We start from the raw sequence: 227,898 nt of genomic DNA on the forward strand, positions 1-227,898 counted from the left end.
GGATCGAGACGGGATCCGGCAGCGCGTCGTTGATCGGACCGCGGCCGGTCTGGTTCGGATCGCCGCCGCGGCGAACCAGCGTCGCGCGGACTTTCTCGATGCCGTAGTTCTCCTCGAGCGGGGCGACGAACCGCGAGAGGCCGGTCGTGTTGCACGAAACGACGCGAACGTAGTCGGCGTCTGTAGCCTCGTCGAAGTTCGCGCGGGCGTTGAAGCTGACCTCGGCGACGGTCGCGTCCTCGCCGCCCTGAAAGAGCGCGGGGGTGTCGTGGCGTTCGTAGAGCGGGCGGTTGTCGGCACCGACCCCGGACGGAGTCGCATCGACCACCACGTCGCTGGCTGCGACGAGTTCGTCGACGGTTCCGGCGAGGTCGATACCGATCGAGCGGAACTCGTCGGCGCGATCCGCGTCGACGGCGTAGACGGGGTATCCCGCTTCGGCCGCACCCACGGCGACGTAGTCGGGGCTGACCTTCGCGACGCCGCAGACCTCCATATCGGGCTGTGCACGAATCGCATCGGCGACGCGTTTGCCGATGGTTCCGTACCCGTTGACTCCGACCCGTAACATACGATTCACCATCCACCGTCAACACTCATAACCGTTTCGCAAGAATTTTACAGATGTTAACTCGAAATCGAGTAACTTAGATAAAACCGACACACGTGAAGCAGGTATTCTAAAAATTGACCGATATTCCACACATAACGAATGTGTCAATTGGTGCCCAAGACCGTGGTCGGCCCGTGCTGAGGAGAGTCTATGTGTAACGTTCATCAACGTTTCGGATGGGGCAACGATTTTAACGTTGGGGAGCATACAACTCGAATATGAGTGAACATTCATACGGGAGTGACGACGGAGCGGACGAACCCTTGCGGATCGGGCTCAACGGGTTTGGACGAATCGGCCGAAACGTCTTGCGCGCGTCGCTTGCGTACGACGGCGTCGAGATCGTCGCAATCAATGACGTGATGGACGACGACGACATGGAGTATCTACTCCGGTACGATTCGGTCCACGGCCGACTCGAGGACGTCTCTCGGGACGGCGACACGCTTTCGGTCGAGGGTCGAGAGATCGAGTTACTCTCCGAGCGAGATCCCACCGACCTGCCGTGGGACGACCTCGAGGTCGACGTCGCGTTCGAGGCGACCGGCTTGTTCCGGACGTACGACGACGCCGCCCAGCACCTCGAGGCCGGCGCCGAGAAGGTGATCATCTCCGCGCCGCCGAAAGGCGAGAAGGACGTCCAGACGATCGTCTACGGCGTCAACCACAACGAGTACGAGGACGCCGACGTCGTCTCGAACGCCTCCTGTACCACGAACAGCGTCGCGCCGGTCGTCAAGGTGCTGGACGAGAAGTTCGGCATCGAGTCCGGCCTCCTGACGACCGTCCACGCCTACACCGGCACGCAGAATCTGATCGACGGCCCGCTGGGCAAGCGCCGCCGTGGGCGCGCCGCCGCCGAGAACATCATCCCCACCTCGACCGGTGCCGCCATCGCCACCACCGAAGTGCTCCCCCAGCTCGAGGGGAAACTCGACGGCATGGCGATGCGGGTCCCCGTCCCGAACGGCTCGATCACCGACCTCACCGTCGACCTCGAAGCCGACGTCACCGAGGACGAACTCGCCGACGCGATCCGCGACGCCGCCGACGACGAGCTGGCCGGCGTCCTCGGCTACACCGACGAGGAGATCGTCTCCCGGGACATCGTCGGCCTGCCGTTTTCCTCCTACGTCGACCTCGAGTCGACGATGGTGCTCGAGGGCGGCCTCGTGAAGGTGCTGACCTGGTACGACAACGAGTTCGGCTTCTCGAACCGGATGCTCGATCTCGCGACGTACGTCGCCGCCGAATCCGAAAACGTCGGCTCCGAAGAAGCGCTCGCCCCCTAGTACTCTTCCGACCGTTGAGCGAAATCGAGCTCCCACAGGGGAGTTTCGCTCACCAGTTGGGCTCGGAACCCGCTCGCTCCGTTCTGTCACCTTTAAGCGATTTCACCACACCCGTTCGATACGAGAATCCATGACGACGTTCAAGACGATCGACGACCTCGAGCCGGCACAGCGACTGCTCGTCCGCATCGACGTCAACGCCCCCGTTTCCGACGGGGTCGTCCAGGACAACCGCCGGTTCGCGCGCCACGCGGAAACCATCGCAGAGCTGCTCGCCGACGATCACGCCGTTGCCCTCCTCGCCCACCAGGGGCGGCCGGGCCGTGACACGTTCGTCACCCTCGAGGGACACGCCGACGTGCTCGCCGACCATCTCGGTCGGAACGTCGAGTACGTCCCCGACACCTTCGGCGAGGAGGCCCTCGAGGCGATCCGTAACCTCGAGGCGGGAGACGTGCTCGTCCTCGAAAACGCCCGCATGTGCGAGGAGGAACTGCCCGAGGAAGCGCCCGAGGTGAAAGCCGACACCGAGTTCGTGCAAACGCTCGCCCCCGAGTTCGACGCCTACGTGAACGACGCCTACTCCGCCGCCCACCGGTCGCACGCCTCGCTCGTGGGCTTTCCGCTCGCGATGGACGCCTACGCCGGTCGCGTGATGGAGACCGAGTACACCGCGAACTCCGCGATTCGAAAGCGGGAGTTCGACGGCACCGTCACGATGGTCCTCGGGGGGACCAAGGCGGAGGACCTCATTCCCGTCATCGAGCGGGTCGACGACACCGTCGACCGGTTCTGTCTCGGGGGCATCGTCGGCGAACTCTTCCTCCGTGCGGACGGCCACGACGTCGGCTACGACGTCGACGGAACGGAGTTTTTCGACCACCAGTGGGACGACCACCGGGAGACGATCGAACGCGTTCTCTCGGAGTACGGCGACCGGCTGCTGCTGGCCGAGGACCTCGCCTCCGAGGACGGGGCCGGCGAGCGCGCGGAAACCGCGGTCGGCGAAATCGAGAAGGAGACGTCGTACCTCGACGTCGGCTCCGACACCGCCGAGCGGTACGCCGACCTCGTCCGCGAGTCGGAGGCCGTCTTCGTCAAGGGAGCCCTCGGCGTCTTCGAGGACGAGCGCTTCGCCACCGGCACGGTCGAGGTCCTCTCGGCCATCGCCGAGACCGACTGCTTCTCGGTCGTCGGCGGCGGCGACACGGCCCGCGCGGTCGACATGTACGACCTCGAGGCCGAGGACTTCTCGCACGTCTCCGTCGCCGGCGGCGCGTACGTCCGCGCGCTCACCGGAGAGGAGCTGGTCGGCGTCGACGTCCTCGAGCGGGCGGCCTGAGCTCGAAGAGGGCGATTGCACGCCCACTTTGAGAACCACGGTTCGACGACGCCAGTCGGGACCGTTTCACCCGATAGCAAGACCTTTCGGTCGCTCCGACGGAAGGGCACGTATGACCCAACTCCGTTCTGCCGCCGAGACGGCCGTCCGACAGTGTCTCGCGCTCGCAGAAGACGAGTCCTGTGCGATCGTCACCGACGACGAACGCCAGCCGATCGGCGAGGCGCTGTACGGGGTCGCACGGGAGATTACCGACGACGCGACGATCGTTCGCTACCCGCCGGGCGAGCAACACGGCGCGGAGCCGCCGGCCCCGGTCGCGGCCGCGCTCGGCGGCGCGGACGCCTTCCTCGCGCCGACGACGAAGAGCCTGAGCCACACCCGAGCGCGGTCGGACGCGACCGACGGCGGGGCGCGCGGGGCCACCCTTCCAGGGATCACCGAGGAGGTGTTCGTCACCGGTCTCGACGCCGACTACGACCGGATTCGTGAGGAGTGCAAGCGCACCCTCGAGCGGGTCGCGGACGCCGACGAGGTGCGGGTCACCACCGACCGGGGAACCGACGTCACGTTCGCGATCGGCGACCGGGAGTGGCTCGACGACACCGGCGACGTGAGCGAGCCGGGATCGTTCTCGAACCTGCCGGCCGGCGAGGTGTTCGTCAGCCCCGAGTCGGCCGACGGACGCTACGTCGTCGACGGCACCATGCGCCCGCACGGCCTGCTCGAGGGACGGGAACTCGAGTTCGTCGTCGAGGACGGCTACGTCACGGAGATTTCGGACGACGAGATCCGCCGACAGGTCGAAGCGGCGGCCGAGGAGGCAGGCGACGCGGCGTACAACCTTGCCGAGCTCGGCATCGGAACGAACGTCGGCGTCACCGACCTCGTCGGCTCCGTCCTGTTAGACGAGAAGGCCGCCGGAACGGTTCACGTCGCCATCGGCGACGACGCGGGAATCGGCGGCGACACCGAAGCGCCGATCCACCAGGACGGCATCATCCGCGATCCGACGGTCTTCGTCGACGGCGAGGAACTCGAGCTCCCGTCGGCCTGACCCGCGTTTCTCGTCCGGCCTGCTGTGCCGACGGACCGGTACGGCCGTGGATCGGACGCGGTCAACCGGGACCGACGAACGGCAGGCCGTAGCAGCCTACCGGTTCGCCGACGGACTCGCGTTCCGGCGACTCGAGTCAGTCGACGACCGTCGGTACTCGGGTGAGCCGTCGTCGTCTGCGACGACTTCGTGACGAGCGTCCGCCGCGGGGGCCGAAGCGGCAGGTGGCCACGCTCGTACCGTCGGCCGGAGAGTAGCGCCATTGCCACCGAATCGCGGTCCAATCGCCTTTTACGGACGTAGCGTCTACGACGCGGTATGACTGACATTCCGGACCGCGTTCCGACGCCGTGTCCCTCGTGTTCCCCGGAGCTCGAGACGGTCCACGAGGTGCTGACCGTGACCGAGGGCGGGGGGACGCTCACCGTCCGCTGTGGCGAGTGCGGACACGTCCACAAGGTACAGCCCGAACGCCAGCGCGAGGTCACCCTCGACGTCGTGGTCTCCCAGGAGGGCGAGTCGTTCACGGCGAACGTCACCGTTCCCGAAGAGGAGACGGTCGAGGTCGGCGACGAGTTCATCCTCGAGACCCAGGAAGTGCTCTCGACGGTTCGCGTCACCAGCGTCGAACTCGACGGCCAGCGACGGACCGAGACGTCCGCCGCCGACGAGATCGAAACCGTCTGGAGCCGCGAGGTCGACAACGTGGCGGTCAACGTCACCGTCCACCCGAAAGACGGTTCGAGAGACGACAGCCGCGGAATCACGGTGTACGTCCCCGGCGACTACGAGTTCACCGTCGGCGAGGTCGAGGAGTTCGGCGACGACGAGTTCGAGATCGACGCGTTCGTCGTCCGCGACGACGCCAGCGGTTACGAGCGCGACCGCTACGAGATGGACGGCGACACGGTGCTCGCGAAGGACGCAAAGCGCGTTTACGCCTACGACCAGACGAGTAGCGCCTGGTCGGCCTGGTAGCGCTCGAGGCACCGCCTCACCGTCCGGACCCGACCGGTGGATCGAGCCGGCCGACAGTATATTTTCGCTCGTCCCGTACTACCCACGAGCCATGTCCGACGGCTACGAGGCCGCCAGAGAGCGGATGGTCCGAACGGTCGCCCCGCGCGTGGACGACGATCGCGTCCTCGCGGCGCTCGAGGCGGTGCCGCGTCACGCGTTCGTCCCGCCGGATCGACGCGACGACGCCTACGCGGATCGGCCGCTGCCGATCGGCGACGGCCAGACGATCAGTGCGCCCCACATGGTCGCGATCATGGCCGACCACCTCGACGTCGGTCCCGGCGACCGCGTCCTCGAGATCGGAACCGGCTGTGGCTATCACGCCGCCGTCACGGCGGAACTCGTCGGCGCGGAGTGCGTCTACAGCGTCGAGTTCGGCGAGGGACTCGCCGAGCGGGCCCGACGGCTGCTGGCCGAGACGGGGTACGGCGACGTCAGCGTCCGGGTCGGCGACGGGCGCGAAGGGTGGGACGAACACGCGCCGTACGAGGCCGCGTACGCCACCTGCGCGACGGCGTCGCTTCCCGATCCGGTCGTCGAGCAGATTCGTCCCGGCGGAACGGTGCTGGCCCCGATCGGACGCGGTCGCCAGACGCTCGTCAGCGCGAGCAAACGCGAGGACGGCACGCTCGAGCGCGACGAACACGGCGGCGTTCGCTTCGTCCAGATGCGCGGGTAGCGAATTCGGGTTCGCTCGCGTCGATCGTCGCCTCTCGAGGGCCCCTGTCACCTCGACCGACGCTCGAGGCCGCCCGAACGAGAACGGGGGACTGCGCCCGGAGTCGGTATCGCGGCCGGGCGGATCGAGTCGGACAAGCGCGTCATTGATATCCGCCGAGCGGGTAGCCCGGATATGGATCCCGCGGTACTGCGAGAGGACATGGTCGACGGGCTCGAGTCTCCGCCCAGAGACGTCCTCTCGGACGACGCCGTCGCCATCGCCATGCGCGACGTGCCCCGTCACGAGTTCGTCGACGACGAGCGGACGGCCTACGCCGACCGCGAACACGACGTCCTCGGAACGCGCGTCCTCGCACCGAGCACCGTCGCCCGACTGTTCGAAGCGCTCTCGGTCGCGGAACTCGAGGGGGACGGGACGGTCCTGATCGTCGGCGCGGGCGTCGGCTATACGGCCGCCGTCGCGGCCGAACTCGTCGGCGCGAGAAACGTCCACGCCGTCGACATCGCCCGTCCGCTCGTCTTCGAAGCGCGGGAGAATCTGGACGGCGCCGGCTACGGGGAAGTGCTCGTCGACCGACGCGACGGGGCCGACGGGCTCCCGGAGTATGCGCCGTTCGACCGGATCCTGCTCGAGGCCGCCGTCGTCGACCCACCGCGAACGCTGTGCGAGCAGTTGAGCGACGACGGCCGCCTCGTGTTCCCCCGGGGAACGGGAAAGCAGCGACTCGAGGCGGTGTCGGCCGACGGGGAACGGGAGCGGTTCGGAGCCGTCTCGTTCGACCCGTTGCTGATCGACGGCGAGCAGTCAGGCACCGTCGAGCGCAACCGGACGGCCAGGGAGGATCGAGAACACGCCCACCGCGCAGCGAGATCGCGCCGCGGCTGGGAACAGGAGTGGATCGAGTGGGAGGACGCGATCGACGGCTGAACGTCTCGAGTCGGCGAGAGAACCTGCGGTATCGGACTGACGACGGTTCGGATCGCGAGAGACGACGCTGGTGTGCGGTAGGTCCGGAAAGTGGGGGGTGGGGGGATTGGGGGTGGCGACAGTCTAATACAGATCGCCATTTCTTCGTATGGGGCGGAGGAGATTAAATATGAACTCTAGTCAGTTGTAGTCGATCGATACGAGATACTAATCACCTAGAGTCCCTTGTCGAACACCAGCGTCGCGAGCTTGCGTTCGGCCGCACGCAGGTGGTAGTGGTACGTCGGTGCCGACACCTCGAGCGTCTCCGCCAGCTCTTCGCCGGTGCTCTCGCGGGGCCACTCGAAGAATCCGCTGTAGTAGGCCGTCTGAAACGCCTCGAGCTGTTTGTCGGTCAGTCGATCCTCGAGTCGAGAGTCGAGGCGTTTGGTCGAACGGGTGCCGGTCGTCTCGCGTCGTGCGACGAGTTCGGTCTCGGGGTGTTCGTCCCGGATCGACTCGACCAGCGCGCGCGTTTCGACGTGCTGGGACATCTCGAGGACGAGCGTCGAGACGCCGCTCTCGGCGGTCGCCCCGCGAAGGCTGACGTCGTAGGTCCGCAACGTGTTCAGAAACGGCGTCGACGACACCGTCACCTCGTACAGGTACTCGTCGTCGCTTTCGGAGACGATCGAGATCGTTTCGATCGACGCCTGCTCGTCCTCGAGGTCGGCCAGCGCGGACGTCGGCGGCGTGCTGACGAAAGCGACGATACGCTCGTCTCGGTCGAGGACCCCCTCGAGCGAGATCGGTCCGTCGACGGCCGCCGACAGCCGGTTGAACAGCAGGCGGGAATCGCGACACTCGAGTTCGAGCTCGAGTCGGCTGTCCGTGAGCATCGCCCGGGTTCGTTCGACCGCCCGGATGGCGTGTCCGATCGTCTCGCCGAGTTCGGCGAACACCTCCCGTTCGCTCTCGCCGATCGAATCGACGCCGCTGACGTGAACGCACAACACGCCGTACCGGCGCTCGCCGTCGACGAGCGGTACCGCGAGCACCGTCTGGTAGCCGTACGTGAGCGCTTCGGTTCGACGGCGATCCCACCCGTCGTCGTCGAGGACGTCCGGAACGACGGTGACGGTCTCGCTCTCGAGGACCTCGCGGATCAGGGACGTCTCGGGTGCCAGTTCGCCGTCGGCCCGGACCCGGTCGACGTACGTCGCGTCGACGCCCGCCCACTGGGTCGGCTCCGGCGGATCGTCCTCGCTCGCGGCGATCCAGGCGAATCGGTACCGGTCCGTATCGGCGAGGCGATCGCAGACGGTGCGTTCGATCTCCGCGCGCGTCGAGGCCTGGGCGACGCCGTGGTTGATCTCGCGGATCACCTCGTTGATGTGATTGAGGCGGGTCAGCTCCTCGTTCTGGTTCGCCAGCGTCCGGTCGTGTTCCCGAAGCAGCTCCTCGCGTTCCGCGCGGTCCAGCGCGGCCTCGGTGTTGGCCGCCAGAATGTGAAACAGCTCGGTCATCGTCTCGTCGAACCCGTCGACCGACTCCGTCCCCGCGACCAGCACGCCGTGGGACTGGAGCGGGACGATCAGCTCGCACCGGCTGGTCGCCTCCGCCGCCGTCACGTCCTCCACGCGAGTGACGTCGTCGTAGTAGACGCTTTCGCCCTCCGAGAAGGCGTCCCAGACGTGTCCCTCCCCCCGTTCGATGGTCGTCGTGGGATCGACGACCTCTCGAGCGGAGCCGGCAGACGCTGCGTGATCGAGGACGCCGGTCGACGGATCGAACGCGTAGGCGGCGGCGACGGCGACGTCCAAAATCTCCGCGGCGGTCGCGACCGTCTCCTCGTAGATTTCGTCCTTGGTGCCGGCGCGCATCAGGTTGCGGGTCGTCTCGTGAAGCGTCGCCAGCGTCCGCTCGTAGCGGCGTTTGCTCTCTCGAAGCTCCGTCTCGATCCGGTACTGGGTGACGGCGTTCGTGATCTGGTTCGCGAGCAGCGCGTACTGTTCGCTCCCGGTCTCTTTCTGGAGGTACTGGGTTACGCCGGCGGCGATCGCTTCGCTCGCGACCTCCTCCGATCCGCGCCCGGTAAAGAGGATGAACGGCAGTTCGGGATCGGTCTCTCGAACCCGCTCGAGCAGTTCGATACCGCTCATCTCGGGCATCTCGTAGTCGCTGACGATGCAGTCGATCTCCCGGTCGAAGAAGATTTCGAGCGCCTCGGCGGCGCTGGTCGCCGGCTCCGCGACGATCTCCTCGCGGTCGCGCTCGAGCATCTCGCCGGCGAGATCCGCGAAGCCGGGCTCGTTGTCGACGACGAGGACGGTAATCGCGTTCGTCATGAGGATCGGTAGTGGGTCGTTTTCGGAGAAAGGATCGAGACCTACTAAACGATTAGTGTTCGATCGACGAGCGACCAACGGCCGAAGCCGTTGGCGTTCGCGCCGTATCGCTGTGCGGTTCGGGCGGCGACTCTCAATGATCCGACTCGACTACGAAAGCCCCAGCAGCGAGAGACCGAGCACGGAGCCGACGACGAGCACGATCGTCCAGACGGCGATGCTCGCGGTCATCCAGACCACCGTATCCCGACTGCGGCTGCCGGCGAGCAACGCGACGACCGCGGCGACGTGGACGCCCGTCAGCGCCGGGCCACCGATCGAGAGGCCCGGCAACCCGTACCGATCCCAGAGTTTCCGCGCCCGCTCGTATCGTGAACTCGATTTCGAGTCGGACTCGCCTCGACGGCCATGCCACCAGTTCGACAGCCGCCGGTGAAAGACGACGAGCGCACACACCGAGCCCGCGTTGCCGGCGAACGCGACGATCCCCGTGACGAGCGGATCCAATCCCAGTCCGATCGCGATCGGAACGACGACGAGGATCTCGACCAGCGGAATCGCCGCGAAGACGAACACGAGGACGTACTGCAACAATCCGGTCGTTTCCTCGAGCGTCGCTCCGACCTCGACGAGCAGCGGGGAAATCGTCATCCCGTCGAAAGACGTCGGCGGAGAAAAGAAAGATTCCGATACCGTCGCAACGGCGCGTCGGCGCGATCGAACCGAATCGCAGCCGCGCGACCGTTCGTGGGTTCCTCGTTGGTTCTGCATTCACCCGAACCGAACACACCGGTGAGCGCGGCGTTGTTTCCCCTCGGCCGCGCCGATTTTACTGCGCTCCGTTACCGCCGGTATTAAATACTGATACGTCGAGTTGACATGTATGGGTCGGTCGAACGTCGCGCTCGCGGCGAGACGTGGCTGGGAGCAACTGACGGAGGCGGTGGCCGAGACCGGGGCCGAGCGGATCGACGTCTACATTCTCGCGATCGCGTTCATAAGCGAGACGTACGCGTACGACGAGCGAGAAACGCCGGACGTCGACGGCTCGGAGCCGCCCGTCGAGCGATCAGAGCGGTAATTCGATTCGACGGTGAGCATCGTTCGACGAGCGCGCGACAGAGCGGAACGATCCGATCGTCGTGTGACGTTCGGCGACCGATCCCGCGGACGCGATCGTCTACCGGTCCCCGAGGACGACACACCTTTCCATCGACCCGTCCAACTCGTCGGTATGACCGACGCCGACGCGTTCCTCGAGACCGTACGCGAGGAGAACCAGACCGAACTCTCGCGGCTGGGATCGTCGAAGTCCCTGTACGCCGACACCGGCGGCGACATCGACACCGAACCCGTCCTGCGGGCGACCGCGGACGCGGAATACGCCGCCTGGCAAACGTTCGACGGGTGGGCCGACGACGAGGGCGACGACGACGCCCGGGAAGCGTTCGCGGCGACGGCAGCGGAAGAACGCGACCACTTCGAGACCGTCCTCGAGCACCTCGGCGACGAGGAGTACGAGCCGGAGGCGGTTCCGGCACTCCACGAGTACCTGCGCGAACTCGACGGGACGACCGAGCGCGTCGGTGCGCTCGTCGGCCGGATCCTCGCGAGCAAGCGATCCAAAGAACAGGTCGTCGGCTACTTCGTCGGCGACGCGGACCCCCAGACCGCCGGCGTCTTCCGCGAGTTCGGCGCGGAGCTCGACGGCCAGCTCGAGCGCGCGACGGAGCTGCTCGGGGACATCTCCGACGACGAGCGCGCGCTCGAGGCGGCGACCGACACGATCGAGGCCGCTTACGGCGAGTACGTCGAGAACCTGGAGGCGATGGGCGCGAATCCCAAGCCGGTCTGTTGATCGTCGCGGCCGACGCGAGGCGGCCACGGGCAGTCACAACGGGACGGATTCGAGCCGCTCGAACGGTGACTCGTACGGATTACTGTACCGACGTACCGGTGCACCGCCGCCCGTGTCGCGGGTGCGCCGGAACTGACGGACAGTAAACCGTATCGAACCGCCGGAAAAGCCGTCGCCGGACGGCGACAACCGTCGCGCCTCGGACGATTCGAACGGTTCAGACGCCCTCGAGCGTCTCCCGGTAGGCGTGGATCGACTCGATCGCATCGTCGACGCGGTCGGCGACCCGTCCGCCCTCCTCGTCGGCGACCTCGGCGAGGACGTGTTCGTGGCGGGCCAGTTTGCCGTGATCCGGCCCCCGGTCGGCGTCCGCGAGGGTGGAAAACTGTTCCGACTGCTGTCGTAACCGGTCGGCCGCGTCATGTTCGGCCGCCTCTGCGGCGCGCTCGAGCGACCGTGCGGCGTCTGCGAGGTGTTGACGGGACATACGACGACGTTCGTGGGCCGCGGACAAAACGGTTCCCGGTAGCGGCGTCGGCCGGCCGGTTACGGCGGCGATCAGACGACGCGCTCGAGGCGCGACTCGAGGTCGAGGTCGTCGGCCGCGTCGCCGGCGAATCCGGCGACCGCGTCGTGGAAGTTCGTCCGGTAGCTGGCGGGACCCTCGTGAGGGAGATCCGCCGCGCGCTCGCCGGCGAGACCGAACGCGACCGTTCCCTGGAGCGCCGCCGCGTGCTCGTCCTCGAGCGCGCCGGCGAAGACCGCGAGCGTCGCGCCGAGCATGCAGCCGGTGCCGACGACCGAGCCGAGCAGTTCGTGGCCGACGGTCAGGCGATACGCGCTGTCCGAATCGGCCACGACGTCGCGGACGCCCGAGGCGACGACGGTCGCGCCGGTCGAGTCGGCGAGCGACCGGGCGGTCCGTTCGATCTCGTCGTAGTCGCCGACGGATTCGACTCCCTTGACGTCGGCTTCGACGCCGGCGAGCGCGCTGATCTCGCCGTAGTTGCCCTTGATGATCGCGAACTCGATCTCCGAGAGGAGCCGTTCGGCGACCGCCTCGCGCGACGGCGTGGAGCCGACGCCGACGGGGTCCAGGACGACCGGAATCCCGCGCTCGTTCGCGGCTCGGCCGGCCTCGCGCATGGCCTCGACTTTCGCCTCGGGTAGCTGTCCGGTGTTGACGTGGACCGCGCTCGCGAGTTCGGCCATCTCCCCGGCGTCGCCGGGCGTGTCCGCCATCACCGGCAGCCCGTCCCAGTGGAGAATCAAGTTGGCGACGTCGTTGATCGTCACCTCGTTGGTCAGCGACTGCACCAGCGGCTCCGTCTCGGCGATGGTTCGCAACGACGCGGCCAGTTCGTCGACGGTGACGTCGATCGAGTCGGTCACTGTTTTTCACCTCGCTCCTCGAGTTCCTTCGCCGTTTCGACGGCGGTTGCAAGCGCCTCGGTCGCCGCCGTCGGATCGTCGGCCGCCGTAATCGCCGAGATGACCGCGACGCCGGTCGCGCCGGCTTGCGCGACCGGACCGGCGTTGTCGGCCGTCACGCCGCCGATACCGACGATCGGGATCGACACCGCGTCGGCGATCTCGGCGACGCGTTCGGGGCCGACCCCGTCTTTGTCCGCCGCCACGTCCTTCGACGAGGTGCCGTAGATCGCCCCGATGCCGAGGTAGTCGGCGCCGTCGGCTTCGGCGCGTTCGGCTTCCTCGACCGTCGACGTCGAGCAGCCCACGATCGCCTCCGGACCGAGCAGGTCGCGAGCGACGGCGACGGGGAGGTCGGATTGGCCGACGTGGACGCCGTCGGCGTCGATCGCTTTCGCGACGTCCACCCGATCGTTGACGATCAGGTCGACGCCCGCCTCGGCGGTGAGCTCGCGCACCTCGAGGCCGAGTTCGTACCGCGAGCGCGCGTCGGTCCCCTTCTCGCGCAGCTGGACGGCGTCGACGCCGCCGTCGATCGCTCCCCGGACGATCTCGGGCGTCGATCGACCCGCCGAGACGGAGGCCTGGGTGACGAGGTACGTTCGCCAGTTCGGGAAATTCACGGCGAATATTCCGCGGTGGTCGCACTAAGCCGCTTCGGTCGGCCGGAGACGTCGTGGCCGTTCGATCGCTCACAAGCGGTTTTTGACGGGCGCACGTCACGAATCACGTCGGCCAGCCTGAATTTCGGCTGTACATTTATCGGGGTGGCGAAACAGCTTCGGATAGAGACACCCCCATCGCCATGAACGAGCCGCCGCGATCACGACCGCGTACCGTACTCTATCTCACCGCGAGCGACGGCCCCGCCCACGACGGCGCGGCCGAACTCGAGGACGTTCCCTCGGGACCCGACCGGACGGTCGCGTCGCTGTCGACGGACGAACTCGACCGACTTCGCGACTGGGCGCCCGACGCCGACTGCGTCGTCTTCGCCGAGACGCCGACGACCGACGCGGGCTCGAACCTACTCGAGGTCGTCGACGCCTGCGAGTCGACGCCGGTCGTCCTCTTTACCGACGCGTCGTACGCGCCGCGGGCCGCGCGCGCGACCGACGGGATCGACGGCTACGTCAGACGGGACACGGACGACGCGCTCGAACACCTCGCGGACGAGATCGAGTGGGTCTGCGGCGGCGAGCGGGGAGACGAGTCCGACGACGACCCGATCGCGATGCCCGGCGATCGGTCGACGTCGGACGACGAACCGGCCGACCGGCTCCTCGAGTCGCTGGCCACGGTGACGGTCCAGCGCGATCGCGATCGGTTCTTCGAACTGCTCGTCCACGACGTCGCGGCGGCCTTCGACACCGACTACTGCTGGCTGTCGACGGTCCACTTCGGGGAGTTTACGCTCCGGGCGCGCACGCCGAGCGTTCCCGACGACTTCGATGGCGTCTCGCGCGACGGTCCCCTCGCGGAGGCGCTCGAGACCGGAGAGCCGATTCTGCTCGAGGACCTGGCGAGCGACGATCGACTCGAGTTGCCGTTCAGCGGGGACCGGCGATCGGCGTGTTGCGTTCCGGTCGGGGACGCCGGCATCCTCTGTGTCGCCGCCGAAGAGCGCGGCGTCTTCGACGAGCGAGACCGCGATCTCCTCGCGGCGTACGGACGAGCCGCCGGCGGGACGCTCGAGCGAATCGAAACCGAGTCACAGCTCGCGGGCGAGCGCGATCGGCTCCGGCGGGAGCGAGAAAAACTCCAGCAGCGTCGAGACCAGCTGGCGGACGACCGGAGCGAACTCCGGACGCAACGGGACCGGCTGGCGACGCAGCGGGACCGCGCTCGAGCGGTCTTCGAACGGCTTCCGGTTCCGGCGGCGCGGTACGAACTCGACGACGGACGAGCGATCGTCCGGGACGTCACCGCGAGCTTCGTCGACGTCTTCGACGTCGAGCGCGAGGCGATCCTCGGCGCGTCTCCGGACGAACTCGTGGCCGGTTCGAATCCGGACGCACCGGAGCCGACGCTCCTCGAGGCAATCGGGCGCGGCGAGCGTCGACGGTACACCGCCGACGTCGAAACCGCAGACGGACTCCGTACGTTCCGGCTCCTCGTGAGTCCACTCGAGGCGGCGAGCGGCCGGGATAGCGAAGCGTTCGGAGGGGATGAGGGGCTGATCGTCTACAGGGACGTCACCGCGAGACGCCGTCGCGAGCGGGAGGTAGCCGCGGCCGAAGCGCAACTGGAAACGATCGCCGCGCTGATCGACGACGAGGTCCGTCGGCCGCTGAACGTGGCCCGCGGCTTCCTCGAGCTGGCGGAAGAGACCGGCGACGAAGAACACTTCTCGGAGGTCGAGAGCGCACAGGATCGCCTCCTCGAGCTCGTCGATCGACTGAGCCAAACCGCGCGGGGTGGTCCCGAACGGGCTGAACGGCCGGCGCGCGACTCCGACGAACACGAGCCGGATCGAGCCCGCGGTGAAAATCGGACCGGGCGCGACCCCGGCGGGGAGCTGTCCGAGCGCTAACGAACGCGGAACTGTCGGGTCGGTCCGAACGCGGAACTGTCGGATCGGTCCGAACGCGGAACTGTCGAATCGCTCTCGAACACCGAGCTGTCGGAGCGTCTTCGCTGCGAAAAGCGAGCTCGAACGCGGCTCCGCTCAGTCCTCCGACGGATCGTCCTCGAGCGCCAGCGACGCCAGCATCGCCTCGAGCTGCAGGCGTTCATTGGCCCCCTCCGTGATGCGGTAGTCGACCTCGCCGAGTCGCTCGAGCAGCCGCACCGTCGCCCGCTCGGGGACGTCGAACTCCCAGGCCGAGCGGTGGAGCTGGTCGATGACGTCGCCGCCGGCGAGGCCGCGGTCGGTCAGCAGGTCGTCGAGCGCGGCGCGGGCGGCGGTGAAGTCGCCGCCGATGGCGTGGTCGACCATCGCCTCGACCTCCTCGGGACGCGCGGTCGCGGTGATCGCGAACACGGTCTCCTCGTCGACGACCTCGCCCATCACCGCCGCGGCCTGGAGGGCGTTGATCGCCTTGCGCATGTCGCCGTCGGCCGCGTACACCAGCGCGTCGACGCCGTCGTCGGTGACGTCGATCCCCTCGATCTCGGCGATTTCTCGAACCTGGGCCTCGATCGCCGCCTCGGAGAGCTGGGTGAACCGGAAGACGGCACACCGCGACTGAATCGGGTCGATGATCTGGCTCGAGTAGTTACACGAGAGGATGAAGCGGGTGTTGCTCGAGAACTGTTCCATCGTTCGACGCAGCGCGGACTGGGCGTCCGAGGTGAGCGCGTCCGCCTCGTCCAGAAAGATGATGCGGTGGTCGTAGCCGCCGAAGGACGACCGGGCGAAGTCCTTGATCCGATCCCGGACGACGTCGATCCCGCGCTGGTCGGAGGCGTTGAGTTCGAGGAAGTTCTCGCGCCAGTCGTCGCCGTACACCTCGCGGGCGATGGCCTGGGATGCCGTGGTGTTGTGCATCACCGTTGGAACGGATCCCGCGACGTAATTCTTCGTGGACGGGACCGTAAGGTCATAGACCTGGCGGTCGTCCTCGATACGCTCGACGGAAACGACTCGATCGAAGTACAGCGTGTCACTGGACAGGCGATGGAGCGTCGACAGGTGCTCAAGAACTTCCATCGAGCACATCTCGGACGCAACGTCGTGAATCCGGTCCGCAACGGTGGCGAACCGGGCAAGCGATGCGAGGTCGTGATCGTCGTTCTCGAGGAGTGCGCGTACGTCCCTTCCGGATAGATCAGTTCCCTCCGCTATTCGGTTGTCAGAAACGCGGAGGGCATCGATTGCTTGCGTGAGCTGCGACTGGAGCGAAGTGATAGCAGGAAGACTCTCTTTCGATTCAAGCGTCTCGAGGAGTTGGCCCGCTCGACGTGCAGTGGGTGACCGTCGACCATCCGCGTACTCGAGCAATCGGTCAGTTCTGATACCAGTCTCCGATTCGAGATGAGTTCGCATCTGAAGCGGTTCCAACGATGGGCGCTCGTTGATCCACGCCGATGGAACGGCGCTTAGCGTTCGAACGTCGGAACGAATGCGATACAGGTTCCGTTTGACTTCTTGTGCCGTTTCGAGCCGATCGGACGCCGCCTCGATGACGTGATCGATATCCTCGAGATAGGAGCACCGGCCTGGACTGTCGGGATTCAAGGTGTCGGTCAGTAGCGGCTTCTTTCTCAAAGCGAGGAGGTGGCACAGTTCGTCAACAGCTCGCTGAGCGGGAATTGTGTCATGGTTTGGATTACCCGAACGATTTTTCGCCGCCGCTAATCGTTCCCGTTTGTGATCGATAGAGAACCCGATGACCTCTTCGAATCGAGCGAGGTGTTCAGCGCTAGATACGTATAGCGAATGGTACTCGCGTGTTGTACCGGAGCCGTTCGTTTCCCCTTTCTCGACCGGTTTTCGTCGAGTCGGAATTCCGAAAGAGGCTAGCAGATACGAACAAAGTGTAATCAACGACTCGTCTTTCTGCGTGAGTTCGATCGTACTTTGGTCGGCAACGTACGCCTCCGAGTCAAACACTGCCTGCAGGAAGGCTGCGCGAACCTCTCGGGGTGCGTGAACCAGCGTCGAGCCAATTGCCGAAGACCTCGAATCGCCGAATACATCGAAGCAGCACTCAAGGAAATGATGAAGCGTTTTCGTTCGAATTTCGACGTACGGAACGCCGTGTTGTTCACCACCGGTCGGCTCGACGTCGAACAGTTGCCGCGCGCTTCGTTCGAAGAACGCACACAGACTCTCGTCAGTGTTGTAAAATTTTATCCGCCCGTTGTTGATTCGTGCTTCGCTGATCGCCAAGCCAACGAATCGTGCGAGTGCCGACGAAAGTTCCCAGGGCGGTGTAATGGGTCGCGAACGCTTATTTTGCGGTGTCACGTACTGGATCGACTCGACGTGAGATCGGAGTGTGGATTTGTCGACAGGAAGTGACCGGAGGTACGCAAGCGAACAGACCGTTGAAGATGCGTCGAGATCGATCGACACCGACCGCGCGTAGTTAGTCGCAGTCTTCCGATTGATTCCGTGCTCGGAGACGATATCATCAATCGAGTATCCCCGCCGGAGACAGCCGAGAACCGTTTTCTTCTGTCCCACGTAGTTTTCTTCCGCAGGGATATCGTGTTCCTGGGCAAACGCATCCGAGACGTGCACGAACGTTCGATCACCGTCCATCGAAGAGAGCCAGTCGAGATCCGTCTCCGTCGATAATGTGGGTGTTTCCAGCGGTCGAACGAGACGTTCTCCACCCGTAAGCGAATTTGCCTCGCACCACTCGAGACCATCTTCGTCACAAACAAGGAGTTTGTGTTCCGGCGTTACGGTGAGGTCGTTTCCGTCGCGCGTTTTGATACTGACGAGGTCGGTGGCTGTTTTCGAAAATGCGTGTGACGGCTCGACGTATTCGAACGAGCCATCCGGGGTATACGTGAGTATTTTCAGTTGATCCGGCGGATTCGAAAAGCCGTCTGTCTCACCGATCACAGTAGCGATCGGTGCAACCCCGTTATTCGTCAACACCGGCGTCTCACCAGTAACGCATTTCCCCGTACCCGCCGGCCCCGCAAACATGAGGTGGGGGAGGTCGTCCTGCTCGACGTAGCGCTCGAGTCGAGGCACGATGTCCTCGTGGCCTTTGATCTCCGCGAGTCGCTCGGGCCGATACTTCTCGATCCAGACTTCGGTCCTGCCGGGTGTCGGCTCCGCCGCCTCGGCGTCGGCCTCGCTCATACCGGCCCAAGGTCGGGACGGGAAATAAATCGACCGAACGACGGCGTGGACGTCGACGCGAACGGTAGTCCGACGAGGGCGTGGGTTTGGCCTGCCGACAGCGTCGGCACCGACCGACGATCGCGAGGGGAGGGGAAGCCGCCGATCGGCTGGTGATCGTCACCTAACACTTTTTCGTGCTGGGAGTGGGAGCAGACGCCATGACCTCCAATCGGAGAACGCGAGCGCGAGCGCTGTTTCTCGTCGTCCTCGCCGTTGCCCTCTGTGCCACGATCCCCGCCACGGCGGCCGCTCAGTCCGAGTCGCAAGTCAGCGGCACCGTCGTCGTCGAGGAGGGCGAGACGGTCGACGAACTCGAGGCGTTCGCGGGAACCGTCGTCGTCGAAGGAACGGTCACCGGCGACGTCAGCGTCGTGGCCGGAAACGTGCGGATCGACGGGGACGTCGGCGGCGACCTGGAAGCGGCGTCGGGAAGCGTCACGATCGCCGGCAGCGTCGACGGCGACGTCGAGGCAGCGGCCGGAAACGTCGAGCTCGTCGAGGGCGCGACCGTCGGCGGCGACCTCTCTGCCGGTGCCGGGAGCATCGCAATCGACGGCTCGATCGACGGGAACGTCGCCGCGGGCGCCGACACCATCCGCCTCGGCGACGAGGCCGCGATCGCGGGCGACCTGCGTTACGGCGGCGACCTCGTGGGCAACACAGACGCGGTCGCCGGCGAGATCCGAGAGGACACCTCGGTCGGGGTCGACCTGACGCCAACGGTACAGCCGATCGCCTCCTGGCTGTTCTCGCTGTACGTCCTCGGGATGAACCTGCTGTTGGGTGCCGCGTTGCTCGCGCTCTTTCCGCGGTTTTCCGACGGCGTCGCGGGACGGGTCGCGAACGATCCGCTCCGAACCGGCGTCGTCGGCGTCGGCGCGCTCGTCGGGGTGCCGATCCTGCTGATCGCGATCGCGATCACGGTCGTCGGCATTCCGCTGTCGTTTCTGGGCGGCCTGGGGTTCGCCCTGGCGATCTGGATCGGAATCGTCTACGGCCGGTACGCGATCGCCGCCTGGCTGCTGTCGGCGGTCGGCGTCGAGAATCGATGGCTCGCGCTCGTGGCCGGACTGGTCGCCGGAGCCCTGGTGGTCCAGATTCCGTATCTGGGCAACCCGATCAACCTGGTCGTGCTCCTGCTCGGACTCGGCGCGCTCGCTCGCGGACTGTACGGTCACTGGCACACTCACAGGGAACGCGACCGGGAATCGAGCGCCGGCGTGCGATCGGACGAGCCCGTGACGGACTGAAGCAGCCGGATCGGCGTACACACTGGCTGCACTCGAGTGACCGCCGTCGACGGCGAGCGAACGCGAGACGCGGCCGGACGGGAACGATGGCTATTCGCCGGTACGAGCGACGCGCTCAAGTTCGCACCGTCACAACGGAGCGTATGCGCGTCACCGTCGACGTCAAGGGGGAAGACACCTACGAGTTCGACCTCGAGGCGCTTGAGGAGGGAGCCGGGACCGTCGATCGATCCGGTTGCGCCACCGACGCCTCGTCACCGGACGGTGATGAGAGCGACGCCGGCGGTGCGATGCCGACGTACGCTGACCTGCTCCGGAAGATCGATCTGAGTCCGCACGAGGTGAGCGTCGTCGTCGACGGCAGACCGGTGCCGGAGGATCAACCGGTCGAGACCGACCACGTTACCGTGTTGCGTCTCATAACCGGCGGGTGACTACTCCGCTTCGAGCAGGCGGTCGATCATCTCGTCGGGATCGAACCGCTCGAGGTCGTCGTAGCCCTGACCGACGCCGAGAAACAGGATCGGCTTTCCGGAGACGTGGGCGATCGAAATCGCTGCACCCCCGTTGGAGTCGGCGTCGGCTTTCGTCAAGATCGCGCCGTCGATCTCGGCCGCGTCGTCGAACTCGCGGGCGCGGTTGACGGCGTCTTGGCCGGCGACCGCCTCGTCGACGAACAGCGTCATGTCCGGATCGACGACGCGGTCGATCTTCTCGAGTTGGTCCATCAGTCCCTCGTCGGTGTGAAGCCGGCCCGCGGTGTCGCCGAGCACGACGTCGACGTCGTTGGCTTCGGCGTACTCGACGGCGTCGTACAACACGGCGGCGGGGTCGCCACCCTGTTCGTGGCTGATGAGTTTCGTCTCGAGGGCGTCGGCGTGTTCCTGGATCTGTTCGTTGGCACCGGCGCGGTAGGTGTCGCCGTTTGCCATCACTGTCGAGTAGCCTCGCTCCTCGAAGTATCGGCTCAGTTTCGCGATCGAGGTGGTCTTGCCGACGCCGTTGACGCCGGTGAAGACGATCGTGACGGGCTTGTCCTCGACGGCGATTCGTTCGTCGAAGTCGAACTGGCCGACGCTGATCACGTCGTAGATCGCGTCCCGCAGCGCCTCCTCGACGACGTCGCCGGTCGAGGTCGTGAACGTCCGCGTTTCGCCGACCAGTTCCTCGCGGATGTTGTCCAGGATCTCCTCGGCGACGGTCATCTCGACGTCGCTCGAGAGCAACGCCATCTCGAGTTCGTACAGCGGCCCCTCGAGGTCCTCCTCCTCGATGACGAACTTGCCTTTGACCAGCGACCTGGCCTTGCGGCCGAAGCCGGTCGATCCGTTGGACGCTTCGTCTTCGTCCGCCTCGGCGAGGTCGTCTTCGTCCGTCACGGCGGGGTCTGCTTCTCCTTCGTCCGACTCGGCGGGAGTATCGTCGTCCTCTCCGACCCGGTCGGTCGCGTCGTCCTCGAGCGCCTCCGCGCTGCGTTCGTCGCTTTCCTCGCGGTCGACCCGCTCGTCGGCTCCGACGCCGGCCTCGCTGACCGGTTCCGCTCCGCCTCCGGGGGTCGCGCCGGCACCGATCGCCGGTTCTGCTGCGTCGTCGGTCGCCGACTCCGCCGCCGGCTCGGGAGCCGCGGCTGCGTCGGGATCGGCCTCCTTGAGGTCGTCCTCGTCGACGTCCTCGACGTTTTCTTCGGCGGCTTCCTCGGCCTCGTCGCGGAAGCTCCCGAGTTTCTCCTTCAGGTTGTCGAACATGGGTGGTGGCTACGTCACTCGTCGGGGCTCGGACCCGGGCCCTGTCCCATCTGCTGCATCTGCTGTTGCATCGCCTGCTGTTGAATCTGCTGGGCCTGCTGTTCGAGTTCGGCGCTTTCGCCCTCGAGTTCGGCGATCTCCTCGTTGAGGTCGTCGATGCGCTCGTCGAGGTGGTCTTTCTTGTTCTCGAGCGTGTCGATCGCGTCGTCCTGTTCGAACTCGGCGGCGTAGTCGGCGCCGAGTTCGACGATCGCCTCGTCGATGTCCTCGATGGTCGCACGGAGGTACGCGCCGCCGCCGAGTGGCACCTGAACCGTCGACCCGCTCTCGAGCGTCTCGAGTGCGTCGATCGCCTCGTCGATTTCGGTCTTTCGTCCCTGGACCGACTCGACGTTCGCCCGCATCGCCTCGATCTGTTCCTGAATCTCCTGGAGCTCCTGGGAGAGCTGCTGAAGTTGCTGCTGGCTCATCGCTCGGACACCTCCTCGAGGTCGATCTGCGTGCGCTTGAGCCCGTGCTGACTGCCCAGCTGCGAGAGGGCGTGCTCGCGGGCGACGTTTTCGTTTTCGGCGTCGATCGTCGTCTCGAACTCCGCGAATCCGTCGCGGTTCTTGAACCGACCGGTGACCGTAAACTCACTCATGGCTCACACTCCGGCAGGCAGTCGGAAGAATCTTCCCTTCCGCGGAAGCCGGACGGTTTCGAGTCGACCGGTCAGATCCGGCCGAGCCAACGGCCTCGAACCGCCGCCCACCGCGTCGATCGAGCCGCGTTCGCCGCCGAGCGGCGATACGGAATCCACCCGTCGAACTCGGCGGCGGTCACACACGACCACAGTTGCGGTCTTCGCGCTCGCGGTCGCGAGCGCATCGGACAGTGCACCCGTGGGAACGGGGGTGGAGGACAACGTGCATCCGTGAGAACGGGGGTGGAGGACAACGCCGAACCCGGGCTCTCGAGTAGCGAGGTGATCGACGCGGCCACCGCGACGAAGACGTCTCACTCGAGTCGTCCGCGACGGTCCCGGGTGGCACGACGCGTTCGGTAGGTGTGCCTTCTTTGAGCCCGGCCCGCGTGGAGACGATCATGAGCGAACTCGATCCCGCCGAGTTGCTTCCGAGCGAACGAATGCAACGGCAGGCTCGCGAGGGTGAAGTCACCCAGATCCACCGCGGCCACCAGTACGCCGACGTCGGCGACACCTTCGAGATCGACGGGACGGCCTTCGAGGTCACCGTGGTCGAAGAACGGACGCTCGGCGACCTGACCGACGAGGACGCACGGGCGGAGGGAATGGACGACCTCGAGAGCTACGAGCGGCTGCTCGAGCGCGCCCACGAGAGCTTCGAGTGGGACGACGACAGCGAGGTCGTCCTGCACCGGTTCGAACGTCGGTAATCCGGTCGGGATCGCCGGCTCACGCGTTCGCGGACCTGGCTCCGTCCGCGCCACCGTCGGCCGATCCGAGTCGCGTGTAGTAGGACGTGTGAACGGCGTACAGGTACGCGTAGCCGATTCCGGTCACGAGAACCGCAAGGCCGATCGTAACCGCCTGGGCGACGGTCCGGTCGAACTGGACGCCGTCCGCGAGCCCGGGTTCGACGAGGACGAGCTCGAGGCCGATTATCGGCGCGAACGCGACGGTCCAGACGGCGATCCACAGCAGCGAGTAGCCGATCACGCTGCGGAGGTTCGCCCGCACGAGCGAGACGCTGCGCGAGAACGAATCGATCGCGCGCTCGCCGTCGACGACGATCGCCGTGTTGAAAAACTGGAGGAACAGGAACGCGACGAACGCCACGAGGAAGACGCCGAGGAAGACGAGCAGTCCGATACCGACGCCCAGCAGCCCCGCGGCTCCGGACTCGGCTCCCGTGGCGGCGAAGCCGGCGAAGACGCTCACCACTCCGACGAGCGTCCCGACGAAGACGAGGACGAAAAATAGCCCCGTCAGGAGAACCGTCGCGCCGAGTAGCGATACGTAAAACCGCGTCCCGGACTCGACGAACAGACCGAGCGTCGGCTTCGATCCCTCGAGGGCCTCGAGGGCCATTCCGATGAGCCCGCCGAGAAAGAACGGGCCGATCAGAAAGGCGACGACGACGCCGAGGGCGGACACGATCCACGAGTCGACGACCTCGCCGGCGGACGTGACCTGCCCGACGAGCGCGAAGAGCAGACCCGCGAGCAGGATGACCGGATGTTCGCGGAGGACCGTCACACCGTCTTTGAAGGCGGGGAGTACTGCCATAGCAACCCGTCCTTCGTTCAGCCGGCTAAAAGCGTCACCGTAGGCACAAAACGCGTTTTGAGTTACGACGCGATGGACGGCGTCGAGTCAGTTCCGGGAGGAATCGTCGAATCGGGCGTAACCGCGACATCAGCTCGTCCAGACAGCAATGGAAGAGATGACCATTCGTCGCGCGCGTTCGGTCTCGCTCGAGGACGTCGCTCGAGCGTCGACGACGGTCGGTAGAATCGAGTTAGAATCGGCGGCCGGGAAACGGTTGCGCGTCCGAATTCGAGTCACTCGAGGTAGCCGAGCGCGTCCTCGATTCGGCCGAGTTCGGGGCCGGTGGTGTCCTCGCCGACGACGTAACCCGCCTCGTTGGCGAGCAGACCGGAGCCGACGAGGGGCGCGCCGTAGTTGATAGTGCCCACGTCGGCCCGGACGTCGAGGACGTCCTCGAGGTAATCGAGCTCCGCGTCGGTCGCCTTCGGGTGACAGAGCACGCCCGCGTTCGTCGCGACGGCCGCGGTGCCGACGGTCCTGACGCCGGCCAGGTCGCCTCGCTCGACGGGCACCTCGAGAGTGTCCTTGACGATCCGGATCGCGTCCCGGGGGAGGTCGGGGTGGACGTACGCGCCGTAGTCGTTCGCCAGAACGACGTTTCCGGCGGCGTTGATGTTTCCCGGCAGTTCCGCGACCGGAACGTCGAGTTCGTCGGCGAGACGTTCGCGCTCGTACTCGAGGGCGCGCGAACTGACGAGGAGTCCGTTCTCGTTTCCGGTCGCTAACGCGCCGACCGTCGAGGAGCCGCCGACGGTCGTCGGGACGGCCGGCACCTCGAGTTCGTCGGACAGGTCGGCGAGGACGTCGTCGTCGACGTCCTGGCGAACCAGAACGCACGAGTCGGTCGCGCGCGCGAAGACGCCGACGTACGCCGACCCGGCGAAAGCGAGGCGTTTCAAGTTTACTCGGCGACCTCGGCCTCGACGACGGCCTCGCCCGCTTCGTCGAAACGAGCCGCACGGACCCGGAGCTTTCGCGGCGGGTTCGACCGGCCGCGCGACCAGATCTCCTCGTTGATCGAGGGATCGAGACGGATCGCGTCCTCGTCGACCGCGAACTGTTTCGCGAGGTGTTCGCGGACGAGTCGCATCGCGAGATCCGCGGCCTCGTGGTTGGCTCCCTTCTTGACGTCGCGCAGCGGGACGGTTACCACGCGCTCTTCGAAATCACTTGCACTCATCGTTATTCGTCGGTGTCACTGCGCCGCCAGTTGCGTCGCTTCGGGTTTCGGGTGACGTTCATGTCGGTCTTCATCATGACCCAGACCGGAACGCGGCTGTTCTGGTTCTCGAGTTTGGCAAGACGCTTTTTCTTGCCCTTCGATTTCTTCCCCATAGTAGCCCCAGGTAGCCCACGCTGGCTTAAAATCTTGTCCATTGGAAGACGCCGCGTGCGCGAGTTTGCGTCCCTCGTACCGGGTTCGCGTCGACGCCCCTCGATTGAGACGATCAGGAAGCCGAAAACGCGAGAAACGACGACCACGGACGGACGACCGCGAGCCGGAGCGGCGATCGGCGCTCACTCGAGCGAAAACCGTGTCACCGTCGAGTACTCGGGGCCGTCGCTCGTCAGAGTGCTCTCGGTCAGGTGGACGTCCGTCACCCGCATCTCTCCGACGGTCGGCTCGCGCTCGCGAACGAGTTTCCGAACCAGTTCCTTCCCGCCGGCGTGTTCCATTCGCGCGAGGGTCACGTGCGGGGTGAAGTCGTGGTCTTCGGCGTCGAATCCCATCGCCGTCGTGCGCGCTTCGATCGCTTCGTGGAGGCGTGCGAGTTCGTCGCCGCCGGTTTCGGTGCCGACCCAGACGACGGTGATGTACTCGAGGTTCGGAAAGACGCCGAGGCCGCCGTAGCGGACGGTGAACGGATCGACGCCGGCGTCGTCGACCGCCGCGGCGAGTTCCCGCTCGAGGGCGGGAAGTCGGTCCTCGTCGACTTCGCCGAGGAACTTCACCGTGAGGTGGGCCTGCTCCGGATCGGTGAAGTTCAGCCCGGCGGCCTCGTCGAACTCGGCCTGGAGGTCCGCGAACGGTTCCGCGAGGTCGTCAGGAAGGTCGACGCTGACGAACAGTCGCATACCGGCCGTTCGCGCGCGAGGAATACAACGATGGCGGTCGGCACAGCGATGGCGGTCAGTGCGGATGGGCGCGATGCGAGAGCGATCCCCGGACCGATTCTACGGTTCGGTGACCGGCCCGTCGACCTCCTCGAGTCCCTCGAGTCGGTCGGCGAACAGCAACTCGAGGAGTTCGGGAGTGACGTAGGCTTCGACGAAGGCCGCGAGCACGAGCAACAGCCAGGCGAAGACGACGAACGCGACGGTCCGGAGGACGTACGGCTTCGTGAGGAAGGCGTCTCGACGGCCGAGGACGCGCTCGCCGAACCGGTAGAGGAGCCGAAAGCCGACGCCGGAGGCGATGAACAGGGCGGCCAGTTCGAAGACGCCGTGGGGAGCCAGCCCGACGACGATGTAATCGATGCCGACGACGCCGCCGATGGCGGCGGTGACGTTCCCGACGACGATCCCGTTGAACATCATGATGAACGCGGTGAGCAAACCGAGCGAGAGCGCCCCGGCGATCGACAGCACGAACGGCTGGGTGTTGTTCACGATGAAGAACGTCGCCGTCAGCTCGAACTCCTCGTCCTCGAGTTCGGGAAACAGCTCCTCCTCGAGCAGTTCGGCGATCAACTCGAGCAGGTTGATCCCCGCCAGCATCAACAGGACGCCGAAGACGATGCCGACGCCGAACAGTCCCGCGGCGAACCAGGTGTACCGACGGTGTTCGGCCCACGCCGCGGCGAGCGCCTCGACGAGCCGTCGGTCGCCATACAGGGCGATCGGAACGAGCGCCGCGAAGACGACGCCGAGGGACACCACGCCGACGACGGGAGCGAGGTCGTCCTGAGTTCCGTACGCGAACGCGCCGGTGGCGAACGACGAGAGTGCGAGCGCGATCAGGAGGACGGTCCAGTTTCGGACGGCGTTCGGTCCGGGGTCGGGGCCCGTCCCGGTCGGATCGACGCCGGGATCTCGCTCCGGCGGTCCCGAGGCGGACCCGGAGTCGTCGTCCGGGAGATCCACCGTGATGCGACGCTCGGCGTCGTCGGAATCGCGGGACCGCTCCGCTCGCGATTCGGACGCGGGTTTCCGTTCGGGACCGAACACGAATCCGCCCTCGCGGTCCTCACCGTCGTCCGCGCGGTCCTCGCCGTCGCCGTTCATACCCGACGTATCTCCGAACGGGAGGATAAATCCGCCGACTCCGAACCGGCGCAACCGACGCGAGCGCCGGTCCGTTGGAACGATGTCCCTCCGGTTTACTGTCCGTCAGTTCCGGCGCACCGCGACCCGGGCGGCGGTACATCGGTACAGTAATCCGTACCGTCCAACCCCAGGTGAGCCGCGGTTGCACCGCACTGACACACAGCGGTCCGTATAAGGACGCTCGACGCGAACGTGTCACCGATGACGACGCTTTCGATCACCGGCGGGCGGGTGTTGCTCTCCGACCTGACGATCGCGCGCGCGGACGTTCTGGTCGACCGAGACGAGGGAACCGTCCTCGAGATCGGCTCCGACCTCGCGGGCGACGAGACGCTCGACGCCTCGGGATCGCTCGTGACGCCGGGATTCGTCAACGGTCACTGTCACGTCGCGATGACCTTGCTGCGCGGGTACGCCGACGACAAGCCGCTCGAGTCCTGGCTGCGAGAGGACATCTGGCCGGCGGAAGCCGAACTGACGGCCGAGGACGTCCGCGTCGGTGCGGAGCTCGGACTGCTCGAGATGATCAAATCGGGGACGACGGCGTTCGCCGATATGTACTACGAGGTGCCCGAGATCGCCGCGGCCGTCGAGAAGGCCGGACTTCGCGCTCGCCTGGGACACGGCGTCGTCACCGTCGTCAAAGACGACGAGGGCGCACGAGCGGACGCCCGGACGAGCCTCGAGATCGCGACGGAGTACGACGGCGGCGCGGACGGACGGATCTCGACGGCGTTCATGCCCCACTCGCTGACCACGGTCGGCGGCGAGTACCTCGAGGAGTTCGTCCCGAAAGCCCGCGAGGCGGGCGTGCCGGTCCACTACCACGCGAACGAAACCCGCGACGAGGTCGAACCGATCGTCGAGGAACACGGCGTCCGCCCGCTGGCCTACGCCGCGGAGAAGGGGATGCTCGAAACCGAGGACTTCGTCGCTCACGGAGTGCACCTCGACGAGAGCGAGATCGACCTGCTCGCCGAGTGTGGCACGGGCGTGATTCACTGTCCGGCCTCGAACATGAAACTCGCGAGCGGGATGGCGCCGGTCCAGCGCATGCTCGAGGCCGGCGTCGACGTCGGCCTCGGAACCGACGGCGCGGCCTCGAACAACGACCTCTCGATGCTCGACGAGGCGCGCGACGCCGCGATGGTCGGGAAACTCGCCGCGGAGGACGCCTCGGCGGTGTCGGCCGAGGCCGTCGTCGAGTTGATGACCAGCGGTAGCGCCGAGGCGATCGGCCTCGACGTCGGCCGACTCGAGGAGGGCGCGGCCGCCGACCTCGCGGTGATCGACGTCGAACGGCCGCACCTGACGCCGCATCACGACCTCGTGAGTCACCTCGCCTACGCCGCCGCCGCGGCCGACGTTCGACACACCGTCTGCGACGGTCGGGTGCTCATGCGGGATCGTCGGGTGCTGACGCTGGACGAAACCGACGTCATCGATCGCGCGAACGAGGCGGCCCAAGCGCTGGTTGCCCGCGTCGGCGAGTAGCGCTTCCGACTTCCCTCCGGCCGCCACGTGAACGATATGTAAACACTCAGATCGATCGATAAACCCTTAGAACGGTTCTCCTCCGCTCGTCGTTCCGGCGAACCGTCGAGAACTGCCGCCCGGCTTTATTCACGGTATCGTACAGGGTTCGACCGGATGAAGAGGCACAACCTGCTCGCGGCGATGCTCGCAGTCACCGTCGTGCTGGCCGCGTTCGCCCCGCTGGGTGCGGCCGGCGCGAGCGCGACCGACGCGGACGACGGCCTCTCGCTCGCGGTCTCGAGCGAGGGCGTCGTGACGGTGACGGCGAACGAGAGTCCGGTCGAGAACGCGACCGTCGTGGTCTCGACCGACGAGACGGAATCGTACGCGGGAACGGGCGAGTATCTGACCGACGCGGACGGTGCGGTCGAACTTCCCGAACCCGACGAAGCGACGACGGTGACGATCACTGCGTCGACCGACGACGACGCCGTCGAACTGGAAACGACGCTCGCGGCGTCCGACGACGCCGACGAGTCGACCAACGGATCGATCGACGTCAACCAGTCCGACGGCGTCGCGGTTACCGTCACGTACAACGAAAGCCCCGTCGAGAACGTGACGGTCAACGTCTCCGTCGACGGAGACGGCTCGTACGCGGACGCGGGCGAGTACGAAACCGACGAGAAGGGAACGATCACGCTCGATCGACCGGCCGAGTCCGTCGACGTGACGTTCACCGCGACGGTCGACGGCGAGACGCTCGAGACGACGGCGACGCTCGAGCCGGCCGACGACGTCGACGACGCGGACGACGGTCCGTTCGGCGCGCTCGTCTCGGCGTTCGTCTCCGAACAGCGAGACGAGGTCGACGGTCCGCTCGGCTCGATCGTCTCGAGTTTCGTCGTCGAGAACAACCCCGGCAACTCGTCCGATCACACCGGTCCGCCCGAACACGCCGGACCGTCCGACGACGAGGCCGAGAGCGACGACGAAGACGACACCGGCGACGGACCGCCGGACCACGCCGGATCGTCGAACGGTGGCGACGGCGACGATGAGAGCGGGAACGGTAACGGCGGCGGACCGCCGGACCACGCCGGTCCGCCGTAGCGGATCCGGCCCCTCGGCGCGCGGTGAGTCGTGCCGCGGAGTCGTCGGCGACGGCACACGGTAGACGTCGAAGCCGACGATCGTCGCGGACCTCTCATCCCGCGACTCGAGGGCCGGTACCGGTCGACGACGCGAACGGACGTCCCCCTGTCAGAGGCACAGTTCGTCGCCGGTAGCCGGTGGCCGACCGATCGCACGTCGCGGTCGACCCGTGCGGTCGTCACCGCGCGTGCGTCAGCGGCCGACGCACTCGGGTCGCGATCGGATCGCTGTTTTCGGGCCTTGCAGCCGCGTTCCCGAGGACGCTCTATCGAACGGCCTCTCCGAGTATCTGACGACCGTTCGCTCCCGACGGTTCGGTAGCGTTTTGGCTCCGCTTGCACTCTATCGAGCTATGACCGACAGTTCGTACCCGCCGATCAGCGAACAGCTGGACGCGCTGGACGACGCACAGACGGACGGACGACGGAAAATGGACTGGGCCGCCCAGCACATGCCGATCCTCGAGGCCGTCCGCGAGGAGTTCGTCGCCGACCGCCCCTTCGAAGGAGAGCTGATCGCGATGGCGATGCACGTGGAAGCGAAGACGGCGATCCTCGTCGAGACGCTCGCGGACGGCGGCGCGGAGGTCGCCGTCACCGGCTGCAACCCGCTGTCGACGCACGACGACGTGAGCGCGGCCCTCGACGCCCACGAGAACATCACGAGCTACGCCAAACGCGGCGTCGACGACGAGGAGTACTACGCCGCCATCGAGGCCGTCATCGCCCACGAGCCGACGGTCACGGTCGACGACGGAATGGACCTCGTCGCGGCGATCCACGAGGACTACCCCGAACTCATCGACGGCATCGTCGGCGGCGCAGAGGAGACCACGACGGGCGTCCACCGACTACGGGCGATGGACGACGACGGTGCGCTCCGCTATCCGGTGTTCGCCGTGAACGACACGCCGATGAAGCGGCTGTTCGACAACGTCCACGGCACCGGCGAGTCCTCGCTGGCCTCCATCGCGATGACGACGAACCTCTCGTGGGCCGGCAAGAACGTCGTCGTCGCGGGCTACGGCTACTGCGGCAAGGGCGTCGCGAAGAAAGCCGCCGGCCAGAACGCGAACGTGATCGTCACCGAAGTCGAGCCCCGACGCGCCCTCGAGGCGCACATGGAGGGCTACGAGGTGATGCCGATGGCCGAGGCCGCCGAAGTCGGCGACGTCTTCCTGACGACGACCGGCAACCGCGACGTCATCGTGGAGGAACACTTCGAGAAGATGAACGACGGCGTTTTGCTCGCGAACGCCGGCCACTTCGACATCGAGATCGACCTCGAGGCGCTTTCGGATCTCGCCGTCGACACGTACGAGGCCCGCGACGGCGTCGAGGCGTACGAGATGGCCGACGGCAGACGGCTGAACGTCGTCGCCGAGGGTCGGCTGGTCAACCTGGCCGCACCCGTCTCGCTCGGCCATCCCGTCGAGGTGATGGACCAGTCCTTCGGCGTTCAGGCCGTCTGCGTGCGCGAACTGCTCGAGAACAGCGACGAGTACGACGCCGGCGTCCACGACGTCCCGGACGAACTCGACGAGGAGATCGCCGAGATCAAACTCGCGGCCGAGGGCGTCGAGTACGACTCGCTTTCTGCCACCCAGCGCGAGTACATGGGTAGCTGGGATCACGGAACGTAGAACGAACGGTCGTCGTCAGTCCGCCGGAGGACGGATCGGCCGTTACGCTCAACTCGAGCGGCCGTAATAGTCGGATGTTCAATGGGTCTCTCGGCAGACGACGCGGGCGACGACGGCCATCCGATCGCACCCCTCCTCGAGCGTTCCCGACTCGATTCGGACGCCGAACTCGAGATCGCCGTCTCCGTCTCCGGGACCGCCGAGATCGACGAGAACGAACTCGACGTCTTTCTCAGAACGAATCGCGTCGATCCCGGCGGGCGGATCGAGCTGGGGGTGTTCGTCTCCGGCACCGGCCGCGTCACCGAGAACGATCTGAGCGTGTTCTACGACGGCGACGAACTGATCGCCCTCGACGATCCCGGCGTCGTGCGGCGAAATCCGGGACTCGGCTCCGACGGCGCGACCGCGAACGCAGCCGGTGCGAACCTCGAGGCGACGCGGGAGGAAGCGTCCGGTCGCGGACGCGACGGCGAGACCGACGATGGCCGATCGACGCTGTTTCGACGCGACTCGAGCGACGCCGGGGGGACGCTCCGGTGGGAACCCCTCGACGGGAACCGGACCGGCGAACCGGCCTACCTCCTCGAGATCAACACGCGAAAGGCGACCCCGCCGGGCGAGTACGCGATTCCGGTGGTGTTCACCTACCGCTCCGACAGCGGGATCAGGCAGGTCGAACGCGTCCCCCGGATTCGCGTGACCACCAGACGCGAGCGCCTCGAGCCGTGGCTCACTCGAGGGCTAATTGCAGCTATCCTTATTGGTATCCTTTATATTTTCACTATCTCTCATACGTTATAACTATAGGCGTGTGCTTTTGGAGGGAGTACTCCTGGTACCCTCGGTGTGCCAATTAGCAGTAATGGAACTAAACAAATGCTGACTGCCGCGCATTTACTTACAGATAGCAATAGTGGATACTTACAAGAGCCATATATTAACGCAGATTTGAGTCAAGACGAAATGCAACTCGATGATCCTGAAGAACCGGGGGATCATATCGATGCAGCAACCATGAATCTCGAGGAAGTGAGTGGTGTATCATATCGATATGCGCTTGATAATGGAACCACAACATCAAGCGTCCAAGGGAGTCTTTCGTGGACCGCAATAAAGGACGCTGAAGATAGTAATGACGAGGTTGTAAAACAAGGTGCTGCAACCGGACGAGATACATGTGAAATTACAGCGGTTGGAAGTGCTGGATTTGTCGTTGATCTTCAAGCGGGATCGACTGTCAACTATGGTGATTCAGGTGGTCCTGTTTCACTTAAACAGTATGATATAGGGGGTTCGTCATATGGCCTTGTCGGGGGCATTGTTTCCGGGGACGACTCTAACGGAAACACCTGGATTTGTGCAATGCCAGCTATCGAAGATGAGTTTGACGTCGTTGTGTGAGTCGAGTTACACCCACACCACGAAACATATAAGATAGCCCCCAACTATTTAATCATGGGCCGACGGATTTTCATTAAAAGTATACTGTTATCGACCATAACGCTCTCGGGATGTACACTCCCGTCCACACCTCAAAATTCGGATGGGAACCACGAATCGAACGAGGTGGCGAGTACACCACCGTCAAATAGGACCGACTCGCCGTACGGGGGAGGCCTACGCGGGTGGACGTTCAACGCGAAGCCCGTCGAGGCCGAAGCAGTTCCCGATGACGCGACTGTTACGTCGTGGTCCGACGTGGATCCCGATCACGGATTCGTTCTCGGCCACCTCGTCCGTCGAGTTACGGATCCGAAATTACCAGCGTGTTATAGGGCGAATGGCGACGCGGAACCCTCTCAAAGGATCCAGATGACGCGTGTTCCAGACGACCTCGCGAGCGAAGCATGGGCCGTTCTCGATGAGTTACCGTCCTACGATGATCAGGAGAGCGAGCACCCGACCGGCTGGTACTTCGAGCATCCGGAGCGACCATTTGTGATCAGTTACGGGAGGTGGTGGTGACGTTGACCTCCTCCTCCGCGTTCACGCGGAGGAATCCGGCCACCGGATTTCCGCCGAGTGTGGCGTTTGAGGTTCCAACCCGCACTCAGAGGGAACCGGCAGCATACCGGCGAAACTCTCGTTTTCTCCCTCGCTGTAGGGCTGTGGCCCGGTCAAATAGGCCCCATCGGAATCCGTGTCATCGCTGTGCGAACCACCGCTGGTTCGCCGCCCCTTGTGGTTCGGGGCCAGCATCTCACCGATTCCGTAGCGATCTGTCATACTCGGGCCACAATCAAAAATGATTGCGGTGGGAAATCCCCCACTGCAATAGGACGATGGAGCGGCACACTATCCTGTCCGCTTGACCCCCGCCTGTTCGCTCCTCGGTTCCGACAGAGTGTCGGAACACTCGTCGCTCACGGGAAGGCGGGGGTATGCGCTTGTAACTCTATCATCCTCGGAAGGTTCGAGTCTCGAGTTCGACGATCAGTATCGGTGATTGAAACACGAAGGAATCCGACATACGTTCGTCTCTCAGCGCAGAAAGACAAACGGACAAACAGGTTACGGCTCGTACCACCTGTCGATACGGACGCCTCGAGCCGTGGCTCACCCGCGGACTGGTGGCCGCCGTCGTTGTCGGTGCGTTCGTCGCGTTCGCCGCGTGGGGTCCCCTCCCTTCGTTTTGAAGGAGGGGAACGCGTTCGAAACCGGCCGTCCCCGTTGCGGTTCGAGAGTGATCGGTGACGATCGTCACAGGCGGGGATCGCTACAACGGACCGTACGAAAGGGTGGCGCACGGGTTCATCGACATCGAGACGAACCGGAGAAAATCAGCCCGTCAGAAAGCCGCCGGGCGGAATCCGTCCCGACGGCGAGTCGTCGTCCGCGCGGTCGCCCCCGAAGCTCGGGGAGTGTTCGATGGTTCGGCGGATCTTCGCGCCCCTGTTCGTCTGCGCGACGAGCGCGTGGAGAATTTTACTCATACGCGAGTACTTTGGCTCGTCGGGCTGAAAAGTATTTTCGCGGTGATCGATCGTGACGGTCAGCGGTGGAGGTGACAGGCCGCGTAGTGGGCCTCGTCGCCGTACTGCGACTCGAGTTCGTAGGCGGGGCGTTCGCGGGCGCAGATGCTCCGTTCGGCGAAGGACTCGAGCAACAGTTCGGTCGCGCCGTTCCAGTCGACGCCGTCGACGAGGTCGTCTTCCGCCGTCTCCGCGCCGTTGTCGCGGTCGGTCGCGACGAGGTCGACGGCGTCGGAAACGATCTCGCCGGCCTCGCCGGACGGGAGGTCGCCGTCGAAAAATCGCGCGCGCGTCTCGTCGGCCGTCGTCGGCTCGAACGTCTGGCGCTTGACCGCCCGCATGAACGCCCGCGTTCGCTCCCACTCCTCGTCGGTCCAGTCGTACGTCTCGGGCGCGATCAGCCGGGGACACCGGGTTCGAAACCGACAGCCCGACGGCGGATTCAGCGGGCTCGGCACCTCGCCCTCGAGGACGCCGCGGACGTCCCGTTCGCGCGGATCCGGCACCGGGATCGACTCGAGTAACGCTCTCGTGTAGGGATGCTGAGGGTTCTCGAACAGCTCCTCCTTCTCGGCGAGTTCGACGACGTTTCCGAGGTACATCACGGCCACGCGATCGGAGATGTGGCGTACCACCGAGAGATCGTGGGCGATGAAGAGGTACGTGAGGCCGAACTCCTCCTGGAGTTCTTCCATCGTGTTGAGCACCTGTGCCTGGATGGAGACGTCGAGCGCCGAGACGGGTTCGTCGCAGACGATGAAATCCGGGTTGACCGACAGCGCCCGCGCGAGGTTGACCCGCTGGCGCTGGCCGCCGGAGAAGGCGTGTGGGTGGCGATTGTAGTGGTGCGGATCGAGACCGACCTTCTCGAGGAGTTCCTTGGCGCGGGCTTCCCGCCCCTCGGCGTCGAGCATGTCGTGGGCGCGCATCGGCTCCTCGACGATCTGGCCGATCTTCATGCGCGGATCGAGCGACGACTGCGGATCCTGGAAGATCATTTGGATCTCCGAACGCTTCCGCCGGAGCGCTTCGCCTTCGAGATCGGCGAGGTCCTGGCCCTTGAAGTAGATGTTTCCCTCCGTCGGCTCGAGCAGTCGCAGGATCGTCCGACCGAGCGTGCTCTTTCCACAGCCGGATTCGCCGACGAGCCCGAGCGTCTCGCCGCGTCGGATCTCGAAGCTGACGTCGTCGACGGCTTTGACTCGCTGTCGGCCGACGCTGATCGGCGGGAACTGATCGGGTTCGAGCGAGAATCCCGAGAGCAGCCCCGAACGCTGACTGAAGTACTTTTTGAGTCCGTCGACTTCGACGAGCGTCTCGCCGAACGGAACCTCCTCGCCGGTCATCTCCGAGCCGAGCTGTCCGACGTCGCTCACCGGTCCTCACCCCCGGGGGTGCCCGCGGTGACCTGTGGTTCTTCCTCCAGCGGGACGCTCTCGTCGTAGCCGACGTCGAAGACGTCGTGTTTGACGCAGGCCGCACGATGGGGGGTTCCGTCGGCTCGGTCGACGACCTCGTTGCCGGGGTGGACGCGCTTGCAGACCTCGCGTGCGTCGGGACAGCGTGGATGGAAGCGACAGCCCGACGGCGGGTTGATCGCCTCGGGCATCACGCCCCGGATCGGCTCGAGTTCCTCGACCGTTCGGTCGGGCCGGGGCATGGAATTCAACAGCGCCGTGGTGTAGGGGTGTTTCGTGTCGTGAAAGAGTTCGTCGACGGGCGCCTGTTCGATGATTTCGCCGAGGTACATCACGTTCACGCGGTCGCAGATCTCCGCGACGACGCCCATGTCGTGGGTGACCCAGATGAAGCTCGTGCCGTACTTCGCCTGGAGGTCGTCGACCAGCTCGAGGATCTGTCCCTCGACGGTGACGTCGAGGGCGGTCGTCGGCTCGTCGGCGATGATGAGGTTCGGTTCGCACGCGAGCGCCATCGCGATCAGCACGCGCTGGCGCATTCCGCCGGAGAACTGGTGTGGATACTCGTGGTAGCGTTCGGCCGGATCGGGGATGCCGACCTCGCGGAGCATCTCGACCGATTCCTCGCGCGCCTCGTCTTCGCCCAGCCCGCGGTTGAGTTCGATGAACTCGCGCAACTGGCCGCCGACGGTGAAGACGGGGTTGAGCGACTCCATCGGGTCCTGGAAGATGACGGCGATCTCGTTGCCGCGGATCCGATCGCGCATCTCCTCGTTCGAGAGCATGTCGTCGCGCTCTCTGAGTTCGCCGTCCGGGCCTTCCTCGAGGCCGAAGATCGTCTCGCCCCTGTAGGTGATCTCGCCGCCGACGATCTCGCCGGGGCTCTCGACGAGCCTGAGCAGGCTCATCGAGGCGACGCTTTTTCCCGCGCCGCTTTCGCCGACGAGACCGACGATTTCGCCCTCGTGGACCTCGAAGGAGATGCCGTCGACGGCGCGTACTGTACCGGCGTCCGTGAAGAACTGCGTTTTGAGGTTGTCGACGCGAAGCAGTGGTTCAGCCATGATTAGTCGTTGATTCGTGGATCGAGCGCATCCTGCAGGCCGTCGCCGAAGAGGTTGAACCCCATGATCGTGACCAGGATCGCGATTCCCGGCCAGATCGACAGCCAGACGTTCGAGTGCATGTAGCCGTGCGAGACGTTGAGCATCTGGCCCCAGTCGGGCGTCGGCGGCTGCGCGCCGAAGCCGAGAAACGAGAGCCCCGCGACGACGAGGATCGTCACGCCGATCTGGAGGGTGGCGTAGACGAGCACCGGCGCGAAGCTGTTCGGAATAACGTGTCTGAGGATGATATCTCTGTTTTTCACGCCGGAAGCTCTCGCGGCTTCGATGTAGTCCATCTCGCGGACCGAGAGAACCTCGCTTCTGATGATCCGGGCGAAGATCGGGATGAACGTGATCCCGACCCCGACGATCGCGTACCGAATGTCGGGCGTTCCGCCGCTGACGAAGACGATGAAGACGATGATGAGGATCAGCGGCGGGATCGCGTAGACGGTCTCGACGATCCGCATCAGGACGTCGTCGACCCAGCCGCCGTAGTAGCCCGACACCGCGCCGATGATCGTCCCGCCGACGAAGCCGATCAGCGTGGAGACGATGCCGACGCTGACCGAGACCTGCGCGCCGTAGACGATCCTGGTGAAGTAATCGCGTCCGTCCGGATCGGTGCCGAGCGGGTGCGAGAGCGTGCCGTCCGGGTGGAACGCCGGCGGGACGTTGCTCTCGATCTCGCCCGGCGGCGGAATCCGCTCGGGGTGTTCGAAGAGCGGAAGCGCCTCAGCGGCCGCGAAATCCGACACCGCGCCGAACGTCAGCCGCGAGAGGTTGCTGTCGATCAGCGTGTACGCCGAGATGAACAACACGACGGCGACGACGTACAGTCCCCACCGAGCGGTGGTGTCCTGCATGACCTTGCCGAACGTGTACCGCCAGCCGAACTGTGCGTCGACGTCCGTGGACGGGCCGTCACTGTCGAGTTGTGATTCTCCGATTGCCATCGTTAGTCACGGTCTCCGTAGGTAACGCGGGGATCGACGTAGGCGTACGAGATGTCGGTGATGATGACGCCGACGACGAACATCGTCCCGATGACGACGGTGATCCCCATGATCAGCTGGTAGTCGAGCCCGATGATCGCCTCGAGCAACAGCCTCCCGAGACCGTTGATGTTGAAGACGTACTCGATGAGGACGGCACCGCCGAGGGCCGTCGAGAGGTTGAGCCCGACGATGGTGATGATCGGAAGCTGTGCGACCTGGAAGGCGTGTTTGCGAAGGATCGTTCGCTCGGGAACGCCGTAAGCGCGTGCGAGTTTGACGTACTCGCCCTGGAGCGATTCGATCATCTGCGTGCGCTCGACGCGCATCAGCGTCGCCATCTGGAGCGTCCCGAGCGCGATCATCGGCAACAGCAGGTGTCTGATCGTCTGGAAGAGCAACTCGACGTAGCCGCTGTAGCCGTAGTGTTCCGGCCCCCACCAGGGGTAGACCAGTCCGCTTGAGGGCAAGACGCCGAGTTGGATCGCGAAGATCAGAATCAGCATGATGCCGATCCAGAACGAGGGCGTGCTGACGCCGACGAGCGCGACGATTCGCGAGACGTGATCCGCCGGCTCGTTGCGTCGCGTCGCGGCCAGGATGCCAAGGGGAATCGCGGTCGCGAGTGCGAACGCGTACGCCGACAGCACGAGCATGAGCGTCGGACCGGACCGCTGGATGATCAGCTCCGTCACGGGACGGTCCCGGTGGATGCTGTAACCCAGATCTCCCTGCAGGAGGTTCGTCATGTACGCCACGTAGCGCTCGTGGAGCGGACGGTCGAGGCCGTACTGTCGTTCGATTCGGTCGATCAGCTCCTGGTCGACCTCCTGGCCCTGTAACATGAGCCGAACGGGGTCACCCGGCGCTACATTCGCGAGGATAAACGTGATCACGGTGATTCCGATCAGCACCGGAATCGCCTGGATCAAACGGACGATCGTGTATCGGAGCAGTCCCATGTGGTGTCGTCAGGTCTTCGATGTCTCCCGTCGATGGTCGTTCGTAGGTCGCTCACGCGCCATAAAGATGGCCCACCGGGCCGTCGACTACTGGATCGTGACGTTGTTGTGGGCGATGCGCGGGTTCTGTTGGACCATCGGATGCGCCTCGAGGTTCTGGACGTAGTCGCGCGAGGCCATCGTGTTGTGGAACGAGTACGCCGGCAGCGACGGCAGCTCCTCGAGCATCTCGATCATGACGTCCTCGTAGAGGTCATAGCGCTCGTCGAAGTCGGCCGATTCGCGGGCGTCGGCGATGTTGTCGTGGAAGTCGCCGCGTCCCTCGTAGAAGTGGGCCTGGTTGACGCCGACCTGGCTCTCGTGATAGAGATTGTAGAGGTAGGCGTCGGGGTCCGGACCGCCGGTCCAGCCGAGCAGATACGCCTGGAAGTCGTCCGGGCTCGGATCCTCGTTGTAGACCGTCTGATCGAGCAGCGGTCCGAACTCGAGCGTGACGGCTTCGGCGCCGTCGTAGCCGAGCTCGTGGAGGCGGGTGACGATGCGCTCTGCGAGGTCGCCGCGGTGGTCACCGGGCGCGAGGATGCGCGGGCTCCAGTCGTCGTCGACCGCGCCCTCGAGCAGTTCCTCCGCCAGCTCCGGGTCGTAGGTCGGATAGTGCTCCTCGTGCCACTCGTCGAGCGGGAAGTCCCACTGTTCGTTGGTGATCGGCGGAATCGGCGCAGACAGCGGGGCCGCGACGTTCTCCAGGCGCGACTCCACGAAGTCCGTCATCGAGAAGGCGTGACAGATCCCTCTGCGGACGTCGGCGTCGCCCGTCGGGGCGTCGTCGCGGCAGTTGAACGTCAGGTGCATGTACGACGGGCTCTCGGAGAGGTGGACGTTGACGCCGTCCTCGGCCTCGAGTTCGTCGAAGTCGTCGTTGGGTACGTCCGCGATGGCGTCGGTGTCGCCGGCGCGGATCTCGCTGATGCGACTGGCGGGGTCGACGTTGTCGACGAACGTGACTTCCTCGAGGTCCGGCACGTCCCCCCAGTAGTCGTCGTTTCGCTCGAGGGTGACGAACTCGTTGTGCTCGAAGTCGCTCCAGACGAACGGACCGGAGCCGACCGGATTCGTGTTGAACTCCTCGCGGTCCGCTTCGGTCTCGCGTTCGCTCTCGGGGACGACGTAGATCGCCATCGTCTGGAGCTCCCACGGACCGAAGGGGTGGTCGAGGTCGACCTGCACCTGGTAGTCGTCGATGACCTCGGCCGAGTCGATCATGTCGTACTGGGCCTCGTTGACGCTCTCTTCTTCCTGATAGGCCATGAAGGAGTGAGCGACGTCCTCGGCGGTCACCTCGTCGCCGTTGTGGAACTCGACGCCGTCGTGAATCTCGTACAGATAGCGCGTTCCGTCGCGTTCGACGTCGGGCATGTCGACCGCGAGCTGTGGCTCGAGGCCGAGCCCGTCGTCCCACGTGTAAAGGCTGTCGAACACCAGCTTGAACACCTGGACGCTGTAGGCGTCGTTCGAGTGGATCGGGTCGAAGTCCTCGTCCCGTTCCAGTTCCTGGGTGAACTCGAAGGAACTCGAGTCGCCGTCCGCCGGCTCCCCGTTACCTTCGTCGTCGTCGTCACCGTTCCCACCGATGCACCCTGCGATTGCTGCTGCGGAGACCGTGGCACCCGATGCGAGCAAGTGCCGACGGCTGAGGTCATGGCGATTAGTTCCCATGATACACATATTGCCGTGGGGACAACCCTTATTCGTTTTGGTGTTCGTTTCAGTATCCCCCATAGTTGCTTAACAACGGTTACGAAAACAGGCCACCGCTGAGCCGGAGCGTTCATTGATGGTGAAAGATGATCAACGATGAGACGACGTGAGCATCGATGCTTGCCAACGGCCATTACCGTCGGGCAGTCGGATCGTCGCGTTCGATCCTGAACGCGACACCGGTGCCGGCGACCGGTGACCTTTTTCACCCCGCGGATACAGTTGCTGCGTATGAACTATCGAGCCGTCGAAACCGCGGGCGAGTACGTCGCCCGCCTCGAGACGGGTGCCGATTGGCGGGGCGAGATCGAGGCGCTCGCGGACGAGGTCGAGGCCGACGCGGCCTGGTTTACGGCCCTCGGCGCGGTGCAGGACGCGGAGCTCTGGTTTTACGATCAGACGACCTGCGAGTACGAGCCGATCGCGTTCGACGAACCGCTCGAGGTCGCCAGTTGCGTCGGAAACGTCTCGTGGCTGGAAAACGAACGGTTCGCACACACGCACGCGGTGCTCTCGGGTCCCGACGGCACCGCCTACGCCGGCCACCTGAACGAGGCGACCGTCTGGGCCGGCGAGGTCTACATGCGCGTCTTCGAAGACGGCCTCGAGCGAGCGTACGACGAGACGACCGAACTCGACCTCTGGCTCTGAGATGCGCGCGGAAGACGAACGGTACTTCGAACGGCTCGAATCGCAACTCGAGACGGCGTTCGACGTCGCGGAGCGGGCCAAAGAACGCGGGGCGGACCCCGAACCCGAAGTCGAGATTCCGGTCGCCAAGGACATGGCCGACCGGGTCGAGAACATCCTCGGCATCGACGGCGTCGCAGAGCGGGTCCGCGAACTCGAGGGGGAGATGAGCAGGGAGGAGGCGGCGCTCGAACTCGCCGCGGACTTCGCGGAGGGACGCGTCGGCGAGTACGAGACGAAAGCCGGCAAGGTCGAAGGAGCGGTCAGAACCGCCGTCGCCTTGCTGACCGAGGGGGTCGTCGCCGCGCCGATCGAGGGAATCGACCGGGTCGAGATCCTGACGAACGACGACGGCAGCGAGTTCGTCAACGTCTACTACGCCGGGCCGATCCGGTCGGCGGGCGGGACGGCACAGGCGCTTTCGGTGCTGGTCGCTGATTACACGCGCGCGCTCGTCGGCATCGATCAGTACGACGCCAGAACGGAGGAGGTCGAACGCTACGCCGAAGAGATCGCCCTCTACGACAAGGAGACGGGCCTCCAGTACACTCCGAAAGCCAAGGAGGCCAAGTTCATCGCGAAGAACCTCCCGATCATGCTCGACGGCGAGGCGACCGGCGACGAGGAGGTCTCGGGCTTTCGGGACCTAGAGCGGGTCGACACCAACAGCGCCCGCGGCGGCATGTGTCTCGTCCTCGCGGAGGGGATCGCGCTGAAAGCGCCGAAGATCCAGCGCTACACCCGAAACCTCGACGAGGTCGACTGGCCGTGGCTCCAGGACCTGATCGACGGCGACTACGACGGCGACGGCAGTGACGACGAAAGCGACGACGAAAGCGCAGAAGAGGACGTCGAAGACGAATCCGACGAGGGCGCGGACGACGGCGACGACGCGGCCCAGGAGTCGACGGGGCCGCCGCGAGTCGACGAATCGAAGAAGTTCCTCCGGGACCTGATCGCCGGCCGGCCGGTCTTCTCACATCCCTGTGCGAAAGGGGGCTTTCGCCTGCGGTACGGGCGGGCGCGAAATCACGGCTTCGCCACCGCCGGCGTCCACCCCGCCGCGATGCACCTCGTCGACGACTTCCTGGCGACCGGCACGCAGATCAAGACCGAGCGGCCGGGCAAGGCCGCCGGCGTCGTGCCCGTCGACTCGATCGACGGACCGACCGTCAAACTCGCGAACGGCGACGTCCGGCGGATCGACGACCCCGAGGTCGCCCTCGAGATCAGAAACGGCGTCGAGAAGATCCTCGATCTGGGCGAGTACCTCGTCAACTACGGGGAGTTCGTCGAGAACAACCACCCCCTCGCGCCCGCCGCCTACGCGCCCGAGTGGTGGATCAAAGACCTCGAGGCCGCCGGCGCGGACGTCCAGGCGCTGCAGGACGACCCGCGGGTCGACCTCGACCGTCCCGACCCGGAGGAGGCGATCGAGTGGGCGATCGAGTACGACGCGCCGCTTCACCCCGAGTACACCTACCTCTGGCACGACCTCTCGGTCGCGGACTTCCGGACGCTCTCGCGGGCGGTCGCCGACGGACACGTCGAACTCGGCGACGAAAGCGGCGTCCTCGTGCTCGAGTACGACGAGACGGTCCGGGACGCCCTCGAGACGATCGTGATCGAACACCGCCAGCGCGAACGCGACGGCCGCCTCGAGATCGACGACTGGAAGCCGCTGGCTCGGACGGTCGGCTGCGAGACCCGACGGACCGCGACCGACGGGGCCGCCGACTCGCGCGGGATCGGCGACGAACCGCCGGCGGACGGCGACGCGCCGTCCGACCGATCGGTCGGGATCGAACTCGAGCGAACGTGGTCCGACGACGACCTCACGGAGCGCGCCCGAACCTGGAGCCACGAGAGCGAACCCGACGGCGCGAACGCGATCGAGGCGGTCAACGAAGTCGCCCCGTTTACGGTCCGCGAGCGAGCGCCGACGCGGATCGGAAACCGGATGGGCCGACCGGAGAAGTCCGAGCGCAGGGACCTGAGTCCGCCGGTCCACACGCTGTTTCCGATCGGCGAGGCCGGCGGCGCACAGCGGAACGTGGCCGACGCCGCGAAACACGCCGAAACGATGTCCGATACGCCGGGCGTCGTCGAACTACAGATCGGCCGACAGCGCTGTGAGAGCTGTGGGACGGAGACGTTCAAGAACCGCTGTCCCGACTGCGGCGAGCGGACGACTCCCGACTACCGCTGTCCCGACTGCGATCAGGCCGTCGAACCGGACGAGGCCGGCCGCGTCGAGTGCGGACGCTGTGAGATCGACGCCACCTGCGTCGAGATCCGCGAGGTCGACGTCCACGGGGAGTACCGAAACGCCCTCGAGTCGGTTGGCGAGCGCGAGAACGCCTTCGAGATCCTCAAGGGCGTCAAGGGGCTGACCTCGACGAACAAGATCCCCGAGCCCATCGAGAAGGGGGTGCTCCGTGCGAAACACGACGTGAGCGCGTTCAAAGACGGTACCGTCCGCTACGACATGACTGACCTGCCCGTCACGTCCGTGCGAGCGAGCGAACTCGACGTCGACGTCGGCCAACTGCAGGCGCTCGGCTACGAGGAGGACGTCCACGGCGAGGCGCTGACCCACGAAGACCAGCTGGTCGAACTCAAAGTCCAGGACCTCGTCCTCTCGGACGGCGCGGCCGAGCACATGATGCAGACCGCGGACTTCATCGACGACCTGCTCGAGCAGTACTACGGCCTCGAACCGTTCTACGAGATCGACGACCGACAGGAGCTCGTCGGCGAACTCGTCTTCGGGATGGCGCCGCACACGAGTGCAGCAACTGTCGGAAGAGTTATTGGTTTCACGAGCGCAGCGGTTGGATATGCTCATCCGTACTTTCACGCCGCAAAACGCCGCAATTGTGACGGTGATGAGGATTGCGTCATGCTCCTAATGGACGGTTTACTGAACTTTAGTACCAGCTTCTTGCCAAATCAAAGAGGGGGAAAAATGGACGCACCCCTGGTCATGTCCTCCCGCATCGACCCCTCCGAAATCGACGACGAGGCCCACAACATGGACATCGTCTCCGAGTATCCGCGGGAGTTCTACCTCGCGACCTTAGAGCAGGCCGACCCCGAGGACGTCGACGTCCAGATCGGCGAGGACACCCTCGGCACCGACGGCGAGTACACCGGCTTCGAGCACACCCACGACACGACCGACATCGCGATGGGACCCGACCTCTCTGCGTACAAGACGCTCGGCTCGATGATGGACAAGATGGACGCTCAGCTCGAGCTCTCGCGCAAGCTCGAGGCGGTCGACGAGACCGACGTCGCCGAGCGGGTGATCGAGTACCACTTCCTGCCGGACCTGATCGGCAACCTGCGGGCCTTCTCGCGACAGGAGACGCGCTGTCTCGACTGCGGCGAGAAGTTCCGGCGGATGCCCCTGACCGGCGACTGCCGGGAGTGTGGCGGCCGGGTCAACCTCACCGTCCACCAGGGATCGGTGAACAAGTACATGCAGACCGCGATCCAGGTCGCCGACGAGTACGACTGCCGGAACTACACCAAACAGCGACTCGAGGTTCTCGAACGAGCGCTCGAGAGCGTCTTCGAAAACGACAAGAACAAGCAGTCGGGCATCGAGGACTTCATGTGAAAAAACAGGTTCGATAGATCCGCGTTACTCCCGTCAGGAATAGGAAATATTCACTTCGATCTCGTTACTCGCGCCCAGTAGCAACTCAGGGAGCTTCTTTTCGTATCGTTCTCCTTGCATCCGCTGTGTCGGGCCAGATACACTTAACGCACCGATCGTCTCGCCACGCGGTTTGGTTATCGAAACCCCCACTGACTTGATTCCGGTGAAATACTCCTCCGTATTGAACGCGTATCCGCGTTCTCGAACTATCTCGAGCTCCTCGAGTAGTTCCTCTTCGGTACAAATCGTATTGCTCGTAAACTGTTCGAATGTAGCGTTGTTGATGAGTTCGGACGTTCGCTCCGGTGGAAGTGACGCCAAGATTGCTTTCCCGATCGAGGTAGCGTGCATGGGAACGGATTCGCCTCGAGAGGGACCGACTTCGATCGCTTGATCGCCACGGGAATCGTATACGTAAATCAGTTCACCGTGCTCTTCAACGACGAACTGTACTCTCTCACCCGTTTTTTCGGCGAGCTCGTCGATTTTGCTTCCAACCATCGAGTACCATTCTTTACTCTGTTTGATGCTCTCGCTTACGTTCAGAAACTTCATCCCTAACTGGTACTCGTTTCCGGCTTTCACCACGTATCCCATCCGTCGTAACGTCGTCAGATGGTGAGCAACGGTGCTACTCGGTGTGTCTACTCTCTCTGCAATTTCCGAAAACCGTGCCCGTTCCATCTCCTGGAGGGCTTCGATGATACTGAACGTTAGTTGCGTGGATTTAATCGTTTTTTGATTCGTGCTATCCGCACCCATGATGTCTCAATGTACTCGAGCGAGCCATATAGTTTCCCATTGTGAAACGCCAATTATCGCTACACATTCGAAATGATAGAGATGCGTTCTAGTTGAGGGACTATAAATACCAATTTCACATACATGCTTTTATATAATAGATAGTAGTCCAATATGATTAGGATAGAAACTTGAGTCAGGGAAAATAGCTGATATATGGCCTTATTTGGGCTGGAAAGTATTAATTCCAAATTCAGAAGGGGAAATAGCACACATACAATCGTACCGGTGAAATATTTCCAATTATTTCATAAATAGACCCTATAAGAGAAATTATAGCCACTATATCCAATTCTTGTATTATAATCTGCCAGTATATTAGATACTACACAGGATGTCAACACGCCTATCTAAAAATAATAATTTTGATGGTTGTTAGATTGTATCATATATATAGTATGATGACTCGTAATTGGGGATCGAGAAAGAGCGAGGTCTGGAGGTAGCACCCACTGTTATTACGGCCGTACGACTGTAATGTGTAGAGGGTCGTTCGAGAGGAGGAGAGAGCGTTATCGTTTCCCATCGTGAAACCCACCGAACACGTACTGGTGGCCACGAAAGGTTTTCAAGTAGGTTTTGAAAAGGAGTTATAGGCTACATTCTTGGCATTCGAATGCAGCTGTGAATGGAACGGTCGTTTTCCAAAGATCTCGGTTGTGAACGCTGACTTCCGACGGGTGAGTTCCAGCTGTTGTTTGCGACAGACAGTACGCTTATTGGGGATGAGAGTAACTATTAGCCGATGTCAGACGACAAGCCAAACGTCCTCTTCTTATTGAGTGATCAGCACAATTATCGATGCGTGAGTCATCGAAAAGAAGACGGGCATCCAGTTCGGACACCAGCGATCGACAGTCTCGCAACCAACGGCGTTTACTACAGCGAGGCGTACACCCCCTCACCGCTCTGTGTGCCAGCACGCTACTGCCTTTTGACCGGACGTCACGCACCCAGGGCAAGTGCCTGGGGACACTCGTACGTACTTCCACCCGCCCTCGAGACGATCCCAGAGACGTTCTCCGATGACGGTTACGAAACCTGTCTGGTCGGGAAAATGCACCTTGGTGGGAATCGGCAGTACGCGGGTTTCGATCACCGACCGTATGGAGATCTCACGGGAAAGGCCGGCCATCAGCACGAACCCCCTGGACCGAACAACGTGAATCTGACGTCATACGTGAACGACGTCGGCGTATCGGAAATTCCGGAAAGTATGACCCAAGAACGGCGGGTAAACGAGGAATCAATCGCTTTTCTTCGCGAACACCGCGCCAGTGATCCGGACCGTCCGTGGTTTCTATGCGCGTCCTTTTGTCGTCCACACTGGCCCCGACGGGCACCGAAACGATTCATCGACCGATACGACGCCGAGACCGTTCCCCGGCCGGACGCTGTCGACGGTGACGCTTCGGATCATCCGTTGACGAACTACCTTCGCAACCGGTACGGAACCGCAGAGATGACGTTTGACGAGTCGATGGAAGCACGAGCATCGTATTTCGCGTGCGTCGATTTCGTCGACGAAGTGATAAAGGATCTACTGACAACCCTCGAGAACGACGGACTACTGGAAAACACGATCGTCGTCTACACGAGCGATCACGGCGATATGATTGGAGAGTACAGCAGCTGGGACAAGCATATCTGGCACGACGAGTCGACCCGGGTTCCACTGTCGATCCAACTACCCGAACACCGATCAAATGGCTTACCGGCAAAACAGGTTTCGACGCCCGTCAGCCTGATCGATCTCTATCCGACTCTCTGCGGTCTCACAAACGTTGCTCGACCGAACGGTCTCGACGGACACGATCTGAGCGAGTCTATTCGAAGCGGTGAGGAACCCGACCGTGAACCAGTATATGTGGACTACTTAACGCCGCTAAGTAACGACGATATGGAATATCGTATGATACGCGATGGAAGGTACAAGTACGTCAAATTCCGTACGCTCTCGGACTTCTTCTTCGATCTCGAGAACGATCCACACGAACGAACGAACATCCTCGATGACGCCGGTGGAAAGCGGGCATCGATCCGGGACCAACTCTCGGCCGCGATCGAAGAAAGCCTCGACTTCGAGGCCGCCGTCTCGAGCCGACAGAAAGCGGATAATCTCATCGGAGAACACAAGCTCGGATGTCCCGAAGGAACCGGAAACGCCTATCATCTCGACAGTGGACGGATCGTAGACGCGGATACACCACTGTATCATCCCCACGTGCTTGCCGAAGATCCGAACGAGGTCTACGACGACTATCCATACGAGGTCGACAGTGGCTCCTTTGCGAACGGTGACGGATTGGACTGGTGAGGTGAAGAGTATGCCAATACACGGACTGAACGGAGTCTCTCGCTACCGCCGAGCACTTTCGGTGGATAGTCAACCAATATCTCTGTTTGCGAGTCGAGCGCAACATCCTTTCAACGGTCGATCGAGACCGAAAACAGAAGAGAACGGGCGATTACAGCGAGTGACCGACCCACCAGAACAGTACTCGGATCCCGCAGCCCTCAGAACGAGTTATTTTAACCGGAGTTAGACCATCCCAAAGCGGTAATTTTATAATGACATACTCCAACGTCCTTGGTATGCATTCGGAAGGTCAGAGTGTAGCTGTGACGAGGAGAGGTGCGATGAAAATCGGTGCAGCCGGCGTTTCAACGATCGGGATAAGCGGCTGCCTGGTCGACGATGCAAGTGGCGAGTATCCGAGCGGAACACTGGAAATGATCGTCCCATACGACCAAGGAGGCGCGACCGACGCCTACAGCCGTATTATGGCGAATACGCTTCCGGAGATCCTCGGTGAATCGATCGAAGTCAACAATCAACCAGGCGCCAGCTCGTTACTGGGTGTCGGTCAGGTCGCACAATCCGATAACGACGGGTACACCCTCGGTTCGATGAATATCCCGGGAACGCCCGTCGCCTATCTGGGCGATTCGCAAGAGTGGGAACTCACCGATCTAGAATACATCTCGACAATCGGGGGTTGGCAGTTCGTGATACTCTCGAATCCCGACGAAGACATCGACGGAATAGACGACCTCACAGAGCGGTACGAATCCGGTGAATTCACCAACATCGGAGGGGTATCGACGGGAGGGGAGATACATGCACTTGCGTTGTTTCTCCAGGAAGAGGGAATCGTTCCTTGGGCGGAGTACATCCCGTACAGCAGCGGCGGCGAGGCGATACAAAACGTCGTCTCGGGTGAAGTGCCCGTCGCACTCGCTGGCGACGTCCCGTCGTTAGAGACGGTGGAAGACGGTCAAGCGGACATCATTTGTACATTCATGGAGGGTGGATCACCCGTTTATCCCGACGTGCCGTCCTTGATCGACGAAGGGTACACAGAAGAGGAGGGCGTCCTCGACCTTTTGGGAGGAAATACGACCGCGTTATTCGCGCCACCCGGTACCTCATCCGAGGCCGTGGATACGATCATGGACGCCATGGAAGAGGCTGCAGAGTCGGACGAGGTAAGCGAGTGGGAGCAAGAAACACAGTTCAATGTCGATTTACGAGGGCCGGCTGAAACGGCCGAAATGGTGGACGATTCACTAACTGAGATACCCGAAGTTATCGATATGGATCTTCTCGAGGAGTAATCGTTACCTATCGAACCATGATACGGATTGACAATCTTTTTGAACGTGTGACCGGTGACAAACTGTTATCATTATTCTTCTTTATCGTTGGATTGTATATGTTTGTCGAATCGTATACTTTTCCGAGAGATGTCGCAATCTTCCCACGATTTGTGTCCGCAGTGATAATGGTCGGATCCACACTACTTCTCTGCAGAGAATTCCTGCCGAAACCACTCAAGATACTGGTGGAAGACGAAGGGCAAGATCGAACGTCGATCGACGAAAAATTAGACGTCGTAGACGAAGATCTAGAGGGGCTAGAAAGCCATCGTGAGAGTGCCGACAACGCTATCGAAAGGATTTATTTTCGTTCACTATCCGTCAATAAAGGATTGTTCACTGCATCAATCTGTTTGTTATATGTTATAGCATCATATTTGATTGGTATGCACTACACGACGCCGTTATTTGCAATGGTGTACCTGTATATCACCGGAAAGCCACTGTACATCGTGGCATCATTCGGGATTATCGGATATATCATATCTTCTATATTCATTGTTTTCTTGGAAGCAGACCTGATGAACGGGGTATTACTGCCATGAGCATGGCTGCGTTTTCCGAAGCGGTCGGAATACTACTCTCAGCGGAGGCACTGCTTCTGGTCGCATTAGGCATACTGATCGGAATAGTGATCGGATCGCTTCCCGGAATCGGTCCCGCCCTGGGTATGGCGTTGCTGTTGCCGTTGACCCTCTTTCTGGACGGAATTTCGGCGCTAGTATTCCTGGTAAGCGTCTACAGCGGTGGTGTGTACGGTGGATCGATTTCCGCAATTCTGTTCAACGTGCCGGGAACGGCCGCATCGGCAGCAACCACGTTCGACGGATATCCGATGACGAGGCAAGGAAAGGCATTTACAGCGTTATCTATCTCCGCGATATCCTCTTCGTTGTCCGGCGCTCTCATCGCGATAACACTGATACTCATCTCACCGTTCATCGTTTCATTTGTATTGCTTTTTGGCTCACCTGAGTATTTTTTGATAACCATTCTTGGGATTTCAATGATCACTATTGTTTCTAGAGGATCCATGGTGAAAGGAGTTACCGCAGGGGTGTTCGGACTCGCGCTAACGACAATTGGAACGAGTACGATATCGCCGGTACAGCGGTACACGTTCGGAACGCTGTTACTCTACGACGGTCTGGAATTCATTGCGATCATCATCGGAGTGTTCGCAATTTCTGAGATGATTAAGCTATCATCAGAAGAAGGAGGTATCGCGAAGAAAGAGGTCGAACTCAGCGGGGAGCGGCTCAGTGGATTCAAAACGGTAGGCGGAAACATCACTACGTTCCTCAAGTCGAGTTACATCGGTATGATGATCGGATCGATCCCAGGCGCGGGCGCCGCGATCTCAAACTTCGTCGCGTACTCGGAAGCGGTCCGAAGTTCGAACGACCCCGATTCATTCGGGAGCGGAAATGTCATCGGCGTGCTCTCGTCCGAATCATCGAACAACGCGACTGTCGGCGGCTCTCTGATACCAACGCTTTCGTTCGGCGTTCCCGGGAGTGCAGCTACCGCCGTGTTACTCGGAGGACTCATCATGCACGGCGTCCGACCAGGTCCCTCTCTGTTTACGACAGATATACACGTCGTATATTCAGTATTCTTGGCAGTACTGATTGGAAACGTGGTTATTCTGATCGTAGGAATTCTCCTGATCACTAGAATGAACGTGATAACGAGAGTGGACACTGACTACATCATCACGATCATTATCATATTATCCGTTCTCGGCGGGTACACACTTCGAAACAACTGGATCGACGTGTTTACCATCCTCATCTTCGGTTATCTCGGCTACTACATGGTGAAGTACAACTATTCGATCGTCGCCTTCATCCTGGGAGCAATTCTCGGAGGCATCGCGGAGGAGAATCTAGACCGCTCGCTCCGTCTCTCGGACGGTTCCGTGGAAATTTTCTTCACCAGTCCGCTCTCGATCGTACTGATCCTTGCAATCGTGCTCATCCTGCTCGAGCCCGTGATCAGACACTACCGGTAACGGCTCGATCGGGGTTTTCTCCTTGAATTTCCGTAACCACATCAACCGTTGGAAGATGTCGAGAAGCGTGACGAATGAATTGGCCATCACACGATGTCGTAAAATAGATCGTCGAGCAAACGAAGCTGATTCTCGTTCGGGGCGTGGACCGACGCAGCGCCGGACGGGCGCGTGCGAATTCGAGGAGGCACTTGGGTTATTCGAACGGTCTCGGAAAGTGGACTTTCAGATCGTCTAGCGGCTGAATTCCTTTATTGAGACTCGAGTCGTACCGACGAGCATGGCTACGAGAGAGGAACTCCCACGGCTCGGGTTCGGTACGACGGTATACACCGAGGACGGAACGCCGATCGGTCGCATCCGCGGGTTCGACGAGGACGGCTTCTACGTCACGTTCCGGGACGGCTTCGAGGGGATGAGCATCGAGCACGTCCGCTCGGGACACGAGTTCGGCGAGGCCCACCTGATGTGGCGGTGTCTCGAGTGCGGCGAGATGGGCGAACTCGACCACGAATTCCCCGAGGCCTGTCCGGACTGCGGGACCGGTCGGGAGGATCTGTACTACTGGACGGAGGACTGACCGCTCGAGGGGATCGTTTTTTATCGACTCGGGACCACTGACGGGTCGAATGGAGATCGTCGTCTTCGGTGCCGGCAGCCTCGGGAGCCTCGTCGGCGGGCTGCTGGCGCGCGAGCGCGCACACGACGTCACTCTCGTCGCCAGGCGAGATCACGCCGACGCAGTTCGCGAGTCCGGCCTGCGGGTCGAGGGCGAACTCGAGGCGCGCGTCGATCCGACGGCGACGACCGACGGTCGAGAGCTCGCGGCCGACGTGGCGATCGTAACCGTGAAAACGGCCGACACCGCCGCGGCGGCCGAGGCGCTCGCGACGGGGTCGTTCGACGCCGTCCTCTCGCTCCAGAACGGGATGGGAAACGAGGAGACGCTGGCCGGCGCTCTCGACGCGCCGGTACTGGCCGGAACGGCGAGCTACGGCGCGATCCGTCGGGAACCCGGCGTCGTCGAGTGCACCGGCCTCGGCGAGGTCGTCGTCGGCGCTCGAGGCGGCGGCTCGTCGCACCTTGCGGACCGGGTCGGGCGGACGTTCGCCGCCGCCGGCCTCGAGACGGCCGTCGCCGACGATATGCCCCGGCGACTGTGGGAAAAGCTCGCCGTCAACGCCGGGATCAACCCGATAACCGCGCTGGCGGACGTCGACAACGGGGCCGTCCTCGAGCGAGCGGCGATCGAAGTGGCACGCGTGACCGCTCGAGAGACGGCACGGGTCGCACGCGCCTGCGGAGTCGACCTCTCGGATCGGGACGCCGTCGCGGCGATGGAAGCGGTCGCGACCGACACCGCAGCGAACGCGTCGTCGATGCGCCAGGACGTCCGCGCCGAACGACGGACCGAGATCGACGCCATCAACGGCTACGTGGTCGACCGGGCGGACGAGCGGGGGCTCGAGGTCCCGGCGAATCGGACGCTCACGGCGCTCGTCCGGTCGTGGGAACGGGCTCGAGGACTGCGATAGCGAACGGATACCGTGACGCCGACGATTGGTAGACGGAGGCCCATCGGTCGTCGGGGGTAGACTGAGGCCTATCGGTCGTCGGGTGTCGAAGAACGCTCGAAAATCGACGTCCGAATCGATCGACGGGTGCTAGAACGGCGCTTCCGGTCCTTCGTCGGCTTCGCCATCGTCGACGGTTTCGCCGGGGAACGACGGGCTCATTCCGCCCATGTCGCCGCCGCCGTCCATGCCGGTGTGTGCGTTGACCTGCTCGATCTCGGGAATCTCTTTGACCATTCGGCTCTTGATCGCCTGGATCGTCATCGGCGAGATGCCACAGCCGCTGCAGGCACCGCCGAGTGCGATGGTGACCTCGCCGGTCTCGCGATCGAGTTCCTGGATCGCCGCACTGCCGCCGTGCATCTGGATCTGCGGGAAGTTTCGACGGAGGAAGTTCGTGACGCGTTCCTCGAGATCGTCCCCGTCGTTCTGGGTTTCGGTGCTCATGAACGACCCTTGGACGGCCGAGCCCCTAAACCTTCCGTCCTCCGCGTTCGCCCGACTCAGGCGAATCCGAAGACGCGCTCGAGTTCCGTCTCGATCTCCCCGACGTACGTCTCGAGTACCGACTCGAATCGCTCCTCCTCGACGAGCACTCCGTCGAGACGATCGTACGGGTTCTCGGGGAGTTCGACGCGGAACGCGCGGTCGTGGTCGCTCGAGTCCTCGTAGAACGGTTCGCTCTCGTTCAGCACCTGCTGGTCGATCGCGTGGACGAGTTCCGAGTCGTATCGGTCGTTCATTCGGTTGAACGCGTTTTTGTACGCCTGTTGCAGTTCGGGGAAGTAGTTCGCGTACTTGTCCTCGAATTTCTCGGGATCGAACTCCGTCATAGCCGAGAACACGACCAGCGAGGACAAAAGTCGGACGATCGAGCCCGACCGTAAAACCGCACCACGGGACGACGTCGCTCGGCGTCGGTGAACGGACGGCCGGGAGGAACTACGTACGGTTGATACGAAACGGGGCCTGACATACGGAGGGTGCGCATGCAAGCGGAACGGCGACACCATCCTGTGGCGACGTACACGACATGCCCATCGATCACAACCCCATTCCCCAGGAGCGCCTGCCGCCGGGGTGGGGGCTCGTGGAACGCTGTGACGATCGGTTCGCCTATCGCCACAGCCGACCCCCGATCGAACTCGTCGCCGACGCGACCTCCCCCGATCGGCCGCATCCCGGACTGGGCCTCGCTCGCTGCTGGGAGCTGCGATACCGGTACTCGCTCGGCGAACGGGCGATATCCCAGGCGATCGGACGCGTGACGACCCGACAGGCCGCAAAAGAAGGAGTGCTCGAGTGCATGCACTGCGTTCACGACGTGGTCGAGCGGACGGACGATCCGGTCGAAGTGGGACAGGTCCTCGAGCGCGTCTCGCTCTCGAGTCTCGTTCCGGACGCCGTGTCCGATTCGAAGTAAAACGGTATAGCAGTATACGATACATGGAGTGAGGTGAAAGCCTCCAGCTCCGGAACGCGCGTCAGCCGGCCAAACAGACGGAAACCGATCGTCTCGAGAGCGTTTCTCATAGACAGTCGTTCAACTAATTCGAGTTGTTGATAAAGCAAAACGCATATTTCGCGTAAGAGCGTCGTTCGAACGATGTCGGTCCTCTCCACCGAAGACGAAGGAAAGTTCCTGATGGACGTCAGGGGCGAACAGATCGGAATCGTCACCGAAGTCGACCCCATCGAACAGGTCGCCTACGTCGATCCCGAACCGAGCCTGACGAACGCGTGGCTTCAGAGTCTCGGCCGCGGCGACGCCGGCGACGACGACCTCGAGATTCCGAGCGAGAACGTCGCCACGATCACCGACTCGGAGATTCGCGTCGACGCCGACCTCAGTAGCGAGTGACGCGCCGTCGCTCGAGTGACGGAGCCACCGACGGCCTGCGATCGGACCTTGCGACGAACTGAACGAGTGATCGACCGAAACGCGGCTGCGATCGTAGGGAGTATCGTAGCCAACCGACGGTTTCGAAGTCGTCCTCCGACACCGCGTCTCGGTTCGTCACCGGAGAGTTATGGACCCCCCGATAAGCCATAGTGGACTTCTCCGAGACTTCCTATGAGCGTACGTGCGCGTACGGCGACGCCGTACGACGCGGCAGGGGCGGGTTCCACGTGGATCGACAGTCGGCGGACGAGGCGACGATAAATCGAATAATGCGATATTGAACTGGTGCGCTCGAGCGCCGCGCTCTGCAGCACAGTGTTTATGCCGATCAACGAGCTATTGTGGATACTACCCGCTGGGAACCTATGACGACCCACATCCCTTTCGCTATCGATTTTCACGTTCACTCGGACGAATCCTACGACGGCCACGAGCCGATCGAACTCATTCTCGAGCACGCTGCGGACATCGGCCTCGACGGGGTGGTCATCACCGACCACGACGAAATCGACGAGTCGCTGCGGGCCGCAGAGATCGCCCCCGAGTACGGACTGATCGGCATCCCCGGCGTCGAGGTTTCGACGCGACACGGTCACCTGCTCGCGATCGGTGTCGAAAAGCGGCCCGACCCGGGCCGACCGTTCGCGGATACGGTCGAGACCGTCCGCGATCTCGGCGGGATCGCGGTCGTCCCGCACCCGTTCCAGCGCAGCCGCCACGGCGTCCGAAAACGCCACATCTCGAACGTCGACGCGATCGAAACCTACAACTCCATGCTCTTTACCGGCTATCGAAACCGGCGGGCGCGAACGTTCGCCCGCCGGCGCGGCTATCCCGAGATCGGCGCGAGCGACGCACACTACCTGCCGAACGTCGGCAAAGCCTACACCGAGATTCTGGTGCGTCCCGACGGCGAGAACCCGACCAAGGCGGACATCGACGGCGACGAACTCGTCGACGCGATCCTCGAGGGGCGCACCCAGATTCGCGGCAAGCGCACGCCGGTTCACAAGAGCACCGTCCAGTACGCCAAAGGCGCGGTCAGAAAGTCGACGTACCTCCTCACCTCCCGCGCGCCGCTGGTCCCGACGGTACCGGCCTCGATGGATCGGTCCTGACGACGCTCAGGATAGCTGCTCGCCCACGAGTTCGTCTACGCGCTCGACGAACGCCGCTTCCGCTCCAGCCGGAACCGTCGCACCCGCCGCGACGTCGTGTCCGCCACCGTCGCCGCCGACCGCTCGAGCGGCCTCGCCGAGCACGGCCGACAGATCGAGGCCGCGGCGAACGAGGGCGTGCGTTCCTCTCGCCGAAACTTTGACCTCGTCGTCGTCTTTGTCCGCGAACGCGACGATCGGCTTCGATCTGCTGATCCCGTCGTTGCCGAGCGCCATGCCGGCGACGATGCCGACGATCGTCTCGCGGATGCGATCGCCCGCGTGGAACCACTGGACGTGCTCCTCGACGGTGACGCCTTCCCGGGTGACGAGGTCGATTCCCGACGAGAGGTTTCTGCGATGGTCGCGCAACAGGGTCCGAGCGCGCTCGAGCGCGCCGTCGCGATCCCCGAGACAGACCGCCAGACCGACGTCGGCGCGTTCGTACCGGGCGGTCGCGTTGAGCAGCGTCGAGAACTCGCTCGCGTCGCGGAGTTCGGTCCCGACGGGTTCGGCGCTCAGAACGTAGGCGGTGCCGACGAGCTGTTCGATCTTCGACGCCGGGACGCCCTTCGAGACGGCCCGCCTGACGAGGGCGCTGGCGACCGTCTGCTTTTCGTCGGCCGTGAGCCCCGACCAGCGACGCCACTCGCCGTCGCGTTTCAACTCGAGGTCCAGCCCGTCGAGAAACCGCAACGCGCCGCCCTCGTCGTTCGAGACGCCCGGAATGTGGACGTCGGTCGCGTACTCGAGGAGCTTCGGCAGCGGACGCGTCTGTTTCCCGTACAGCGAGAGGTCGGTGCCGGTCTCGAGGACGCCGGCGTCGACGCCCTCCGCGACGATCTTCGCGTTCGCGCCGTGGAGTTCGCCGCCCGAGGCCTGCATGTCGCCGACCGCACCGACGACGGCCAGCGCGGCGAGGTCGCGGTTGTCGGCGCGTGTCCCGGATGGGGCGTCGGCGTCCGCCGCGTCGGTTTCAGCGCCGCCGTCGGTCGCGATCGGCGGCTCCGAATCGGCGTCCGAGGCGGTCGCCAGCGCTCGCGCGAGAACGTAGCTCGCGCCCGCACCCGACAGCTCCGAGGAGCCGTCGATGCCGAACAAGAGCGGGTTGAGGTGGTACTCGGTGTCGACGCGGGACGACGAGCGCTGTCCGTCGATCGTCGCCGGCTGGTGGTGGTCCGCGATGACGGGAGTGAACGCGCCGGCGTCCTCGTGTTCACGGATGACGTCGAGCTGGCCGCTGCCGAAGTCCGTAAAGAGGACGGTGTCGTAGTCGGTCGCCGCGATGGCGGCGATGGCGGCGTCGTCGAGCTGTTTCTCGAAGACGGTCTCGAACGGGAGTCCCGCGCGTTCGAGCGCTCGCGCGGCGATCGCCGCGCTCGTCAGTCCGTCGGCGTCGATGTGCGAGGCGAGCAGGACGCCATCGGCCTCGAGGAGCCGTTCTGCACAGGCGGTCGCTCGATCCGTCAGTTCGGGAACCGGCCCGGTCATCGGAGCATCGGTCGGTGATGGGGCGGCATCCGGGATAAACCTCCTGTCCTCGAGGCGCGTCGGAACGGCCCGTCAACGAGCAGTGCCGTCGAGGGGCGGCGAACGGAGCACGCGGTACGAACGTCCCGGTCGCCGGCGAAGCTGGATTCGTCTGCCGGCCCGGAATTCGCGGCGCTCGTCACGTTTCGCCTCCTCGAGGGCACGACGAGTAAATCGCGGAGGGATCACCGGAGCGCCTCGAGCGTCTCGGTCGCGAGCGCCTCGAACGTCGCTTCGCTCGCGACGAGGTCGGGCTCGATCCCGCGGTCGCGCAGGGTCTCCGCCGTGGGCGAGCCGATGGCTCCGACGGTGGCGCGCTCGAGGCCGTCGACGGCGTCGTCGGAAACGCCGCGAGCGGCGGCCGCCTCGAGGAAGTGTTCGACGGTCAGCGAGGAGGTGAAACAGGCCGCGTCGAGGTCGCCGACGGCGGCCAGTTCGGCCGACTCGCCGCTCCCGTCGGGTCGGGCAAGCCGGTAGAGGACGGTTTCGTGGAGGTACGCGCCGGCGGCCTCGAGACCGTCGAGCAGCCGTTCGCTTCCGTGGTCGCTGCGGGCGATCTCGACCCGCGAGCCGTCGACCTCGTCCGCGAGCGTCGCGACGAGGCCGCTCGAGGTGAACTCCTCGGGTACCAGATCGACCGCGTACCCCTCCGCGCGGAGTGCGTCGGTCGTCGCGGGTCCGATCGCACAGAGCGTCACGCCGTTCGGGTCCCAGCGCTGATCCGAGACGAGTTCCGCGCCCGTCTTGCTCGTGAGGATCGCGTAATCCGCGTCCGTTCGCGGGCGCTCGCCCGTGGGCTCGACCGCGAGCATCGGATCTGGGATCGCCTGCGCGCCGAGCGACTCGAGCAGCGCCACCGCATCGCGGAGGCGGTCGTCGTCGGGGCGAAAGACGGCGACGGTCGGCGCGGATGCGTCCGGAGCGGCCGACTCGTTCGGCAACTCGGTTCGGTCACTCATCGGAACCACCCTCCTCCGACGGGCGCTCGTTTCGCAGGAACTCGACGACCGACTCGCGGGTACCAGCAACGTCCCCGATCACCGTCACCGCCGGCGGGGAGATTCCGTCCTCGTCCCGGACGTCGACGATCGTTTCGAGGGTACCCGTCGCGACCTGCTGGCCGGGCCAGGTTCCGCGCTCGATCAGCGCGACCGGCGTCTCCGGGGCCATCCCGGCCTCGAGCAGCGCCGTCGTGTAGTCGGGGAGGCGGCCGACGCCCATCAGGACGACGATGGTGCCGCCCGTCGCGGCGAGGGCGTCCCAGTCGACGGCCGATTCGTCCTTGTCGGGGTCCTCGTGACCCGTGACGAACGAGACCGACGACGCGTGATCCCTGTGGGTGACGGGGATCCCCGCGACGGCCGGCGCGGCGACGGCGGACGTGACGGCCGGGACGACCTCGAACGGCACCCCGTGGGCCGCCAAATACTCGGCTTCCTCTCCGCCGCGGCCGAAGACGAACGAGTCGCCGCCTTTCAGACGGACGACGGCCTTCCCCTCGCGGGCGAGCTCGACGAGCCGTTCGTTGATCTCGGACTGGGGCGTTCGCTCGCCGCCGGCTCGCTTGCCGACGTCCTCGCGTCGATCCTCGGGGAGCGCGTCGATGATCTCGGGGCCGGGAAGCTTGTCGTGGAGCACCACGTCCGCGGCCTCGAGCAACCGGTTCGCCTTGACGGTCAGCAGGTCGGGATCGCCGGGACCGCTGCCGACGAGGTAGACGGTTCCGGGTTCGGCGCGGACTCGATCGATCGCGTCGGTATCGGACATCTCGGTATCCCTCACTACTTCCCCCGGGGCGTATCGCTCTCGGCGGGCGCGTCGTCGCCCTCGGCGTTCTCGCGAGCCCCCTCGATCAGCGCCGCGGCACCGCGGTCCGCGAGGTCGTCGGCGAACTCGCGGGCGGCGTCTGCGTGGCGTTCGATCGGCAGGTCGCGCGTCGCCGCGATCGATTCCTCTCCGTCGCGGTCGGAGACGCTCACCCGCGCGTGGACGTACTCGCCCTGGACGACGGCGTAGATGCCGATCGGCGCGATGCAGCCGCCGCCGAGTTCCGCGAGTATCGTCCGCTCGACGGTCGTCTCGACGCGGCTGCGCGGGTGATCGATCGCCGACTGGATCTCCCGAGCGGTCTCGCCGTCCGTCGCCGTCACCGCGAGCGCACCCTGTCCCGGCGCGGGCACGAACGTCGCCGTCGGGAGCCGTCGGTACTGGATCGACTCCGTGAGCCCGCTGCGCTCGAGTCCCGCCTGCGCGAGGACGATGGCGTCGTACTCCGTTTCGACCTCGCGACCGAGCGCCTCCTTTTCCAGCTCGGAGAGGTCGTCGAACCAGTCGTCGACCGGGCGATCGTACTCGGGCTCGAAGTCCTCGTCTCCCGCGTTTCCGTTCCGCTCTTTGTCCGCTTCCGACCGTTCCTGATGTTCCGCCTGGAGCGCGGGTGCGAGCAGCTTCTGCAGGCGAGTGTCGACGTTTCCCCGCAGCGGTTCGACCTCGAGATCGGGCCGTTCGGCGAGCAGTTGTGCGCGCCGGCGTAGGCTCGACGTCCCCACGGTCGCGCCCTCGGGAAGTCCCTCGAGCGTCGATCCGTCGGGCGTGACGAGGACGTCCCCCGGCGCACCGCGCTCGGGCACCGCGGCCGTGACGAGCTCTCGGGGTTGCTCGGTGGGCATGTCCTTCATCGAGTGGACCGCGCCGTCGACCTCGTCCTCGAGGACCCGCTCGTCGAGTTCCCGAACGAACGCGCCCGTCTTGCCGAGCCTGTGGATCAACTCGTCTCTGATCTGATCGCCCGTCGTCTCGACGGTCACGAGTTCGACCTCGTAACGCCGTCGCTCGAGTGCCTCTTTCACCAGTGAGGCCTGTCGCCGGGCGAGATCTGACCCCCGCGTCGCCAGTCGCACCGTCCCACGCGTTCTCATGGGCGGTACTCCACGCTTGGAGTATGAAAAGCGCACGCTTGTGGGACGGGCCGGTCCGGCGGTCGCCCGCACGCGCGACGATGCGACGATCCGTTCCCGCTGACCACGGGGGACCCGCCGCCGACATCCACGGGTGTCACCCGCTATCATAATTTTCTGCTAATACTTCTGTCAGAGAATTATATGGTGAGCAGGCGCAAAACCTCGCCCTTCAGGGCGGGGAGGATGTCAATAAATAACCGTTTCGAACACGGTTGTGAGAGGCGACCACGCTCACGGAACACCGATCGTCTGATGTCGGCGGTAGAGGTAATAGCCCGCGACGAGCGGCTGCAGCGGCGGCACGAACAGGCTCACGAACGCGACGCCGAGGTAGAGTCCCGGGTTCGGTCGCCAGGAGTCGCCGTACACGCAGACGTAGGCTGCGTCCTGGTGGATCGCGATCGGGAACGTCCCGAAGACGATCGCCCCTGTCAGCCCGAGCGCCGCCCAGACGAGGCCGGGGATGGCGAGGACGATAGCGACCACCGCGGTGGCGATCCCGACCACCGTCATCGCGAGCGAGACGGCCACGACGAGCCACCAGCCCGACCAGCCCGGCGGCGTGCCGAACCGCTTGTGCCGGCGCGCGAGATATACCACGCCCGCCGCGGGCGCCCAGACGACCGCGAGCACGGCGTTGAGCCACGGGTTCGGCTTCCAGCTTCCACTCGCCCGGGGCCGGCGTCGAATCCGGCTCGCGTCGAAGAACACCGCAACCGCGACGCCGAGCGTCAGGAACGTGTAGCCGAACGTTCCGATCAGAACCAGCCCCCACTGCAGCCCCGGCACTCCGGGTTCGGTCTCCTGAAGCATGCCGACGATACCGACGCCGATCACCGGCGGAAAGAGATAGAGCAGTCGCTCGAGCAGGCGCGCCCAGCCGAGTTCACCGATGCTCGCGGACGCCCACGTCATCGCCCGGTTCGGAGCGTTCCGTCGCGGTCACCTCGTCCGCCCACCCCCGCGGTCGGGGGTCGGACGACGTCCCGTGTCGATCCGATCACGGCTCCGCCGTCCGGATCACAGGGCTTCCTTGTACGCCTCGAGCGTTTGCTCGACGTCCTCGTCGGTGTGACCGAAGCTGACGAACTGACACTCGAACTGGTTCTGCGAGAGGTAGATCCCCCGCTCTTTCATCTCGCCCCAGAAGATGCGCCGCCAGCGGTCGGTCTCGGCGTGTTTCACGTCGGCCGCGTTCTTCGGACAGGAGTCGTAGCGCGGGCAGGTCGGCACCTGTCGGCAGCCGGCGTCGCACTGTTCCTCGAGCGAGTTTGCTCCCGGTCCGTCGCGCGTGAAGATGACCTTGAACATGCTGGCGGTACCGGTCACCGTGTAGTTCGGGGCCTGGTCTGCGACGATCTCGGTCAGGCCGCGACGGAGCCGCTCGCCGAGGGCGTCGACGTAGTCGTAGACGTCGTTTTCGGCGGCGAACTGCAGGGTTTCGAGGCCGGCGGCCATCGTGACTGGATGGCCGGAGAAGGTGCCGGCCTGGAAGACGGGTCCCGAGGGCGCGAACCCCTCGATAATCTCGGCGCGACCGCCGATCGCGCCGACGGGAAAGCCGCCGCCGACGATCTTGCCGAACGTCGTGAGGTCGGGCGTGACGCCGAACTCGCTCTGTGCACAGCCGAGACCGCCGACGCGAAAGCCGGTGATCACCTCGTCGAAGATCAACAGGGAGGCGTGTTCGTCGGTGATCTCCCGCAGGAACTCGTGGTAGCCCTCTTCGGGGTAAACGATGCCGTAGTTGCCCAGAATCGGCTCCGTCAGGACGGCTGCGATGTCGTCACCGTGGTTCTCGAAGGCCTCGCGGACGGCGTCCTCGTCGTTGAACGGCACCGGCAGCGTGTGTTCGGCGAACGACTGGGGAACGCCGGCGGACGACGGTTTCGGGTTCTCGGCGTCGCCTTCGACCAGCGTCGACTCCTGGGCACCGTGATAGCCGCCCTGCATGACGACGATCTTGTTTCGGCCGGTGTAGCCGCGGGCCAGCCTGACCGCCGAGGCGGTCGCTTCGGTTCCCGAGTTGACGAAGCGAATTTTCTCGACGCTCGGGACGTGGCGGACGACGAACTCCGCGAGGTCGACTTCGATCTCCGTCGGCGTGCCGTACATCGGGCCCTCGCTCGCGGTTCGCTGGATGCCGGCCTGGACGGGTTCAGGCAGGTCGTGGCCCAGAAGCAGCGGACCGAGTCCCATCACCCAGTCGACGTACCGGTTTCCGTCGGCGTCGACGACGTGTCCGCCGTCGCCTTTCCGGACGAAGAAGGGGTACGGTTCGACGGCGGCGCGAACGGCGGAGTTGACGCCGCCGGGCATCACCGACAGCGCCCGGTCGTAGAGCGCCCGCGAGTTGTCGTGGTTCATGTGGGTTCCGTTCGCGTTCGGACGGCAAAGTAGTACCGAGGTCGATCGTCCCCGTCAACAGGTACCACGTGATCCGCGGAGCCGCCGTGTGGCTTCGTCCGGTCGCCGATTCGCCTCGAGTCGGCGATAGTTCTCGTGGACCACCGGCTCTCGCGAGCAGCCACCGACGTCCCGGCGCGCTCGGGCGTCGCTCCGGGAATCCGCGGGCCTTCGACCGTCGGACGTGACGCACGCGACGCTCGAATTCGAAAACGCACGAAGAGCCGGATCGATCCGGTGAACGATCGACCGAACGCGAACGTCACCGCCGCACGCGTGAGCGACCGGAATCGACCGGGTCGCGACACAGACGTCGCGACTATTCAGACGGCGTCCTGGCCCGTCTTGCCCGTCCTGACCTGGTAGGCGTTCTCGACCGGCACCACGAAGATCTTTCCGTCGCCGGGTTCGCCGGTGTTGGCCGCGTCGGCGATCGCCTCGACGACCTCGTCGGCCGGGACGTCCGCGACGACGCACTCGATTTTGACCTTCTGGTGGAGGTCGACCGTGTACTCCTCGCCGCGCCACTGCCCTTTCTTGGCGGGCTGGGAGCCGCGGCCGGAGACGTTGGTAACGGTTAACGATGGCGCGCCGACGTTCGCGAGCGCCTGCTTGACCGCACCGAGACGATCCGGACGGACGACGGCCGTGACCATCTTGAGTTCGCCGTCGTTCGGTTCACCGCCGTCCGCACGGAGGATCTCCTCGGCGTGACCGCCGTCGGTCGCGACGTCGGGGCCACCGAACTCGGGGTACGTGTCGACGCCATGTTCGGCGAGGTCGAGTCCGTCGCGTTCGTGATCGGGCGTGACTCGAGCCTGTCCGATCGCTTTGAACGCCCCCCAGACGGCCGCGGTCGCGAGCACCGTCCAGATCGTGATGACGGCGACGCCGAGTATCTGCGGGCCGAACGCGCCGGCTTCGATCGAGAGGATGCCGCCGGCGACGAGACCGCCGCCGATGGCGGTTCCCTCGATCGACCAGAGCGGGTAGATCACGAGTCCGAGCATCCCCGCGGTTCCGTGAACGGGGAAGACGGCACAGACGTCGTCGATCTTGAGTTTCTCGTCGACGAACTTGAAGACGATCGGGAGCTGTGCGCCGGCGAGGAAGCCGATCGCGATCGCGCCCATCGGCGTGATGAGGTCGGTCGGGCCGGTGACGCCGACGAGTCCCGCGAGCATGCCGTTTGCGACGTACAGCGTGTCGACTTTCCCGTTCATCGCGAGCGAGACGGCCGACGCGCCGAGTGCGCCGAGCCCCATTCCGAGGGCCGTCACCATCGCGACGCTACCGACGTAATCGAAGTCGGCCAGTTCGAACGTCGCCGTGTCGATCACCGTCGCCGCGGTGCCGACGTTGAATCCGAACCAGCCGAAACAGAGGATCAACGTCCCAAGCACCGCGAAGGTCATCGAGTGACCGGGGATGATGTTGACGCTGCCGTCCTCGTTGTACTTGTCCATGCGAGCGCCGAGGATCCAGGCCGCCGTGAGGCCGGCGACGCCGCCGACGCCGTGGACGACCATGCCGCCCGCGAAGTCGGCGTAGCCGAGCTGTTCGAGGATCGGCGTTCCGCCCGGCGCGTACCACACCATCGCCGCGACGACCGGGTAGATGACCGCTGCGAGGAGGAACGTGTACGTGACGTACGCGCGGAGCTTCGCGCGACCGGCGACCGCACCGGAAACGATCGTCGCGGCCGTCATGGCGAACACCGCGCTGAACAGCCACATGGCCCAGTCGAACGATCCCGCGCCGAACATCGTCAGCGGCGTCGAGTCGCCGCCGCCGAGCGCGGCGCCGACGTTGTTCGAGATCCCCATCCCGATAACGAAGAAGACGAGGATGCCGACCGCCCAGGTCAGCATGTTCTTCGTTAGCTGGTTCGCGACGTTCTTCGAGCGGACCTGCCCCGCCTCGAGCATCGCGAATCCCGCGTGCATGAAGAAGATGAGGAACGTCACCGTCAGCGCCCACATCAGGTTCATTCCGGTCGCGAGCGACTCGAGGTCGGCCGCCTCCGCCTGCAGGACGACTGGATCCATCAGCGACCCACCCCCTGATTCGTGTTCACGACGCCGATATCTAGTAGACATTCGTCCACGCTCATCACCGTTTCAACCGTAGTTGTCTTCTGAATCACGTCTGATGCGGATGAACTAGCTACGTAAAAGATTTAGCGTTGCTATATGGTCAATTATGATGCCGTAATAGGGACGTTCGACAAAATCTAGAGGTGGTTTAATGTGTATAAGGCAGTTCGATCCGGCGCGTTTTCCGAAAAGCGGCTGGATAGTTGGTCTTCGTCAACCGCGGAAAGCCGATAAATTCGACGTGATCCGGCCGGACGGTCCGATACGTCGCCGGTAACGGAGGAACGGAGCCGGCGCGCGGCAGATGTTGCCGGTCGGTTCGTCCCGTTCGGCGCGCGGTGGACGTTCGTTCGAAAGCGGAGACGAGATCGGGGAAAGCGAGACGCGGGCTCGGCGTCGACCCGTGACGGAACCTCGAGCTACCGGGACGCCGCCAGTCGCGCGGCGACGTCCTCGGCGAAGTAGGTCACGATCAGGTCCGCGCCGGCGCGTTTGATCGACAGCAGCGACTCGAGGGCGACCTCCTCCAGGTCGAGCCAGCCCTTCTCCGCGGCGGCGTGTAACATGGCGTACTCGCCGGAGACGTTGTAGGCGGCGACGGGATGGTCGAACTCCCGGCGAACCTCGCGGACGACGTCGAGGTACGAGAGGGCGGGTTTGATCATCAGCACGTCGGCTCCCTGCTCGACGTCGAGTCGCACCTCGCGTATCGCCTCGCGCGCGTTCGCGGGATCCATCTGGTAGTGTCGCCGGTCGCCGAAGGCGGGCGCGCCGTCGGCGGCGTCGCGAAACGGTCCGTAGAAGGCGCTCTCGTACTTCGCCGCGTAGCTCGTGATCGCGACGTGTTCGTGGCCCGCCCCGTCGAGCGCGGTCCGGATCGCAGCGACCATCCCGTCCATCATTCCGCTGGGCGCAACCATGTCCGCCCCAGCCTTCGCGTGGGAGACCGCGATCCGCTCGAGGGCCTCGAGGGTCGCGTCGTTGTCGACGGTGAGCGTGGCGTCGTGGTCGGCGACCCCTTCCTCGAGGTGGTCCTCCAGCGGTCCGCAGTGGCCGTGATCGGTGTACTCGCAGAGACAGACGTCCGTGATCACGTAGGCGTCGGTCTCGGCGGCGATCCGACGGGTCGCGTCCTGGATGACGCCGTCCTCGACCCAGGCGCGGGTGCCGTCGGCGTCTTTCGATTCCGGGATGCCAAACAGCATGACGGCCTCGACGCCCGTCTCGAGCACCTCCTCGACGCGAGCGACGACGTCGTCGGGTGGAACGCGCTCGTGGCCGGGCATCGACTCGATGGGCACGCGCTCGTCGGTCGTCGCGTCGACGAACACCGGAGCGACGAGGTCGGTCGGCTCGAGGCTCGTCTCTCTGACCAGCCCGCGCACCCGGTCCCGTCGCAGTCGGCGGGGGCGGTGAGTGAGGTCCATACCGGGTGGTGTCGCGGGATCGCCAAAAGCGGTGCGTTCCGCGCTCCCACCGGTGAAACGCTCGCTTTCGCTAGCCGAAGATTTATGCCGAAATAATTAGCGTACGCGTATATGCAACGCCGCCGCTTCCTCGCCGGAATCGTCGCCGGGAGTGCCCTCCTCGCCGGCTGCGCCTCGCCCTTCGAATCCGCCGGGCGCGATCGTCCACCGTTCGACGTCGACGACGCGACCGGTTCCGACGAAACGGACGACGCGGGCGAACCGGACCCCGCGGAGCTCGCGCCGCTTTTCGAGGAGCCGACGGTCGTCGACTTCGAGACGGCACCGCTCACCGCGGCCGTCGTCGGCGGCCGGGTCAGGACAGACGACGGCCTGTCGATGCACCTCGGCTTCGGCGAGCCCGCGACAGCGGACTCGCCGGCGACGCTCGTCTCGACCGTCGAAAACCACCGGTCGTACGAACAGACGTTCGAGCCCCGGCGGTTGCTCGTCCTCGACGATCCGCCGTCCGGCCGCTCGAGCGACGATCGGAACGTCACCGTCTATCTCGCGCCGACGCAAGACCACCCGCTCGCCGAGACGGTTCCGGGCTACGAGCGCGACGCGGACGGCCGGTGGCGACTCGAGACCGTCCGCGACGACTGGTACCCCGACCTGGTGAGACTGGGGGCCGAAGAGCGCGTGACCGGCGAACACTACCTGCTCGGGGACCACCGACACGGCGACGAGCCGATCGAGGCCGGCCGGTACGAGTTCACTCGGCGCGGCAACGGATTCGAGATCGCAGTCTGGCCGACCGACGAACCCGGACCCGACGCCGACTCGCCGTTCGAGGACGCCGAGTTGCCGTCGCTTCCCGGCGAAGACGACGTCCGCTGGTACCACGACGCGACGCCGGAGACGCCCGTTTTCCTCGAGCCGGACCGGGAATCGGTCGCGGCCCCGGCGAAGATTTCGTTCGGCCTCGTCAATCGTGGGCACAAATCGCTGTCCGGCAACCCGCACTACTGGCGGCTGTTCAAACTCGAGGACGATCGGTGGTTCCCGGTCGACCCCTGGGGGTGGCCGTTGCCGGCGGCGAGCGTCCAGCCCGGCGACGTCGACGAATCAGAACTCTTCGTCTACGACGGCGCTCCGGTCCAGCGGCGAGGAACGCGAACCGTCGGTCACCTCGGCGGCGGCCGGTACGCCTACACCGTCGGCTACAGCCTCGACGGAGAGACGTACGCGGCGCTGTTCGACCTCGAGGCACCGCCGCTCGAGTCGATCCCCCTCGAAGCTGACGCGACGGTCGACGACGAGGGCGAACCGGTCGTCGTCGAACTGGCCGACTACGAAGACGCGCGGAGACCGGCGACGGTCACGGTCACCCGAACGGGTTCGAACGACGGCGTGGACGTCGACGATCGAATTCTTCCCGAGCAGCTACCCCGTCGCCCGTTCCGGATCCTGCGCAATTCGCTCCCGCTGTTCGAGGACGGTCTCGAGACGGTCCGCGTGAAGACGGATCGCGGAACCGCACTCTGGCGGTTCGACTACGAAGCGGGCGAGACGGAGACGATCGAGTACGAGGGCGACCTGTTCGACGTCACCGGAACGCTCGAGGAGTGATCGTCGCGTACCACTCGCGGTGAGTTATCAACTGAACTGACGGTGTAGCCGGGTTTGATGGGTGAATGCGACGTCATACCACACGGAATGACGTCGATTTCCATGGAGAACGTGAGCAAATATTTCGACGGGGGCGAGACCGTCGCGAACTACCGGCTCAACCTCGAGGTCGACGATGGCGAGTTTCTCGTCATCCTCGGACCCTCGGGCTGTGGAAAGACGACCGCACTGCGGCTCATCGCGGGGCTCGAGCAGCCGTCGGAGGGGACGATCTACTTCGGCGACGAACGCGTCGACGGCCGCTCTCCCAGCGACCGGAACGTGGCGATGGTGTTCCAGAACTACGCGCTGTACCCGCACATGACGGTCGCACAGAACATCGGCTATCCGCTGAAAGTTCGCGGGATCCCGCCCGACGAACGGGACAGACGGGTCGAGGAGGTGACGGAGTTGCTCCACATCGAAGCGCAGACCCACAAGAAGCCGGGGTCGTTGAGCGGCGGACAGCGCCAGCGGGTCGCGCTCGCACGCGCGATCATCAGGGAGCCGTCGGTGTTCCTGCTCGACGAGCCGCTGTCGAACCTCGACGCGAAACTGCGCCAGGAGATGCGCACGGAGCTGAAACGCCTCCAGAACGAACTCGAGATCACAACGGTGTACGTGACCCACAACCAGGAGGAAGCGATGAGCATGGCCGATACGGTCGTGGTGATGCACCAGGGAACGATCCAGCAGATCGCACCGCCCCAGGAGCTGTACGATCGGCCGCGCACGACGTGGGTCGCCCGATTCATCGGATCGCCGCCGATGAACCTCTTTCGGGGAACCCGTCGAAACGGCTCGATCGACATCGGGGAAGCAGGGACGATCGCGCTCGACGGCGTGGCAAGCGGCGACGAGGCGGTCGTGGAGGCGGGAGGCGGGGACGAGGCGGGTTCGGCCGGCGTGCTGGCTGCGGACGCCCGCGGCGAGATCTCGCTGGGCGTTCGGCCGGAGGATCTGACCGTCACCACGACGCGACCGTCGTCGGAGAGCGTGATCGAAGGAACGGTCGACACCGTCGAACCGATGGGCGAGTACGTCCTCGTCAACGTCGTCGTCAACGACCAGGTCGTGAACGCGAAGGCGAACGAGGAGACCGTCGAACGGGGCGATACGGTTTACCTGACGTTCGACGACGGTAAGGCGTACCTGTACGACGACGACGGCGAGCTGGTCGCCTGATCCGATCCCGAAACCATGAGCCTCCAAGATCACATCGAATCGCTCACGGTCGATCGGGACGAGGGGGTCGTATCGAGCGTGGACCGGAACAAAGCGATCGCCATCGCGGTGTTTCTGGTTCCGGGGTTGACCCTGTTCGGAATCTTCTCGGTCGGACCGATCGTCTACTCGGTGATCGGGAGCTTCTTCGCGTGGGAGACGTTCACGATGGAGGAGTTCGTCGGCCTGGACAACTGGATTCGCTCGCTCACCGATCCGCTCATCATCCACTGGTCGAACATGCGGGAGCTGCGGTATCCGATGGGCGCGCTCACCCACAACCTCCTCTGGGTCGTCGTCCACGTTCCCGCGAGCACGTTTCTCGGTCTCGGACTGGCGCTGCTGTTTGCGGACCTGAGAGGTCGTCGCATCCTCCGCTCGATGGTGTTCGCGGGCTTTACCGTGCCACCAATCGTCATCGGGCTGGTCCTGTTGTTCGTCTACGATCCCCAGGCCGGGATCTTCAACGAGTTGCTCCGCGTGCTCGGCCAGGACCAGTGGGTTCGAAACTGGACGCAGTCGCCCCAGGTGGCAATTTACGCGCTCATCGCGGGCGGCATCTGGGTCCACACCGGGTTCAGCATGCTGCTGTACAGTTCGGCGCTGTCGGCGATCGATCCGTCGCTGATCGAGTCGGCCAAAGTCGACGGCGCGAACGCCTGGCAACGGTTCTGGGACATCATCTGGCCCCTTGTCAAACCGGTGACCGCCGTCGTCGTCATCATGGGGATCATCTGGGTGATGCGAATGTTCGACATCGTCTACGCGGCGGGAGGCGCCGCCGGCGGACCCAACCACGCCTACTCTGTGCTCGGCATCGAGGTGTACCGGGCGGCCTTCCGGCCGGAGATCGATTACGGCATGGCGATGGTCGTCGCGCTGATCCAGCTGTTCATCGTCGCCCCGCTCGCGCTGTACATCGCTCGCATGAACTGATCGATCATGACCGAAGACGAGACCCACGAATCCGCGACCGCTCGCGACTCGAGCGCCGGTGCCCGTCCCGACGGCGGGTACCTGTCAGTCGAGGACGTCCCCGAGCGAGCACCGACCGTCAACCGTTCCTGGCGGGCGCGAATCGCCGAGAACATCCCGTCGAAACGGCGCGCGCTGAAGTACGCCGTCGCGATCACCGTCGCCGTCCTCTGGATCGTCCCGTTTCTCGGGCTGTTCATGGCGTCGCTCCGGCCGCTGTCCGAGATCATCGGCGGCTGGTGGCACCTCGAAGGGATGACCATCACGTTCGAGAACTACTACCGGGCCTGGAACTACAGCACCGCCCCGCTCGGTCGGGCGCTGCTCAACACGTTCATCGTCACGATTCCGGCCGTGCTGGTCGTGATGCTGCTGGGCGTGATGGCGGCGTACCCGTTCGCCCGGTTCGAGTTTCCGCTGAAGACGGCGCTGTTTTTCCTGATCCTGTTGATCATGGCCGCGCCGCCGGAACTCGTCGCGATGGGGAACTACAACGCCCTCCACGAGATCGGGTTGTTCGACACCTACATGGGGCTGATACTGATCCACATCGGCTGGGGACTCGGCTGGGTGGTCCTGTTCCTGCGAAACTACCTGCTTGGCATTCCCGAAGAACTCGAGGAGGCCGCCCGCATCGACGGCGCTTCGCGCTACCAGATCTTCCGGACGATCATCCTCCCGCTGTCGACGCCCGCGCTCGTTTCCGTGGCCGTCATCCAGTTCACCTGGGTCTGGAACGCGTTTTTCTTCCCGCTCGTGTTCATGCGCTCGCCCGAACTCTACCTCGCGCCGCAGGTGCTCCCGCTGATGCGCGGGCGCGTGCAGGTCGAGTGGGGCGTCATCGCCGCCGGGTCGATCATGACGATGGCGGTGCCGGTGATCCTGTTCGTGCTGCTCGAGCGGTACTACAAGCGCGGGATGGTCGCCGCCGTCGCGGACTGACGGCACGTCGCCCGATTTTCTTCGGTGCTCGCCGACCGATCACAGCGGCACGTACCCGGCCCGCGTCGCACCCACGGTTGCGAGGACCACGAGGAGGTTCGTGAGAAAGAACAGCCGCGAGGACATCCAGGCGAACGAGAGCAACACCGCGAGGGGAAGTGCTGCGATGAGCGCCGGCCAGACGCCCCGGACCGCGAGCGTGGCGAAAAACGCGGTCGTGAACAGGTACAGAACGTCGACGGCGACGGCGTTGGCGCTGCTCCGTCGGATCTCCTGGCCGACGACGACCAGGGAGTCGAGGGGGCTGTCGTCGCCGCCGTCGTCGCCGACTCCCGCCACGTTACTCCTCGACGGTCTCCTGCAGGCTGCCGTCGAGGGTCTCGACGATCGGCTGGACGTCCTGGTCCGGCTCCGCCCAGAGGCCGAGCAGCTGCGACCAGAACTCCGCCTGGAACGGATCGCCGACCGCGTCGTCCAGGTCGGGCACCAGTTCGACCTCGTCGGCGTGTTCGGAGAGTTCGCGCATGATCTCGAGGTCGAACGCCTCGTCGGACACCTCGAGACTCGAGGGGACGAAGCCGCCGCGTTCGGTCCAGACCTCCTGTCCGTCGGGGGAGATGATCGCCTCGACGGCCTGTCGAGAGGCCTCGACGTCGTCGACGTACGCGGGGACGGTGAACCAGTTGATGCTCGTCACCATCGCCTCCGTCCCGGGGAGCATGAAGTAATCGAGGTCCTCCGGATCCTCGATCGCGCCGAACGCCGGCGTCCACGAGCCCATGAAGTAAAGCGGCGTCTGGTTCTCCCAGAAGAACTCGTACTGGACTCCGAAGTCCCGGACCTCGCTGAAGTAGCCCGCCTGGAGGAGTTCCTGTAGCTCCTCGAATGCGGCGACGACGCGGTCGTCGGTGAACTCCGCGTCGCCCTCGATGAGGTCGGCCTGGAGTTCGTGGCCATCGTCCTGTCGGAGGATGAACGCCTCGGTCACGTCGCTCAGCGGCCAGCCGTCTCCGTTTCCGGACGCCAGCGGGGCGTCGACGTCCTCGATTCCGTCGATCTCGTCGAGCAGGTCGAGAAACGCGTCGTAGTCGTCGGGCTCCTCGAGGTCGTGCTCGTCGAAAAAGGACGGCCGGTACCAGAACCCCGGTTTCAGGTCCATCCCGAACGGGGCGGCGTACACCTCGCCGTCGACCGCCACGACCTCGTGGTCGGTCGAGTACTCGTCGTCGTCCCACAGATCGCCGAGCGCCTCGAGGTGACCCGCCGCACCGTCCCGTCGAACGCGCCCCTCCGTGGGCAAAACGACCACGTCGGCGGTCGCGATCCCGGCCTCGTAATCCATCAACGTCTCCGTCAGGAGCGTCTCGGTGTCGCGCGGGGCGTACGAGACGTCGAGTCCGGTTTCGCCCTCGACGTAGTCGACCACGGCGAGGAAATCTTCCTGTTCGTCGTCGGTCCAGACGGCCGTTATCGTCACTTCCTCCTGCGCGCTCGCGCTACTGACGCTGCCGAGTCCAGCCAGTGCGACGGTACCTGCGCCCATGCCTCGGAGCACTCCGCGTCGGCCGATTTGCGTGGTGTTCTCGCCCATAGTTGGCCGTATGACCGATCGCAATCATAATGGTTTTCCACACCTACGTGTAGGTGACATATTTCGAACAGTCACCGACCGTGATAGGTCACTCCGATCGAACGTAACGACGATTTTACGGCTCGGTCGAAGGGGGTTCCCTCTCGGTAAACACTCACTGAACGGGCGAACAGTACGTTCAGTCACCGGGTTCGGTACATCGAAACGCGGAGCATCGGTCGTCTCGCTCGCGAGGTCACTCCGGGAGCCACACCACCCGGATCGTCACGAAGTTATCACATTCCATTCACTCAATCTAATCCGACAGTATCGGTCGAACGCGTCGGCGTCGCTTCGCCTCGAGTGATCCGTTCCCGGGTGGGGGAAGTCAAGTCGAGCCGTCTCGAGGCGATTCCGACCCGGTTCGAAGCGCCGACTCGATCGCCTCGAGGTCGGCCTTTCGAAACGGACGGTCGGCCCGGCTCGGATCGTCCTCGGGAAGAACGCCGATATTCCACAGGATTCCGGCGCGCATCTGGGGTTTCGGTGGGAGGTCGTCGCCGATATCGTAGTCGACGGCGTCGCAGATCGCGGCGAGCGATTCCTTCGTGAAGGCGGTCGACTCGATGCGTTCGTATCGGCCGACGGCCAGTCGGATCTCGTTTCGGAGGTCGTCAACGGTTCGCGTCATACCGACCGCAACGAGGGTTCGGATCGTGTATGTTCCGGTCGCCCCACCGTCGCGTCGGCTGGAGTGGGTTGGTCGTCGGGTTCGGCGGACGATCAACGGGAGCGGTCGTACGAGGGTACGCGGTCGAATGCGGCTTCGACGCGCTCGAGCGCCGATCCGGATTCTCCGTCGACGAGCGCGAGCGCGGTCCGAATGCGGGCCTTCCAGGGCGGGAGGTCGCCGCCGTCGATCGCACCTGCGGCGCGCAGCGTCTTTCCGCCGCCGGGGCCGCCGTAGAGACCGGCCACCGATCCCTCGAAGCATCGAGTAGTGAGCACCACGGGGACGCCGGCCTCGAGCGCCGACTCGAGGGCTTCCCCCAGCGCGCCGGTCGCGTTCCCGAGGCCGGTGCCGGCGAGGACGAAGCCCTCGACAGCGTCGGCTGCCAGCGCGCGGTCGACCCGGCCGCCGTCGACGCCGAGCGCGTTCGTAACGATCTCGACGCGGACGTTCGGATCGAGACGCGCGCCGGGAATCGGACTCGAGTAGCGGCCCGGTTCGCGCAGAAACCGGATTCCCGCCGGCGTACTCTCGGCGATCGGTCCCGCGCCGGGCGAACTGAACGTCTCGAGTTTGCTCGCGTGGCCCTTGACGACCCAACGGGCGGCGTGGACGGCGTCGTTGAACGCGAGGTACGCGCCGCCGGCGTCGCTGAACCGATCGGCCGCGGCGGTTCGAACCGCCAGTTCGAGGTTCGACGGGCCGTCAGCGCCGAGCCGGTCGAACGGCCGCTGGGCGCCCGTGAAGACGACCGGAAGATCGCTCTCGAGAACGACGTCGGCGTAGTAGGCCGATTCGGCCATCGTGTCCGTCCCGTGGGTGACGACCACCCCGTCGACGTCGGACGAGTCGGCCCGCTCGATCGCGTCCACGATCGCCGTCGCGCTCGCCTCATCCATCTGAAAGCCCGAGCGTCGACGAACGGACTCGACGTCGACGGTCGCATGGTTCGCGAGTTCGGGGACGGCCTCGACGAGGTCCTCGCCCGAGACGGTGGGCGTCTTTCCCACCTCGCCCGAGTCGGGCCCCGTGCTCGCGATGGTGCCGCCCGCGGTGACGATTGTAACGTGCGCCATGGCGGGATATCGTCGCGAACGGGTAAGAACGTCCGCAAAACGGGAGCGTTCCGAAGCTGACGCGATCGAACGCGATCGGACGGATCACCGCCGGCTCGAGGCGTCGACTGCCGGGATCAGTACCCTCATTGCGATCGGTTCGAGAGAAGACAGGTATCGATCGTGCGCTGGCGCTACCGCGAGACGGTGCTCGTGTTGTGTACGTTCGCGTTCTTCGCGACGATGGTCGGGCGACTCGTGATCAGTCCGGTCGTGCCCATGATCACCGCCGAGTTCGACGTCTCGAACTCCGTTATCGGGATCGCGCTGACCGGCATGTGGATGGCGTACTTCGGCTCGCAGTTTCCGAGCGGCATCCTCGCGGATCGGTACGGCGAGCGCGAGATCGTCCTCGTCGCCGTCGGCGGAACCGCGATCGCGAGCGTGTTCCTCGCGCTCGTGCCGGCGTTCGCGCTGTTCGTGATCGGCACGATCGCACTCGGAGCCGTCGCCGGGTTACACTACAGCGTCGCGACGATGCTGTTGACCCGCACCTACGACGAACTCGGGACCGCCATCGGCGTCCACAACACCGGCGCGCCAGCCGCCGGCCTCGTGGCCCCGCCGATCGCGGCCTGGATCGGCGTGCGGTACGGCTGGCGGCCGGCCGTCGCCGTCGCCGGCGCGATCGCAGTTCCCGTCTTCCTCGCGTTCGCCTGGCGCGTCCGGCCGGTCGAGCCTCGTCGACCCAACCAGCCCATGCGCAACCGACTCGAACTGGAGGCGATCGTCGAACTGCTCTCGCGGCCGGAGATCGCCTTTCCGATCGGCGTCAGCGTCGCCGGCGCGTTCGCCTGGCAGGCGACCGCCTCGTTTCTCCCGACCTTTCTCGTCGAGCATCGAAACCAGTCGACCGAACTCGCGGGGGTGATCTTCGCCGCCTACTTCGTCGTCCAGGCGATCACGCAGATCGGCGTCGGCGCGGCCTCGGATCGGTACGGGCGGTACGCCTCGACCGCTGGGTGTATGGCCCTCGCCGCGGTCGGCTTCGCGTTGCTCGTCGCGGTCCCCGGGTTCGTCGCCACGATCGCCGCCGTCGCGCTCGTCGGGACGGGCCTCGGCTGGGGTGCCGCGCTGTTGCCGCGGTTCATGGACGTCCTCGACGACGCCGAACGCGGGGCCGGGTTCGGGCTCGTTCGCTCCGTGTACGGGTTCGTCGGCGCGCTCGGCTCGGTCGTTACCGGATTGCTCGCCGATCTGTTCGGCTGGGACGTCGCTTTCGTCGTCCTGGCGGGACTGCTCGCGCTCGTCTGCTTCGCCCTCGTCGCCAACCGGCTGCTGGGGCTCGAGTACTGAGCGCCGACAGCCGTACAGCGACGACCGAAACGGGACCGCGGATCGGACGAGGGCCGTTGTCACGTCCGAAGTGACGGAGCGGGTGTCCCCGAGAGACTCACGAACGCGTTATTAGTGAAAAGGTGGTACCACGGCTCGATGACGGCGAAAGACCGAACCAGGGGTGCGGCGCGGTGTGCCGACTGCGGGCGGGCGATGGCAGTCCGGCTATCGGGATCGGCCGTCCTCCACCCGATCGGGAGCACGAACGGCTGTCCCTGCGGCGGGACCGAGTTTCACGAACTCGAGTGACGGCCGGCGCGTCGAGTGAAAGGTCACCGCTTTAGCCGCTCGAGCCCGAACGTTCGGGCGTGTCGAAGACCGAAGAAGCCGTCAGGGCGCTCTCGGAGCTCGGACTGACCGAGTACGAGGCGCGCTGTTTCGTCGCCTTGACCCGAATCTCGAGGGGGACGGCCAGAGATGTCAGCGAGGTCGCGGACGTTCCCCGCTCGCGCGTCTACGACACCATCGAACGTCTCGACCGAAAGGGACTGGTCAACGTCCAGCAGTCCGATCCCCGCGAGTACCAGGCCGTCTCGGTCGAGAAGGCGTGCGAACGTATCCGCGACGACTACGACTCGAGAATCCACGCCGCAGAAAGCGCGCTCGAACAGGTCGAACGCCCGCAGTCCAGCGAGAACGAGGGGATGTGGGCGATCTCCCGGCCCGAACACGTCGCCGACCGGGTCGCCACCTTTCTCGAGCAGGCCGAGGAGTCGGTCCACCTCGTCGTCGCCACGGACGAGGTGATCGACGAGGACTTCCTGCGACGCCTCCGCGACGTCACCGAACGGGGCACAGACGTGTTCGTGGAGGTTCCGACGGACGGCGTTCGCGAGCGGTTCGCGGACGCGGTCCCGGACGCTACCGTCGTCGCCGCCTCCGATCTCGAGACGACCGACGTCGTCCACTCGGCGCGGCCGGCGAGGCTCCTGCTCGTCGATCGGGAGTCCGTCGTGGCGACGGGCACGAAAACGAGCAACCTCCCCGACGTCGTCCAGGAGACGGCCATCTGGACTTACGGCCGGGACCACGGCTTCGCAGCCTGGGTGCGGGAGCTGCTCGACGACCGTCGGGTCGAACTCGAACGGGCGTAAGATGACGTGAACGGGCCGGCGATCGACTTTCCAGCGGTGCGTCGTTCGTCCCCTCCGGCGACGGCGCGCTCGACGACCGCACGGCGAATCGAGTCCGTACTTTTAAGTGGACTCCTGCAGATTGGTCTGTTAGCAATGGCCATAGACCCGCAGTTTCACGAGAACCGAGAGAAAGTCGACGAGCACAACGGACACGCCGTGTGGGGCCCCGTCGACGAGCCCGAAGAGCTCGGCATCCACGGCACGCACGTCGCCGTCGACTTCGACCTCTGTATCGCGGACGGCGCCTGTCTCGAGGACTGTCCGGTCGACGTCTTCGAGTGGGTGGACACGCCGGGCCACCCCGAGAGCGAGGAGAAGGCCGATCCCGCGAAGGAAGCGCAGTGTATCGACTGCATGCTGTGTGTGGACGTCTGTCCCGTCGACGCGATCGACGTCGACGCCGGGCGGACGGCGTAACCGTTCGGAGACGACGCTCGAGACGGTCGTCGATTACGGAGAACGATCGAAACGACGGGAAAAAGCGGCCGCGATTCTCACTCGGCTCTATCGACGTCGACCTGCTCTTTGAGTTTCTCGAGCCCGTCGGTTTCGGCGAGTTCCTGCAACCGCTCCCGGAAGTGCTCCTCGCAGAGACCCACTTTGAGACCGTCGGATTCCGCAGCGAAAGCAGCCTCCCGGTCGCAGTAGTGGCAGTTCATAGACGCGTGTAGGTACCCCTCCACATTGAACCCTCCGCTCTCGGCCAAGATTTATGATATCAAACCGATAAATTCAGTCGGTCGTACTCGGATCGCGTGAGGCCGGCGACGCCGAGTCGATCGTCGTGTGCGTCCGTGCCGCCGGTGGCGAGCAGATCGTGGCGCTCGATCGCGCGTTCGACCGGCCGTCGGTCGACGTCGCGCCCGTACGGATACCGCAGTTCGACGGCGTCCAGTTCGGCCGCGTACGCGAGTGCGGCGTCCGGATCGGGGTACCGCAACGGGTGTGCGAGCGAGATCAGCCGGGCCGACTCCGCGAGCGCGGCGCGTCCGCGTTCGAACGACGGAATCGTTCGCGCCACGTAACACGGACAGTCGGAGCCGATGACGTGATCGAACGCGCCCTGGTAATCGTACTCGAGTTCCGGATGCGCGTCGATCGCGCGGGCGACGTGAGGCCGGCCGAATCCCTCGTCCACCGCGACGTCGAGGGTGACGCCGAAGCGGTCCTCGACGCAGTCGACAATCGCGCGCCCGCGTTCGATACGGTCGGTCTGGAGGCGGGTGATCGTCGCCACCAGCTCGTCGGTCGGCTCGAGGCCGTACCCGAGCAGGTCGAGCCGGTGGCCCTCGGCAGTTTCGACGCGGAGTTCGATCCCCTGGAGGATCGTCACGCCGTCGCGTTCGACGGCCGGTTCGTCGAACGGCTGAAGTCGATCGTGGTCCGTCAGGGCGACGACGTCCACCCCGGCCCGCCGGGCGGCCGTCGGGACCGCCTCGAGTTCGAGGTCGCCGTCCGAACGCGTCGTGTGGACGTGAAGATCCGCGTACGGCATAGCCGACTGGAGCGGTCGAGCCCCTAAAATCGTTTCTCGTCCGCCGTGTTGGCAGTCCGCATATTAGGACGCGGGTGCGATATAATGGCTTTGGTAGACCTAGTAATCCATTATGGACAATGTTTATAATTATCGTTCACACATATGGTGGTGTGATGCTGCTCAACGGCACCGGCGAGGTCATCGACGACCACGACTACCCCGCGACGACCGACGAACTGATCGAGGCGTACGGCGACCGCGTCCTCGAACTCCCCAACGGAACCGAGTCGGTCGAAGATGTACTCGCCCGCCTCGAGTCCGAAACCTTCGAAACGCCGGAAGACGCCCGGTTCGCCGTCTACACCGCGGTGAGTCGGAAGGCGATCGGCCGCGTCGGATACAGCGACCGCGATCCGACGCCGGTCGGAAGCCCGTACTCGCCCGACGCCGTCTCGTTCTAGAACCGTTCGCCGTTCTCTCGATCGACGTTCTTCGACCGATCGATCGACGTATCGATGAAACGCACCCGAGCACGCCGCTCGAAACCTCGAGAGATCGCTCTCGAAGCGAGCGAGAGGGCCGTTCAGAACCGACCGCTAGTCGAGAAACTCGATCGTTCCGTCGAACTCGAGCGGAACCGATCCCTTCCGGTAACCCTCGACGTGGCCGTTCGGCCGGGCGCGGTAGACGACGGCCGGTCGGTGTCGGACGTCCGGTCGCTCGCTCCGGACGGCGTTCCAGACGTCGTCGCGGAAGCTCGAGCAATCGACGAACAGCACCGCGCCGCCGCCGTGGGCTGCCAGCTGACCGTTGACCTTCGTTTCGGCGGTGTCCCGGACCGCGGCGACCGGGCCGGCGGCGGAGCGATTCTTCGGCGGCTGCGGACGGGTCACTTCGACGAGAACGTTCGTCTCGTCGTCCGTCGCACGATAGTCCAGCGAGTGACCGGTCGTCACCTCGATCTCCGGAACGACGTCGTAGCCGGCGTCGGTCAGGATCTTCGCGGCGACGAACTCGCCGATCGCCGCGCTCATGCGAACGCGGTCGACGTGATCGCTGGTGCCGAGTTTCCCCGACATGACGTGACGGTACTCGTCGAGGGCACCGGTCTCGAGGAACCGCTCGAGAAAGCGCGTCGTCTCCCGACGGCCGGCGTCGGGAAAGCCGGCGGCGTGTTCGCGAAAGAACGCGCGCGTCGATTCGCGTCCGTCCTTGGACATGAACACCGGCAGGAAAAACCACGAGAGGTGCGGGTAGTCGGCCAGCCACGGATCCTCCTCGTGGAGCGTCGCGAGTAGCTCCCGCTGGGCCCACCGAGAGACGTGGTAGGGAACTTCCCTCCAGCCGAACTTGTCGGTCTTCCACAGCGACGAGGGCGTTTCGGTGTTGCCCATCCAGTAGGCGTCGTCGTCGCTACGAGCGAAGAGCGCGACGTCGCCGTTTTGCATCTCGAAGCGATGGGTCTCCCAGTCGGCGCCGATGTCGAACATCGGCGCCACCGCGGTGGCGCCGATGTTCGATCGAAGCGGTTGAAGAATCTTCCGTCGAACTCGTTGCTCACTCCAGGTCGCGGGCGAATAACGAAAGCGAAGCGGCCGTGCCACACCTGGAGTACGGTCCAGGCCGGCATACGTCTTACGAGGCGAACGGTATGATGAACCGTTACATTGATATGCGTCACCAGCCTACAGTGTGTATAGCTACCATGTCAATGGGTGCCTATGACGAAGACGAACACGAGCGCCGCGAACAGCAGGCCTCGAGAGTCGATGCGGATTTCGACGACGAGCGGACGATCTACCACGGACAGGTCGAGTACGATTCCGGCGACTCTGCGGAAGCGCTCCTGAACAAGTTCGAAGAGATCAAGTCGAACTAGTGCTCGCTCCATCGGCTTTTGCGAGTTCTCGCCACGAGTAGCCGGTCGTCTCGAGCGCCTCCAAGGGCGTTGGGTTCGACGTCGGCCGGCGCGAGCGGCCGCTTCGTTCGGCGGACCGCCTCGGGCGGACTGTCGCACCGATTTACCGGTGGGACCGCGACCGTCTCGTGGTTTCACCGGTACCGACGGACAACAGTCCGTATCACTCCGCCTCGAGATCGTCCCAGCCCGGCGTCTCCGGAGCGCCGCGACGTTCTTCGATCGTCGCCGCGATCGTCGGGGGCGGCGTCTCGCCGCCCGCGTTCGCGTGTCGTCGGTGCCACGCGTCGATCGCGCCGGCGACCCACGAGCCGTCCGCCTGCGGAGCGGATCGCTCGCCGGTGTCGGATTGCGTCGAACCGTCGCCGGCGTCGTCCGAATCGAGCGAGCTCGGAGCGGCGGCGCTGGATTCGACCGCGCTCGCGACCGCGCGCTCGTAGTGGTGGTCCGAGATCGCGAGCGTTCCCGGACTCGAGGCGGCCGCGACGGCGATCGTCTCGGCGCGGTCCTCGACCGTGAGTTCGTCCGCCGCGAGGCGCTCGATCGTCCCCTCGAGGTCGTCGGGATCGGGGTGACAGAACAGCTTCTCCCCGATCGCCGCCGTCCCGAGTAGCAGCCCGTCGAGGACGTCCTCGTCCGCGTCGTCGAGATCCTCCTCGAGCAATCGCTCGCCGCCGAAAATCGATTCGACGCGTTCGCACTCGGTCTCGCGGTCGAGCGCGAGGTTGTAGGTCGGATACGCGCCGCACTCGTCCGGAAAGAGATCGCCATCGTGGATTCGACACTGGAGCGTCGCCGGATCGAGGAAGACGCAAGCCGGCAGCCACGTCGGTCGCTCCCGACCGAACGGGGCGACGGGCTTGGGCGGTTTCCGCAGGCCGACGAAGAAGGCGGGTCGGTCCGCGATCGCGGCGATCGGCCGTCCGTCGACCTCGACGGCCTCCCGCTCGCTTCGAGCACGCCAGAACCGGGGCGTCAGCGCGGCCCCCATCCCGCGCTCGAGGAATCCTCGAACCTCGTCGCGGGTGAGCGGAACGAAGCTGGGATCGTCGTCGACGGGATCTCTGGCGACCGCGTCTCCCTCGTCGCGAATACGACCCCGCGATCGGCTGTGCTCGTCCGCGTCCGTCTCGAGCAGCGGCCGCCAGTCGAGACAGCAGCCGGCACAGCCCGCACAGTTCACCTCCATGCGCCGACGTAGAACGCCACGACCTAAATACGGACAGCCGGCGCTCGACGCACGATCGGACGATCGTTCGAAACCGCCTGCGACGGTCGAGTGCGACTGACCGAGGAGAGCCGACGGGGGAACGACTTTCACGGTCCGGAACCGAGAGCCGCGTATGGCACGGGACTCCTGTGACGGCTGCGGTCGGCCGGTGTCGGTCGCCGGCGGCATGGAAAACGTCTGGACGTTCGGACAGGACGACGGCAGCGACGGAACCGCGATGACCCTCGAGTTCGAGGACGGAACGTCGCACATGCTGTGTTATCCGTGTCTCGCCGCGCTGCCCGACGAGCCGACCGACGACGACGTCGAGCGACTCGAGCGGGTCGACGAGGAGACCTCGACGCTCGGCGCGCGCTGATTCCGCACGTCGGCCGAGAGCCGCGGCGATCGTCGACGGAGCGAAAAACGGGAGGCGCCCACAGGAGCGAGACGGCGAACCACGATCACCCCGGACACGACGGGGACCGACTGCGTCGACGGAGGCCGCAAACGGTCGTTTCGAATTGCGACAACGGTTGACCGGCGCAACCGCGAACCGTCTGCGGTTGCACGGGGACGACGTACAGCAATCCGTACCGACCGCGAGCGGAAGGGGTGGGATTTGAACGCCACGAGGCTGAACGCCGCCGCGGGCCTGACGGCACCGCGGTGCTCTACCGCTGAGCGACCCTTCCGCACGTCGAGTCGACGGCGGAGTTCGTATTTGTAATCAGTCGATTACCCGCGGGTAGCCGGCACCTATACCCCGACCGTCGTTAGCCCGTTTGCCGTCCATCGTTCTCGATCGACGACGCGTTGACCCTAGAGCGAACGTCAAAGTCGAGCGACGACGAGCCGGATCGACCGCGGAACCGGCGACGCGTTCACAGTGCAAGCGACGGTTCGTAGCCTTTAGGACGCGTCCGGTCGGTGACTCGAACGGTGAACCCCGAGCGGATCTTCGAGGAGTTTCCCGCGCCGAGCTACCGCGGGAACCAGGAGCGAGCCCTCCGCGACATTCGAGACGCCTTCGCGGCCGGCAACGACGTCGTGCTCGTGCGCGCGCCGACGGGAAGCGGTAAGTCCCTGCTGGCTCGAGCCGTCGCAGGCTGTGCGCGCACCGTCGAGGAGGCCGAACCGAGCGAGGCGTCGGGCGCGTACTACACGACGCCGCAGGTGTCGCAACTGGACGACGTCGCGACCGACGACCTGCTCTCGGATCTCAACGTCATCCGCGGGAAGTCGAACTACACCTGCATCCTCCCCGACGAGCGAAACACGCCCGTCAACCAGGCCCCCTGCGTTCGCGAGCGCGGCTACGACTGCTCCGTCCAGCACCGCTGTCCGTACTTTTCGGACCGCGCGATCGCGTCGAACAGGGAGATCGCCGCGATGACGCTCGCGTACTTCATGCAGACGGCCGGCAGCGAGGTCTTTCGCAAGCGCGACGTCGTCGTCGTCGACGAGGCCCACGGTCTCGCGGAGTGGGCCGAGATGTACGCGACGATCCAGCTGGGGCCGCGGACTGTGCCGTTCTGGGACGAGCTTCGCGTCCCCGAGATCGATCGGACCGAGCGGGCCGTTCGGTACGCGGAGAACCTCGCCGGGACGTGCAGCCGCCGCAAGGACGAACTGCTCGCACAGGAGTCGCTGACGCCCGGCGAAGTCCGCGAGCGCGACCGGCTCCAGGAGCTGATCGGCGAACTCGAGTGGTTCGTCTCGGATTACCGCGATCCGGAGAGTCCGACGACGTGGCTGGTCGATCAGTCCGAGCCGTCGAGCGCCCGCGGCGACGATCGAAGCGACGCGGACGGAGCCGGCGGCCAGGGCGGCCCGTTGACGATCAAGCCGATGAACCCCGAGAAGTACCTCGCACACACCGTCTGGGGCCGGGGGAACAGGTTCGCGTTACTATCCGCGACCATCCTGAACAAGGAGGCGTTCTGTCGGCAGGTCGGGCTGGAACCCGAAACCGTCGCGCTCGTCGACGTCGGCCACACCTTCCCCGTCGAAAACCGGCCGCTGTACGACGTCACGCAGGGGAAGATGACCTACGAGCGCCGCGACGAGACGACGCCGAAGATCGCCCGCGCGATCGTTCGGATCATGCAACGCCACCCCGACGAGAAGGGGCTCGTCCACGCCCACTCCTACGACATCCAGGAGCGACTGGCGACGCTCCTTCGGGATTTCGGCGTCGGCGACCGGATCCGGACCCACGACCGCGACGACCGCGACGCCGACCTCGAGGCCTGGAAGGCGAGCGACGATCCGGACGTCTTCCTCTCGGTGAAGATGGAAGAAGCGCTCGACCTGAAGGGCGATCTCTGTCGGTTCCAGGTGCTGTGTAAAGCGCCCTTCCTCAACACCGGCGACTCGCGGGTGGCACACCGACTCGAGGAGGGCCAGTGGGCGTGGTACTACCGGTCGGCGCTCCGGACGGTCATCCAGGCCTGCGGACGGGTCGTCCGCGCGCCCGACGACTACGGCGCGACCTACCTCGCGGACTCGAGCCTGCTCGACCTCTTCGAGCGGGCACGGACGGACATGCCCGACTGGTTCGAAGCCCAGGTCGATCGGACCGGCCGACCGGAGCTTCCGGCGTTCGATCCGCAAGCGGCGCTCGACGGGACGTCGACGGACTCAGCGGACGGTTCGACGGCCGGCTCCGGCCAGCGGTCTCGTGGCCGGAGCCGCGGGCGTTCGAGGCGGTCGTCCCGCTCGAGTCCGCTCGCCGACGTGTGGGAGACGGACGGCTGAGCGGCAAAACGGATCGTCGATCGAATCGCCGACGTTCCACCGGCGCTCGACGAACGAGCGAGACGAGGGGTTCTGAGAGGAAAGAGCGGTTAGAACGCCGCCAGCGCGCCCCAGGCGATCATCGAAGTCACCATGAGCAACGCGAAGACGAGCGCGATGAGCTGATTTCGATCCATACGCGAGTGCACACACTGCGAGGGCATGAATGTCACGACCGCCGGCAGTCGGGAGGTCGTCGTCACTCGAACCGAGCGTCGACGACGACGTGTGCGACGCCCGCGCTGTGGCTCTTGACGCGTCGGGTGTCGAGCACCGCGAGTTCCCGGTCGGCGTCGGCCGCCGCGCGTTCGAGTCGCTCGAGCGGGCGATCCCAGAGGAGCGGTTCCGGCGTCGCCTCGTGGTAGTGGACCACGCCGCCGGGAACCAACGCATCGAGCGCTGCCGGAAGGAACTCGTAGGCTTCGTCGGTTCGCGGTTCGTCCGACTCGGTACCGGAATCGGTCGCCGCCGTCGCCTTCCCGTAGTAGCCCATCACCACCCTGTCGGCGTCGACCTCGCCCGCGAGTTCTCGACAGTCGGTCATGTAGGCGTCGACGCGTTCCTCGACGCCGTTCAGCACCGCGTTCTCGAGCAGGTACCGGAAGGCGGTCGGGTTCAGTTCCGCCGCGGTCACCCGCGCGCCGGTGCGGGCCAGCGGCAGCGTGAAGTAGCCGACGCCGGCGAACATATCGAAGACGCGTTCGTTCGCCGTCTCGAGGTCGCCCATCCGGGCGCGCTCGGCCTGGTTTCCGGGAGAGAACATCACCGCCGCGGGGTCGAGCGCGTAGCGCGTACCGTGTTCGGTGTGGATCGTCTCGGTGTCGGACGCGCCGGCGAGCAGCCGGGTCCGGGGTTCGCGGTACGTCCCCGCCTCTCCCTCGTTTGCGATCCCCTCGTCCGCGAGGACGCTGTCCGCCTCGCCGTGGAGTTCGAGCAGCGCCTCGGCCAGTTCCATCTCGTCGGGACAGCCGTCGGGAACAGAAACCAAGACGACGGAGCCGATCACCGCCCACGACCCCGGCGCGGCGGCGAGGGCGTCCTCGTCCCACCCGCGCTCGGCGAGCAGATCTTCCAGATCCGTACTCCGCGGTTCGGGGTCGACCTGTCGAACGACCTCGAGCACGTCGGTCTCCGACGGCGGTTCCGTAACCGGCAACGCCACCCGGTCTGGACCGTCCTCGCGTATCCGCCTCGAGTCGTCGTAGACGCCCTCGGCGCGAAGCGACTCGATGGTCGTCTCCGTACGCGGTTTGTCGACGATCACCGCGAGCGGGGCGTCGGGAGCCGCTTCGATCGGAGTCGACTCGAGCGTGGTCTCGTCCCCGTCCGATTCCTCACGCATCGGTCTCGTCGTCCTCAGGCTGGTTCGCGTACGGATCGTACGGCTCGCTCGCGGCGACGTCGGTACCGGCGTCCGGTTCCGGATCGGGGAGAACGTGGAGGCCGGCACGGCTCTTCAGAACGGGAACCGTCTCCGCGTCGGGGTCGAAGTAATCCGGGCGGGAGACCGTCTTCGCCCGATAGGTCTCGGGATCGAGTACCTGGACGGCGTTGTCGTCTTCGACGGCGACGACGGTCGCCTCGACGGCGTCTTCGCGCTCACCGAGCTTTCGAGCCTCGGGGGAGTTTCCCTCCTCGTAGCTCGCCTCGTATCGCTCGCCGGTGCGCACTCGGGTGCCCTTGAGGTTGCCCCGGGCGCTTCGGACGAGAACCGGCCCCTCGTCGTCGTCCGCGAGGTCGATGACGTCGCCAGGCCTGTACGGCGGGAGCCGAACGGCGAACGTGACCCGGTACACCTCGTTACCGTCCTCGTCTTCGGTGACGAGCGTCTCCGCGTCGTTGACCGTGCCGCCGAACTCCTGAACCATCTTGTTGGCGATCTTCTTTCCGATCTTGTTGGTCGAGACCCGAATATTGAGGCCGTCGTCGGTCTCGGTCATCTCGGTGACGAACGCGTTTCGGTCGCCGGTCGCCTCCATCTCGGCGACGGTCGCGTTCGCGATCTCTTTCGCTCGCTCGACCTCCTCGGTCGTGGGCGTCCGCCGTTCCGCCCGGATCTGGACGATGCTGGCGTAGTAGTCGCCGGCGATGCGGCCACAGCGGGTACAGGTCTGGCGTGCGATCCTGACCGGGACCGTCACTCGCTCTTCGACCGGCGTGTCGCGAGCCACACCCGTAAAGGAACAGTGCATCCGGATGGTGTTCTGGTCGACCTGTTCGGGTTCGACCTGCCAGGCGACGTCCTCGACGTCGACGTGGACACCGAGCGCCTCGCTGACTTCCTCGATCGCGACGTCGGTGTAATCGTCCGCGCCGACGTCGACCCACCGGTTCCCCCGATAGACGGCCCCACACTGGGCGCAGACGCGGACGTCGATGCGGTCCGGCACGTCCACGAACTCGAAGTCGTCGAAGTAACACGAATCGCAGAGATCGACCTCCGTACCCGGTCGGAGCGGGTCGGCTGCGTCGCTCTCCGACCGGTCGGGCACCGGATCCCCACACCGGGGACAGAACGCACGCGACTCACTCATGGTATCCCCGGTTGGGGATTGGGGGAGTTAAACCGACCGTTCTCCCCGGTCGGGCGTCGTCGACGAACCGGCGACGGCCCGCACCGCGAGGATCGCCCCGGGATCGATTTTCAGAAACTGACAACTCCAGGCGAAACAGGGGGGTTCGATTCGACCGACGCCAATCCGATCGTGTTCGGTTCGAGATTTCGACCCGGATCTCGTCGGTCGATTTTCACCGCCCACCTTCGATCACGAAGTCCGTCAGCCCTGCGCTTCGGGTGCGGGGCCCGGGATCGCGAGCCAGTGTCAGACGCTCGTCAGACAGTTCGGGAGTGGGGCGTGTCAGACGTCGCCACGTCGCAAGGTCTCCATGCGAAACGAAGGGGTTCGGCGGCGCGGCTCGGAAAACGATCAGTCAGCGGAGAGTTCCGGCGGTCGCCGCCTCGAGTCGCCGCCGACTCGTCAGGGCGCTTATTTGACTGGGGTGCGTACGCCTCGAGTATGAACTGGCAGGCGGACTGGGGGCTCCGGTTTCGAATGTTCTTGACGATGTTTCTGCTGTTCGTGCTGTACATCGTCTTCGCGGGGGCGATCACCCTCTACACCGGTGGCGGACCGTTCTTTTTCGCGCTGCTGTTCGGCGGCTTCTCGCTCGTGCAGTACTACTTCAGCGACACGCTCACGCTCCGGAGTATGGGGGCGAAGACGGTGTCGGCCGACGAGTACCCGCAGCTACACGGTTCGATCGAGCGACTCTCCCAGCAGGCCGACCTCCCGAAACCGAAGGTGGCGGTGATCGATTCGCAGGTTCCCAACGCGTTCGCGACCGGACGCAACCAGCGAAACGCGGCCGTCGCGGTGACGACGGGGTTGATGAACACGCTCGACCGGGACGAACTCGACGGCGTGCTCGCCCACGAGCTCGCCCACGTCAAAAACCGCGACATGATGGTGATGACCATCGCCTCGTTCCTCTCGACGATCGCGTTCATGATGGTCCGCTGGGGCGCGTTCTTCGGCGGCGGTCGCGGCCGGGGACGCGGCGGCGGCGGAATCGTCGTCGCCATCCTGGTCTCGCTCGTCGTCTGGATAATCAGCTATCTGTTGATCCGGGCGCTCTCGCGGTACCGCGAGTACGCGGCCGACCGGGGCGCTGCGGCGATCACCGGCAACCCCGCCGCGCTCGCCTCGGCGCTGATGAAGATCTCCGGGCGGATGGATCAGGTTCCGAAAGACGACATGCGCGAGGAGGCGGAGATGAACGCCTTCTTCATCATCCCGATCAAGTCCGGCGTCGTCGGTCGAGTGTTCAGCACCCACCCGCCGACGGAACGGCGCATCGAACAGCTTCGCGAACTCGAGCGCGAGATGGCCGCCGCGTAGCCGCGACGCCAAATCGACAGGTGCCGTCTCGCGGCGGCGGTCCACTCGTCGCGAGCCGACGATCGTCGCGGCGCGAGCCCTTCGAAGCGCTTTTGATCCGGCCGGAGAAATCGCAATCCATGCTCGACCGTGAGCAACTCATCGAAATCGTCGTCGCCGTCTCCGCCATCTTCCTGATGCTCGGAGTCATGTTCCACATCGGATCGACCTACGGCGGCGACAACGGGGTCCTGACGCCGGACGGCGCGGAGCTTCTCGTCGGAGCCATCGTCGGCTTCGTCTTCCTGCTCACCGCCGTCGGCATCGGGCTCGCGTTCCTGCTGAACGAACCCGGCGCGGGCCTCGAGGACGACGAGGACGCCGACGCGCAAAGTCCGGCCTGAGCGGTCGGTATCGTTTTTCGTCGCCACGACGAAGGCACCGTATGAATTCTTCCACGAGCGATCCGAGCGCCGGCTCCCCCGGTCGGCGCCTCGGCCTCGGGTTCGCGGTCGTACTGATCGGGTCGTCGCTGTTCGCGCGATCCGTCGGCCTCGTTTCGCTGCCCGCGCTGGTCGGTCTCGCGGTCCTTCTCGGGGTCGTCGTCCTGTGGCGACGCGCGACGAGAGGGAGCGATTCGACGAACGAAGACGACTCGAGCGTCTGGAACGCGATCCCGAACCGACAGTATCAGGGACGACACGTCGAATCCGGCGGACTCGCTCGAAGCGAGCAAGAAGCGGCACTCGCGGACGTCCAGCAGCGGGCCGACGAGCTCTCCGACGACCCGTCGCGGGAGTGACCGACCGGCCAAGCAAGAAGACGCGTCGGTTCCACCGAATCGCACGGATCGAACGAACCGACGGAAGCCGGTACCGGTGAACCGCAGAACAGTCGCGGTCGCGCCAGGGACGCCAGCCCGATCAGTCGCCCGCCGACTCCGTTTCGCCGGCGGTGCTCTCGCGCCAGTCCTCGAGTTCGTCGTCGTCGGCGTCGTCGATCCGCTGTTCGTAGTAGGCCATCGGGTGCGGAATGCGCTCACAGAGGTCGTCTTTGTTCACGCAGTCGCCGTACGACTGCATCGTCGCACACGAGGGCGGCGAGTACTCCGTCGGGGACGTCTCGCCGCGGATGTGGTCGGTTTGGTACCGGGTCATCTCCTCGCCGAACGAGGAGTTCACGCGGTAGAGGTCGACGATCTCGTCCGTTTCCATGCCGATGCTCGCCAGGAAAGCGGTGATGGCGAACCGGGAGTGGTGAGGGAGGTGCTCGCCCTTCTGAACGTCGTCGAGCAGCGCCTTCATACACGGCGGGAACAGGTCCGGGACGACGGTGTCGATCTCGCGGGTCAGGTCCAAATCAGCGAGCACCGCCCGGATCTCCTCGACGTCGGACGAGAGCGCGCCGGCGATCGATTCGGGGACCTCGAAGGGGAGGCCGTCTTCGATGCGGTCGCGAATCGCCTCCCGAACGAGTTCAAGCAGTTCGGTCTCGCCGACGGGAACGTTCCCTCGGCGAAGCGGCCGATTGACCAGCCGCCACTCGTCGCCCCACAGGTCCGCCGCAAGCGGCAGATACGCGCCGACGTCGACCAGATATCCGCCGTCCGGATCGGATCGGATCGCGTCCGTCAGGTCGAACTCAGCGAGCAGTTCCTCGAGGTCGATCCCGGTCGACTCGACGCTTTTCAGTTCGGTCGTTCGCTCGCGGTCGGCCGCGAACCGCTCGAACGCGGTTTCGGCCTCCGCCCGCGCGTACCGGCGAACGAGCACGCGCTCGTCGACCATCGAGACGAGTACCCGCGCGACCGGATAGGAGAGCAGCTCGACGCGGGTATCCCTGTGCGGTTCGCCGGTCTCGCCGTCCTCGATGGCGGTAATAACCCGTTGACGGGCGCGGTCGACGACCTCGTCCTCGCGCTCGACGATCGTGGCGAGATCGACCGCCTCCGTCGCCACGGTCTCCCGCGCCGCCTCGAGGAACGGGTACCGGGCGTGCAGTCGCTGCATCGGTAATCCGATGTTACTCCGTCGGGATAAACGCGCTGGTTGCTCCGCGGGGCTCGTCCGACGTCTCCGGACGATCCCACGAGGCGAGAATTGGTCGACGCGAGCCGATCGAACGCGCTGGGGCCGGTAACAACTCGTTACGCCGGAGCCGACGGTCGGCGAGCGGCCACGCGGACGAACCCGCCTCGAGGATCGATTTCAAGGGGATCCGACACGTCGCCTCGAGTATGCCACGGGCGACGCGGGACGGCGTGTCGATCTGTTACGAGTACGACGAGTGCGACGGCGATCCGGCGGGCGATCCGATCGTCTTCGTCCAGGGACTCGGCTTCGGGCGGTGGATGTGGCGCTGGCAGCGCGAGGCCGTCGCGGCCGAGCGCGACGTGATCGCCCCCGACACGCGCGGAACCGGTCGATCGGACGCCGGTCTCCCACCGCTCGTTTCCCGACTCCCTCGACGGCTCCGCGCGCCCGTCGTATCGAAACTGGCGGGGTATTCGGTCGACGGCCTCGCGGCCGACCTCGAGGCCGTGCTCGAAGACGCCGGCGTGCGACGCGCCCACCTCGTCGGCGCGGATCTCGGCGGGATGATCGTCCAGCGCCACGCCCTCGAGTACTCCCGGGCGAAGACGCTGACGCTCGTCGGGACGAGCCACGGCGGGCCGGACGCGGTTTCGGTCCCCGAGGAAACGACCGCCCAACTGTTCGGAACGCCCGACGGAGCGAGCGAGCGAGAGACGCTCCGTTACCGGATGCGACCCGCGTTCGGCGAGCGGTTCACGAACCGAAACCCGCACCTGATGGATCGGATCCTCGAGTGGCGACTCGAACAGGATGCAAGCGGTGCGGCCCTCGACGCGCAGTTCGCCGCGATGTCGGGGTTCGACGCCTCCGGGGAGCTGGGCGGAATCCGGGTTCCGGCGCTCGTCGTCCACGGCACGGACGACCGCGTCGTCCCCGCCGGCAACGCCAGGCTGCTCGCGGAGGCGATTCCGGACGCGCGGCTCGAACTCGTCGAGGGCGGTTCCCACTGCGTCTTTCTCGAGGGGGCAGACCGCGTCAACGAGGCGGTGCGGTCGTTTCTCGCGGACCACGAGTGAGTCGGTAGTCGGCGGCGATCGCCGCACCTGGCCGTCGGCGGTCGAAACCGGACGAGCGCGCGCCGAGAAACGGGCGTTGAAGGAGCAAAGCGGCGAGGCGCGTGGCGAAAACGAACGGAAACGGACGTCGATCAGGCGCTCGAGTTCGCGACCGACGTCCCATCGCGGATGCGGACCTCGCCGTCGCTGCGAACGCCGACGTCGAATCCCTCGTAGGTGAACCACACCTGGTGGGTTCCGGCACCGTCGGCTTCCTGGGCGTGTTCGACCAGCGTATCGAGCGCGTCCGGTTCGACCGCCTCGTACAGCGGCGTCAGTTCGATCGGATCTCGTTCGACGAGCGAGGCGACAGCCGAGACGACCGCGTCGCTCGGCTGATCGTCGAGCGTCGGATCGAAGGTCGTCACGTAGCTGTCCCGGGAATCGGGGGCATCAGCGGAGTCGTCGACCGAGGGCATACCCTCACTACTGGTCCTGTACCGGTAGGTCCTATCCTTACTATGTAGCATCATTAAGTATCGACCGTTCCGGGACGGAGGAATCGGGCTAATCGTTGATTGACGACGGCGCGCTCTCGAGCGTTTGCCCGCCGTGGTCGAAGACGCCGGCGAGCAGGTTCCGGTGGCCGCGCCGGAGCCGACCCGCGAGCGACTGTCGCGTGATGTGGAGCTCCGACGCGAGTTCGGCAAGCGTCGCCCGGCGCGGGTCGTCGAAGTAGCCGCGCTGGAACGCGAGTTCGAGCGCCTCGAACTGGGCCGGCGTGATGGACTCGTCCGCGTCGGTGTACGCGAGCGGCTGCAAGCGCGCGACAGAGATGCGAACGCCGTGGTCGCGACACCGCTGTTGGAACGCGCCGAGTTCGGCGTGATCGTCGACCCGAAGGCCGAAGGTCCACTGATCTCGTTTGCCGGTCCCGGACAGCAACGTCGCGTTCGAGTCGGCGATCGCGCCGACGAGTCCGTCGAGTTCGGGGTCCCACTGCGCCCTGTACAACAGCCCTCGATCGCGCAGGTCGTCGACGAGCGTGAACTCGCTCGTCGCGCCGGACGTCTCGAGGATCGACTCCACGTCGGCGCGGTCGGCCCCGCGAATCCAGACGTACGGAAACAGCGATTCGTCGGTCGGGACGATTCGCTCGAGTTCGACCGAAACGCCCGGAAGCGCCGCGAACAGTTCGCCAAGAGGAAACTCGTCCGCCGAAACGGTGAACTCGACGAGCGTAGCCATGCAATTCCGTGACGGGAACGGACGGTATAAATCCGGGGGTACAGGTCACGAGTCGTGACGATCACGAAGTAACAACGTACTTCCCGATCGAAGCGGCCGCACAATCCGGTACTACCAGCCGTTGGACGCGCTCGCAGAGAGTAGTGGACGGGTTCGATCCGATGGCATCCGAAACGCTGCGTGGAACGCGGGAGTCGACCGGCGGAACTCGAGTCGGAAAACGCGATCCGGACGAACTCGGAGCCGGACGCTGCGAGCGACGATTCAGACGGTTTACTGTAAGTCAGTACCGGCGCACCCGCCGCCCGGGTCGCAGGTGCGCCGGTAAATCGGTACAGCAATCCGTATCAGACGGTCAACCGGCGCGGAAATCCGTCTCAGTCGCTCTGGATGCGCGGCGCGAGCATGTACGTGACCTGGCCGTTACCCTCCGCGAAACCGAAGTAAATCTTGACCGGGAACTCCTCGCCGAGGTCGAGGGTGACCTCGGTGTTCGAGGGGATCGCCTTGTTCATGTCCTTGAGATAATCGAGCGAGAACAGCGAGTGTGCGGGACCGACCTGGAGGTCGATCAGGTCGTCGTGGGTCAACTCGAGGTGGACGTCGTCGGTGTCGCCCTCCGCATCGACGTAGAAGTACTCCTCGCCCTCCTCGACGCCGAGTGCGATGTGGTCGGAGACCATGTCGGCGGCGGTCACCGAGCGGTTGACGTCCTTTCCCTCGAGGACGACTTCGGCGGGGAGATCGAGGTCCGGAATGTCCGGCTCCTGGCGGATCGAGTCGGGATCGATCAGCGCGAGCGTGTACTCGAGCCCGTCGATCTGGATGTGCAGCTTTCGGGTCTCCTCGTCGAGTTCGAGCTGGATGAGCTGGCCGGATTCGGCCATGCCGGCGATGTCCTCGAGTCGGGAGAGGTCGACGCCGATCAGCCCGCCGTCGGCTTCGTAGGATTCGAACGCAGCCGCGTCGAGCGAGAGATCGACCATCCCGACGTTGGCGGGATCGACGGCACGGATCTCCAGCCCGCCTTCCTCGAGGTGGATCTTGCACTCGTCGACCAGCACGCTCACCGAGTCGAGCGCGCTGGTGAGCGTTTCCGCGCTCACGATGGCCTTGAACATATGCGTCGGGGTACGGACGGTTGCCATAAAAAGGCACCCTTTACGCGCGAGCGGGAGGGGCGTCTCACCGCGGCTGCGACGGCGATCCGATCCACCCCCCGCCGACTGCGTCGGTCACTCGATCCCGTCGACGACGGCCCTCGCGACCCGCGCCTTCGTCCGGCGCTCGATCGACAGGGTTTCGAACACCGCTCGAGCGCGCTCGGTCGCCTCCCGATCGATCGTGAACTCGAGGTCGGGGTAGACGACGTCGGTCAGCACGAGCGGCTCCGGCGGCGCGGGCTGGATACCCTCGTGGCCCGGCAGCGGCTCGGACTCGAGCACCCGATCGACCTTCTCGAGAGGGGCCGTCCCGGTGCCGACCGCGCGGGCGAGCGAGACGAGCCGTCGAACCAGTTCGCGGGCGAAGCCGCCGGCCGTTACGGTGACGACGAGGTAGTCGCCGTCGCGGGTCGCCTCGATCGTCGGCGATCGGACGGTGTGTCGATCGTCGGGCGTGAGATTGTGGAAGTCGTGCTCGCCCGACAGCGCCGCGCAGGCGGCCGCGAACCGATCGTCGGCGACGGCCGGCGCGTGGAGGTGGTAGGCGTACTCGCGACGAGTCGCGTCGTGGGTCGCGTGAAAGTCGGCGGGAGCGTCGGCGGACGCCCACGCGCGGACGTCGGCGGGAAGCTCGCCGTTCAGCGCCCGCGGCGCGAGCCAGTCCGGTCCGTCGAGCGCGATCGTCTGAGCGAGCGCGGAGACGCCGGCGTCCGTTCGACCGGCCGCGGCGTACCCCGCCGGTTTTCCGGCCCCGGACTCGAGGACGCCGAGCGAGCGGAGGGCGTCGAAGATCGCGTCCTCCACGGTCTCGACGTCGGGCTGGCGCTGGAAGCCGCGGTAATCGGTACCGTCGTAGGCGATCCGGAACGCGCGCGTAGGCATCGGTTCACTCGATCCGAGGACGCCGATCGTGTTAGCGTCGTCGACCGAGATCGGAGACGGCGCTGGATCGAGCCGCCGAGTCGGTCTCGAACGGAAATGCCGTCAATTCCCTGCATTCTCCGGGCCGGGGGCCTTCCCCGAGTGAAGTGGAGTACTGCGTCGATGGACGAATCTAGTGGACGTGATTCAGAGTCACACGAAACCGTTCGGAACGTCGTTCTGGTCGTTCTCGACACCGCGCGGGCGCGGAGCGTCGACCTGCCCGGGGGCTCGAGCGAGCGAGACGGAACGCGTTCCGGCAGGATCGATCGATCGACGACCCCGACGGTACACCGCCTGGCTGCGGAGGGGACGACGTTCGAACGCGCCTTCTCGACGGCTCCGTGGACGGTCCCGTCCCACGCGTCGCTGTTCACGGGGTGTTACCCCTCCGAACACGGCACGCACGGCGGAAACACGTTTCTCGATCCCGACCTCCGAACGCTGGCGGAGGCGTTCTCCGACGCGGGGTTTCGGACGGTCGGCGTCTCGAACAACACCTGGCTCACCGAGGAGTTCGGCTTCGACCGCGGCTTCGACGAACTGCGAAAGGGCTGGCAGTACATCCAGTCCGACGCCGACATGGGCGCGGTCGTCCGCGGCGAGGACCTCCGCGAGAAGCTCGAGGCGACGCGAAACCGACTGTTCGACGGCAATCCGGCGGTCAACGCGGCCAACATCCTCTACAGCGAGGTCTTCCAGCCGGCGGGCGACGACGGCGCGGATCGGTCGACGGCGTGGATCGAAAACTGGCTCGAAACCCGCGACGACGACCGGCCGTTTTTCCTGTTCTGTAACTTCATCGAACCGCACGTCGAGTACGACCCGCCGCGGCGGTACGCGGAGCGCTTTCTCCCCGACGGCGCGAGTTACGAGGAGGCAACGGCGATCCGCCAGGATCCGCGGGCGTACGACTGCGAGGACTACGACATCTCCGACCGCGAGTTCGCGATGCTTCGCGGACTGTACCGCGCGGAGCTAGCGTACGTCGACGATCAGCTCGGCGAGATTCGACGCGCGCTCGAGGAACGCGACGAGTGGGACGATACCCTGTTCGTCGTCTGTGGCGACCACGGCGAACACATCGGCGAACACGGCTTTTTCGGCCACCAGTACAACCTCTACGACACGCTGGTTCACGTTCCGCTGGTCCTCCACGGCGGGCCGTTCACCGGCGGCGACCGCCGCGAGGAGTTCGTCCAGTTGCTCGACCTCCCCGCCACGCTCCTCGAGGCGGTCGGCGTCGACGATCCGGCGCTTCGCGAGCAGTGGTCGGCCCGCTCGGCCCACCCCGAATCGAGCGACGCCTCCCGGAACGCGGTGTTCGCCGAGTACGTTACGCCCCAGCCGTCGATCGAGCGCCTCGAGGCCCGATTCGGCGAGATCCCGAATCGCGTTCGGAAGTTCGACCGGCGACTGCGGGCCGTGCGCACTGCCGAGTACAAGTACGTTCGGGGTGACGACGGCTCCGAACGGCTCCACCACTTGCCCACCGATCCGTTCGAGCGGACCGACGTCAGCGACGACGAGCCCGAACGCGCACGGTCGCTTCGACGGCGACTCGAGGAGCGGTTCGATCCGCTCGAGTCGGCGGAGTCGGGCGAAGCGGTCGCGATGCGGGAGGGGACGAAAGAGCGGCTGGCGGACCTCGGCTACCTCTAGTACCGTTCCAAGCGTCGACTGATGAGCGAAATCGGACCCCACCGCATGATTTCGCTCATCAGTTCAGACTTGGACCGCCACTAGGCGTCGCGGATCGTTCGATAGCGTCGTTCTCCGGCATCCCTCGCAAGCGGAGGCCGCGTCCACGTCAAGCGAACAACTGTGCACGGACAGGGGTTTCCGGATCCCGTCGGAACGTGGGGCCGTGTCACCCTCCACGTTCGCCCGCACCGGAGCGTTTCGAACGCGGATCGTTCACGATCGCGACGGCGACCGCGTCGCGTTCGTCGTCGACGCCATCCCGGCGACCGCAGACGACGTCCGCGTCGAGGCCGGCTCGAGTCGCGTCCGAATCAGGATCCGAACCGACGCGCGCGAGTACGACCGAACGTTCCCCTCCCCGTCCGGGCAGTATTTCACCGACGAGCGCAGCGCCGTCCTCACCAATGGGATTCTCACCGTAACCGTCGGGACGGCCGGACGACCGAGGCCGTAACGCAGGAGACGGCCGTTCGCCCTCGAGCGGACGCGATCGCCTGCAGCAGTCTTTTGCTCGCCCGTCGGGTACGACCGACGACTCGTCAGCGACGCTCCCCGGTCGGCACTCACCGCCGCAATGTCCACTCGCTCCGCCCGCCGTTCTGACGACGGGTTCGTTCCGTTCTTCCGCCGGTACACGAAGACCTGGGTCCACGCCGTCGCGACGGCCGGACTGACCGCGTTCGGAACGCTGACGATCGTCCACCGCTGGTTCGTCGTGCTCGCGCTCGCCTCGTACGTCGTTCCGCCGCTGGCGCTCTACGTCGGCGGTGCCGGAACGCCGTCCGGCGACGTTCCGGCGGACGAAGGCGGCGAATCACGTCGAAAGCGAGACGAGGGAGAGCGCGGGCGCGAAGCCGAACGGAACCGTAGCCAAACGGCCGCGCGCGAGGACAGCCGAAACGAACTCGAGCGGACGACGGACCGGGACGCGACCGAACGCGAGGGTGCTCGAGAACGCGGTCGATCGGCCGCCCGCGAACCGAACGGAGTGGGGAACGTCACCGGGGGAGACGGAGCGGACGACGGCGGCGGCGAGAGCGCGTCTCCGACGGACGGTGGCGGTTTTTCGTCCGAAGACGGCAGTTCGGCGGACGAAGGCGGCGAAGCGCCGACTGACGACGACGCCGCAGTCACCGAAGGCGACGACTCCGTGAACTGGGAGCCGATCGACGCGCCGGTCGAGACGACGTTGACCGGCGCCGTCGTCACGGAGTCCGGCGCGGCCTACGCGGTCGGAGGCGGAGGCGTCGTCGTCTCCGACGACGGAACGGACTCCTGGTCCGTCGTCCTCGAAGACGGACCGGCGGCCGCGGGAGACGACCTTCGCGGCGCGGACGCGACCGACGACGGCGCAATCGTCTGGGTCGCCGGGGACGGCGGCGCGCTCGGACGACTCGACGTCGACTCTGGCCGCCACGTCGATTACACGGCACCCCGCGATCGCACCGACAACCTGCTGGGCGTCGCCGTCGGCGGACCGGCCGGAGACGAGACGGTGTTGCTGATCAACGGCTCCGGCGAGGTGCTCCGGGGACGCTACCGGGACGGCGACCTCGAGTGGAACGAGCCTGTGAAACCGGGCGGCGGCTCCAGCCTGAGCGGCGTGGTCCTCGCCGGCGGCTCGACCGGCTACTGCTGTGACACCAACGACGGCGCGTTCCGAACGGACGACGGCGGGGAGTCGTTCGAACGGATCGGCCTCGAGGGTGCGAACGGGACGCTCACCGGCGTCGCGACGGACGACGAGGGGACACCGCTTCTGTGTGCCGACGACGGCGTCGTCCACCGCTTCGACGGCGCGACGTGGACGCCCGAGCGCGTCGCCGACGCGGAACCGTCGGGAATCTCGAGCGCGCCGGACCGAATCGCGGTCTGCGGAACGGACGGCGCGGTTCACGAGCGCCCGTCGGACGGAACGGAGTGGGAACGCGTCGACGCGGCCGGGGGCGTCTCGCTCCGGGCCGTTTCGCTCGGACGGGAACGGGGAGTCGCCGTCGGCGAAGCGGGGGCCATCCTCGAGCGACGACGCCGGTAAGTGCTCGCATCGACGGCAGTACACGAAGGCGGGTTCCGATCCACCGCCGTCGCGATCGATCGCCACCGCGGATAATAACGCACTTATGACACCTCAACGAAGTTTCAAACATGGTCTCCCGCCGACAGCTTCTGGCAGCCGGCACCCTCGTCGTCGGAACAGCCGGCTGCCTCGACGCGCTGGATACGAGCCGAGCGGACGGGTCGGACGCGGACGGACAACGGTCCGACGGGGCCGCTGGCGGTCCGAACGGGGGCGACGCGACCGACGACGCGAGCCGCCGTCTCGATCCGGACGCTCCCGACGATCCCGACGCGCCGCTCGTGACGATCGTCGAGGAGGATGGTGACGACGAACTGACCCTCGCCACGTACGGCGACGTCGACGAGATCGGTTCGCCCGCGTTCGACGAACGACGGGGAACCCACTACGTCCCCCTCGTCTTCGCCGAATCGGCTGCCGACGACTTCGTCGCCACGCTCGAGTCGGTCGGGGCGCTCGAGTCGCCCGCGGAACGGGAACTCGTCACCTACGCCGGCGACGACCCGATCGGGACCTACGGGATCGGCGAGTCGCTCGCGAACGCGATGCGAGAAGGCGAGTGGGACGGCTCCTTTCGGATCGTCGCCGAGAACGAGGAGGAACTGGAGGCGTTCGTCGCCGAGTTCGAAGCGGACTGGGACCGGCTCTCGTAACAGCTACCGGCGATCCCGGAAACGGTCACCGGTGCGTCGGTACCGACGGACGACAGACCGTATGCGCGTCACTCGAGCGCCAGCGTCCCGTCGCAGACCGGACACTCGAGCGGCGCGTCCGGATCGGTCGGGACGCGCATGCTGTCGTGGCCGCAGTCGGGACACGAGACGTCGCGGTCGTCGAGAACCGGAATTCGCGAGATGCGGACGTCGTCGGTCGCCCGAGGTGCACCCAGCACGAGCGCGATGAGGCGCTCGTCGCCGGCGTTTCGTCCGGACTGAAACTCGCCGGGAGCGAACCGGATCGCCTCGTGTTCCGAGACGACAATCTCGCCGGCGTCGCCGTCGGTTCGCCGGACGTCGAACGTCGCCTCCCCCTCGAGGACGACGAACACTTCCTCCTGGTCCGCGTGGGCGTGGACCGACCCGCTGAAGCGCTCGCCCGGCTCGAGGACGTAGCGCGTGATCGCGACGTGATCGGTGTCGAGCGGGTCCGAGAGCGGGCGGCGGTCGGCGTGCAGGCTCTCCTCGTACGGCTCGGGATCGACGTCCTCGATCGAAACGCGGCGCATGCGGGTCGATTCGGCGGTCACGACCAAAATCGTTCGGCCGTCGTCACCCCTCGCGCTCGGGATTTCGCCTCGCCGGCGGCGTCTTCGAGAGGACCCGTCCCAGCAGGTCGCGATTGTTCGTGACCCAACGGTACCCCTGCTCGCGCAGGCGCTCGTAATCCTCGAAGTTACGAAGGAAACTCGCGACTTCCGGGAGCGGAGCAGCGACGCCGGTGCGAACGAGCGCCTCCTCGATCGACGCGCCACAGGAGTAGACGCCGTCGGCGGCGACCAGGTGCGAACAGGAGTCGTACTCCTCGGGAAGCCGTTCGCGCAACTCCGGCGTGAGGTCGCGGTAGCCGACGATGCGCACGTCCGTCCGCTCGTCGAAGTACTCGGCCCACCAGGTGCAAAAGCCGCAGTCGTCGTCGTAGACGAGCGTGAGCTCGGCCATGGGGGACCGTACGAGGCGCGGATACAAACCACTGGCCCCGGCGGCTCGACGGCTCCGCCGGGGTCGTCGTTCGGCTCCACTGATCCAGACAGGACGACGCTCCGTCGCGCCGGAAGATTATTGATCGGCCTGTTCGAGACGAAACCATGAGCAGCGCGGCCGGGTCGCTCTCGGAACCGCACGTGCTCGCCCACACCAAACGGCGGCTGTTTCCCGACGCGACGGACGACGCGACGCGAGACGCTCCCGCGTACGCCGTCGCGGACACGCAGTTCGCTCAGGAGGAGTGGCGACCCGGGCGGCCGATCGATCCAGACGTCCGCGACCGTCTCGCCCCGTTCAACCACGTGCGCGTGGGCGGCGGGTATCCGGACCTCGTCGGCGTCGGACGACTCGAGTCCGATCTGCTCGCCGTCGACCGCGTCGGCGACGAGCCGCCGCTGGTCGCCGTCGAGGCCAAGGGGTACGCGAGCGACGGCGTCGACACCCACCGCGGCATCGTCCAGGCCTACGACCGGCTCCACGAGGCCAACGCCGTCTACCTCGCCGCGCCGGCGGAGGCCATCTCCGCGACCGACCGGACGCTCGCGCGGCAGTTGAACGTCGGCGTCCTCGGCGTCGATCCGGGAGGTGACGTCTCGGTCCTCGAGGTACCGCGGGCGGTCGGCAATCGGACCACCTCCGAGACGACGGCGATTCGGTTCCAGGCCGGCGCACAGGGCGTCGCGGACCGATCGTTCGGGCTCAACCACCCGAAAAACTACCTCGGCTACCCGCTCGCACACTACGCCGACGGCGACACCGCGTCGCTGCTCGCTTCGTACGACGTGGTCAACGCGGTCGACGACGCCCGGCGCGGGGCCGCCTTCCTGGGGCTACTCGAGGACGGCCCCGCCGTCGAACTGACGTCGCTCGGCCGGGAGGTCGTCCGGTTCGCGCTCGCCCGCTGTGGCTCCGTCGAGGCCGCACTCGAGGAGTTCCAGGAGTGGTACCGCTCGCGCACCCGGTTCGTCGAGCAAGCGCCGGAGTGGGGACAGCTGGCCCGCCGGGTCGTCTTCGCCTACCCGGCGACCGAACTGCTCGTCGCCGAACTCCAGACGATGCACGACGACTGGCAGCCCGAGCCGTCGCTCGTCGACCTCGTCGAACACCTCCACGAACTCCACCCGACGTTTACCGTCGAGCTGTTCGTCCGCGGCGACGACGGCGTGCGCAGCCGCGTCCTGACTCGGGACGGCAACCTCCGTCCGTCGGCGCTCGAGGACGGCTCCGTCTATCACTCGCCCACGGTCTTCCAGCTCAAGACGATGCTGTATCACACCGGCATCCTCACGGAGCGCGGCCGCGAACCCCACCGCCTCGAGCCGCTCGAGGACGCGTGGGCGCTTCGCGAACCGGTGTGAGGCATCGACTCGAGCGCGAGTCGAGATTCATCGAACGCGAACGGGATAATCGAAGCTCGTCCGTTCCGCGGGTCGCTCGCTTCCCGCTTCACCTCGAGGCCTCGTTCGCGTTGCTCACGGCTGCGCCGCTCGCATTTCTGCGGTTCTCACTCCCTGCGGTCGTTCCGAACCGCGCTCCGCTCACTCGGCCTCGCCTTTCTCCACGGGTCGGCTTCGCCTCCCCGTTCCGCTACGAGGCTTCGTTCACTGCGTTCACTCAGCCTCGCCTTTCTCCACCGGGGCGTTCACCAGATTACCCCACTCGGTCCAGGACCCGTCGTAGTTGACGGCGTCCTCGTAGCCGAGCAGTTCGTGGAGGGCGAACCAGGCGACCGACGAGCGCTCGCCGATGCGGCAGTAGGCGACGGTCGTCTCCTCGCCGGTGATTCCCTCCTCGGCGTACAGCTCCTCGAGTTCATCGCGGTCTTTGAAGGTGCCGTCGTCGTTGGTGACCGCGGCCCACGAGATGTTCTTCGCGCCGGGGATGTGGCCGCCGCGCTGGGCGGTCTCCTGCAGTCCCGGCGGGGCGAGGATCTCGCCGCTGAACTCCTCGGGCGAGCGGACGTCGACGAGGGGGACGCCGCGTTCGATCGCGTTCTCGACGTCCTCGCGGTAGGCGCGGACGTTCTCGCGCGGGCCGGCGGCGTCGTACTCGACCGCCGAGAAATCGGGTTCCTCGTCGGTCGTCGGGTAGTCGTTCTCGAGCCAGAACTCGCGGCCGCCGTCCAACAGGTAGGCGTCCTCGTGACCGTAGTATTTGAGCTGCCAGTAGGTGTAGGCGGCGAACCAGTTCGAGTTGTCGCCGTAGAGGACGACCGTCGAGTCCTCGCTGATGCCGTGACTGCCCAGCAGGTCCTCGAAGTCCTCCTTCGAGAGGACGTCGCGTCGCGTCTGGTCTTGCAGTTGCGTCTCCCAGTTGAAGCCGATCGCGCCGGGGGCGTGTGCCTCCTCGTAGGCTTCCGTGTCGACGTCGACCTCGACGAGGCGGAGGTCGGCGTCGTCGCTCTGGAACTCTTCGAGTCGGTCCTCGACCCAGTCGGCGGTGACGAGTACGTCGTTGGCGTATTCTGTTGCCATACTCGACCGGACGGGCGGAACGGTCATAGTGGCTCTCGATGCGGACAATTCGGACGCCGCTCGACCGTCACGGAGATGGTTGCCGCTACCTCGGACGGCGGTCCGACGGCCGAGATCACCCTCCGTCCACGTCCAGTGTTTTATACCCACCACCGTCACGCGTGTGTTTCGAAACGCCAACATATTCGGGCGGCGGGGGCAAGTATTGCCACCAGCTCGGTACCCAGGGGAGACGTGCCGGGAACGGTGCGTTATCGGCGGTCCGGAGCCACGAATCGATCGATGGACGAATCCGTCGTCGTCTCGCCCGACTGGCTGGCAGCGCGACTCGAGGAACCGGGAGTTCGCATCGTCGACGTCAGAGACCCCTGGGAGTACGAGGGGATCGGCCACGTTCCGGGTGCCGTCAGCGTGCCGTTCGACAGCTACCGCGACGAGAGCGACGTCGACCGCGGCACGCTGCCAGGCGCGAAGGCGTTCGCCGAACTGCTGTCGGGGGTCGGTATCGCACCCGAAGACGCGATCGTCGCCTACGACGACACCCACGGCGTCTTCGCCGCCCGGTTCGTACTCACCGCGCTCGAGTACGGCCACGACGACGTTCGCCTGCTCGACGGCGACTACAGCGCCTGGAACCGCACCTACGAGACGACGACCGACGAACCCGACCTCGAGCCGACGGCGTACGAGGCCGATCCCCTCTCGCGCGAGGAGAGTCCGCTGGTGGGACTCGTGGCTGTCGAGGACGCCCTCGAGCGCGGCGCGCTCTTCGTCGACACGCGCGAAGACCACGAGTTCGAGGAGGCGCATCTCCCGGGTGCCGTGCGCTTCGACTGGCGCGAAGTCGTCGACGACGAGACGCGGCGGCTGAAAGCCGAGGACGAACTCGAGGACGTACTCGGCGAGTACGGAATCACACCCGACCGAGAGATCGTCCTCTACTGCAACACCGCACGCCGGATCAGCCACACGTACGTCGTCCTCCGGGCGCTCGGCTACGACGACGTCGCCTTCTACGAGGGGAGTCTGACGGAGTGGCTGGCGAACGACGGCGAGATCGAGACGGGACCCGCCTGACTCGACGCGAACGACCGGCTGACGGGTCGTTCGCGTCGAATTCCGTCGGACACGGTTCGTTTGCGTCGTCGAAACCCTCGAGTTCGATCTTTTCAGGCCGTATGGTACGTATTCACCGTCCGATCCAGGGTAGTGTGGGTGCACACTCGGATTTATGAGTGGTGATCTCGTACCCCCGAGCATGAGTAGCGAGAGTGTCGACTCCGAGAGCAAGGTGTCGGGGAATCAGGCGAACATTCCCGCTCGCATCCGCCGGGAGCTCGACATCGACGACGGCGACAAACTCCGCTGGCACATCGAGGACGACGGCACGCTCCGCGTCCAGGTCGTCCAGCAGCGCCGCGGTACGTTCAGCGACTTCGACGGCTACGACGGCGATCAGCCGACAGAGGCCGAGACCCATCACGACACGTGGGGTATCGACATCGAATAGATGCCGCGCGCACTCGTCGATACGACTGTTCTCTTTGCGGCGGCGTACCGCCGTGATACTGCACACTCCGATGCCCTCCCTATTCTCGGGGGAATCGACACCGCTGATCTCCCGGAAGCAGTGATTCTCGATTACGTCCTCGCGGAGACGCTAAACGGGCTGACGACACACGCAGGTCACGACGCCGCTGTTGACTTTCTCGATCGGGTGGAAGAGAATACGCGGTTCCACATCGACTCCCTGACAGCGGACGAGGTTGCTGCGGCAAAAGCGCTTTTCCGGCAGTACGAGTGCTTTTCGTTCGTCGATGCCGCTATCGTCGCGTACATGCAGGCAGAAGGGCTCGGTTACCTTTACGCGTTTGACGACGATTTCGACGCTGCAGAGGACGTCTATCGTCTCGACGTCGCAACTAACCCATATCAACCAGAGTGACTGATACGCGCCCCGTATTCAGTGGGCCGTTTGTATCAGCTTCTGTTGGTTTCAGCGAAGGGGGGGTCGTCGACTCGTCGATTCGCTCGAGCTCGCAGGAAATCGGCCGATCCAGAACGGCCGATCGGATGCGGGGACGCTCATCACCAGAAATGAAACGACGTACATCGGTGTTCGAATAGTCCGGGCGTGTCACGGCTCCGCGACCGGCAGCGTGAACGAGACCGTCGCACCCTCGCCGGGTTCGGAGTCGATCCGAATCTCGCCGCCGTGGCGCTCGACGATCCGTTTGCAAAGCGCCAGGCCGATACCCGTTCCCGCGTGTTCCTCGCGGGCGTGAAACCGCTGGAACATCTCGAACGCCCGATCGGCGTCGGCGGGGTCGATCCCGACGCCGTCGTCGCGGACCGAAATCCGCCACGTCGACCCCGTCCGGTCGGCCGAGACGTCGATCCGCGGCGATCCTTCGCCGCTGTAGGCGATCGCGTTTTCCAGCAGGTTCTGGAACACCTGTCGGATCTGTCCGCCGTCGCAACGAACCCGCGGAAGCGGCTCCGCCGCGAGTTCTGCGCCGGACTCGTCGATCCGAAACTGAAGGTCGCGGCAGGCGTCGGCGAGTACGGCGTCCAGATCGACCGATTCGAACGGCTCGCCCTGCGTGTCGACGCGGGAGTACGCGAGGAGGCCGTCGATCATCTCGCGCATGCGGTCGGCACCGTCGACCGCGTACGCGAGAAACTCCTCGCCGTCGTCGTCGAAGGCGTCGCCGTAGCGCCGTTCGAGCAACTGGAGGTAGCTGGTGATCATCCGCAACGGCTCCTGGAGGTCGTGGGAGGCCGCGTAGGCGAACTGCTCCAGGCGCTCGTTCGAGGCCTCGAGTTTTCGCTCGTACTCGCGGCGTTCGGTGACGTCCCTGACGACGCCCACGGTGCCGTGGAACGAGCCGTCGGGGCTGGGAAGCGGCGTAAACCGGCTCTCGGCGGGCAGTCGGTCCCCGTCGGCCCGGCGAATGTCGGCCTCGATCGTCGCCGCGTCGTCCGCGGGCTCGCAGGCGAGTTCCCGCGACGCCGACGCGGCTCGCGAGGAGACGTCGTCGTCGACGACGAGCGAGCAGTGCGCGCCGAGCAGCTCCGAGCGCGGATAGCCGGTCATCTCGGTGTACGCCTCGTTGACGGAGACGAACCGGTACTCCTCGTCGAGGACGTAGACGCCGTCCCGGATCGTCTCGACGATCGTCTCGTAGCGCTCGAGCTCCCGACGTCGGTCGGTTACGTCCCGGACGACGCCAACCGAGCCGCGAAACGTTCCGTCGGAGACGAGCAGCGTGATGCGCAGGTCACAGGTGATGACGTCGCCGTCGGCGGTTTCGACCGTGATCTCGTGCGCCCGGACGGGGTCGTCGTGATCGCCCGCCGCGAGCCGCCGCCGGAAGTCGCGTTCGATGCGTTCGACGGACTCGTCGTCGAGGACGGCCGAGACGTGCGCGCCGAGGAGGTCCGCGCGCTCGTACCCGGTCGTCTCGAGAACGGTTTCGTTCACGCCGACGAAGTGGCCGAGTGCGTCGAGTCGATACAATCCGTCGCCGACCGCGTCGACGAGTGCCTCGAACCTCTCGAGTGCGTCGCCGTCGTCGACGTCACCCCAGAAGGAATCGCCGTCGGATCGTTCCCGGTCGCTCATCGGAACAGTACTGCTCGCCGACCGAGATAAGGATTCGTGCCGGCGATCCGAACGATCGGTCCGGTGACGGTGGAGCGGTCTCGAGTCGCGACGGTCCGCGTCGGTATCCCGCGACGGGCTGGTGCGGGGAGCGAAACTGACGACCGAGTCGAGCGTCAGTTCGGCGCTCGAGTGCTACCCGGTCACCGGCCGCGGAACGTCCCGTCCCCGGAGCGATCTCGGAACCCCAACCGCCGACTCGAGTCTCGTCCCTCGTCGACGATCCCCCCGTACGCTCCGCGCGGGGAGGGACGTCAGTCAACTGGGAAAGGGGGGGTCGTCGGATCGATCCGGTACCGTCGAATCGACGACGGTTACCGTTCGGGCTCGGCGGTTCGTTCCGCATCCCGCGAGTCGGTTCGATCGACGTGCTCCGCGAGGGCGACGAACGCGACCGCCCAGACGATGACGGCGACCGCGGCGACGGGCCCGAGGCTCGAGCCCTGCTCGAGGCCCGGAAACGCGAGCGAGCCCGCGGCGAAGAGGACGGCCACTACGCCGCCGGCGTACGCGAGCGCGCGCCAGCCGATCGGTCGGAGGGCCGAAAGGAGCGCGAAGAGGGCGACCGACGCCAGCGCGAACGTCATGAACTCGTAGTGGCCGAACAGCACGTGCTCGTCGCCGAGGGTCGCGTGGCTCGCGTACTCGCCGGCGGCGACGACCGCGAACCCGATCGCGCCGACGGTCGCGAGCCCGAGCAATCGGGCGTCCGCTCGCTCGAGGCTCGGGACGAGGTGGCCGCGGGCGGGATGCAAGGCGGCGATGACGAGCACCGGAACGAGGAACACCAGTAGTCCGCCGGCCGCCGCGGGACCGGACGCGACGAGCGTGACGGCGAACGCGGCGACGGCGAACGCGATCGCGGCCTGAAGCGCTCCGACCCGCTTCGTCGGGCGGTACAGCTGGATCGCGATCGTCGCGGCGAAGACGGTCAACGTTCCGCCGATAACCGCGTGGTGGACGCGGTGAGCCGGGAACGCGTACTCGGATCCCCACGCGGTGGCGACCATCGCCATCGATTCGCCGAGCGCGACGGCGAGAAACGCGAGGAACCCGGCGGTGACGAGGTAGAACGCGGGCGTTCGGACGCGGCCGGCACCGTGCCTGGTCGATCGTCCGATACGGGTGCCGACGTCGGTTGCCGACGACGCGAGGCTCACGCGACACCCCCACCGAGTGAGAATGCTGCTGTCGGTACTGCCTGCTGAGAGATCGTTCTCGGGATCATTGCGATCGAAGCTAGTACGCTTTGTCACATGATAAACATATCTCAGGAAACTACGATTGTCCGGAATTCATCCGAACGGGTCGTCCCGATCGTCGTCGCGAGCGTCAGTCGTCGGGTTCGATCGATTACATCGTGAGTCTGCCATCTATTCAGCGCCGACCCGTGCCAGCGCCGGTCGCGCCTCCGGAGTGACGAGCGAGTTCCGACCGGATGTAGTGCTCGGCGATCGTACCGGAACGCCAGACGGTCGGTCGCGTGGGGCTCACCGGTAGGCTTCGAACTCCCGGCCGTAGATCGCGAAGTAGACGACCCCGACCAGGCCGACGATCGAGGCGATCGTGAACGAAACTTCGGGATCGACGAACTCCCAGAGGAAGCCGCCGAGGACGCCGCTCGGGATCACGATCGCGCCGCGGACGAAGTAGTACGACCCCGTCACCCGGCCCCCGGCACCCCGCTCGGCGGGGCCGACGATCAGGGCCTTGTGCGCCGGGAGTCCGGCGAACCGCAGTCCGGAAAAGGCAAACAGCGCGACCATGAGCCACGTCTGGTCGGCGGCTGCGACGAACTGCGGCGTGAAGATAAACAGGATCGGAAAGGCGGCGTAGACGAAAAAACCGAGCCCGACGACCGGTTTGAGGCCGACTCGCTCGGCGAGCTTGGCCGCGGGCGCCATCGTGAGCAGTGCGACCAGCATCTCGATGCTCAGGAGGACGGCGAAGAAGGCGGCGGGAGAGAGGTCGATCGTGCCGACGACGGGGAGCGTCGCGGTCAGTCCGATCTCGAACACCTGCGTGATCACCAGGATGAAAAAGGCGTACACCATCCCGTTTGCGAACCTGATGAACGTGTCCGCGACCAAAAGCGGACGGAGCGCGGCGGGAAGCGCCTGCAGATCGTCGACGATCTGTCCGAAGCCCTGGAACTCCTTTCCGACGGTGTCCTCGTCGGCCTCGTACAGCCAGTGCTGGACGACCGTGCCGAAGAGGGCGAAGCCGATCCCGAGGACGAGCACCCACAGGAACCCGGGCATGAGCTGATCGGCGACGAGGACGGCGACGATCAGCGGGGCTATGAGGAACGCGGTCCGGCGGAACGTCTCCGTGCTGGCGAACCCTCGAGCCAGCCGATCCGGCTCGGTGGCCTGCTTGACGATCGCGTAGTGGCCGCCGATGCCGAAGGACTTCCAGCACTGGGCCAACAGCAAGCCGACGAAGATCCAGATCCACGGCTCGAGGACGATCACGCCGAGATCGATCGCGGGGACGTAGTTGGCGGTCAGCCAGATGCCGAAGCCGAACGTCGAGAGGAAGCCGAAGACGGTCAGTGCGTACCGCGAGCCGACGCGGTCGGAGACGACGCCGCCGTAGTAGGGGTAGATCGCGCCGATGACGTTGCCGAGCGTCGCGAACACGCCCACGACGAATCCGGTCGCGCCGAGGTAGAACAGGTACTCCGGGAGAAACCGGTTCGTCATCTGGAAGCCGAGGCTGAACGCGAACATCGCGAGCGAGAGCACCAGGACGTCCCGCTGGAGGGAGAAAAACTGCCGGAACGCGTCGAGCGGGCCCGCGACTTCGGCTCGCTTCTGTGACATACGCTATCTCAATTCATATGCGGTAAAAACCCAGCGAAAGCGGCGACGGACGGCGTCTCTCGAGCGGGTTCGGTATCGCTCGTCCCCTCGACGGCGCGCCACCGCAGATCGGGGCGGCGTTCTCGGGGGACGTCGGTACGGAGTCGTCTCAGCGGACGAACGAGGCGGGATCCTTCTCGTACAGCTCCCACATCGTCACCTCGGCGTTTCGAACCGCTCGAGCGCGGTCGTGGTCGCCGACGAGGTAGACGAGCGCGTCGTGGAGCCAGCCGCCGGGGTCGGGTTGGTCCCACCGGAATCGGAAATAGATGCGCCGATCGTCGTAGGCGATCTGCGTCCGGAGTCGTTTGAGCGGCTCTCTGGGACGCCAGTCGGATCTCACGGTGGAGCAATTTCCGCGCGGTCTCTTGTACGCTCGGCTAGCGGAGAGCGTTGACGGGGTGGCCGCCGCGAATCGCGACACACGGCCGTCGATCGATGGATCGGTTCGCGGCCGTCCGGACGCGCCGTCGCAACGGTGTGCCGGTCCGACCGGGGAACGCCCGCGGTTACCGGCACCGACGGACGCCGATCGGCCTCAATCTTCCTCCCAGTAGTACAGCTCCTCGCGCGAGGCGGCGCACGCGGGACACGACTCGGGCAGCGTCTCCTCGAGTCGCCCCATCTCGCCGCACTCCCAGCACCGCCACATGGAGGAGCCGCGGTCCGCCGATTCCTGGGGCTCGCCGATGGGAACTTCGGTCTCGTCTTTGTTCCTGAGTTCGCTGCGACCTCGACGGCGCTCGCGTTCGTAGCGCATAGCCATTTCAGTACGACCCGAGGCGTGTTAAAACGTGCCAATGGTTCGGCGGCGAGAGTGACGCGGTTCCATCGACCGCGGAGAGCGGATCGACACGCGGTGGCGTCCCCACCGATCGACGATCCGGCGGTGCGAATTACGCGGTTCCAGAGCCGGACGGGTGAAAAACACAGCGTTATTGAGACGTGGCCGAAACGCCTCCGTAGTGTTTCAGTTCGGCGACCGCTTGCTTGCACTCTGGCGGCGCTCGTTCTCGCTGGGATGGCCGATCGCCGTCCAGCAGACGCTCAACACGCTGATGCGAACCGTCGACGTCGTCGTCACCGGGCTCTTCTCGCCGGCGGCCGTCGCCGCGATCGGACTCGGAGATCTCTACGCCCGAATCCCCCTTCGAATCGGGATGGGGCTCGGCAGCGGCGCGATCGCCCTCTCGAGCCAGGAGACGGGGCGAGGGTCGGACGACGTTCGCGACCGCGCGATCACGCAGGCGCTTCTCGTCGGGGCGCTCTGTGGGGTTCCCCTCGCGCTCGCCGGCTTGCTGTTCGGGCACGCGCTGATCGCAGCGCTGGGGGCCGAATCCGAGGTCGTTCGACTGGGCGGAACGTACCTGATGATCGTCTTCGCGGCAGCGCCGATGCGGATCGTCGGCCTCGTCGGGGCCCGATCGCTGCAGGGGACCGGCGACACGCGCACGCCGATGGTCGTCAACGCGAGCGCGAACGGACTCAACATCCTGCTGTCGGTCGGGCTCGGGCTGGGCGTCTGGCTCGCGCCGACGCTGAGTGTCGTCGGCGTCGGCATCGCTACCGCGGTCAGCCGAACGGTCGAAGCGCTCCTGCTCGTGGGCGCGATCGGCAGCGACCGAACGGGACCGTCGCTCGCTCGGCCGACGGATCTCACGATCACCCGCCAGCTGTTCGCGATCAGCGCGCCGAGCATCGCGGGCGGGGTGAGCAACTCGCTGGCGAACTTTCCGTTCAACGCCCTCGTCCTCCTGTTCGGCACCGAGGCGAACGCCGCCTACCACATCGCCAACAGGATGTACCAGCAGCTGTCGGGGCCGCTTTACCGGGCGTTCCGAACGGTCTCGAGCATCGTCGTCGGCCAGGAGCTGGGTGCCGGACGTCCGACGGACGCGCGGTACTCCGCGAAGGCGATCGCCGCGCTGAGCGTCGCGACGCTCGGCTTTTCGGGCGTCGTTACGTTTCTGGGAGCCGAGCAGCTTGCGTTACTTTTCAGCCGGGACGCGACGACGGTCGAATACGCGACCGAGTTCATCCGAGCGTTCGCCGTCTCGATGGTGTTCATCGGCGTCTACTTTCCGCTCTCCGGCTCCCTCACCGGCGCGGGGGACACCCGGACGCCCCTCTACGCTCAGCTCGTCGGCTCGTACGCGTTCATGCTCGCCGGTTCGTACCTGCTCGCCGTGACGCTGGGATACGGACTGGTCGGCGTGTACGCCGGGATCGTCCTCTCGTACGCCGCTCGCGCCGCGATCGTCGCCGCGGGCTTTCAGTGGGGAGGGTGGGAAGCGCTGGCGGCGCGGATGCTCTCGGAACGGGAGAAAGAGCACCGCCGTTCGGAGTGAGCCCGGTGGCGGACTCGAGTCGCGATTCGGCCCGGCTCGGCCACTCGGGGGAACGTCGCGACCGTCGAAACCGTTCCCTTTCTCGGGAGCGATCCGACTATACTTCTGAAGTCAAAGTTACTTTGAAAAGCAAAGTAATACGGCTCGAGCAGAGCGGGCTGAAAACGGGGTGTCCCTCGATCCGGTCGTGATTGGTTCGTCCTTCTCACCCGGTCACCGTGGGACGTCGACCGAAAGAACGCGATCGGTACGCGAACGCCGGTACGACTGTTTCGTTCCTGCAACCCACCCTTCGAGGGATATCCCGGTCTTGACCGCGAGCGAGCAGGGGCGGGCGACGTAAACCGGCTCATACTGAAGCCGATCCGGGTGTTCCACGTCGACGAACGGATCCTATCATGGTATCACCAGGCAAGCTCCGTGCGGTGAGCGAACTCCGGGACGGAACCAACGACGCGTTCGACCCCGAGATCGACGAAGCCGGAGACGTCACCTACCCCTCCGTCGAGCGTCACCTCGACGAGCGGGACGGACCGGCGATCGACTTCCTGCGGGCGATGGCGGATCGCGGGCTACTGTCGGCGGAGTTCGAGTACAAGGTGTACGTCTGTCCGAACTGTTCCGCGGAAGGGATGCAGTACACCACCGGCTGTCCGCACTGTGCGTCGGTTCACGCGACGCGGGAGACCGCGGTCGTCCACCCGGTCTGTGGCGAACCGCTCGGCGTCGATCCGCGCTCCGACGGGGAGACCGCGGAGGACGATCAGGACGAGGATCGAGAAGACCGCCAGGAGTCGCTGTACTGCCAGAACTGCGACGAGGAGGTCGCCCCGGACGAGCGAAAGCGCGACCGCCGATATCGGTGTCACGCGTGCGATGCGAGGTTCGACTCACCGGCGCACCGACTCTGGTGTCGGGACTGTCTGCACACGTCTCCGCCGGCGGACGTCCGCGAGCAGCCGCTCTATCGATACCGTCTGTCCACCGCCGGAGACCAGTGGGTCGCCGAGCAGGTGGACGGGCGTCGATCGCTCGCGGAGACGCTGGAGGCTCGCGGATACGAAACGGACGTCGATACGACCGTCACGACGTCGTCGGACGACGAACTGCCGGTGCACGTGTACGCGGACGACGACCTCCTCGACGATCGGATCGTCGTCGGCGTCCACAGTTCGCCGACGCCCGCCGACGTAGAGCACCTCCTCGAGGCGGCGCGCGAAACCGACGCCCGACCGGTCATCCTCTCGACCGACGGATCGATGGACGACAGCGCGGCCGAACTGGTCGACGCGGAGAACGTAACGGTCGTGAGTTCGGTCGACGGCACGCTCTCCAGAGTGCGCGGGATCAGCGAGCACTCGCGCGAGGACAACCGGGTGCTCGAGTGGCTCGCCTCCATCGTTTCGTCGTCCGCCTCGAAGCGGTGATCCGCCACGCGGACCGCCGTCAGTCGTCGGTTCGATCGCGAACGACCCGTGGTCGCATCGGTGTACGGTGATAGCGGGCACGAATGCAGTCCCAATCGACGCAGTCGAGCGGGTCGAACGAATTACCGATCGGTGGCGTCGACCGCGGGAAGTGTAAACGCAAACGTCGAACCCTCGCCCGGTTCCGAGTCGACCCAAATTTCGCCGTCGTGACGCTCGACGATACGTTTACAGAGCGCCAGGCCGATTCCCGTTCCGTCAATTTCCTCGCGGCTGTGGAGGCGCTGGAACACCTCGAACACCCGGTCGGGGTCGTCGGAATCGATGCCGACCCCTTCGTCACGAACCGAGATGCGCCATTTCGATCCTTCGCGCACCGCCGAGACGTGAATACGAGGCGGCTTCTCCCCGCTGTATTCGATCGCGTTGCTCAACAGGTTCTGAAACACCTGTCGGAGCTGTCCGTCGTCGCCGTGAACGCGCGGGAGCGAGTCCCTCGTAATCGTTGCGTCGGAGCTCTCGATTCGAATCCGGAGATCCGCACGGACGTCTTCGAACACCTCATCGAGATCGGTCGGCTCGAACGGCTCACCCTGCGATTCGATGCGGGAGTACGCGAGCAGTCCGTCGATCATCTCGCGCATGCGTTCGGCACCGTCGACGGCGAATTCGAGGAACTCCTCGCCGTCGTCGTCCAGCGTATCGCCGTGTTTGCGCTCGATCAGGGAGAGGTAGCTCGTGACCATTCGCAGCGGTTCCTGGAGGTCGTGGGAGGCGGCGTAGGCGAACTGTTCGAGGCGTTCGTTGGACTCCTTGAGCTTCCGTTCGTACTCTTTTCGTTCGGTGATATCGGTCTGGACGACGACCCCACGAACGACCTCGCCTCGGTCGTTTCTGATCGGCATCCCGTGAACCATGACGATCCGACGCTCGCCGTCGAACGTTTCGATCTCGAACACGTCCGGTTCCACGACCGATTCCCCGTCGAGGACCCTGGCCATCGTCCACTCCTCGGACGTAACCGGTTCGCCCGTATCCGCCCACCAGCCCGTGTATCGTTCGTACTCCTCGATCGAGTCCGCGTCGTAGACGGTCCCACCCCAGATTTCGTTCGCGGCGTCGTTCACTTTGCGTAGCGATCCCTCAGCGTCTGCGACCATCACGCCGATCGGAAGTACCCGAAACAGCGTTTCGAGTTGCTCGTTGCTTCGCTCGAGTTCGCGTTCGCGCTCTTTGCGCTCGGTAACGTCCTGGAAGTAGACCGAGACGCCAGTTTCAGACGGATAGACGGTAGCTTCAACCCAGAATTCGAGCGGATCGTAGTAGAGGTCGTAACTCCGGGGTTCCTGGGTCTCCATCGCGGTGTGGAACGCGTCCCAGACGTCGTCGATATCGGCGGCCTCCGGATACAACTCCCACAACGTCTCGCCCAGTAGCTCCTCCTCGGACGCACGGAGCAGCTCTTCGGCGCGCTCGTTGACGTGGGTGAATCGGAACTCGTCGTCGAGGGCGTAGAACGCGTCGGTCACGCGCCCGAGTATCTCGTCGAGTTCGGCCTCGAGTTCGTGCTTTTCGGAAACGTCCTCGAACGCGAAGACGGCCCGTTTCAGTTCGCCGTCATCGTTCCACTGTGGGGAGCCGTTGACCGACACCCAAACGCGCTCCCCGGAGGGGCGACGGAGCCCGATGATCTGATCGTAGATCGCCTCCTCTTCGGAGACCACTCGGTTGAAGGGGGCTTCACCCGACGCGAGCGGTTCGCCGTCCTCGTTGACGAGATCCCAGCGAGAATCGTCGTGGGTGTACTCGTTGAGCTCCTCGCGGGAGCGTCCGTAAATCTCCTCGGCGTGCTCGTTGGCGAACGTCACCGTTCCGGTGGCATCGACGACCGCGATCCCGATCGGGCTGGTTTCGACGACCTCTTCGACGAGGTCGCGCTCCGCCCAGATTCGTTCTCCCGTCGGTTCCCCCTGATCGCTCATACGAGAAGTGACGACCTGCGAGAGGATAAGGTCGTGGCGCTCACAAACACGCACGCCCGGAACTCCCTTTCACACCGTTTCGAGACCGTGTTCTTCGTGGGGAGTAGCAACCTCTTTTCCCGGAGGGCATCTGCTGGCGTCGCAGACGCCAGCCTCAACCCCCGGCAAAACCCGTTGATGCCAAACGGCCGCCGTCTCGGGGTTTCACCCCGATCCGGCGGTGAATCGCTCACTCTGTTCGCGAATGCGAGAGCGAGTTCGACCGTTCCATTCAGGCGAAGGATGTAACCCAATAGAGTATAACCTATACGTCAACTGGTAAAATCAGCGTGCAACATGCAGAGGGGAAATCTACCACCTCGTACCACCTCGAACTCCCGATTCACCGCGGAAGAAAATACTGACCGGCGAGTCATGTTACTCTCCGGGCGGTTCGATGGCGCCGAGTTGAGCCATGGCGCCCATCATGTCGCTTTGGGACCACGTCTCGGCGATCTGTCCGTCTTCGATCCGGTGAATATGAACCCCTTGGATCTCGATCTCCTTGCCCGTTGGTTCAATTCCCATGAACTCGCCTTCGTGAGTGCAGGTGGCCCTGTCTCGTCGGACTACCATGTCACCGTCAGCGATCAAATCCTGAACCACACATTCGGTGTCCGGAAACGCCTCCCGAAGCATTGAAACGTTTTCCTTTACCTCCTCCGGACCGTGAAGAGTCTCGGATACTGCAGAGGTGTGCTGGACGTGCTCGTCTGCGATGATCTCGTCGATGATGTCAAGGTGGCCCTCAGTTACGACCTCTTCGGCGTATTTTTGGGCGAGTTCCTTGTTTTCGGCTTCCATTGTTGACATGCGGTATCTGCCTCCATAGCATTCGTTCGAAAAATCTTCGCTCCCTACACACTCTCAAAACGAACGCTGTTCGGGAACTACGATGTGGTGTGTGTTAACCTTTATCATAATAGTAGGCTAACGATACTATGAGAGGGATCATGTTTTGCTGAATGCGCGCTCTGGATTCATCACGACTTTCGGAGAGATATGCTTATTGATAGGAATCCCAGCGCTCAATATGCAGGTGTAGTGTACGCTCATTGTCCGACTGTCCTCCACTAGCGGACTGCTGATTTGTCGATCAGTACAGGCGGAGAACTGTGCACTCACCGCGAGCGAACGCAGTGAGCGAGCGGGCCGACGACCGACCCGGAGGGGAGGGAGGAGTGCTTTTCATCAACGTTTTGCCGAGTGCGGTCGCTCTGCGACCGCACGCAGAGCAAAAGGTTGGCAGGTGTAGTACGCGGATGGTTCGGCGCTTTGGAAGTGCAACAACGGAAGTCGACGTCCGACTGTACCTCGTCGGTGAGGTCGCGAGACTTGACGTAGGAGCCTCGAGTCGGGTGCTCGAGGGACGCCCGTTTCGGGCGGGATCTGACGACCTCGTCGGTGGACTCGAGGCCGAACCCTCGCAGCACGTCCGGAACGGTACAGGTCTGTTCTGTACCCGCTCTCGGTTCGCATCGAACGCTCGTCGGTCCGGCGATCGCACGCCGTGGCGCTTCGAAGGAACGCCGGCGACGGTTACGGGACGCTGAAAACGAGCAAAAAGCCGCCGGCGAGCACGATTCCCAGCCAGACGACGAAGATGGCCGCCGCTTGGTTTCCGGTGAGCGATTCCCCGTTGAGGAACTCGTTGACCCTCATCAGTCGTCCGGAAGGGGCGGTCGGTATTGGGGCCGCGGCCGATTCTCAGTCGCCGGGAAACGGCTCGACGCGCGTCTCGTCCCGACGGCGTCCGAATCGAGAGCCGGCGAGTCGCGCTTTCGGACGGGGTCGTCAACCGAGCGGATGCACGCCACCCAATCGCGCCTCCGGACTCGAGCCTGCCGAGGTGGTCGGGACGCCCGCCGTACGACCACTTCCTTCAACACACACCAGTAATTATATTATTACTCGGTTCGACTGTCAGGATGGAAGCCATCGCGCTCCAAAATGCGGACGCGGGGGCATGCGTACGAAATGCCCCGGGTGCGGCAACACCCGAGACGGTGGCTTCCACTGCGACTCGCAACGGACGCCATGTTTACGTTCCTGCCACCGAGACAAAAAGGTCTCGCACGACGGCGGAGTATCGCCATCGAACAGCCCCCGGTTTCGGGGGACGGCCGTCCCTCGACTCGAGCGCCTCGACGCGACTCGAGCCGCCACCGGAGCCGAAGACCGTGGAACCGCCGGCCGCGGGGGTGCCGATTGCAGCGTCGACCACAGCAGCGACGGCCGCGGAGGCGGCGATCGCAGTGTCGAGCGCAGCGCCGACAGTTGCCGAATCGACGACGGTGGCGGCGAACCGGGAGGCGAATCCGATGAGTTCCGGCCGGGAGACCGCAGGCGCGACCGGTCCCGACGCCGCCGAACTCGTCTGCGATCGCTGCGGCGATCCGGTCCCGCCCGAGCGGGTGATCCGCCTCTCGAGCGAGCCCTGCTCGGAACTCGCCAACCGCTATGCGGCCGTGAGCCGAGCGTACTGCCCCGACTGCGTCGCCGGGATCGGGATGCTCGGGTTCGCGGTCGAGACGCGAGCGCGCTCGTCGGCGAGGTCCGACTGACGGGCGCTCGAGGCGGGTTTCGTCGGTCCGCGTCCCGGCCGACCGGGCGGCGGTGGGCAATCGATCGATTCGGTCACGGGGCTACCGAAACCAGCCACCGACGGGATCGTTCCGGGCGGCCGCCGCGCCGGATCACCCGTCGGGACGGATCGCGTTCTCGATGGGGGTGTCGCCGCCGAAGAGCCGGATCGTTTCGCCGATCGTCCCGTCGTTTTCGAGACACGCCACGACCGCCTGAGCGACGTCCGCGCGCGGGATCGCGTCGCCGCCCTCGTCGCGGAATTCGAAGCGCGCCGAAACTCGGCCGGTCGCCTCGTCGTCGGTGAGCCTCGTCGGACGAAGGATCGTCGCGTCGAGCGAAGACCGTTCGAGGTAGTCGTCGGCGCACCGCTTTGCCACCCAGTACGGGCGGAGCGATTCGGGCTCGGACAGCGGCTCGCTCGCGTTGTACGCGCTGATCGCGACGAACCTGTCGACGCCGTACTCGGCGCAGGCGTCGACGCACCGCCGCGCGCCCCAGAGGTCGATCAGCAGCGTCTTCTCCCAGCCGGTGTCCCCGCCGGATCCGGCCGTGAACACGGCCGCGTCGGCACCCTCGAGCGCCGGCGCGAACTCCCCCTCGAGGTCGCCCAGCCGCGGTTCCCCGCCGCGGTCTCGGACGGCGTCGAACTGGGACTCGTCTCGCACGATCCCGATCGGATCGTGTCCGGCGTCCGCGAGTCGGGACACCAGTTCGCGACCGATTCCGCCGTTCGCACCGATTACTGCGACTCGCATGGTGTTCCGTACCGACGCGGGCCGCATCATTAGGTGCTGTGGACGCCGAAGCCGTCTCGGCGATCCGACCGCCCTCGAGAGCGAAGACCGACTCGAGACGAACGGGAGACTCGCGTTCGCGACGGCGCGGCCCTCGCCGCGTCGGTCTCGTCTGCGCCCCGACGGACGGCGAGCGCGGGTAATACGCTGTTGGGAACGGACTGGGCCGACGCGGCCGGACGGATGCGCCTTTGCGACGCGAATTCGACGACCCATCGGGTGGCGGCGTCGGAGCCCTCGCTCGGATCCACGACGGACAGGCCGCCTCGGGACCTCGTCCGTAACGACGGACTAGCGGTCGAACCGTCCCGGTCGCCTATAGACCCGGCCGCCGGGAACCCGGATATGGATTCGAACGTTCGCCGGCGGTCGTTCCTGGCGAAAGGCGGCGCGTCCGTCGCCGGACTGGCCGGGATCGGCGGAGCCGCTGGACGCACCGGTGCGGGCGCGACGGCGCAACGGGACGAGGACCGCGTCGCTGCGGTCGTCTCGCAGCATCACCGCGCGACCGAGGCGGGGCTCGAAGTGCTCGAGGCGGGCGGGACGGCGGCCGACGCTGCCGTCGCGGTCGCCTGCGCGCTGAGCGTGGTGGAGCCGTGGTTCTCCTCGGCGCTGGGCGGCGGGACCTGGGCGCTGTACTACGACGCCGAGACGGACGAGGTGACGAGCCTCGACGGCGTGGGACCCGTCGGCTCCGACGCGACGCGGGCGGACTACGAGGAGCGCGCGGACGAGGCCGGCATCCACCAGGCCGTCGTCCCCGGCGCGTGGGACGGGTGGATGCTGTGGCTCGAGCGGTACGGCGGTCTGGAGCTCGAGGACGTGCTGTCCCCGGCGATCGATATCGCTCGTGGGGGCTACGAAGTTAGCCCTGGGATGGCGAGGTGGCTCGAGAACGAGTCGTCCGAGATCGACGACCGCCCCGACGCGGCGGCGATCTACGAACGCGACGGCGACCTCCTCGAGGAGGGCGAGACGGCGTACCAGGAGGAGATGGCGGGGACGTTCGAGGCGCTGGCCGAGGCGTACGCGGATCGCCGGGACGAGGGGCGGACGGAGGCGATCCAGGCCGCGAGGGACTCCTTCTACCGCGGGCCGATCGCCGAGGAGATCGTGGCGTACTCGGACGAGCACGGCGGCTACCTCACGAGGTCGGACTTCGCCGAGTTCGAAGCCGAGATCGTCGACCCGCTCTCGATCGAGTACGACGACGACGCCCGAGTCTACCAGAATCCGCCGAACAGTCAGGGAATCACGCAACTGCTGGCGCTCGACGTGTTGAAGGAGTACGACCTTTCCGGGCTGGAGCCGGACGGGGCGGACGCCGTCCACCTGCAGGTCGAGGCGATCAAACTCGCGTTCGCCGACCGGTACCACCACGTCGGCGATCCGGACCGGGTCGAGGTGCCCGTCGACGAACTGCTCGCCGACGAGTACGCCGCGAGCCAGCGCGACCGGATCGATACGGAACGGGCGATGGAGTGGCCCCTCGAGAGCGGCCTCGACGAGCAGGGAGGTGACGAGACCACCGTCACCGAAGCGGGCGACGCGGACCACACGACGACCTTCCACGTCGTCGACGGGGAGGGGAACGCGGCGGCGGTGACGACCAGCCTCGGCGCGCAGTTTCTCGTGATCGGCGACACCGGCGTTCACGTCAACAACCGGATGCGGATGCTCGCGCTCGAGGAGGACGATCCGAACCGGCTCACGCCCGGCTACAAAGTGCGCCACACCTCCAATCCGTACCTGGCGACCCGCGACGGCCGCCCGTCCGTCCTCGGCGGAACCACCGGCGTCGACACCCAGCCACAGGGCCAGACCCAGCAGTTCCTCCACGCCGTCGAGTTCGGCCTCGAGGCCGAGGAGACGGTGGCCCACCCGCGGTTCGTGAGCACCGCGTTCCCGTCGACGCAGTACCCCTACGACGTCGACAACGCGCTCCAGCTGGAGTCGGCGTTCCCGGAGGAGACCGTTCGGGAACTCGAGGAGCGAGGTCACGACGTCGAGGTGGGAACCGGAACGGTCGGCACCGCGACGATGCTCCTGCTCGAGGACGACGGCGGCGTACAGGTGGGGGCCGAACCCCGCGTGGAGACGGCCGAGGGCGACGTGTTGTGGGAGGACGAGTCGTAGCTACGAGTCGGCGCTCTCGTCCCTGTTTCGAACGTCGGCCACCACGTACTCCGCGTCGCCGCCGTCGTCCTCGATTTCCGCGGTCAGTTCCTCCAGTTCGTCCTCGCTACGGGCGGCGAGCACCAGCTTCGCGCCTCGAGCTGCGGCCATGCGCGCGGTCGTCAACCCGATCCCCGACGACGCGCCGGTGACGACGATCACTTGCTCCTCGAGCGGCGTCGTTTCGTTGTCATGATCCGTTCTCCGTTCCGGTACCGCACCGACCGGACGCCCGACGCCTGGGGACGGACGATCTTTTCGCCGTTGCCTGTCTGTGCGCGGCGGCGGTCGAAAGGCGGCGAACGGATCGAAATCGATCGGAACGGTCTCTAGACGCCGGTCTCCGCCTCGAGGACCCCGTCGAGCCAGTCGAACGTCCGCTGGTGGAACACCGCCTGTCCAGCGCCCTCGCAGTGGCCGCCGGCCCCGTCGGCGTCTGCGAACTCGACGTACCGCGTCGGTGCCGGAATCGACTCCGCCAGGTCGCGAGCCTGGACGGCGAGCCGATCGGATTCGTTGCCGGCGACGAGCGTCGGACACTCGATCGACTCGAGGCGATCCCCGAGCGCGTACGACTGCAGTTCGCGGACGTACTCGCCGAGGGAGTCGACGCCGTGGGCGGCCATTCGCGAGCCGAAAAACTCCATCGCGTGGGGGTCCGAGAGGCGGTCCTCGAGCGCCGCGTCGGCCTCGGAATCGCCCTCGAGCACGGCCGAGATCAGCTCCTCGGGGACCACGTTGCGGGCGAGCGAGCCGAGGTCGACGATTCCGGGATCGGCGACGAGCGCGGCGAGCCGCGGTTTTCCGGTGGCCGCACGCGCCGCGAGGTAGCCCCCGAAGCTTCGACCGACCAGTGCGAGCCGGGACGGATCGACGTCCGATCGATCGACGGCGTAGTCGACGACAGGGGCGACGACGGTCTCGTAGTCCGGTCGGAAGAACCGTCGCTGCTCGTACAGCGTTCCGCCCTGCCCGGGCCCCTCGAACAGCAGACAGCCGTAGCCGCGGGAGACGGCGGCCGCCGCGAGCATGGGGTAGGACTCCCCGACGGGCGAGTCGTAGCCGGGAAACCCGATCACGGTCGGGCGCGGGCGCTTCGACGCGTCCGGCGCGAAGAAGTAGCCCGGGAGCGTCGTCCCGTCGAACGGGACGTCGACGACCTCGCCGCGGTGCTCGAACAGCGGGATCGCCTCCCGGAAGCACTCCCGCTGGCGACGCCAGGCCCGGAGCAAATCCGGGTCGTCGAGGTCGCGTCTCCGAAAGAAGTACGCCGACCGGTAGTACTCGGCCGCCCGGAGGAACGCTTCTCGAGCGCTGACGGCGTGGCCGCCCTCGCGCGCCCCGCGAGCGACGGCCGCGACCGACTCGGCCGTCGCGAACCACTCGTCGTACCAGCTGTCGTAGTCGCCGTCCTCGATCCGGTCGGCCGTCGCGAGACACTCGCCGACCTCCGCACAGCCGTAGTACACTTTCGCGAGCGCTCGCTCGAACTGGGCTGCGAACTCGTCGTCGTCGAAACGAACGGGTGCCATAGCCGTCGAACCACGTCGGCGACGATATAATCGACGCGCCGTCGACGGCGCGCGAGGTCCCGAAACGGCGGACGCGCCGAACCCGGCGAGGGTGCAACGGTCTCGTTCACGCTCCCTTCGGCTCCTCGAGCGCACCCACTCGTGCGATCCGGTGTACGTCAGTACCGGCGCAACCGCGAACCGTCGGCGGCTGGACGGTGAATCGTTCCAGCAGCCCGTCTCAGCCGCCGACGTCGCGCCAGTCCGGCGCCGTCGAGTACCGGTTCGAAGACAGTTCGTCGAACGCGGCGTAGACGACCTCCGAGAGCGCCGGGTGGACGTGGACCGGTTCCGAAACGTCCTCGACCGTGCCGTCTCCGCGCTCCATCGCCACCACGACCTCCTGGATCAGGATCGACGCCTGCGGTCCGACGACGTGACAGCCTAGAATCTCGCCGTCGGGCGCTGCGAGGACCTTCACGAACCCGTCGGCCCCGAGGACGACCCCGAGCGGCGCGACGTCGAACGGGACCGTCGTCGACTCGTACTCGCGGTCGGCGTCCGCGAGTTCCGTCTCCGTCGCCCCGACGCTCGCGACCTGCGGCGAGGTGAAGATCGCGTGGGGCATCGCGTCGGAGTCGACCTCGCGACCGGCATCGTCGAGGACGTTCGCCGCGACGACGCGGGCCTCGTAATCCGCCGCGTGTTTGAACGGCTGCTCGCCCAGCACGTCCCCGAGCGCCCAGACGCCGTCGCAGGTCGTCTCGAGCGTCGAATCCGTTTCGACGTATCCCCGATCGTCGGTTTCGACGCCCGTCTGCTCGAGGTCGAGCGTATCGGTGTTCGGCCGTCTCCCGGTCGCGAGCAGGAGGCGATCCGCCTCGAGGTCGATCGATCCGTCTCGGCCTGCTCCGTCTACCGGCTCGTCCCCGCCGTCTCCGTTTTCCGTCCGCTCGGCGGTCACGACGACTCCGCCGTCGGCCGCTTCGACCGACGACGCCTCGCGGCCCGCGTAGACGTCGCAGTGGCGCTCGAGCGACTCGGTGACGAACTCGCTGATCGCGCCGTCCTCGCGCGGGACCAGGACGTCGCTTCGTCCGATCAGCGACACGTCGGCACCCAACGCGCCGAAGAAGTAGCCCAGTTCGGCCCCGATGTAACCGCCGCCGACGATCGCGAGCGAGTCGGGGCGCTCGTCCAGGAAAAGCGCGTCGTCGCTGGTCAGGAAATCGACGTCCTCGAGCCCCTCGATCGGCGGGATCAGCGGGCGACTCCCGACCGCGACGACGACCCGATCGCCCCGGATCGGGTCGGGAGGGGCGTCGCCGTCGACGGGATCGACCTCGAGCGTCCGCTCGTCGACGAACCGTCCCTCGCCGCGGTACAGCGCCACGGCGTCTGCCTCCTCGAGGCCGCGCTCCTGGCGGGCCGCCTTTTCGTACACCCAGTCGCGGATCGAGGACGTGATCTCGGCGTACTCGACGCCCTCCAGCGTGGCGTCGAGTCCAATCTCCGGAGATCGACGGATTTCCTCGACCGCGTCCGCGCGGTGGATCAACGCCTTCGACGGGACGCACCCCCTCGTGATGCAGGCCCCGCCGAGCGGTCCGCGCTCGATCACGGCCGCCTCGAGGCCGCGGTCGGCGGCCGCGGTGGCGATCTGACTTCCAGATCCGCCACCCACGACGACGACATCGTACTCGTTCATACGCGGACGGACCACGGACGGGACCGTAAAACGCGGCCGCGCTGTGGCCGGCCCGATTCCCGACGCCGCCGCCGAAGCGGGCGGTGTGAGACGATCGTCGGAACGGGTCACCGGCTCGGCCGCCCTGCGGTTTCGCAGGCACCGACGGACAGCAGTCCGTTTCAGCGCTCGAGCCATCGTCGGGATCGGTCGACCGCTCGGGCCGTCGGTGGACGCTACAGCCAGTCGTCGCCCGTCGCGTCCTCGGTCGCTTCCGCGTACGATTCGACGGCCGCCGCGAGGTTTGCCAGCGCCGCCTCCGGCGTCTGGCCCTGACTCGAGACGCCCGTTACCTCGTCGTCCGCGATGTGGAGGCCGTGGTCGTTCCGACGCATCACGACGTCCGCGTCCGCGAGCGCGTCGTGCTCGTCGATCAGCGCCTCGAGGTCCTCGTCCCGAATCTCGTCTTCGCTCACGTCACGGTCTCGTCGCTCGAGCGCAATATACCGTTCGCCCCGCGGAGCGTGTCCGCCCACGGCCGATCCGCTGTTCGCGTGCACCGTCCACATTTATCCCTCCCGTTCGCGTCAGTCGTCGCATGTCGTTCGATCCCGAGCGGGTGCGCACGGTCACCTTCGACTCCTACGGGACGCTGGTCGACGTCGACGCCGCAGAACGGGCGCTCGCCGACGCGGTCGACGATCCCGTGTCGGTCTCGCGGCTGTGGCGAACCCGATCGCTCGAGTACACGTTCGTCGCGAACCAGATCAACGCCTACCAGCCGTTCTACGAGGTGAATCGGGACGCACTCGAGTACGCGCTGGCCGCCCACGACGCCGATCTCTCGGCGGAGACGCGCGACGAGATTCTCGCCGTCTACCACGAACTCGACGTCTTCGACGACGTCCGGGACGGCCTCGCGGAACTTCGGGACGCGGGATACGAGTGCTACGTCGTCTCGAACGGCGACCCCGAGATGCTCGCGTCGATGGTCGATCACGCCGGAATCGAGGGAGCAATCGAGGGGACGATCAGCGCCCACGAGGTGCGGACGTTCAAGCCCGACGCCGAACTCTATCGCCACGCGGCCGCCCGAACCGGAACGCCGATCGACGAGATCGCACACGTGGCGGCAGGCTGGTTCGACGTCCTGGGTGCGATCCACGCCGGAATGCAGGGCGTGTGGCTCGACCGCGCGGGTTCGCCCTGGGAGCCGTTCGGCGCCGAACCCGACCTCGAGATCGCGTCGATCCGCGAGCTGGTCGACGCGCTGGCGTGAGCCGGGCGAGCGGACCGTCTCGAATCCGGCGTAGAAAAAGCCTTTAACGCCGTCGCCTCGTACACCGAGCAAATGGTACTCGACGATCTCGGGAGTTCTCTGCGGGGCACCCTCGACAAACTCCGCGGCAAGTCACGAATCAGCGAGGAGGACGTCGAGGAGATCGTCAAGGAGATCCAGCGGTCGCTGCTCTCCGCCGACGTCGACGTCTCGCTCGTGATGGAGCTGTCGGACAACATCAAACAGCGCGCCCTCGAGGAGGAGCCGCCCGCCGGCACTCCCGCGCGCGATTTCGTCCTCCGCATCGTCTACGAGGAGCTGGTCGACCTCATCGGCGAGTCGACCGAGTTACCCCTCGAGGAGCAGACGATCCTGCTCGCCGGCCTCCAGGGGTCGGGGAAGACGACCTCCGCGGCGAAGATGGCCTGGTGGTTCTCGACGAAGGGGCTCCGCCCCGCGGTGATCCAGACCGACACCTTCCGGCCCGGCGCGTACGACCAGGCCAAGGAGATGACCGAGCGAGCCGAGGTCGACTTCTACGGCGATCCCGACGGCGAGGACCCGGTCGAAATCGCCCGGCAGGGCCTCGAGGAGACCGGCGAGGCGGACGTCCACATCGTGGACACCGCCGGTCGGCACGCGCTCGAGGATGACCTGATCGACGAAATCGAAGAGATCGAGGCGGTCGTCGACCCGGACACCTCGCTGCTCGTCCTCGACGCGGCGATCGGCCAGGGGGCCAAAGAGCAGGCCCAGCAGTTCGACGAGTCGGTCGGCATCGACGGCGTCGTCATCACCAAACTCGACGGAACGGCGAAAGGTGGCGGCGCGCTGACGGCGGTCGATCAAACCGACTCGTCGATCGCCTTCCTCGGAACCGGTGAGGAGGTCCAGGACGTCGAGCGCTTCGAGCCCGACGGCTTCATCTCGCGACTGCTCGGGATGGGCGACCTCGGCCAGCTCGCAGAGCGCGTCGAGCGCGCCATGCAACAGACCGAGATCGAGGAGGACGACTGGGACCCCGAGGACATGCTGAAGGGGCAGTTCACCCTGAACGACATGCAAAAGCAGATGGAGGCGATGAACAACATGGGGCCGCTCGATCAGGTGCTCGATATGATCCCCGGCTTCGGCGGCGGCATCAAAGATCAGCTGCCCGACGACGCGATGGACGTCACACAGGACCGCATGCACACGTTCAGCGTCATCATGGACTCGATGACCGACGCCGAAAAGGAGTACCCGAAGGCCATCGGCGCGAGCCAGATCGAGCGCATCGCCCGCGGCTCGGGCACGAGCGAAGAGGAGGTCCGCGAGTTGCTCCAGCAGTACAAGATGATGGAGCGGACGATCAAGCAGTTCCAGGGCATGGGCTCGGACCAGGAGATGCAACGGATGATGAAGCAGATGCAACAGCAGGGCGGCGGTGGCGGCGGGATGGGCGGCATGGGACCGTTCTGAGCCGGCGCTCGGACGCCGCCGGTTCGTTTCTCGTCGAAGCAGTTCGCGTCCCGCCTTTTCCACGGCCGCTTCGATACCGCTCGAGCGCGGTCCGACGCCACGGCTCCTCGATCTCGCCGAATCGAGGATCACCGACTTCGAGAGAGCAAGTAGGTTGAAGCTCCTCGAGTCGCATCCTCCGGTCGAATGCAACGGCGACAGTACCTCGTCGGTGGGTGCGTCGCGCTGGCGGCGCTCGCGGGGTGTCTCGACGACGGCGGGGACGCGAGCGGCGGTGGACGCGTCGAGGATCGAACCGGGGAACGCGCGTTCAGCCGGACGATCGGCGGGTTGAACAACGCCGCGATCGCGCTGCGAGAAGCCGACGGTTTCGACGACCCCGAGTCGGTCGAGTTCGATCCGGACGAGCCGCGCGATCACCTCGAGAGCGCACGGGACCACCTCGAGACGGCCGAGGCGGAACTCGGCGACGAGCGCGACGCCGACCTCGAGGAGCTACGGACGTACGCAACCGTCCTCGAGGCCGCGGTCGACGTGGCGGCGACGGTCGCGGACGAGACCCTGGTCGACGACGTGGAGGCGGTCGAGCGCGCGCTGGACGGCGACGGCGACCGGTCGGACGCGGCGGCGGTCGTCGGCGAGCGCACGGGCGAACTCGAGACCGCCGACGGGCGCCTCGACGACGGGAAATCGGCGCTCTCGGAGATCGATCCGGACCGGTTCGACGACCTCGCGACGGTCGACCTCGCGGACCTCGAGGCGGGCGTCTCGACGCTCGCGAACGTGCTCCGGGCGCAGACGGCGCTCGCCGCCGGCTACGACGCGACGCTCGAGGGCGACGAACGCCTCGAACGGGGGCGAGAGCGCGCGGACGCCGGCGCTCACGACGAGGCGGAGGCGGAGTTTTCTGCGGCGAAAACGGCGTTCGAGGAGGCGACCCGAGCCTTCGACGACGGGAACGAAGACGCACCGGGAGGCCTCGCCGAGTATCTCGAGACGGGCCGGTGTCGTAGCGAGAACCTGCACGACGGGGCGAGACACCTGGCCGCGGCGTCGGCCGCCGCGGCGGATGGCGACGTTCGTACCGCGCGGGACCGCCGGGCCGACGCCGAGTCGGCTCTCGCGTCCGCCGACGCCTGTGGCGACTAGCGGAAGTGGTATCTGACGGGCGTCTCGACCGGAAGCTGAACGTATACGGTCTGCTGTCAGTCACTACGGTGCAGCCGCTGCGTATGCGCTTGCGCCGATAGATCGGGACAGCAGTCCGCGTCAGCCCTCGATCGGCCGACCGTCCTCGGTCGGCGGCGCGACGTGGTCGACGTACTCCTCGAGGCTCGGCTCGTCGACGCGGACGCGAACGCTGATCTCGCCGAGTTCGTCGGGTTCGCCGACCGAGAAGTTGACGCGATCCTCGAACGCCGCCTGCTTTTTCAACGCGAACGAGAAGGCGTTCCCCTCGCGGTTCGAAAAGAACTCGCCGCGGGCGGTGTCGAGGATCTCCTGGCGGTGAAGCAGCTCGGAGAAGTGATCCAGCGAGTGGGCCTCGGCCCGAATCTCGCCGAAGCCTTCGTCGAGGTCGGCGCTCGGAAAGATGTTGACGACGGCGTCCGCCACGCGGCTCGTCACCTCGGTGTCGTACACCGGCGCGGTGACCTCGACGTCGACGCGGTAGACGGCGGTCACTGGCGCACCTCCCCGTCGACTCCCTCGCCGGCGTCGAGGTCGCCGGGACCCTCCCGGACGATGGTCCGAATCTGTTCGTGAAACGCCTCGAGCGAGCGGGTGTTCTCGACGACGACGTCGGCGCGGTCCATCGCGTCGTCCATCCCGAACCCGCGCTCGCGCTCGTCGCGGGCGGCCAGCCCCTCGCCGCCGTCGGCCTCGCTGGCGTCGCGCCCGCGGGCGTCGATCCGCTCTGCGCGGACCTCGAACGGCGCTTCGATGCTGACCAGCGTGAACGCGTCGCCGAATCGCTCCTCGAAGACGTCGACTTCGACGCCCGATCGGAGCCCGTCGACCAGCACCGCGTCGTGATTCTCGAGTCGATCTTCGATCATCGGCAGCGACCGCTCGGCGATCGCCGTCGGTCCGTTCTCGTCGCGAAGCGCCTGTGCGACCTTGCCGTGGTCCTTCGTGGGGTCGAGCCCCCGATCCGTCGTCTCCTGGCGGACGACGTCACCCATCGTCACCACCGGGATTCCCTCCTCGCGTGCGACGGTGGCGGCTTCGCCCTTGCCGCTGCCGGGCAGGCCCACCGTTCCGATGACGTGCATCGATCCAACGTACCGGCGAGACGGTCATAAGGGCTGTGTTCGACGCCCACGCGCTCGCGGTCCGGGATCGTTCGGATCTGCGGAGGGAACGATCGAGACGGGGGTACGGTCGGCCTCGAAGACCGTTCGGACCCCACGGGAACCGGTCCGTTCACCGGTCGCTCGCGGACGTGGCAGTTCGGGCCGCGGAGATCGATGACCGAAATCCGCCGGTGACGAATCGACTCACCGGCGTCGCTCGATGGGTCGTGTCTCGACCCGATCAAATTCCTTCGATACAGTCGTAAACATAATCGAATATCGAACCAATTATTTACCCACTTCCCATCGGGACGAACGCCGCCCATGACGAAAGAAGCCCTCACCCGCCGACGATTCGCGACGTTCGTCGGCGCGGGCACGATCGCTGTACTGGCTGGTTGTTCGGACGACGAAACCGATGCGGACGACCCCGGCGACGACGCCGGAGACGACGAGCCAGCGGACGACGAACAGACCGACTCGAGCGACGAGAACGGAGACGAGACGGACGACGACGACAGTGACGAAGATGCGGACGATAGCGACGCCGACGGTGACGAAGACGCGGACGGCGAAGATACCGACGGCGAAGATGCAAACGATGACGACGACGAAGACGCAGACGACGGAGACGCAGACGACGAAGACGCAGACGATGACGACGTGAGCTAATCGGCGCTACTCGTCGTTCACACACCCACCGTTGCGCCGCCCTCGAGCCGACGGACGCCCACGCAACCGGATCGGCTCGAGCGACGCGTTTTTCTCGACTGGATCGATTCCGACGACTCCGTTCGCGACGCGAGTTCGCCGTCGCGGCCGGTACCGGCGTAAAATCCACACCGCTTATACCGATCCATCGTCGATTCCTACTCGAGGGCACGTAGCTCAGTCTGGATAGAGCGTCGGACTTCTAATCCGACGGTCGTGGGTTCGAATCCCATCGTGCCCGTGCGAAAATTATCGGATCAGTACCTCTCGCGCATCTGTAGCGTTGGATGGGTCACTGGCCGAAATTCGGCCGATCTTCGACTCGAATCTCATCCTGAGAATCCGGATCCCGTTCAACAGTTGAACGCCCCCCTTCGCCGCCCGGTGGTTTTCGTTGTCGTGTTTTCGTCGAGGTGGTCGGCGTGAGCACCACACCGTGGACGCCGGTCGGCCGCACGACATGTCTTCACTGTGGAGCCCACGTCACCAACCGATTCGGTCGCGTCTTTGGTGACGATCGCGACCGTGCCCATCGTTGCGGAAAGTGTGACAGCTACGCTCGATTGAGCCGTGGGTCCGCAGCCGGGCTCGAGCCCCGACGAACTCGAGGTGACGGTTCGAGCGGTCGACTCGGGCCGTCGCGTCCATCCCACAAACCCAACCGCTCGAGCGATCCACTCACGGCCAGGGGATCAACCAGCCGAACCCGCCGGCACACAGCGTCGAACTGCCCAGTCCGGCATCGGTGGGACTGAGCGTGTGCTCCTGACCGCGACTGCCGCAGGTGATCGTCCGGGTCCCGGTGTGCGTTCTGTTTTCCCCCGTCTCGACGACGTACACCGTCACGTCGCCGCGGCTCCAGTCTTCGACCGAGGTGGTGACGTTCTCGCCTGGACCGACGGTGATCTCCTGAGCGTGGACGTCGTCGACCGGCGTCACGTTCCGGTACTCGCCCGGCCAGACGAGGTCGTCGAGGGTCGCCAGCCGCCGGTCGCCGTCGGCCGTGGTGACTTCGAAATTGAGATAGCCCGCCTCGTCGAGGTCGGCGACGGTGTAGACGGTCACGTGCTGTTCGTCGTCGACGTCGTTTTCGATCGTTACGACCGGCCGGTCGCTCCCCGTCGCGACGGCGACGGCGAACAGCGACGCGACGAGGAGGACGCCGACGAGGAGGATCGCGAATCCGCGGGAGACCATGCGAGCGACTCGTTTTCGACGGGTTAAAATACGTTCGCTTCGGGCGAAAGATACTCGAGAACTCGAGACAGCGGCGTGTTCCGCAGGGACGGACCGGTGGAACCAATTGGCGGGAGTCGAAAGGACGAGCCGATGCCCTCCAGACGTCAGCTACTCGCCGGCTCGGCGACGGCTGCGGCCGGCGCGCTCGCCGCCGCAGCCCTCGTGACGCCGTCCGCGTCGGCGAGCGAATCGCCGCTCGACTGGCCGATGTCGCGGTACGATCCCGCGGGAACCGGCTACAACCCCGAGGCGTCGGGACCGACCGACGACGTCCGGGTCGCCTGGTCGCACGAATCGACCGGCTGGTTTCGCGGCGCTGCAGCACCGATCCGCCTCGGAAACACGCTCTACGCCGTCGGCGACGGGCTACTCGCCCTCGAGGTTGCCGACGGCGAGCGGTTGTTCGCCCGCCGCGGACCGTACACCTCGAGTCCGGCCCGCGCCCGGTCGGCGTCCTACCGGACCGACGCGCTCGCGGTGGCCGGCACGGGCGGCGTCGACGGTCTGAACGCCGGCGGCGGGATCGACGTCCCGGGAGTCGATCGAGCGATCGGTCAGCGTCGCTGGCGCGGGCCCGAACGCGGATCGCCGCGTCCGACGATCGAACACGATCCGACGGTGAGCCCGGTCGCGGCCGACGACGCGGTGTACGCGCCGATCTACGGGACGAACTCGATCGTCGCGCTGGACGCCGATAGCGGAGCCCAACGGTGGCGCGCCACCCACCACGAAGACGACGTCGTGAGCGTGAGCTTCGGTCGTCCGGCCGTCCGCGACGGGACGCTGTACGTCGCCAACTGGCCCCACCAGGTGACGGCCTACGCTCGCGAGGACGGCACGCAGCGCTGGCAACGCGAATTCGACGCGCAGATGCAACTGAGCACGACCGCGACCGACGCAGGCGTCGTCGTCACCACCCGCCACGGCGTCGCGCTACTGGACCCCGACGACGGCGGGCCGATCTGGCGGCGCGACCTCGAGGGCAACGCGACCGACGGCGACGCGGCCGTCGCAGAGGGGACGATCTTCCTGAGCGACGGGCTGGAGACGTTCTACGCGCTCGACCTCGAGACGGGCGACGAGCTGTGGTCGGCACCGTTCGAGGGCGAGACGGAGCCGGTCGTCGCCGGCGGAATGGTGTACGCCGTCGAGGACGACCTGTTTCTCGTCGGCTTCGATGCGGAGACGGGGACCGAGCGGTTTCGGTACCAGCCGACGGAAGCGCCGCTGTCGCCGCCGATCGTCGGCGACGGACGGCTGTACCACGTCAACCGCGGGCGGGTCATCGCCCTGGAGGAAGGGGAATGACGGACGACCGCGAGGACGAAACGGACGTCGCACCGAACGACGGGCCGGCGGACGAGAGAGCGTCGAACTCGAGCGGATTCGAGGCCGTCGTCGCGAACGCGATCGGGCGACTCCGGAGCGATCCCGTCCTGTGGCTGCCGTTTTTGCTCGCCGGGCTGCTCTCGTTCGCGATCGATCGACGACGCGCCGCCGACGCCCTCCCCGTCGAGGCGGGAGTCGACGACGCGACGGTGAGCGTCGCGTATGCGATCTACCCCTCCGGCGTGACGGAGACGGTTCGGCCGCTGGGCGCGCTGGTGGACCTTCGGCTGCCGTCGCTCGCCTACGCCCTCGGGCTCGAGGCGCTCGCGGTGCTCGCCGTCGCCGGCGCGGGCTGGCTGACCATCGCGCGGGCTCGTGGCGATCCGCTTCGCCCGGAGCGCTTCGGTCGGTACCTCCTCCTGGTGGTCGGCGTCGGAGCCGGCTACCGGCTGCTCGAGGCGGTCGGCGTCGGGTACGGCGGCGGGAGCCTGCTGTCGGGACTGGCGGTGCTCGCGCTCGCGTTCGCCGTCCTCGTTCGACTGTTTCTGTGGCCGGCGCTGGTGTTGCGTGGCGAGGGCGTCGCGGCCTCGCTGGCGAAAAGCTGGCGGGACGCTCGAGGGCAGGGGTGGACGATCCTGGGACTGATCCTGCTGATCGGGCTGGGAGCATGGGCGCTGGCGCACGCGCCGGTCGTCGGAACGGTTCTCAGCGTCTGGCTCGTCGGCACGATCCACGCCGTCTCGCTGGTCGCCCTGCTCGAGCGCACGTAAGGTCGCCACGCCGGAGCCGTACGTCCAGCGTTCTCTCGCTCTGAATACGCTAGAAGCGTTTAACCCACCGGAGTACCGATACCGAGGTGAACGGGGGCAGGAGGATGGAAGAAGCGACCCAAAAAGAGGTAAACGAAGCGATCCTGAAGCTCGAGCGGGACGACGACTCGGAGGAAATCATTATCGCAGACGAGTAGCGGTCTCGAGGCGGGAGCGTGACGAGACAGCCATAGCGGTGCAAAACCGAGTTCGATTTCCGAGGAGAGCGTCGACGGCGACAGCGAAACGTACGGAGCGCGACGCGATAACGGCCGTTCTCCCGGAAAATTCATTATTTTTGAGTGCTCTTCTGGAAAGGATAGATGGGGGAGTGTGAGTATCCTGGATGTTCCGGCGATGGGACGATCCAGAATTCGTGCTCGTACTGCGAGTTCGATTACTGCTCGACCCATCGACTCCCGGAGCGACACAACTGCCCTGCGCTCTCGAACGCGAGTACGCTCGGTCCCGATTTCAGGACGGAGTTTGCGGTTACGACGGCTACGCCGGACGAAAAAACGCTCTGCTCGGATTGTCAGGCCGCGCCCGTCGTCTTCGGAGAAGAGTTCTGCGAGGACTGTTTGCGTCAACTGACCGGGAGCCGCGAAAACAAACAGTGTGAGCGGTGCTCGAATTACACCACGCCGGAACGCGATCGGTGTCTCGATTGCCGGCGTCGGGAGCGGGTGATGGATTCGAAAAGCCCCGACGTCGCGCCCGACGGATCGCTGGTGACGGAATCGGTTGACCCAGAGGACGGCACGTCCCAGAAGTCGACGGGGCTCATTTCTCTGCTGAAATCGGTATTTCGTCGCGGGTAACTCACCACTGGGCGAGTATCGCATACGGGATCGAAGGCGGGAGAATCAGCAGCAGGGACTCGTACACGCGATTATTTCCTAAGCCAACGACCGCCTTTCGCGAAGCGATTCACTGATCTCGAGTCGTGGAACGAGACGACCGAAACACGACGTTGAGCACGGGCGAGGTAAAATGCTACTATACTTCGATAGATATAAGTTTTTTCGAGCGATAAATTATCACGAAAGCCACGCAACTAGCGATACGCGTTGGGCGAACGCGAAATGCCCCGGGTGCTGGAACCACCCGAAGCGTGGCTTCTAACCCCTATCGAGGGTTTCCACCATGATTACGCTCGTTCTGACGGGATATAAACGTCCCGCACGACGGACGAACCGCCCTCACGAGCGACCGACGACCGAATCGAACGTGATTCCGACCGAACCACGCGTGATCCGAATCGAATCGAACGCAACCCCCGCCGAATCCGATCCGACACCGACGTCGGTCGCACCAGCTGACGCAACATGGCCCGCAAGGAGAGTTCGATGAGCGGCGAGCCCGCATCCGACGCCGAGTCGCCATCGGACTCGAGGCGCACCTCCGACTCGAGCCCGTCGACGGACTGTCCGCACTGTGGCCGCCCGGTCGCGCGGGTGTCGGTCGTCGGTCCGCTGGAGGCCGTCGCCGGCCCCTGCGGCTGTCGAGTCGCACCCGACCTGCTGATGGATTAGCGCTGTGACTGAACGGGTGTCGACTACGGTTCGACGGTCGACCGCCCGAAACGCGCGGTCCTCGAGTCGATCCGCGCGGTCGTTTCACTCACTCAAACATATCCAATAACCGGAACGTATTTGACGCCCGGGCGACAGATCTCGGGGTATGCCCACGCCCTCCAGGCGACGCGTTCTGACGGGAAGTGCCGTCTCGCTCGCGGCGCTGGCCGGCTGCGTCGCGACGGCGGTCGAATCGACCGAACCCGAAACCGGCTCCGACGCCGACCTCCCGGACGACCTCGAGGCCGTCCTTGGGGCGATCCCCGACGAGGACGACGTCGACGGCTCGTACGAGGGAGTCATCCTCGCGGCCGTCGGAGACGACGCCGAGGATCTCGATCCCGAATCCCGACGACTGCTCGAGGAACTCGAGGCGGTCGACCGGAGCCGAATCTCGCAGGTCGGGACGGTGATCTTCGAGAACTACCGGCCACGGATCGGGATCGCGGCCGGCTCGTTCGACCGGCCGGAGCCGGGAAGTTCGGTCGACGACGACGGCGAGTGGCGGCTCGCCGAGGACCGGGAATCGGCGTACGCGACCGCCGACGGACGGGCCGCAATCGTCGGCGGCGAGGACGCGACCGACCTCGCGGGCGCGCTCGTCGAGGCCGCAACCGGGGAAGCGACGGGGTTGTTCGACGAGCGCGAGTACCTCGCGACGGCCGTCTCCCGACTCGCCTCCTTCCCGCACGTCTACGTCATCACCGATCCCGACGACGCCCTCTCGACGAGCGAGAGCGATCGACTCCGGGCGTTCGTCGCCGCCGCCGATCAGCCGCCGGGACGGATCGAGGGCGTCGCCGACAACGAGTTCGTGCTCTATCCGAGCGCCGACGGCGCGCTGTCGGACGACGAGATCGTCGAGGGGTTCGTCCGCGAGCTCGGACACGGAACCGTCCTCGAGACCGAGATCCACCGCGAGGAACGCGCGGTCCGCGTCGAAGCCGTCGTCGAACAGCCCCTCGAGCGCGACATCGACGCCGCGCCGAACGCGCGGTTCCGGGCCGACGTCGAAGGAGGTGGCGTCGAACTCGAACACGAGGACGGCGAAACGATCGACGGGGACGACCTCGAGCTGTGGGTCGACGGCGAGCTCGCGTCGAGCCAGCCCGCCGAATCGGTCGACGAGGTGGCCGTCGGTGACGTCCTCGCGGTCGAGACGAAGGCGCTCGCGACGGTCACGCTCCGGTGGGTCGACGAAGACGAGTACGTCTACCACGACTACGTGACGGTCGTCGTCGGCGAGGGTGCGTTCGAGACAGCCTCCGACGTCGACGACGGTCGCATCGAACTGACCTACACCGGCGAGCGCGAGGCGAATCCCGACCGACTCGCGTTCGAGCATCGGCGGGCCGACGGCGAGACGGTGACGCCCGCGGTCGACGGTGCGGACGGGACGCTCGCGTCCGGCGACTCGCTCGTCGTCTCCGACGTCGAACTGGACGATACGGTCTCGGTCGAACTCGACGTCCCGCCGGAGCCGTCCGGCCGGCCGGCGAGGCTCGTCCGCGTTCGCGCCCGTCCGCCGCAGGTCCACACGTTCCGAGACGACGACGCGGTCGTCGTCGCGTACGCGGACGACGAAGCGCGCGACGCCGCCGAGTTCCGGGTGCGCGTCGACGACGAGCCGGTGGCCGACCAGCCGGCCGATCGGACGGACGTCCTCGACACGGGCGACGAGCTCGCCTTCGAACTCCCGGCGCTCGGCGAGGAACTCGTCGTCGAGTGGACCGCGCCCGACGACCCGGTGGACGTCGCGAGCTACGCGAACACGCCGCGGATTGCGACGGCGTTCGAGTACGACGACGGAGACGGAACGCTGACGGTCGTTCACGACGACGGCGACGCCGTGCCCGCCGGCCAGCTCGAGTTGCTGGTCGACGGGGAGCCGGCCGACCGCCAGCCGGCCGACGAGTACGAGACGTTCGAACCCGACGACTCGCTCTCGCTCGCGGTCGAGCCGTTCGCTCCCGTCGAGCACCGCTGGGCGGCCGGAGAGCACGATCGTCCCCTCGGGCGGACGATCACCGGCGAGGAGTCGATCGACGCCTCGTACGATCCCAACGAGCGCGCGGCCCGGTTCGTCTACACCGGCGGCCGCGACGCGGACGCCGGCCGCCTCGGCGTGTACCGCGACGGCATCCGCGGGAACGAAGAGCCGGAACCGCTGTTCGCCGACGAGGGGACGCTTACGGAGGGCGACGCGGCAACCGTTTCCGACGTCGAGCCGTACGATCGGCTGGCGATCGTCCTCGTCGACGACGAGCCGCGCGCGAGCCGAGCGCTCCTGCGGTTCGATCCGACGCCGCGGCGCGCGTTCGCACTCGAGGACCGCGACGGCGAGGTGGTCGCCGTCTACCGCGACCGCGTCGAGCGCGACGCGGCGGCGTTTCGGGTGCGCGCCGACGGGGAGGAGACGAACGCGCAGCCGGACGACGCACTCGAGACTCTGAGCGCCGGCAACGAGATCGAACTGGGCTCGTTCTCGCCCGGAACCGAACTCGTCGTCGAGTGGACCGCGCCCGCCGATCCGATCGAGGTCGACGATCACGTCGTCGTGCCCTCACCCGAGTTCGAGACGTCGGCCGACGACGGCGAGGTCACGATCGAACACGTCGGCGGGGACGAGGTGGCCGCCACAGACGTCGACGTGATGATCCATCCCTCGCACGGCGACCTCGTCGGCTGGGACGGCGAGGGAACGATCTCGAGCGGCGAGACGGCGAGCTACGCCGTCGACGAGTCCCCCGAGATCGTGTCCGTCGTCTACCGCGAGCGCGAACTGCTTGCGGAGACGCGATTGGACGACTGAGCGGGAGCTAGCTGAACGGTCACCGACGACGCGGACAATTCAGGCCGGCGGTACAACTGCGGGGCGTCCGTCACCCCTGCATGGACGAGCCGGCCGACCGAGCGGCGACCGCGGACGCGATCGCGGGGATCGACACGTTCGCCGAGCAGGCGCGCCGGCGAGCGAGAATCGAACGCGAGGCCGTCGAGTGGGCGATCGACGAACTCGAGACGTTGGTCGACGAGCGGAACGTCGACCTCGAGGGGCTGCTCGAGTACGGCCGACGGAGCCGCGAGAGTCTGCCGAATCGCCACCGTCGGGCGTTCGAAGCGATGGCCGACGAGTTCGCGGTGGACGACGAACTGTACGAGGCGTACGTCTTCGCGTTCTCGGAGCTTTGCGAGGAACTGGCCGAGGACGGGTCGTGCTCGGAGAAGAACCCGAAGGGGTGTACGAACGCGCTCGTTTCGGATCCGATGGTCGATATAGACGGCGACGCCGACGGGCCGCTCGTGCTCAAAAACCGGGACATCGCGGGCCGGGGCGTGCGCCCGAAGTCGATCGTCGAGCAGCCGCCGATCGACGATTACCACGGCTTCCTGACGATCGACACCTGCGGCACGATCTCGATCTTCAAAGGCGTCAACGACCGCGGGCTGGTCGCCGCGAACACGTACATCGACAGCGAGCGCGACGACGTCGACCCGGAAGAACAGCTGCGCAACGGGACCGTGATCCGCATCCTGCTCGAGGAGTGCGCCTCCGTCGGGGAGGCGAGGACCGCCCTCGAGTCGTACCCGGTTCGGCGGCTGATGGGCCAGACGCTGTTTCTGGCCGACGGAACCGACGCCGTCCTGCTCGAGATCGACCCGGTCGAGGAACGAATCGACGTCGACGACGAGCCCGTCGTGATCAGAACGAACCACTTCGTGAACGCGCACTCGACCGAGACGGAGAGTTCGACGCTGCGTCGCGACCGGGCGATCGACGTGCTCGAGGAGTCGGACCGACTCGACCGGGAGGACCTGTGGGCGCTCGCACGCGACCACGAGAACGGCCCCGGCGACGACTCGATCTGTCGTCATCCCGAACCCGAGACGGAGCAACCGCACGCGTTCGGTCAGCTGACGACCGCCAGCGCGGCCGTCTTCGAGGGCGGGTCGCCGACGGTCGAGGTCGCGATCGGGAATCCCTGCGAGGGCGGGCGAACGCGCTGTGGCTTCGGCGAAGCGGTGCCGACGGACCTCCGGACGGGAAAGCGGTGGTTAGAGCGGCTGCATTGAGACGGCGCTCGAGCGAGCCGATCAGGCCCGAACGCGGTGCTGTCGTTCCAGGTCGGCCTCGAGCCACGACGCGGCCTCGAGACGCAGTTCCTTCGCGCGTCGCTTCGTGATCCGCGAGTCGGGGAGGCGATCCGCGAGCGGATCGTACGCCGACGGCGTGAACCCCTGATCCGACAGGTACCGCCGAACGTCCGGATTCTCGAGACCGTCGTGGATCGCGGCGTCGGTGACGCGTTCGACGGCGTCGAACGGCGGGAGGGTGACCGCTTCGGCGTCGTCAGTCACCGAATCGACGTCCTCGACGACCGTGCCGCGGGCGTCGGCGTCGGCGACGATCGACCGGAGCTCCGTCGTCAGTTGCAACACCTGCGTCGGCAGGGCTGCGTCGGGCGAACGCCACTCGACCGTCGGAAACGCGTCGCGGAGCCGGATCGGCGTCCACACCGCGTCGTACGGGCTGAACTCGTCGTCGAAGGCGTCCGGGTCGACGCCGCGGGCGAGCGCGCGGTCGCGAAAGCCGTCGTAGGCCGACTCGAGACGATCCTCCCACTCTGCCACGCTGTCGACGTACGGCCAGAGCTGGCCCTGGTCGGGACAGGATCCGTAACACGAGCGGCGGTAGAGGTACGGCCGGGCGCAGGCGAGGATTCGTTCGCCGCGGTAGTGCGACGAGCTGTTGACGAGCGCGAACGCGGGATCGAACGCGGTCAGTGCGTTGAGCTGATCGACCGGGTTCGACTGCTCGAAGTGGACGTGCGTGCCGGCGCAGACGCGGGCGTCGTCGAACGTCGGGCCCACGATCCGTCGCTGGAGGTCGGTGCCGCGCTTGTCGCGGTAGGGAATCTCCGACGGCGCGGCGAAAAGCGGCGTCGAAAGCGGGACGAGTCGCTTGTCCCGGTCGCGGGCCGCGGCGACGGCGGCGCCGACGCGGCCGAGAAACTCCTCGCGGAGTTCGGCGAGCGACGGACAGGGCGATGTTTTGATCTCGAGCATCGGCTCGACGAACTCGGGGTCGGTCCACTCGAACTCGTCGAGCAGTGAGTCGGGGGCGACCAGGTCGCCGTCGTCGTCGACGACCCAGTACTCCACCTCGAGGCTGGTTTTCATGGATATCTCTGTGAGTGTGCCGTTGTCGGCGACCCTCGAGCAAGCCGTCACCGGGTCGCTCGTATCTATCGGACGCCGGCGTCGAGAGACGTCCGAGAGAGTCGATCAGGATCGTGAGATAGGGGGGTTTCGCGTGAAGCCGTTGAGCCTGCGTACGCAGGGACTACGCCCCCTGTATGCTCACCATACCGCCGTAAACGGGAAGGGAAAACGGCCCGCTGGGGGATTCGACGGTGAGTCACGGACGGTCGCAGACGGGCGAATCGCCGCAGCTACGGTCGTCGTCAGCGGCCTGGCGTCGCTACTAACATCGATGTCACGTGGTTGCGCTAACGTACCTGGCAGCTACTTGACCGTGCAGTAACAAAATGTAACTGCGAAACCGACGAAGCGGTCGACGCTGCCGACGGACGCCGTCGATGACCGACCGTCGCGGAGCCGCTCGCTCGAGCGGGGCCGAACCCGACGGCGCGAATCCGCGCAGCGTCGATCGCGGAGATTTCCCACCATGTCCAACGATTCACGCAATCCGGTGACCGCGGAACTGCCAGACAGCCCGTTTCACACGACTGGGACCGACCACGTCACGATCTGGGGCAGCAACGAAGAGGAGACCGTCGCGTTCTACCGCGACCTGCTCGGAATGCCCCTCGTGTTGCGCCAGCCGAATCTCGACGATCCCTCCCAGACGCACCTGTTCTTCGACACGGGCGACGGCCGCATCCTGACGTTCTTCGTCAGCGACGACCGACCGTCCGCCCGCGGCCAGCGCGGCGGCGTCGGTGCCGTCCACCACCTCTGTTTCAGCGTCGATCCCGAGGAGTACGAGGACGTGATGCAATCGCTCGAGGACGCGGGCCACCAGTACAACGTCTTCGATCGGGGGATCTTCCACTCGATCTACACCAGCGACAACAACGGCCTCGTGATCGAACTCAGCACGGACAAATACGAGATTCCGGACGAGCGACGCGGCGAGGTGCTCGCGAAGGCACAGCAACTCCGCGAGGAGGACGGCGCGGAGTACGCCAAGGACGAGCACCTCCGGAACGCGATCGAAGCGGTCGGCCTCGAGGTCGTCGCCCACGACCTCCCCGAGGCCAGCGCCGGCGTCGGTGGTGTCGAATGAGTCCGGCAACGGACGGTGGCGGCGAATGAGTTCGGAACCGGGCTCGAGTCCCGACGAAAGCGGCCCCCACCAGGGTCAGCCGCTCGTCACGGGCGGAACGCCGCTCGAGGAGGCCGACGCGGCGACGGTGCTCGTCCACGGACGCGGCGCGACGGCCCGCAGCATTCTCGGGATCGGAACCGAGGTCCACCGGGAGGGCGTCGCCCTGCTGGCCCCGCAGGCCGCGGGCAACGAGTGGTATCCCAACTCGTTTCTCGCGCCGGTCGAGTCGAACGAACCCGGCCGGACCTCCGGACTGCGGGCGGTCGCCGACGCGATCGAGGCGGCCGGAGATGCGGGCGTTCCGTCCGAGCGCGTGCTGATCCTCGGCTTCTCGCAGGGGGGCTGTCTCGCGAGCGAGTTCGTCGCGCGCACCCCGCGGCGGTACGGCGGGATCGTCGCGCTGAGCGGCGGGCTCATCGGCGAGTCGGCCGATCTCGAGGAGTACGCGTCGGACGCGGGTGCCGATACCGATGGGAGCGGAGACGCCGGTCTCGAGGGGACGCTCGCGTTCCTCGGCTGCAGCGACGTCGATCCGCACATCCCCCTCGAGCGGGTTCACGAGACGACGCGGGTGCTCGAGGCCCTCGGCGCGGACGTCACCGAACGCATCTACGAGGGGATGGGTCACGGCGTCAACGAGGACGAGCTCGCGTTCGTCGCGGGGATGGTCGAGCGGCTGGTCGATTAGTGGAGTTCGGACGCCATCCCGGTTCGGCCGCCCTCGAGAGCGCGGCGTCTCCGTCCCGACTCGAGCGGCAGACCGCTTCGCGTTTGGCCCGTCGCTTATCTCCGTCGACGGCGTAGATTCGAACGAGACGATGTCCTCGAGCCGATCCACCAGACGGGCGTTACTCGCGGGTGCCGCGGCGACGGTCGCGGCGGGCGTAGCCGGCTGTCTGGACCGGTCGACGGAAGGGCCGGCGGACGACGAGGACGACGAGCCGATCGTCGAGGTGGCCGAGGCGACGGCGAGCGAGGGCGAAACCGACCCGGAGGCGTGGGCCGACGTCGAGGAGGTCCGCCTCGAGGCCTACGTCGGCGGCTGGGTCGGCGTCGAGCCCGATCTCATCGACCGGATCGAGAATCCGACGCTGGTGCTCGTCGAGGGCCGCGAGTACGAGATAACCTGGGAGAACGGGGACGCCGTCAAGCACAACCTGGCGCTGCACGACGGGGACGGCGAGGTCGTCGGGGAGTACGCCACCGGCGTCGTCGAGGATCTCGGCGCGACCGAGACCCTCGAGTTCGTCGCCCGGCCCGAGATCGAGACCTACATCTGCGAACACCAGCCGGCGATCCAGTACGGTGCCGTCGACGTCGTCGACGGCTAGTGGCGTTTCAACCCGGTGGGGAACACCGATGGGATGCGTCCGGTTTCATCCGTCGGTCGGCGCTCGGACGGGCACGAGCCAGACCGGTCAGCGAACGACCGTGACCGGAACCGGAGAGCGCCGGGCAACCGTTTCGGCGACGCTGCCCAGCAACACCCTCGAGACGCCCGTCCGACCGTGACTGCCGACGACGACGTGGTCCACGTCGTTCTCCGCCGCGAAGTCGACGATCGCACGCGCGGGCTGGCCGACCGCCACCTCGGTTCGGTACTCGACGTCCGCCGCGTTCTCGAGGTCCGGAATCTCGTCGAACCCCTCCTCCTCGAGTTCGTTCTGTCGATCCCGGAAGTACTCCTTGAGGAGGTCGATCCCCGCGCTCGTCGATCCGCCCGCCGCTTCGACGACGCGCAACAGGACGATCTCCTCGTCCGGATACGTGGCGAACGCGTGTTCGACCGCTTGCTGTGCCGGGGTGGAGCCGTCGTACGCGACGAGGATGGCCATGGTGTCGATAGCGAGCCTCGAGTCTTAAAAGGCACCGACCGTGGCGAATTCGCGGGACTCGAGTCGGGGGCTCGCTGCGGTCCTCGGTCGTCGGCCTGCGATCCGTGCGTCGCTCGCCGTCCTCGATCGAACCGGCTCGTTTCAGTCCCGCCGGGCCTCCCCAGCCGACTCGGTCGCTCGAGCGTGCCACCGTTCAGTTCTCGTCGTCTTCGAAGACGAACGTCCCGTTCTCCTGGATCCGCTCGCCGTCGACTTCGATGAACGAATCAGTCCGAACTTTTTCCCGGGCCCTCGCTCACGTCGTTCGCTCGGACCCGGCCAAAAACTTCGATGAAAAAGACCGCAACGTCCGTTCGGTCGTCGCGAGCTACTCTTCGAAGACGAACGTCCCGTTCTCCTGGATCCGCTCGCCGTCGACTTCGATGAACGAATCGTCGCTCATGTCGACGATCATGTCCACGTGAACGGCGGAGTCGTTGGCCTCGTTGCCCTCGCCGACGGTGTCGTCGTAGGCCCGGCCGACGGCCATGTGAACGGTGTCGCCCATCTTCTCGTCGAACAGCATGTTGTACGTAAAGCGATCGATGTCGCGGTTCATCCCGATGCCGAGTTCGCCCAGTCGACGCGCGCCGTCGTCCGTGTCGAGCACCTCGGTGAGGACGTCCTCGTTTTTCGCCGCCGAGTGCGAGACGACCTCGCCGCCCTCGAACTCGAGGAAGACGTCCGTGATTTCCCGGCCCTGATGGTACAGCGGCATGTCGAACAGCACCTCGCCCTCGACGCTGTCGGGACGGGGTGCAGTAAAGACCTCGCCGCCGGGCAAGTTGTGCTCGCCGTGGTCGTTCAGCGTGGGGTTGCCGTCGACCGACATCGTCACGTCCGTTGTGTCGCCGCTTTTGATCCGGACCTCGTCCGCAGGGTCGAGAATCTCCACCATGTTCTCCTGGTGAGCGCGCTGGTCGTCCCAGTCCTTGTTGACGGCGTCCCAGACGAAGTTCTCGTAGGCCTCCGTACTCATCTCCGCGAGCTGGGCGTTGGCCGCCGCGGGGTACTGCGTGAGACACCAGCGCTTCGAGAGCCGTTCCTCGAGGATCGGCCGCTGGGCCTGGTTGTAGGCGGCGCTCACCTCGGGCGAGACGTCGGCGGTCTGGGTGACGTTGTCGCTGCCCCGGATCGCGACGTAGACGTCCGTCTCCTCGATGAGCGCTCGCTCGTGGGCGGGCGTCTCGAACTCCACGTCCGCGTCGTCCCCACCGGCCGCCCGGAGGTACGCCCGCTGCTGGCGCTTGCCGGTTCGCTGGCTGGTCGTCACCGGGTTCGCGCCGCGATCGCCGATCACCTCGTGGAGGGCAACGACGAGGTCCTCGGCGACCGGGTGGGCGTCGATCACGACGTTGTCGCCTTCCTGAAGGTCGACCGAGTGGTTCGCGACGATCTCGGCGTGCTCGCGAATGCGCGGATCCATGTGCCACACGTACCCCAAGCGCCGGGATACCGTTTTCGAATCGAGAGCGAGAGAGCCGGGTTTCCGCGTCGTCGGCCGTGTGCTGTCGATGATCCGGACCCGCTCGAGCAACGGAGGGACGGACGCGCCGAGAGCGAAGACGCCGTCGATCGTGTGACGGTCAACGGTATCGGCCGTTGCGCCGGCTCGAACGTGACGTCAAAGGCGTTGTCGTCCCGCTCGTTCTCGGGGAATTCCAGCACTGACAGCGCACTCTCGACCCGGAATACCCTATTCCCCGGTTATCGACTGCTGGTCCGCCGGTAGGTACAGGTGTAGGACGTATCTACAACCGTTTTAAAGAAGGTAACTCGGGGCACCACACCAAATTTGTTTGGTGGAAATCTGAAATGGCTACAACCCATTATAAGATTGTATGAATTTTCAAAACAAACATAAGATAGTCGCGGATGGCGGGTCGACGACCGTAATCGAAGAACAACCGAGTGAATCCACAGCCCAGGCTGTAATACGGGGAGTTTCTGCCGTACAGGGAACTCCGAAATGTGACCTCGATCCGCTATACAATAGTATCGAACCAGAGGCGCTGAACGAACTGACGCGACATTCACAGCGTACCACAGGAGAGACGTCCGTCGAATTCACTTACGAAGGATTTACTGTTGAGGTGCAAGACGAGGGGTCGGTACAGATCACAGATTCTCCGCCCGATTGAAATGATGGTGAACCACGTACTATCGTCAAGACGGAAAAGCCCCTTCTGTGCGCTCACAGGCCGGAATTCCCCGTTACCGAACTACTGATCCGCAAATAAGTACGGACGGAGGTGTTACGTTCGCCTCCGCGAGCGAACGCAGTGAGCGAGCGGCCGAGAAATCCTCGAAGCCCCAGTTCCGCCGTTCCGGGAAACGGGCCGCTCTCTGTCACTCGCCGCCGTCGGCCAGAAAGATCCCAAGGTAGATCGACGCGAACGCGCAGACGACGCCCGCGCCGAAGACGATCGTAAACGGCGACTCGAGGACGACCTCGCCGCCGTCGTCGATTAGCCAGCCGCTGAAGCCGACGATCACCAGCGAGATGGCCGCCAGCCGCAGGACGGAGACGAGGTGATGGCCGAGGGTACTCGAGGACGGCTCCGGCGGAACCGGGGCGTCCTCCGATCGGGAGTCGTCGACCATCGACTCACCCGTCCACCGTCGCTCGCTCGCGGTCGGCCCCACGGTCGGCGCTGTACTGTACGCTCATACGATCGTACTGGACGGGAGCGGGCAAAAGTGCGAGGGACGGAGTCGCCAAGCGGCCGCTCGAGTCGTCCCGGCCGCCGGCTCGGTCAGAACCGGTGAACCGTTCGTCCCGACGGTCGGGACGGTCCGAATCGGCGGACCGACCGTCACGGGAGCCGATTCGTTCTCGGGTGGGCCGTTCTCGAGCCGTCAGCTCGCGACTCGAGTCGGACGGCGGGTCGCGAGTCGGCTCGACTCCGTCGCCGTCGGCGAGTTCCTGGACGAACGAGACCGTCGCCGCCGTCAGCGCGAGCGCGATCGGCGCGACGAGTGCGAGCGCCAGGAGGAAGCCGCTCGGGCCGGCGCTGACGAGGATCGACAGGACGAACGACGACAGGACGGCGGTGAGGACGTGTCCGAGACAGAACCGGAGGTACGGGCCGCCCTCGAGCGCGTACCGGTACGATCGCCGAAATCCCTCGAGAAAGCCAGCGTCGTCGACGACGAACACGCGGCGTAAAAGAGGTACCCGAGGACGACGACGGCGGGAAACGCGAAAACAAGCAGTTCGGGTGCGACGACGAGTAGCGCCACGGCGACGAGCAACGCGGCGAAAACGGCGAGATTGTACAGAATGAGCCGCGCGGCGTACCGGGCCACGAACTCGAAGATCGAGGCGGGTTCGCCGCGGAGTCGACGGTCGATCCCGCCGAGGTAGCCCGCGGCGACGACGCCCAGGATCGCCGCGTAGACGATCGCGGCGGTTCCGATCACGAACGCGAACGTGGGTTCGATGGCCTCGAGGGGGAGCACGACCGTCTCGAACGGTACCTCGACGGTGACGTCGACGCCGCCCGACGAGCCGGACGGGTCCGGCGGATCGACGAACCGCCACAGGTCGAGCAGCGGGCTGGGGAACGCGAACTCGAAATTCACCGAAGTCCAACCCGGCGGCTGGTCGACGGTGCGACGCACGCTGTCGAACTCGAGCACCGAGAGGAGAACCGGCACCAACGCGAACGGCAGGAGGTCGTCGAACCGGTCGGCAACGCGCGAGACGTGTCTCGAGAAGGGGCCGCGACCGCTCGAGTCGGCGGACGGCGAGGTGGCGTCTTCGGGAGGGGATGCGGGGTCGGGAACCATGCGCGAACGCAGACGCGGTTCCCGGTTGAACGTTTCGTCTCGCCGACTCGTGACGATCGCTCGGTGGAGCGTGGATCGGCCGTTCGGTCTATTACTTCGAAAATCGAAGTATAGTCACATCGGTCGTCACCGGTCGAGAAACGGCGACCCGCTCAGTCGCCTTCGTCGGCCGTTTTCCGACACAGCGCGGTGTACGCGACGCCGAGAAGGGCGTCGTCGACGACCTCGCACTCGTCGTAGACGCTCGAGAGGGTCTCGAGGACGTCCGCCTCGGGTCGCCAGTTCGCGTACCACCGGAAGAACCGCACGACGAACGGGTTCGCGATCCGCGCCGGCCCCTCGGGGATCGCCCGCAGACCGATGACGACGAACGGGCGTCCCGGAGCCAGCGAGTCGTGGACGTTCTCGACGGCCCGGCGGACGTCGGGCATGATACCGAGCGAGAGCGTCGCGACCGCGGCGTCGAACTCCCCCTCGAGGTCGACCGTCGTCGCGTCGGCGAGACGAACCTCGACGTTCTCCCAGCCGTGCTCGTCGATCCGGTCGCGCGCCTTCGAGACCATCGCGGGGCTGTAGTCGACGGCGACGATCGATCCCGATTCGCCGACGGCGGCCCGGAGCGCCTCGAAGTTGACGCCGGGGCCGCAGCCGATCTCGAGGACGCGATCGCCGGGCTCGAGGCCCAGGCGGTCGATCGCCGCCTCGCGCATGGGTTCGAAGTCGCGCTCGCTCATCGCGTAGTAGTCGCTCCAGCGGTCCCACACCTTCCGGCTGCGCTCGAGGTGGGCCGCCGCTGCGGGGTCGTCCGTTCGGTCCCCGTCGGTCGAACCGCCGTCCGATCGCCGTGTTGCGGTCGCGTGTGTGCCCTCCGCCGGCGTTTCGGCCGAACGCGTTCCGTCCTCCGGTTCCGTGTGCATGATCTACTAGCTACTCGAGTCCCGACCGTGGAGGGGGTTCGGGCGAAGCGTATCGGCACTTTATAAGAGTCGACCTCGTCGCGGGAACTCCACCCACGAGCGCCGAGTATTTGCCCCTCGCGCGGATACGCCGAGTATGATCGACCTGCGCTCGGACACGGTGACGAAACCCGACGAACGGATGCGCGAGGCGGCGCGAACCGCCGAGGTCGGCGACGACGTCTACGGCGAGGATCCGACGGTGAGCGAACTCGAGGCCCGTGCGGCCGACGCCGTGGGCACGGAGGCCGCGCTGTTCGTTCCGACGGGGACGATGGGCAACCAGATCGCCGCACGGGTCCACACCGAACCCGGCCGGGAGATCCTCGCCGAGCGCGAGAGCCACGTCGTGAAGTACGAACTCGGCGGATTCGCCCAGCACTCGAGCGCACAGGTGCGGATGCTCGACGGCGGCGAGCGGGGGATTCCGACGCCCGCACAGGTCGAGGACGCGATCGTCGAAGAGAGCCTCCACCGGCCGGGAACCGGCTTGCTCTGTCTCGAGAACACGCACAACGCGAAGGGGGGCGTCGCGATCGCGCCCGACGAGATCGCCGCGGTCGCGGACGTCGCCCGAGAGCGCGACGTTCCGGTTCACCTCGACGGCGCGCGGGTGTTCAACGCGGCCGTCGCGCTCGACGTTCCCGTCACCGACCTCACCGAACCCGTCGACTCGGTGATGTTCTGTCTCTCGAAAGGGCTCGGCGCGCCGGTCGGTTCGATGCTCGCGGGCAGCGAGGGGTTCGTCGGGGCGGCCCGCCGCGTCCGCAAGCTCTTCGGCGGCGGAATGCGACAGGCGGGCGTGATCGCCGCGCCCGGCCGCCGCGCCCTCGAGAACGTCGACGACCTCGAGCGAGACCACGAGAACGCCCGTCGGCTCGCGGCGGGCCTGGCCGACGTCGACGGGTTCGACGTGCGCGAACCCGAGACGAACATCCTGCGCGTCGACGTCGCCGGGACGGGCCTCGAGCCGGCGGCCGTCCTCGATCGACTCCGCGAGCGCGGCGTGCTGGCCTCGGAGATGGGGGCGACGGCGATTCGGTTCTGCACCCACCGGGACGTCACAGACGCGGAGATCGAGCGGGCGCTCGAGGAGATCGACGCCGCGATGGCGGGCTAGACCGCAGTTTTCGGGGCGGCGTCGAGGTTTGCAGTCGGCGGTGTCCGCCGGTCGACTCCGACCGGCGGGCGCGTTTCGCCGGCGAGATGAGAGATCCGCTACCGGCCGCCGCGCATCCCCTCGCGGAACTCGAGGATGGTTCGCCGGAGCAACAGGTACGAGAAAAACACCAGCGAGAGCAGGATCAAGACGATCGCGATGATGACGGGATCGTCGGGGATCAGGTCGAACATTGGTTTCGCATAGCGCGTCGGCGTGCAAAATCGTTTCGACGCGTCGCGACGCGAGTGAAATCCGCCCGCTTCGTGCGACCGAATCGCAGTTCAGGGCCTCTCGAGTCGTTCGACGGCGGTTCGGTCGTCTGCATCGACCGTCGGATCGGGATTCGTGACCGACGGACCGCGAGTCGGCTATCGCTCAGAACTCGGTCTCGACGTCGCCGTCCTCGTCGAGGTCGATGATCGCGTCGAAGCGATCGCGGAACTGCTCGACGACCGCGTCGTCGTGGGGGTCCTCGGAGAGGTGAAAGAGGCCGATCGCGTCGTAGGCATCGAGAAGTTCGAGGATGCGATCGACGGCGTCCAGCGCGTCGTCGTCGCCGGCGTAGTAGGCGAGTTCGGTGACCGAATCGAAGCTGAGCCGGAGCTTGCCGTCGTGGGCCTCGAGGAAGCCGTCGATGTGGTCGACGATGCCGTCGACGTCGTCGGGGGCGGCGACGTAATGGACCGTGTCGCTCTGGCGTCGCGAGTAGCCGCGTTCGATGCTCAGCGTGTCCAGGATCTCGGCTCGCTCCTCGTCGACGTCGTAGTACTCGAGTTTCTGATTGACTTCTCGAGCGGTGGTTCGCGTGGAGATGACGAGAAAGTGGTCGGTGTCGGTCTTCAGGAAGTCGGTGTCGATGCGGTCCGTTTCGCCGGTGCTCGGGTGGAGCAAGAGAACGCCGGTCCCGCCGGGAACGGTTTCCGGCGTGCCGTCGATTTCCAGGCGATAGTCCATACTGGCGTGAACAACTTGCGGCACCGACTTAATTGTGCGGATGTTCGTTCTGGCCGGCGAGGATCGACCTGGTCGGGGCTAGCCGCTCGTCGCCACAGACTGCGTTCGTGCGACTCGAAGCGAGGCCGGCTCGAACGAAGTTGCGACCCGAAGGCGACCGCGGCCATCGCGGGTCGACACAATTCTGGATGGAGCCTTCGGGCTCGAGTCGGAGCAAAGCGAGTAGGTCGGAAGAGGAAACCGACGAAGAACGACGCAACCCACGACGGATGCGTGGTGGACGGTGAACGACGGGAGTCACCAGCCCGTCGACGGTGACTGATCGCCGGGAGCCCACGTCGAAGCCTTCCGTTCAACGAACGAACCCCGTCTGTAGTGAACGAAGCGTGGTAGAATGGGTTACATGTCTTCCTGACGGAGGATGATCACCATCGAGAGCCCGGAGATCACGATGAGAATCAGCGCGGGAATGGCAGCGTAGCCGTACAACCCAGCGCTTTCAGCGGCCCAGATCCGAGTGACGAGGGTCTCGAAGCCGGTCGGGCGCAACATCAGCGTCGCGGGCAGTTCCTTCATAGTCGTCAGGAAGACGAGCGCAGCGCCGGCGACGAGTCCGGGCGCGATGAGTGGGAGTGTGATCTTCCGGAACGTCTCGAGGCGACCGTGGCCGAGCGTTCGCGCGGCCTCGTCGAGGCGCGGATTGACCTGCAACACCGAGGTTCGCGTCGAGCCGACCGACTGCGGAATGAACCGGACGACGTAGGCGAACACGAGGATCGGAATCGAGTGTTGAATGCTGATCGAGACGGGACCGAGATCGAGGGTGCCGTAGTTCGCGCCGAAGTAGACCAGCGCGAGCCCGATGACGATGCCGGGAATCGCGAATCCGACGTATGTCAGACGCTCGAACACGTGGCCGAGCAGGGTGTCGTAGCGGGCCGAGAGATAGGCGACGGGGAGTGCGAGCACCGCGGCGACGCCAGCCGCGAGCGCGGCGACGTACACCGAGTTGAGAACGAACGACCACTGGAACTGGAAGCTGGCCGGAACGTCGGCCTGGCTCGTCGCCAGCCACGAGAGGTAGATCAGGACGGGAACGGCGAGCGTGACGAATCCGACGAGCGCGCAGACGGCCATCGCCGGGTACTTGAGCCGACCGAGCCGGATCAGATCCTCGGATCCCGCGCCGATGGAGTCAGTGTGGATCGTGTCGTCCCCGCGAACGCGCGACTCGACGGCGAGGATGAACAGCGTCACGACGATCAACTGAATCGAGAGAAACGCAGCGTAGTCGGCTCCGCCGAAGCTCCGGTGTTCGAGAAATATCTGTCTGGTGTACACTTCGGCCTGCAGAAACGCCGGCGTCCCGAAATCGGAGACGGCGTACAGCGCGACGAGCAACGCGCCGGCGACGACGGCCGGTCGGATCTGTGGGAGCGTCACCCGCCGGAACGTCGTGATCCGATCGTGATTGAGGGTCCGCGCGGCATCGACGAGGGAGGTGTCCATACGCAACAACGCGGCACGCGTCGTGATGTACACGTACGGATAGGTGTACATCGTGATCACGATCGTCGCGCCGTGTAACCCGTAGATGCTCGGTAGTTCGGTCACGCCGAAGGGCTCGAGCCAGCTCTGGACGATCCCCCGGGGGCGGAAAACGGAGACGAACGCGAACGCACCGATGTAGCTGGGGATCGCCAGCGGTAGCGAGACGACGATCGTCCAGAATCGGCGGTACGGGAGGTCGGTCCTCACGGTCAAAACGGCGAGCGGAACCGCGACGAGAACCGAGAGGATCGTTACGCCGACCATCAGCAACAGGCTGTTCGCGAGAATTTCGAACGTTCGCGGGCGGACGACGATCCCGTACGCTCGCTGCGGATCCACCTCGCTCGCGCGGAAGAACAGCCACGTGAGCGGGAACACCATCGCCGCGGCGACCGCGCCGCTCAGGAGCGTCAGTCCGAGAGGTCTTGCATCGCGGGTCGACGGCGACGCATCCGCCCCGTCCGCCGGCGTGGGTGCTGTCGGGGTTGGCGCGGATGGGGAAGACGCAGCGTCCGTCTCGTCGGTCATTGTGGTGGGACACGCGGGCGCGTCCGAAATCGAACGTCGCCGCGGGTATCGTGGTCGACCTAGCTCCAGGGTGCTGTAAAGGATTTCGAACCGGATCGCCTCGAGTCAGCGGCGTAACGGAAGGGCCGGCGTCGGGCGGGGTCAACCGGACGACCCGAGTCGTCCGATCGGAGCGAGCCGGGACGCGATCGATTAGCGAATGCCGACGTCACGCAGGAGGTCGACGGCCGGTTCGACGTCGGCGAGCTGGTTGAGGTCGAAGTCGGGGTAGGAGATCTCCTCGAGTCGGGGGACCTCCTCGTGATCGTACTCGACGCCGGGGATGACGGCGTACTCGCGGTTCGTTTCGACGAAAAAGCGCTGTCCCTCGGCGCCGAGGAGGTGACGGACGAAGTCGGCGGCGAGGTCCTGCTCGTCGCTGCTGTCGAGAACCGCGGTTCCCGAAACGTTGAACAGGGAACCGAGATCGCCGTCAGTGTAGGTGACGTTGATGGGGGCGTCGGGCTGATCGTCCATCACCCGACCGACGTAGTAGTGGTTGACGAAGCCGATGCTGACCTCCCTGTTGGCCACCGCGTCGGGCGTCGTCGAGCCGCCCTCGTAGTGCGTGACGCCGGCGTCTTCCATGTCCGTGAGGTACTCGCGGGTGAACTCCTCGCCGTGTTCGACCATGAGTGCGCGGACCCACGAGAGGAACGAACCGGAGTCGACGCGCCAGCCCATGTCGTCCTGGAACCGGTCGTCGTCGGCGTAGGCGAAAATGTCGTCCGGAAGCTCCTCGGGGTCCCACGCGTCGGTGTTGTACGCGATACACCTGACGCGACCGGAGACGCCGGTCCACGTTCCGTTCGGATCGCTCCACGCGTCGGGGACGGTCTCGATGACGTCGTCGGGAAGCGAGACGGTCCGTCCCTCGTTTGCGAGCGCGCCGAGCGTTCCCGAATCCTGCGTGTAGAAGATGTCCGCCTCGCTGTTCTGTCCCTCCTCGAGGATCGTGCTCAGGTGCGCTTCGTTATCGTCGTAGCGGATCAACACCTCCAGGTCGTCGTAGTAGTCCTCGACGTCTCGAAGGACCGGCTCGATCTGAGCTTCCCGACGACCGGAGTAGATCGTCAGCGTCCCTTCGAGATCGGGAAGGTCCTCCCAGGCGGTTCCCTCCTCGGAGACGCCCTCGAAACCGACGTCCTCCGGATCGGAGCCGACGGGATCGTTGGCCTCCCCGTCGTCACTTCCGTTGCCACCGTTGCCGTCGTCCGATCCGCTGCCGATACAGCCGGCGAGTCCGGTTATCCCCACCACAGTCGCCGTCGATCCGGCGAGAAACCGTCGGCGATCGATCGTCGGTCCGGCACCGTCGAATTCGTCCGTCTGCTTCACCATACCTAGTTTTAGGTCGACCTAAAACACATATACGTTGCGATTTTCTGCGCGAGAAGTGGTGAGAGGGTGGGACAGCGAAGGCTGCTCGGACGGCCGAGACCGATGCCCACGGTATTTCGGCCGGCCTAAACCTCTCCACGGTAAACAATTTAGGGCAGCCTAAAGAATCTGTCGGTCATCCTCTGGCGACGGTCACGTGCAGTCGATCCGCCGCGTCGTCGCCGCGAGCCGTCGCCTCCTCGAGCGGAGTGAATCGAACTCCCACGCGCTCGAGTCGAAGGCGAACCGATTTTGCCGAGGAGGACCGATCGTCGCGTATGAGCGTCCGCGAGGAGTTCGACGAGTGGGCGGCGAGCGGCCGCGACCGAGGGATGGAAGAGCGCCACTGGCACACCGCAAAGCACGCGCTGGCGCGGATGCCAATCGAGCGCGGCGAGACGGTGCTCGATCTGGGCTGTGGCAGCGGCTACGCGGGCCGGGCGCTGCGGGAGACGAAAGGGGCCGGCCGGGCGTACGGACTCGACGGCGCGCCGGAGATGGCCCGGAACGCGGCGGACTACACCGACGATCCCGACGTCGGATACGTCGTCGGCGACTTCGGCTCGCTGCCGTTCGCCGACGGGAGCGTCGACCACGTCTGGTCGATGGAGGCATTCTACTACGCGGACGACCCCCACGCGACGCTCGCGGAGATCGCCCGCGTGCTCCGCCCGGGCGGTACGTTCTACTGTGCGGTCAACTACTACGAAGAGAGCGTCCACACCCACGAGTGGCAGGAGTTCATCTCCGTCGAGATGACCCGCTGGGATCGAACGCAGTACCGCGAGGCCTTCCGCGACGCCGGCCTCGTCGTCGCCGAACAGGACGCCATTCCCGACCGTGAGATCGAGATACCCGACGAGTCGGCGTTCCCCACCGAGGACTGGGACAGTCGCGCCGACATGGTCGAGCGCTACCGCGAACACGGGACGCTGCTGACCGTCGGCGTCGCTCGCTGATCGGTATCGTCTCCGTCGCTGAGCGTTCGGTTGTTGTCGACGCTCTCCCTGTGTCTTCTCGACTCCTTCCCACGTCCGACCCCCTCGCTTCGACTCGAGTCGGGCCGTTGATCGACGGACGTTCGACCTCCGGCACGAACGAGTCTCGTCGAGACCGGTCGACGCCGTCCGATCTCGGTGATTCCGCCCAAGTTGTAAATCAGCGCGAACGACGCCAGGATTTCGAGCCGAAACTCCACGGCTTCAGCCGCGAGAGGAAGTCAAAATCCACCGAGGAAGAGCCGGAAGCCGAGCCCGATCAGCACGAGTCCAGTAATCCACTGAATGCCATTGGCTATCGTCGGCCGGGTGACGAGCACGCTCCGGAGCGCGCCCGCAGCAACCGCCACTGTGCCGAGATAGAGCATGGTGAGTGCGGCGTAGATACCACCCAGAAGCGTTAGCTGTGCCTCGATCCAGTCGCCGCTCACAAACTGCGGAAGGAACGCGAGGAAGAAGATCGCAACCTGGGGGTTCAACACGTTGACCGTAATCGCCTCGAGAAACGGGTTCGATGTCTCCGTCGGTTCCCCGATCACGTCGGCGTCGCTCGCCGGAGACTTTCCGTCGCTCGAGTCGATCTCGACGTCGTCACGAATCGTTCGGATACCGAGGAAGACAAGGTAAGCCGCGCCGAGATACGTGACGGCCGTGAACGCAACCAGCGACGCCTGAAAGAGCGCCGCAAGGCCGAGGACGGCGGCGACAGTGTGGACGACCACGCCGACGCTGATCCCGGCGGCGGACGCGATTCCGACGCTACGTCCCTCCGCGATACTGCGGGTCAGGACGTAGATCGAATCTGGTCCCGGCGACAGGATCATCGCACCGGCAGCGACGAGATAGAGCGCGAACAGCGACGGATCGATCATCGCATCACGACTCTCACGTTACGTCCTGTCCTCCGACACGGGTTCTGATTTCCGGTTTCCGTCCGCGACCGGTGGCGGGCGCGAGCGATCAGTTCGTTTCGGTTCGGACGCGTTCAGTTGCTCGAACGCCGTTTATTCGAATCGTTCGCCGGCTGGAATCGCGGCCTCGAGCCAGTTCTCTTCGGGCGGGAGCGGACAGTCGAACGTCTCGCTGTAGGCGCAAAACGGCGTGTACGCGAGGTTGAAATCGACGACGATCTCGTCGCCGTCCTCGAGGTCCCGATCCGGAGACAGCTCCATGTACCGTCCGCCCCGGTAGCTCTGTTGACCGGTCGTCTTGTCGCGAAACGGGACGAACAGCGACTGCTCGTTCGGGCTCTCGAGGCGGTAGGCCGCGAGTTCGAACGGGCCGTCCGCGAGGTCTGCGTCCGGACGCTCGAGGTCGAACGCGAGCGTCGCGACGCGGAGGTAGCGCATCTCGCCGCCCGCGGTCGTCTCCATTCTGACGACCTCCGGATCGTCGGGGACGTCGACGGTCGCGCGGACTCGGTACGTCGGATCGGGGTCGAAGTACGACAGTCCGTCGAACTCGTCGCGCTCGTCGGGCGGGATCGGCGACTGCGGGTGGGTCGCGAAAAAGTCGTCTTTCTCCGCTCGTTTTTCCTCGAGTTCGGTCCGCCACCGGTCGACGTCGACGCCCTCGGACGAATCGCTCATACCGGTCCTACCGGTCGCGAACGGGAATCGGTTGTGCTTCGGATGCGCTGGAACGAAGCCTCCGGCGCGGGTACGAACGAATGTGTCGAATAACCGGTAGGAGGGGGTCGGGGCGGGTCACTCGGAGACCGTCAACACGCCGTTTCGGGCCGAGACGGCGGTCGCGCCCGCCGGTAGTTCGAACTCGAACTGCCGATCGTCGGCGACGACGATCACCGTCGAGCCGACGACGTCGCTCGAGACCGCGGCGTCGGGCCCGAAGTCGACGACGATGGCGCTCTCGCCGCCGTGGTCGAGGGTTCGGACGACCGCGCCGTGGCGGTCGGCGTTTCGGAGTGAGTCGGGGACGTTCATGCCCGAAGTACGGTCGCAACACGGTTAAGCGTCGTGCCGACGGTACACTTTTTCCGCCTCGCGAAAACCGATTCGACATGTTACAGAACGACGACGGGGCGGATCGGATCGACCGACGGCCGCTGTCGGTCTTTCTCGTGTCGTTGATCGCGCTCTCGAGCGGTTTCGTCGCCGTCTCGTGGCTGCTCGAGGTGAGCATGATCGTCCTCGCGCCGGCGTACATGTTCACGCCGTTTTTCGCCGGCGTCGTCACCTGCGTCGTCGGCCCGCCGTCGTTCGAGCGGGCCGGATTGCGCGTTCCCTGGAGCCGCCTTCGCTGGCTCGCGGTCGCCGCCGCGGCCCCGATCGTCCTGTTGCTCGCCGGCACCGCGCTCGCGCTCGCGGTCCCCGGCGTCGAGTTCGTCCCCGACGCCAATCCGCTTACCGGCGAGGGAACCGAGTTCGCACCCGCCGACGAGCCCGCGGGCCCGTCGTTACCCGACTGGCCGCTGAACCTCCTCGTCGCGATCGTCGCGGCGCTGATCTTCGGGGTCACGATCAACGCGATCTTCGCGCTCGGCGAGGAGTTCGGATGGCGGGGCGTCCTCCTGACGGAACTCGCACCGCTGGGCTTCTGGAAGGCGTCGGCGGTCATCGGCGTGCTCTGGGGCGTCTGGCACGCACCGGTCATCCTCGAGGGGTATAACTACCCGAACTATCCGATCGTCGGCGTCGCCGTCATGACCGCGGCCTGTCTGGCGATGTCGCCGGTCTACACCTACCTCACGGTGAACGCGCGATCCGTCCTCGCACCGACGCTCTTTCATGGGACGTTCAACGCCTTCGCCGCGGTCATGTTCGTTTTCGCTCAGGGCGGCTCCGAGCTCGTGGTCAACCCCGTCGGTGCGATCGGCATCGCCGTCTTCGGACTCGCGGCGGCGGCGATCGCGATCCGCGGCGCGCCGCCGCTGTCGTCCGACTGGGCGCTCGAGGACGACGACAAAGACGTCGTCGAGGACGTCGACGCCAGCGCCCTCGAGGGGTGAGACGGGCCGCTGTCGGTCAGCGCCGGCGCAACCGCAGATGCATTGCGGTTGCGGGGAAATCGGGACGGGATCCGTCCGAAAAATCGCTGCGTCGTCTCGACGCCGTTACTCCGGCTTCAGTCCGCCGTCCTGGACGCGCATGACGGCCTCGCCGTCCGCGAGGTTCGGCGCGTCGACCAACCGGACGATCCGTTTGTCACCCTTGGACTTTCGGAGGTAGATCCGGAACGTCGACTTGTGGCCCAGGATGTTGCCACCGATGGGCTGGGTCGGGTCGCCGAAGAACGAGTCGGGGTTCGAGGCGACCTGGTTCGTGACGATGACCGCCGCGTTGTAGAGGTTGCCGACCTTGTCGAGGTCGTGGAGGTGCTTGTTGAGCTTCTGCTGGCGGTTCGCGAGCTCGCCGCGGCCGACGTACTCCGCGCGGAAGTGGGCGGTCAGCGAGTCGACCGCGAGCAGACGGACGGGGTACTCGCTGTCTTCGTGCTCGCTCGCGAGTTCTTTCGCCTTCTCTGCCAGCAGCATCTGGTGGTTCGAGTTGAACGCCTTCGCGACGTGGATCTTCTCGAGGATGTCCTCGATGAGCGCGTCCATCGCGTCCTCGTCGCCGGGCGAGCCCTCGATCTCGCGGTCCTCGAGCGTCGCCGCGATAGCCTCGTCCGGGAGGCCCCGGACCATGTCGTCGATCCGCTCGGGACGGAACGTGTCCTCGCTGTCGACGAAGATGGCGCTGCCGTGAAGGCCGCCGACCTCCTTGGGAAGCTGGACGTTGACGGCCATCTGGTGCGTGACCTGGGACTTGCCGGATCCGAACTCGCCGTAGACCTCCGTGATCGACTGGGTCTCGATGCCGCCGCCCAGCAGGTCGTCGACCTCGTCGATGTGCCAGGTGAGCTTGCCGATCTCGTTTCGTCGCTCGAGTACCGTCGAACCGGTCTCGAAGCCGCCGACGTCGGCGGCGTCGCGGGCGGCGCGAACGATGTCCGCGGCGGTGGAGTCGCCGACGTCCGCCGTGTTCGACAGTTCGGCCGGCGAGGCGACCGCCAGACTCTGGAAGGAGTCGAAGCCTGCGTCCGCGAGTTTGTCAGCCGTTGCCGGTCCCACGCCGGGGAGTTCCTCGAGATCAACTTCGGGCATACTCCGTCGTTGTCCCGGCCACCCCATAAAGCCTCGTTAACAGGAGAGTGAAAGTGAAAGTGACGGGCTGCGGCGGGGTGCTCGAGATCGGAGCCGAGAGTTTAGGTACGAAGGGGAAGACGCGTGGCCGGATGGGTATCACTATCAGTGGATAGTGACACGGGCTGTACGGTGGCGCGGTTCTGTGTGTGGAATGCGCGCGGACGGCTCGAGAAACACCTGACCACTGCCGCCCATCGCCCAGCGTCCCAACAGTTAGTATCCTAACGCTTTTTACGATTGGTTTCGAACCTAATAAACGCGCACGAAAGTGCGCAGAGCCGGAGTGATCACCACCAAGCAAGCACTCCGGCTCATACACGACCCCCGCGTAGCGGGAGCAATCCACCATTGACGCCCCCGAAATAAAGACCTGCCGACGTGTCGTCGACCCAAGGCCTCCCGTCGGTTCGCCGGGTCAGCCACAGACGATACTGGCGTTTCGGGTGGGTTGTGCTCCGCTACGTCGGGTCAGACGGAGCGACACATGGTCACGAAACTCACCATCCACTGCGACTGTGGTACCGACGTCCGAACCGAGACGACCGACGGAACGATTGCCTGTCCCGACTGCGAGTCGGCGTTCGAAATGACGATCGTCGAGTTCGTTCTCGAACGCGAGAGGTCCAGCCGCCGCTCCGGCACTCGCTCCTGTCGCGGTCCGTGAGGAACGCCACGAAACGGCGCTTTCGCCGCGTCAGGGCTTCGGTTCGCCCGGCGTCCACTCGAGACAGTAGAGTCGTTCGTCGTCGCTGCCGACGAAGAGACGGTTCGTCCCCACCGCGGGCGTGCTCGCGATCGCGCCGTCGGTCGAGAAGTACCAGAGGTGATCGTACTCGTCGGCGTCGATTCCGTAGATCGAGCCCGTCGAGTCGCCGACGCAGACGACGTCGCCGACGACGACCGGACTCGAATTGATTTCGCCGTCGAGGGCGATCCCCTTCTTGGCGAACAGCCAGCCGCGAACCTTTCGGCGGCCGAACGTGGTGTCGGTGACGTGGAGGTAGCCGTCGTCCGCGCCGACGAACGTGGTGCCGTCGGGCTCGCCGTCGTGGGTCTCCTCCGTCGGGGACGCGTCGTCGGACTCGCCGGGAACCACCGTCGCGGAGGAGGTGAACGCGTCGCGGATCTCGTAGGTGAACCACGACTGGCCGGTCTCGCCGTCGAGCGCGAGCAGGGTTCCGTCGTCGTCGGCGACGTAGACGCGGCCGTCGAGACACGTCGGGCCGTCGGCGGCGACGCCGTCCGTGGGCGCGTCCCAGCACTCCTCGCCGGTTTCGCCCTCGAGCGCGCGGATCGTCTCGTCGTCCGTGCCGAGGAAGACGCGCTCGCCGCTCCACTCCCGGCGGTCGTCGACGGCCGGGGAGCCGACGGCCGCTCCGTCGGTCTCGGTCGTCCACTCGAGGTCGCCCGCCTCGATCTCGAGCGCGGAGACGCCGGCCTCGTGGCCGGCGTAGAGTCGGCCGTTCGAGTGCGAAAGCGACGTCGTGAGCGCGCCCGGCAGTTCGGTCCGCCAGCGCTCCTCGCCGGTTCCGGGATCGAGCGCGACGATCGTTCCGTCGTCGGTCCCGAGCCAGAGGTGATCGCGCGTGACGATCGGCGTCGCGTCGGTGCCGACCGTCGTCTCGAAGACCCACCGGCGTCGACCGGTCTCGCGCTCGAACGCGTACAGGTTTCCGCGGCTCGTTCCGACGTAGACGGTGTCGCGATCGAGAACCGGGGAGCCAACCGGCCCAACGAGGTCGGCCGTCCACGCCTCCCGGACGCGGTGGGGTCCCTCGAGGTCGCGTCGGACGCCGCCGTTCCGTCGGTCGCCTTTGAACTGGTTCCAGTCGGTCACTGCGTCGGTGTACCGATCGAATCGACAAAAGGATGCGACATTCGCGACGCGGTCCGCTCTCGGTTCGCGCGAGGTCGAGGCGCGATTTCGGGTGAGGAACGGGTCGGTTCGGAATCGGAGACGGCGGGTTCGGTACGGCGGATGCCTCTACAGTTTCGAGCGGAACGGAGAGGGGAAGGGGGAACGACAGGACGCTGAACGGTGGTGGCACTGGGTGGTGATGACGTCGCGTCCTGTCGTACTCCCAAATAGCGGGCGGACGGTGATACCGGTGTTCCCAACGTGGTTAGGGGCGGCCGGCATCGGCCGGCACCGCCTCATTCCCAGGGATGCGTTCCGTTCGCGCTCGGCCACAGCGGGTACCAGTACTCCTTCTCGCGCTCGATCTCGAGTTCGCCGTCGAGCGCCGCCTCGAGTTTGAACTCGACGCTCGAGTCGCGTTCGCGACCGGAGCGGGGCGCGAAGGGGTAGAACGCGCCGCGGCGAAAGGAGTAGATCCAGTACACCGGCTCTCCGCTACGGTGTTCCTCGTAGGCGAAGACGGCCGCGAGCAGTCTGGAGCCGTAGCTGTGTTCGACGAACGTGTCGGCCGCGAAGTGCATGCTCGTGATCAGGTCCTCGGGGTCGTCGTCCGAGAGAATTACCCACTGGTAGCCGTGGTCGTCCTCGGCGACGGCGAAGTCGGTTCCGGTCTCCTCGCGGCCCGCCTCGAGGATGGCCTCGACCTCGTCGACGGCCTCGCGAAAGCTGCTCGAGTCGACGCCGGAGAAACACAGCGCGCCAACGTCGAGCGACTCGTAGCCCAGTTCGGCCTCCATCGTGAGGTAGGCGGTGCTCATCCCGAAGAGGTCGTCGGGGTCGGCGTCGCGTCCGGCGTCGACTTCCGCGCGCAGTCCGAGGGCGGCCCGGAGTCCGTCCAGCAGTCCCATGGTGGTGATATCGAGCGCGGACGTTTAGAAGGCACCTGTTGACCGACGGCTCGAGAACGATCGGAAGCCCGGGAACGAGTTCCGGAACGAACTCGAGGAACTGAACTCGCGCGATTCGACCCCTCGAGGGACGAGCGTCGGGCTCGATCGACCCCTTCGATCCGTATCAGGTAACCTGACACTCGTCGAGAGCGTCGAGAGCGGCGGTGGCGTTATACGACTCGAGACCCTACAATACTCGAATAGCCAGCCGACCAAATACGTATCCACTATCCGACGCATCCATGAAAACACTCGCGTCACCGAAAGCCCCGCTTTCCGTACCGAAACCCGACCACCTCGCCGAGCGGTCGCGCCGCGCGCGCGCCGAGGCGATGTCCGTCCTCCCGCTGGGAGACGGCCTCTACGAGGTCGAATCGGCCAGCGGCCACACCTACCTCGTCGACCTCGAGGCGGGTCGGTGCACCTGTCCGGATCACGTCTTTCGCGACGTTCGGTGCAAGCACGTCCGCCGGGTCGCGATCGAGATCACCGAAGGACGGACGCCCCCGCCGGGCGAACTCGCCGTCGAGTGTCGCGACTGCGGCGGGACGACGTTCGTCGACGAGGACGCCGTCGAACCGTTCTACTGCGACGACCACGCGATCGAGCCGGGCGACACCGTCGTCGACCGCGAAACCGGAAGCCGCCTCACCGTCGTCGACGTCTCGGATCTCCGGGCCGACGCCGTTCGGATCCGGGAAGCCGACTGCACCGTCGCGGAGTACGGCACGAACGACGAGTACGGTCCCGACGTTCCCGTCGTCGGGGCGATCTACCACCACGCGACCGTGAAGCGAAACGGCGTCGTCCCCTCGACGCTGAAGGTCTACACGTTCCCCCGCACCAGACTCGAGGGCGGGGCTCCCGGCGCGGAGTAAGGCGAATGCAGTGGCGATTTTCCGAAACAACCGCAGCCCGTTCGCGGACGCGGCCGGGAACTCGCGACGGGTTGTCCCGAAACGGAGAACAGAAGCCGGACGACCGAACGGAACGAAACGAGCGATCGAAACCACGTCGGATATCGAGTCACGCGAGCGAGCGTCGCGAGCGCGACGGTGGGTGCGTGAGACGAAACGCGTTCACTCGAGGATCTCGGCCGCCTCCTCGACGTCCATCACGCCCTGTTCGACGGCGTTCAGGACGCGGAGGATCTCCTCGTCCGGGCCGTCGTCGCCACCGTCGGCGACCTCCTCGAGGGTCACTTTCTCGGAGCGGCCGACGAACTCCGGGAAGTCGGTTCCCTCCGCGATCGCGGTCTCCTTTTTCACCCGGTAGTTGCCGCCGTCCGTGACGTGCAAGTCCCCGGGGTGAAAGAAGTACCACTCCTCGCGGTCGAATCGGACGCCGATTCTGGGTTTGGCCCCGAAGTTTTGCGCGAAGTAGATGAGCGCCTCGACCTCCTCGCCGGTGAGATAGATCGGATCGCCCGCGCTCGATTTCGCTTCGATCGCGTAGAAGACCTTGCCGTCGCCGGCCAGCACGTCGGGAAGTTCGCGGTCGGTCGCGGCCCCGCTCGCGGGCGCTCGCATCACCGCGAAGCCGGCCTCGTCGAGCGCGTTGACGAGTTCGCGTTCGCGGCGGTCGCCCTTCGCCTGAGACATACCCGTTCCTCGCAGGCGGGCGCTAATAAAGGAACGGACCCGGTTCGGTCGGCGAGAACGCCGACAAACGGCGCGAGAACGGATCGATCAACAGAGCGCAAGGACGACGTCGATCGCGTGCGACGGCGCGGGCTGGGCCTCCTCGATGTCGTACTCCAGAGCGACGTAGAGCAGTCCGAACTGGAAGGCGTTGAACGCCGCGTGGGCGACCGTCGGAACCACGAGGTTGTCCGTCTTCGCATAGAGGTAGCCGAAGATGATCGAGCCGCCGAAGACGACCGACAGCGAGATCGCGGTCGCGCCGAGCGAGTCGGCGTAGGCGGTGTAGACGGGAAAGTGAACGAGCGCGAAGACGGCGCTCGCGGCGACGACGGCCTGCATTCGGGAGAACGCCGAATAGAGGCGCTTTTGGATCACGTTCCGAAAGAGGAACTCCTCGGCCGGCGCGTTGAAAAAGAAGACGATGAGAATCATCACCAGCACCATCGTCTGGTCGTCGCCGACGAAGTCCATGACCTGACTCTCGGCGGTGGGAAGCGACAGGAGCTGGACGAGCGCGCTGACGGCGACGAAAAACACGACGCTTCCGACGACGCCGGCGGCGACGTAGAGCCACCCCCGCCTCGTCGGCATCCGGAGGTCGACGTACGACCAGCCGCGATCGGTCGCGGAGAGGTAGATCCCTCCCGCGAGCACGAATCCGAGGAAATTCAGAATCAACAGCATCGTCCGCGCTTCGATCGAGGCGTCGGTCGGCGTTCCCTGCAACGCCGGCTCGAGCAAGAACGCGGGAAGGGTGGTGAACTGGGTCGCGGCGATTCCGAAGACGGCGAGGCCGATCGCGACGAGGGTCGCTCGGAGCGGGCCGTCCTCTCGGAGCCGTGCTGGCGCTCTCATGGACCGACGTACGATCAGGCCGCCCTTGTGCGTAACGAGATGCGTCGGGAACGGAGAGTCACGAGCCGTCGGCGTCCCAGCGACCGAAGACGACTACCGATCCTCCACTGAGGACGAGAGACGACGGACGTCGGTTCACCGATCGCAGCTGAACGACGCGTCGCTCGAGTGGCCGCGTTCGTTCCGGCGTCAGTACGGGTCCTCGAACGGAATGCCGGCGTCGGCGAGCGCCGAGACAGCGGACCCGACGTCCGTACCGAGAACGTGCGGGACGATCAGCACGACCAGCACCGCGGCGACGACGGCGACCGTCCCGAACGGCTCGAGCGCGGAGTCGATCGCGACGGCCACGGAGGGTCCGAGAGCGACGGCGACGGCCACGGAGGGTCTGAGAGTAACAGAGACGACCGCGGTCGTGATCGAGATCTTCCGTCGACCGGAGCCGAAATAGGGAGTCGTATCGCTCACAGCACCGCGTGAAAATACGTCGTTTTCGACGGTCGTATCCGATTCTCGCGAACTCACTCGAGGCGGATCGTCGTCGAATCGCTCGGCCGGTACCGGCGTTCGTGGGTGGCGACGAACGCTCGGATCTCGTACTCGCCGGGAACGGGGACGACCGACTCGCGTCGATCGCGGGTGCGCTCGAACCGGCCGGACCAGGTGAACCGGACCCGTTTTCGCTCCCCCTGGCGGAACGTAAACGACGACGGCCGGTCCCTGACGTACAGTCGTTCGTCGCTGGCCTCGAGGTCGCCGTCGACGCTCCACCCCCAGCGGCGCTGTCGGGGCGTCGGCACCTCGACGGGCACCGGGAGCCGGTTTTTGAAGTCGACGGTGATCTCGACCGGTTCGTCGAGCGCGTAGACGTCGCGGTCGGTCTCGACGGAGACGGCGATCGCCCGGCGCGCGAGCGGGACCGGCACGAGCGCGGAGAGGAATCTGGCGATCGCCGATCGCGACTCGTCGTCCTCGATCCGACTCGCATCGGATCTGCGCGGGCGTGGACCGACCATGGCCGAAAAACGGGAGTCGTCGGTACTAAACGTGTGGTTCGGTCGACGACGGTTCGGTTCGACCGTCGTCGAAACCGCGAAGATCCCCAATCACCCCCGGTTCAATCGTCGGTTATCGCCATGCCGTAAGCGTCGGCGCGGCTTCGGCCTGCATCGAGAGCCACGCGCCGTCCGCCGAGATGTCCGCGATGACGTACTCGTCGCTGTTGCTCGAATCGCTCGAATCGATCGAGCCGACGATCGTGTCGTTCTCCGTCATGGCGTGGGGGTTCGTCGCCATGTATGTGAGTGACAACCACTCGCATATAAACTCGTCGAATCTGACTGTCCGGCCAACGAACCGGTCACGGCGACGACCGATCGCGGGCGCACGAAACACTGGGTTTATACACATTTTCGCCGTACCGAGTGGACATGAACGTAGCCGACGCGATGACGCCCCGGGACGACGTGGTGACCGCCGAACTACCGGGCACTCGCGCCGACGTCCTCGAGTACCTGCAAGAGCGGTCGTTCTCGTCCGTTCCGGTCGTCAACCCGACGGACGACGGTCCGGAGTACCGCGGTCTGATCTCCCGGGACGTCCTGATCGAACAGCCGGACGAAGACCAGCTCGTCATGCTGATGGACGAGGTGCCGACGACCACGAGCGAAACTTCGCTCGAAGCGGCCGCGCGGACGATGGTCGAGGAGAACGCGCGTCGACTTCCGGTCGTCGACGGGGAGTTCGAGGGAATCGTCACCGTCACCGACGTCGTCCACGCGATCGCGACGGGCGACCAGGAGACCGACGACGCGGTCGAATCCTACGCGAGCGCCGACGTGAACACTACCTACGAGGAGACGCCGCTGACGGTCGCCGAGCGCGAACTCTACTACGCGAACGTGCCGTACACCGTCGCGCTGGACGACGAGGGCCGGATGAGTGGCGTCCTGACGGAGGTCGACATCATCGACGTCGCCCGGATCGTCGAGGGCGAAGAGGAGACGGGGAACAACTTTCCGGACCAGGACTCCCAGTGGTCCTGGGAGGGAATCAAGGGCGTCGGGAGTCGCTACCTCCCGACGCGGGACATCGAGATTCCGAACGGGCCGGTCAGCGAGTTCATGTCCGACGAGGTGGTGACCGCCTCCGTCGAGACCACGCTGCAGGAGGCGGCCCAGCGGATGATCAGCAACGACATCGAACAGCTCCCGATGGTGACGGGCGAACAGCTCGTCGGCATCGTCTGCGACGTCGACCTGCTCGAGGCACTGTATGAGTGAGACAGCGAACGCGACCGAGACGGAGGGCGAGCCCACGAGCGAGAAGCTCGTCGAACTGGCCAAACGTCGGGGCTACTTCTTTCAGTCCTCCGGCTCGTACGGCGGGGTCGGGGGCTTCTACACCTTCGGTCCGCAGGGCGCGGCGCTGAAGGGGAACGTCGAGGACGCCTGGCGCGACCGGTTCGCCGTCGCGGAGGGGAACATGGAGATCGACGCGCCGACGATCATGCCCGAACCCGTCTTCGAGGCGTCGGGCCACCTCGAGGGGTTCGACGACATGCTCGTCGAGTGTCCAGACTGTGGCGAGAGCCACCGCGCGGATCACGTCGTCGAGGACGACACCGAGTACGAGGACGCGGAAAGCCTCCCGATCCCCGAAGTCGAGGAGGTCATCGCCGAGTACGAACTCGTCTGTCCCTCCTGTGGCGCCGGCCTCGCCGGCCAGGCCGTCGAGGCGTTCAACCTCATGTTCGCGACGAACATCGGCCCCGGCGACTCCCAGCCGGGCTACCTGCGTCCGGAGACGGCACAGGGTATCTTCGTCGAGTTCCCCCGCCTGAAAGAGTACGCCCGCAACCAGCTTCCGTTCGGCGTCACCCAGATCGGCCGCGCCTACCGCAACGAGATCAGCCCGCGCCGATCCATTATTCGGACTCGCGAGTTCACCCAGGCCGAACTCGAGTACTTCGTCGACCCCGAAACGGACGAACCGGACCTCGAGCGCGTCGAAAACGTCGAGGTGGCGCTCTATCCGGCCAGCGAACAGCAGACAGACGACGGCGAGGTGATCGAGACGACCGTCGGCGCGGCCGTCGAGGAAGGCGTCATCGGCGATCCGTGGGTCGCGTACTTCCTCGGCGTCGCCAAACCGTGGTACGAGTCGGTCGGCGTCGACATGGATCGGTTCCGGTTTCGCCAGCACCTCTCAGGCGAGCGTGCCCACTACGCGGCCGACTGCTGGGACGCCGAAAGCGAAATAGACGGGAACTGGATCGAACTGGCCGGCTTCGCCTACCGGAGCGACTACGACCTCTCGAAACACGCCGAGCACTCCGGCGACCGCTTTACCGTCTTCAGACAGTACGACGAGCCCAAAACCGTCGAGCGAGCGACCGTCGATCCCGACATGAGCTACCTCGGACCCGAGTTCGGCGGCGACGCACAGACCGTCGTCTCCGAGCTCGAGGCGCTCGCCGGACGGGACCGCGCCGCGTTCGAGGGAGACGCCGTCGAGATCGACCTCGAGGGCGAAACGCGCGAAATCCCGGTCGAGAAGACCGGCTTCGCGGTCGAAGAGGAGACGATCGCCGGCGAACACGTCACGCCCCACGTCGTCGAACCCTCCTTCGGCGTCGACCGGCTCGTCTACACCGTGCTCCACCACGCCTACCGCGAGGACGAGGTCGACGGCGAGGAGCGAACGTACCTCGAGCTCCCGCCCGAGGTCGCACCGACCTTCGTCGGCGTCTTCCCACTGCAAAACGACGCCGACCTCGAGGCACAGGCCGACGAGATCGTCGACGATCTTCGAGAAGCGGGACTCTCCGTGAGCTACGACGACTCGGGCAACATCGGCCGACGATACCGCCGTCAGGACGAGGTCGGCACGCCGTTTTGCGTGACCGTAGACTACGAGACGATCGAAGAAGACCAGACGACCGTCACAGTCCGTGAACGCGATACCACCGCCCAGAAGCGCCTGTCCGTCGACGAACTCGCGGAGACGCTCACGGCGATTCGGGAAGGCGATCTCGCGTTCGACGAGCTGTAATCGCGGTCGAAAGGGACACGTTCCCCAGACGTGTGGGTAACTGAGGGAGCCGGTTCGGAACGTACTGTCGGCTCGGGAGCGAAAATCGACCCGAGCACGGCGACGTACCCCGCGGAGTGACGGAACCGACGGACTGAAGGTCCCCTCATCCGAGGCTTGTGGTGATGGCCGACGAACTCAAGCGGCGACTCGTCCACGCGAGCGGCTCCGGACTCGTCGCGCTCTATCTTCTGGCTGACTATCTCGCGATCGGTCTCACCTGGCAGTACTTTCGGTACCTGATGATCGTCCTCTCGGTCGGCGTGATCGTCCTCGAGATCCTGCGATTGCGCGTCGGCCTCGAGTGGTGGCTCTACGAGAAGCTGACGCGGGAGTACGAGCAGGATCAGTTCGCCGGCTACGGCTACTACATGCTGAGCATGACGGCGGTGGTGCTCGTCTTCCGGCCCGAGATCGCCCTGCCGGCGATGTTGATGCTCGCACTCGGCGATCCGATCAGCGGCGCCGTCTCGGACGACTCACTGAAACGGGTCAAGGGACCGAAAGTGCTCGTCACGATGTTCGTCGTCTCCGCGGCGCTCGCGGCCCCGTTTCTGTCGCACGCGCCGCTTGCGATCCTCGCCGCGGCGCTCGGCGCGACGGTCGCCGACGGCGTGACGATCCGGATTCGGGAGTTCGTCGTCGACGACAACCTGACGATCCCCATCTACGCGGCCGTCCTGGCCTGGCTCGTTCTCGAGTTCGTGCCGATCTGATGCGAGTTGGGTTCGCGCCGATCAGAGTGGACCCCGGAAGGAGCATCGTTCACAGACGGGCTGTCGTCCGTCGGCTCCGGTGGGATCGCCGGACGGTCGCGGTCCACCGGTACGTCGATACGTCAGACCGTCTCACGCGTTGAGCCGCCAGAGTTCGGCGTTGAGCACCGCGGCGAACGTCACCCACGCGAGGTAGGGGACGAGCAATCCGGCGGCCCGACGGTCGACCCGGTCGAACGCCGCAATCGTCGCGACGACGAGCACCCAGAGGACGAGGATGACGCCCAGCGCGACCAGCGGTGCCTCGAGCGAGAAGAACGCGGGCGTCCAGGCGACGTTAAACGCCATCTGGACGGCGAACAGCCCGATCGCCAGCCGGCGACCGTCCGCGTCGGCGCGCCAGATCAGCCAGAGGGCGATTCCTAACAGCGTGAACAGCGCGGTCCAGACGACCGGAAACGCGATCTCCGGTGGATAAAACCACGGCTTCTCGAGGGCGCGAAACCACGGCGTGTCGGGACTCGAGAGGACGCCGGGGACGCTGCCGACGACGTTGACCAGAACGACGAATCCGGCCGCTCGAAGGATCGATCCGCGGTCGGGAACTCGCGACGCGTTCGCTCGAGTCGCCATACCGTCCGGACGACGTGAGGGGACTTGGAGTTGTTCCCGTCGGCGATTCGGCGTGACCTCGACGCGATCACGGGGTTCGCTCGAGTCGCGGTGTTTCGATCGGAATCACGGACGGCTGGCTGCCTGCTCCGTCAGTCGGGCAACCACTCCGTCGGTAGCGACGCCTGCGCGATCAGCGGCGTCGAAGACCGCCCCGCCAGCGGGAAGCATCGCCGGCGACGGTCCGGACGATCGGTTTTTCGTCGCCGTTCCGGACGTCGTCCGGAAGTCGTCTCGCACTACCGTGGCGTACTCGCGAGCTAGACGGCTACCCGACGGGTCGAGTGAGCTATACAGCTACCCGACGGATCGAGCGAGAAGACGTTGCTTTCTTCGGACTGTGCGAACTGCTGTGAGTCAGTTCGTGCGAACGCATACCGGTCGCGGTTTCGCCGGAAAACGGGGACGGCAGTCCGTCCGAACGCCGACCGACTCGAGCTACCGCTCGTCGCCGAGGGGTGGATGCGGGACGTCGTTCGCCCTCGTGAGCGTCTTCGGTCCCCAGATCACGACGAGGAGAGTCGCCAGTAGAATCCACGATCCGTAGTAAAAGACGTCCGCAACCTCGATCGTTTCGGCGGTGAAATTAATCCAGCCGTGTAACAGGATGACGACGAGGATGCTGCGCGCCGTGTGATTGTAGACCCACGTAAACACCGGAGAGAGTGCGACGATTCCGACCGTGAACAGCCAGAATCCTGCCGTCCCGAATCCGATCGAATCGTGCTGAAACGATCCCTCGATGAAAAACAGTGGAAGGTGCCAGACCGACCAGACTACCCCCAGTATCAGGCTGGCGGTCAACGCGGACCAGTTCAGCTGTAGCCGATCAAGCGCGTACCCTCGCCATCCCAGCTCCTCGAGGAGGGGCGGAAGCGTCGCGAAGAAGACGGCAGGGAGGATCGCAAGCGGAGTGGTGGCGAATTCCTGCACGCTGGTGCCCCACGTCATTCCCGACCTCCCGAACAGCAGACCGGCGACACCGGCCGCGATGGTTACCGTTACCGGGAGCGCAAAAATAACGAGCACCCATCGCAGACCGATTCGACGGAATCCCGTGACTCGCGCCCAGAAATCCGCTCTTCCGCGTTCGTCGTAGACGAGGTAGACGAATCCGATGCCAGCAATTCCGGGCCCGGCAAGACCGGCCAGTAGCAACCCGAGCCCGGCAGCGCTAGTAAACGGAACGTCGAGAACGACGACCGATAGCCAGCACGACCACGTTATTCCGAACGTAACGGCGAAGAACAGCCACGGATTTCCCGTGAAAAGAGCGGATTCACCGTTGGACGTCGTCCGACCTATTTTCGCGCTCACACGTTTCACGATACGGTACCGTTGCTCGGCGCCGTATTAAGAACGTCGAGGGTTTGAAATGTGTGTGAACGGCGTTCTCCGATCCTCGGTTGACGGGAGTGAGCCGCTCGACGTCGGAGAATCGACGGTTCTCGACGGGAATCCGCGACGAGACGCTATCTCCCTCCCCGGCCGAACGCGCTCGCAGTGGGCAGCGACGGACATGTACAACGTTTTTGTCGCCGCCGCCCGCGCGTGCAACCATGAAGACGGAGGGCGGCTCCGAGGAGGCGAAGCGTCGGGCCGGCGAGCGCGCGGCTCGAGCGGTCGAGGACGGGACCGTCGTCGGCCTCGGGACCGGGTCGACGACCGCCTACGCGATTCGAGCGATCGGGCGGGCCGTCGACGAGGGTCTCGAGGTGCGGGGAGTTCCGACCTCGTTTCAGTCGCGGCAGTTGGCCCTCGAGGTCGGGATTCCGGTGACGGAACTCGACGCGGTCGAGGGGATCGACCTCGCGATCGACGGCGCAGACCAGATCGCAAACGGCGACGGAGCCGGCCGGGGAACACTGGTCAAAGGCGGCGGCGGGGCACACGCGCGCGAGAAGCTAGTTGGCGCGACCGCCGACCGGTTCGTCGTCGTCGCTGACCCCTCCAAGTTCGCGGATCAGCTCGAGCATCCGGTTCCGCTCGAGGTCCTCCCGGACGCACACACCGTCGTCGCAGACGACGTCCGGGAGCTATCGGGGGAGCCGACGCTCCGAGACGCCGCCGCGAAGGACGGCCCCGTCGTCACCGACAACGGAAATCTGGTGCTCGACTGTGACTTCGGCCCGATATCGGATCCCGAGGAGCTCGCCGCGGATCTCGCGCTGATTCCCGGCGTCGTCGAGCACGGACTGTTCGTCGGACTGGTCGATGCGGTCTACGTCGGAACGGACGACGACGTCGAGGTTCGCGAGTACTGATACGGATTGCTGTGACGATTTACCGGCGCAACCGCCGCACGGATCGCGGTTGCGCCGGAAATGACTTACAGTAAACCGTATGAAACGGTCCGGTGTGCGTCAGTACCGGTTGGACCGCGACCCGTCTGCGGTCCCCCGGGAAACTGCGACAACAATCCGTCCGGGACGCCGATCAGATCGGCTCGTCCGCCGGCGCGTCCGCTCGCCCCGCGAGGAGCGCGACGGTCACGTACAGCGCGCCCAGCAGGCTCGTGGCCGGCACGACCCAGGATCGAAGTTCGAGGTCGTCGGCGTTCTCGTAGGCAGCCTCGAGCGCGGTAGCCACGGTCCGCTGCGGTGCTAGCGCCATGACGAGTCCGACGCCTGCGAGCGGTATCCGGAGCCCCCTCGGGTTCGTTCCGCGGACGAGAACGAGGGTGAACGCGATTCCTTCGAGTCGGGCGATGGGAATCGTCCACGGCCGGAGTCGCCCGTCCGCCGGGTTCGCGAACGCGAGCGGCTCACAGGCCTCGACGATCCGACGAGGGGCGACCGTCTCGAGGACGCAGAATCCGATCAACAGTGTGCGCAGCATGTCGTTTCGTCTTCGATAGCTGACGAGAAAAGCGTTCGAGTCGAGACGCGCTCGAGGGCACGATCGGTCCGAACGCGGCGAAGCGGAACGGACCGCTTTTGACTCCCCTCGCGAGAGTGTCAGTAGAGACGATCCGATGCCCGAAACATCCGACAGGAAAGACGATCACATTCGAATCATCGAAGAGGAGGACGTCGAAACGGGAGGAACCGGATTCGGCGACGTCGAACTCGTCCACGAAGCGCTACCCGAGATCCACCGCGACGAAATCGATACGTCGACGAGCCTGATGGGCCACGAGCTTGCTCTTCCGATCGTCATCGAGAGCATGACCGGCGGCCACCCGAACACGACGAAGATCAACCGTGCACTCGCCGAGGCCGCCCAGCGGACGAACGTCGCGATGGGCGTCGGGAGCCAGCGCGCCGGTCTCGAGATCGACGATCCGGCGCTGCTCGAGTCGTACACAGTCGTTCGCGACGTCGCCCCGGACGCGTTCCTGTACGGAAACGTCGGCGCAGCCCAGCTACTCGAGTACGACGTCGCAGACGTCGAACAGGCCGTCGAGATGATCGACGCGGACGCGATGGCGATCCACCTCAACTTCCTGCAGGAGGCGGTTCAGCCCGAAGGCGACGTCGACGCCCGGGGTTGTCTCGCGGAGATCGAACGCGTCGCGAGCGAACTGTCGGTTCCGGTAGTCGTCAAAGAGACCGGAAACGGAATCTCGCGTGAGACCGCGGTCCGACTGCGCGACGCCGGCGTCGATGCGATCGACGTGGCCGGAAAGGGCGGTACGACGTGGTCGGGGATCGAATCCTACCGGGCAGCCGCAGTAGGCGCGACGCGTCAGGAAGGGGTCGGCCGGCTGTACCGGGCCTGGGGCGTTCCGACGGCAGTGAGCACGCTCGAGGCGACCGACGTTCACGACTGCGTCGTCGCCAGCGGTGGCGTCCGATCCGGACTCGACGTGGCGAAGGCGGTCGCCCTCGGTGCGCAGGCCGGCGGCCTCGCGAAGCCGTTTCTCGGGCCCGCCGGCCAGGGAACCGACGCGGTCGTGGATCTGATCGAGACGCTCGCACTCGAGTTGCGGACCGCGATGTTCGTCACCGGATCGGCGTCGGTCGACGAACTTCGATCGACGGAGTACGTGGTGCTCGGGAGGACGAAGGAATATCTGAACCAGCGAACGCGCTGACCGCTTTCGGGCGTCTTGCCGGTGGTTCTACGCGCCCGACCGCACGCTGGAGCCGTCCAACCGCTGTTTCGTAGTTGTTCGGCGTGGTTCGTCGCAGTCTAACCGCTGTTTCGTAGCTGCCTGGCTCTGATAACGCGATCTACGACCGCTGGAACGAGTCCGAGCCGAACGCGTCGCTAGCCGAGGACGTCACCGATCGATCGGAACGGACCCGCGGCTAGTCGGTACAGCGTCGATAAAATGTGTTCGAGTGGCGTCCCTTACAGGTCGCGCGGCTGGACCGTCTTCCGGTCGTTCGCCTCTGCACGGCGGGCAGCGTCTGCGAGCAGCTCGTCGACTTCCTCGTCGAGTGCATCGTAGAAGTCCGAGGCGACGTTCTTGTCATCGAGCGCTTCTTTCACGGCGGCTTTGACGATAAGGTCTGCCATACGATGTATCGATTTCCCCTTCCGTAGTATAAACGTTTTGGTTGTTAGTGGAAATACACTGCTTGCAGCGGTTGATTCGCCCGTTTGGATAGGGGCCACCACCGGAAAGTATATGTCTGATGAATCTCTGACGGGACGTTCCGCCCTTCGAGCCGAGGGAAACGACCTCGCGCGCGGCGTCACGACCGCTCGCGCGCGATCCGAGATCCAGCGGTCGACGCACAGCTCGTGGACGGAACGATCCCTGGTTCGACGGCGGCGACGTGCGAGTAGGTCCCGTCTACCCGAACCCCTGACTCACTCGAGTTCCGCGTCGACGGCGGCCCTATTCCACATGCCCGCGCGTTCTCCCCGAACACCGACGAGGAAGAGACGATATCTGTTTTCCGATATCAAAAACAAACCTTGCTGATCCCCACTATTAGACAGTGTTTGGCAAAGGATTTTTAAATGGTTAGCCGCTATCTTCGAGCACCGGCCCCGGCCGGTGTAACCAATGCCCACGTGTAACCACTGTGACGCGCACGTCTCCGAGCGCTTCGCGCGGGTTTTCGCCGACGAGAACGGCGAAATTCGCGCTTGCATCAGCTGCTCGGCTAACGCGGGTATCGCGGAAGTCGCGAAAGAGCGCGCTCGCGGTACCTGAACCCGCCCGAGATCCGAACGCGATCGTCGCCTCCCCGCGAACGGGACGTTTTTCGACCACGGCTACCTACCGGTCTTCGATGGCCGACGGATCGCACGTCGTCTACGTACTCGAGTGTGCCGACGGCAGCCTCTACACTGGCTACACGACCGACCTCGAGCGGCGAGTCGCCGAACACGACGCCGGAGACGGCGCGAAGTACACGCGCGGACGGACGCCCGTCGAACTCCGCTACCACGAGCGATACGAGTCTCGATCGGCGGCTATGTCTCGCGAGTACGAGATCAAACAGTTCAGCCGAACCGAAAAGGAGCGACTGATCGGACTCGAGTAACGGCTCGAGCCGCGGACGTTCACGTTCCCGTCGATCTGATCGTGGATAGACTGCTCGAGGGGACGTCGATCCGGGGACCAGTTTCGACCGCGATCCTCGCAGGTCGAGCGATGGCGTCGCTTTTTTCGCACCGGGCGACGAGAAACGAGTATGGAAGCTATCACGTTCGGCACCGACGGCTGGCGGGCGACGCTCGAGGAGTTTACGACACCGCGAGTCCGGATGGTCGGCCAGGCGGTCGCCTCGTATCTCGCAGACGAAGGACGCGAGGGACCGGTCGTCGTCGGGTACGACGCTCGAGAGACCTCCCGCGGGTTCGCGGAGGAACTCGCGCGGGTGCTGTGTGCGAACGGGTTCGACGTGTTGCTCCCCGAGCGTGATCGGCCGACGCCGCTGATCGCCTCCGCCATCGTCGATCGCGACCTCGCCGGTGGGCTCGTCGTCACCGCCTCGCACAATCCGCCGGAGTACAACGGCGTGAAGTACATCCCCGACGACGGCGCGCCCGCGCTCCCCGAGGTGACCGACGCGATCGCGGATCGACTCGCCGAGCCCGATCCGCTCCCCGAGGACGAACACGGCGTCGTCCGGGACGTCGACCTCGTTGCCCCTCACGCGGACGCCGCCGTCGCCCTCGTCGAGTCGATCACCGGCGACGTCGACCTCGGCGGTCTCGCCGTGGCGTACGACGCGATGCACGGCAGCGGTCGCGACACCACCGACGCACTGCTCGAGCGCGCCGGCGCGTCGGTCGAGTGCCTGCGCTGTGAGCGTGACTCCGAGTTCGGCGGCAGCGCACCCGAGCCGGCCGCCGATCACCTCGAGGAGCTGATCAAACTCGTCACGGACGAGGGGAGCGATCCGGAGCTCGGAATCGCCAACGACGGCGACGCCGATCGAATCGCGGTCGTCACCCCCGAACGCGGCTTTCTCGACGAGAACCTGCTGTTCGCCGCGCTGTACGAGTACCTCCTCGAGGACGATACCGGGTCGGCGGTTCGCTCGGTGTCGACGACGTTCCTCGTCGATCGGATCGCGGCGGCCCACGGCGAGACGGTCGAGGAGGTGCCGGTCGGCTTCAAGTGGGTGGCCGACGCGATGGCCGACGGCGACGCCCTGATCGGCGGCGAGGAGTCCGGCGGTTTCACGGTTCGCGGCCACGTCCGCGAGAAAGACGGCGTCCTCGTGGCGCTCCTCGTCGCAGCGATGCACGCCGACGAGCCCATCGACGAGCGCATCGACAGGCTGCTTGCAGAACACGGAACCGTGGTCCAGGACAAGCGAAGCGTCGCCTGTCCGGATCACGAGAAGGCGCGCGTGCTCGCCGACCTCGAGGAAGAGATTCCCGATTCGGTCGCCGGAACGCCCGTCGAAGGCGTGAACACGGCCGACGGATTCAAGCTACAGCTAGGGGACGGTTCGTGGCTACTGATCCGTCCCAGCGGCACCGAACCCGTCATTCGAATCTACGCCGAGGCGAGCGACGACGAACGCATTGCGGAGTTGCTCGAGGCCGGGACGGAGCTGGTCGAACCGCTCGTCTAACGGCTTCGTCACACAGTCCGTCGTACTGGGACCGATCCCCGAGGAAGTCGGATCGGGTCGGGTCGGATCACGTCGACCGGCGCGGCGGCCGGATCGACTCTCGGCTTCGACGTGTACTCGAACCGACCGGGAGCGTCGACGATCGAATCCGGAGAGGTCCGCTACAGTCGAAAGGAACGTCCGGCGTGCGGACGAACTGTCCGTATGCTCGCGATCTTCTCCGATACGCACAGCACCGGGGGCCACCAACTCGAGGACGACGCGCTCGCGGCGGCCCGCGAGGCCGACGTCGTGATCCACGCCGGGGATTTCACCAGCGCGTCGGCGCTCGAGGCGTTCCAGTCGGAGTGTGATCGACTGTTCGCGGTTTGCGGGAACGCTGACAGCGCGGCCGTCCGGGATCGACTGCCGAGCGCTCGCGTAGTCGAGACGGTCTGTTGTCACGATCTACCGGCGCAACCGCAGGACGATCGCGGATTCACCGCCACTGACGGACAGCAAACCGGAGAGTCCGAGCGCGCTCGCATCGCGGTGACTCACCGACGCGATGGCGGACAGACCGGACTCTCGCTGTTCGGCCGCTCGCGGGACGCGGACGTCGTCGTCTCGGGACACACCCATCGGCCGACCGTGGTCGACACCGATGACTGTCTCCTCCTGAACCCGGGGAGCCACGCGCAGCCGCGGGGAAATCGACCGGGATTCGCCGTGCTCGAGGCGACCGACGGCGCGCTCGCGGGCGAGGTGCTCGAGCCGGACGGGACGCGAATCGAGACGTTCGAGGTCGAACTCGGATGAGCGGGGGACGAACGGTGGTGAAGTGAAGGTACCCGGACGGAGAGAAACGGCGCGGCTGCTCGCGGAACGAGTGAGTCGGCTGTAAAGCGCCAGCGGGGGATCGAACGGGCGGAATCGGGCGGTCGGACCGGTGGAGGGCGGTCGGACCGATGGAGGACGGTCGAGCCGCCGGACCGGTGGAGGGCGGTCGAACGAGCGGATGGATGATCCAGCGGGGTCAGGACGGTTCCAGCGTCCGGATGGAGGGGGACGACGTCCGCGTCGCCTGGCACCCGACGGCGTGGGTCGTTCGTCGGGACCCACTCTCGAGTAGGAGGGGATCGTCAATATAAGCGCGGTAAGCTGAAAAAGCGGTTTTACCTATGGAGCGGGCGTCGTTCGACGCGCGCTGGGAGCTTCGATTCCGGTTGAAACGACGACGGGTGAGACGTCGACCGACCGACGAACGCTACTCCGCGAGCGCGTCGAACGTCTTTCGCGCCCACGTGATCGCGTACTCCGGGCCGTGGTCCCGGTAAGCGTCAGTCGCGAGGGCGTCGAACGGAGCCGGTAGCTCGAGATCGTGTTTGATCGCCGCACACGCGAGTTCGGCCGCGTCCGCGAAGTCCGTCTCGCCGCGGGCGACGGCACGCGGGAGCCCGGAGACGCGTTCCTCGAGCCGCGTGCCGGCGTCAGCCCACGCGTCGGCGAGGTCCGGATTGGTCTCGGTCCACGACGCGAACACCTCGCGGGTCTGGAGACCGAGCCAGCCGTCGAAAAGCGCCGCGGCCACCTGGTAGGTTCCGCCCGGGTCGAGGTCGACCGCTCGATCCAGGTCGGGGTAGTCGTCCTCGAAAAAGCCGAGGAAGTGTTCGGGAACGTCGAGGCCCAGTTCGACGAACGCCTCGGTGAGTAAAAAATCGACGAACGACTCGGGCGATCCCTCGACGCGTGCTTTGACCAGAACGATCGGCGGATCGGTCTGGCGGGTCCAGACGATGCTGCCGTCGCCCGGCATGCCGATCGTGAGGTCCGATCCCGCGTATTTCGAGAGTAACGCGGGAGCGTCCGCCGGAAGCCACTCCGCGGGATAGCTCGCCGGCTCGAGGGAGTCGACGACGAGACCGAGATCCGACGCGACCGATGGCGAAAGCGTCTCGAAGTCGCGCTCGCAGTCGAAGACCAGGGCGGTCGGCGCGTGCTCGTCACGAACTCGCTCGACCGGACTCGAGAGGTCGCGGGAGTCGAACATCAGACGAAGACGGTCTGGAAGACGAGCAGAACCGACAGCACCGCCGATGCGACGACCGTACCGAGAACGATCTTGGTTGCAGTACTCATACTCGAGAGCTATCACCCGCCTCGCTTAAATCCATCCTTCTCCCGTCGACGAATCGCCGTTCGACGGCGGAATTAGCGTCGCACGTCGCCTGCTGCGGTGGTGGATGTGATCCGTCGCGGTGAAGGGTGTGATCCGTCGCGGTGGTAACCGGGTGGTCTTTCGCCTCGCTACCGCTGTAACCGTCGAATATCGACCGCGAGAACCCCTTGGTTTCCGGTGGAAACGAACCGACTCGATCGGAAGAAGTGCCGGCGAATTACCCGTCGCCGTCGCGCCAGGAGTCCGGCACGTCGATGACGTAGCGTCCGTCCTCTTGCAGTGAGATGATGTACTCCTCGCGGTTGTACAGCTCCATCAGGTTGAGTTCGTACTGACCGGGGCTGACGATCTTGATGCTCTCGAACTGCTCGTTCAGCTCCTCGCGAAGTTCGTCGATCGATGGCTTTTCTCCGGACGGCTCGCTGACGACGCGACCGTGTTCCGGATCGTGGTCGTCGCGTTCGGGGGCTGGATCGGTCCCGGTGTCGACGGTTGGTTCGGACTCTCCGCCGGAACTCGTATCGGTACTCGAGTCGGTATCGAACTCGGACTCCGCGTCGGAACGAGCGTGAGGGGTGTCGTCGACCTTCGAACTCGACCCGGATACCGGCGGGAGCTCGTCGTTCGAGATCATCTCGCTTCTGGCGTCGGCCTGTGCGGATTCTTCGGTCTCGGCGAGCGTCGACCGATCGACGGAGTCGTCGTCCGAACTCGAGTTCCCCGTCCCCGAAATCCAGGACGAGTCCGACGCGGGCGGACGTGATCCCGACGAAGTCGACGTCGGAGCGTTCCGTGAAGACGACGGTGATCCGGACTCCGCGTCGTCGGTCGCGGACGACCGATCCTCGGGTCGGCGCGCCGTCTCGGGCCACTCTCGAGTCGAAACGTCGGACTTCTCGAGGCGGTTGGCGGCGTCAGATCGGCCTCGGGGCGAGCCGGATCGGGAGGCGCGGTCGGACGCGGCGGTGTCGTCGGTGGCGAACGACGGATCGGTCGACGTCGCGTCGTCGCCGGCGGTCGGTCGGTCCGGCGAGGGAGATTCGCTGCCGACGCCCGACGACGGCGAAGCCGGCGTGAACTGGAACTTGTTTCCGCCACAGTCCGGACAACCAGACAGCATCTCCTTGGAGCCGTCCGGAAACGTCCGACCGCAGTTCGTACATTCGTGTGGCATTAGTCTCGGGACACGAGCGCGCTGATGAGCGTTTCGTCCTTGTGGAGCGTCTCGATCTGGTTGGCCGGACCGATCACCGTCAGTTTCGCTTCCGACTCGTCTGCCCCCATGATGCGACCGAGTAACGACGAATCGCGAGTTTCGGATTTGGGATAGGTCTCGATCTCGATGCCGTTGAACTCGTCCGGGTTAATCTCGGCCATCGTCGTCTCGATGAGTCGACTCTCTTCGTCCGGCGTGAGTCCTTCCTCGAGGATCACGATGTTGCCGTCGTGGACGCCGTCCAGGATCATCCTGATCTTCTCCATGGTCGCCATACTGTCCATCCGCTCGCCGCTGATCAGGTCGATCTGAACGCCGTCCGAGTCGTCCGCGTTAGTTGCCTTCGGCATGGAAACTCACCCGAAGTACTCCGCGATGTTTTCGTAAACCTCGTCCATATTTTCGCCTTCTTTCGCCGAGAGCGGGACGGTCTTGTGCTGTGGGAAGGCGTCCTCGATCCGTTTGACGCTCGAGTCGTCCAGGTCGATCTTGTTCGCGAAGATGAGTACGGGGAGATCTCGAGATTCGATGATGCCGATCAGCATCGTATTGACCTGCGTGATCGGATCCTCTGCGCTGTCGAGGACGTAGATGACGCCGTCGACGTCTTCGCGAAGCCAGTGCATCGCTTCCGCGACGCCTTCGGTCGCCTCTCGAGAGCGGCGAATGGCGTCGTCTTCGTCCATCTCGTCGGTGAACTCCTCGTAATCGACTTTCGTCGTCACGCCCGGCGTGTCGACGATGTCGATCGTCACCGTCTTTCCGTTTCGCTCGATCTCGACGTTTTCTTTCCTGCGCGCGCGTCGCGTTTCGTGTGGAATGTGACTTTCCGTCCCGATCGCGTCGCCCGTCCAGTCCCGAGCGATTCGGTTCGCGAGCGTCGTCTTTCCGGCGTTCGGTGGACCATAGATACCGATTCGTTTGGGTTCCTGTTCGGAGAACAGGCGGTCCGTAACCCGAGAGATACTATCTTTGAGTTCTGTGAACAGTCCCATCTATAGGGCCTCCAGCACACGGGGTGTGTCTGCGCGTACTACTGAACCGAACTCACTTAAGCCTACGTCAAACGAGTTGAGTGTCAAACAGGTTTGAGAGTCGTGCGAATATGTCACTCACCTACGCTGTTCGGTACTCCGTGCGCGACGATCCCGAACGGTGACTCGAAGGAATCGTCCCGGGTGATCGACTCTCGAACACCCCCACCCCTTCGTTTCGACTGGAGATCGCCCAATCCGGAGGTGGTATCGAGCAATGTTGTGGACCGTTTTTCGATCGATACCCATCGACCGAGCCGTCTCGAGCCACCAGAGTCGTGATTTCGGATAGTTCGGAGCATCGAGAGGCCTCTAGTAACTTGACGGGATAACGAGGTCAAATCTAGTTCTCTCTAGTAACTAATCTAAACCGACCTAGTAACTATTCTATTCTGCTAGTGGCACGGACCTTATTCTCAACCCACTCGAATAAAGATTCCCATTCTAGAATCCTTCCCTCCCCCTCCCTCCTTCTCGTCTCTCTCCAGTTGAAACGAAGGGGTGGGGGGTTCTGGTCGAGTCGATCCGTCGGAACTCTACCAAAAGTCACCACTCTACACTGCACTCACTATGCCACTCCTACTACGCCACTCCCACTACGCTACTCTCACTACGCCACTCCCCCACTATATCTCTCTTCTCGGAGTCTCGAGACGCTATTACGACGCTATTACGCGTGTACGTAATCTACTATTATCCAGTTTCGGTAGCTCCGCTCGAGGGTCGAAACCGGTGTTCGTGTCCACGAGTCAGGAGAAACTCGTCGCGTATTGGCTGCGAGTCGGGAGAAACTCGCCGCGTGCTGGAAGTCAACGCGTGCCGGAATTCGCCTCGCTTTACCGCGTTCGAACCCGGTTTATCTCCCGAAATCGGTGGTCTCTCATCATCGCAGCTGAATTAAAGGGAAGAATTTATTACAGAGGTGTTCCTCTGTTTCGTTTGCATCAACTGGATCCGGACTGGGCTATCACGCTCGTAGATCGGCCGAGTTGGCCCATCTACTCTCGCACGTACCTGGTTTCGGGCTCGGGTCTCCACACGAAATGAGGGGGTGATCGTACGACGCATGTCTGACGACGAGACGAATACACCGAACGCAAACGGAATCGACGGGACGCACGGACTTTCGAGAAACCTCGGTCGAGCGGAGCTCACCGACGACGAGTCCAACCAGGGCCTGTTCGACGATCTCCTCAGCGGCGAGCCTATCTTCGAGAACAAGGAAGTCCTTCGCCCCTCGTACACGCCGCACGAACTTCCACACCGAAGCGATCAGATCAACAAGATGGCGACGATTCTCGTCGCCGCCCTTCGCGGCGAGACGCCGTCGAACATTCTCATCTACGGGAAGACCGGAACCGGAAAGACCGCCAGCGCGAAGTTCGTCAGCAAAGAACTCGAGAGCACGTCCCAGAAGTACAGCGTTCCCTGCGACGTCGAGTACATCAACTGCGAAGTGACCGACACACAGTATCGCGTGCTCGCGCAACTCGCGAACAAGTTCATCGAGAAGAACGAGGCGAGGATCGACGATCGGATCGACTCGCTGGAGGAGTTGCTCGACGCCGTCGACGAGTACGAAAGCGAGTCCGACTTCGAACCCGACGATTCTCCGTCGGCCGAATCCGCGGATCTGTTCGAGTATCCCGCCGCCGACGATCCGGACGAGTCGAGGCCGGGTGCTCGGAGCGGGAGTTCCCGTTCACAACACGGTTCGGGCGACCAGCACCGTTTGGCTTCGAGTGGAAACGAAAACTCGTCGCATGCTGGCGGTTCTCCAGGTGAAACGAAGGGGTCGTCCTCCGGCCCAGTCGAAACGGGGGCACCTCGAGACGGAGGGGTGAACGGATCTGGCGGTGAAGCCGAAACGGACGCCAAAGGCGGCGGCAACCAGAACGAGTCCGCGACCGACCGACGTTCGTCGGGACGTCCCGCCGACCATCCCCTCGAGTCCACCGGATTCGACTCCCGCGAGGCGATCGACCGGCGGATCGAGGAACTCGAGGACGATCGGGAGTCGTTCGAGGAGGTACCGATGACCGGATGGCCGACCGACCGCGTTTACAGTGTCTTTTTCGACGCCGTCGACTACGACGAGCGGGTCGTCGTCATCATGCTCGACGAGATCGACAAGCTCGTCGAGAAAAGCGGCGACGACACCCTCTACAATCTCTCGCGGATGAACTCCGAACTCGAGAACTCCAGAGTCTCGATCATCGGCATCTCCAACGATCTGAAGTTTACCGACTTCCTCGATCCGCGCGTCAAATCCAGCCTCGGCGAGGAGGAGATCGTCTTTCCGCCGTACGACGCGAATCAGCTGCGCGATATCCTCCAGCACCGTTCCGAAGTCGCGTTCAAATCGGGCGCCCTCTCGGACGACGTGATTCCGCTCTGTGCGGCGTTTGCGGCCCAGGAACACGGCGACGCCCGTCGAGCGCTCGATTTACTTCGGACCGCGGGGGAACTCGCCGAGCGCGCCCAGGCCGAAACGATCGTCGAAGAACACGTCAGACAGGCCCAGGACAAGATCGAACTCGATCGCGTCGTCGAGGTCGTCCGGACGCTTCCGACCCAGAGCAAGCTCGTCCTCTTTTCGATCATCATGCTCGAGAAAAACGGCGTCCACAGCATCAACACCGGCGAGGTGTTCAACATCTACAAACGGCTCTGCGAGGAGATCGACGCGGACGTCCTCACCCAGCGGCGCGTGACGGATCTCATCAGCGAACTCGACATGCTCGGTATCGTCAACGCCGTCGTCGTCTCGAAGGGACGTTACGGTCGAACGAAGGAGATCAGTCTCTCAGTTCCGCTCGAGGAGACAGAGGCGGTGTTGCTCTCGGATTCCCGTCTCAGCGATATCGACGACGTCCAGCCGTTCGTCCAGGCCCGTTTCGAGAATTGAACCACACAGGCCCGAGGACCTCGATTTTCTCCGTTTCCGCTGACTCGTATCGAAGCGTCAATAGGGGTTCGGCCCCGCCGATCACGTATGGAACGACGGAGGTTACTGCTCGCGACCGCCGGTCTCGCCGCGACCGCCGGCTGTCTGTTCGACGACGGACTCGCCGGGAACGGGAGCGACGACGGGGAGCTCGATGGACACGAACGCGGCGAGCTCGAGATCGTCATCGACGGTACGCCGGTCGACCTCTCGGCGGATCGATTCCAGGCCGAACACGCTGACGACTACTCGATCGACTTTCACCTCCACGAGTTCGACGACTACTGGTACATGGAGGGCGACGAACGGGTGACGTTCGCCGAAGCGATCGACTTTCTCCCGCACTTCTCGTACGATCGCGACGACGGCAATCACGTCGTCACGTATGACGATACGACGTACGACGGCGCCGACGGAACGGAGCTGACGTTCGTCCGCAACGGTGACGTCGTCGATCCCACCGACCACGAACTGTACGACGGAGACGACCTTCGTCTCGAAATCACGACCGACGCGTGATTCGAGGTGTGCCGTTCCGTGAGCCGTCGTTCGCGTGAATCGTCCGGAGTCCTGCCTGAACGATCGACTCCGGCGGAACGGATCGCGACGACCAGCGGAAAACATCCGGGCTGTCGAAAGGCGATCCGTTTTCACGGTTCGCGTCGTATCGGTTCGACAGTCGTGATACCGTACCGTTTCGAGTGGAACCGTCGGCGGTTCACGCTGGCCGACGGCGGCGATGCTCCCGTCCGGGGTGGCGGACCACCGGCGATCGATCGATCCTCGCGTCACTCCTCGGGCTCGCCCGACTGATCCGCCGATGGAGGTCTACGTTCGCACCGCGACCGACGACGACGTACTCGAGGTTCGGCGCATCCTCGACGCGGCGATGCTCGAGCCGGGAAACGTCGAGACGCGCATCGACGAGTGCGACGTCCTGGTCGCCGGCGATTACGCGAGACGGTCGACGGTCGACGGTCGCAGTCGGCGGGCCGACGAAGCGGCGACGAGTGAACGGCTCCTCGGCGCGCTCGTTCTCGAGCCCTACGACGGCGATCGGGGCGCGCACGTCTCCGCCGTCGGCGTTCGCCGCCGTCACCGGGGCCGCGGCATCGGCCGCGCCCTGATCGAACGCGCGCTCGAGCGCGAACGACGGCTGACGGTCCGGTTCGACGAGCGGGTCCGTCCGTTCTACGAGAGGCTCGGCTTCGCGATCGAACCGATCGACGGGAAACGACACCGGGGCGTCGCGACGGCCCGCGAGCTGAACGGGCGGTCCGGATGAACCGCCCGTCTAGCCGAACGAACTGCTCTCGGTAGACGATCACTCGCCGTCGCCCGAAACCGGTTCGAGCCGTGATCGAAACCGTTCCAGTCCGAGTTCGAGCATGTCGGGACTGACCGGCTGAAACTCGCCGTCGTCGGGGAGGTACGGTCGAACGGAGTCCCAGCTGTCGCGGGCGTATCGCTCGTCGAGTAACACCCGAACGCCGACGTCTTCGGGCGAGCGGATCACGCGCCCGATCGCCTGTCGCGCCTTGCGGACGGCTGGAATCGTCAGCGCGTACGTGAACCCGTCGCCGAACTCGTCGTCGTAGGCCCGTCGGACCGCCTTCGTCCGCGGGCTCGCGGTGTTGACGATCGGCACGCCACAGACGACCGCCGCCGAGAGCCGGTCGCCGCTGTAGTCGACGCCCTCCGTCAGCGTTCCCCGCAGACTCGTCACCAGCACCTTTCCGTCGCCGGCGAAGAACTCGGTTTTGAGCGACTCGGTCGCCTCGTCGTCGCTCGAGGCGTCGAGCAGGACTGGCTTTTCGAGTCGATCCTCGAGCACGCCGGCGATCCACTCGGCTTCCGCGTAGCTCGGCATCCCGACGAGGACGTTTCCGGGGACCCGACAGACGTCGGCAACCGCGTCGGCGTAGTGGCGACGAGTCGAGTGTTGCCGCCGATCGTCTGCCCCCTGTGCCGGCGTTTCTCCCGCCGCGTCGTCCGCGACGCTCGCGTTCCCCGGCCGTCCGCGATTGTCGTACGTGAACTTCGGGGCGGCGACGGCGAAGCTCTCGCGGTTCTCTTCGGGAAAGTGAAGGCCGTACCGTCGCTCGACGACCGGTCGATCCTCCTCGCGTGCGAGATACTGCAACCCGGTGACTTCGGTGAACGCTTCCATCGGCTCGAGCGTCGCGCTCATCAGGACGCCGCCGCCGAACGAGGCGAGGCGTTCCCCGATGGCGTCGCTCGGAACGCAGTTGTGGATGGCGAGTCTGGCGGTGTATGCGCGTCGCCAGGAGTCCCCGGGCTCGGTCTCGTTCCAGGTGCGCTCGAGTTCGATCTCCCGGAAGTAGTTCGTGTGATCCCGACGGTACCACTCGCCCAGCACGCGTCCGACGGCCGGCGCGGAGCGGGTTCGGTCCTCGTCTTCGGCTTCGTTCAGGATGCGCGCGACGACGGCTCCGACCGCCTCGGCGCGGACCCAGTCGACGTCGCCGTAGCCCGCCTCTCGCGCCCACGTCGTCAACTCGTCTTCGCCGGGTTCGGCGGGATCTCTGAGCGGAATCTCGTCGTCCGCGAGGTCGGTCAGGTTCGATTGCCACCCCCTCCGTTTCCGGTCGAGATGGGCGGTCACCCGGCGGTCGAGTTCGCCTCGGAGGTCCCGGACGAACTCGAGCGTTCGGTTGAGTTCCTCGAAGCTGACGTCGGTGTCGTTCAGCTCGGCCCGGACGAGGTCGGCGTCGGCGGTCTTCGATCCCCCTTCGGCACGCCGACCCTCGCGCTCGAATGTGATCGGCTGGATGACCCGCGAGAGCTCGGTTTCCGCGTCCCGCAGCGTCGCGTCGGCGACGCCATCGCTGACGAGGTCGCGAACTCGCGGCTCGAGCATGTGTGCTTCGTCGCAGACGACGAACGTCGACTCGTCGAGAAGCGCGCCGGTGAACGAGCCGACCGTTCGCGGATCGAACGCGTGGTAGTAGTTACCGACGACGACCTCGACCTGATCCAGGACGGCTCCCATGACCGAGTGGGGGCACGTGCCGTGACGGGCCGCCCGGGCGACGAGGTCTTCGGGCGTGACCATCCCCGCTGCGGTGACGTCGTACGGGACCGCTTCGACCGGGCTGCCGTCGCCGTCGTCCGGCAAGTCCTCGAGGTACCGCGCGTAGAACGGGCAGTACTCCGTCTCGACGCCGGCCGGCCCGCCGTCCGCGTACGTGGGGAGCTCCCGCGGGTAGGGCGTCGGCTCGCCCGCGGTCTCGAGGAACGTCCCGTCGCGGCCGCGCTCGCCGCTGTCGGCCAGCCCGATCTGTTGGCTGCGAGCGCGGTCGGCCAGCGCGCCGGCCGTCGTCTGTCCGCCCTCGCCGGAGAGGTCGCGGGTGCGGTCCCGAAGCGTCTCACAGCGGTCGTAGACGTTTCCGTCGTCGATCCCGGCCGTCCGCTCGCGGTTGTACGGACAGACGTCGGCCTTCCCGACGAGCGTGAGCCCCGAGACCGGCCGCCAGTCCTCGGGGAGATTCTCGTTGATCGTCTCGAGGTCGGCCTCGAACTGGCGCAGCTGCTGTTTGACGCTCGTGAGGACGAACACGCGCTCGTAGTCGGTCTCCGGATCGCGCACGAGGTCGATGCCGGCGGTGAGGGCGATCATCGTCTTGCCGGTGCCACAGGCACCCTCGACGACGGTGTATCCGCCCGATCGAGCGGTTTCGATGGCGGTTTCGATGCCGTCGACTTGCTCGTCGTACGGCTGGTCGTGGCCGAAGATCGAGCGCCAGGTCGACATTCGGTTCGAACTCATCGTCGGTCGTCCATAGCCTTGCCGGACTCGTTGCCGCGGCTTCCGTTATATACCGTCGGACGCAGTCGCGTCGGTCGGTCTCGACGCTCGAGCGGTATCGACGTCCAATCCGTCCGGCGGCTCCACTGGTAAAATTGAGATGTCCGGCGGTTTCACCGGTACAGCGGGCCAGCAGACCGTCTCAGTCTTCGGTGGTCGTCTTGTTTTTCTCGAGTTTGCCCCGGTAGATCTCCGCGCCGTCCTGGGCGACTTTTTCCGCCAGCACCGCGCACTTGATCCGCATCGGCGAGATGTCGACGCCGAGCATGTCGACGACGTCGTCGCGGTCCATCTCGAGCAGTTCGTCGACGGTCTTTCCCGTGAGGTCGCTCGAGAGCATGCTCGCGGAGGCCTGACTGATCGCACAGCCGTCCCCGGAGAAGGCGACGCGCTCGATACGCTCTCGACCGTCCTCGTCGGTGTCGAGTTTGACGTCCATCCGAATCTCGTCGCCGCACATCGGGTTCTCCCCGACGTGGGTGAACGTCGGATCCTCGAGTTCCCCGTAGTTGCGGGGGTTCTTGTAGTGGTCGAGGATCTGCTGTCTGTACATATCCGAGCCCAGTCCCATCGTTGTCCACGAATAGATCGGTGAGTTGTAAAAGGGTTCCGGGGCTCGCGTACCCACGATACCGAAATCCGTTATCTGAGTAACTCTGGCGAGTGTCTCGGTACCGATCGCCGACCACACCGTATTTGACGCTGCGAACGCGAGTATCAGTCGTGTTCGAGTCGACTCCACGAATTGGGTTCGCTCGAGACGCCGCCCCCTCCGTATGAAACCGATCTACTTCTGTCGCCGGTGTGACGAGGAACTCCCGCGGACGGCCGAGGAGTGTCCACACTGCGGCTACAATCCGGCGTCGATCGCGTGGCGCTTCGGCGCTGGCGCGCTGATCTTCGGTGGGGGACTGGCGCTCGTCTCGCCGCCGATCGGACTCTTCGGCATCTTCGTCGGAATCGTCGCGATCGGCGGCAGCTACCTCCTTTCACCGGCGGGCTGATCCGCCGTCGGTTCCGATCCCGTCAGTGCTTTACCCGCATCGGTCCAACGGTCGGCCATGCGAGTGGAATTCGACGAGGACACCTGTATCGGGATGTACCAGTGCGTCGCGGAGTGGGACGCCTTCTCGAAGGACAAAGCGAGGGGGAAGGCGATCCTCGAGGAGAGCGAGGAGAGCGAAGACGCCGTCTTCGCTCGCGAGGTCCCGGAAGACGCGGAACTGGACGCGAAGTTCGCCGCGCGGACGTGTCCCGTCGACGCGATCACGATCTACGACGACGACGGCGAACAGCTCATTCCCTGACGGCCGATCAGCTTTCGTTCTCACCGCCGTAACGCGGCGTCGACGAGTTCCGACTCGACCGTCCGGAGCAGCGTCGACGCCGCGCTCTCGGAACACTCGAGGTCGGCCGCGACGTCGGCGAGTGATCCGCTCCGAGGGACGTCGTAGTAGCCGACCTCCCGTGCGACCTCCATCGCTTCGAACTGTCGGGCGGTCAACCGCCCCGCCAGCGTCTCGGCGCGGCGCTGGTGGTCGCTCACGCGCTCGACCTCGACGCCGACGTCTTCGGGGAACGCCTCGAGCACGCCCGCCAGCGCGTCCGGTTCGCCGAGGACGGTGACGTGGACCGTCTCCCGTCCGGTGTAGACGATCGGCGGAACGATCACGAGTCCCGGCACGTCGAACGATCCCATGAACGTCGCGTCGGCCTCGCGGAGCTCCATCTCGACGTAGCCGTAGAAGGTGTCCTCGTCGACCCGCGTGACGTCGTATCGGCGGACCATCTCGAGATCCGCTGCGATCTCGTCGAGCGCCGCCTGGTCGCCGACGACGAGCGAGAGAAACCGCATCGTCTCCGCCTCCGGATCGATCTCCCAGGAGAGCACTTCCTCCCGAAACGTCGGTTCGACGGGGACGTTCGGCACCGGCATCTGCATCGACGGCGGGAGTCGAAGCGTGAGGTCAGCAGACCGCATACTCGTTCTTATCGTTTAAAGACGTTCAGTGCTTCGGGACAATGACGACGGTATTCGCCACCCTCCGTTCGAGTATGAGCGATCCACGACCGACCTCGAGCGCGCCGGCATCCGGGCCTCGCGGCCTCCCGCTGATCGGGAGTACGCTCTCGTTCGCCCACGATCCCGTTTCGCTCCTCGAGTCGAACGCCGAGTACGGCGACGTCGTTCGGTACGAGGCGTTCGGACGCGACCTCGTCGCGTTCTACGATCCCGGCCACGTCGAGCAGGTTCTCGTCTCCCGGAGCGACGAGTTCTGGCGCGGCGAGTTCGAACACGAGTTCAGCGACGTGATCGACATCGAGGGAGTGCTGTTCGCGGAGGGCGACGAGTGGAAACGCCAGCGGCTCATGCTGCAGTCGGCGTTCACGCCGGACATGATCCGAACCTACGCCGACGCGATGGTCGACGAAACCGTTCGGGCGATCGACGGCTGGGCGGATGGCGAGGTCGTCGACCTCGAGGAGGAACTGTCGGCGCTCACGCTCGCGGTGCTCGCGCGGTCGCTGTTCGACCTGGAACTCGACGAGGATCGCGGCGATCGGGTCCGGCGATGGGTCCACGCGATGAGCGAGTACACGGCTCGCGAGGTGTTCGGCGCTGGCGCGTTGTTGCCGGCGTGGGTGCCGAGTCGGACCGCTCGCGAGTTCGATCGTGCGACGGCCGACGTCCGCTCGCTCGTCGAGGAGCTGGTGGCCGAGCGCCGCGCGTCGGGTGCCGACGGCAACGACCTGCTGACGCTGCTTTCGACCGGGGAGTACCCCGACGGAACCAGCCCCTCGTCGGAGGAGATCGGCGATCAGCTTATGACCTTCCTGCTGGCCGGCCACGAGACGACCGCGACCGCGCTCACGTACGCCTGCTGGCTGCTCGCAGGTGACGACGGGACGCGGGAGCGCCTCGAGTCCGAACTCGAGACCGTCTGTGGCGATCGTGATCCGACGTTTGCGGACCTCCCCGACCTCGCGGTCACGGAGGCGATCGGCCGCGAAGCGATGCGCTTGTATCCGCCGTTGCCGTTTCTCCACCGCGAACCGCACGAGGTGACGTCGGTCGGCGGTCACCGAATCTCGCCGGGAACGACCGTCCAGCTTCCGATGTACGCCATCCACCGCGACGAGCGGTGGTGGGACGACTCCGACGAGTTTCGACCCGGCCGGTGGCTCGAGGGCGACGGATCGGACGCGACGGTCGTCGCCGATCCCGACGACAGACCCGAGTACGCCTATTTTCCCTTCGGCGGCGGGCCGCGCCACTGCATCGGCATGCGCTTTGCGATGACGGAGCTGCAACTGACGCTCGCGACGCTCGCCCGACGCGTCGACCTCGAGCGAGTCACCGAGTCGGTCGAGACGGACGTCGGAATCACGCTCGATCCCGGACTGGTCGAGATGCGGGTTCGAAAGCGGTAGTCGGCTCCGCTGAATTGTACTTCATCTAATGAAATACGCCTGCCAAGTAGAGAGAGAACTCACGTCTCGTCACCGCTTGCAGCGGGGAGCGTAACCGAGAACGTCGCGCCCTCGCCCGGTTCAGACTCGACCCAGATGTCGCCGCCGTGGCGCTCAACGATGCGCTTACAGAGCGCGAGGCCGATTCCCGTTCCCGAATGCTCGTCCTGCGCGTGTAGTCTCTGGAACACCTCGAAGACACGCTCTCTGTCGTCCGGCTTGATCCCGATTCCCTCGTCGGTGACCGAGACGATTACCCGCGAACCGTTTCGGACAGCCGAAATATCCACCTGTGGCGGCTCGTCGCCGCTGTATTCGATCGCGTTAGAAAGCAGGTTCTGGAATACCTGGCGTAACTGCCCTGGGTCACCCTCGACACGAGGCAGCGATTCGACCGTGATTTCGGCATCGCTCTCTTCGATTCTCATCCGGAGGTCCTGGCGAACGTCCGCGATAACGGCGTCCAGATCGATCGGCTCGAAGGGATCGCCGCGCGTTTCGATCCGCGAATACTCGAGCAGCCCCTCGATCATGTCGCGCATCCGGTCGGCACCGTCGATGGCGAACTCGATGAACTCCTCACCGTCCTCGTCGAACTCGTCCGCGTAGCGGCGCTCGATCAACTGGAGGTAGCTCGTGACCATCCGCAGGGGCTCTTGTAAGTCGTGTGAGGCGGCGTAGGCAAACTGTTCGAGACGCCTGTTGGATTCCTCGAGTCGCCGCTCGAACTGCTTGCGCTCGGTGATATCGGCCAGAGCGCCGGGGAACGTCGTCGGATTCCCGTCGTCGTCGTACTCGACGTGACCGCGCGCGACGACCCACCGGAGTTCGTCGTCCCAGACGCGGTACTCTTCTTCGTACTCCTCTCCCGATTCGATTGCGTCCTCAATCTTTCGTTCGACCCGCTCGCGGTCGTCGTCGTGAATGGCCGAGGTGAACTCGTCGAGCGGTACGCCCTCGCTGGCCGCGTCTGGATCGATCCCGAACTTCTTGGCGAAGGAAACGCTCGTGACCATTCGGTCGTCGGGAATATGCCACTCCCAGGTCCCGACAGCGCCGGCTTCGGTCGCCGCCTCCAGTCGCTCCTTTGCATCCTCGAGATAGCGCTCGCGTTCGACCCGCTCGGTTACGTCGTTTGCCGCACCCAGCCACCGAGTAATTTCGCCATTCTCATCCAGAAGCGGTGTAGCACGCGAGACGATCCAGGCTACTGTGCCATCATTACGAACGACCCGGTGTTCCAACTCGAAGCTGCTTTTCGTACGAACGGCTTCGTCGATGGTTTTCTGAACGCGCGGCTGGTCTTCTGGCGGAACGGCTTTTTCGATCCACGGCGGCCCTTGCTCGTCGGTGTCAGCGAGGAAATCCGCCCCCTCTAACCCGTGCATCTCGCTCCAGTCCGCGTTCGCACTGAACACCGCATCCGACGTGGTGGTGACCAACGCGCGAAAGCGCTCTTCGCTCTCACGCAGTTGTTCGTACGCCTCTCGTTTTGCCTCTTGGAGCAACTCCTGTCCGCGCAGTACGATGTCCGATGCGAGCTGTGATTCCTCCGATTCGAGCTGTGACTCCGACGTGTCTGAATCCTGTAACAGCTGCTGGTCGCCGTCTGCCTGGAGTTCCTGAACGATCGGAGTGATGTCCTCGACGCTGTGGACGATGTAGTCGAGTTTGCCAGCCGCGTCAAACACTGGCGAATTGATCGGATTCCACCAGCGTTCCTCGAATTCGTCACCATCGAACTCGCTGCGCTCGTCCGATGAGGATCGCCTCGCTTCGCTCGGCTCACCGCTGTCGGACTCGCGATCGGGGATCGGATAGTGTGTTACCGACATGGTGTCCGCTTCCCCGGTCTCCGCTACCCTCTCGAGCGACTCGCGTAGGTTCTCGACGCCCTCGGCTGGATCGTCGGGATTGTTCGGAAAGATCTCGAACAACGTCTTGCCCAGAATCTCCGCCCGGTCGGTCATCGTCGCATCCAGATACGCATCGCTCACGGCTACGATTTCGTAGTCCCCTGGCTGTACGATGAGATAGTTGCCGGGAACGTTCTCGAACAGTCGACGAAAGGTCGCTTCGGTGGCTTCCGTTTCCACCTGTTTGCGTGTGCCGGTTTCGCGAACGATTCCGATCGCTCCCTGTACGGTATCGCCCGCGTCGAGCACGTTTACCCGCACTTCACAGCGAACCCGTTTCCCCTCGGCGGTCTCCATGGTGAGTTCGAGTGGCTCGCTTTGGTCGGAGGCGTTCGCTCGAAGACGGTCGATCTCACGTTCGATCGACGCGCTGTCGCCGCCGAAGAGCGTGGACACGTGCTCGCCGAGCAGTTCCTCACGCGTGTACCCGGTTATCTCGACGATGACGTCGTTGACCGAGACGAGGCGGTCTTCGGCGTCGAGTCGATAGATCCCATCGTCGATCGTATTGACGAGCGTACGATAGTGCTGGAGGGCCTCGGTGTCGTCCGCCTCTCCCCATATCGTCACTTCAGAAGACCCGGCCCGTTCGCTCATATACCTGCTAGAGACCCCCGACTCGGATAAGTTCCTTGCTCAGACCTCTCCCTGTATTATTCGGCAAAGTGTGCATCGTTTCAGTCGTTACTATATACATTTAATTCACACCATTTTCTAAATACACCAAAGAAACTCATATCAATAAACCTAATATATCAGGCGCGTCGCCGTCCATCGCCGCGAACGAGATCCGCGACGTCGTGGAGATCTTCGAGGTCGTAGGTCGGCGTGGCCTCGAGTTCCGTCCCCCGACAGTGCGGCCGGCGGACGAACGCCGACTCGAGGCCCGCGCGCGTTGCGGCGACGACGTCGCTCTCGCTGTCGCCCACGTACAGCACCGATTCGGCCGACAGGTCGGCTATCGCCCGCTCGAGGTAGTGCGCGTTCGGCTTTTTCAGCTCGAGGCTCTCGATCGTCATCTCGCGGCCGTAGTACGTCTCGAACGCCCGCTCGAGGTCGAAGTACGCCAGGACGAACTCGATCGTGCTGTGGTGGTTGTTGCTGACGACGCCGCAGTCCACCGGGAGATCGACGATCGCGCTCACGTCGTCGTACCGGCCGCGGACGCCGCGTTCGAACTCCTCGAGCTGGGAGCGCTCGTCGTGGCGCTCGCGGGCCTCCCAGAACGTCTCGGGCTCGAGGTCGTAGGCCGTACAGATCTCCTCGAGTTCGCCGACGGTGACGCCGTCGACGATCGCCTGGACGTGAGTCCGTGCCGGCTCGTCGATGCCAACTTCGTGAAACGCGGCCCGCGTGGCCGTTGACTGCGTCTCGGCCGGCGGGGGCTCGACGAGGATGCCGTCGCTATCGAACAGAACCGCGTCGTACTCGCTCACGTCGAACCGGTTCGCAAAAATATCAGTTTACCGTTTCGATCGCGATCGTCCGGTCGATCCGCGTCCGAAGCTCCCTGAGCTCGTCCCGAATCTCCTCGCGACGGCCGGCCCGGCTCAGGCGATCTTGTCGTACTGCTCGGAGAGCTTCTCGGCGGCCTCGCCGAGCTGGTTGCGCTCGAACTCGGTGAGGTCCCACTCGACGATCTCCTCGACGCCGTTCGAGCCGAGCTTGACGGGGACGCCGAAGGCGGTGTCCTCGTGGCCGAACTCGCCCTCGAGTGTGACGCTTGCGGGCAACACCTCGCCCGTGTCGCGGAGAATCGCTTCGACCATGTGGCCAACGCCGGTCGCCGGCCCCCACTCGGTCGCGCCTTTCTTCTCGATGACGTTCATCGCCGAGGTCAGGAGTTCCTCGAGCAGTTCCGCTTTCTCGTCGTCGGTGAACTCGAGGTCGCGGCCGTCGACGCGGACCTTCGAGAAGACGGGCACCTGCGCGTCGCCGTGCTCGCCGAGGATCGTCGCCTCGACGTTCTGGACGGGCGCGTCGTAGCGCTGGGAGATGACGTACCGGAATCGTGCGGAGTCGAGGCGACCGCCGAAGCCGATCACCTGCTCGCGGGCGCGGTCGCCCGCCTCGTAGAGGTGGCGGTTGAGCAGGTCGACGGGGTTCGACGTGGTGACGGTGATGAAGTCGTCGTTGTACTCCGCGAGCGAGGAGCCGATGTCCTCCATGATGGGTGCGTTGTCGCCCGCGAGGTCGATTCGGGTCTGGCCGGGCTGGCGGGGGATGCCGGCGGTGATGACGACGACGTCCGACCCCTCGGTTTCCTCGTAGCCGCCCTGTCTGATCGTCGTGTTCGAATCGTAGGCCGCTCCGTGGTTCGCGTCCGCGGCCTGTCCGATCGTGTCGTCTTTTTTGTCCGGAATGTCCACGAAGACGAGCTCGTCCGCGACGTCACGAAGCGCGATGTTGTAGCCTGCGGCGGCCCCGACCGTTCCGGCCGCGCCGACCACGCTAACTTTCGTCATACCACGTACGAATCCACCTCCCCTCGCGTTAAATCCGTCGAAACGGAGTCTCTCTCACGATTCGACGAGTTTCATACCGACGATCGTCGAAACCCCCACGGTGGATCGGAGCCCTCAAATTGGGAACAGGAAAACAAATAATTTATAATCTATCGGAGACAGCCGATGTGGTATGCGTTACCACGTGGGGATTGCCGCTATCGTACTCGCGGTCGTGTTGGTGGGGTGCGTCGGCGGAACCGCACAGGACGCCGGTCCGCTGGGGGACGATTCGCCCGAGCCGACGACCGACGACTACGGCTTCGAGGAGGTCGCACTCGAGGCCGGCTTCGAGTACGAGTCGATCAATATCGGGGCCGTGAACGGAAACGACGGCGTTTACGCCGTCGACTACACGAACGACCTCCGGACCGATCTACTGGCGATCGGCGGCGGTGAACCCGTGCTGTTTCGAAACACCGGCGGTGCGTTCGAACGCTCCGACGATCTCCCGCCGGTCGAAGGAACGATCCAGGGAGCCCTCTTTTTCGACCACGACAACGACGGCTGGGAGGATTTGCTCCTGTTACGTCGGGGGGAGACGCCGGTCTTTTTCGAGAACGACGAGGGGACGTTCCGCGAGCGCGACGTCGGTTTCGACGACGAGTTCGTCGTTCCCGTCTCGGCCAGCGCCGCGGACGCGACCGGCGACGGCTGCCCCGACGTCTTCGTCGCCGATTACGGCGACTGGCTCGACGAGCATCCGAGAGGCTGGCACTATCAGCTCGCGTTCCCCGCCGAAGAGGACAACGGACAATCCAACGCCCTCTACACCGGCGACTGCGGCGAGTTCGAGCGCGTCGACGACGCGGGAATCGAAGGCGACCACTGGAGCATGGCGACGAGTTTCGTCGACCTGACGGGCAACGGCCACCCGGACGTTCACGTCGCCAACGACTACTTCGCGGACGAGATCCACTACAATCGAGGCGGCGGCACGTTCGACCGGGAGTACCTCGGAAACGAGACGAACCGCAACGGCATGTCCTCGAGCGTCGCCGACGTCACCGGTGACGGCCAACTCGAGATCTTCGTGACGAACATCTACTTCCCCCGCGACCGGTGGGGCGAGCTCCCCGACACCCAGCGACAGCTGTTCGCCGACTTCATGACCGCGCGAATCGGCGACCGCAATCAGGGGAACAACCTGCTCGTCCGTACCGACGACGGCTTCGTCGATCAGGGCGAGGAGCGGGGGCTGGCCGAAGGTGGCTGGGGCTGGGGCGCTGCCGTCGAGGACTTCGACGGAGACGGCCAGGTCGACGTCTTCCACGCGACGCAGTTTCAGGCGCGCTTCGACGAGGGTGAGCCGACGTTCGTCCGGCCGATGCTGTTCGCCCAGAACGACGGCCAGTTCCACCGTCTCGACGCGAGCGAACTCGGCCTGCAGGAGGTCGACGAACGCGGCGTCGCCGCTCTCGATTTCGACTCGAGCGGCTCGATGGACGTCGCCGTCGCGGGGAACGTGGCCAGCTACCGCCTCTACAGCAACGAGGCCGAACAGGGCGACAGCCTCCAGGTCGTCGTCGCCGGCGCGGACGACCTCGATCACACCGTCCTCGGCACGACGGCCAAAGCGACCGTCGACGGCAACAGCCAGCTTCGAGTGCGAAACGCCAGGGCTGACTACCAGTCCCAGGAGACCCGGACGCTGCACTTCGGCTTCGGCGAGGCGGACGCCGTCGACGAACTCCGCGTGACCTGGCCCGACGGAACCGAACTGACGGTCGAGGACGTCGAGACCGGACAGCGAATACTGGTAACGCCCGACGGAATCGCCGACCGTCACTCATACTCGTAACCGATGCCATCCCGAACACCACCACGTGACGCCGACCCGAATCGATTCGGGACCGACGTTTCGCTCCGGCGAAGTCGCCGATCGTTTCTCGTCGCCGCCGGGACGACGGGACTCGTCGTCCTCGCGGGCTGTGCCGACGTGTACGGTGCCGATCGGGACGCCGTCGACGATCCGCTGTGTCTGTGGAACGAACGGTTCGTCGAGGAGATCCAGCACTTCCGGGGCGGAAACGTCGCGCCCACTCGACGGGGTGCGTTGCTCAACGTCGCGACGTTCGACGCGATCAACGGCGTCGCCGCGGCCGCGGGGGACGACCACTTCGAGCCGTATCTGGCCGATCCGTCGGCTGCACCCGCCGACGGGTCGCCAGTTGCCGCGCTCGCCGGGGCCGCCCACGAGACGATGACGTCGCTGTACGGTGGGGAGTTCGAACCCGCGCTCGAGGCGACGCTCGCGGCGGCCGGCGGGGGAGACGTCGACGCGGGCGAGCGATGGGGGCGCGCCGTCGCGACGGACCTCCTGGCCCACCGCGACGACGAGTACGCGACGAGCATCTACGTCCCCTGCGACGACGCGACGGAGCCGGGGTGTTTTCGCGGTGACTGGAACCCAGTCCACGCCGCTATCGACCCGTGGACGCTGACGACGGCCGACCAGTTCGGTCCCGACGGGCCGCCGCCGCTCGAGAGCGAAGCCTACGCGGACGCCTGGTGGGAGGTGTACGAGCGGGGCAACGACGCAGACGATCGGCCACGGGAACACGTCGACGTCGCGTCGTTCTGGCGCGGCGCGCCGGGATCGCCCCGACCGCCGAACATGTGGAACGTCGTCACCCAGCGCCTCGTCGTCGACGAAGATCTCCCCTTGCTCGAGGAAGCTCGGCTGTTCGCGCTGTTGAGTCTGGCGCTGGTCGACGCCGGCATCGCGGGCTCGCGAGCGAAGTACGACTACGGCTTCTGGCGGCCCCGAACCGCGATTCACGAGGCCGACCGCGACGGAAATCAGGAGACGCACGCCGACCGGACGTGGAGACCACGGGCCGTCGGTGGCTCGCCCGAGTACACCTCGACGCTGGCCGCCTACGGCGGCGCGGCCTGTCACGTCCTCGAGGGGGTCCTCGCCAGCGGCGACTACTCCTTCGAACTCGGCGGCGACATCCGAACCGGCACCGCCGGCGAGGACGAGGGCGTGGTTCGATCGTTCGACAGCCTCGAGGACGCGCTTTCCGAGTCGCTCGACAGCCGAATCTACGTCGGGAACCACTTCCGATTCGCGCTCGAGGACGGCCGCGAACAGGGCGAGCGAATCGGCGAGTGGGTTCTCGACTCCGTCCTCCGACCGGTCGGGTGAGCCACAGGATCGCGTCGCTGAACGCCTTGCACGCCGGCTCGCGAATGGACGACAACGGTGGCCGTTCCGACGGTTCGAGTCCGGCCGATCGTGAACAGCGCTGTCCAGCAGTATCAAGTGCGTAGTCCCGAAACGAGCGGTATGCGCGCAAGCGTCGTTGGCGGCGGAACGATCACGGACAGCGAGCGGGACCTCGCCGAAGCGGTCGGCCGGGAGCTCGCCGCCCGCGGCCACACGGTGGTCTGTGGCGGCCTCGGCGGCACGATGGCGGCCGTCTGTCGCGGTGCCAAACGCGAGGGTGGGACGACGATCGGCATTCTTCCCGGCGACCGAACGGCGGCGGCCAACGAGCACGTCGACGTGCCGATCGCGACCGGACTCGGCCACGCCAGGAACGCCCTCGTCCCACTGAACGGCGACGGGGTCGTCGCGCTCGCCGGCAGCGCCGGCACGCTCTCCGAGATCGGGTTCGCGGCGGTCTACGACAGACCGATCGTCGGTCTCGGCACCCACGAGATCGACGCCCTCGAGATCGAAGTCGTCGAAACGCCCGCGGCGGCGGTCGACGCGCTCGAGGCAGCCCGACTCGAGTAGCGACGCCGAAACTCACCTCGTCACCGATCGGCGGGCAGTCTGTCGCAGCTTTTTCGACATTCCGGCACATCTAGATGGGTATGAGCGACTTCGACAAGGAAGCCGAGCGCGAGAAGCTTCGGGAGAAGTACGAACGCGACAAGAAAGAGCGCGAGGCCACCCAGCGGATGAGCGACCTCCTGCTCAAGGGGGCGACGATGACGAACACGCACTGCGGGACCTGCGGCGATCCCCTGTTCTCCCAGAGCGGAACGACGTTCTGTCCGAGCTGTCACGGCGGCCCCGACGCCGTCGAGGGACAGCCGCCGGCCGATGCGGACCGAACGGCAGACGACGTCCCGACCGAGGGGGCCGACGCGGATGCGACGGACGCGGGAGCGACGACGGACCGTCCGGAGACCGACGAACCGACGACGATCGAACTCGACGACCGCGACGCCGAAACGGGAGGAACTTCCCGGCCGACGGAGAAAACAGCGTCCGACGCCCGCGTGGACGACCGATCCACGCCGGGTAGCGGCGACGAGGCGGTCCGCCCGTCGGAACCGGAGTCGAATTCCGACCGTTCTTCGCCGTCCTCGAGCGAGAGACCACCCCGCCGTTCGCCGTCGCCGCCGTCGGCGGTCGAGGGCGACCTCGAGTCCGCTCGCGACTCGCTGGTCAGGGCCCTCGAGAAGTTCGCCCGCGAAGCCGCCGCTACCGACGATCCCCGGTACGCGACCGAGTGCCTCGAGGCCGCTCGGGAGGCGAGCGAGACGCTGAACGCGTTGCGATAATTCTTCACGCGGACGCGGTTCCCCGTTCGATCGTCGTTCGCGTCGTTCGTTTCCGCGACGAGCGTTTCCAGCGTCGTCTCGCTGATCGTCCCACTGACGATACGCTCACACCGGTCGACGGGAGAATCCATCGTGACCTAGGATCGATCCGGCAGAGATATTTCCACAACCAAATAGGCAAATTATTTATATTCTCCGTTGACACGTTAGTCCGCCCTTGACACGATGAAACCGCTAGATTGCCGCTTCACACTGGTCCTCGTAGTGGTCGTACTGCTCGCCGGTATCGTCCCCGCCGTCGCGGCCGCGGGTGACGCCGGATCGGATACCGACGTCACGTTCGACCGAAACGTCTGGGCGGCGTGGGACGGAGAGACGGTCCCCGTCGAGATGGAGATCGACGGCGACGATCGAATTACGCTGGTCGTCGCAGAAGACCACGCCCCCGAAAACGAAGCGTTCGAAGCCGAGGTGACCGTCGAAGACGCGAACGAGAACGGGACGGCGACCGTCCTGCTCGATACGGGCGCACTCGGCGTCGACTCCGTCGACGACGCCATCCGGCCGGGTCCGGGAACGGAGCTTTCGGATCGGTCTCAGACCGATCTCGACGACTCGCTCGCGGTCGGCGTCTACGACGTCACAGCGTTCGTCGACGGCGAGCAAGCCGCCCTCTCCACGCTCGACGTCGTCGAATCCGAAACTCCGGACGAACCGGAAGACGAGGACGAACCGACGAACGATTCCGTTCTCGAGCACTCGCTCTGGGAAGTCGATCGCGGCGAGTCGGTGACGATCGATATTCCCCTCGCCGACGCCGATTCGGCCGCGATCCTGCTCACCGGACGGACGGTCGGCACCTACTACGACGCGAAGGCGACCGCGAAGGACGCGAACGGAAACGGAACGGCGACCGTCGTCGTCGAGACTGCGGGACTCGGGGACGATCCGATCGACGACGTTCTCGAGGCGGGCGACGGGACAGAGCTGACGGAGACGGAACAGCTCGTGCTCGACCGCGATTATCCACCCGGATACGACGACTGGTTCTACCAGTTCGAGGTACGTGACCCGGACGATGAGCCGGTAGACGACGTCTCCCTCGTTCTTTGGGAGGATGGCGACGAATCGACTGACGGAACGGACGACGGTGCCGGCGACGCGGAGAACAACGACGACACCAAATCCGGCGGAGACGGCGATGGCACCCGGTCCGACGCGGCCGACGCCGACGGATCGGAGACCGACGGCGACGCCGACACCGAAGACGACGCTGGCGGAAACGTCGCCGACGACCTTCCCGGATTCGGCGCGATCGTCACGCTCGTCGGAATCGCGGCGCTGGCGCTCGGATTCGCCGGACGAGCTGGCGCGTCGCAACACTGAACGCCCGCCGTCGGGTTTTGCTCGGCGAGCGGATCGACGCCCATCGATCTCGAGTCGACCCGACGCGTTCGCTCGCGCCGATCACCAGACACTCGCGCGTTCGCTCGCGCCGTTCAGTCCAGAAACCGCGAGCGAACGTCCTCGCTCGGCATCATGCACTGATCTTTCTTCCCCCAGATCCGATACCGGTTCGCCGCGACGACGTCGTACCCCCAGTCGCGGAGCCGACGCGGGAGAACGCCGAGCGGCCGCGCGAGCGCGTAGACGCCGCCGAGGAGGGAAGCGATGCGGATCACCGCGGACGATTTCACGTAGGCGTCGTCGCCGTCGATCAACACGATCGAGTCCAGTTCGTCGCTCGAGAGGCCGTGCTCCTCGCGGAGGCGCTCGCCGACGTCCGACTGGAGCGAGGCGAAGTAGAACGTCCCCTCCGGATCGCGGGGGATGAGAAACTGCACGAACCCGGTACAGAGGTTACAGACGCCGTCGAAGAGGACGACCGCTCCGTCTTCGGGGATCTCCGTCTCGGTCTCTTCGGCCATCGATACTCGCGTTTGGCGGGGTGGACAGTTCAGGATTCCGGTCACCGGACGTCCTCCGGCGGCGGTGCGATCTCCTCGGGTTCGTGATCGCCGCAGGCGTTTCGCTGTATCAGGTGGACGTCCGTCTTCCGCTCGCTCGGCGTATCGATCGTCTCCAGCGTGATGTCTTCGTTCACGTAGTACATGTCGATGTGAGTGAGCTCGATGCCGTACTCCTCCTCCCAGGTTTCACACAGGTGCTCTGCGAGCACGTCGGGTGCGTCGTTGCCGGCGCTCGAGCCGCCTCGACGGACGCTGTTCATGTAGAATCGCTCCCGATACGTTCCGTACTGTTGCTGTAGCTCGTCGTGGGGGCGATCGTACGAGAGCGGCCGCTCGTTGTAGACGTCGATCAGGTCGCCGTCGGCGGTTCTGGCCGGGAAGACGTAGTACCGATCGGTCGTCCGTGGATGCGGGGCGAAGATGGTCCAGGTCGGCTGGTCGACCGAAACCGTCGAGGCGACGTCGTCGACGTGTCGATCGGGTCTCACGTCGTCGCCGACCACCGCCCCCACCGGCGCGTACGAAAAGAGCAGGACGACGATCAGCGACGCGGCGACGACCGCGAGGCTGACGTCGTAGACCGCCGATTTGACCTCCCGCCATCCCTCGGAGTCGATCCGGAGTTCGGGGACGGACGCCGCCACCCGCTCCAGTCGGGAGAGCCGGTCGGCGATGCGCGCCGGCTCGAGGCCGGCGTACCGCAACAGCGTCTTTCCGTCCTCCCACACTTGGCCCTGGAAGAACAGGAGCAGGCCCGCCCACGCGACGTACGCGAACGCGCCGATTCGGACCGTCACGGCGAACGTGGCGTGACCGCCGACGAACATCAGCGCAAAGAGCATCCGCTGTCGGCCGACGAGCAACAACAGGAGCCACGAGAAAAGCAGCATGTAGTACCACGTCAGCCCGCCGAACTGGAGCAGCGTCGGGAACGTGCGGACGGTTTCGCCGAGCAGGAACGTCATGTCGTCGAGTCCCAGGATCAGCGGCGTGGCCTCCCCGCCGGTCCACAGCTCGGATTCGCGCTTGTGGATGCCGTTGATGAAGTACATCAGGACCATCTGGGTGAGGATCAGCGCCGGCGCGATTCCCGTGACGCTCGCACGCGGCGTCCGGTCCGCGTGTACGGCGTCGATCGACCACCGCTCGCCCAGCGGGAGGAAGATCGCCCAGAACAGCAGCAGTCGGAACAGCACGTCGGCGTAGCTCGTCACCAGCGGGTTGTGGTGATCGAGCGAGATGACGAGCAGGAACGAGAGGATCGTGGCGATCCGGGTCTTGTAGCCGACGATCAGCTGAATCGCGATCAGAATCTGGACGACGAACAGCGCGGCGATCACCGTCGGATCGGACGTGTAGTGGTAGACCGAGAACACGCCGTCGGACGAAAGGTCCTGGGCGAGCCACTGCGGGACGACGCCGGTGTCGGTGTAGAAGTACGAGAAGTTGCGACTCCGGAGCACGATATCCGCGACGATGAGCAGGCCAACGAACACCCGGAAGACGGCGAGCGTTCGCGTATCGATCCGGGTGCGATCGGCGATTCCGCGCCGAACGCGCTCGAGGTACTCCGAGCCGGAAGACGACAACTCCGGAGTCATAGGTTCGCTGTTGCTGGACGGGTAAGCGGGTGCTCTGTTCGGGCGTTTCGAATCCGTTCGTTCGTGATCCGAGGTCCTGTCTCGAGTGTCATCGTGGCGAGATCCGGTCGCACTCGAACGCCACGGTCGGCGCTCGAGCGAGTTCCCGATCGGGATGAGTCGGCAGGCCGACTCTGGAGGGCGGATCGGGTGTCTCTCGCAGTATCGAGAGTAGGAGTATATATATCTTTTCGTTCACAGGATCCCGAACGAAGGTCGCTCGTCACCGGGGGATCGTAGTGGCGATCGCATCGCGGTACTGACCGCCCGGGCTCGATCCGATCGAGCCTCTCCCCGTCGGTGTCGAGGACTCTTCCTGGTGGGGATCAGTTTCCGCCCGCGTACTCGCTGCCGATGACCTCGCGAATCCGTTCGGCCGTCACCCGGCCGACGCCGTCGGCCTCCTGAAGTTCGTCCTCGGTCGCGATCATCACCGCCTCGACGGTGCCGAACTCCTCGAGTAACGACCGCGCGGTGACGGGACCGATCTCGGCGATCGAGGAGACAACGTACTCCTGTTGTTCCGCGAGCGTCTTGGTCCCTTTCTCGCCGTGGACCGACACCTCGCGGTCTGCCATCGTCTGCTCGCGGCTCGCGATCACCGCGAGCAGCTCCGTCGTCTCGTCTTCGTCGTCGGTTCGCAGGACGCTCGCGCCGAAGTCGACGGCCAGACTCGAGAGCGCGCCCCGGATCGCGTTCGGGTGGACGTCCCGCTGGTCGTACAGGTTCGCCCCCTCGACGACGACGACGGGTCGCGAGTAGTGGCGGGCCATCGCGCCGACCTGCTCGAAGACGGATCGGTCGCCGCCGACCAGCGAGTCGACGAAGTCGGCCGCCGACTTGCGCTCGACGACCACGCGGTCCGAGCAGACGTAGTCGCCCACCTCGAGCGTCTCGAGGCGAATTTCTATCTCCTCGCGCCTCGAGAGATCGCGGGCGATGTTGGCGTCCATCTCGCGTTGGTCGGCGACGATCTCGACCGCCTCGCCGTCGGCGGATGGCTCGCGCGGTTCGACCTCGTCGCCCGTCTCTTTCCCGCCGCTTTCGGTACTCGGATCCGAGTTCTCGTCGGCGAACTCCTGGAGTCCTGGCTGAGTCACAGCCCCCTGGCTTCCACTGGAATCACCACCGCCCGCATCGGGTTTTCCGGCCTCGTCGTTCACTTTCACTTCGCCCTCTCCGTCGAACTCGCCGAGCGACAGCTGGGGAGCCTCGAGTTCGTCGGCCAGGTCGGCGGCCATCCCCTTGAGGTCGCGCAGTTCGCTTTCCATCTCCTTTTCGCGACGCCGGGAGATCCAGAAGTAGGCCTCGTCGCGCGTGTCTTCGGCCATCAGCACGACGACCCGTCCTTCGGATTGGCGACCGGTTCGGCCCTTGCGCTGGATCGACCGGATCGCCGTCGGCACTGGCTCGTAAAAGAGGACGAGGTCGACCTCGGGGACGTCCAGCCCTTCTTCGGCGACGGACGTCGAGACGAGCACCTCGAACTCGCCGGCCCGGAAGTCGTCGAGCACTTCCTGTTGCTGGTTCTGGGTCATCCCGTCCGACCCCTCGCGGTCGCCCTGTCCGACGAACCGCTTTGCGTCGAAGCTCTCCGAGAGGAAGTCGGTCAGCGCTTCGGCCGTATCGCGCGACTCGGTGAAGACGATGACGCGCTCGCCGCCCTCGAGTCCCAGCGTCTCGGCGAGCAGCATCCGCGCCTTCCGGTATTTGGGGTGGAGTTCGTCGAAGCTCTCGGCCCGACGCATCGCTTCGCGAACCCGCGGATCGGAGACCATCCGCTGGCTGGCCTTCGAGGCACCCGAGGAGCGAGCCTGGTTGCGCTGGCGCTCGAAGTATCGCCGGAGTGCCTCGACGCTCTGGGTTTCGACCAGCGTGACCGCCTGGCGGAGCTTCATCACCTCGGCGTGGACGGACATTCCCTCGAACCCTTCCGACTGGTCGTTGTCGATCAGCTGCTGGAGCTGTGCCCGCATCCGATTGAGGTCCGTCTGGGACTGGTCGGGCTGGGTCGAGCGCGCAACGCCGAGTTCCTTCAGCTTCTCGAGGCGGTCCGTGATCACTTCGTTCAGCGCGTCCCGGATCTCCAGTACTTCCTCGGGGAGGTCGATACGCTCCCACTCGACGTCGGTCTCGTGGGTGAACTGGGCGACGTCGGCGTCCTCTTCGGTCATCACCTCGACCTCGCGGATGCCGAGATTTTCGCACACCTCGAGGATCGCTTCCTCGTCGCCGCCGGGCGAGGCGGACATCCCCGTAACGAGCGGCCGCTCGGCGTCAGCGTGGTAGCGTTCTGCGATGTAGTTGTACGCGTAGTCGCCGGTCGCGCGGTGACACTCGTCGAAGGTGAGGTGGGTCACGTCCGACAGCGAGATCCGCGAGCCGACGAGGTCGTTTTCGATCACCTGCGGCGTCGCCATCACGACGGTCGCCTCTTCCCACGTCGTCGCGCGATCCTCGGGGCTGACGTCGCCGGTGAAGACGACGATCTCTTCGTCCGGAATCTGCAGCGCCTCGCGATAGAACTCCGCGTGTTGCTGGACGAGCGGTTTGGTCGGAGCGAGCATCAACGACGTGCCGCCGACCTCCTCGAGCCGGCGAGCCGTCACCAGCAGGCTCACCGTCGTCTTCCCCAGCCCGGTGGGCAGGCAGACGAGCGTGTGATCGTTCGCCGCGGTTCCCGCGAGTTTCAGCTGGTAGAGTCGCCGCTCGAGAAAGTCGGGCTCGAGAAGCGGGTGATCGATCGTGGGAGGCTCCCCGCTCTCGTCCGTGGTCGCCATTACCGGAGCTTCTCCCTCGTCGCGAATAAGGGTTCCCGTACCGCGGTGAAAGTAGAGTCGACGCGTGGGGCCGGCGGTCGGCCGCGGGGCGAGCATCCGCGACCCGTTTTCCGTCCCGGCGAAGCGCCGACGAACCTTTTTACCGGCCTCCGTGGTCGGATGGGTATGGCGCGTTCGGGAACCGCTGTCGTGCTCGAGGACGTTCGCAAGACGTACGAACTGGCCGAACCGGTCCACGCCCTCGACGGCGTCACTCTCGAAGTGTCACGCGGCTCGTACACGGCGATCATGGGACCCAGCGGCTCGGGAAAGTCGACGCTGATGAACCTCGTCGGGTGTCTGGACACGCCGACGGAGGGCCGGGTGGTCGTCGACGGCCAGGACGTGACGACGCTCGACGGGCGCGAGCGAACCGACCTCCGCGGTACGCAGGTCGGGTTCGTCTTCCAGACGTTCAACCTGATGCCGCGGCTCACCGCGCTCGAGAACGTCGCGCTTCCACAGTTGTTTCAGGGAGTCGGCCGCGGGGAGCGCCGCGAGCGCGCGCGAGAACTGCTCGAGCGGGTCGGGCTCGCGGACCGGGCCGACCACCTGCCCAGCGAGCTCTCCGGCGGCCAGCGCCAGCGGGTGGCGCTGGCGCGGGCGCTCGTGAACGAACCCGCGATCGTGCTGGCAGACGAGCCGTCCGGAAACCTCGACACGGAGACCGAAGCCGACGTGCTCGACCTCTTCGCCGAGTTTCACGACGCCGGGACGACGCTGGTCGTCGTCACCCACGAGCGCCACGTCGCCGAGCGCGCAGAGCGAATCGTCCACCTGCTGGACGGAACGATCGAACGCATCGAGAAACTCGAGTCGACCGGCGAGCCGACCTCCCCGCCGGGACCGGGAGTCGGTCCTCGGTCGTCTCGAGACGCCGACGCGGGAGCCGACGGTGAAACTCCCGGCGGCGACGGAGGCGATCGAGGTGGTGACGACCCGACGTCCGACGCGGACGGGCCCGGAACCGCGTCCGACGACCGCGACGCCGATTCGTCGACGACCGACCGCGACGACGACGGCGGGAACTGATCGTCGATGAACCCGCTCGAGCACCTCCGTCTCTCCTGGCGCTCGATCCGGGGGCACAAGCTTCGATCGGCGCTGACGACGCTTGGAATCGTCATCGGGATCGCGGCGGTGATCGCGTTCGTCACGCTCGGCGCGAGCCTGCAGGCCGGCATCATCGGCGACATCAGTCCGGACGACCAGCGAAACCTGTACGGATGGGCGGCCGATCCCGACGCCGAAGGCGGCCCCCTCGCGGGCGCTCAGCCGGTCGTGAGCCAGGACGATCTCGCGGAACTCGAGCGGTTCGACGAGGTGGCGGCGGCCTACGGCTACGCGACGATCCAGACGCAGGCGGTCTCGGACGGTGACGAGCGGGTCGCCCAGGGCGACGGGCTGATCGCGTCGGGACCGTCGTACGTCCGCGAGGAGAGCCTCGCGGAGGGTAGACAGTTCGAGATGGGCGAACGTGAGGCGGTGCTCAACCCCGCCGCCGCGGAGCAGTTCGAGTCGAACGTCACGGTCGGCGACGAGTTGACGATCGTCGCCCTCGGCGGACAGCAGTTGTCGGTCGAGGTGGTCGGTATCACCGACACCGCCGAGGGACTGAGCCCGTTCGAAGGGTTCGAGGCCGCGCCCCGGATCTACGTCCCGACGGATCCCTACTACGTCGAAGGTGCCGCGAGCGCCGGTCTCGCTGGCGGTGACGGGGAGACAGACGATCCGGGTCAGTCGGCCGACGACGACCCGTCGGACGACGTACGCTATCTCGCCGTCGTGATCGAAGCGCAGTCGGCAACCGAGTCGGACGTCGACGCCGCTCGCGACCGATCGATCGCGTACCTCGAGAGCGACGACGCCGACGCCAACGAGTTCGTAGACGACGAGGACCTCGAGGTGACGCTCCAGACGAGCACCGAACTCCTCCAGCAGCTCCAGGACGTCCTCGACCTCCTGCAGAACTTTATCGTCGGCATCGCGGCCATCTCGTTGCTGGTCGGGTCGATCGGCATCGCGAACATCATGCTCGTCAGCGTCACCGAGCGGACTCGCGAGATCGGGATCATGAAGGCGGTCGGCGCGCAAAACCGCGACGTCCTCGGGCTGTTTCTCGCGGAGGCGATCGTTCTCGGCGTCGTCGGCGCGATACTCGGGACGGCCCTCGGTCTCGCCGCGGGCTACGTCGGCGCGCTGTACGTCGACCTCCCGCTCGTCTACCCCTACGAGTACGTCGCGCTTGCGATCGCCGTCGGCATCGTCGTCGGCGTGCTCTCCGGGCTGTATCCGGCCTGGCGCGCGGCCAGGACGGACCCGATCGACGCGCTGCGATACGAGTGATCGACCGGCGACGGTCAGCGCTCCGATCCGTCCTCCCGATCCTCGCGCCAGCGCGTCGGCTCCGTCCGCTCGTCTCGACCCGCTCCCGTCCCCGACCCGTTCGTGCTCGAGTCCGCGTCCCCCGGCGGATCGTCCCGGTCCGGATCGCGGTCGTCGGCCGACCTCGGTCGATCCCGATCCCGGGTCCTCCGCGCTCGGCTCCGGTCCCGCCCGCGCCGCTTCGGCGCGTCCGTCTCGAGCGCCTCGTCTTCGCTCATCCCGATCGTTCGACGCGCGTTCGTCCGTTTCTCGGGGTACTCTCGCGCGAGGTAGGCACCGAGGTAGCCACCCAGCAGCGCGAGGCCCACGGTGTACAGCAGCACGAACGTCGAGCCGACGGCGATAACGAACAGGACGAACGCGAACCCGCCCATCGGGACGGCCGCGACGCCGAACCCGAACCCGAGGAAGCTGATCGCGAACAGCGCGAAGAACGCGAAGGGGACGAACGTGATCAGCCCGGCCAGCGCGCCGACGACCGCCCCGTCTCGCCCGTCCGGCCCCTCGAGAAAGCCCGCGACCGCGCCGCCGATCGCGGTCGAGAGGGGCACGAACGAGAGCACGACGCCGACGACGGCGCCGATGACCGCGTGAATTACGGTTCGTCCGGTGACCATACCGATCCGGACGACGGGCAACGGGAAAAGTATCCGTGGTCCAACCGGCCTTCCGGCGAGCGGGACGTTCCGGCGCACTCGAGTGGGTCGTTCAGACGTCCGTTGGCCGTCGGTACCGACGCAACCGCGACCGTCCGGGTTACACCGGTAGATCGGTGCACCAGTCCGTCTCAGTCGTCGGCCGTCCGGGAACTCGACTCCTCGAACGCCGTCTCGGCGTCCATCGAGACCTCCTCGCCCGGGCCGTCGGTCTCTGCGTCCATCTCGAGGAGCTCCGAGACTTCGGGGTCTCCGTTCACCTCGTCCGCGAGGAGGTCGACGGCTTCGACGAAGACGGCGACGATCAGCGGTCCGACGACGATCCCGATCGCTCCGAGCGTGAACAGGCCGCCGGTGAACCCGACGAAGTAGAGGCTTCCCGGGAGTCCGGCCGACCGCCGCGCGAGTCGCGGGCGGACGGCGATGTCGGGCAGCCAGGCGACGAGCGCGACGCCGAGGACGCCCACCAGGAGCGCGGCCGCCAGTTCGCCTGCGGTGACGTGATAGATCGCGATCGGGACGATCAGCAGGCTGGGTCCGATGATCGGAACGAACTGGAGGATCGCGGCGACGATCGCGAGCGTGAACGCCATGTCGTAGCCGAGCGCAAGAAACAGCGGGTAGCCGATGAGAAGCGTCGCGACCGAGGTGGCGAGCTGCAGGACGTAGATCGCGTACAGCGTCTCGCGCACTCGCTTTGCCAGTGCGTCGACGACGTCCCGGTACTCGACCGGAACCGGTGCGATCGCCGCTCGAGCCGCGTCGTCGCCTTTGAGCACCAGCGCGAACAGCAGAATAACGAACAGTGCGAACTTGATCGCGAGCACCGGCAGCGCCGACGCGAACGAGATGGCGACGTCCGTGAGGAAGTCGATCGCCATCGACTGGACGACCGCGACTTCGACCGTGTACGTCACGTCGAACGCGGTGATCGGAATCTCGGCCGGGAGCTCCTCGACGACCGTGACGATCTCGTCGATCCGGAAGTACAGCGTCAACGCGATCGGCGAGAACACCGCGACGGCTCCGACGAATCCGAGGACGGTCGCGACGGCGGCACCGGTCCACTCGGAGAGTCCGCGCCTGACGAGCCACTTCTGCAACGGGACCAGCACGTACGCGACCGTCAGCGCGAAGAGGATCGTTCCGAGGACCTCGAGCAGGATCGCGCCGGTGAGCACGCCGAGCGCGACCACGACGCCGCCGAGGACGTACCGACGAGACCGGTTCGATTGTGCGTTCGATACCACGATCGCGACTCACACCGAACGGTGAAAGTCTTTCTCACTGGTGAGCGAACGCCACGATCCTTAAGCCTCCGCGGCGTGACACGTAACCAATGAGACGACGGGCCTTCGTCCGCGGTGCCGGCGGCGCGACGCTCGCGAGCCTCGCCGGTGCCGGCTGTCTCGAGCGCGAGAACGACGACGACCCTCCGGAGGAAGACCTCGACGAAGAGGACGACGGAACGCTCCGCGTGGCGACGTACTCGTCGATGGTCCGCGGCGAGGAGTCCGCCGGCCGGTGGATCGCGGAGGCGTTCCAGACCGAGTTTCCAGACGCCGAAATCGTCTGGACCGTCCCCGATGCGGGCATCGACCACTTCGTCCAGCGCGCGCGCCTCGACGCCGACCTCGGCGCGGACGTCTACCTGGGGTTGACCGCCGCCCAACTCGTTCGCGTCGACGAGGCGCTCGAGGGACGGCTGTTCGAATCGCTCGAGCGCGATCGCCTCGAGCGCGACGGGCGCATCCGGGACGACCTCGAGTTCGACGATCCGTTCGAACGCGTCGTTCCGTTCGACACGGGCTACGTCAGCGTCGTCTACGACGAAACCGAACTCGACGGCCCGGAGTCGTTCGACGACCTGCTCGATCCGGCGTTCGAGGACGGACTGCTCGTCCAGGATCCGCGACGTTCCGATCCCGGACGCGCGTTTCTCCTGTGGACCGTCGCGGAGTACGGCGACGGGTTCGTCGACTACTGGCGTGCGCTCCGGGACAACGGCGCGGCCGTCTCCGACCGGTGGACGGAGTCGTACGTCGACGGCTACCTCGAGGGCGAGCGACCGATGGTCGTCTCCTACTCGACCGATCGGGTCGGTGCGGTCGCCGCCGACAGGAGCCTCGAGCGTCATCAGGTCGCGATGCTCGACGGCCGGGGCTACGAGAGCCGCGAAGGAGTTGCCGTCTTCGAGGGGACCGAACGACCCGGGCTCGCCTACCAGTTCGTCGACTTTCTGCTCTCGAGCGACGTGCAAGTCGAGATCGCGGTGCGAAACGCCCAGTTTCCTGCGGTCGAGCGCGACTACCTCGAACTGGGGGCCGAGTTTACGACGTACGCTCGCGAACCCGAGGAGACGGTCCGGTTCACGTACGACGAGCTCCGGGGCAACCTGGACGACGTGATGGCGGCCTGGGTCGACGTCTGGGAGGAAGAACTCGAGGACGACGACGTCGAACTCGACGACGTCGTGACCGACGAGGGCGACGATCCGGGAGCGAACGGGTCCGACGACACCGAAACGAACGAGTCCGCCGATCCCGACGCGACCGACGCCGGGGACGATTCCGGAACCGGTGGCGCCACGGCGACGGACGACGCCGACGACGAGCCGTGAACGGGACGCCGATGAGCCGTGAACGGGCGACGCCAACGAGCCGTAACGGGACGCCGACGACGGGTCGCAATCAGACGGCGCAACCGACGGCGGGTCGCGACCAGACCACCCAACCGACGACGGGTCGCGACCAGACCGCCCAACCGACGACGGGTCGCGAACGGGCCGCGATATCGCGGCCTCGAGTCGAGGTGACCGATCGGAACACCGACCGGCTCGTTCCCGCCGCGTAGGGAGCGGCTAACTCGAGTCGAACTGGCGGGCGGAGCGCAGTTTTATCACCGGGAACGTGGTACGTCGTCAAGCATGGCGCTCCAACGGCTACTCAGCGGCGATCCGTCGAAGAGCTCGAAGCTCTACCTCGCGATCGGCGTCCTCTCGCTCGCGAAGGCGATCGCGGTACGAAACGATCAGGAACGGTTTCGGCGCGAATTGCTCGACGCCGGACTCTTCATCGGCGTCGGCATCGCACTCCGAAAGTACAGCCAGCTCAAAGCGGAGAAACGCGCGGAACTCGAGTCCCAGCTGCCGGGCTGGGTCGGCGGCTCGGAAGGCGGAACCGAGTCCCCCGCGGCCGGACTCCAGTCCTTCGCGAAACGACGGCTGCAGGACCAGTCCGAGACGGAACCGACCATCCGAGATCGGGCCCGGGGAATCGTTCCGTCGCTGTAGGATCGAACGGACGGACGAACCGACGCCGGCAAGCGGACGAATCCTCTCCTCTGTTCGTCGGTCCCGACCGTCCGTCTCGGGACGTGCGTCGCGGCTCGCGTCGCCCGTCGCGGCTCGTCACGACGGAATCGGCTCGAGGCCCGCCGTGAAGTGACGAAGCTCCGCGATCTCGGGCTCGGAAGTGATCTCGAGGCCCGAAACTCGCTCTCGCTTCTCGAGGACGCGCTCTGCGGTCTCGGCGACGTGTTCGAAGTGCTCGCGGTGGTAGGTTCGACGCGGGACCGCGAGTCTGACGAGTTCCGGCCGGTCGGTGTCGGGAAAGGCGAAGCTCCCGAGTTCGACGCCGCGGACGCCCCCCTCTCGGTACAGTTCGCAGACGAACGCCTGGCCGGGAAAGACCTCACACGGAAGGTGCGAGAGCGCGGTTCCCGCGTCGAGGTAGACCGCGTGGCCGCCGACCGGCTCGTACACCGGTACGCCGACGTCCGCGAGCATCGAGCCGAACTCGTCGACGGCGTCGATCCTGTCGAAGACGTACGACTCCTCGACGGCCTCCCGAAGCCCGACGGCCATGGCCGCGATATCCCGGCCGGCCATCCCGCCGTAGGTCGGGAACCCCTCGTAGAGGATCGCGCGCTCTTTGCACCGCTCGTAGAGGTCGGGATCGTCCGTCGCGACGAAGCCGCCGGCGTTCACCAGCCCGTCTTTTTTGCCGCTCATCACGACCGCGTCCGCGTAGCTAAGCTGTTCGCGCGCGATGGCCCCGACGTCCTCGCCGACGAACTCCGCTTCGCGACGGCTGACGAAGGCGGCGTTTTCCGCGAACCGGCAGGCGTCGACGACGAACGTCGCGTCGATCTCGTCGGCGAACTCCCGAACCCGGCGGGTGTTTTCGACGCTAACGGGCTGGCCCGCCGTGGAGTTGTTCGTGATCGTCTGGACGATCAGCGGGACGCGTTCGGTTCCGACGTCGTCGACCACCTCGCGCAGGCGAGCGAGCGAGGTGTTTCCCTTGAAGGGGTCGTCGGCGTCCGGATCGAACGCGACCTCGACCGGGCAGTCGACCGGCTCGCCACCCTGGTTCGCGACGTGCGCTCGCGTCGTGTCGAAGTGGGTGTTGTTCGGGACGACGTCGCCCGACGAAAGCAGCGTGCCGTACAGGACGTTCTCCGCTCCTCGTCCCTGGTGTGCCGGAATCACGTGCGAGAACCCCATCACGTCCGCGACGGCCGACTCGAGCCGGTCGAAACTCCGCGATCCGGCGTAGGACTCGTCGCCGCGGATCAGCGCAGCCCACTGGGCGTCGCTCATCGCGCCGGTTCCGCTGTCGGTCAACAGATCGATGAACACCTCGTCCGCGTCGAGATTGAAGACGTTGTAGCCGGCGGCCTCGAGGTTTCGCTCGCGGCGGTCTCGAGAGGGGAGCGAGATCGACTCGACCATCTTCGATTTGAACGCGACCATGGACGCCGTTGAACGCCGAAACAGTTCAAATCGAGTGTCTGTACCTGGTTGTCGACGATCCGACGGGTCGAGCGACGGACGAGTGTGGACAGCGATGGCGACTTTCGTCCGCCGACGAACGATCGCACTCACCGCGCCGTCTCGAGTTCGCCTCCCGACCACAGAAACTCCGTCTCGGTTCCCGGTGCGGTGTTCGCCTCGACGCCGCCGAACGCATCGTCGGGAACGCGGTCGGGAACCGGGTCGGGGCCGACGAGCGTCGGTTCGCCGTCGGCTCGTCTCTCCGCCGATCCGTCCCCGGCTCGGTCGTTCGCCGGTTCGTCGCCCGGTCGGCCGCTCGTCGCCGACGCGCTCGGCGGGTGCGCGATCGCCTCGTCGTCCGACCGGATCGTTACGGTCGGCGCGCCGACGAGCACCGCCGTCGCGTCGAGGGCGTCCCGTGCGGGACCGTCGGTCGGTCGTCCCTCCTCCGGGGGAGACGCGTCCGCTTCGCCACTCGAGCGCGTCGATTCGGCACCGGTTCGTTCCAATCGCTCGGCATCGACCTCGACCGATTCGAGTTCCGCGGCGAGGGCCTCGAGGTCCGCGTCGACCGCGTCGATGACCTCGTCGTCGTCGGGGTCGTGAGCGCCACCCGCCTCGAGGAGGTCGTCCGGCGAGTCGATACCCGCCGCTTCGAGAACCGCGTCTGGATCGGGCTCGACGTCGGTGAACACGTCGGTTACTGTGGGTTCGGTGGGCATACCTCCGTATCCCACAGTCCGCCTCTTGGTTACGGCCCGATTTCTGCAGAATAATGTCGTACTAACCGTTCGAAACGGTATCGGTCGAGAACGACGACCCCCGTCTCACTACCGCTCTAGTCGGTTCGTACCGACGGTTCGAACCGTCGACCTCGAGACCGACGAAGCCGACCGGCGCTCAGAACAGATCCTGGGTCAACTCGAGGGTCTCCTCGCGATCCTCCCAGTTAACGAACAGCGCGACGCTGGTCGCGCTCGTGATGACGTCCTGGAGGTGGATCCGCGCGTCGGCCAGCGGGCTGATGATGTCGCTGACGATGCCCGGCTGGTTGGGGAGTTCGCCGCCGGTCACCCGGACGACCGCGATGGGCGAGTCGACGGTGACGCTCGAGAGCTCGTCGCGGGCGATGACCTCGCGGTGGAGGATGTTCTCGGCGCGCTCGGCCTCGTCCTCGTCGATGTAGAAGGTGATCGTGTCCATCCCGCTCGCGACGGCGTCGATGTTGACGTCGCTTTCCGACAGGGCGGCCGAGAGGTGGTGGAAGACGCCCGGCTGGTTGCGAATCGCTCGGCCGGCGACGGTGATGCAGGCCAGCGGGCGCTCGCGGAGGTCGACGAGGCTCTTGAACTCGCCTTCGATGCTCGTCCCGCCCGAGAGGAGGTCGCCGTGTTGGTAGTGGACGACGCGGACGTTGAGTCTGCCGTCTTTGTACGACAGCGCCGACGGAGCGACGACTTCGGCTCCCCGGAACGAGAGGTTCCGAAGTTCGTCGACCGAGATCTCGCCCACGTTTCGCGCGCCTTCGACGACGCGCGGGTCGCCGGTCATGACCCCTTCGACGTCGGTCACGATGACGACCTCGTCGGCTTCCATGTACTTGCCCATCATGACGGCGGTCGTATCGCTGCCGCCGCGGCCGAGCGTGGTGATCGAGCCCTCGGGCCCTTCCGCGAGAAATCCGGTGAGAACCGGCACCTGTTCGTCCATCGTCTCCGCGACCTCGAGGGCCCGACGCTGGGTTTCCTCGACGTCGACCTCGCCGTACTCGTCGGTGACGACCGGCCAGCCCTCGGATCCGGGCTCGAAGAACTGGGCGTCGATGCCGCGGGACGACAGCGCCGCCTTGAGCATCCGGACGGACGTGCGTTCGCCCATGCTGACGATCTGGGCGCGGTCGGCTTCGTCGGTCTCGAAGGTGATGTCCTCGAGTAGGTCGTCCGTCGTCGACCCCATCGCGCTCGCGACGACGGCGATCTCGTGACCGTCCTCGACGGCGGCGGCGACCGAGTCGGCGGCGCGATCGATCCGCTCGCCGCTGCCGAGGCTCGTTCCGCCGAACTTGGCTACGACGCGCATGCTGGCACCTCACAGCGCACTCGTGGTTGGCTACCGGTGGCGTGGCTCATACACCGCCGTTACCAGAGCGGGCAGATAACTGTGTCCCATTGGTCCCGTTTTTGTCGTCTCCCGTCCGGCGGGACCGTCGTCCCCGAGACTCGCTCCGAAGCGAGCGGGGTAACATTCACGTTCGTGCGTAGCATTACCACACGACGATGAACGTACGGGACGCACTCGAGGCCGACGCGGACGCGCTCGCCGCGATCGCGGACTCGCCGACCGACGTGATGCGCAATCTCGTCCACGATCGGACGGTGCGCGTGGCCGAAGACGGGAGCCACGATCCGAACGCCGACGTCTCGACCTCCCAGTACGGCGGCTCGGACCCGGAGGATCTGCTCGGATTCATCAGCTTCGACGCCAGAGAAGACACCGTTCACGTCACCCAGCTCGACGGGACGGGCGAGGCCTGCAAGCGTCTGCTGGCGGAGCCCGTGCGCTTTGCCGAACGGGAGTCGATGGCCGTCGAACTGCTGGCGTCGACCGACACGGGCGTGGTTCGAACCGCCGCGGAGGAACTCGGCTTCGAGCGGACGGGCACCGGCCCGCGGTTCGACGGTGCGCGCACCGTGCGCTTTCGACTGGAACCGGCGTGAACGGCTACGATCGCGGCGACGTCTCCGGACGCTCGAGTGACGACCCGGCTCCGCGAGCGTCGGTTCCGTCGGGGCTAGCTGAACTTCTGAACCGTGACGTCGAGCGTGTCGAGGTCGACGATCGGCGCGTAGCCCGAGTCGGGATCGATGTTGACGCTCTTCTGGAAGTCGGTCTGGGCCTGCCAGCAGCCGGAGTTGATCGCGAGAACGTTGTGGTACTTGCCGAAGCCGAGCTTGTGGACGTGGCCCGTATGAAAGATATCGGGCACCTCGTCGATAACGAGGTAATCCTTCTCTTCGGGTGCCAGCCGGGTGTGGCCCCCGAACTGCGGGGCGACGTGGCGTTTCTTCAGAAGCTGGTACATCGCCTTGTGAGGCTCGTCGTAGCTCGCTTTCTCCTCGGGGAGCTCCGCGATGACCTCGTCCAGCGAGACGCCGTGATACAGCAGCACGGAGACGCCCTCGAGCGTGACCGTCGAGGGGTTGCTCACGATGCGGGCGTCGTGTGCGGACATGATCTCCCGGAGGTCCTCGTCGAAGCCGGGCTGGGGTTCGGCCAGCCGGACGGCGTCGTGGTTTCCCGGGATCATCACGATCTCGACGTCTCCCGGAACCTCCTTGAGGTACTCGTTGAACGCCTCGTACTGCTCGTAGATGTCGACGATCTCGAGTTCCTCGTCCTGGTCCGGGTAGATGCCGACGCCCTCGACCATGTCGCCGGCGATCAGCAGGTACTCGACGTGCTGGGCCTCGGCCGTGGACAGCCAGTCCGCGAACCGACTCCAGGCGTCGGCCATGAACTCCTCGCTGCCGACGTGGACGTCGCTGATCAACGCCGCCTGTACGTGGCGGTCCGCCGTCGACGGCTGGTGCGTGCGCGGCACGTCCGGAAAGTGCATCGAGTCGACGAAGGCGATGCCCGCGTCGTCCGAGAGCGTCCCCTCCATCGCCAGCACCTCGTCGCGGAGCAACTCGTCGACCAGGTCGACGTACTCGCGGTCTTTCATCACCAGCCACGGGAACGTCCCCGTCGCGTCCTCGAGTTCGATCAGCCAGTGACCGCTCGCGGTCGACCGGACGTCGTTGACCAGCCCGACCATTCCGACCTCGCTCCCGCCGGGCATGCTCTGGATGGCGGTCGCCGGTCGGTGGTTGATCCGGCTCCGAAGCGACGAGCCGAGGCGTTCGAGCCGATCCCGAAACACCGCGACGAAATCCTCGTACGCGCCCGTCCCCGTGCTCTCGCCGGTCATGTCGCCGTCGATCTCGAGCGAGCGCAGGTCGGGGTCGACGGAGCGACCCGCTCCGTTCCCAGACCCCTCCGTTTCAACTGGAGATCGGTCGCTCGATTCGCCGGCCGTCGGTGCCTCGGTTCCAGTTGAAACGGAGGGGTGTGATCGCGCGCCGGCGTCGTGGTCGTCACCCTCGCCGCTCCCTCCGCCGGCTCCGTCGTCGCGACCCGTCGTCGCACCGCCGGACGCTGTTGCACCGACCCGGTCGTCGCTTCCGTCTCCCGCGTCGTCGTCTCCACCGCCGACCGGGCCGGTGCGCTCGAGCGCCGAATCGACGTGATCCGTCCGCACCACGAGCGCGTCCGCCGGGAGCTCCTCGACGACGCGCTCGAGCAGCGCCTCGGGGTTCTCCGCGGCGGCGATTCGCGTCACGGCCTCGCGCTCGGCGTTGTAGCCGCGGCTCGTGAGTTCGCTGACGATCCGCGCCGGCCCCTCGAGTGGCACACGCCTCGCATTCGCGACCGTGCAGAAAAGGGTAGCGAAAGGTCGGTTCCCCGACGCCATCGCGGCGACTCGATCGTCGAATCGCGCCCGGAGCGGACGGGAACTCGAGCGCGACTCGGGTTCGGCGATTCGCGACGTGCACTCGATGCGAAACGCGGCGAGGAGGGTTCCCCGTCGACGCTCTTTCACCGACCGAGGAGTGAAGATCGAGACCGCCGACCGATCACGACCCGCGGGTCGACGCCGGCGAGGGGAAAGTTGATTGCTCACCCCCGTAAAAACCAGTCCAATGAGTCCCCCCAGTTCCGGCGATTCCGGATCTGACGGCTCCGACGCCGCAGATGACCCCTCCGACGGAACCGGTTTCGGATCCGGCGATTCCGACGGTGGCGCGTCCCGGACGGCCGATTCGTCCGCCGCTGACGCGTCCGACTCGAGCCCAGCGGGTGGCTCGAGCGACGGTGGCACCCCGTCGAGTTCGCGAGACGGCGGTCGGTCCCGCTCGGACGACGTAACCATCGAAGACGACGGCGTCGTCAGGTGGTTCCTCGGAACCGACGACGGGACGGTCGTCGTCGTCCGCGACGTCCTGAGTAGCGTCGCCCTCGTGGCGGTCATCGGGCTGATACTGTTCGCAGCCAGCGGCATCTGGCCGCCGCTGGTCGCCGTCGAGAGCGGCAGCATGGAGCCGAACATGGAACGCGGCGATCTCATCTTCGTCGTCGACGACGACCGCTACGCGGGCGACGGGGCGGTCGACGGCACCGGTATCGTCACCCACGAGAACGGCGACGATCACGAGAAGTTCGGCCAGCCCGGCGACGTCATCATCTTCAAACCCGACGGCAGCGAGTATCGGACGCCCATCATCCACCGGGCGCATTTCTGGGTCGAGGAAGGCGAAAACTGGGTCGACTCCAGTGCGAACGAGGAGTACCTCGGCGGAGCGACCTGCGACGAGGTTCCGACCTGTCCCGCGACTCACGACGGCTTCGTCACCAAAGGCGACGACAACAGCGGCTACGACCAGTACGGCGGAGCCGCGACGGACGTCGTGAAACCCGAGTGGGTGACCGGCAAGGCGATGATCCGCGTTCCGTGGCTCGGCCACGTCAGGCTGTTGTTCGACTCGCTGCTCGGCGGACTGCTCGTCCCCCAACCGACGATCGACGGCGTCGTCCTGTCACCGACCCAGCCGGGCGTTTCGCCGTCCCCAGCTTCCTAGCGCCCGTCCTTCGGAATCTGGACCGATTCGATTCTCGACTCGTCGTGTCACCGTGGCCCACAGCGCGTCTCGTCGGAGACACTTGCCGGTACCGATGACGCGTCGGCGACGACGGCGAGAGAGACGACCCGCTCGAGCCCTCGAGCGACGTTTCGCCTCGTTCCGGACGATCGACCGGTGATATTCGAGGCAATACTTTCCTGATCGGGCGACCGACGTCAGGTATCGCCACATTACGGAGAGGTATACCTGCGGGGCGTTTTTACCCGCCAAACGATGGCTCTTGAGTACCTCGTTGTGGCCCTGTCCGCGGATCGACGCTCGAGCGGACGGTGGTTCGCGTGAACACCGTCGAACAGCACAAACAGGAGAAACACCCCCTCGACGTGATCGAGGACGTCTACGAGTACGCCGAGGAGGGTCTCACGTTCGAGGAAATCGAAGACCGCGCCGGCGGCGGCGAGTGGGAGCGCCTGAAGTGGGCCGGCATGTACGCCCAGAAGCAGGAGGGGTACTTCATGATCCGGACGAAAGTCCCCGGCGGGAAGCTCACGCCCGAGCAGGCCGAAGTGATCGGCGAGGTCACCGACGACCTCGCGGTCGCTCCCGAGGAGTACGGCGGCGAGGAGCAAAACGAGTTGTGGGGCGACGCCTACCTCGACATCACGACGCGCCAGGACATCCAGAAACACTGGATCCGGGTCGAGGACGTCCCCGAGATGTGGGACCGCTACGACGAGGTCGGCCTCACGACGGTCCAGGGCTGTGGCGACTCCGCCCGGAACGTACTCGGCTGTCCCGCCGCCGGGATCAGCGACCACGAGTGTTTCAACGCACAGCCGGTCGTCGACGCCGTCTCCGATTACTTCACCGGCAATCGCGAGTACGCCAACCTCCCGCGGAAGTTCAAGCTCACGATCACCGGCTGCGCCCACGACTGCGCGCAGTCCCAGATCAACGACGTCGGCCTGGTGCCGGCGAAAAAGGAACTCGAGGGAGAGTACTACTACGGCTTCCACGCCCGCGTCGGCGGCGGCCTCTCGGACGGGCCGCGGATGGCCTCGGAACTCGACGTCTTCATCCCGCCGGAAGACGCCGTCGAGTTCGTCCGCGCCGTCGCCCAGACGTTCAAGGAACTCGGCGACCGCAACAACCGCGGCGTCTGCCGCATGCGCTATCTCGTCGAGCAGATGGGGCCCGAGAAATTCGAGGAGGCGGTTCGCGACCGCTGTACCGTCGACCTGCCGACCGGCGGCGAGAACCTGACCGTCGGCTACCAGGGCGACCACGTCGGCGTCCACGACCAGAAACAGGACGGCCTCAAATACGTCGGCTTCAACGTCATCGCCGGCCGCATGGGCGGCGACGAGTTCGCCCAGGCGGCCCGAGCCGCGAAGAAGTACGGCACCGAGGACGCCTCGGTCCGCCTCGCGACCGATCAGAACTTTCTCATCTCTCACATTCCCGAGGAGAACGTCGACGACCTCCTCGCCGAGCCGTTCGCCCGAGAGTACCAGCCCGATCCCGGCCCGTTCTCCCGCGGTGCCGTCGGCTGTACGGGCAACGAGTTCTGCAACTACGCCATCATCGAGACGAAAAAGCGCACCAAACGCTGGGCGCGCGAACTCGACGACCGCATCGACGTTCCGGACGACATCGAGGCGATCCGGATGCACATGTCCGGCTGCTCGGCGTCGTGTGCACAGCCACAGATCGCGGACATCGGCTTCCGCGGCGAGACCGTCAAACTCGAGGACGAAAACTCGCCCAACGACGAGGGCGACAACATCGTCGAGGGAATGGACTTCGGTCTCGGCGGTTCGCTCGGCGCGGACAACGAGTTCCTGGACTGGGTCGAAAACGCCGTGCCCGCCCACGCCGTGATCCCGGCGCTCGAGCAGCTGTTCGACGCCTACGCGGCGGACCGACGCGACGGCGAGGCGTTCTACGCCTGGTGTCGCCGCGTCGACAACGAGCGGCTCCGGACCATCATGCAGGGGGCCGACGCCCCGGTCGCCGGAGGTGTCGCACATGGGGACTGACGAAAACGGCGACGACCGCTCGAACCGTCACTTCCCCGGCGTTCCCGACTCGAGCACGGACGACGACGCCGTCGTCGTTCCCGACGCTGGAAGCACACCGCCGCGCTCGCGCGAGGGAACCGACCACGCTCGAGACGGCGCGATTCGGACGGACGGTGCGGACGCGAGCGCCGAGACCGGCGACGGCTGTGCGCCCGACGCCTGTACCTGCGGCGAGAAGACGCCCGCCGGGAGCGGATCGAAGCCCGTCGCCACGGACGGCGCGGGCGTCGCGAACGTCGACGAGGGCGGCGAACTCGGCGACCTCGAGTTCACCGAACCCGCCGAGAACGTGAGCCAGGACGTCTACGACGACGCGCCCGACACCCGCGTCGGCATCCCCGAGGGGGTCGACCTCGAGACGCCCGAGTACTCCATCAGGTCGGAGATGAACGACATCGAGACGCCCGACGAGAAGACCTGGTTCCACGAACTCGACGAGGCGGTCATCGACGACGGTCGCTGTATCCAGTGTGGGACCTGCGTCGCCGCCTGCCCGTCGGACTCGATCGGCGTCGGCGACGACGACCTGCCCAAGCTCGTGAAGATGTGCACCGGCTGTTCGATGTGCTGGGACTTCTGTCCCCGCGGCGGTCTGCGCTACGAGCGCCAGTGGAAGATCACCGGCGGCGAGGACAACGTCAAGGGCGCGGGCGACCCGATCACGGAGTTCTCCGCGAAGGTCGACGACGACTGGACCGACGGCGCACAGGACGGCGGCGTCGTCACCGGCATCCTCGCGACGCTGCTCGAGGAGGGCGAGATCGACGGCGCACTCATCGCCACCGAGAGCGAGGACGAGCCCTGGAAGGCCGAGAGCTTCCTCGCGACGACCGAGGAGGAGCTCATCGAGAACGCCGGCACCGTCTACAACCAGACGCTCGCGCTCGGCAACCTCGACCTGAAACGGTGGGAGCACAAGCTCCCCGACAAGGACTGGGACGACATCAGCCTCGCGCTCGTCGGCACGCCCTGTGAGATCGAAGGCATCCGCGCGCTCCAGGACTTTGACTGGGACTACCAGGCCCAGAACGAGGGCATCCGCGCCGTCGAGTACACCATCGCGTTGATGTGTACGAAGAACTTCAACTACTACAGCCTCATCGGCGAGCAACTCGAGGAGAAACGCGACATCTCGCCGGCGGAGATCGGCAAGATGGACGTCCTCCACGGCAAGATGATGGTCTACGACCACGACGGCGAGATGATCCTGGAAGAAGACGTCGAGAACTTCCACGACGCCGCGCTCAAAGGCTGTGACGAGTGTGCCGACTTCACCGGCTTCTGTTCTGACGTCACCGTCGGCTCCGTCGGCTCCTCCGACGAGTACTCGAGCGTCATCCTCCGGACCGAGCAGGGCGTCAAAGCCTGGGAGCTCACCGAGCCGAAACTCGACTACCACGACCTGGAGGACCGCTCGGCCGTCGGCAAGCTCCAGGGCTGGGACAAGAAGAAGGCCTTCGAGAGCTTAGAGCGGCCGTTCGATCCCGACGCGCCCCGGTTCATCGACTACACCGACCACGCGGAGAACTACGGGACGGCGATGAACCCGCACGACCAGGCCCACTAGGGTCGATTTCGGATCTCTCGATCCGTCTCGACTGTTCTACCGACCCGGTTCGTCTCGACGATTTTGCCGACCCGGTTTCTCCCCATCCAGTTCGTCCCGACGGTTTTACCGATCCAGTTCGTCCCGACGGTTCTACCGACCGGTACGGGGCAGTCTGGCGTCGAAGCCCTTATCGTTCCCTTCGCGATCGACCGGTCGGCAGCCACCGCGGAACCCGCTCGCGATACCGCTCGTATGCGTCGCCGTGTTTCTCGGCCAGGTGCGGCTCTTCGTACCGGATCACCCGGTTGTGAAAGCCGAGCCAGCAGCCGACCGCCCACCAGAGGACGGATACGGACCGCCGGCGGAGCGCCTGGCCGAGGACGACCAGGACCACGCTCACGTACATCGGATTTCGCGTGTACGAGTACGCTCCGGTTGTCACGAGCGCTCCGGGTTCGTCGGTCGGCGACGGCGTTCCGTCGCCCTCCACTCCGAACCGCTCTGCGGTGTGTGCGTACAGGAGCGCCCCCAGCGCGATCGACAGCGTCCCGACCGCGTTCGCCGCGTAGGAATCGACCGGAAGCCGCGGATGGGGCCGCCACCGAGCCAGCAGTTGCGGAACGGCCACGGCGACCGTCCCGGGGATCAGGATCGTAAACAGCACCGTTTTCGAACGGACGCGAAGGGAGGTCACGAGCCCCCGTACGGCTCGCTCGCGCATCAAACTACGGACGCGATGGTCACGCACGACGCTGGATCACCGCCGCTCGAGCGTTTCCGTGCCCGCAACGAGACGTCTCCGTCCGCCCTCTCCCTCCAGCTCACGGCCCGTATCTTTCGTCGCGCGTTCGCGCTTCGGGCCGGCAGCCTCCGACTCGATCGAGACGGTCGTTCGAGTCCCGATCGCTTCGCCCCGGCCGCCGGCGTCCGATGGCCGCGCGAGACCGGAGACGAACGGCGTTCCGTCACGAGCCGCCGGAGCCGTTCGTTCGAAACTCGAGCCGCAAATAATTCGAATATAGAAGTAACTTCGACTCTCGAAGTAATAGTAGAGAGGAGCTCACTCGATACCCGGCCCGGTTTCGCTGATGCGACTCCTGGGGTGTCGAACGAAGCCGCCCCGGCCGAGCGCGAACGGCGGACGCTCGGTCCGTTCGTTCGGGCCCGGAACGCGCGGCCGTCGATCCGGCGATCTCTTCGACAGTGCTGGCGACGCGAGGCCGACGGCGGGATCGAGTCGTCGATTTCGCGAACGCGCTGCGTGCTGTTCGAAACTGGATCTAGCTCAAACGGACGTTTCACCCAGTGGAACGAATTTATCGTTCCACCTCGATTACCGAACGTGAAACGACGGACCCTCCTCGGAAGCGTTTCGGTGTCGGTGGCCCCGTTCGCCGGCTGCTTGAGCGCTATCGGGACCGAAAACGGGGAGTCGGACGACGGAGACGACGATTCGGCCGACGAACCCGCCGGTGACGACGATTCGGCCGACGAACCCGACGGAGAATCGACCGCCGACGTGGATTACGAGCGGTGCGAAAACCGCATCGTCAGCGTCTCGAACGTGCCCGAACCCGCGGCGGACGAGGCGACGACGGCCGTCGACGACGGCGAGTACGAGACCGACGGCGAACTCCTCCTCCCGGAGGTGATCGCCGTAGACGATGCGTACCTCAGCCGCGACGACGAGTACTATCGGGCCGAGATCGCGGAGAACGCCGACGCGACGATCCTCCGGCTTACGGAGGCGGTTCCCGTCTTCGCGGAGCCCGTGACGCTGGAAAACGTGACCGACGAGACGGTCTCGGTAACCCTCACCGTTACGCGCGAGGAGTCGGACGAGGTCGTCCTCGAGGAGGCGGACGACCTCGAACCGGCCGATCGCATCGTGCTCAACGAGGACGTCGAGTTCCACTACGGAACCTACCGGATGGAGGTCGACGGCGACGACCTCTCGGAGGACGGGACGTGGGATCTCACGTGGGAGCTGGACCAGCGGTTCGAATCCGGATACGAGTATCCGATCGAACTCGACGACCACGGCGTCTTCGAAGATCCCGTCGACAGGGACAGTACGCACGGCCCCTGCTCGTGGACCGACGACGGCGAGGTTAGAACGGGGTAGATCACCGTCCGCCGGGGACACCGTCCCGAACGCACACCGGAGCGAGCCGACCTAGTTCGCGTCGACGGCCTCGACGCCGCGGAACGCGAACGCGGTACCGTCGTCGTCTTCCGCCACGCCGACGTCCCAGCCGTGGGCGTCCGCGATCCGCTCGAGGAGGCCGAGCTGGACGTCCGTCGGATCGTCGTCGAACCGGCCCGAGTCCGGATCCGTGTCCCGGCTCGCTCCGTCGCTTCCCGACGGCCTGTCGCCGGCCACGTAGAATCCGTCGTCGGTCGTGCCGACGGTGACGGTGATCGACTCGTCGGCCGGCTCGTCCTCGCGTTCGACCTCGATCACCGCCTGCAGGGCGTACTCGAACAGCTCCCGGAGTCCGTCGCGGTTCGCCTCGATGATCACGTCGCCCTCGGTGGCGAGCGTCGCGTCGCGGGTGTCGACGTCGATCCAGGCCAGTTGCGCGACCTCCTGGACGGTGACCGGCTCGGTGGCGTCGCCGTCACCGCTTGCGACCTCGTTCAGCGTCTCGAGGTGAGCCGACAGCCGATCGTGCGCCGCTTCGACGGTCTCGAAGTGCTCGCGGTCGCCGGTCTTCTCCGCGAGTTCGAGGTAGCCGTCGGCGGCGTTCAGCGAGGGCCGCCCCTCCTCGTCGATCAGCTCGACGATCGTCTCGAGACGGCTCGCGGCGGCCGCGAGCGTCCGCTTTCGTCGCCGCGACTCGGTGACGTCGTCGTAGACGACGAGTCCGTCCGCGGAGGTGGGCGCTTCCTGGCCGCTCGCTCCTGTCTCGAGCGGGACGACGGTGATCACGAACTCCCGGACGCCCTCGACGGTGTCGCGACGACACGACAGCTGACGCTGCTCGCCGGCCCGAACCGCGTCGACGAGCGTCGCGGCCGCCTCCGCCAGACCGTTCGGGACGGCGTACTCCGCGAGCGGGGTTCCCGCGACCGCCTCGGCCTCGTCGCCGAAGACCACCTCGAGGGGCTCGTTGACGTCGGCGACGACTGGCCGCCCGTCGACGAGTTCGTACCGGATCGTCGGCTCCGAGACGTTCGCGAGCAGCGAGACGAGCGCGTTTCGCTCCTCGACGATCCTCTCTCGCTCGTCGGTCAGGCGATCGTACTCCTCGGTCAGCCGCTGGCGGTCGCGGCGCAACCGGTCTCGCTCGTTGTCGATTCCCGTCTCGATCCAGTTGCGCTCGAGGATCGCCGCCGCCGTCCCACAGAGCCCCTCGAGCAGTTCGAGATCCGTCGCGTCGAAGGCGTCCGGTAACTCCGACGCCACGTAGAGGACGCCGACGTCGCCGACCGGAACGCTACACAGCGATCGGACGTGTTCGAACGGCGGCGCGACCGCCTCGAGCGGTTCGAGGTCGGCGATGCGAATCGGCTGGCGCGCTCGAAACGAGACGCTGAGCGGATCCTCGAGGGGGATCGGTCCCAGCTGATCGTCGGGAACCGCAGCCGCGGTCGCCCGCGGGACCAGCGTCCCGAAGTTGATCGTCGCGACCCAGCAGTACTCGAACTCGAGGATGTCGACCACGCCGCCCACGAGCCGATCGAACAGTCGGTCGCGATCGCGACAGGTCGCGACGTCGGTGGCGACTTCGAGTACGGCCGCGTCCGTCCGAGCGCGAGCGCCACCATCCGGAGACTCGTCCGTCGACCGATCGGCTCCGCGTTCGCACAGCCAGACGATCTCGTCGAGGAGGTGAACCGCGGCGTCGTCGGCGTCTCGGCGGACGAAGCCGTCGAACACCTCGCTCGAGGGGACCGCCGGCGATCCCTCCGAAAACAGCACGAGCGGCGTCGACCCCGAGGCGTCGACGGCCTCGAGCAGGTGCGAGTCGCTGTCGTCGGCGAGCGGCTCCGCGAAGACGACGCAGTCCGCGTCGGCCGCCGCGTCCCGTATCTCCTCGACCGACGCCGCGGGGTGGACCGCCCGATCGGGGCCGTCGCTGATGGCCTCGAGCGCGTCCGCCCCGTCGCCCGCGCGCTCCTCCGTCGCGGCTACGTAGAGAATCTGGAGGGGGTGCGACTTCGGTGTCGAATGTGCCATCGATGTCATCGAATCCACTTGTTCGCTATACGTAGTGTCCGTCTGACCACGATAAAATTCTGCTGGGCGTTTCGATCGGTGAGCCGTCGTCCTTGCCGGTATATTTCGACAGACATCGAATCATAGGGCGACGATTGACGATTCGCCGACCGAACGACCCACGACGAACGACCCACGACGGACGTCGACGCCCGACGCACGGTTCGTTTCGGTCGATCCTCAGCGGATGAACGTTGCGGAACTGTTTTAGGCGCTCGCTGGCCAACACACCTATAATGAGCGAACTGGCGGACGAGTACCGCCTCGAGTACTTCGAGGAGGAAGGGTTCGTGCGAACGGAGTGCTCCGAGTGCGGAGCGCACTTCTGGACGCGCGACGAGAGCCGGGAGACCTGTGGCGAACCGCCGTGTGCGGAGTACGATTTCATCGACAACCCCGGCTTCGAAGCGGAGTACAGTCTCGAGGAGATGCGCGAGGCGTTTCTCTCCTTTTTCGAAGAGCGCGATCACGAACGAATCGATCCCTATCCCGTCGCCGCCAATCGCTGGCGCGACGACGTCCTGTTGACCCAGGCGTCGATCTACGACTTCCAGCCGCTGGTCACCTCCGGCGAGACGCCGCCGCCGGCGAATCCGTTGACGGTCTCCCAGCCGTG

General features: G+C 65.7%; 220 protein-coding genes, 2 tRNA genes and 2 pseudogenes (2 of these 224 only partly in view). 109 read left to right on the forward strand and 115 right to left on the reverse strand.

Going from position 1 to position 227,898, the window contains the following annotated elements; genetic code table 11:
• A protein-coding gene (locus tag EA472_RS08660; RefSeq protein WP_124191114.1) for a type II glyceraldehyde-3-phosphate dehydrogenase crosses the window boundary here: on the reverse strand, positions 1-571 show its 5' portion. The gene continues 497 nt to the left of window position 1, outside the view; only the first 571 of its 1,068 coding nucleotides appear in the window; the start codon lies at positions 569-571; the stop codon falls past the left edge of the window.
• Positions 572-831: 260 nt separating this feature from the next.
• Here EA472_RS08660 and gap point away from each other — a divergent pair, with 260 nt between their 5' ends.
• The 6 genes from gap to EA472_RS08690 all read left to right on the forward strand — a co-directional run bounded on the left by gap (position 832) and on the right by EA472_RS08690 (position 6,933).
• Entirely contained in the window at positions 832-1,905 is a 1,074-nt protein-coding gene (gap, locus tag EA472_RS08665; RefSeq protein ID WP_124191115.1) for a type I glyceraldehyde-3-phosphate dehydrogenase, read from the forward strand.
• Positions 1,906-2,035: 130 nt separating this feature from the next.
• Complete coding sequence (locus tag EA472_RS08670) at positions 2,036-3,247, forward strand: phosphoglycerate kinase (RefSeq protein WP_124191116.1); 1,212 nt, start codon at positions 2,036-2,038, stop codon at positions 3,245-3,247.
• Between the two features lie 112 nt (positions 3,248-3,359).
• Positions 3,360-4,304: an aminopeptidase gene (locus EA472_RS08675; RefSeq protein ID WP_124191117.1), complete on the forward strand. Its 945-nt coding sequence runs from the start codon at positions 3,360-3,362 to the stop codon at positions 4,302-4,304.
• Positions 4,305-4,622: 318 nt separating this feature from the next.
• Entirely contained in the window at positions 4,623-5,282 is a 660-nt protein-coding gene (locus EA472_RS08680) for an HVO_0476 family zinc finger protein (RefSeq protein ID WP_124191118.1), read from the forward strand.
• Positions 5,283-5,373: 91 nt separating this feature from the next.
• Positions 5,374-6,003, forward strand: coding sequence for a protein-L-isoaspartate(D-aspartate) O-methyltransferase (locus EA472_RS08685; RefSeq protein ID WP_124191119.1), 630 nt, complete (start codon positions 5,374-5,376; stop codon positions 6,001-6,003).
• Positions 6,004-6,177: 174 nt separating this feature from the next.
• Entirely contained in the window at positions 6,178-6,933 is a 756-nt protein-coding gene (locus EA472_RS08690) for a protein-L-isoaspartate O-methyltransferase family protein (RefSeq protein ID WP_124191120.1), read from the forward strand.
• A 215-nt stretch (positions 6,934-7,148) separates the two neighbouring features.
• On the opposite strand, the gene EA472_RS08695 is transcribed toward EA472_RS08690, so the two are convergent.
• Together EA472_RS08695 and EA472_RS08700 are read right to left on the reverse strand one after the other, a co-directional pair.
• Positions 7,149-9,260 carry a bacterio-opsin activator domain-containing protein gene (locus tag EA472_RS08695; RefSeq protein ID WP_124191121.1) on the reverse strand — a complete coding sequence of 704 codons (2,112 nt, stop codon included), beginning with the start codon at positions 9,258-9,260 and terminating at the stop codon, positions 7,149-7,151.
• Between the two features lie 150 nt (positions 9,261-9,410).
• Positions 9,411-9,911, reverse strand: a complete 501-nt coding sequence (locus EA472_RS08700) for a small multi-drug export protein (RefSeq protein WP_124191122.1) — start codon at positions 9,909-9,911, stop codon at positions 9,411-9,413.
• A gap of 232 nt (positions 9,912-10,143) precedes the next feature.
• Between EA472_RS08700 and EA472_RS08705 the strand changes: the two genes are divergently transcribed.
• Positions 10,144-10,341, forward strand: a complete 198-nt coding sequence (locus tag EA472_RS08705; protein WP_124191123.1) for a hypothetical protein — start codon at positions 10,144-10,146, stop codon at positions 10,339-10,341.
• Positions 10,342-10,494: 153 nt separating this feature from the next.
• Positions 10,495-11,118, forward strand: a complete 624-nt coding sequence (locus EA472_RS08710) for a rubrerythrin family protein (protein WP_124191124.1) — start codon at positions 10,495-10,497, stop codon at positions 11,116-11,118.
• A gap of 217 nt (positions 11,119-11,335) precedes the next feature.
• Here EA472_RS08710 and EA472_RS08715 read toward each other — a convergent pair whose 3' ends face one another.
• From EA472_RS08715 to thiE, 3 genes are all read right to left on the reverse strand, one after another.
• Positions 11,336-11,605 carry a DUF7553 family protein gene (locus EA472_RS08715; RefSeq protein WP_124191125.1) on the reverse strand — a complete coding sequence of 90 codons (270 nt, stop codon included), beginning with the start codon at positions 11,603-11,605 and terminating at the stop codon, positions 11,336-11,338.
• Positions 11,606-11,676: 71 nt separating this feature from the next.
• Complete coding sequence (thiM, locus tag EA472_RS08720; RefSeq protein WP_124191126.1) at positions 11,677-12,510, reverse strand: hydroxyethylthiazole kinase; 834 nt, start codon at positions 12,508-12,510, stop codon at positions 11,677-11,679.
• Positions 12,507-13,172 carry a thiamine phosphate synthase gene (thiE, locus tag EA472_RS08725; RefSeq protein ID WP_124191127.1) on the reverse strand — a complete coding sequence of 222 codons (666 nt, stop codon included), beginning with the start codon at positions 13,170-13,172 and terminating at the stop codon, positions 12,507-12,509. Before thiE ends, thiM begins: the two co-directional genes overlap by 4 nt.
• Before the next feature lie 182 nt (positions 13,173-13,354).
• Between thiE and EA472_RS08730 the strand changes: the two genes are divergently transcribed.
• Positions 13,355-15,082: a GAF domain-containing protein gene (locus EA472_RS08730; protein WP_124191128.1), complete on the forward strand. Its 1,728-nt coding sequence runs from the start codon at positions 13,355-13,357 to the stop codon at positions 15,080-15,082.
• A 135-nt stretch (positions 15,083-15,217) separates the two neighbouring features.
• On the opposite strand, the gene EA472_RS22770 is transcribed toward EA472_RS08730, so the two are convergent.
• Entirely contained in the window at positions 15,218-18,256 is a 3,039-nt protein-coding gene (locus EA472_RS22770; RefSeq protein WP_243637819.1) for a replication factor C small subunit, read from the reverse strand.
• Here EA472_RS22770 and EA472_RS22985 point away from each other — a divergent pair.
• From EA472_RS22985 to samp2, 3 genes are all read left to right on the forward strand, one after another.
• The gene (locus EA472_RS22985; protein WP_243637822.1) at positions 18,158-18,469 is read left to right on the forward strand and encodes a hypothetical protein; all 312 of its coding nucleotides are present in this window, start codon (positions 18,158-18,160) and stop codon (positions 18,467-18,469) included. The genes EA472_RS22770 and EA472_RS22985 overlap by 99 nt on opposite strands.
• A 44-nt stretch (positions 18,470-18,513) precedes the next feature.
• Entirely contained in the window at positions 18,514-19,605 is a 1,092-nt protein-coding gene (locus EA472_RS08740) for a bactofilin family protein (protein ID WP_124191129.1), read from the forward strand.
• Between the two features lie 143 nt (positions 19,606-19,748).
• Positions 19,749-20,039: a ubiquitin-like small modifier protein SAMP2 gene (gene samp2, locus EA472_RS08745; RefSeq protein WP_124191130.1), complete on the forward strand. Its 291-nt coding sequence runs from the start codon at positions 19,749-19,751 to the stop codon at positions 20,037-20,039.
• Here samp2 and ftsY read toward each other — a convergent pair whose 3' ends face one another.
• From ftsY to rpl18a, 3 genes are read right to left on the reverse strand one after another with little or no spacing between them, the layout of a single operon-like run.
• The gene (gene ftsY, locus EA472_RS08750; RefSeq protein WP_124191131.1) at positions 20,040-21,350 is read right to left on the reverse strand and encodes a signal recognition particle-docking protein FtsY; all 1,311 of its coding nucleotides are present in this window, start codon (positions 21,348-21,350) and stop codon (positions 20,040-20,042) included. It abuts the gene before it with no gap.
• Positions 21,351-21,364: 14 nt separating this feature from the next.
• A complete protein-coding gene (gene pfdA / locus EA472_RS08755; RefSeq protein WP_124191132.1) occupies positions 21,365-21,820 on the reverse strand; it encodes a prefoldin subunit alpha in 456 nt (151 codons plus the stop codon).
• Positions 21,817-21,993, reverse strand: coding sequence for a 50S ribosomal protein L18Ae (gene rpl18a / locus EA472_RS08760; protein WP_124191133.1), 177 nt, complete (start codon positions 21,991-21,993; stop codon positions 21,817-21,819). Before rpl18a ends, pfdA begins: the two co-directional genes overlap by 4 nt.
• A 443-nt stretch (positions 21,994-22,436) precedes the next feature.
• Between rpl18a and EA472_RS08765 the strand changes: the two genes are divergently transcribed.
• The gene (locus EA472_RS08765) at positions 22,437-22,748 is read left to right on the forward strand and encodes an ASCH domain-containing protein (protein WP_124191134.1); all 312 of its coding nucleotides are present in this window, start codon (positions 22,437-22,439) and stop codon (positions 22,746-22,748) included.
• A gap of 19 nt (positions 22,749-22,767) precedes the next feature.
• Here the strand turns inward: EA472_RS08765 and EA472_RS08770 are convergent, their stop codons facing one another.
• The 6 genes from EA472_RS08770 to EA472_RS08795 all read right to left on the reverse strand — a co-directional run bounded on the left by EA472_RS08770 (position 22,768) and on the right by EA472_RS08795 (position 26,868).
• Positions 22,768-23,601 (reverse strand): DUF7847 domain-containing protein, encoded by an 834-nt coding sequence (locus EA472_RS08770; protein ID WP_124191135.1) that lies wholly within the window; start codon positions 23,599-23,601, stop codon positions 22,768-22,770.
• Positions 23,602-23,876: 275 nt separating this feature from the next.
• Complete coding sequence (locus tag EA472_RS08775) at positions 23,877-24,542, reverse strand: translation initiation factor IF-6 (protein WP_124191136.1); 666 nt, start codon at positions 24,540-24,542, stop codon at positions 23,877-23,879.
• Between the two features lie 2 nt (positions 24,543-24,544).
• Positions 24,545-24,823, reverse strand: a complete 279-nt coding sequence (locus EA472_RS08780; protein WP_124191137.1) for a 50S ribosomal protein L31e — start codon at positions 24,821-24,823, stop codon at positions 24,545-24,547.
• A gap of 2 nt (positions 24,824-24,825) precedes the next feature.
• Positions 24,826-24,978, reverse strand: a complete 153-nt coding sequence (locus EA472_RS08785) for a 50S ribosomal protein L39e (protein WP_124191138.1) — start codon at positions 24,976-24,978, stop codon at positions 24,826-24,828.
• A gap of 183 nt (positions 24,979-25,161) precedes the next feature.
• Positions 25,162-25,719: an RNA 2',3'-cyclic phosphodiesterase gene (gene thpR, locus EA472_RS08790; RefSeq protein ID WP_124191139.1), complete on the reverse strand. Its 558-nt coding sequence runs from the start codon at positions 25,717-25,719 to the stop codon at positions 25,162-25,164.
• A 99-nt stretch (positions 25,720-25,818) separates the two neighbouring features.
• Positions 25,819-26,868, reverse strand: coding sequence for a stage II sporulation protein M (locus EA472_RS08795; RefSeq protein ID WP_124191140.1), 1,050 nt, complete (start codon positions 26,866-26,868; stop codon positions 25,819-25,821).
• A gap of 243 nt (positions 26,869-27,111) precedes the next feature.
• Here EA472_RS08795 and EA472_RS08800 point away from each other — a divergent pair, with 243 nt between their 5' ends.
• The 5 genes from EA472_RS08800 (at position 27,112) to EA472_RS08820 (ending at position 32,587) form a co-directional block, all read left to right on the forward strand.
• Positions 27,112-28,404, forward strand: a complete 1,293-nt coding sequence (locus tag EA472_RS08800; protein WP_124191141.1) for an amidohydrolase — start codon at positions 27,112-27,114, stop codon at positions 28,402-28,404.
• Between the two features lie 156 nt (positions 28,405-28,560).
• Positions 28,561-29,499: a hypothetical protein gene (locus EA472_RS08805; RefSeq protein WP_124191142.1), complete on the forward strand. Its 939-nt coding sequence runs from the start codon at positions 28,561-28,563 to the stop codon at positions 29,497-29,499.
• A 394-nt stretch (positions 29,500-29,893) separates the two neighbouring features.
• Complete coding sequence (locus tag EA472_RS08810; RefSeq protein ID WP_124191143.1) at positions 29,894-31,183, forward strand: adenosylhomocysteinase; 1,290 nt, start codon at positions 29,894-29,896, stop codon at positions 31,181-31,183.
• An 81-nt stretch (positions 31,184-31,264) separates the two neighbouring features.
• A complete protein-coding gene (locus EA472_RS08815; RefSeq protein ID WP_124191144.1) occupies positions 31,265-31,987 on the forward strand; it encodes a hypothetical protein in 723 nt (240 codons plus the stop codon).
• 162 nt (positions 31,988-32,149) lie between these two features.
• The gene (locus tag EA472_RS08820; protein WP_124191145.1) at positions 32,150-32,587 is read left to right on the forward strand and encodes a hypothetical protein; all 438 of its coding nucleotides are present in this window, start codon (positions 32,150-32,152) and stop codon (positions 32,585-32,587) included.
• A gap of 1,379 nt (positions 32,588-33,966) precedes the next feature.
• Here the strand turns inward: EA472_RS08820 and EA472_RS22450 are convergent.
• The 6 genes from EA472_RS22450 to EA472_RS08845 form a co-directional block, all read right to left on the reverse strand.
• Positions 33,967-34,119 carry a hypothetical protein gene (locus tag EA472_RS22450; RefSeq protein WP_165874857.1) on the reverse strand — a complete coding sequence of 51 codons (153 nt, stop codon included), beginning with the start codon at positions 34,117-34,119 and terminating at the stop codon, positions 33,967-33,969.
• Positions 34,120-34,178: 59 nt separating this feature from the next.
• A complete protein-coding gene (locus tag EA472_RS08825) occupies positions 34,179-35,504 on the reverse strand; it encodes an ABC transporter ATP-binding protein (RefSeq protein ID WP_124191364.1) in 1,326 nt (441 codons plus the stop codon).
• A 26-nt stretch (positions 35,505-35,530) separates the two neighbouring features.
• The gene (locus tag EA472_RS08830; RefSeq protein ID WP_124191146.1) at positions 35,531-36,643 is read right to left on the reverse strand and encodes an ABC transporter ATP-binding protein; all 1,113 of its coding nucleotides are present in this window, start codon (positions 36,641-36,643) and stop codon (positions 35,531-35,533) included.
• Positions 36,643-37,638, reverse strand: a complete 996-nt coding sequence (locus tag EA472_RS08835) for an ABC transporter permease (RefSeq protein ID WP_124191147.1) — start codon at positions 37,636-37,638, stop codon at positions 36,643-36,645. Before EA472_RS08835 ends, EA472_RS08830 begins: the two co-directional genes overlap by 1 nt.
• 2 nt (positions 37,639-37,640) lie before the next feature.
• Positions 37,641-38,639 carry an ABC transporter permease gene (locus EA472_RS08840; RefSeq protein WP_124191148.1) on the reverse strand — a complete coding sequence of 333 codons (999 nt, stop codon included), beginning with the start codon at positions 38,637-38,639 and terminating at the stop codon, positions 37,641-37,643.
• 87 nt (positions 38,640-38,726) lie between these two features.
• The gene (locus EA472_RS08845; RefSeq protein WP_124191149.1) at positions 38,727-40,355 is read right to left on the reverse strand and encodes an ABC transporter substrate-binding protein; all 1,629 of its coding nucleotides are present in this window, start codon (positions 40,353-40,355) and stop codon (positions 38,727-38,729) included.
• A gap of 273 nt (positions 40,356-40,628) precedes the next feature.
• Between EA472_RS08845 and EA472_RS08850 the strand changes: the two genes are divergently transcribed.
• Both EA472_RS08850 and EA472_RS08855 read left to right on the forward strand, forming a co-directional pair.
• Positions 40,629-41,048 (forward strand): PPC domain-containing DNA-binding protein, encoded by a 420-nt coding sequence (locus EA472_RS08850; protein WP_124191150.1) that lies wholly within the window; start codon positions 40,629-40,631, stop codon positions 41,046-41,048.
• 1 nt (position 41,049) lies between these two features.
• Positions 41,050-44,712: a DNA polymerase II large subunit gene (locus EA472_RS08855; RefSeq protein ID WP_124191151.1), complete on the forward strand. Its 3,663-nt coding sequence runs from the start codon at positions 41,050-41,052 to the stop codon at positions 44,710-44,712.
• Positions 44,713-44,745: 33 nt separating this feature from the next.
• Here EA472_RS08855 and EA472_RS08860 read toward each other — a convergent pair whose 3' ends face one another.
• Complete coding sequence (locus EA472_RS08860; protein WP_124191152.1) at positions 44,746-45,516, reverse strand: IclR family transcriptional regulator; 771 nt, start codon at positions 45,514-45,516, stop codon at positions 44,746-44,748.
• A 784-nt stretch (positions 45,517-46,300) separates the two neighbouring features.
• Here EA472_RS08860 and EA472_RS08865 point away from each other — a divergent pair.
• The 6 genes from EA472_RS08865 (at position 46,301) to EA472_RS08890 (ending at position 52,764) form a co-directional block, all read left to right on the forward strand.
• A complete protein-coding gene (locus tag EA472_RS08865) occupies positions 46,301-47,872 on the forward strand; it encodes a sulfatase family protein (protein ID WP_124191153.1) in 1,572 nt (523 codons plus the stop codon).
• 278 nt (positions 47,873-48,150) lie between these two features.
• Positions 48,151-49,173, forward strand: a complete 1,023-nt coding sequence (locus tag EA472_RS08870) for a Bug family tripartite tricarboxylate transporter substrate binding protein (protein WP_165874858.1) — start codon at positions 48,151-48,153, stop codon at positions 49,171-49,173.
• A gap of 47 nt (positions 49,174-49,220) precedes the next feature.
• Positions 49,221-49,760, forward strand: a complete 540-nt coding sequence (locus EA472_RS08875; RefSeq protein WP_124191155.1) for a hypothetical protein — start codon at positions 49,221-49,223, stop codon at positions 49,758-49,760.
• Positions 49,757-51,229, forward strand: coding sequence for a tripartite tricarboxylate transporter permease (locus EA472_RS08880; RefSeq protein ID WP_124191156.1), 1,473 nt, complete (start codon positions 49,757-49,759; stop codon positions 51,227-51,229). The genes EA472_RS08875 and EA472_RS08880 overlap by 4 nt, the downstream gene beginning before the upstream one ends.
• Before the next feature lie 280 nt (positions 51,230-51,509).
• On the forward strand, positions 51,510-51,809 hold the full coding sequence (locus EA472_RS08885; protein WP_124191157.1) for a DUF7130 family rubredoxin-like protein: 300 nt from the start codon (positions 51,510-51,512) through the stop codon (positions 51,807-51,809).
• Between the two features lie 49 nt (positions 51,810-51,858).
• Entirely contained in the window at positions 51,859-52,764 is a 906-nt protein-coding gene (locus tag EA472_RS08890; protein ID WP_124191158.1) for a ketopantoate reductase family protein, read from the forward strand.
• 129 nt (positions 52,765-52,893) lie between these two features.
• Here EA472_RS08890 and EA472_RS08895 read toward each other — a convergent pair whose 3' ends face one another.
• Both EA472_RS08895 and EA472_RS08900 read right to left on the reverse strand, forming a co-directional pair.
• On the reverse strand, positions 52,894-53,250 hold the full coding sequence (locus EA472_RS08895; RefSeq protein ID WP_124191159.1) for a NifU family protein: 357 nt from the start codon (positions 53,248-53,250) through the stop codon (positions 52,894-52,896).
• A gap of 56 nt (positions 53,251-53,306) precedes the next feature.
• A complete protein-coding gene (locus EA472_RS08900; protein WP_124191160.1) occupies positions 53,307-53,636 on the reverse strand; it encodes a DUF5783 family protein in 330 nt (109 codons plus the stop codon).
• Between the two features lie 200 nt (positions 53,637-53,836).
• Here EA472_RS08900 and EA472_RS08905 point away from each other — a divergent pair, with 200 nt between their 5' ends.
• The 3 genes from EA472_RS08905 to EA472_RS08915 all read left to right on the forward strand — a co-directional run bounded on the left by EA472_RS08905 (position 53,837) and on the right by EA472_RS08915 (position 55,824).
• Positions 53,837-54,226 carry a hypothetical protein gene (locus tag EA472_RS08905; RefSeq protein ID WP_124191161.1) on the forward strand — a complete coding sequence of 130 codons (390 nt, stop codon included), beginning with the start codon at positions 53,837-53,839 and terminating at the stop codon, positions 54,224-54,226.
• 183 nt (positions 54,227-54,409) lie between these two features.
• Positions 54,410-54,664 carry a hypothetical protein gene (locus tag EA472_RS08910; RefSeq protein ID WP_124191162.1) on the forward strand — a complete coding sequence of 85 codons (255 nt, stop codon included), beginning with the start codon at positions 54,410-54,412 and terminating at the stop codon, positions 54,662-54,664.
• Between the two features lie 407 nt (positions 54,665-55,071).
• Positions 55,072-55,824 carry a PHP-associated domain-containing protein gene (locus EA472_RS08915; protein WP_124191163.1) on the forward strand — a complete coding sequence of 251 codons (753 nt, stop codon included), beginning with the start codon at positions 55,072-55,074 and terminating at the stop codon, positions 55,822-55,824.
• 6 nt (positions 55,825-55,830) lie between these two features.
• On the opposite strand, the gene EA472_RS08920 is transcribed toward EA472_RS08915, so the two are convergent.
• From EA472_RS08920 to hemB, 8 genes are all read right to left on the reverse strand, one after another.
• A complete protein-coding gene (locus EA472_RS08920; protein ID WP_124191164.1) occupies positions 55,831-57,354 on the reverse strand; it encodes a DHH family phosphoesterase in 1,524 nt (507 codons plus the stop codon).
• 224 nt (positions 57,355-57,578) lie between these two features.
• A complete protein-coding gene (locus EA472_RS08925) occupies positions 57,579-58,352 on the reverse strand; it encodes a uroporphyrinogen-III synthase (protein WP_124191165.1) in 774 nt (257 codons plus the stop codon).
• The gene (cobA, locus tag EA472_RS08930; protein WP_124191166.1) at positions 58,345-59,160 is read right to left on the reverse strand and encodes a uroporphyrinogen-III C-methyltransferase; all 816 of its coding nucleotides are present in this window, start codon (positions 59,158-59,160) and stop codon (positions 58,345-58,347) included. Before cobA ends, EA472_RS08925 begins: the two co-directional genes overlap by 8 nt.
• Before the next feature lie 14 nt (positions 59,161-59,174).
• Positions 59,175-60,311: a hydroxymethylbilane synthase gene (gene hemC / locus EA472_RS08935; protein ID WP_124191167.1), complete on the reverse strand. Its 1,137-nt coding sequence runs from the start codon at positions 60,309-60,311 to the stop codon at positions 59,175-59,177.
• Between the two features lie 273 nt (positions 60,312-60,584).
• Positions 60,585-61,268, reverse strand: coding sequence for a hypothetical protein (locus tag EA472_RS08940; RefSeq protein WP_124191168.1), 684 nt, complete (start codon positions 61,266-61,268; stop codon positions 60,585-60,587).
• Positions 61,269-61,373: 105 nt separating this feature from the next.
• Entirely contained in the window at positions 61,374-62,720 is a 1,347-nt protein-coding gene (gene hemL, locus EA472_RS08945) for a glutamate-1-semialdehyde 2,1-aminomutase (protein ID WP_124191169.1), read from the reverse strand.
• 362 nt (positions 62,721-63,082) lie between these two features.
• A complete protein-coding gene (locus EA472_RS08950) occupies positions 63,083-64,807 on the reverse strand; it encodes an ammonium transporter (RefSeq protein WP_394341340.1) in 1,725 nt (574 codons plus the stop codon).
• A 467-nt stretch (positions 64,808-65,274) separates the two neighbouring features.
• A complete protein-coding gene (gene hemB / locus EA472_RS08955; protein WP_124191170.1) occupies positions 65,275-66,282 on the reverse strand; it encodes a porphobilinogen synthase in 1,008 nt (335 codons plus the stop codon).
• A 111-nt stretch (positions 66,283-66,393) separates the two neighbouring features.
• Here hemB and EA472_RS08960 point away from each other — a divergent pair, with 111 nt between their 5' ends.
• The 4 genes from EA472_RS08960 (at position 66,394) to EA472_RS08975 (ending at position 71,073) form a co-directional block, all read left to right on the forward strand.
• Positions 66,394-67,893 (forward strand): hypothetical protein, encoded by a 1,500-nt coding sequence (locus EA472_RS08960; RefSeq protein WP_124191171.1) that lies wholly within the window; start codon positions 66,394-66,396, stop codon positions 67,891-67,893.
• A 102-nt stretch (positions 67,894-67,995) separates the two neighbouring features.
• Positions 67,996-69,117 carry an ABC transporter ATP-binding protein gene (locus EA472_RS08965; RefSeq protein ID WP_124191172.1) on the forward strand — a complete coding sequence of 374 codons (1,122 nt, stop codon included), beginning with the start codon at positions 67,996-67,998 and terminating at the stop codon, positions 69,115-69,117.
• 15 nt (positions 69,118-69,132) lie between these two features.
• Positions 69,133-70,092, forward strand: coding sequence for a carbohydrate ABC transporter permease (locus EA472_RS08970; protein ID WP_124191173.1), 960 nt, complete (start codon positions 69,133-69,135; stop codon positions 70,090-70,092).
• A gap of 6 nt (positions 70,093-70,098) precedes the next feature.
• The gene (locus EA472_RS08975) at positions 70,099-71,073 is read left to right on the forward strand and encodes a carbohydrate ABC transporter permease (protein WP_124191174.1); all 975 of its coding nucleotides are present in this window, start codon (positions 70,099-70,101) and stop codon (positions 71,071-71,073) included.
• Positions 71,074-71,112: 39 nt separating this feature from the next.
• On the opposite strand, the gene EA472_RS08980 is transcribed toward EA472_RS08975, so the two are convergent.
• The 4 genes from EA472_RS08980 to EA472_RS08995 all read right to left on the reverse strand — a co-directional run bounded on the left by EA472_RS08980 (position 71,113) and on the right by EA472_RS08995 (position 74,449).
• Positions 71,113-71,412: a hypothetical protein gene (locus tag EA472_RS08980; RefSeq protein ID WP_243637812.1), complete on the reverse strand. Its 300-nt coding sequence runs from the start codon at positions 71,410-71,412 to the stop codon at positions 71,113-71,115.
• Between the two features lies 1 nt (position 71,413).
• Positions 71,414-72,664, reverse strand: coding sequence for an ABC transporter substrate-binding protein (locus EA472_RS08985; protein WP_124191175.1), 1,251 nt, complete (start codon positions 72,662-72,664; stop codon positions 71,414-71,416).
• A gap of 367 nt (positions 72,665-73,031) precedes the next feature.
• Positions 73,032-73,334, reverse strand: coding sequence for a hypothetical protein (locus EA472_RS08990; protein ID WP_124191176.1), 303 nt, complete (start codon positions 73,332-73,334; stop codon positions 73,032-73,034).
• A 92-nt stretch (positions 73,335-73,426) separates the two neighbouring features.
• A complete protein-coding gene (locus EA472_RS08995; RefSeq protein ID WP_124191177.1) occupies positions 73,427-74,449 on the reverse strand; it encodes an asparaginase in 1,023 nt (340 codons plus the stop codon).
• A gap of 162 nt (positions 74,450-74,611) precedes the next feature.
• Between EA472_RS08995 and EA472_RS09000 the strand changes: the two genes are divergently transcribed.
• From EA472_RS09000 to EA472_RS09010, 4 genes are all read left to right on the forward strand, one after another.
• Positions 74,612-75,784: an MFS transporter gene (locus EA472_RS09000; protein ID WP_124191178.1), complete on the forward strand. Its 1,173-nt coding sequence runs from the start codon at positions 74,612-74,614 to the stop codon at positions 75,782-75,784.
• A gap of 138 nt (positions 75,785-75,922) precedes the next feature.
• The gene (locus EA472_RS22455) at positions 75,923-76,075 is read left to right on the forward strand and encodes a hypothetical protein (protein ID WP_165874859.1); all 153 of its coding nucleotides are present in this window, start codon (positions 75,923-75,925) and stop codon (positions 76,073-76,075) included.
• Between the two features lie 59 nt (positions 76,076-76,134).
• Positions 76,135-76,920, forward strand: coding sequence for a TrmB family transcriptional regulator (locus tag EA472_RS09005; protein ID WP_124191179.1), 786 nt, complete (start codon positions 76,135-76,137; stop codon positions 76,918-76,920).
• Between the two features lie 135 nt (positions 76,921-77,055).
• Positions 77,056-77,379, forward strand: a complete 324-nt coding sequence (locus EA472_RS09010) for a 4Fe-4S dicluster domain-containing protein (RefSeq protein WP_124191180.1) — start codon at positions 77,056-77,058, stop codon at positions 77,377-77,379.
• A 77-nt stretch (positions 77,380-77,456) separates the two neighbouring features.
• Here the strand turns inward: EA472_RS09010 and EA472_RS22460 are convergent, their stop codons facing one another.
• Together EA472_RS22460 and EA472_RS09015 are read right to left on the reverse strand one after the other, a co-directional pair.
• Entirely contained in the window at positions 77,457-77,621 is a 165-nt protein-coding gene (locus EA472_RS22460) for a DUF6757 family protein (protein ID WP_165874860.1), read from the reverse strand.
• A 59-nt stretch (positions 77,622-77,680) separates the two neighbouring features.
• Entirely contained in the window at positions 77,681-78,457 is a 777-nt protein-coding gene (locus EA472_RS09015) for a PHP domain-containing protein (RefSeq protein ID WP_124191181.1), read from the reverse strand.
• A gap of 155 nt (positions 78,458-78,612) precedes the next feature.
• Between EA472_RS09015 and EA472_RS09020 the strand changes: the two genes are divergently transcribed.
• Positions 78,613-78,900 (forward strand): DUF5789 family protein, encoded by a 288-nt coding sequence (locus tag EA472_RS09020; protein WP_124191366.1) that lies wholly within the window; start codon positions 78,613-78,615, stop codon positions 78,898-78,900.
• Positions 78,901-79,035: 135 nt separating this feature from the next.
• Here the strand turns inward: EA472_RS09020 and EA472_RS09025 are convergent, their stop codons facing one another.
• Positions 79,036-80,043: a DUF5784 family protein gene (locus EA472_RS09025; protein ID WP_124191182.1), complete on the reverse strand. Its 1,008-nt coding sequence runs from the start codon at positions 80,041-80,043 to the stop codon at positions 79,036-79,038.
• Positions 80,044-80,144: 101 nt separating this feature from the next.
• Here EA472_RS09025 and EA472_RS22465 point away from each other — a divergent pair, with 101 nt between their 5' ends.
• The gene (locus EA472_RS22465; RefSeq protein ID WP_165874861.1) at positions 80,145-80,318 is read left to right on the forward strand and encodes a DUF5786 family protein; all 174 of its coding nucleotides are present in this window, start codon (positions 80,145-80,147) and stop codon (positions 80,316-80,318) included.
• 202 nt (positions 80,319-80,520) lie between these two features.
• Here EA472_RS22465 and EA472_RS09030 read toward each other — a convergent pair whose 3' ends face one another.
• A complete protein-coding gene (locus EA472_RS09030) occupies positions 80,521-81,546 on the reverse strand; it encodes a YkgJ family cysteine cluster protein (protein WP_124191183.1) in 1,026 nt (341 codons plus the stop codon).
• A gap of 154 nt (positions 81,547-81,700) precedes the next feature.
• On the opposite strand from EA472_RS09030, the gene EA472_RS09035 reads away from it, so the two are divergent.
• Complete coding sequence (locus tag EA472_RS09035) at positions 81,701-81,946, forward strand: DUF7561 family protein (RefSeq protein ID WP_124191184.1); 246 nt, start codon at positions 81,701-81,703, stop codon at positions 81,944-81,946.
• Positions 81,947-82,174: 228 nt separating this feature from the next.
• Here the strand turns inward: EA472_RS09035 and EA472_RS09040 are convergent.
• Positions 82,175-82,262, reverse strand: a tRNA-Gly gene (locus tag EA472_RS09040).
• 247 nt (positions 82,263-82,509) lie between these two features.
• Here EA472_RS09040 and EA472_RS09045 point away from each other — a divergent pair.
• Positions 82,510-84,327, forward strand: coding sequence for a helicase C-terminal domain-containing protein (locus EA472_RS09045; protein ID WP_124191367.1), 1,818 nt, complete (start codon positions 82,510-82,512; stop codon positions 84,325-84,327).
• 238 nt (positions 84,328-84,565) lie between these two features.
• Here the strand turns inward: EA472_RS09045 and EA472_RS09050 are convergent, their stop codons facing one another.
• Both EA472_RS09050 and EA472_RS09055 read right to left on the reverse strand, forming a co-directional pair.
• The gene (locus EA472_RS09050; protein ID WP_124191185.1) at positions 84,566-85,708 is read right to left on the reverse strand and encodes a class I SAM-dependent methyltransferase; all 1,143 of its coding nucleotides are present in this window, start codon (positions 85,706-85,708) and stop codon (positions 84,566-84,568) included.
• Complete coding sequence (locus tag EA472_RS09055; RefSeq protein ID WP_124191186.1) at positions 85,701-86,900, reverse strand: 60S ribosomal export protein NMD3; 1,200 nt, start codon at positions 86,898-86,900, stop codon at positions 85,701-85,703. The genes EA472_RS09050 and EA472_RS09055 overlap by 8 nt, the downstream gene beginning before the upstream one ends.
• 483 nt (positions 86,901-87,383) lie before the next feature.
• Here EA472_RS09055 and htpX point away from each other — a divergent pair, with 483 nt between their 5' ends.
• From htpX to EA472_RS09070, 3 genes are all read left to right on the forward strand, one after another.
• Entirely contained in the window at positions 87,384-88,265 is an 882-nt protein-coding gene (gene htpX / locus EA472_RS09060) for a zinc metalloprotease HtpX (protein WP_124191187.1), read from the forward strand.
• 119 nt (positions 88,266-88,384) lie between these two features.
• On the forward strand, positions 88,385-88,648 hold the full coding sequence (locus tag EA472_RS09065; RefSeq protein ID WP_124191188.1) for a DUF7472 family protein: 264 nt from the start codon (positions 88,385-88,387) through the stop codon (positions 88,646-88,648).
• Positions 88,649-88,689: 41 nt separating this feature from the next.
• Positions 88,690-89,046: a hypothetical protein gene (locus EA472_RS09070; protein WP_124191189.1), complete on the forward strand. Its 357-nt coding sequence runs from the start codon at positions 88,690-88,692 to the stop codon at positions 89,044-89,046.
• Between the two features lie 121 nt (positions 89,047-89,167).
• Here EA472_RS09070 and priL read toward each other — a convergent pair whose 3' ends face one another.
• Entirely contained in the window at positions 89,168-90,253 is a 1,086-nt protein-coding gene (priL, locus tag EA472_RS09075; RefSeq protein WP_124191190.1) for a DNA primase regulatory subunit PriL, read from the reverse strand.
• A gap of 227 nt (positions 90,254-90,480) precedes the next feature.
• Here priL and EA472_RS09080 point away from each other — a divergent pair, with 227 nt between their 5' ends.
• Positions 90,481-91,353: an alpha/beta fold hydrolase gene (locus EA472_RS09080; RefSeq protein ID WP_124191191.1), complete on the forward strand. Its 873-nt coding sequence runs from the start codon at positions 90,481-90,483 to the stop codon at positions 91,351-91,353.
• A gap of 131 nt (positions 91,354-91,484) precedes the next feature.
• On the opposite strand, the gene EA472_RS09085 is transcribed toward EA472_RS09080, so the two are convergent.
• The 4 genes from EA472_RS09085 to truA all read right to left on the reverse strand — a co-directional run bounded on the left by EA472_RS09085 (position 91,485) and on the right by truA (position 94,625).
• Positions 91,485-91,811 carry a HalOD1 output domain-containing protein gene (locus tag EA472_RS09085; protein WP_124191192.1) on the reverse strand — a complete coding sequence of 109 codons (327 nt, stop codon included), beginning with the start codon at positions 91,809-91,811 and terminating at the stop codon, positions 91,485-91,487.
• A gap of 88 nt (positions 91,812-91,899) precedes the next feature.
• Complete coding sequence (locus EA472_RS09090; protein WP_124191193.1) at positions 91,900-92,580, reverse strand: helix-turn-helix domain-containing protein; 681 nt, start codon at positions 92,578-92,580, stop codon at positions 91,900-91,902.
• A gap of 377 nt (positions 92,581-92,957) precedes the next feature.
• Entirely contained in the window at positions 92,958-93,701 is a 744-nt protein-coding gene (locus EA472_RS09095) for a DNA polymerase sliding clamp (protein ID WP_124191194.1), read from the reverse strand.
• A 114-nt stretch (positions 93,702-93,815) separates the two neighbouring features.
• A complete protein-coding gene (gene truA / locus EA472_RS09100) occupies positions 93,816-94,625 on the reverse strand; it encodes a tRNA pseudouridine(38-40) synthase TruA (RefSeq protein WP_124191195.1) in 810 nt (269 codons plus the stop codon).
• A 162-nt stretch (positions 94,626-94,787) separates the two neighbouring features.
• On the opposite strand from truA, the gene EA472_RS09105 reads away from it, so the two are divergent.
• The 4 genes from EA472_RS09105 (at position 94,788) to EA472_RS09120 (ending at position 99,098) form a co-directional block, all read left to right on the forward strand.
• Positions 94,788-96,326, forward strand: coding sequence for a sulfatase (locus EA472_RS09105; protein ID WP_124191196.1), 1,539 nt, complete (start codon positions 94,788-94,790; stop codon positions 96,324-96,326).
• A gap of 205 nt (positions 96,327-96,531) precedes the next feature.
• Complete coding sequence (locus EA472_RS09110; protein ID WP_124191197.1) at positions 96,532-96,822, forward strand: Hsp20/alpha crystallin family protein; 291 nt, start codon at positions 96,532-96,534, stop codon at positions 96,820-96,822.
• Positions 96,823-96,942: 120 nt separating this feature from the next.
• Positions 96,943-98,403 carry a WD40/YVTN/BNR-like repeat-containing protein gene (locus tag EA472_RS09115; RefSeq protein ID WP_124191198.1) on the forward strand — a complete coding sequence of 487 codons (1,461 nt, stop codon included), beginning with the start codon at positions 96,943-96,945 and terminating at the stop codon, positions 98,401-98,403.
• 110 nt (positions 98,404-98,513) lie between these two features.
• On the forward strand, positions 98,514-99,098 hold the full coding sequence (locus tag EA472_RS09120) for a hypothetical protein (RefSeq protein WP_124191199.1): 585 nt from the start codon (positions 98,514-98,516) through the stop codon (positions 99,096-99,098).
• 68 nt (positions 99,099-99,166) lie between these two features.
• Here the strand turns inward: EA472_RS09120 and EA472_RS09125 are convergent, their stop codons facing one another.
• On the reverse strand, positions 99,167-99,670 hold the full coding sequence (locus EA472_RS09125; RefSeq protein ID WP_124191200.1) for a cupin domain-containing protein: 504 nt from the start codon (positions 99,668-99,670) through the stop codon (positions 99,167-99,169).
• Positions 99,671-99,713: 43 nt separating this feature from the next.
• A complete protein-coding gene (locus tag EA472_RS09130; RefSeq protein WP_124191201.1) occupies positions 99,714-100,103 on the reverse strand; it encodes a DCC1-like thiol-disulfide oxidoreductase family protein in 390 nt (129 codons plus the stop codon).
• 146 nt (positions 100,104-100,249) lie between these two features.
• Here EA472_RS09130 and EA472_RS09135 point away from each other — a divergent pair, with 146 nt between their 5' ends.
• Positions 100,250-101,506 carry a hypothetical protein gene (locus EA472_RS09135; RefSeq protein ID WP_124191202.1) on the forward strand — a complete coding sequence of 419 codons (1,257 nt, stop codon included), beginning with the start codon at positions 100,250-100,252 and terminating at the stop codon, positions 101,504-101,506.
• A 252-nt stretch (positions 101,507-101,758) separates the two neighbouring features.
• Here EA472_RS09135 and EA472_RS09140 read toward each other — a convergent pair whose 3' ends face one another.
• On the reverse strand, positions 101,759-102,622 hold the full coding sequence (locus EA472_RS09140) for a sulfurtransferase (protein ID WP_124191203.1): 864 nt from the start codon (positions 102,620-102,622) through the stop codon (positions 101,759-101,761).
• 282 nt (positions 102,623-102,904) lie between these two features.
• Between EA472_RS09140 and EA472_RS09145 the strand changes: the two genes are divergently transcribed.
• The 3 genes from EA472_RS09145 (at position 102,905) to EA472_RS09155 (ending at position 104,567) form a co-directional block, all read left to right on the forward strand.
• Positions 102,905-103,699, forward strand: coding sequence for a sulfurtransferase (locus tag EA472_RS09145; protein WP_124191204.1), 795 nt, complete (start codon positions 102,905-102,907; stop codon positions 103,697-103,699).
• 181 nt (positions 103,700-103,880) lie between these two features.
• Complete coding sequence (locus EA472_RS09150; protein ID WP_124191205.1) at positions 103,881-104,132, forward strand: AbrB/MazE/SpoVT family DNA-binding domain-containing protein; 252 nt, start codon at positions 103,881-103,883, stop codon at positions 104,130-104,132.
• Positions 104,133-104,567 carry a type II toxin-antitoxin system VapC family toxin gene (locus tag EA472_RS09155; RefSeq protein WP_124191206.1) on the forward strand — a complete coding sequence of 145 codons (435 nt, stop codon included), beginning with the start codon at positions 104,133-104,135 and terminating at the stop codon, positions 104,565-104,567.
• A gap of 192 nt (positions 104,568-104,759) precedes the next feature.
• Here the strand turns inward: EA472_RS09155 and EA472_RS09160 are convergent, their stop codons facing one another.
• The 5 genes from EA472_RS09160 to EA472_RS09180 form a co-directional block, all read right to left on the reverse strand.
• The gene (locus EA472_RS09160) at positions 104,760-106,247 is read right to left on the reverse strand and encodes a sensor histidine kinase (RefSeq protein WP_124191207.1); all 1,488 of its coding nucleotides are present in this window, start codon (positions 106,245-106,247) and stop codon (positions 104,760-104,762) included.
• Between the two features lie 353 nt (positions 106,248-106,600).
• Entirely contained in the window at positions 106,601-107,446 is an 846-nt protein-coding gene (locus EA472_RS09165; protein WP_124191208.1) for a hypothetical protein, read from the reverse strand.
• A 330-nt stretch (positions 107,447-107,776) separates the two neighbouring features.
• The gene (locus EA472_RS09170) at positions 107,777-109,111 is read right to left on the reverse strand and encodes an MFS transporter (RefSeq protein ID WP_124191209.1); all 1,335 of its coding nucleotides are present in this window, start codon (positions 109,109-109,111) and stop codon (positions 107,777-107,779) included.
• Positions 109,112-109,259: 148 nt separating this feature from the next.
• Positions 109,260-109,493 (reverse strand): hypothetical protein, encoded by a 234-nt coding sequence (locus EA472_RS22775; protein WP_207891143.1) that lies wholly within the window; start codon positions 109,491-109,493, stop codon positions 109,260-109,262.
• A gap of 195 nt (positions 109,494-109,688) precedes the next feature.
• Positions 109,689-109,910 carry a DUF7130 family rubredoxin-like protein gene (locus tag EA472_RS09180; protein ID WP_124191368.1) on the reverse strand — a complete coding sequence of 74 codons (222 nt, stop codon included), beginning with the start codon at positions 109,908-109,910 and terminating at the stop codon, positions 109,689-109,691.
• 205 nt (positions 109,911-110,115) lie between these two features.
• Between EA472_RS09180 and EA472_RS09185 the strand changes: the two genes are divergently transcribed.
• Positions 110,116-111,498: an MATE family efflux transporter gene (locus EA472_RS09185; protein WP_243637813.1), complete on the forward strand. Its 1,383-nt coding sequence runs from the start codon at positions 110,116-110,118 to the stop codon at positions 111,496-111,498.
• A gap of 398 nt (positions 111,499-111,896) precedes the next feature.
• Complete coding sequence (locus EA472_RS09190) at positions 111,897-112,925, forward strand: TackOD1 domain-containing metal-binding protein (RefSeq protein ID WP_124191211.1); 1,029 nt, start codon at positions 111,897-111,899, stop codon at positions 112,923-112,925.
• 122 nt (positions 112,926-113,047) lie between these two features.
• On the opposite strand, the gene EA472_RS09195 is transcribed toward EA472_RS09190, so the two are convergent.
• The 3 genes from EA472_RS09195 to EA472_RS23230 all read right to left on the reverse strand — a co-directional run bounded on the left by EA472_RS09195 (position 113,048) and on the right by EA472_RS23230 (position 116,608).
• Positions 113,048-114,907 (reverse strand): PAS domain S-box protein, encoded by a 1,860-nt coding sequence (locus EA472_RS09195; RefSeq protein ID WP_124191212.1) that lies wholly within the window; start codon positions 114,905-114,907, stop codon positions 113,048-113,050.
• A gap of 417 nt (positions 114,908-115,324) precedes the next feature.
• Positions 115,325-115,759, reverse strand: coding sequence for an ester cyclase (locus EA472_RS09200; protein WP_124191213.1), 435 nt, complete (start codon positions 115,757-115,759; stop codon positions 115,325-115,327).
• Between the two features lie 726 nt (positions 115,760-116,485).
• Positions 116,486-116,608, reverse strand: a complete 123-nt coding sequence (locus EA472_RS23230) for a hypothetical protein (RefSeq protein ID WP_279387172.1) — start codon at positions 116,606-116,608, stop codon at positions 116,486-116,488.
• Positions 116,609-117,267: 659 nt separating this feature from the next.
• Here EA472_RS23230 and EA472_RS09205 point away from each other — a divergent pair.
• Positions 117,268-117,510, forward strand: a complete 243-nt coding sequence (locus EA472_RS09205) for a hypothetical protein (RefSeq protein WP_124191214.1) — start codon at positions 117,268-117,270, stop codon at positions 117,508-117,510.
• 132 nt (positions 117,511-117,642) lie between these two features.
• Here the strand turns inward: EA472_RS09205 and EA472_RS09210 are convergent, their stop codons facing one another.
• Complete coding sequence (locus EA472_RS09210) at positions 117,643-118,287, reverse strand: SDR family oxidoreductase (RefSeq protein WP_124191215.1); 645 nt, start codon at positions 118,285-118,287, stop codon at positions 117,643-117,645.
• Between the two features lie 384 nt (positions 118,288-118,671).
• Here EA472_RS09210 and EA472_RS09215 point away from each other — a divergent pair, with 384 nt between their 5' ends.
• A complete protein-coding gene (locus EA472_RS09215) occupies positions 118,672-120,462 on the forward strand; it encodes a gamma-glutamyltransferase family protein (protein WP_124191216.1) in 1,791 nt (596 codons plus the stop codon).
• Positions 120,463-120,477: 15 nt separating this feature from the next.
• On the opposite strand, the pseudogene EA472_RS09220 reads toward EA472_RS09215, so the two are convergent.
• Positions 120,478-120,663: pseudogene (locus tag EA472_RS09220) on the reverse strand (SDR family NAD(P)-dependent oxidoreductase); the annotation flags it as partial.
• A gap of 30 nt (positions 120,664-120,693) precedes the next feature.
• On the opposite strand from EA472_RS09220, the gene EA472_RS22470 reads away from it, so the two are divergent.
• Entirely contained in the window at positions 120,694-120,834 is a 141-nt protein-coding gene (locus EA472_RS22470; protein WP_165874862.1) for a hypothetical protein, read from the forward strand.
• On the opposite strand, the gene EA472_RS09225 is transcribed toward EA472_RS22470, so the two are convergent.
• From EA472_RS09225 to EA472_RS09235, 3 genes are all read right to left on the reverse strand, one after another.
• Complete coding sequence (locus EA472_RS09225; RefSeq protein WP_124191217.1) at positions 120,831-122,033, reverse strand: alpha/beta hydrolase family protein; 1,203 nt, start codon at positions 122,031-122,033, stop codon at positions 120,831-120,833. The two genes, EA472_RS22470 and EA472_RS09225, sit on opposite strands and share 4 nt — an antisense overlap.
• 220 nt (positions 122,034-122,253) lie before the next feature.
• Positions 122,254-123,720, reverse strand: a complete 1,467-nt coding sequence (locus tag EA472_RS09230) for a dihydrolipoyl dehydrogenase (protein WP_124191218.1) — start codon at positions 123,718-123,720, stop codon at positions 122,254-122,256.
• A gap of 215 nt (positions 123,721-123,935) precedes the next feature.
• Entirely contained in the window at positions 123,936-124,175 is a 240-nt protein-coding gene (locus EA472_RS09235) for a type II toxin-antitoxin system HicB family antitoxin (RefSeq protein ID WP_243637815.1), read from the reverse strand.
• A gap of 122 nt (positions 124,176-124,297) precedes the next feature.
• On the opposite strand from EA472_RS09235, the gene EA472_RS09240 reads away from it, so the two are divergent.
• The 3 genes from EA472_RS09240 (at position 124,298) to EA472_RS09250 (ending at position 127,588) form a co-directional block, all read left to right on the forward strand.
• Positions 124,298-124,978, forward strand: coding sequence for a haloacid dehalogenase type II (locus EA472_RS09240; RefSeq protein ID WP_124191219.1), 681 nt, complete (start codon positions 124,298-124,300; stop codon positions 124,976-124,978).
• Positions 124,979-125,050: 72 nt separating this feature from the next.
• Positions 125,051-126,439 (forward strand): signal recognition particle protein Srp54, encoded by a 1,389-nt coding sequence (locus tag EA472_RS09245; RefSeq protein WP_124191220.1) that lies wholly within the window; start codon positions 125,051-125,053, stop codon positions 126,437-126,439.
• Between the two features lie 186 nt (positions 126,440-126,625).
• The gene (locus tag EA472_RS09250; protein ID WP_124191221.1) at positions 126,626-127,588 is read left to right on the forward strand and encodes a hypothetical protein; all 963 of its coding nucleotides are present in this window, start codon (positions 126,626-126,628) and stop codon (positions 127,586-127,588) included.
• Between the two features lie 120 nt (positions 127,589-127,708).
• Here the strand turns inward: EA472_RS09250 and EA472_RS09255 are convergent, their stop codons facing one another.
• Together EA472_RS09255 and EA472_RS09260 are read right to left on the reverse strand one after the other, a co-directional pair.
• On the reverse strand, positions 127,709-128,122 hold the full coding sequence (locus EA472_RS09255) for an RNA-binding domain-containing protein (protein ID WP_124191222.1): 414 nt from the start codon (positions 128,120-128,122) through the stop codon (positions 127,709-127,711).
• Positions 128,119-128,712: an AAA family ATPase gene (locus tag EA472_RS09260; RefSeq protein ID WP_124191223.1), complete on the reverse strand. Its 594-nt coding sequence runs from the start codon at positions 128,710-128,712 to the stop codon at positions 128,119-128,121. The genes EA472_RS09255 and EA472_RS09260 overlap by 4 nt, the downstream gene beginning before the upstream one ends.
• 345 nt (positions 128,713-129,057) lie before the next feature.
• Between EA472_RS09260 and EA472_RS22475 the strand changes: the two genes are divergently transcribed.
• From EA472_RS22475 to EA472_RS22990, 3 genes and pseudogenes are all read left to right on the forward strand, one after another.
• Positions 129,058-129,405, forward strand: coding sequence for a hypothetical protein (locus EA472_RS22475; protein WP_165874863.1), 348 nt, complete (start codon positions 129,058-129,060; stop codon positions 129,403-129,405).
• A gap of 205 nt (positions 129,406-129,610) precedes the next feature.
• A tRNA-Arg gene (locus EA472_RS09270) sits at positions 129,611-129,685 on the forward strand.
• Between the two features lie 172 nt (positions 129,686-129,857).
• Positions 129,858-130,079, forward strand: a pseudogene (locus EA472_RS22990) (DUF7563 family protein); the annotation flags it as partial.
• A 43-nt stretch (positions 130,080-130,122) separates the two neighbouring features.
• Here the strand turns inward: EA472_RS22990 and EA472_RS09280 are convergent.
• A complete protein-coding gene (locus tag EA472_RS09280; protein ID WP_124191224.1) occupies positions 130,123-130,641 on the reverse strand; it encodes a hypothetical protein in 519 nt (172 codons plus the stop codon).
• Between the two features lie 132 nt (positions 130,642-130,773).
• Here EA472_RS09280 and EA472_RS09285 point away from each other — a divergent pair, with 132 nt between their 5' ends.
• The 6 genes from EA472_RS09285 to EA472_RS09310 all read left to right on the forward strand — a co-directional run bounded on the left by EA472_RS09285 (position 130,774) and on the right by EA472_RS09310 (position 138,472).
• Positions 130,774-131,991 (forward strand): PQQ-binding-like beta-propeller repeat protein, encoded by a 1,218-nt coding sequence (locus tag EA472_RS09285; protein ID WP_207891144.1) that lies wholly within the window; start codon positions 130,774-130,776, stop codon positions 131,989-131,991.
• Positions 131,988-132,782, forward strand: a complete 795-nt coding sequence (locus EA472_RS09290) for a hypothetical protein (RefSeq protein ID WP_124191225.1) — start codon at positions 131,988-131,990, stop codon at positions 132,780-132,782. Before EA472_RS09285 ends, EA472_RS09290 begins: the two co-directional genes overlap by 4 nt.
• Before the next feature lie 362 nt (positions 132,783-133,144).
• Complete coding sequence (locus tag EA472_RS23405) at positions 133,145-133,642, forward strand: AN1-type zinc finger domain-containing protein (protein ID WP_124191226.1); 498 nt, start codon at positions 133,145-133,147, stop codon at positions 133,640-133,642.
• 528 nt (positions 133,643-134,170) lie between these two features.
• Positions 134,171-134,356 carry a hypothetical protein gene (locus tag EA472_RS09300; protein WP_124191227.1) on the forward strand — a complete coding sequence of 62 codons (186 nt, stop codon included), beginning with the start codon at positions 134,171-134,173 and terminating at the stop codon, positions 134,354-134,356.
• Positions 134,357-134,504: 148 nt separating this feature from the next.
• On the forward strand, positions 134,505-137,210 hold the full coding sequence (locus EA472_RS09305) for a hypothetical protein (RefSeq protein WP_124191228.1): 2,706 nt from the start codon (positions 134,505-134,507) through the stop codon (positions 137,208-137,210).
• Positions 137,211-137,290: 80 nt separating this feature from the next.
• On the forward strand, positions 137,291-138,472 hold the full coding sequence (locus EA472_RS09310) for a C45 family autoproteolytic acyltransferase/hydolase (protein WP_124191229.1): 1,182 nt from the start codon (positions 137,291-137,293) through the stop codon (positions 138,470-138,472).
• A 21-nt stretch (positions 138,473-138,493) separates the two neighbouring features.
• Here the strand turns inward: EA472_RS09310 and EA472_RS09315 are convergent, their stop codons facing one another.
• Entirely contained in the window at positions 138,494-139,579 is a 1,086-nt protein-coding gene (locus EA472_RS09315) for a glutamate-cysteine ligase family protein (RefSeq protein WP_124191230.1), read from the reverse strand.
• 508 nt (positions 139,580-140,087) lie between these two features.
• Between EA472_RS09315 and EA472_RS09320 the strand changes: the two genes are divergently transcribed.
• The 3 genes from EA472_RS09320 (at position 140,088) to EA472_RS09330 (ending at position 142,081) form a co-directional block, all read left to right on the forward strand.
• Complete coding sequence (locus EA472_RS09320; protein ID WP_124191231.1) at positions 140,088-140,708, forward strand: VOC family protein; 621 nt, start codon at positions 140,088-140,090, stop codon at positions 140,706-140,708.
• A gap of 25 nt (positions 140,709-140,733) precedes the next feature.
• A complete protein-coding gene (locus tag EA472_RS09325) occupies positions 140,734-141,438 on the forward strand; it encodes an alpha/beta hydrolase (RefSeq protein ID WP_124191232.1) in 705 nt (234 codons plus the stop codon).
• A 130-nt stretch (positions 141,439-141,568) separates the two neighbouring features.
• On the forward strand, positions 141,569-142,081 hold the full coding sequence (locus tag EA472_RS09330; protein WP_124191233.1) for a hypothetical protein: 513 nt from the start codon (positions 141,569-141,571) through the stop codon (positions 142,079-142,081).
• Between the two features lie 87 nt (positions 142,082-142,168).
• On the opposite strand, the gene EA472_RS09335 is transcribed toward EA472_RS09330, so the two are convergent.
• Together EA472_RS09335 and EA472_RS09340 are read right to left on the reverse strand one after the other, a co-directional pair.
• Positions 142,169-142,585: a universal stress protein gene (locus EA472_RS09335; RefSeq protein ID WP_124191234.1), complete on the reverse strand. Its 417-nt coding sequence runs from the start codon at positions 142,583-142,585 to the stop codon at positions 142,169-142,171.
• A 367-nt stretch (positions 142,586-142,952) separates the two neighbouring features.
• A complete protein-coding gene (locus EA472_RS09340) occupies positions 142,953-144,050 on the reverse strand; it encodes an aminopeptidase (protein ID WP_124191235.1) in 1,098 nt (365 codons plus the stop codon).
• A gap of 415 nt (positions 144,051-144,465) precedes the next feature.
• On the opposite strand from EA472_RS09340, the gene EA472_RS09345 reads away from it, so the two are divergent.
• Positions 144,466-144,765, forward strand: coding sequence for a HalOD1 output domain-containing protein (locus EA472_RS09345; RefSeq protein ID WP_124191236.1), 300 nt, complete (start codon positions 144,466-144,468; stop codon positions 144,763-144,765).
• A 208-nt stretch (positions 144,766-144,973) separates the two neighbouring features.
• Here the strand turns inward: EA472_RS09345 and EA472_RS09350 are convergent, their stop codons facing one another.
• The 3 genes from EA472_RS09350 to EA472_RS09360 form a co-directional block, all read right to left on the reverse strand.
• On the reverse strand, positions 144,974-145,228 hold the full coding sequence (locus EA472_RS09350) for a hypothetical protein (protein WP_124191237.1): 255 nt from the start codon (positions 145,226-145,228) through the stop codon (positions 144,974-144,976).
• 348 nt (positions 145,229-145,576) lie between these two features.
• Entirely contained in the window at positions 145,577-146,416 is an 840-nt protein-coding gene (locus EA472_RS09355) for a hypothetical protein (RefSeq protein ID WP_124191238.1), read from the reverse strand.
• Between the two features lie 152 nt (positions 146,417-146,568).
• A complete protein-coding gene (locus EA472_RS09360) occupies positions 146,569-147,333 on the reverse strand; it encodes a class I SAM-dependent methyltransferase (RefSeq protein ID WP_124191239.1) in 765 nt (254 codons plus the stop codon).
• A gap of 136 nt (positions 147,334-147,469) precedes the next feature.
• On the opposite strand from EA472_RS09360, the gene EA472_RS09365 reads away from it, so the two are divergent.
• A complete protein-coding gene (locus tag EA472_RS09365) occupies positions 147,470-148,492 on the forward strand; it encodes a threonine aldolase family protein (RefSeq protein ID WP_124191240.1) in 1,023 nt (340 codons plus the stop codon).
• A gap of 98 nt (positions 148,493-148,590) precedes the next feature.
• On the opposite strand, the gene EA472_RS23235 is transcribed toward EA472_RS09365, so the two are convergent.
• From EA472_RS23235 to EA472_RS09380, 4 genes are all read right to left on the reverse strand, one after another.
• A complete protein-coding gene (locus tag EA472_RS23235) occupies positions 148,591-148,725 on the reverse strand; it encodes a DUF7859 family protein (RefSeq protein WP_279387173.1) in 135 nt (44 codons plus the stop codon).
• 184 nt (positions 148,726-148,909) lie between these two features.
• Positions 148,910-149,488 (reverse strand): DUF7090 family protein, encoded by a 579-nt coding sequence (locus EA472_RS09370; protein ID WP_124191241.1) that lies wholly within the window; start codon positions 149,486-149,488, stop codon positions 148,910-148,912.
• Positions 149,489-149,887: 399 nt separating this feature from the next.
• Entirely contained in the window at positions 149,888-151,567 is a 1,680-nt protein-coding gene (locus EA472_RS09375) for an ABC transporter permease (RefSeq protein ID WP_124191242.1), read from the reverse strand.
• Between the two features lie 192 nt (positions 151,568-151,759).
• Positions 151,760-152,947 carry an extracellular solute-binding protein gene (locus EA472_RS09380; RefSeq protein ID WP_124191243.1) on the reverse strand — a complete coding sequence of 396 codons (1,188 nt, stop codon included), beginning with the start codon at positions 152,945-152,947 and terminating at the stop codon, positions 151,760-151,762.
• A 317-nt stretch (positions 152,948-153,264) separates the two neighbouring features.
• Between EA472_RS09380 and EA472_RS09385 the strand changes: the two genes are divergently transcribed.
• A complete protein-coding gene (locus tag EA472_RS09385; RefSeq protein WP_124191244.1) occupies positions 153,265-153,945 on the forward strand; it encodes a class I SAM-dependent methyltransferase in 681 nt (226 codons plus the stop codon).
• A 260-nt stretch (positions 153,946-154,205) separates the two neighbouring features.
• Here EA472_RS09385 and EA472_RS09390 read toward each other — a convergent pair whose 3' ends face one another.
• The 3 genes from EA472_RS09390 to EA472_RS09400 form a co-directional block, all read right to left on the reverse strand.
• The gene (locus EA472_RS09390; RefSeq protein WP_124191245.1) at positions 154,206-154,856 is read right to left on the reverse strand and encodes a LysE family translocator; all 651 of its coding nucleotides are present in this window, start codon (positions 154,854-154,856) and stop codon (positions 154,206-154,208) included.
• Positions 154,857-154,988: 132 nt separating this feature from the next.
• The gene (locus tag EA472_RS09395) at positions 154,989-155,573 is read right to left on the reverse strand and encodes a DUF1684 domain-containing protein (protein WP_124191246.1); all 585 of its coding nucleotides are present in this window, start codon (positions 155,571-155,573) and stop codon (positions 154,989-154,991) included.
• A 117-nt stretch (positions 155,574-155,690) separates the two neighbouring features.
• Positions 155,691-155,927 (reverse strand): DUF7127 family protein, encoded by a 237-nt coding sequence (locus EA472_RS09400; protein ID WP_124191247.1) that lies wholly within the window; start codon positions 155,925-155,927, stop codon positions 155,691-155,693.
• 77 nt (positions 155,928-156,004) lie between these two features.
• On the opposite strand from EA472_RS09400, the gene EA472_RS09405 reads away from it, so the two are divergent.
• The gene (locus tag EA472_RS09405) at positions 156,005-156,952 is read left to right on the forward strand and encodes a CPBP family intramembrane glutamic endopeptidase (protein ID WP_124191248.1); all 948 of its coding nucleotides are present in this window, start codon (positions 156,005-156,007) and stop codon (positions 156,950-156,952) included.
• Between the two features lie 105 nt (positions 156,953-157,057).
• Here EA472_RS09405 and radA read toward each other — a convergent pair whose 3' ends face one another.
• Complete coding sequence (gene radA, locus EA472_RS09410) at positions 157,058-158,089, reverse strand: DNA repair and recombination protein RadA (RefSeq protein WP_124191249.1); 1,032 nt, start codon at positions 158,087-158,089, stop codon at positions 157,058-157,060.
• Between the two features lie 526 nt (positions 158,090-158,615).
• Here radA and EA472_RS09415 point away from each other — a divergent pair.
• Positions 158,616-158,795 carry a hypothetical protein gene (locus EA472_RS09415; RefSeq protein WP_124191250.1) on the forward strand — a complete coding sequence of 60 codons (180 nt, stop codon included), beginning with the start codon at positions 158,616-158,618 and terminating at the stop codon, positions 158,793-158,795.
• 30 nt (positions 158,796-158,825) lie between these two features.
• Here EA472_RS09415 and EA472_RS09420 read toward each other — a convergent pair whose 3' ends face one another.
• Positions 158,826-159,968, reverse strand: coding sequence for an outer membrane protein assembly factor BamB family protein (locus EA472_RS09420; RefSeq protein WP_124191251.1), 1,143 nt, complete (start codon positions 159,966-159,968; stop codon positions 158,826-158,828).
• A gap of 317 nt (positions 159,969-160,285) precedes the next feature.
• A complete protein-coding gene (pspAB, locus tag EA472_RS09425; protein WP_124191252.1) occupies positions 160,286-160,897 on the reverse strand; it encodes a PspA-associated protein PspAB in 612 nt (203 codons plus the stop codon).
• Positions 160,898-161,181: 284 nt separating this feature from the next.
• Between pspAB and EA472_RS09430 the strand changes: the two genes are divergently transcribed.
• The gene (locus EA472_RS09430; protein ID WP_124191253.1) at positions 161,182-161,817 is read left to right on the forward strand and encodes an SWIM zinc finger family protein; all 636 of its coding nucleotides are present in this window, start codon (positions 161,182-161,184) and stop codon (positions 161,815-161,817) included.
• A gap of 201 nt (positions 161,818-162,018) precedes the next feature.
• On the opposite strand, the gene hjc is transcribed toward EA472_RS09430, so the two are convergent.
• The 5 genes from hjc to EA472_RS22480 all read right to left on the reverse strand — a co-directional run bounded on the left by hjc (position 162,019) and on the right by EA472_RS22480 (position 164,733).
• Positions 162,019-162,540 (reverse strand): Holliday junction resolvase Hjc, encoded by a 522-nt coding sequence (gene hjc / locus EA472_RS09435; RefSeq protein WP_124191254.1) that lies wholly within the window; start codon positions 162,538-162,540, stop codon positions 162,019-162,021.
• Between the two features lie 87 nt (positions 162,541-162,627).
• Positions 162,628-163,437: a CPBP family intramembrane glutamic endopeptidase gene (locus EA472_RS09440; RefSeq protein WP_124191255.1), complete on the reverse strand. Its 810-nt coding sequence runs from the start codon at positions 163,435-163,437 to the stop codon at positions 162,628-162,630.
• Between the two features lie 189 nt (positions 163,438-163,626).
• Positions 163,627-163,905, reverse strand: a complete 279-nt coding sequence (locus EA472_RS09445; protein ID WP_124191256.1) for a hypothetical protein — start codon at positions 163,903-163,905, stop codon at positions 163,627-163,629.
• Between the two features lie 53 nt (positions 163,906-163,958).
• Positions 163,959-164,453, reverse strand: a complete 495-nt coding sequence (locus EA472_RS09450) for a hypothetical protein (protein WP_124191257.1) — start codon at positions 164,451-164,453, stop codon at positions 163,959-163,961.
• Positions 164,454-164,565: 112 nt separating this feature from the next.
• Positions 164,566-164,733, reverse strand: coding sequence for a DUF7556 family protein (locus EA472_RS22480; RefSeq protein ID WP_165874864.1), 168 nt, complete (start codon positions 164,731-164,733; stop codon positions 164,566-164,568).
• A gap of 134 nt (positions 164,734-164,867) precedes the next feature.
• Between EA472_RS22480 and EA472_RS09455 the strand changes: the two genes are divergently transcribed.
• The 3 genes from EA472_RS09455 to EA472_RS09465 all read left to right on the forward strand — a co-directional run bounded on the left by EA472_RS09455 (position 164,868) and on the right by EA472_RS09465 (position 168,245).
• Entirely contained in the window at positions 164,868-165,719 is an 852-nt protein-coding gene (locus EA472_RS09455; protein ID WP_124191258.1) for a CBS domain-containing protein, read from the forward strand.
• Complete coding sequence (gene glyS / locus EA472_RS09460; protein ID WP_124191259.1) at positions 165,712-167,490, forward strand: glycine--tRNA ligase; 1,779 nt, start codon at positions 165,712-165,714, stop codon at positions 167,488-167,490. The genes EA472_RS09455 and glyS overlap by 8 nt, the downstream gene beginning before the upstream one ends.
• Before the next feature lie 164 nt (positions 167,491-167,654).
• Positions 167,655-168,245: a dolichol kinase gene (locus tag EA472_RS09465; RefSeq protein WP_124191260.1), complete on the forward strand. Its 591-nt coding sequence runs from the start codon at positions 167,655-167,657 to the stop codon at positions 168,243-168,245.
• Between the two features lie 132 nt (positions 168,246-168,377).
• On the opposite strand, the gene EA472_RS09470 is transcribed toward EA472_RS09465, so the two are convergent.
• Together EA472_RS09470 and EA472_RS22995 are read right to left on the reverse strand one after the other, a co-directional pair.
• On the reverse strand, positions 168,378-168,878 hold the full coding sequence (locus EA472_RS09470; protein ID WP_124191261.1) for a TspO/MBR family protein: 501 nt from the start codon (positions 168,876-168,878) through the stop codon (positions 168,378-168,380).
• 477 nt (positions 168,879-169,355) lie between these two features.
• Positions 169,356-169,868 (reverse strand): CPBP family intramembrane glutamic endopeptidase, encoded by a 513-nt coding sequence (locus tag EA472_RS22995; RefSeq protein ID WP_243637817.1) that lies wholly within the window; start codon positions 169,866-169,868, stop codon positions 169,356-169,358.
• A 608-nt stretch (positions 169,869-170,476) separates the two neighbouring features.
• Here EA472_RS22995 and rpiA point away from each other — a divergent pair.
• On the forward strand, positions 170,477-171,181 hold the full coding sequence (rpiA, locus tag EA472_RS09480) for a ribose-5-phosphate isomerase RpiA (protein WP_124191262.1): 705 nt from the start codon (positions 170,477-170,479) through the stop codon (positions 171,179-171,181).
• A gap of 172 nt (positions 171,182-171,353) precedes the next feature.
• Here rpiA and EA472_RS09485 read toward each other — a convergent pair whose 3' ends face one another.
• On the reverse strand, positions 171,354-171,755 hold the full coding sequence (locus tag EA472_RS09485) for a hypothetical protein (RefSeq protein ID WP_124191263.1): 402 nt from the start codon (positions 171,753-171,755) through the stop codon (positions 171,354-171,356).
• Positions 171,756-171,891: 136 nt separating this feature from the next.
• Here EA472_RS09485 and fni point away from each other — a divergent pair, with 136 nt between their 5' ends.
• Positions 171,892-172,953, forward strand: a complete 1,062-nt coding sequence (fni, locus tag EA472_RS09490; RefSeq protein WP_124191264.1) for a type 2 isopentenyl-diphosphate Delta-isomerase — start codon at positions 171,892-171,894, stop codon at positions 172,951-172,953.
• Between the two features lie 260 nt (positions 172,954-173,213).
• Here the strand turns inward: fni and EA472_RS09495 are convergent, their stop codons facing one another.
• Positions 173,214-173,381 carry a DUF1931 family protein gene (locus EA472_RS09495; RefSeq protein WP_006665251.1) on the reverse strand — a complete coding sequence of 56 codons (168 nt, stop codon included), beginning with the start codon at positions 173,379-173,381 and terminating at the stop codon, positions 173,214-173,216.
• A gap of 496 nt (positions 173,382-173,877) precedes the next feature.
• Here EA472_RS09495 and EA472_RS23530 point away from each other — a divergent pair, with 496 nt between their 5' ends.
• The 4 genes from EA472_RS23530 to EA472_RS09510 all read left to right on the forward strand — a co-directional run bounded on the left by EA472_RS23530 (position 173,878) and on the right by EA472_RS09510 (position 176,704).
• Positions 173,878-174,027, forward strand: coding sequence for a DUF7563 family protein (locus EA472_RS23530; RefSeq protein ID WP_449289231.1), 150 nt, complete (start codon positions 173,878-173,880; stop codon positions 174,025-174,027).
• Positions 174,028-174,106: 79 nt separating this feature from the next.
• Entirely contained in the window at positions 174,107-174,361 is a 255-nt protein-coding gene (locus EA472_RS09500; protein ID WP_124191265.1) for a GIY-YIG nuclease family protein, read from the forward strand.
• Positions 174,362-174,511: 150 nt separating this feature from the next.
• Positions 174,512-175,906: a phosphoglucomutase/phosphomannomutase family protein gene (locus EA472_RS09505; protein WP_124191266.1), complete on the forward strand. Its 1,395-nt coding sequence runs from the start codon at positions 174,512-174,514 to the stop codon at positions 175,904-175,906.
• Between the two features lie 204 nt (positions 175,907-176,110).
• Positions 176,111-176,704, forward strand: coding sequence for a metallophosphoesterase (locus tag EA472_RS09510; RefSeq protein ID WP_124191267.1), 594 nt, complete (start codon positions 176,111-176,113; stop codon positions 176,702-176,704).
• Positions 176,705-177,152: 448 nt separating this feature from the next.
• Here the strand turns inward: EA472_RS09510 and EA472_RS09515 are convergent, their stop codons facing one another.
• From EA472_RS09515 to EA472_RS09530, 5 genes are all read right to left on the reverse strand, one after another.
• Positions 177,153-177,935: a DUF7089 family protein gene (locus EA472_RS09515; RefSeq protein ID WP_124191268.1), complete on the reverse strand. Its 783-nt coding sequence runs from the start codon at positions 177,933-177,935 to the stop codon at positions 177,153-177,155.
• Positions 177,935-178,024, reverse strand: a complete 90-nt coding sequence (locus EA472_RS23535) for a hypothetical protein (RefSeq protein ID WP_449289232.1) — start codon at positions 178,022-178,024, stop codon at positions 177,935-177,937. The genes EA472_RS09515 and EA472_RS23535 overlap by 1 nt, the downstream gene beginning before the upstream one ends.
• A 257-nt stretch (positions 178,025-178,281) precedes the next feature.
• Entirely contained in the window at positions 178,282-179,238 is a 957-nt protein-coding gene (locus EA472_RS09520) for an OapC/ArvC family zinc-ribbon domain-containing protein (protein ID WP_124191269.1), read from the reverse strand.
• Positions 179,238-179,630: a DUF2073 domain-containing protein gene (locus EA472_RS09525; protein WP_124191270.1), complete on the reverse strand. Its 393-nt coding sequence runs from the start codon at positions 179,628-179,630 to the stop codon at positions 179,238-179,240. The genes EA472_RS09520 and EA472_RS09525 overlap by 1 nt, the downstream gene beginning before the upstream one ends.
• 6 nt (positions 179,631-179,636) lie before the next feature.
• Positions 179,637-180,275, reverse strand: a complete 639-nt coding sequence (locus EA472_RS09530) for an Era-like GTP-binding protein (protein ID WP_124191271.1) — start codon at positions 180,273-180,275, stop codon at positions 179,637-179,639.
• Between the two features lie 1,105 nt (positions 180,276-181,380).
• On the opposite strand from EA472_RS09530, the gene EA472_RS09535 reads away from it, so the two are divergent.
• The 3 genes from EA472_RS09535 to EA472_RS09545 all read left to right on the forward strand — a co-directional run bounded on the left by EA472_RS09535 (position 181,381) and on the right by EA472_RS09545 (position 184,546).
• Positions 181,381-183,222 carry an AAA family ATPase gene (locus tag EA472_RS09535; RefSeq protein ID WP_124191272.1) on the forward strand — a complete coding sequence of 614 codons (1,842 nt, stop codon included), beginning with the start codon at positions 181,381-181,383 and terminating at the stop codon, positions 183,220-183,222.
• 87 nt (positions 183,223-183,309) lie between these two features.
• Positions 183,310-183,780: a hypothetical protein gene (locus tag EA472_RS09540; RefSeq protein ID WP_124191273.1), complete on the forward strand. Its 471-nt coding sequence runs from the start codon at positions 183,310-183,312 to the stop codon at positions 183,778-183,780.
• Positions 183,781-184,081: 301 nt separating this feature from the next.
• Positions 184,082-184,546, forward strand: a complete 465-nt coding sequence (locus EA472_RS09545; RefSeq protein ID WP_124191274.1) for a GNAT family N-acetyltransferase — start codon at positions 184,082-184,084, stop codon at positions 184,544-184,546.
• 39 nt (positions 184,547-184,585) lie between these two features.
• Here the strand turns inward: EA472_RS09545 and EA472_RS09550 are convergent, their stop codons facing one another.
• Together EA472_RS09550 and sufU are read right to left on the reverse strand one after the other, a co-directional pair.
• A complete protein-coding gene (locus tag EA472_RS09550; protein ID WP_124191372.1) occupies positions 184,586-187,036 on the reverse strand; it encodes an ATP-dependent DNA helicase in 2,451 nt (816 codons plus the stop codon).
• A gap of 196 nt (positions 187,037-187,232) precedes the next feature.
• Positions 187,233-187,661 (reverse strand): Fe-S cluster assembly sulfur transfer protein SufU, encoded by a 429-nt coding sequence (gene sufU, locus EA472_RS09555; RefSeq protein WP_124191275.1) that lies wholly within the window; start codon positions 187,659-187,661, stop codon positions 187,233-187,235.
• A 205-nt stretch (positions 187,662-187,866) separates the two neighbouring features.
• Here sufU and EA472_RS09560 point away from each other — a divergent pair, with 205 nt between their 5' ends.
• Together EA472_RS09560 and EA472_RS09565 are read left to right on the forward strand one after the other, a co-directional pair.
• Positions 187,867-188,094, forward strand: a complete 228-nt coding sequence (locus EA472_RS09560) for a hypothetical protein (protein WP_124191276.1) — start codon at positions 187,867-187,869, stop codon at positions 188,092-188,094.
• Positions 188,095-188,151: 57 nt separating this feature from the next.
• Positions 188,152-188,397 carry a ferredoxin gene (locus tag EA472_RS09565; protein WP_124191277.1) on the forward strand — a complete coding sequence of 82 codons (246 nt, stop codon included), beginning with the start codon at positions 188,152-188,154 and terminating at the stop codon, positions 188,395-188,397.
• Between the two features lie 20 nt (positions 188,398-188,417).
• On the opposite strand, the gene EA472_RS09570 is transcribed toward EA472_RS09565, so the two are convergent.
• On the reverse strand, positions 188,418-189,071 hold the full coding sequence (locus EA472_RS09570; RefSeq protein WP_124191278.1) for a helix-turn-helix domain-containing protein: 654 nt from the start codon (positions 189,069-189,071) through the stop codon (positions 188,418-188,420).
• A gap of 74 nt (positions 189,072-189,145) precedes the next feature.
• On the opposite strand from EA472_RS09570, the gene EA472_RS09575 reads away from it, so the two are divergent.
• The gene (locus EA472_RS09575) at positions 189,146-190,522 is read left to right on the forward strand and encodes a cytochrome P450 (RefSeq protein ID WP_124191279.1); all 1,377 of its coding nucleotides are present in this window, start codon (positions 189,146-189,148) and stop codon (positions 190,520-190,522) included.
• Between the two features lie 59 nt (positions 190,523-190,581).
• Here EA472_RS09575 and EA472_RS09580 read toward each other — a convergent pair whose 3' ends face one another.
• The 3 genes from EA472_RS09580 to mdh form a co-directional block, all read right to left on the reverse strand.
• Positions 190,582-193,074, reverse strand: a complete 2,493-nt coding sequence (locus tag EA472_RS09580; protein WP_124191280.1) for a PAS domain-containing sensor histidine kinase — start codon at positions 193,072-193,074, stop codon at positions 190,582-190,584.
• Between the two features lie 158 nt (positions 193,075-193,232).
• The gene (locus EA472_RS09585; protein ID WP_124191281.1) at positions 193,233-193,913 is read right to left on the reverse strand and encodes an HAD family hydrolase; all 681 of its coding nucleotides are present in this window, start codon (positions 193,911-193,913) and stop codon (positions 193,233-193,235) included.
• Positions 193,914-194,027: 114 nt separating this feature from the next.
• Positions 194,028-194,942 carry a malate dehydrogenase gene (gene mdh / locus EA472_RS09590; protein WP_124191282.1) on the reverse strand — a complete coding sequence of 305 codons (915 nt, stop codon included), beginning with the start codon at positions 194,940-194,942 and terminating at the stop codon, positions 194,028-194,030.
• 172 nt (positions 194,943-195,114) lie between these two features.
• Here mdh and EA472_RS09595 point away from each other — a divergent pair, with 172 nt between their 5' ends.
• The 5 genes from EA472_RS09595 (at position 195,115) to EA472_RS09615 (ending at position 200,888) form a co-directional block, all read left to right on the forward strand.
• Complete coding sequence (locus EA472_RS09595) at positions 195,115-196,782, forward strand: CRTAC1 family protein (protein ID WP_124191283.1); 1,668 nt, start codon at positions 195,115-195,117, stop codon at positions 196,780-196,782.
• 3 nt (positions 196,783-196,785) lie between these two features.
• Positions 196,786-198,132 (forward strand): vanadium-dependent haloperoxidase, encoded by a 1,347-nt coding sequence (locus EA472_RS09600; protein ID WP_124191284.1) that lies wholly within the window; start codon positions 196,786-196,788, stop codon positions 198,130-198,132.
• Positions 198,133-198,273: 141 nt separating this feature from the next.
• Positions 198,274-198,726, forward strand: a complete 453-nt coding sequence (locus tag EA472_RS09605) for a TIGR00725 family protein (RefSeq protein WP_124191285.1) — start codon at positions 198,274-198,276, stop codon at positions 198,724-198,726.
• A gap of 80 nt (positions 198,727-198,806) precedes the next feature.
• On the forward strand, positions 198,807-199,502 hold the full coding sequence (locus tag EA472_RS09610) for an Sjogren's syndrome/scleroderma autoantigen 1 family protein (protein ID WP_124191286.1): 696 nt from the start codon (positions 198,807-198,809) through the stop codon (positions 199,500-199,502).
• A gap of 264 nt (positions 199,503-199,766) precedes the next feature.
• On the forward strand, positions 199,767-200,888 hold the full coding sequence (locus EA472_RS09615) for a hypothetical protein (protein ID WP_124191287.1): 1,122 nt from the start codon (positions 199,767-199,769) through the stop codon (positions 200,886-200,888).
• Positions 200,889-201,001: 113 nt separating this feature from the next.
• On the opposite strand, the gene EA472_RS09620 is transcribed toward EA472_RS09615, so the two are convergent.
• From EA472_RS09620 to EA472_RS09630, 3 genes are all read right to left on the reverse strand, one after another.
• Complete coding sequence (locus EA472_RS09620) at positions 201,002-201,430, reverse strand: thiol-disulfide oxidoreductase DCC family protein (protein WP_124191288.1); 429 nt, start codon at positions 201,428-201,430, stop codon at positions 201,002-201,004.
• A gap of 41 nt (positions 201,431-201,471) precedes the next feature.
• Positions 201,472-203,073 (reverse strand): HTTM domain-containing protein, encoded by a 1,602-nt coding sequence (locus EA472_RS09625; RefSeq protein WP_124191289.1) that lies wholly within the window; start codon positions 203,071-203,073, stop codon positions 201,472-201,474.
• A gap of 365 nt (positions 203,074-203,438) precedes the next feature.
• Positions 203,439-205,892: a DEAD/DEAH box helicase gene (locus tag EA472_RS09630; RefSeq protein WP_124191290.1), complete on the reverse strand. Its 2,454-nt coding sequence runs from the start codon at positions 205,890-205,892 to the stop codon at positions 203,439-203,441.
• 165 nt (positions 205,893-206,057) lie between these two features.
• Here EA472_RS09630 and EA472_RS09635 point away from each other — a divergent pair, with 165 nt between their 5' ends.
• Both EA472_RS09635 and EA472_RS09640 read left to right on the forward strand, forming a co-directional pair.
• On the forward strand, positions 206,058-206,963 hold the full coding sequence (locus EA472_RS09635; RefSeq protein WP_124191291.1) for an ABC transporter ATP-binding protein: 906 nt from the start codon (positions 206,058-206,060) through the stop codon (positions 206,961-206,963).
• Positions 206,964-206,969: 6 nt separating this feature from the next.
• A complete protein-coding gene (locus EA472_RS09640) occupies positions 206,970-208,277 on the forward strand; it encodes an ABC transporter permease (protein ID WP_124191292.1) in 1,308 nt (435 codons plus the stop codon).
• 14 nt (positions 208,278-208,291) lie between these two features.
• On the opposite strand, the gene EA472_RS09645 is transcribed toward EA472_RS09640, so the two are convergent.
• On the reverse strand, positions 208,292-208,933 hold the full coding sequence (locus tag EA472_RS09645) for a DUF5518 domain-containing protein (RefSeq protein WP_124191293.1): 642 nt from the start codon (positions 208,931-208,933) through the stop codon (positions 208,292-208,294).
• Positions 208,934-209,103: 170 nt separating this feature from the next.
• A complete protein-coding gene (locus EA472_RS09650; protein WP_124191294.1) occupies positions 209,104-210,222 on the reverse strand; it encodes an AI-2E family transporter in 1,119 nt (372 codons plus the stop codon).
• 89 nt (positions 210,223-210,311) lie between these two features.
• Between EA472_RS09650 and EA472_RS09655 the strand changes: the two genes are divergently transcribed.
• Both EA472_RS09655 and EA472_RS09660 read left to right on the forward strand, forming a co-directional pair.
• Complete coding sequence (locus EA472_RS09655) at positions 210,312-211,592, forward strand: thiamine ABC transporter substrate-binding protein (RefSeq protein WP_124191295.1); 1,281 nt, start codon at positions 210,312-210,314, stop codon at positions 211,590-211,592.
• A gap of 306 nt (positions 211,593-211,898) precedes the next feature.
• Complete coding sequence (locus EA472_RS09660) at positions 211,899-212,264, forward strand: hypothetical protein (RefSeq protein ID WP_124191296.1); 366 nt, start codon at positions 211,899-211,901, stop codon at positions 212,262-212,264.
• A 117-nt stretch (positions 212,265-212,381) separates the two neighbouring features.
• Here EA472_RS09660 and EA472_RS09665 read toward each other — a convergent pair whose 3' ends face one another.
• The 3 genes from EA472_RS09665 to EA472_RS09675 form a co-directional block, all read right to left on the reverse strand.
• Complete coding sequence (locus tag EA472_RS09665) at positions 212,382-213,728, reverse strand: tryptophanase (RefSeq protein WP_124191297.1); 1,347 nt, start codon at positions 213,726-213,728, stop codon at positions 212,382-212,384.
• A gap of 128 nt (positions 213,729-213,856) precedes the next feature.
• Positions 213,857-214,471 (reverse strand): hypothetical protein, encoded by a 615-nt coding sequence (locus tag EA472_RS09670; protein ID WP_124191298.1) that lies wholly within the window; start codon positions 214,469-214,471, stop codon positions 213,857-213,859.
• Between the two features lie 178 nt (positions 214,472-214,649).
• The gene (locus EA472_RS09675; RefSeq protein ID WP_124191299.1) at positions 214,650-215,828 is read right to left on the reverse strand and encodes an aspartate kinase; all 1,179 of its coding nucleotides are present in this window, start codon (positions 215,826-215,828) and stop codon (positions 214,650-214,652) included.
• Between the two features lie 197 nt (positions 215,829-216,025).
• On the opposite strand from EA472_RS09675, the gene EA472_RS09680 reads away from it, so the two are divergent.
• Positions 216,026-216,466 carry a hypothetical protein gene (locus EA472_RS09680; protein ID WP_124191300.1) on the forward strand — a complete coding sequence of 147 codons (441 nt, stop codon included), beginning with the start codon at positions 216,026-216,028 and terminating at the stop codon, positions 216,464-216,466.
• 74 nt (positions 216,467-216,540) lie between these two features.
• Here EA472_RS09680 and EA472_RS09685 read toward each other — a convergent pair whose 3' ends face one another.
• On the reverse strand, positions 216,541-218,202 hold the full coding sequence (locus EA472_RS09685) for a DNA-directed DNA polymerase II small subunit (RefSeq protein WP_124191301.1): 1,662 nt from the start codon (positions 218,200-218,202) through the stop codon (positions 216,541-216,543).
• Positions 218,203-218,491: 289 nt separating this feature from the next.
• Here EA472_RS09685 and EA472_RS09690 point away from each other — a divergent pair, with 289 nt between their 5' ends.
• The 3 genes from EA472_RS09690 to EA472_RS09700 all read left to right on the forward strand — a co-directional run bounded on the left by EA472_RS09690 (position 218,492) and on the right by EA472_RS09700 (position 223,078).
• The gene (locus EA472_RS09690; RefSeq protein WP_124191302.1) at positions 218,492-219,427 is read left to right on the forward strand and encodes a S26 family signal peptidase; all 936 of its coding nucleotides are present in this window, start codon (positions 218,492-218,494) and stop codon (positions 219,425-219,427) included.
• Positions 219,428-219,768: 341 nt separating this feature from the next.
• Positions 219,769-221,469 carry a nitrite/sulfite reductase gene (locus EA472_RS09695; protein WP_165874865.1) on the forward strand — a complete coding sequence of 567 codons (1,701 nt, stop codon included), beginning with the start codon at positions 219,769-219,771 and terminating at the stop codon, positions 221,467-221,469.
• Positions 221,459-223,078: a Coenzyme F420 hydrogenase/dehydrogenase, beta subunit C-terminal domain gene (locus tag EA472_RS09700; RefSeq protein ID WP_124191304.1), complete on the forward strand. Its 1,620-nt coding sequence runs from the start codon at positions 221,459-221,461 to the stop codon at positions 223,076-223,078. The genes EA472_RS09695 and EA472_RS09700 overlap by 11 nt, the downstream gene beginning before the upstream one ends.
• Positions 223,079-223,247: 169 nt before the next feature.
• Here the strand turns inward: EA472_RS09700 and EA472_RS09705 are convergent, their stop codons facing one another.
• On the reverse strand, positions 223,248-223,781 hold the full coding sequence (locus tag EA472_RS09705) for a methyltransferase family protein (RefSeq protein ID WP_207891145.1): 534 nt from the start codon (positions 223,779-223,781) through the stop codon (positions 223,248-223,250).
• 621 nt (positions 223,782-224,402) lie between these two features.
• Between EA472_RS09705 and EA472_RS09710 the strand changes: the two genes are divergently transcribed.
• Positions 224,403-225,185, forward strand: a complete 783-nt coding sequence (locus tag EA472_RS09710; RefSeq protein WP_124191305.1) for a hypothetical protein — start codon at positions 224,403-224,405, stop codon at positions 225,183-225,185.
• A 51-nt stretch (positions 225,186-225,236) separates the two neighbouring features.
• Here the strand turns inward: EA472_RS09710 and EA472_RS09715 are convergent, their stop codons facing one another.
• Complete coding sequence (locus EA472_RS09715) at positions 225,237-227,243, reverse strand: GAF domain-containing protein (RefSeq protein ID WP_124191306.1); 2,007 nt, start codon at positions 227,241-227,243, stop codon at positions 225,237-225,239.
• Between the two features lie 275 nt (positions 227,244-227,518).
• Here EA472_RS09715 and alaS point away from each other — a divergent pair, with 275 nt between their 5' ends.
• Positions 227,519-227,898, forward strand: partial view of an alanine--tRNA ligase gene (gene alaS / locus EA472_RS09720; protein WP_124191307.1) — the 5' end (the start) only. It continues 2,395 nt past the right edge of the window; only the first 380 of its 2,775 coding nucleotides appear in the window; it begins with the start codon at positions 227,519-227,521; its stop codon lies off the right edge, out of view.

Source organism: Natrarchaeobius oligotrophus, assembly GCF_003841465.1.
GTDB lineage: Archaea > Halobacteriota > Halobacteria > Halobacteriales > Natrialbaceae > Natrarchaeobius > Natrarchaeobius oligotrophus.

Coding starts and splice junctions, on each gene's coding strand:
- EA472_RS09705 (WP_207891145.1), bottom strand. CDS start 223,781: ATGCGCGAGCGAGCCGTACGGGGGCTCGTGACCTCCCTTCGCGTCCGT.
- EA472_RS09600 (WP_124191284.1), top strand. CDS start 196,786: ATGCCATCCCGAACACCACCACGTGACGCCGACCCGAATCGATTCGGG.
- EA472_RS09620 (WP_124191288.1), bottom strand. CDS start 201,430: ATGGCCGAAGAGACCGAGACGGAGATCCCCGAAGACGGAGCGGTCGTC.
- EA472_RS09195 (WP_124191212.1), bottom strand. CDS start 114,907: ATGAGCGATCAGGGGGAACCGACGGGAGAACGAATCTGGGCGGAGCGC.
- EA472_RS08925 (WP_124191165.1), bottom strand. CDS start 58,352: ATGAGTGACCGAACCGAGTTGCCGAACGAGTCGGCCGCTCCGGACGCA.
- EA472_RS09580 (WP_124191280.1), bottom strand. CDS start 193,074: ATGAGCGAACGGGCCGGGTCTTCTGAAGTGACGATATGGGGAGAGGCG.
- EA472_RS08855 (WP_124191151.1), top strand. CDS start 41,050: ATGCGCGCGGAAGACGAACGGTACTTCGAACGGCTCGAATCGCAACTC.
- EA472_RS08810 (WP_124191143.1), top strand. CDS start 29,894: ATGACCGACAGTTCGTACCCGCCGATCAGCGAACAGCTGGACGCGCTG.
- EA472_RS09390 (WP_124191245.1), bottom strand. CDS start 154,856: ATGATCGATCCGTCGCTGTTCGCGCTCTATCTCGTCGCTGCCGGTGCG.
- samp2 (WP_124191130.1), top strand. CDS start 19,749: ATGCGCGTCACCGTCGACGTCAAGGGGGAAGACACCTACGAGTTCGAC.
- EA472_RS09085 (WP_124191192.1), bottom strand. CDS start 91,811: ATGCCCTCGGTCGACGACTCCGCTGATGCCCCCGATTCCCGGGACAGC.
- EA472_RS09250 (WP_124191221.1), top strand. CDS start 126,626: ATGCAACGGCGACAGTACCTCGTCGGTGGGTGCGTCGCGCTGGCGGCG.
- EA472_RS22450 (WP_165874857.1), bottom strand. CDS start 34,119: ATGAGTAAAATTCTCCACGCGCTCGTCGCGCAGACGAACAGGGGCGCG.
- EA472_RS08960 (WP_124191171.1), top strand. CDS start 66,394: ATGCAACGCCGCCGCTTCCTCGCCGGAATCGTCGCCGGGAGTGCCCTC.
- EA472_RS09090 (WP_124191193.1), bottom strand. CDS start 92,580: ATGGCTACGCTCGTCGAGTTCACCGTTTCGGCGGACGAGTTTCCTCTT.
- EA472_RS09385 (WP_124191244.1), top strand. CDS start 153,265: ATGAGCGTCCGCGAGGAGTTCGACGAGTGGGCGGCGAGCGGCCGCGAC.
- EA472_RS09430 (WP_124191253.1), top strand. CDS start 161,182: ATGAAAACACTCGCGTCACCGAAAGCCCCGCTTTCCGTACCGAAACCC.
- EA472_RS09450 (WP_124191257.1), bottom strand. CDS start 164,453: ATGGTCGGTCCACGCCCGCGCAGATCCGATGCGAGTCGGATCGAGGAC.
- pfdA (WP_124191132.1), bottom strand. CDS start 21,820: ATGAGCCAGCAGCAACTTCAGCAGCTCTCCCAGGAGCTCCAGGAGATT.
- EA472_RS09355 (WP_124191238.1), bottom strand. CDS start 146,416: ATGGTTCCCGACCCCGCATCCCCTCCCGAAGACGCCACCTCGCCGTCC.
- EA472_RS09140 (WP_124191203.1), bottom strand. CDS start 102,622: ATGGCAACAGAATACGCCAACGACGTACTCGTCACCGCCGACTGGGTC.
- EA472_RS08860 (WP_124191152.1), bottom strand. CDS start 45,516: ATGGGTGCGGATAGCACGAATCAAAAAACGATTAAATCCACGCAACTA.
- EA472_RS08870 (WP_165874858.1), top strand. CDS start 48,151: ATGCATTCGGAAGGTCAGAGTGTAGCTGTGACGAGGAGAGGTGCGATG.
- rpl18a (WP_124191133.1), bottom strand. CDS start 21,993: ATGAGTGAGTTTACGGTCACCGGTCGGTTCAAGAACCGCGACGGATTC.
- EA472_RS09370 (WP_124191241.1), bottom strand. CDS start 149,488: ATGGACTATCGCCTGGAAATCGACGGCACGCCGGAAACCGTTCCCGGC.
- EA472_RS09360 (WP_124191239.1), bottom strand. CDS start 147,333: ATGCACACGGAACCGGAGGACGGAACGCGTTCGGCCGAAACGCCGGCG.
- EA472_RS09665 (WP_124191297.1), bottom strand. CDS start 213,728: ATGGTCGCGTTCAAATCGAAGATGGTCGAGTCGATCTCGCTCCCCTCT.
- rpiA (WP_124191262.1), top strand. CDS start 170,477: ATGAAGACGGAGGGCGGCTCCGAGGAGGCGAAGCGTCGGGCCGGCGAG.
- EA472_RS09125 (WP_124191200.1), bottom strand. CDS start 99,670: ATGCGCCGCGTTTCGATCGAGGACGTCGATCCCGAGCCGTACGAGGAG.
- truA (WP_124191195.1), bottom strand. CDS start 94,625: ATGCCTACGCGCGCGTTCCGGATCGCCTACGACGGTACCGATTACCGC.
- EA472_RS08770 (WP_124191135.1), bottom strand. CDS start 23,601: ATGGCAGTACTCCCCGCCTTCAAAGACGGTGTGACGGTCCTCCGCGAA.
- EA472_RS09260 (WP_124191223.1), bottom strand. CDS start 128,712: ATGCACGTCATCGGAACGGTGGGCCTGCCCGGCAGCGGCAAGGGCGAA.
- EA472_RS09210 (WP_124191215.1), bottom strand. CDS start 118,287: ATGCGAGTCGCAGTAATCGGTGCGAACGGCGGAATCGGTCGCGAACTG.
- EA472_RS09465 (WP_124191260.1), top strand. CDS start 167,655: ATGGCCGACGAACTCAAGCGGCGACTCGTCCACGCGAGCGGCTCCGGA.
- EA472_RS09630 (WP_124191290.1), bottom strand. CDS start 205,892: ATGGCGACCACGGACGAGAGCGGGGAGCCTCCCACGATCGATCACCCG.
- mdh (WP_124191282.1), bottom strand. CDS start 194,942: ATGACGAAAGTTAGCGTGGTCGGCGCGGCCGGAACGGTCGGGGCCGCC.
- EA472_RS08940 (WP_124191168.1), bottom strand. CDS start 61,268: ATGACGTGGGCGTCCGCGAGCATCGGTGAACTCGGCTGGGCGCGCCTG.
- EA472_RS09145 (WP_124191204.1), top strand. CDS start 102,905: ATGGACGAATCCGTCGTCGTCTCGCCCGACTGGCTGGCAGCGCGACTC.
- EA472_RS09405 (WP_124191248.1), top strand. CDS start 156,005: ATGTTACAGAACGACGACGGGGCGGATCGGATCGACCGACGGCCGCTG.
- radA (WP_124191249.1), bottom strand. CDS start 158,089: ATGCCCGAAGTTGATCTCGAGGAACTCCCCGGCGTGGGACCGGCAACG.
- EA472_RS22470 (WP_165874862.1), top strand. CDS start 120,694: ATGATCCGTTCTCCGTTCCGGTACCGCACCGACCGGACGCCCGACGCC.
- EA472_RS09625 (WP_124191289.1), bottom strand. CDS start 203,073: ATGACTCCGGAGTTGTCGTCTTCCGGCTCGGAGTACCTCGAGCGCGTT.
- EA472_RS08995 (WP_124191177.1), bottom strand. CDS start 74,449: ATGGCGCACGTTACAATCGTCACCGCGGGCGGCACCATCGCGAGCACG.
- EA472_RS08900 (WP_124191160.1), bottom strand. CDS start 53,636: ATGACGGAGTTCGATCCCGAGAAATTCGAGGACAAGTACGCGAACTAC.
- EA472_RS08865 (WP_124191153.1), top strand. CDS start 46,301: ATGTCAGACGACAAGCCAAACGTCCTCTTCTTATTGAGTGATCAGCAC.
- EA472_RS08690 (WP_124191120.1), top strand. CDS start 6,178: ATGGATCCCGCGGTACTGCGAGAGGACATGGTCGACGGGCTCGAGTCT.
- EA472_RS09170 (WP_124191209.1), bottom strand. CDS start 109,111: ATGTCACAGAAGCGAGCCGAAGTCGCGGGCCCGCTCGACGCGTTCCGG.
- EA472_RS09670 (WP_124191298.1), bottom strand. CDS start 214,471: ATGCCCACCGAACCCACAGTAACCGACGTGTTCACCGACGTCGAGCCC.
- EA472_RS09645 (WP_124191293.1), bottom strand. CDS start 208,933: ATGGTCACCGGACGAACCGTAATTCACGCGGTCATCGGCGCCGTCGTC.
- EA472_RS09515 (WP_124191268.1), bottom strand. CDS start 177,935: ATGTTCGACTCCCGCGACCTCTCGAGTCCGGTCGAGCGAGTTCGTGAC.
- EA472_RS09115 (WP_124191198.1), top strand. CDS start 96,943: ATGTCCACTCGCTCCGCCCGCCGTTCTGACGACGGGTTCGTTCCGTTC.
- EA472_RS09120 (WP_124191199.1), top strand. CDS start 98,514: ATGGTCTCCCGCCGACAGCTTCTGGCAGCCGGCACCCTCGTCGTCGGA.
- EA472_RS09520 (WP_124191269.1), bottom strand. CDS start 179,238: ATGCCACACGAATGTACGAACTGCGGTCGGACGTTTCCGGACGGCTCC.
- EA472_RS09035 (WP_124191184.1), top strand. CDS start 81,701: ATGGCACGGGACTCCTGTGACGGCTGCGGTCGGCCGGTGTCGGTCGCC.
- sufU (WP_124191275.1), bottom strand. CDS start 187,661: ATGGGACTGGGCTCGGATATGTACAGACAGCAGATCCTCGACCACTAC.
- EA472_RS08880 (WP_124191156.1), top strand. CDS start 49,757: ATGAGCATGGCTGCGTTTTCCGAAGCGGTCGGAATACTACTCTCAGCG.
- EA472_RS09080 (WP_124191191.1), top strand. CDS start 90,481: ATGCCACGGGCGACGCGGGACGGCGTGTCGATCTGTTACGAGTACGAC.
- EA472_RS08915 (WP_124191163.1), top strand. CDS start 55,072: ATGACGACCCACATCCCTTTCGCTATCGATTTTCACGTTCACTCGGAC.
- hjc (WP_124191254.1), bottom strand. CDS start 162,540: ATGTCTCAGGCGAAGGGCGACCGCCGCGAACGCGAACTCGTCAACGCG.
- EA472_RS09375 (WP_124191242.1), bottom strand. CDS start 151,567: ATGACCGACGAGACGGACGCTGCGTCTTCCCCATCCGCGCCAACCCCG.
- EA472_RS22460 (WP_165874860.1), bottom strand. CDS start 77,621: ATGAACTGCCACTACTGCGACCGGGAGGCTGCTTTCGCTGCGGAATCC.
- EA472_RS08920 (WP_124191164.1), bottom strand. CDS start 57,354: ATGACCGGGCCGGTTCCCGAACTGACGGATCGAGCGACCGCCTGTGCA.
- EA472_RS09635 (WP_124191291.1), top strand. CDS start 206,058: ATGGCGCGTTCGGGAACCGCTGTCGTGCTCGAGGACGTTCGCAAGACG.
- EA472_RS09300 (WP_124191227.1), top strand. CDS start 134,171: ATGAGCGGCGAGCCCGCATCCGACGCCGAGTCGCCATCGGACTCGAGG.
- EA472_RS09325 (WP_124191232.1), top strand. CDS start 140,734: ATGAGTTCGGAACCGGGCTCGAGTCCCGACGAAAGCGGCCCCCACCAG.
- EA472_RS08885 (WP_124191157.1), top strand. CDS start 51,510: ATGGCTACGAGAGAGGAACTCCCACGGCTCGGGTTCGGTACGACGGTA.
- EA472_RS08950 (WP_394341340.1), bottom strand. CDS start 64,807: ATGGATCCAGTCGTCCTGCAGGCGGAGGCGGCCGACCTCGAGTCGCTC.
- EA472_RS09095 (WP_124191194.1), bottom strand. CDS start 93,701: ATGTTCAAGGCCATCGTGAGCGCGGAAACGCTCACCAGCGCGCTCGAC.
- EA472_RS08840 (WP_124191148.1), bottom strand. CDS start 38,639: ATGGGACTGCTCCGATACACGATCGTCCGTTTGATCCAGGCGATTCCG.
- EA472_RS22455 (WP_165874859.1), top strand. CDS start 75,923: ATGACGGCGAAAGACCGAACCAGGGGTGCGGCGCGGTGTGCCGACTGC.
- EA472_RS08965 (WP_124191172.1), top strand. CDS start 67,996: ATGGAGAACGTGAGCAAATATTTCGACGGGGGCGAGACCGTCGCGAAC.
- EA472_RS09690 (WP_124191302.1), top strand. CDS start 218,492: ATGAGTCCCCCCAGTTCCGGCGATTCCGGATCTGACGGCTCCGACGCC.
- EA472_RS09030 (WP_124191183.1), bottom strand. CDS start 81,546: ATGGAGGTGAACTGTGCGGGCTGTGCCGGCTGCTGTCTCGACTGGCGG.
- EA472_RS09595 (WP_124191283.1), top strand. CDS start 195,115: ATGCGTTACCACGTGGGGATTGCCGCTATCGTACTCGCGGTCGTGTTG.
- cobA (WP_124191166.1), bottom strand. CDS start 59,160: ATGTCCGATACCGACGCGATCGATCGAGTCCGCGCCGAACCCGGAACC.
- EA472_RS08815 (WP_124191144.1), top strand. CDS start 31,265: ATGGGTCTCTCGGCAGACGACGCGGGCGACGACGGCCATCCGATCGCA.
- EA472_RS09400 (WP_124191247.1), bottom strand. CDS start 155,927: ATGAACGTCCCCGACTCACTCCGAAACGCCGACCGCCACGGCGCGGTC.
- EA472_RS09065 (WP_124191188.1), top strand. CDS start 88,385: ATGCTCGACCGTGAGCAACTCATCGAAATCGTCGTCGCCGTCTCCGCC.
- EA472_RS08680 (WP_124191118.1), top strand. CDS start 4,623: ATGACTGACATTCCGGACCGCGTTCCGACGCCGTGTCCCTCGTGTTCC.
- EA472_RS09335 (WP_124191234.1), bottom strand. CDS start 142,585: ATGGCCATCCTCGTCGCGTACGACGGCTCCACCCCGGCACAGCAAGCG.
- EA472_RS08710 (WP_124191124.1), top strand. CDS start 10,495: ATGACCGACGCCGACGCGTTCCTCGAGACCGTACGCGAGGAGAACCAG.
- EA472_RS08805 (WP_124191142.1), top strand. CDS start 28,561: ATGAAGAGGCACAACCTGCTCGCGGCGATGCTCGCAGTCACCGTCGTG.
- thpR (WP_124191139.1), bottom strand. CDS start 25,719: ATGCGACTGTTCGTCAGCGTCGACCTTCCTGACGACCTCGCGGAACCG.
- EA472_RS09680 (WP_124191300.1), top strand. CDS start 216,026: ATGAACGTACGGGACGCACTCGAGGCCGACGCGGACGCGCTCGCCGCG.
- EA472_RS09190 (WP_124191211.1), top strand. CDS start 111,897: ATGGTATCACCAGGCAAGCTCCGTGCGGTGAGCGAACTCCGGGACGGA.
- EA472_RS08895 (WP_124191159.1), bottom strand. CDS start 53,250: ATGAGCACCGAAACCCAGAACGACGGGGACGATCTCGAGGAACGCGTC.
- EA472_RS23235 (WP_279387173.1), bottom strand. CDS start 148,725: ATGTTCGACCTGATCCCCGACGATCCCGTCATCATCGCGATCGTCTTG.
- EA472_RS09700 (WP_124191304.1), top strand. CDS start 221,459: ATGGGGACTGACGAAAACGGCGACGACCGCTCGAACCGTCACTTCCCC.
- ftsY (WP_124191131.1), bottom strand. CDS start 21,350: ATGTTCGACAACCTGAAGGAGAAACTCGGGAGCTTCCGCGACGAGGCC.
- EA472_RS09485 (WP_124191263.1), bottom strand. CDS start 171,755: ATGCTGCGCACACTGTTGATCGGATTCTGCGTCCTCGAGACGGTCGCC.
- EA472_RS09675 (WP_124191299.1), bottom strand. CDS start 215,828: ATGCGCGTCGTAGCCAAGTTCGGCGGAACGAGCCTCGGCAGCGGCGAG.
- gap (WP_124191115.1), top strand. CDS start 832: ATGAGTGAACATTCATACGGGAGTGACGACGGAGCGGACGAACCCTTG.
- EA472_RS09575 (WP_124191279.1), top strand. CDS start 189,146: ATGAGCGATCCACGACCGACCTCGAGCGCGCCGGCATCCGGGCCTCGC.
- EA472_RS09540 (WP_124191273.1), top strand. CDS start 183,310: ATGGAACGACGGAGGTTACTGCTCGCGACCGCCGGTCTCGCCGCGACC.
- EA472_RS08820 (WP_124191145.1), top strand. CDS start 32,150: ATGCAACTCGATGATCCTGAAGAACCGGGGGATCATATCGATGCAGCA.
- EA472_RS09330 (WP_124191233.1), top strand. CDS start 141,569: ATGTCCTCGAGCCGATCCACCAGACGGGCGTTACTCGCGGGTGCCGCG.
- EA472_RS08985 (WP_124191175.1), bottom strand. CDS start 72,664: ATGGGCGAGAACACCACGCAAATCGGCCGACGCGGAGTGCTCCGAGGC.
- EA472_RS09240 (WP_124191219.1), top strand. CDS start 124,298: ATGTCGTTCGATCCCGAGCGGGTGCGCACGGTCACCTTCGACTCCTAC.
- EA472_RS09605 (WP_124191285.1), top strand. CDS start 198,274: ATGCGCGCAAGCGTCGTTGGCGGCGGAACGATCACGGACAGCGAGCGG.
- EA472_RS22475 (WP_165874863.1), top strand. CDS start 129,058: ATGACGAAAGAAGCCCTCACCCGCCGACGATTCGCGACGTTCGTCGGC.
- EA472_RS09205 (WP_124191214.1), top strand. CDS start 117,268: ATGAGTTCCGGCCGGGAGACCGCAGGCGCGACCGGTCCCGACGCCGCC.
- EA472_RS09655 (WP_124191295.1), top strand. CDS start 210,312: ATGAGACGACGGGCCTTCGTCCGCGGTGCCGGCGGCGCGACGCTCGCG.
- hemC (WP_124191167.1), bottom strand. CDS start 60,311: ATGAGAACGCGTGGGACGGTGCGACTGGCGACGCGGGGGTCAGATCTC.
- EA472_RS09510 (WP_124191267.1), top strand. CDS start 176,111: ATGCTCGCGATCTTCTCCGATACGCACAGCACCGGGGGCCACCAACTC.
- EA472_RS09340 (WP_124191235.1), bottom strand. CDS start 144,050: ATGGATCCGCGCATTCGCGAGCACGCCGAGATCGTCGCGAACCACTCG.
- EA472_RS09455 (WP_124191258.1), top strand. CDS start 164,868: ATGAACGTAGCCGACGCGATGACGCCCCGGGACGACGTGGTGACCGCC.
- EA472_RS08845 (WP_124191149.1), bottom strand. CDS start 40,355: ATGGGAACTAATCGCCATGACCTCAGCCGTCGGCACTTGCTCGCATCG.
- EA472_RS08905 (WP_124191161.1), top strand. CDS start 53,837: ATGCCCATCGATCACAACCCCATTCCCCAGGAGCGCCTGCCGCCGGGG.
- EA472_RS09225 (WP_124191217.1), bottom strand. CDS start 122,033: ATGGCACCCGTTCGTTTCGACGACGACGAGTTCGCAGCCCAGTTCGAG.
- EA472_RS23530 (WP_449289231.1), top strand. CDS start 173,878: ATGCCCACGTGTAACCACTGTGACGCGCACGTCTCCGAGCGCTTCGCG.
- EA472_RS08670 (WP_124191116.1), top strand. CDS start 2,036: ATGACGACGTTCAAGACGATCGACGACCTCGAGCCGGCACAGCGACTG.
- EA472_RS09245 (WP_124191220.1), top strand. CDS start 125,051: ATGGTACTCGACGATCTCGGGAGTTCTCTGCGGGGCACCCTCGACAAA.
- EA472_RS08700 (WP_124191122.1), bottom strand. CDS start 9,911: ATGACGATTTCCCCGCTGCTCGTCGAGGTCGGAGCGACGCTCGAGGAA.
- EA472_RS08835 (WP_124191147.1), bottom strand. CDS start 37,638: ATGGCAATCGGAGAATCACAACTCGACAGTGACGGCCCGTCCACGGAC.
- EA472_RS23230 (WP_279387172.1), bottom strand. CDS start 116,608: ATGAGGGTCAACGAGTTCCTCAACGGGGAATCGCTCACCGGAAACCAA.
- EA472_RS09715 (WP_124191306.1), bottom strand. CDS start 227,243: ATGGCACATTCGACACCGAAGTCGCACCCCCTCCAGATTCTCTACGTA.
- EA472_RS09530 (WP_124191271.1), bottom strand. CDS start 180,275: ATGGGACTGTTCACAGAACTCAAAGATAGTATCTCTCGGGTTACGGAC.
- EA472_RS08715 (WP_124191125.1), bottom strand. CDS start 11,605: ATGTCCCGTCAACACCTCGCAGACGCCGCACGGTCGCTCGAGCGCGCC.
- EA472_RS08890 (WP_124191158.1), top strand. CDS start 51,859: ATGGAGATCGTCGTCTTCGGTGCCGGCAGCCTCGGGAGCCTCGTCGGC.
- EA472_RS09365 (WP_124191240.1), top strand. CDS start 147,470: ATGATCGACCTGCGCTCGGACACGGTGACGAAACCCGACGAACGGATG.
- EA472_RS09160 (WP_124191207.1), bottom strand. CDS start 106,247: ATGAGCGACCGGGAACGATCCGACGGCGATTCCTTCTGGGGTGACGTC.
- EA472_RS09350 (WP_124191237.1), bottom strand. CDS start 145,228: ATGGTCGACGACTCCCGATCGGAGGACGCCCCGGTTCCGCCGGAGCCG.
- EA472_RS09200 (WP_124191213.1), bottom strand. CDS start 115,759: ATGTCAACAATGGAAGCCGAAAACAAGGAACTCGCCCAAAAATACGCC.
- EA472_RS09150 (WP_124191205.1), top strand. CDS start 103,881: ATGAGTAGCGAGAGTGTCGACTCCGAGAGCAAGGTGTCGGGGAATCAG.
- EA472_RS09495 (WP_006665251.1), bottom strand. CDS start 173,381: ATGGCAGACCTTATCGTCAAAGCCGCCGTGAAAGAAGCGCTCGATGAC.
- EA472_RS09155 (WP_124191206.1), top strand. CDS start 104,133: ATGCCGCGCGCACTCGTCGATACGACTGTTCTCTTTGCGGCGGCGTAC.
- EA472_RS23535 (WP_449289232.1), bottom strand. CDS start 178,024: ATGAGTACTGCAACCAAGATCGTTCTCGGTACGGTCGTCGCATCGGCG.
- EA472_RS09015 (WP_124191181.1), bottom strand. CDS start 78,457: ATGCCGTACGCGGATCTTCACGTCCACACGACGCGTTCGGACGGCGAC.
- EA472_RS08705 (WP_124191123.1), top strand. CDS start 10,144: ATGGGTCGGTCGAACGTCGCGCTCGCGGCGAGACGTGGCTGGGAGCAA.
- EA472_RS09285 (WP_207891144.1), top strand. CDS start 130,774: ATGCCCTCCAGACGTCAGCTACTCGCCGGCTCGGCGACGGCTGCGGCC.
- EA472_RS08685 (WP_124191119.1), top strand. CDS start 5,374: ATGTCCGACGGCTACGAGGCCGCCAGAGAGCGGATGGTCCGAACGGTC.
- EA472_RS09525 (WP_124191270.1), bottom strand. CDS start 179,630: ATGCCGAAGGCAACTAACGCGGACGACTCGGACGGCGTTCAGATCGAC.
- EA472_RS08730 (WP_124191128.1), top strand. CDS start 13,355: ATGAACGAGCCGCCGCGATCACGACCGCGTACCGTACTCTATCTCACC.
- EA472_RS09345 (WP_124191236.1), top strand. CDS start 144,466: ATGAATTTTCAAAACAAACATAAGATAGTCGCGGATGGCGGGTCGACG.
- EA472_RS09565 (WP_124191277.1), top strand. CDS start 188,152: ATGCGAGTGGAATTCGACGAGGACACCTGTATCGGGATGTACCAGTGC.
- EA472_RS08695 (WP_124191121.1), bottom strand. CDS start 9,260: ATGACGAACGCGATTACCGTCCTCGTCGTCGACAACGAGCCCGGCTTC.
- EA472_RS09130 (WP_124191201.1), bottom strand. CDS start 100,103: ATGGCCGAGCTCACGCTCGTCTACGACGACGACTGCGGCTTTTGCACC.
- EA472_RS09550 (WP_124191372.1), bottom strand. CDS start 187,036: ATGTCGACCTGGCGCTCGATCTTCGGCCACGACCAGCCGTACGACGAG.
- EA472_RS08800 (WP_124191141.1), top strand. CDS start 27,112: ATGACGACGCTTTCGATCACCGGCGGGCGGGTGTTGCTCTCCGACCTG.
- EA472_RS09280 (WP_124191224.1), bottom strand. CDS start 130,641: ATGGTCTCCCGCGGATTCGCGATCCTCCTCGTCGGCGTCCTCCTCGTC.
- hemL (WP_124191169.1), bottom strand. CDS start 62,720: ATGAACCACGACAACTCGCGGGCGCTCTACGACCGGGCGCTGTCGGTG.
- EA472_RS09180 (WP_124191368.1), bottom strand. CDS start 109,910: ATGCGCTACGAACGCGAGCGCCGTCGAGGTCGCAGCGAACTCAGGAAC.
- EA472_RS09535 (WP_124191272.1), top strand. CDS start 181,381: ATGTCTGACGACGAGACGAATACACCGAACGCAAACGGAATCGACGGG.
- EA472_RS09505 (WP_124191266.1), top strand. CDS start 174,512: ATGGAAGCTATCACGTTCGGCACCGACGGCTGGCGGGCGACGCTCGAG.
- EA472_RS22465 (WP_165874861.1), top strand. CDS start 80,145: ATGTCAATGGGTGCCTATGACGAAGACGAACACGAGCGCCGCGAACAG.
- EA472_RS09055 (WP_124191186.1), bottom strand. CDS start 86,900: ATGAGTGAGTCGCGTGCGTTCTGTCCCCGGTGTGGGGATCCGGTGCCC.
- EA472_RS09215 (WP_124191216.1), top strand. CDS start 118,672: ATGGATTCGAACGTTCGCCGGCGGTCGTTCCTGGCGAAAGGCGGCGCG.
- EA472_RS09560 (WP_124191276.1), top strand. CDS start 187,867: ATGAAACCGATCTACTTCTGTCGCCGGTGTGACGAGGAACTCCCGCGG.
- EA472_RS09070 (WP_124191189.1), top strand. CDS start 88,690: ATGAATTCTTCCACGAGCGATCCGAGCGCCGGCTCCCCCGGTCGGCGC.
- EA472_RS09230 (WP_124191218.1), bottom strand. CDS start 123,720: ATGAACGAGTACGATGTCGTCGTCGTGGGTGGCGGATCTGGAAGTCAG.
- EA472_RS09310 (WP_124191229.1), top strand. CDS start 137,291: ATGGACGAGCCGGCCGACCGAGCGGCGACCGCGGACGCGATCGCGGGG.
- EA472_RS09315 (WP_124191230.1), bottom strand. CDS start 139,579: ATGAAAACCAGCCTCGAGGTGGAGTACTGGGTCGTCGACGACGACGGC.
- EA472_RS09545 (WP_124191274.1), top strand. CDS start 184,082: ATGGAGGTCTACGTTCGCACCGCGACCGACGACGACGTACTCGAGGTT.
- EA472_RS08825 (WP_124191364.1), bottom strand. CDS start 35,504: ATGACCGGCGAGGAGGTTCCGTTCGGCGAGACGCTCGTCGAAGTCGAC.
- EA472_RS08970 (WP_124191173.1), top strand. CDS start 69,133: ATGAGCCTCCAAGATCACATCGAATCGCTCACGGTCGATCGGGACGAG.
- EA472_RS09570 (WP_124191278.1), bottom strand. CDS start 189,071: ATGCGGTCTGCTGACCTCACGCTTCGACTCCCGCCGTCGATGCAGATG.
- EA472_RS23405 (WP_124191226.1), top strand. CDS start 133,145: ATGGGGGAGTGTGAGTATCCTGGATGTTCCGGCGATGGGACGATCCAG.
- EA472_RS08740 (WP_124191129.1), top strand. CDS start 18,514: ATGACCTCCAATCGGAGAACGCGAGCGCGAGCGCTGTTTCTCGTCGTC.
- EA472_RS22995 (WP_243637817.1), bottom strand. CDS start 169,868: ATGACGTGGGGCACCAGCGTGCAGGAATTCGCCACCACTCCGCTTGCG.
- EA472_RS22480 (WP_165874864.1), bottom strand. CDS start 164,733: ATGGCGACGAACCCCCACGCCATGACGGAGAACGACACGATCGTCGGC.
- EA472_RS08975 (WP_124191174.1), top strand. CDS start 70,099: ATGACCGAAGACGAGACCCACGAATCCGCGACCGCTCGCGACTCGAGC.
- EA472_RS09380 (WP_124191243.1), bottom strand. CDS start 152,947: ATGGTGAAGCAGACGGACGAATTCGACGGTGCCGGACCGACGATCGAT.
- EA472_RS08675 (WP_124191117.1), top strand. CDS start 3,360: ATGACCCAACTCCGTTCTGCCGCCGAGACGGCCGTCCGACAGTGTCTC.
- EA472_RS09010 (WP_124191180.1), top strand. CDS start 77,056: ATGGCCATAGACCCGCAGTTTCACGAGAACCGAGAGAAAGTCGACGAG.
- EA472_RS09415 (WP_124191250.1), top strand. CDS start 158,616: ATGGTCACGAAACTCACCATCCACTGCGACTGTGGTACCGACGTCCGA.
- htpX (WP_124191187.1), top strand. CDS start 87,384: ATGAACTGGCAGGCGGACTGGGGGCTCCGGTTTCGAATGTTCTTGACG.
- EA472_RS08850 (WP_124191150.1), top strand. CDS start 40,629: ATGAACTATCGAGCCGTCGAAACCGCGGGCGAGTACGTCGCCCGCCTC.
- EA472_RS08795 (WP_124191140.1), bottom strand. CDS start 26,868: ATGAACGGCGACGGCGAGGACCGCGCGGACGACGGTGAGGACCGCGAG.
- EA472_RS08765 (WP_124191134.1), top strand. CDS start 22,437: ATGAGCGAACTCGATCCCGCCGAGTTGCTTCCGAGCGAACGAATGCAA.
- EA472_RS09105 (WP_124191196.1), top strand. CDS start 94,788: ATGGACGAATCTAGTGGACGTGATTCAGAGTCACACGAAACCGTTCGG.
- fni (WP_124191264.1), top strand. CDS start 171,892: ATGCCCGAAACATCCGACAGGAAAGACGATCACATTCGAATCATCGAA.
- EA472_RS09500 (WP_124191265.1), top strand. CDS start 174,107: ATGGCCGACGGATCGCACGTCGTCTACGTACTCGAGTGTGCCGACGGC.
- EA472_RS09320 (WP_124191231.1), top strand. CDS start 140,088: ATGTCCAACGATTCACGCAATCCGGTGACCGCGGAACTGCCAGACAGC.
- EA472_RS09660 (WP_124191296.1), top strand. CDS start 211,899: ATGGCGCTCCAACGGCTACTCAGCGGCGATCCGTCGAAGAGCTCGAAG.
- pspAB (WP_124191252.1), bottom strand. CDS start 160,897: ATGGGACTGCTGGACGGACTCCGGGCCGCCCTCGGACTGCGCGCGGAA.
- EA472_RS09440 (WP_124191255.1), bottom strand. CDS start 163,437: ATGAGAGCGCCAGCACGGCTCCGAGAGGACGGCCCGCTCCGAGCGACC.
- EA472_RS09640 (WP_124191292.1), top strand. CDS start 206,970: ATGAACCCGCTCGAGCACCTCCGTCTCTCCTGGCGCTCGATCCGGGGG.
- EA472_RS09135 (WP_124191202.1), top strand. CDS start 100,250: ATGAGCAGCGCGGCCGGGTCGCTCTCGGAACCGCACGTGCTCGCCCAC.
- EA472_RS09290 (WP_124191225.1), top strand. CDS start 131,988: ATGACGGACGACCGCGAGGACGAAACGGACGTCGCACCGAACGACGGG.
- EA472_RS09395 (WP_124191246.1), bottom strand. CDS start 155,573: ATGAGCGATTCGTCCGAGGGCGTCGACGTCGACCGGTGGCGGACCGAA.
- hemB (WP_124191170.1), bottom strand. CDS start 66,282: ATGGACCTCACTCACCGCCCCCGCCGACTGCGACGGGACCGGGTGCGC.
- EA472_RS09305 (WP_124191228.1), top strand. CDS start 134,505: ATGCCCACGCCCTCCAGGCGACGCGTTCTGACGGGAAGTGCCGTCTCG.
- priL (WP_124191190.1), bottom strand. CDS start 90,253: ATGCAGCGACTGCACGCCCGGTACCCGTTCCTCGAGGCGGCGCGGGAG.
- EA472_RS09020 (WP_124191366.1), top strand. CDS start 78,613: ATGCTGCTCAACGGCACCGGCGAGGTCATCGACGACCACGACTACCCC.
- EA472_RS08785 (WP_124191138.1), bottom strand. CDS start 24,978: ATGGGGAAGAAATCGAAGGGCAAGAAAAAGCGTCTTGCCAAACTCGAG.
- EA472_RS08910 (WP_124191162.1), top strand. CDS start 54,410: ATGTCGGTCCTCTCCACCGAAGACGAAGGAAAGTTCCTGATGGACGTC.
- glyS (WP_124191259.1), top strand. CDS start 165,712: ATGAGTGAGACAGCGAACGCGACCGAGACGGAGGGCGAGCCCACGAGC.
- EA472_RS09470 (WP_124191261.1), bottom strand. CDS start 168,878: ATGGCGACTCGAGCGAACGCGTCGCGAGTTCCCGACCGCGGATCGATC.
- EA472_RS08990 (WP_124191176.1), bottom strand. CDS start 73,334: ATGACGCGAACCGTTGACGACCTCCGAAACGAGATCCGACTGGCCGTC.
- EA472_RS09050 (WP_124191185.1), bottom strand. CDS start 85,708: ATGCGTGAGGAATCGGACGGGGACGAGACCACGCTCGAGTCGACTCCG.
- EA472_RS08780 (WP_124191137.1), bottom strand. CDS start 24,823: ATGAGTGCAAGTGATTTCGAAGAGCGCGTGGTAACCGTCCCGCTGCGC.
- EA472_RS09610 (WP_124191286.1), top strand. CDS start 198,807: ATGAGCGACTTCGACAAGGAAGCCGAGCGCGAGAAGCTTCGGGAGAAG.